Below are 224520 nucleotides of genomic sequence, written 5' to 3'. Positions count from 1 at the left end.
CGCTGCCATTTCGGGGAACGAGGAGCCATGCATGGCGGCGCTGGCGTTCGACAGCGAGTACCCCGCCAGTGATACGATGATCACCAGCCGCATCATCACGAGCAGCCTGCTCATTGCGATTCGGTACATCTTGCCCATGCTCCTCGAACTACATTCAAAGCAGCTCGATTTCAATTGCGACTCATCTGTCGTCGATGTTCGAGTCCTTTATGTGGCACGGAGCCGCTCATCCCGTTCACGATCCTGGTGTTCGTCGCCAAGACCGGCCGCTATGTCGTGCTGACGCTGGCAACTCTAGAAATTCTCGGCTGATCGTTTCCGGCGCGAGAACACCATCCGGTCGACCGTCTCGTCACGGGCGACCAGCGTGTTCCAGACTGCTGGCAATGCCGGCGGAACACGCGTTCCACCTCATGCTCCAGACCTGCACGACCTGCCACGCCAAGTTCTGGATGGAATAAGGGCGATCACGCGGGACCGGGAATTGCTCGCCTTGTTCAATCGTCCGACCTTTCAAGCACGGCCTCATTCGCTTCAAACAGCCATGTTCGACGCAGCCGACATCACTTCCCGAGGGGCGGGACCGCCGAACATATGGCGACCATCCTCCTCGACTTCCGTGAAACACCAGCGCACGACGCCATCCCGATCGAGCAGGAATTCGCCGACGAGTTGGCCGTGGCCGGTGGCGATCATCTGCTTGTCATCCTCGGTGATTTCATAGCCGTCCGCCTTGTCGAGGAATTCCGACGCCGCCATCGGGTCCATAGGCGCTGGAAGCTCGCCCGGCATGTCGATGCGCATCGACATCACCGTGTTCATGCTGACTTTGCGCGGCCACTCATTCTCATCTTCGGTGAATTGAAGATTCGGCAGGCCGAAGGCCCTGTGCGATACCCGTTCCGGGTCTGACGCCGCCAGCAGATTGGGAAGCGGATGGTAGCGGAAATAGAGGCGAGCGCGCTCGATCGGCGTGTTGACGATGGTCAGGCTATCGATGCCTTTCTCCTGCAATGCGTCGGTGAGTTCGGCCATGGCGGCGATCTGCCGGCGACAGAAGGGGCAATGCAATCCGCGGAACAACCCGACGAACACCGGCTTCTGGCCGCGAAAATCGTCGATGGCAACCTTGCCCTGGCGGGTGATCGCATCCAGCACCACGTTCGGCGCGCGATCTCCCGGCTGCAATGGTCTTGCGGCGTGGTTCTCCTGCATGTTTCGTTCCTCCCTTTATGCTTTTGAATCGATTTGCCTAATCGATCTCCTGCGGTTGTTGAACGGGGACAGTCAGTCGAGAAACGGCAGGACGACGAGCGTGCCTGGATCGAGGTTGTGGCGGATGCACACATCCTGTGCCAGCGTGAAATACCGTTCTGCCTCGTCCATGTCGTCATGCTCGAGGCTGAGTGTCGCCAAGCCATCATAGCACGGAAACAGCAGTTGCGGCTCGTCAATTTCCTTCGCAACCTCAAGGGCTTCCTCGTAATACTTACGGGCTAGCTTCGGCTGCCCGTGGCATTGATGAATTTGGCCCAGCACGATCAGCGGCACGGAGAGATGGTCGCGCTGATCGAGCGCCCGGTCGATTTCGACGGCTTTTTCCGCGGCCGGTACACCCTCGGCGGCGCAGCGATCGGTAAAGGTGCAGCAGGCAACGGCGAGGTTGGCGAGAAGCCGCGCCTGGAAGCCGAGATCGCCGATACGGGTCGCAAGCTCCAGCCCGCGCCGGCAGATCTTGATGGCGTTGGCCGGGTCGACAATCGTGTAGAGAACGCCGAGATTGGAATAGGCGCGACAGGCGGCACTTTGCAGATCGGCTTTTTCAGCGACCGAGAGGCTGCGCTCCACTTCCTGCACGGCCTCGCGGCGACGCCCGAGCCGCGCAAAGGCCGCCCCCTTGGTGTTCAGCGCCTCCGCCATCGCTCGCGCTGTCTCCCGTCCGGTCTCGGTCGTCCCGTCGATCGGCAGCGTTTGCAGGCATTGCAATGCCTGCGTCGCCCACTCGGCGGCAGCGGCCTGATCCCCCATGCGGAAGGCCAGATGGCCGCGCTCCTGCAGGACATGTGCACGTTCGACCGGCGCATCGATTGTTGCGATTATCGCTTCGGCTTCGGCCAAATGTGTCTCCGCTTGATCGCGGCGTCCTGCATCAAGATGCAAACGGCCGACCTTGCGCAATATCCGCGCTGCGGCAATAGGGTTGTCTTTGGTCCGGTGAATCGCAAGCGCTCGTTGATAATGGTTTACGGCGGCGTCGCGGAGGCCGGCAGGGCCACAGAGATCGGCAAGACGCTCGAGAAGCGCGAGTTGCTCTGGTGTAACCTCCGCCTCGTTTGCGAAGGCCGCAAGGGCCTGACGGTAGAGGCGCATCGCATCGTCATTGGCGTAGGTTTTGCGCGCCAGATCGCCCGCCGCCATCAGATAGCTGGCCCCCTTGGCCTTTTCAGTGGTCAGGCTGAAGTGATGGCCGAGCTGCGCCAGATGCTCGGGCCGGTCGGGCGCTACGCCATATTGACGTTCCAGAACCCGGCCGATCCGTTGATGAAGCTCCATGCGCCGTTGCAGCAGGAGATTGTGGTAGATGACGTCGTGCATCAGCGTTTGGCTGAAGCGATAGCCAGGCGAGCTGCCGGCATCGGGCCCGCGCAATTCCTCGATGATATTGGCATCGCAGAGATGATCCAATGCAGCATCGATGGCGGCCGGGTCGGTGGCGATAGTGCGGAGCAGGGCGGTATCGAACTTCGGGCCGACCACCGCCGCCTCTTGCGCCAGCCGTCTGATGTCCTGTGGTAGACGATCGACGCGGGCAAGCAACAGGGCTTGCAGGTTCACCGGGATATCGACATCCGTGTCTTCTGCTGCGACATGCCAGCGTTGGCCGTCATTGTGCAACGTGCCCATGTCGATCAGTGCCCGAAGGATTTCTTCGATGAAAAGCGGATTGCCGCCAGCGCGGTCGAGGATGCGCTTGCGCATCGTTACCGGCAACTTGCCATGATCCACACCAAAAAACGCAGCAAGCAGCTTCTGCCCGTCGGCGGCAAAGAGTGGGGCAAGACGCTGCACGGTGACACTGACACGATTGGAGTCCAGTGGGTCGGTCTGCGATGTCGGCCGGTAGATCGCCAGCAGCATCAACCGGCTGCGCTCCAGCCGGTCCATCATGAAGCGAAGCACTTCCAGCGAGGCGGCGTCGGCCCAGTGCAGATCCTCGATGACAAGCAGCAGGGGACCTTGCGCCAGCCGCCGCTCGAAGACGGTGCGGATGCCATAGAAGATCTGCCGCCGCAACTGCTCTGGCTCGATGTGCCGCAACGCGCCATCGGGATCGCCGAGGCCCAGGACATGCAGAAAGAGCGGCAGAAGCCCCTCGACCTCCTCCTGCGCCAGATCGAGCGCGCGGAACCCCGTTGCCAGCAATTGCCGCGCCCTGTCGAGATCGTCCCGCTCGCCGATGCCGTAGGCGATGCGTACGACCGCGCCGAGCGTACCATAGGATTGTTCGCCGAGCGGAGAGCAGGTCGCTTTGCGGATGGCGAGGCCCTGGAAACGGGCGGCATTGCCGGCGGTTGCGACGAATTCGTTGACCAGCCGCGACTTGCCGATACCGGCTTCGCCGATCAGCCGGACAAGCTGCGCTGCGCCGCCGCAGGCAAGGTCGAGGCATGTCAGCAACCCCGACAACTCCGTATCCCGTCCGATCATCGGCGCCCGAAGGCCGAAACTTTCAAGCCCGCGCGCCGTATGCGGCGCTTCCGACAGCCCTGTCAGCCGATGGACAAGGACGTTTCCGCTTTTGCCGCGCAACGTCTGCGCGCCGAGACTGTCGAAGGCAAAGGCATGGCGGGTGAGGCGATAGGTCAGCGGCCCGACAAGGATATCGTTTTCGCCGGCCATGGATTGCAGGCGTTGGGCGGTGTTTACCGTGTCGCCGGTCACGGAATAGGATTTTGTACTGACCGCACCAAAGCCGCCGGTAACGACAGGGCCGCTATTGATGCCGATATGCAGACGCAGCGGCACGCCGGCGCGGGCGTGCCAGCGCTCGCCGACCTGCGTCGCCCGACCGATCATATCGAGTGCAGCACCAAGCGCCCGGACCGGATCGTCCTCATGGGCGACCGGCGCGCCGAACAGCGCCAGCAGTGCATCGCCGACGAACTTGTCGACGAAGCCGCCATAGGCTTCGACCGCCTGGGTCATCTCTTCGAACAATTCGTTCTGCAGCACCCGCATGACTTCAGGATCGATCTGCTCGCTCAGGGTCGTGAAGCCGCAGAGATCGGCAAAGAGCACGGTCACCGGCCGCCGGTCGGCATCGCCCTCCGATTGAGGTAGCGCCTCAATCTTCGGCTTCGTTGCGGGTTGGACTTTACCGGATATCGGCGCGCCACATTGGGGGCAGAAGGCAAAATCGGGCTGACAAGGATAGCCGCAGGCGGCGCACGATATCGGTTGCCTTGCGCCGCATCGCGGACAGAAAGCAAAACCGCTCTGAACATCGAACCCGCAGCCGCTGCACTCCATCGGACGCATCTCACGAAACCCCGATGTACGGCTATTTCAGCCGCAACCAGCAGGCCTCAGACAGGGGACAAGCATGAACCTGCTGCCCCAGGCCCGCAAGCACTAAACACAAGCGGCGGAACGACTATGATGATCCTGGTCAGAAGATCTTAAGACAGCCAGGTCGCAGAGTGAGGTTCGAGAAACCATGTCACGATCAAATTCTTTGTGATGAATATTGACAATATATGCTACGCTGCCCCACGTTAGAGGAAGAACGAAAGGGTAGGCCGATGGCATCGGGCAGCATTCATGTGAAGGTCAGCGGCGTGCTGCAAGATCACATTCAGCAGCAGATCGGTGACGACGGCCTCTATGAGAATGCGAGCGAGTACATTCGCGCACTGATCCGACGCGACTTGCAAACGCGCGACGAGGCATGGGATGCCCTGCAAAAGGAACTTGCACCCGCGATGCGTGCCGACGACAGCGAGTTTGTCGTCGTTTCCGCTGAAGACGTTATCCGCCGCAACAAGCGCCGCTGAGCATGGTAGCCTATCGGTTTTATCCACGCGCTGACGCCGCGCAGGACAAGATTTGGCGTGACACTTTCGAGGCGTGGGGAGAAAAACAGGCAGATGCGTACATTCTCGGGCTGCACGTTTATTTGCAGCGTTTATTCGAGGATCGCCTGATCTGGCGACGGCTTCCGCAACGGTTGGCAGTTCCCGCTGACATCAGGCGTCGGGCCTATTTCAGCCGCTATGAGCATCACTACCTGTTCTTTCGTGAACTTGAGAACGGTGATCTTGGCGTCATGAGCATTCTTCACGAACGGATGGATTTACCGGTGCGGCTTAAAGAGGACCTGGCCGCTCTTTCAAACAAAGAGTCGTGACATACTATCTTTGGTCGGAACGGCGCGTACCTGGAATTCCTCGGACCGCATTCGGCTTCTCTGCGGCCTGAAGAAAATCGATCTCATAGAGCGGCATAAATACATGACCGAGACGCCAGCCTCGATCATGAGGTCCTGGGCAAGCATAGACGATGACTGCGGGCTGCAGGATCGCACGGCTTGCTTTTGGGGTGTTCGATCACCGGCCGTTACTGCCGAAGGGTGTCGGCGAGCCTTGCAACTCGGCAGTGAAGGAGCACCGGCCGGTCCACGTTGATCATCTCCTCGATCCTGGCATCGAGTTCGCTCGGGCTCTCGCAGCGAAGGCCGACGGCGCCATAGGCTTCCGCGAGCTTGGTGAAATCGGGCAGCGAGGCCGAATAAGCGCGCGATCGACCATTGTCATCCGGTACCTGACCCCATTCTCGCGCCATGCCCGGATGCTCATCGCTCAAGATGAAGATCTTGATCGGCGCTTGATGCTGTATCGCCGTCGACAGCTCTTTCATCGTCGTCTGCACCGACGCGTCGCCGGCAATGTCGATGACAAGGCGGCCGGGATTTGCGAGCTGCGCCCCCAGCGCGGCAGGAAGACCGAAGCCCATAGTTCCCAATCGCCCTGAGATAATCCAGCGATTTGGCCTGTCAAAACCGAAGAACTGCGCCACCCACGTCTGCTGACCGATCTCCGTGGCGATGATGGGGTCGTGCGACTTTGTCAGCGCATGCAGGCGCTCCAGGGCATGTTGCGGCATGATTGCATGGTCCAGCCGCTCGTAGGAAAACGAATGATGGGCTCGCCAAAGGTCGATCTGTGTCCACCACGCCCGCAACCGCTTCTGGTCGGGGGCGGTGGAAAGTGACCGCCAGGCATGGACCATATCCGCCAGCACATGCGCGGCGTCGCCTTGAATGCCGATATCGACGGGAACGCGTTTGTTGATCGACGAGGCATCGATATCGATATGGATTTTCTTCGATTGAGGCGAAAACTCATGGACGCGCGAGATTGGGAGATCGTCAAACCGCGCGCCGATGGCGATCATCAGGTCGCAATCGCCAATTGCCGTATTGGCTTCATGCGAGCCGTCCTGTCCGGCGACTCGCAGCCAACTCGGTCCGGTGGCCGGATAGGCTCCAAGACCCATGAGCGTGGAGGTGACCGGGAAGCCGGTGAGGTCGGCGAGTTCGCGCAACAATCGCGACGCCTCCGGTCCCGAATTGATGACGCCGCCGCCTGTATAGATGATGGGTCGTCGGGCTTCGGCCATCAATGCGACAGTCGCCCGGATCGCATTCTGATCGCCTTGCACCGCGGGCTGGTAGCTCGGCAGCGGAGATACCTGGTCGGGTGAGACATAGGCCCCACTGGCGAAGAGCACGTCCTTCGGCATGTCGACGAGAACAGGGCCGGGTCGACCCGCCGCCGCAATCCGGAAAGCCAGATGAATCGTTTTGGCCAGATCGTCGATGTGGTTGACCAGGAAATTGTGCTTTGTGCAGGGGCGGGTGATGCCGACCGTATCGCATTCCTGAAAAGCGTCCGTGCCGATCAGATTTGTCGGCACCTGACCGGAGAGGCAGACGATCGGAACGGAGTCCATAAGGGCATTCTGCAGCGCCGTGACCGCATTTGTAACGCCCGGTCCCGATGTCACCAGCATGACGCCAACTCGTCCCGTCGAACGGGCATAGCCTTCGGCTGCGTGTCCGGCGCCTTGCTCGTGGCGCACCAGGAAATGTTTAATGTCCTCTTGTTGGAAGATTTCATCATAAATCGGCAGCACCGCGGCGCCGGGGTAACCGAAAATGTGTTCGACACCGTTGTCGCGCAGCGCCTGCAGAACGATCTCGCCGCCGTTCATGCGACGATCAGTGGGGTTGTTGAGGGAAGAGTTGGCTGTCTCGCCGGTCATATCTGGGTTCCGTCGTGAGTGAGGTGATAGCTGCGACGGGGCATAAAAAAAGGCCCCGTCAGGGACCTGTTTTCGGCGCATGGGTGGCTATTGCCGGACGATCAGACCGTCCTGCCCATGCGCGATATCACCACTACGAGAACCATTGCGATTTTCATGGCCGATAGAGCTAGCTCCAAATCTACACGTCGTCAACGACGTCTCTGCGTAGATTGTATCTGTGGTTGAGAATATTTGAGATTGGTTGGTTGGTTGGTCAGTGACGAGGCAAGGGCAGGGGGAAACCCGTTCGCAACCCTGTCGACAAGGCAAACTCCGGCCGTTCTATCGCCCGCTAAGCGATTTCGACCGCTTCTTCCAGTGTGCGTCGGTCAGGGGTTCCGAGCCAGCCGCCGGCGTTCGGTCCCGGCGCGAACCCAAGTCCTATGGCGAGGTATATGCGCCATCGAGGATCTGCCGCGCCTCGGCCCGCGGCGCGGCGACGGAATGACGCTTGACGAGCGAGCATTCGAGCTTCGCAATGGGATAGCGCTTGCCGGGCACACCTTCCGGGTTGAGATGTTCGATCGCCCATTGCCCCATGGCAAGATGCGGAAGAACCGAAGTCGTCAGCGGAGGGACGAGATGTCGTGAAATTTCTTCGTCGTCATAACCCACCACCGACATGTCCTGGGGAATACGAAGCCCTGCATCCTTGAGCGCTTCGTAGCACCCGATGGCAGTCCGGTCGTTCTGGCAGAAGATCGCGGTGGGCGGCTCTTTCAGAGCAAGCAGTTTCATCGTGGAGGCATAGCCGGCACCGGCCGACCAGTCGCCCTCAATGACCAATTCCGGATCGAAGGGTATATCGGCGGTCGCCAGCGCGCGGCGATATCCCGTCAGCCGGTCCTGCGCAGCCTGCATCCAGATTTCGCCGGTGATCGTCGCGATACGATGGTGTCCGTGCATGATCAGATGCCGGGTGGAGCTCTGCCCTCCCGCGATTTCGCTCGGCACCACGGCGGGAAAGGCATGGTCCGCCGTATAACAGTTCAGCAGGACCGTCGGGATGTTGAGCTTGTTGACATAGGATGGAAGCTCCACCTGGCGGGTATAGATCGTCATATATATGAGCGCTGATATGCCTCCGTTCGTCAACGCCTCGATTGCCTTCGGCTCCATGACGGGGTCACTAAGCGTTTGGGTTACCAGAAGGACATTGCCGGCGTTCCACGAGGCTTGCCGCGCGCCTTCGATCGCAACGATCGCTTCCGGGCTGGTGGCGAGTTGATCCACGGCGAAACCGATGACGTTGTCCAGTCCCGAATAAGAGGCCTTCGTCGTATAGGTCTTCTCCATGTAACCGAGCGCACGCGCCGCCTCCCATACGCGATCGCGCGTCTGCTGGGAGATACGGGTGCCGGGCGTGTCGTTGAGGACGAAGGAGACGGCCGCCTGCGAGCAGCCAGCCGCCGCGGCGATGTCCATCATCGTCACACGCACAGGCTTATTCCTCTTTTGGGTCTTGGGTTTTCGCATTCGTGGAAACTGTCTCTGCTTCAGATAATGGAGGTAGGGTGATTGATTGTCGTTTTCTGATAATAATATTAGCATCTATCTGAAAGCGTTGGCAATTGCATGAATTGCTGTAACACTATCAGTTATTGGCACCTTTCAGTACAAAATTGCAGCCCTAGCCACTGTGCGACGAAATGTTTCGATATGCATTGATAATACTATTTACTAATTAAATTTCTTGTATACCGTCAGGGAGCGATCGGAACCTATGCCACTCGTCGCTTTGCGACGGCCCTAGGAGGGGGCGCGCATCCGGCCGGCCGTAAATCGGAAACGGGCCCGTGCAACTGCGGCCCCTCGGGAGGTGTATTATGAAACAGCTGAAACGCAATGCAGCCTTGTTCTTCGCCGGGTTGATGCTGAGCGCGGCGCCGATTGCCGTATCGCATGCTGCCGACAAGCCGACACTTGCATTTGTCGTCAATGGCGCATCCGACTTCTGGAAAGCCGCAGAGGCGGGCGTGAAGAAGGCGCAGGGCGAGATGCCAGACTACCAGATGGAGCTGAAGTACCCTGAGCAGGCATCTGTCGCCGTTCAGCAACGGCTTATGGAAGACTTGGTCAGTGCCGGCGTCAAGGGGGTCATGGTTTCCGCAGTCGATCCCAAGACCCAGACGGACGGCTTGAATAAGATCGGCTCGCAGACCGCTCTCTTCACGACCGATAGTGACGCGCCGCAGACCAACCGCGTCGCCTATATCGGTTCATCGAATATCGACGCCGGCCTGCAGGCCGCCGAAATCGCCAAGAAAGCGATGCCGGACGGTGGCAAATGCATCGGCTTCGTTGGCCTGCTCGGTGCCGACAATGCCAAGGAGCGCATCCAAGGCATGAAGGACGGCCTGAAGGGCACGAAGATCGAGCTGACAGATGTACGCGGCGACGATATCGACCAGACGCGCGCAAAGAAGAATGTCGAGGACGCGCTGGTGGCCAGCCCCGACGTCACCTGTATGGTCGGCTTCTACTCCTACAATACGCCGCGCATCTATGAGGCGCTGCGCGACGCCGGCAAACTCGGCCAGATCACCGTCGTCGGTTTTGATGACGATCCGATCACGCTCGGCGGCGTCAAGGAAGGGACGATCGCAGCGACCGTCGTGCAGCAGCCGTTTGAATGGGCCTATCAGGGCATGAAGCTGATGGCGGCCTACCTCAAGGGCGACAAATCAGGCGTTCCCAGCAACGGCTTGATCATCATCCCGACGGTGATCATCGGCAAGGATGACGTTGACAAATATGCCGCCAGCCTGAAGGCCATGTCTGGAAAATAACCTTCCTTCCCGGCGGCGGCACTTGCCGCCGCCGGGAAAGACGTCTCATGCCGACAGCATCAGCAGCCATGGACAGGCGATGAACCACAGCTCCGACATCCCGTCACCGGACGCGCTTGCAACGCCGTTCCTGTCGCTTTCCGGCGTTGGCAAGACCTATCCAGGCGTCGTTGCGCTTGAGGGCCTGTCGATCGACATCATACCAGGAGAGGTCATCGGCCTCGTCGGCGAGAACGGCGCCGGAAAATCGACGCTGATGAAGATTCTTGGCGGCGTGATCGCCCCCGACCGGGGCACGATCCTGCTCGACGGCGCAGAGCTTCGTTTCCTCACTGTTGAATCGAGCATCGCATCCGGCATCGCCTTCGTGCACCAAGAACTCAATCTCTTTGAGAATCTCGACGTTGCCGCCAATATCTTCCTGGGCCGCGAACCGCTGAAGGCTGGACCTTTCAAGCTCGTCGATCGCGATCGACTGCGAGACATGGTGAAGCCGCTCTTGAAGCGGGTAGGGGCTCATTTTTCCGCCGACACACCCGTGGCATCTCTTTCCCTTGCCGAGCAGCAGATGGTGGAAATCGCCAAGGCGCTGTCCATCAACGCCAGGCTCGTCATCTTCGACGAACCCACGTCCAGCCTACCGCTCGCCGAAACCGAGCGGCTCCTGAGCATTATCAAATCGCTGAAAGCGGATGGCATCAGTGTAATTTTCATCTCGCATCGCCTCCACGAGGTTGAGCGCGTCGCAGACCGGGTCGTAGTCCTGCGTGACGGCACGCTTGTGGGCACGCTTGCCAAGAAAGACATCGGCCACGACCAGATGGTCAAGCTGATGATCGGCCGGGTGCTTGCGGCCCGGACCGCAAAACCGCAGCGCTCGCCCGGCTCGGTTGCGCTGAAGGCAAGCGGCGTGCGCACCGAGGCCTATCCCGGCCGTCCCGTTGATCTGGAAATCCGGTATGGAGAAATCATGGGGCTTGCAGGGCTCGTTGGGTCGGGCCGCACCGAGCTTGCAAAAGTACTCTTCGGCATCGACCGGAGTTACGGCGGAGCCATCCTGCAGGACGGGCGGCAAATTGCGGTCAGTTCTGCCCGGGACGCCGTCGCTCGTGGCATTTTCCTGGTCCCGGAGGATCGCAAGCGCAACGGCATTCTTCTTGATTTCCCGATCGCCCAGAATATAACCCTTGCCGATCTCCCCAAGCTCTCCAGCCACTTCATGCTTTCTGCCGAGCGGGAGAGGGCGGCGGCCGAAAAGCAGCGCGTTCGCCTCGGTATCAAGGCGCCCTCCGTTTCGACGCGAACCGGCACTCTGTCCGGCGGCAACCAGCAGAAGGTGGTGCTTGCCAAGTGGTTGTCGATGAGCCCGAAGGTGATGATCTTCGACGAGCCGACACGCGGCATCGATATCGGCGCGAAGAACGAGATCTACGGTCTGATGCGAGCGCTTGCCGATGCCGGAGTGGCGATCCTGATGATCTCCAGCGATATGGAAGAGGTGATCGGCGTTTCTGACCGCATCGCCGTCATGCACGAGGGCCAGATCGCCGGCATATTGGAAGAGGACGAAATCAGCCAGGAAAGCGTCCTTTTGCTTGCTGTCGGCAAAAGGGTAAAATAGCGGCTGCGGCCAATACAAAATAAGGTATCGGGGATGGATCTCGAATGATCAAAAAAGATCTCGGACTGCTGCTTTTGATCGTCGTCGTCGGCATCGTCGTCGCCATCATCAATCCGCGCTTCCTGCTGCCGATCAACCTGGCCAACACTGCCAACCTGATCGGCCTGTTCGGCATTCTGTCGATCGGCCAGGCCTTTGTCATCATCACAGGCGGTATCGAGCTTTCTGTGGGCTCGCTCGTCGCGCTTCTCGGTGTGCTGTTTGTCGACTTCATCGCGGTCCAGGATATGTCCTGGATGCTGGCGCTGCCGCTCATTCTCGCGCTCGGCGCGGTCATAGGCGCCGTCCACGGCTGGCTGATCACCCGGCTCAACCTGCAGCCCTTCGTCGTCACCCTCTGCGGCCTCCTGATTTATCGTGGGGCAGCGCGCTTCTATACGGCCGACGGAACTGCGGGTTTTGCCTTCGGCCAAAATTTCCCCGACCTCGAATTCCTGACCGCTGGGCGGTTTTACGGTGTTCCCAACACCTTCATCGCACTCGTCATCATTGCCGTGGTCATGTGGATCATGCTGCATCGCTCTGTCTTCGGACGTTATCTTTACGCGATCGGGAAGAACGAGGAGGCGGCCCGTTATTCCGGTATCCGTACCGGCCGCATGATCATGTCGGCCTATGTCATTTGCGGGCTGCTGACGGCGCTTTCGGCGATTTATTTCGCCATGTACACGCGCTCGATCTCGCCGGCGAGCCATGGCCAGTTCTACGAACTCTACGCGATTGCCGCAGCCGTGCTTGGCGGCTTTTCGCTCCGCGGCGGCGAGGGGTCGATCGTCGGCGTCGTGCTGGGCACGGTCCTGCTCCAGGAGTTGCAGAATCTCGTGAATCTCCTTGGTATTCCCTCGTCGCTGAATTTCGCCGTCATGGGTGGGGTGATCCTCATCGGCGTCCTGATCGACCAACAATGGCACGCAATCCGCGCAAAGCGCCGTCTTGTCGCCGCCGCCCGGCAGACCGAAACCCGTCTTTCGAACGAAGGCAGTTTGCCAGTGGTGGCCAATCGGGACTAGGTCAGTGGATGGGGCCATGCGTGTCGTGACCTTGGCCCGTTGAGATAGTCCGTTTTGCAAGATCAGATCGGGGCGGGTGAGGGCGCCGCCCCATCGAACTGCACGAGTTCACCAAAACAGTCGCGCCGGCCGCGCGGTTGGAAAACCCGCTTCTTACGCTCGCGACGTGAGATCCAGATGCCGGCCTCGGTCATCCATTGCCGCAGCGTCTCTTTGGCCACCGAGATCCGGTGCAGCTCGATCAGCTTCTCGCGCGCCAATGTCGGCCCGAAATCCAGATAGCGCTCGCGGATTAGATCCAGCGCCGCGTTGCGGAAATCCTCGCTGTGGCGCCGATTGCTCGGCCGCGATCGCTTCTTCGAAACCAGCCCGGCTGCACCGGACTCATCATAGGCCTGCAGCAGCCTGTGGACCTGACTTCGGCTGAGCCCAAGCAGTTCGGCGGCCTGGACGACGCTCAGGCGCTGATCACGGATCTTCTGAATAACTTCGAGGCGATGCAATTCTTTCTGCGACATGGTGATCATAAAGGACATGACGACTCCGATCGCTCATGGTCTCGACCAGGCTGAAGGTCGTCATCCTTGCTCCCAACGTTGGCATTGACCAGCGCGTCGAGAGGCGAGATTGTCGCATCTCTAACTGGCCCAACTGTCGCATTACTAAATAGCCCCACATACATTAATCGCATAAGATAGATTATGGAACATAGTGATGCTGTTTGATTACAATGGCATACCTTCCTCCTCCATCTCAGAGGCCCACTCTTTTGAAATCGGCCTGCTCGAATTTGCATCTTGACGATCCAGCACATCGACGAGTTGACCTGCAGACGTGCCCTCATAGAACAGCTGATCCCAGCCAACAAACTCTTCCGAAACCCGTGTCTCGGACGACGCGTGCTTGGCGATAACGTCCGGGTCAGAGTGTTGAGCATTGACGGGATTCGACGGGAAGCTCGCCGTTGCTATTCCTCAAGTGTCGGGATGACTTTCGATGGTCTTTGCAGCTCCGAGGCGGCAGCGGTTGCCGCTGCATCGGCGGGACCGCCGGAAACATGAACGGTCGGCGTTGCAAACTGGATGCCTTTTTCCGCGAATGTCTTTTTGAGCATGGCGAGCGCCTTTCGGCGAACGCCGAACTGTTCGCCGGGTTTCGTCATGAACTTCAGCCGTATCTGCACACCATAATCCGCCATCTGCTCGATCCCTTGCATTTTCAAGGGCTCGATGATGTTAGGCCCGAGTTCGGCATCCTCCAGAAGCTCAACGCCGATGCGCTTGATGGTCTTGCGGACCTCCTCGAGGTCGTTGTCATAATTCAGGGTTAGCGTAATGATGTCGATGACCCAGTCACGGCTGAGGTTTTGCACCGCGCCGAGTTCGCCGAAGGGAACGATCGTGACCGGGCCGCGGTGATGGCGCAAGCGGATCGATCGCAGCGAGAAACCTTCGACCGTGCCTTTATATTTTGCCGCCTGGATGTATTCGCCGATGCGAAAGGCATCGTCGAACAGATAGAAGACGCCGGAGATGATGTCCTTGACGAGTGTTTGGGCACCGAAGCCGACGGCTATGCCGACGACCCCGGCGCCCGCCAGCAGCGGTCCGATCTGAATGCCAACGGCATCCAGAATCATCAGGAAGCCGACGGCTCCGATCGCCAGGAACAGCACATTGCGAAGAATGGGAAGAAGGGTATTCAACCGCTGACGCCGGCGCGCGTCGGGTCCGTCCTGATGCCCTGCCTGCACGCTTCGCGACGCCACCGCCATCTGGCTGTCGATCAGAGTGCTTGCGAGCTTCCAGATAACGTCGGTCACCAGCAGCACGATAACAATGCGGATTCCTGCGCGGATCAGACGCGTGGTCACCGTTTCGGCTGCGGCGAGGTCACTGAGATTGACATTCCAGGCGCGGGCAATGAGCAGCGCAGCGACCACAATGAGGCCGTTCCGCAGCGTTTGCATGATGACAACGGACCATCCGACGATGGCCGGATCTTCGACCGCCTGCCCCTCCCCGGATTGAATAATGCGACGAATGATATCACGAGCCACCGAAACGGTAAGAGGCAGAAGCGTAATGATGATCACCGTCCAGAATGCCCCGTGGAGACCGGACACCCATAACAGCCACGATAGCAGGATGCTCGCGCTGAAGCCGACACAGACCAGCCGGCCCACCAGCGGCCCGTCAGAACGAAAGTGCCGCAGCCAAATCATGACGATCAAAGCGATTGAAACGACACCGAGCCATGCTGCGGTAAAGAGATCGGCCAAGATCGGTGAAGCCCGGATCGTCCCTATCACTTCAATGGTGGCCCAGCCAGCCGCCAGCACCGCGACGATTCCGAGGAGCCAGTAGTACCAGAACCAGGCAAGCGAGGTGACAAGCGTCAGAAGCCGCATATGCGGCAGACGGGCGCCTGGCGCGATGACAATACGGCCCACAAGCACACCAAGGCGCACCATGAGCGCAGCCGATAGCAGGATGAGCGCGATATCGCGAAACACGGCAGGCCATGGAAAGAGGATAAACGCGCCGAGGCTTCCGATCAGGTAACCGACCAACGCGAGAAGACCCATGGAAAGCCGGGCGGCGTGGAGCCTGAGCCGCTGCCGGACGGTGTCGGCAGGCGCGTTCAGCACGAAATGGAGCAACCCTCGCCCTGACCACCAGGCAAGGCGCTGCGCAACGAACCCGCCTGCGACGAAGAGTATGACCGCTAAGATCAGGCCGACCGGTTCGATACGATCATCCGTTTGGAAGACCCGGATCGCCGACTGGATCTGCCCGGGAAGGGTCGGAACGGCATCGACGAGTGTCAGCAACCTCTGGCGCAAATCCTGTAGTGACGTGGCAATCGATGTCGGTGCCGCCTCTTGCGAGACTGCTACGGGCTGCGCCGGTTCCTGATTGCCCGGAACGATTCGATTAACCAGCGCTCGTCCGGAATCATCATTCGGCAATTCGATAATAACCCGGATCGGCGCCGAGGAATTGGTCGGCTCAGCCGCCGAGGCGGGGTTTGCGCTCACCAGCAGAAGCGTTGAAAGTACCAGCGTCAGGAATGCGCACACTCTGCGGAGGGGATGACGGTCGTAGATGATGCGCATGTGGCCGTGGTCCCCGCGATGGTGTCGTCGCTTTTGCTGGGTTGGTCGAAACTTCGGACTTTGTGAAGCGTTGCACGACCAACGTCAATCGACGAACCGGTCTGGCGGACGCAGACTGCGAACCAAAGGCCAGGCGGCTTTAGGACCGCAAGCTTCTGAAGGCCTCCCGGATCTCCTGACTGAAGAGTTCTGGCTCCTCCCAGGCAGCGAAGTGACCGCCCTGGGAGGCGCGGTTGTAGTAGATGAGCGTCGGATAGGCCTTCGACAGCCAGTGCTTTGGCGGCTTGTAGACCTCTCCGGGAAACACCGTGACGGCGACGGGTACTTTGACGGGCGTGAGTTTTGCGCCCGACATGGCGTTTTCCCAATAGATGCGACCGCTGGAGGGGCCGGTGTTCGTCAGCCAATACAGCGTGATGTTGTCGAGAATGGCATCCTTGCCAAGCGCCTGTTCGGGATCGCCGCGTGTATACACCCAGTCGGCTATCTTGTCGTAGAGCCAGGCGGCCAGGCCGACCGGAGAATCCGCAATGCCGTAACCGACCGTCTCCGGCCGCGTGCTCATGATCGCTGCGTAGCCGAAGCCGTTGTTGAGGAAGTTCCGGGCTTCGTCGAAGACGACTTTCTCATCCGCAGACAAGCTGTCGGGAGCCGGCCCTCCATCTTTGAGAGCCTGGGCTGCATCCGATGGAAACGTTGTGGCCCGCTCGATCCTGTTGACATGGATTGCGAGCAGCCCATCGGGCGCCTGGCGGCCCAGGGCGTCGCTGATGATCGCGCCCCAGTCGCCGCCTTGCGAGACATAGCGGTCATAGTTCAGACGCTTCATCAGCACGTCCCAGGCGGCCGCTATCCGCTGGGGGTTCCAACCCGTCGCTGGAGGTTTCCCGGAAAAGCCGAATCCTGGAATCGACGGGATCACCAGATGGAAGGCATCATCAGCCGTGCCGCCATGCGCCGTCGGATCGGTCAGCGGGCCGATGACATCAAGCAGCTCGAAGACCGAACCTGGCCAGCCGTGGGTCATGATCAGCGGCAGCGCATTTTCATGACGGGAACGAACATGGATGAAATGGATGTCCAGTCCATCGATGGTGGTGAGAAACTGCGGAAATGCATTCAGCCTGCTCTCCGCCTTCCGCCAGTCGTATGACGACTGCCAGTAGCGCACCAGTTCCTTCAGCCTGTCGGGCTGCACACCCTGCGAACGATCCACGACGGTTTCGCCGTCGGGCCACCGCGTCTCGGCAAGACGCCGCCTGAGATCTGCGAGCTCCGCCTCGGAGACCTCAACCTTGAAAGGTCGAACCTCCGCGGACGCGACGCCGACGACATCAGCGGCGTCGGAAGCGCGCGGAAGGAGAACGGCGATTATGCCGGCCGCGGCAAAGCCTGACAGCAGCGAGCGGCGCGATACGTCGCGGTGTTTCAAAACGTTCAGCATTGCCATGATGCCGTGTCCTTTCGTGATATCGAGGAGAGGAAAAGATGCCCTGCCCCGCTTCAATGCCGAAAACGTCAGGCCTCGTCCGCGCCGGAACGAAAGATCAGAAACTTGTTGCCTTCGGGATCGCGAAAATAGGCGCAGTAAGGACCCGTACCGTTCTCGCCACGCGGACCGGGAGCCCCTTCGTCCGAGCCACCCGCCGCCAATGCCGTTGCATGGGCTTCGTCGACCTTTGAACGGGACGAAGCTTCGAAAGCAATCATTCCACCGTTGCCGACGGTGGCAGGGCGGCCATCGAACGGCTTGATGATGCCGAATTCGAGCGTGCGATGACCGTAGTAGATGGCTCGGTTGGGCTGGACGAGGACTCGTCCGATCCCGAACACGGCCAGAAGCTTGTCGTAGAATACCGAGGCGACATCCAGATCGTTCGTGCCGACAGTGGCGTGGCCCGGGAGGCCGCGGACCTTGTCGGGGGCGGCCGCAACCTGTCTGCTTTGGGCAATGTCAGTCATATCAGTTCTTCCTTATATTGTCGCGGCCGACGCTCTGCCTTCCGCACGCAAACGCCAACGAGCTGTCGCAAATCGGCGGCTGGTGGATATTTGGGCGGGTCGACGGCCGGCCGGCACCTCGGGAAATTGAGAGGCACCCTCTCGTTCAGCTGTCAGCCTTGGGCAGCCGGGTTGCCGCGCTGCCGCCGTAGAGAGGGTTCCTCTCACTTTCTCCGGCTACCGCGAGCTGACGCCATGCTCAATTATTTGTGCAGACAGCCGGCTTTTGGGCTTTGGCTGACCGCCGTTCAGAAAGGACATCCTATGTCTAAGGACAAAACCGTAAATGCTGCATCAGTCGCGGCAACTCCCGCTTCCCACTCGTCTGAAGCCTTCGCTTGTACGCAAGCCGCGCACGACGCCGTCGGCTTCATCGAGATCGACGAAGTCCTGACGCTGAGGAGGATGGCAATCCGCGCCCCCGCGCCAAAAGGCACCGTGCTTTTCCTCCATGGGTTTCCGGAAACACTGACTGTGTGGAACGGCATCGCGACAACGCTTGCTCACGACTACGACGTCCATGCCTTCGATTGGCCGGGCTACGGGCAATCGTCGCGCCCGGCTTCGGAACGGTTTTCCTATGCGCCGAGGGCGTACGCCCAGGTGTTGAAGGCCTATATCGACCGGGCAGGCATCGACCGGTCGAAGCTCGTGATCTACGCGACTGACATCGGTGCCCTGCCCGTCCTGCTGCTTGCTCTCGACGAGCCGACGATCGCCAGGCAGATCATCGTCGGAGACTTCGCGCCGTTCGACCGGCCGCAATACATGTGGGAGAACCTGCAGAACCTCAAAGCCGAGCCGACCGCCTCGCCGACCCGTGCCTACATGAACAAGACAAGCGACGAGATCCTTCAGAACGTGCACAGGCGCGGCCTCTCGCCCGATGAGCAATTCGATCTGCCGGCTGACGTCCAGCAGGACATGACCCGTTCGTGGAGCCTTGACGGAATGACTTCAGCGGATGCCTTCGCCCACTACTACGCGAATTTCACCGGCGATCAGCATTATCTCGAGGCCAACCTCACCTGGCTGAAGACGCCCGTGAAGGTGATCTGGGGCGAGAAAGACATCTATATCACAAGCGAGATGGGCATCGAGTTCGCCGCCAAGATCGGTGCAAAAGTCGATATCCTCTCAGGTATCGGCCACTTCCCGCACCTTCAGAAACCGGAACAAACGATTGAAGAAATAGGCGCATCATTCAGATAACATTAGATTATCTTAGCGGATATTCCGCAGCTGCGGCAATGCCCAGTCGACGAAAGCGCGTACTTTCAACGCGAGAAGCCCCTGGCGCGAGTAGACGATATGAATGGGCTGTGGCGGCCCGTCGAAATCGCCAAGGATGGGGACGAGCGCGCCAGACGCCAGTTCGTCGGGAATCTGATAGTCGAACAGCCGCGCGATCCCCGCCCCGCCGACGGTCGCCGCAACGCAGTTTGCCGCGGTATTCACTTCCAGCCGGTTGCGGGGCACCGTCTCCATCGGTGTACCATCGACGTCGAATGTCCAGAAGAATGTTCGCTTGTTGAAGATGATCCCGTCGCGATCGATGAGATCGCCGGGACGCTCAGGTGTGCCATGGCGCTCGAGATAGACGGGGCTCGCGCAGGTCAGCAGGCGGAATTCGCCGATCTTCACGGCATGGAGGGCGCTGTCGGCGAGCTCGCCGAGACGGATCGCGATATCCACCTGCTCGGACACGAGATCGACCGTGCGGTCGAGCGACAGAAGGTTCAGCGACACCTCCCGGTATTTGTCCATGAAGCTCAGCGCAACGGGCAGCACGTAGCGGCTGCCGTATTCGATCGGCATCGTGATCGTCAGCACGCCTCTGGGCGTCTGGTATTCCCCGGACGCCCTTCGTTCGGCCTCCTCAAGATCCGCCATGATCTTTCGGGCGGCATCGACATAGTCGCGTCCGGCATCGGTGAGCTGCAGATTGCGGCTGGTGCGCACGATGAGGTTTGCCCCAAGATGTCGCTCAAGTTCGGCCACTTTTCGGCTAACGCTGGGCAATGGCGCGTTGAGCTTCCTGCTGCCGGCAGAGATGCTTCCGGCGTCGACCACGGCCAGTAACATACGCATCGCTTCGAGACGATCCATCGGACACCGCCAGTAAGATACCGCTTCTTGGCAAGCCAGCCTAAGGCTTGGCTTTAGAGCATGATGCCGAAAACTGTGATCGGTTTCGGACGACATCATGCTCTAACTCTTTAACTTAGAACAGGATTCACATTTTAGGCCTACCCGGCCTAAAATCATCCTGTTCTAGTCAAGCAGCTTCCGTATGGCCATGATCCCTTTTGCAGCATCCGACCAGGATTGACGCCAGATCAAAATGCCGACGCTGAGGATGGTGGCAACAGCGAAGGGGATCGGCCCGAGAAACCAGAAGGCGGCTGCAAAGGTGAAGTAGTAAGATCGGACACCGACGCTGAACGATCGAAGCGCAGGGTTCAAAACGAGAGTCAGGGCGTTTGTCCAACCGGCGATGTCCCTGTCTTCATCCCGGGATGGGCTGGCCCCGATCGCCGCCAGACAGTAGTTGATCTGCCGGACCGCCCAGATGAAATCGGATAGTCCCCGCAGCAGCGTCGCCATGATCAGGAGGACTTTGCACTGGAAAAACCACGCTGGGTCCTGAGCCGCAAACATTGCGATCAGCCCGCCACCCGACCCATAGTTCGGCTCCATGAACAGCGCGCCGCTCAGGCCAACGATGACGATGAGATTGGCGGAGCCGAAGAAGGATGCCGAATTGATCGTGTGCCCGAGGATCGCGGCGTCGCCGATGAAGTTGTTGTCACGCGTCAGAACCTCGCGCATCCAGGCTGTGCGAATGCGCACCATATCGACGGAAAGGCTATCGTTCCTTCTCGGCCATCCCGCTGCCATCAAAGGCTCGACCGCCACCCAGACGAGAAGGAAGAAAGCGATAGCCGCGACGTTCAGAAAATCCATGGTGCCCCCGAATTGAATCTGGATTTTCCTGAACACTACTTCGAGCTAACGGCAGCTCCAAGCGTATACGGTGGCGGTATCGCGGGCGTCGGCGGCGCTGACTACGCCCGCGACATTGGCCAAGGGAAAGAGTGCCCTTCTAATCGTGCCGCTTGGCTAGTAGAGCGCTGCCAAATCACGCCGGCCATCGACGACGTGAACGATCTCGACGATCTCGATGGGACCGTCATCCGTGTTGGGGTGAGTTTGATAGAGGATCACATAGGGCGCCTCGACCAGCATGCGGGCGGCCGGATGGATCTCCAGATGACGCTGGCCCAGGCGCGGCTGCTCGATCAGCGACGTGGCCTTGATACGGAACCGCTGGAAATACCGCTCGGCCGCCTGGGGCTGCTCGCGGGCGATGTCGACGTAAATTTTCTTCGCGCCGGCACGGGCGGCGGGTGTCCAGATCAGCTTAGCGGGCATGCGAGGCGGTAGACTTGGCTTCCTGGCGCGCCTCTTCAAGCGCATCATCAAAGTCGGCCGGGATGGCCGTGCCACTCGCCTTGCCTTCGGACCACAGGGTCCGCAGACGCTGGATGTCGCCCTTGCGGGTTTCCCATTTGGCTGACCAGTCACGCATGGCTTCGCGGATTACTTCGCTGCTGCTGGCATAGGCACCGCTCTTGACCGCGTCGCGAAGCAGGTCCGCCTGCTGCGGCGTCATTGAGACGCTGATCTTTTCAACATTGGCCATGTGGCACCTCCAGACTCTTGTGGTGGTAAAGATTACCACCAGCCTGACAGTCTTGCCAAGCTTTTCGCGCATGAAAAACCTGGCGAGGTCCTCTACAGCGCCGCGAGGTAACGGGACACCGTCGAAGCCCGAAGCCGAATGTGTTCGATCGCCTGCTGCGGTGTCACGGCCAGGAAACCGATATGGTCGCGTGGGCGTAGCTGGACGAAGGCGTCCAGATCCGAATCCACCACAGTGGCGATCTTGGGATATCCTCCGGTCGTCTGGTGGTCGGCCAGCAGAATGGTGGGAACACCGTCTCCGGCGACCTGCACCGAGCCCCGCACGATCGCTTCCGACGGCATGTCCAGCGCGACGCTTGGTGCAAGCGACGGACCTTGAAGACGTACACCCATGCGGTCATAGGCGTCGCTCAGGCGGAAGGGCGACGAAAGGAAATTCGACAAGGTTCCTTTCGAGAAGAACCGATCCTGTGGACCGACCACCACACGCAGCTCGGATCGCGGTCTTGCGATGACCGGACATGTAATCGGACCATGTCGATCGTCTCGCACTTCCGGGTCGGCGACGGTGATGGTCTGCCCGGCTGCAAGGCGCCCGCCGCCGAGGCCGGAGAGACTGTGCGTCGACATGCTGCCCAGCCAGGTCTTCGCCTCGATATGACCGGCGAAGGCCAGATACGTCCAGCTTCCCCAGTGTCCCGGACGAACTGCCAGCCGCTCGCCGGCCCTCAAGGTGGCGACCATCCATGCGCCGCGCTTGTCGCCGGCATGCTCTACGATGAATCCCCCTCCCGCGACGGCGAACGTAACCTCCCCCGACACGCAGTCGAGAACCAGGCCGCCCATGGAGACTTCGATTGCGGGCTGACAGGCAGGATTGCCGACGGCGACGTTGGCGGCGGCAAACGAGGTCCTGTCCATCGGACCGGAGGCCGGGACGCCGTAACGCATCAATCCGCGACGTCCTCCGTCCTGGACAGCGACGTGAGGGCCTGCGAAGTTGATTGCAAGGACCGCTTCGCTCATGCGAGGCACCTCGCGTCGAATTCGGCCCTCGATATGCGGCGGAAACGCACCGCGTCGCCGACGTCGAAGAGGAACGGACGGTCGTTGGACGCGGCGTCGAGGATCTTCGTCGGCGAGCGGCCGATGATCCACCAGCCGGTCGGCATGGTGAGCGTGCTCACCAGGCATTGCGGACCGGCAATCAGCACGCTTCCGGCGGCGATGCCGCGAATAGGCGCCGGCTTCCTCGGCTGCTGAATGGCTTTGGGCACGCCTGCGAGGTAAGCGTATCCTGGAGCGAAGCCGTACATGAAGACGCTGTAGTCGCCGGAGAGATGGGCGGATATAACGTCTTCCGGCGATAATCCGCTTGCCTCGGCGACGGCGGCAAGATCGGGCGCAAGATCAGGATCGTAGCAGACTTCGACTTCGCGCATCGCTCCGATCGTCTCTGGAACCTCAGCCCCCAGAAGCTCCTCAATGGCCGCCTCCGTTGTCCGGTGATCGGCCACGAGCGGATCGAAGCATACGAGAATGCTGGCATAGGCCGGAACGGCTTCGACGAATCCTTCAAAGGGTGCCGCCTTCAAGGCGGCATCCAGCTTGACGACCTGATCGTGGATCCATTTATCGATGGTCGCGCCGAATTCGACGAGCACCGCGTGCCCGCCCACCGGGCGGTAGGTCGGAACGCTGCCGGGCGATGCGGACGGGTCCTGTGGCACCTCAGTCGGCGCCTTCGATCAGAATGAAATCCGCATCCGCTGCCCGCGCGCAGGTCCCGTAGGCTTCCGGATCGGTGACGGTAACCTGGGCGATAAGATAGCCTTTGGCCATCACCTGTTTTCCTGTGTCGGCTGGAGGAATGGTGCCACCTCGATGCCTGCCTTTTGCAGTTCCTGGCGCACGTGGACGGCCATGGCGAGCGCTCCTGGGCTGTCCCCGTGAACGCAGATCGAATGCACATCGAGAGGGATCGGAACGCCGTCGACCGTCGGCATGAGGCCGCTGGACAGGTACCCGATCAATCTCGAAGCCGCCTCCGCGGGATCATCGATCATCGCTCCCGGCAAGTTGCGCGGAACGAGCCGACCCGTGGAGAGGTAGCCGCGGTCGGCAAAAATCTCGCTGAAGACGGTCATCCCGGCATCGCGGGCCGCATGCTCCAGCTCTGTCCCGGAGATCGCCAGTATGGCAAGTTCCGGCGAAACCGCTCGGGTTGCGCGTATGATGGCGTCGGCGACCGGCCGTTCGTCGGCCGCCCAATTGGCGAGTGCGCCGTGTGGTTTGACGTAGCGGACGCGGGCGCCCGCCAGAGCCGCAGCTCCCATCAGCGCGCCTGTCTGCGTCGCCACAAGCTGCTCCACTTCCCGGATGCTCAAGGGGATCAGACGTCGCCCGAAGCCCTCGCGATCTGCAAAGCCCGGATGGGCTCCGGCGACGACACCCCGTTCGCTTGCGAGCGCGAGCGTCTCCACCATGGTCGCGGGATCTCCGGCGTGCCCGCCGCATGCGATGTTCGCACTGGTAACGACGTCAAGGATCGCCTTGTCGTCGCCCATGCGCCAGGGTCCAAACGCCTCCCCCAGATCAGAATTGAGATCGATTTTCGTCATGATTTCCGTCAACCCTTCGCGCCGGTCTTGTCAGCTTCGTCGCATTCTGGAAAGTCGAAGCCGAGGTGGAGCACATCTTCGCCGTTCCCGTCAAGAAAACGACGCCGCTGGTTGCGCGCAACGAGCGTGTCTGGTGGTCGCAGGCCCGTGGATTGTCCTTGCAGTTGCGTCCGATGGAAACGTGGCTAAAATCGGGGGTGAAATGGTCGACCGCCCTGTCGCTGATCGAGCGCGTCGTATTCTTTCAAGAGCCAGGTGACCTAGCCACCCGGCAGCATTGGCGTGCAGACCGGGGATGCGGAATGAGTCTTGTCAACAGAGCTTTGGGAACGTCCGAATTTTCTTTTACCGAAGAGCCTGGCATTTTCACCTGGGACTTGGCGACCGACAAGGTTTATGCGGATTCGGCGCTGGCAAACCTCTTTGGGCTTGATCCCGAAGAGACTCTCACGGGGCTGCCGGTCATCAGATACCTCGACCGGATTCATCCGGACGACAAGCCATCCGTGGCCAAGGCAATTTCAGAATCGGTGATCACAGGAAATCCGTATCGCTGTGATTATCGGGTATTTGATCGAAGCGGGCAAATAGTCGGCGTCGCGGCCTTGGGCCGCTGCTTCAGGGATGAAGCCGGAAACCCGTCGCAATATGCGGGCATCGTCTTCCCGACGAATGATCACGGGGAGCAAGACGAATTGTCCGCTCATTGCAAAGCGGCACTGAAAATTGCGCGGTCATCCGGCCTGCGGACGACGGCCGATGCGCTTGAAGCGATCGTCAAGGAGCTTGCCAAGCCGATGCCTTCAGACGTCGCGCAGGTTCATTGATTCCTTCCAAAGCGTTGGTTGTGGCATCAGACTTTCGGTGATGGCGATATTGCTGCTATCGGCGACGCGCCGCGCGCACTCTGAATTAGTGACAAAGGAGAGTGGGCATTTCGAGGTGGGTCAACAGCGACCGTGTCACCCCTCCCAAGAGGAATTCGCGTAGTCTCGAATGACCGAATGCGCCGGCGACGAGCAAATCTGCCTTGTGTTCCAGGGCGGCAGCTTGAATGACGCTGGCTGGCGAATCTCCCTTCGCTTGCACGGCTGCGACATCGACGGCAAGACCAGCCTTCCGAAGCGCAGCCGCAAGGTGATCTCGGCTGCGCTCGTCAATCTGCTTATCATCGGTGACGGAAATCAGGACGACACGCGGTACCCGTTCCAGCAAGAACCTGGCACCCGCCAGTGCCCGCGCGACGGTGGCTCCTCCATCCCAGGCGACGGCGACAGCATCGATCCGGCCGCAGAAATTATCCGGGGGGAAAAGCAGGAGCGGTCTCCCGCTTTCAAACAGCACGCTCTCGATCAGCGGCCTCATCAGCACAGATGCTTCCAAAATGGAAAGATCGTATACGCGCGACAACTCGGCAAGAGTTTGTGCGACAAATGGCTCCCTCGCATCGAATGGCTGGATCTCGACCTCGACCTCGGCTTTTTTCGCATAATCATGGAGCGTCTGCCCGAGAACGGTTCCATTGTCTTTACTCAATCGCTCCGCCTCCGCACGCATTTTGTCTACGTCAAGGAGTGATGGAAATCGCGGCTGAAAGGGTTCGATCCTGACCAGCGGTATACTTGCCGTCAACCCGGCCTTCTGGTGAAGGGAAACAGCGACAGCGTTCTGAAGGAGCGAGAAGGAGCTTGCGTCTGGATAGGTGGCCAGCGGTAAATGGAATTGTGCTTTCACGGCTGATGTCCTCCCGATGATTGGAGGTATCATAGCGCAGAGGTGTCTCCCGCGCTTTGACGAAGATCAAGGTCGCTCCACCGCGAAAGCGCGAGCGTGATATTGACCGTCCTCATCAGGAAGCAAGCGGAATTCGTTGGGCGAAGCGGCAACGATCTATGTTAAGCGATGAAATGCGAAGCGCGATTGAATATCAGCACTTCGCGGCGCAAACCCGTCCGGACGCCGCCGAGCAGCAGCTTGCGGATGAACAGCAATGGCATATACGGCGCAACTGCCTTCGATGAATCAGCTGGCGCGCTTGGACCCATCGGATGATGACATCATTGGTAACGACGGAAGCATTCCAGCGCCTCAGCCTGGCGCTTGCAATCGGCATCCTTGTCGGCATTGAGCGCGGCTGGCGGGATCGTGAGGCTGCGCCAGGCAAAAGAGTAGCCGGTATCCGCACCTATGGCCTGTCAAGTTTCCTTGGCGGTTTCTGCGGTTTCCTGCAGCCTGTGACAGGGCCGATTCTGCCGACAGCTATCTTTATATTCTTTTGCATCACGGTTCTCCTCTTCAGCCGCATGCAGGCGGCACAAGAAGAGGATTACAGCGCCACCGGCACCATTGCGGCCCTGGCGGTCTTTGCGCTGGGCTTTGGTGCGGTTGTGGCGGATATGACGGTAACGGCCGCAAGCGCTGTGGCAATAACCGCCCTTCTTGCAGCGCGGGAACCGTTGCATGGATTTCTTCGCCGATTGACCTGGCTTGAGCTCAGGGCCGCCCTGATCCTCTTGACGATGACCATCGTCATCCTCCCGATCCTTCCCAACAGGCCGATTGATCCTTGGCAGGCAATCAATCCTTTCGAGCTTTGGATGATGACGATCCTCGTGGGAGCCGTTTCCTTTGCCGGTTATATCCTGATCAAGCTGAGCGGCGCCCGAGCCGGAATATTGCTGACCGGGACCAGCGGTGGCATCGTCTCCTCGACGGCCCTGACGCTTTCCTTTGCCCGTCAATCGAAGCAGATGCCGGCCCTCTCGCCACTCCTCTCGGCGGGCGCAATGCTTGCGGGAGCCGTTTCTCTCGCCCGCGTGCTTTTGATTTGCAGCGTCATTGCACCAGCCATTTTCAGGGATCTTGCTCTATCCCTCGCTCCGGCTGCCGCTATCCTCGCCATAGCTGGCGGCTTCGCCGCATTGCTGCAACGCCCGGATGATAGCACCGATTTTTCACCTCGAAACCCGCTCGAGGTGATGGTCGTGCTGCGCTTCGCACTCGTTCTCGCCGTCGTGACAGTCCTAACGCGAATGACCTTGACCGTCTTTGGAACTCAGTCGCTGATCGCGCTTGCGTTCATCACAGGACTGGGCGATCTCGATGCGATAACGCTTGCCGTGGCGAAATTGCCATCCATCCAGGTGCCCGCGGATGCGGCCGCTCGCGCCATAGCGGTCGCCGCTTTCGCCAACTTTCTTGCAAAAGCCGTTCTTGCTGCAAGTATGGGGAGCATCGCCTATGCGGTTCGTTTCGCGATCGCCGGCGGTGTCGCGACTTTGGCCGGAATTGCTGGCCTGCTGCTAGCATGAGCGCTTGTTCGCATATCGATCACCGGCTCCATTCTCAAGCAGAAGGCGACCTATCAAGCGATTTGCCTTCGGTTCGTGGAACGATATTCGTCCGCATAGGCAGCCCCATCAACGATCATCACTGCCGTCTCACCTCCGAGAGATGACCAGCAAATCCGGCAAGCATGAGCTGAAATGAATAAATACTCTATCGAACTGGCCTAGACACGGCGATAGCGGAGCGCGTCCACGACGAGCGCAAACGCGGGCGTTAGCTGTCGGCGGCTGGGATAGTAGAGATGGTAGCCTGCAAACGGGGGCGACCAGTCCTCCAGCACGCTCATCAATCGTCCGTCTTTGACTGGCTTGTCGGCGTAATCACTTGTCACGTAGCCTATGCCAAAGCCATCAAGGGCCGCGGCAATGATCAATCTACCACTATTAAATGCCAACGACCCTTCTACCCGGACACGCAGCTCATGCCCGTCCTTCTCGAATTCCCAGGCGTATAGCCCGCCAAGGGAAGGCAGGCGCAGGTTGATGCACTCATGTTTCGCGAGATCGTGTGGGGTCAGCGGTGTCGGATTGCGGGCGAAATATGCGGGTGAAGCGACAGCCACCATGCGCATTTCCGGTCCGATGCGCACGGCGATCATGTCCTTATCGACGAGTTCGCCCAGACGAACGCCTGCGTCGTAACGACCAGCCACGATATCGGTGAGCCCGGACTCGGCGGTCAGCTCGATCTGAATGTCGGGATAATCTGCCAGCAACCGCTTTAATACGGGCCAGAGAAGGGATTCGGCAACCTGGTCAGTGGCGTTGATCCGAACCGTTCCAGCGGGTTTCTCGCGGAACTCGGTCAGTGCCGCGAGCCTGTCGTCGATATCGTCGAAGGCGGGGCGCAACGTTTCGAGAAGACGCTCTCCCGCCTCGGTCGGCGCAACGCTTCGGGTCGAGCGAGTCAGCAATCTAAGGCCGAGGCGCGTCTCTAGGCGCCGTATCGTCTGGCTGAGCGTGGACTGGGACGTGCCCAGCTTCGCCGCCGCCCGTGTGAAACTGCGCTCTTCCGCAACCACCATGAAGGCATTCAGTTCTCCAAAATCCTGCCGCCGCATTTATCCACTCCTGACATAGGCCCATTCCGATTATAGCGACTAATCAACAATCAGCCATTGGCCTATCTTCATCTCAGCACAAAAGGTTCTGCTGCCAAAATGGCGGCAAGGATTTGCGGGCGGCTTAATCCGTCCGAAACGGCGATCGGAGAGTTCAATGGAAAAGCGCAACCTCGGGAAACTAAAGGTTTCCGCACTCGGTTTCGGCTGCATGGGGTTGAACACCACCTATGGTCAGCCGCTCAATCACGTCGATGGCGTTCGGATGATCCACGCAGCCGTCGAAAGTGGCATTACCTTTTTCGACACCGCCGAAGTCTACGGCCCCTACATCAACGAAAAATTGGTCGGCGACGCCCTTGCTCCCTTCCGGGACCAAGTGATCATCGCCACCAAGTTCGGTTTCGGCCTGAACCCTGACGGTGGACGCACAGGCCTGGACAGCCGCCCGAAGACAATTCGAAAGTCTGTCGACGGCTCGCTGTCCCGCCTGAAGGTGGACGCGATCGACCTTCTCTACCAGCACCGCGTCGATCCCACCGTGCCGATCGAAGATGTCGCCGGCGAGGTGGGACGGCTTATCGCAGAGGGCAAGGTCAAACATTGGGGTCTTTCGGAAGCCAATGCGTCGACAATCCGCCGTGCCCACACCGTACAGGCGCTCGCCGCCATACAGAGCGAGTACTCGCTTTGGACAAGGGATGTCGAGCAGAATGGCATTCTAACCGCCTGCGAGGAACTGGGCATCGGATTTGTGCCGTGGAGCCCTCTCGGTGCAGGTTTCCTCACCGGTGCGATCACCGCCGAGACCAAGATCGCCCCGACCGATTTCCGTGCCAACGGACCCCGCTTTTCGCCAGAGGCTCGTGCCGCCAACATGGCTTTGGTGGATGTCTTAAAGCGGATCGCCGATGGCAAGGGGGCGACGCCTGCCCAACTCGCCCTCGCATGGCTTCTCGTTCAGAAGCCCTGGATCGCGCCGATCCCCGGCACCACGAAACTACACCGTCTCAAAGAAAATCTCGGAGCCACTGAGGTCGTGCTGACCCCAATCGACCGGCAGGCCATCGAGGAAGCGTTGGCCCGGATTTCCATCCAAGGCCAGCGGCTCCACGAGGGTGCCCTCCGCATGATCGACGCCTGAACAGGACGACCATTTTAAACAAGGATGCCCCTTTTTCCGCATCGACCCTAGAGGATTACGAACATGCCGGACCGCTGTGTTGACTTGAACAGGAGACACCTGCTCGGGGTTTCGGCTCTGGCGTTAACTGGCGCGGCCGCTGTGGCGATGGAACGTAAGCTTGCGGCGATCATGGCCGGAGACATTGTTGGCTACAGTCGTCTCATGGCTGAAAACGAGGCGACAACTTACGCAGAGCTCCGCTCTGTATTCGACGACCTGATCGAACCGACTGTCAGCCAACATGGCGGACGAACGTTCAAAAGCACTGGCGACGGTTTTCTCGCAACCTTCCCCAGTGTCAACGACGCGCTGGATGCGGCAGTAGAGATCCAGAACGGCTTCGAGAACCAACGATTCGAGTTCCGGATCGGCGTCAATCTCGGCGATGTCATTGAGGACAATGGCGACATTTATGGCGACGGCGTCAACGTGGCTTCCCGGCTCGAAGCCATGGCCGACCCGGGTAGCATTTTTGTCAGTAACGCGGTGGTGTTGAGCGCCGACCGCAGCCGCGGCAAGAGCTTTTCCCATATTGGGCGCCGAACGGCGAAGAACATTCCCGAACGCCTCGACGTCTACGCCGTCAAACGACCGAGCCGGCGAAATCGACGTTGGAGCCGCGTGCGTTCCTTCGTGCCCCACGTGGGCGTTCGGCTCGCCTATGGGGTCGGGGCAATTTCGCTCGGGATCGGACTTTCGCTTCAGCCAATTCCACTGTCTGCGATGATCGCCGGGATACCGTCCGACTTTACCATGCTAGCGAACGCGGAAAGAATCGATCCGCGACCGTCCGTAGCGGTGATGCCTTTCGACAATATGAGTGGCGACCCCGCGCAGGCCTACTTTGCCGATGGCCTTACCGAGGACATTACGACCCAGCTTGCGCGCAATCCTGATCTCCAGGTGATCGACCCGGACTCTACATCTGCAGTGCGGGATGATGCGGGTAACATTCGAACGATTGGTGACCGCTTGAATGTTGCCTATGTAGTCGATGGAAGCGCGCGTCGTGTCGGTGATCAGCTTCGTATCGCCGCGCAGCTGATCGACGTGAAAAGCGGAGCGCATCTCTGGACACAAAGTTATGACCGGAATGTCGAGGATATTTTCTCCGTTGAAAGCGAACTGACATCCCAGATCGTCGCCAGTCTCGTGTCTTATGTCGGCAGAACGGAGCAAGAAGTGGCGATCCGGCGCCCGACGAAGAACCTGCAGGCCTACGATCTTGTCCTGCAGGCCCGAAATCGGTTCAAGCACGACGCGAAGGATATCGAGGGACTCCTGGCCGCACGCGGACTTTACCAGAAGGCGCTGGAACTGGACCCGTCCTATGCGGTCGCGCGCGCCAGCCTCGGTATGACGTACATCTTCGACATGACGCAACGGGTCACCGGTCGGGCGACGGAAAGAGACGTGGAAATCGGTTTGAGCGAGGCGCGCCAGTCTATCCGCCTCGACCCAAATCTGGCGATCGGTTACCAGGTGCTCAGCTTCGGCCTGTCCGCCGCCGGCGACTATCCCGGCGCGCTACAGGCCGCGAAACGATCCGTGGAGCTCAACCCGAACGCCCCAGATAGCCTAATGGCGCTAGCCAAGGCACAAGTTCGATTTGGAGACTATGCGGCTGCTGTTTCGAATGCCGAGCGCGCGCGCCGCCTTCATCCAATTGCCCCCGAATATTATGCTTACGTGCATGGGCAGGCTCTCTACGCGGCCGGTCGCCGCGACGAGGCAGCAAATGTCATCCGCGAATGCCTGATCCGGTCGCCGCAAGACGCAAATTGCTTGTTAATCCAAACCGCGCTGCAGGCTGCGAGGGACGATCTGGGCGATGCCCAAACGACGATGGCCGACCTTGTCAGGGAAAATCCCGAGTTTTCGCTAAAATCGGAACGCGACTATCGCCGGTTTGGAGATTCCCCCTTAATGCGGCAGTTTCTCGCGGACCTGGAGCGCGCTAAGGCCCCAGACACAGCCGTATAGGGTCATTCCAAAGATCGTCGCGCATGAAAACGTTGAAGGAGCGGAGCCGCCGGAGTGCCGTATCAATATCTGAGGTCCGGCTCAAGCAGCACATCATCTTTACTGTCGGGGGAATGCCCGTTCAGGGAGATCGCCTTCACAAGGCGGGACTGAACCTAATTCCCGCGGCTCATTCACCAAGGAGAGATCGACAAGTTGAGTTCGATTCTTGGCACCAAGAAGAACAAAGATCACCGCCAAATGAGCGCGTTGATCCTTCCAAATCAGATCGCTAGCAAGGGAGTTTTACAATGGACAATGAATTTATCGATGAGAAGCGGCGGCAGTTTCTCGGAACGTCTGCGCTTGTCTTGTCTGGCGCTGCCGTCGCCGGCTCAGTACTGGCTGGAAACGCCGCGGCGTCGGGTCAATCTGCTAAGGTCAAAGGACCCGCTGTTGTCAACTACCCGAACGACAAAGGCGTGACGATTGAACGTGTCACCTACCCTGCACGGAACATGGGCACGAACATTGTCGCTAACTTGTTTAAGCCCGCCAATTTCGACAGCAGCAGGAAGTATGCGGCAGTTGTGGTGACCCATCCGTTCGGCGCCGTAAAGGAACAGTCCTCCGGTCTCTATGCCCAGCGCCTTGCCGAAGCGGGATTTATCGGCCTGGCCTATGATGCATCCTATCAAGGCGAAAGTGGCGGCGAGCCGCGTCTTATGGAAGTGCCGGCACAGCGCGTGGATGATATCAGTTGCGCCATTGATTTCCTGGTTCAGCATCCGCAGGTCGATCCGGCGCGGATCGGCTCATTGGGAATTTGCATCGGCGGCAGCTACGCGTTGAACCACGCACAGCACGAGCACCGCGTAAGGGCCGTCGCAGCCGTGAGCACTTTCGATATTGGCCAGGGTCGTCGCGAGGGACTTTCGAACTCCATCTCCTATGAAGAGCGCGTCAAGCGGCTGAAGGATGCCGGCGAGCAGCGCAGCCGTGAAGCGCGTGGCGAACCAGTTCGCCTTGTGCCTGTTGTGGCCAATTCTCCCGACGACTTCACGCCAGCGACTCCCGTCATGTACAGGGAGGGTTATGAATACTACCGCACGGCTCGCGGTCAGCATCCGAATTCCGTTAATCGCTATATATTCTCGAGCTTGCCTCAGCAGATGGCATTCTACCCGTTCGAGATGATCGAGACAATTTCGCCTCGGCCTCTTCTGGTGATCGCGGGTTCCAAAGCCGAGACAAAATTCTGGAGCGACCAGGTCTATGAAAAGGCCAGGGAGCCTAAGGAACTCTTCGTTGTGGATGGTGCGACCCACGTCGACCTCTATGACAAGCCGCAATTCGTCGGGCCTGCAATCGCGAAGCTCAGCGACTTTTTCGGGCAGCATCTGACTTCGGCGTAAAACGGGGACGAGCTTGCTGCCTCTCTTATATCGAGGCGCCGAATGCGATCGTAGCGCTACGGAGTGCCTCCAAGGATCATGCGAGTGGCTAACAGCGGCGGTGCCAAATCACGCCGGCCGCCGACGTGCCGCAGCAGGCTAACCTGCGCGACAGGGTCAACGGCGCCTATGCCAGGAGCACGCTCAAACCGTCACTGCCGTCTCACTTCGTGGATATGGCCGGCAAATCCCGCAAGCAGCACACCGAGCGGAAGACGCCGAACCAGTCTGGCTGCAATGAAGGTTGCGCCGATTGCCGCGGCAAGTTTCAGCCAGGGGTAATCGCCGAGCTGCACATGGGCACTCGCATCGACCGATGTGGCCTTGGCTTTCAATGCCGCTTCGGCGTCCTCGCGCAGCACGCCTATGCGGGCATTCAGCAGCCTTACCTCGTGCTGCAGGGCGTTCAGGCTCTCGTCGGCCTTTTCACGCGCGGTCTGCTCAGCCGCATCGGCAAAAGGCGGATCACCTTCCGCGATCAGTTCGTCGGGGTCGGGCGGAAGACCGTGGCGGTTGATGGATGATTGCATCGACATGTCCTCGAATAGGTGAGCGAGAGGAAATGAGGCCCGGCATTGCGGCCGGGCCTCATAATATCAATGGTCGCGCCGGAAACCCTGGCTCTGGTGAGATCCGCCTTGCGATTGGGTTTGGGACTGGCCTTGGGATTGGCGATTGGTTTCGTCCGATGACGTGGTGCCAGGCTCGGGGAAGGTATAGGCACGCACCTTGGCGCTTCCATGCGCGGTGTCCCGCATTGCCACCGGGCGCGCATCGTCAAATGCACTCTCGGACACGGCGAGGTTTTCCGAGGCTTTGCCGCCCTGGGCCGATCCGGCAAAACCGGTATTGGACGCGCCTTGCTGTCTGTCTTCCAACGACCAGAGATCCGCCCGCTCATCCATGTCGATGCTGCCCTCGTCGTCCAGAATATCGTGGACGGTCTCGTAGAGCGGGTCATCGATATCATTGACCTGGACGAGGAATCCACCTCGCCGCAGCCCTTCTGCGTAGACCGCGCGATCCTCGTCTGGGAGGAAGAAGTCGGCCAGCGCGTCGAAGAAGCCGCTGCGGTCTTCGCTCATTGCGCCGGTATTTTTTGCGCCCGCCTCATATCCGGGCATCAGCCTTATTCTCGCAACCGGCACGCCTGCGTCCTCAAGACGGGAGACGGCGGATTCGGCGTCCGATCGGTTGTCAAAAAATGCGGCAAGGCTGCTGCCGCCTGTCGGGCCTGAAAAAGTCGGGTTGGTATCGTTGTAAATGCTGCCCATGGGACTCTCCTCTCGATGTGCAGATCCAGCCGCCAATGCGAAGTTTGGCCGATGATTGACCGGTGTCTGGTTTCCTGACTTGAAGAACCGTCGGCTGAGTTGAATGTTCCAGGGGAATGGCGATGCTCCACTGCATCGCTTGCTGTTTCATTGCCGCCTGCCATTTCGGCGCGCAGACTCGCAAATACGCCGCTTGCGAAATCTCTCAGCGGTTGACGTCAAACCTTCGAGACGCTAGCACGGCTTTGACGCATTGGGGATAATTCATATGGACATGTTTACGGCAGCCGGTATGACGGCTTTGCTGCAGGTCATTGCTATCGACCTCGTTCTCGCCGGCGACAACGCCGTGGTTATCGGTCTTGCTGCTGCCGGCCTCGAGGCGACGCAGCGCCGCAAGGCGATCATCGTCGGCATTGTGGCCGCGACCGTTCTGCGTATTCTCTTTGCCAGCGTCGCAGTCTATCTGCTGGCGATCGTCGGCCTGCTGCTGGCCGGCGGCCTGTTGCTGCTCTGGGTCTGCTGGAAGATGTGGCGCGAGCTTCGCGCCGGCCATGGCGAGAATCACGGAGCGGTGGGTGCCGAAGGCGCGCCGAGAAAGACCTTCTTCCAGGCGGCGACCCAAATCGTCATTGCTGACGTCTCGATGTCCCTCGACAACGTGCTGGCCGTTGCCGGTGCTGCGCGCGAACATCCGAGCGTGCTAGTCATCGGTCTTGCCCTGTCGATCGCGCTAATGGGTATTGCCGCAAACTTTATCGCCCGGTTGCTCACCAACCATCGCTGGATCGCCTATGTCGGCCTGCTGATCATCCTCTACGTCTCGCTCGACATGATCCACCGCGGTGGCGTCGAACTGTGGCCGTACGTGCAAGCGAGCGGGTTAAAGCTTTAGAGCCTGACCTCGGTCTCGAAGCTCATCTGGTCATACGCCGGCACCACATGGTCCGGCGTCTCAGCCATCACCACGTCGTAATCGAGCGGCGTGTGCATATGGGTGAGGATCGCCTGTTTCGGCTTCAGCCGGCCGATCCAGTCGAGCGACTGTTCCAGCGACAGGTGGCTCGGATGGTAGGTATATTGCAGCGCGTCGATAATCAGCATGTCGAGGTTCTGAAGCTTTTCGACGGTCTGCGGCGGGAAATCGCTAATATCGCTGCAATAAGCCACATCGCCGATGCGGAAGCCGAGCGAGTGGATATCCCCATGCTGCTGGATATGCGGATGGAAGGCGATCGTTCCGCCGGGACCATGGATTTCCACGGGCGCGTCGAGGTTTTCGATGACAACAGGCAGCACGATCGGCGGGTAGTTGCTGCCCGGCGGCGTTTCCAGGCAATAGCCGAAGGCTTCCCGCAACCTGTCCATCGTAAATTGGTCGGCAAAGATCGGCACCCGGCGGCGCGTATTGTGAAAATAGCCGCGCAGATCGTCGATGCCATGAATATGATCGGCATGCGGATGGCTGTAGAGCACGGCATCGACATGGTCGGCCCCTGCCCTGATCATCTGCTCGCGGAAGTCCGGCCCGGTATCGATGACGACGGTCGTGACACCGCCATCGGGTGCGAATTGCTGCACCATGAAGGCAGCGCGCGTGCGCCGGTTCTTCGGATTGTCGGGATTGCAGGCACCCCAGTCGCCGGTGATGCGCGGCACGCCCGGTGACGACGAACAGCCGAGAATGGTGAAACGCCGCCGGTAGAGCACGCCGCTAGATCCTCGGCATCTTCGAGAACAGCCGGAAAGCGTTCTCTGTCGTGATCCGTGCGACCTCTTCGGTAGCAAGGCCGATCGTCTCGGCGAGCACTTCGGCCGTGTTGACGACATAGGACGGCTCATTGCGCTTACCGCGCCAGCGCTTCGGCGCCAGATAGGGCGCGTCCGTTTCCACAAGCAGCCGATCCTGCGGGATCGTCTTGGCGATCTCCCGCAGCTCTTCCGACTTCGGGAAGGTCAGGATGCCCGAGAAGGAAATGTAGCCGCCAAGCGCGACGCCAGTCTTGGCAAGCTCCGGGCCTGCCGAGAAACAATGGAGAATGAAGGGGAAGGCCCCCTTCCCGGTTTCCTCGGTTAGTATGTCAGCCATGTCCTCGTCCGCGCTGCGGCTGTGGATGACGAGCGGCAGCCGGGTCTCGCGCGCCGCGGCGATATGGCGGCGGAAGCCGGTCTGCTGGTCCTCAGGCTTTTGCGTATCGTAGAAATAGTCGAGACCGGCCTCGCCGATCGCGACCACCTTCTCATGGGCATTGGCGAGACGCACCAGCTCTTCCGTCTGGATCTCCAGCTCTTCGTCGGCATTGTTCGGATGCGTGCCGACCGAGCAGAATACCGAGGGATACTTCTCTGTGATAGCAAGCAACGCGCCGAGCTTGCGCACCCGCGTCGAGATCGTCACCATCTGCGCGACGCCAGCTTGATGGGCGCGCGCGACGATCTCGTCCCGCTCCGCCTCGAAGTCGGCGAAATCAAGATGGCAATGCGTGTCGATCAGCACGGCCTCAAGCCTCCGGAGCCACGTAGCGCGGGAAGACCGGCGTCGGCGCTTCGAGCGTCGTTCCGGCAATGAGACGGCCGGCTTCGCCGAGGGCAGCAAAGTCGCGCTTGTCTTCGGGTGCTGCGACCAGATCGAGCAGCTTGGCCGATGAGTCCGGCATGAAGGGCTGCAGCAGGATGGCAATCTGGCGCACGACTTCGGCAGTCACGTAAAGCACGGTGCCCATCCGCTCCGGATCGGTCTTCTTCAGCGCCCACGGCGCCTGACCGGCGAAATAACGGTCAGTCTCGGAAACGACCGAAATGATCGAGGCGAGCGCCCGGTGGATCTGCTGCTTGCCCATATCCTCGCGGGTCGAGGCATGCAGCGCATCGACCTCAGCCAGCATCGCCTTGTCCTCGTCGCTGAGCGCGCCGCATTCCGGGATCTTGCCGTCGCAATTCTTGACGATCATCGATAGCGAGCGGCTGGCGAGATTGCCGATGCCGTTGGCGAGGTCGGAGTTGATGCGAGTGCCGATCGCCTCTTCGCTGTAGCTGCCGTCCTGGCCGAAGGACACTTCACGCAGAAAGAAGTAGCGCACCTGGTCGAGGCCGAAATGGTTCACCAGATTGACCGGATCGACGACATTGCCGAGCGACTTCGACATCTTCTCGCCCTTGTTGAGCAGGAAGCCGTGGGCAAAGACGCGCTTCGGCAGCGGCAGCTTCGCCGACATCAGGAAGGCCGGCCAGTAGACGGCGTGGAAGCGGATGATGTCCTTGCCGATGATGTGCACGTCAGCCGGCCAGTATTTCGCCCGCGGGCCGTTCCGGTCCTCGATATAGCCTGTCGCGGTGATGTAATTGGTCAGCGCGTCGACCCAGACATACATCACGTGGGCCGGATCGTCCGGCACCTTGATGCCCCAGTCGAAGGTCGTGCGCGAGACCGAGAGGTCCTTGAGTCCCGACTTGACGAAGGAGATCACCTCGTTGCGGCGCTCGGCCGGAGCGATGAAGTCGGGGTTCGCCTCATAATGCGCAAGCAGCTTCTCCTGGTATTCGGAGAGCTTGAAGAAATAGCTTGCCTCTTCCACCCACTCGACGGGTGTGCCCTGCGGCCCGTAGCGCACGCCGTCGGCGCGCAGCTCCGTCTCGTTTTCCTGGTAGTAGGCCTCGTCGCGCACCGAATACCAGCCGGCATAGCTGTCCCTGTAGATGTCGCCATTGTCGGCCATCAGCTTCCAGATGTTGCGCGACGTCTCGTGATGACGCTCCTGCGTGGTGCGGATGAAATCATCATTCGAGGCGTTGAGCAGCGTCGCCATCGCCTGGAATTCGCCGGAGTTTCGGTCGGCGAGCGCCTGCGCGGTGATGCCCTCGGCGCGGGCCGTCTGCTGCATCTTCTGGCCGTGTTCGTCGGTGCCGGTCAGGAAGAAGACATCCTTGCCATCCAGGCGCTGATAACGCGCCATCGCATCGGTCGCGATCAGCTCATAGGCATGGCCGATATGCGGCTTGCCGTTAGGGTAGGAAATCGCGGTGGTGATGTAGAAGGGTGTCTTGTCTGTCATGGCGGCCAATGTCCGGCTAACTCTATAAAAATGGTCAGCCGCTCTTAGCGCATGTCACCGTCAAGCGAAACCTCAACTTTCCAGTCGTCGATGATTTCCGGGACGATGGGGGCGTGAACTTGACTCAGCTTCTCGCCCAATCTACCCGTCTTGGGAAAGAGGGCGGGACAAGAACGAAGTGCGAGTTTTCATCTATCGGATTTGTCGTGGCCGCGCGCCGTCAGGGGCGCTTGTTTGACATTCGAACCGCTCTATTCGCTTTCCGGCCTGTTCGTCGGCGCGCTCGTCGGCATCACCGGCGTTGGCGGCGGTTCGCTGATGACGCCGCTGTTGGTGCTGCTCTTCGGCGTCCATCCCGCCACCGCCGTCGGCACCGATCTTCTCTACGCGGCGATCACCAAGACGGCCGGTACCGCCGTTCACGGCATGCATGGGCGGGTCAACTGGAAGATCGTCGGCAGCCTCGCGGCCGGCAGCCTGCCGGCCGCCCTGCTGATGCTCTGGCTGCTGGCCGGCGTCGATCGCAAAAGCATCGGCGTGACCAATACGATCACCACGGCACTCGGCTGGCTTCTGGTCATGACCGCGATCATGCTGGTCTTCCGTGGCCCGATCCTCGAGCTGGCGCGGCGCGCCATCGGCGATCGCACACCGCCGAAGCCGACGACCATCCTCGCCCTCACCGTCATTCTCGGATTCGTTCTCGGCGTCCTCGTCACCTTGACCTCGGTCGGTGCCGGCGCGCTGGGTGTGACGATCCTGCTGGTCCTTTATCCCAGGCTCGATGTACGCGAGATCGTCGGTTCCGATATCGTTCATGCAGTACCGCTCACGTTGATCGGCGGCACGGGCTATTGGCTGATCGGCGAGATCGACTGGCCGATGCTGTTTGCCCTGCTGATCGGCTCTATCCCCGGCATCATCATCGGCAGCCTTCTGGCGCCGAAGCTGCACGAACGCACCATCCGCATCGTCCTTGCCGCCACGCTTGCTGTTGTCGCAGTCAAGCTGCTGACCGGCTGATCAGAGCACGGTGCCGAAAGTGTCAGCGGTGACGCGCTTTAAAGGCCCGGCTGCTTGATATCGGCGAGAATGCTGATGATCGTCTGCTTGCGGTCGAGATTGTAGCCATCGGAAATGGTCAGCCGCTCGGTGATCTCGGAATAGAGCCGCGCCAGCCGCTCCGCCGCCGCGATCCGCCCCTCGCCGGCTGCCGCGCGCGCGCGGTTCATGATGTCGTCGCCGACATGGCTGACGAAGAAATCGAAGATCGTGTCGCTCTCCCGACCCGAAAGCGCGTCGGCCAGCCGATGCATCGCCTTGCGGGCTGTCGGCCCCTCGGCGGATAGCATCTCATCATAAGCGGCGATGATCTCGCCGCCGCCGTAGTTCAGGAGTTTCAGCGCCTCGCCGACGCTACCCTTGGCGGCCGAAAGCACCGCCCCGCCCTCGCCTGATATGCCGAGATTGGCAAGGGCCGCGACGAGTTCATCGTCGGAAAGCGGCGCGAGTTTCAGCGGCAGGCAGCGTGAGCGGATCGTCGGTAGCAATCGTCCCGGCGCATGCGACAGCACCAGGAACAGCGCCCGCTTCGGCGGTTCTTCCAGGATCTTCAGGATGGCGTTGGCCGCATTGCGGTTCATGTCGTCGGCCGGGTCGATGATGACGATCCGCCAGTTGCCGGTGCCAGATGTCTGCGAGAAGAACTTGCCGGCGCGGCGCACCTCGTCGACGGTGATTGCCGATTTCACCTTGCCGGTCTTTTCGTCCACCGGCCGGGCAAGATGCAGCAGATTATGCGAGGCGCCGGAGGCGATCTGCCGGCTGACGGAAGAGGCCGGATCCGGATCGCCGATTGTCTCCGGCGCTGTCTCGGGATCGGGATGCGAGAGCACGTGATTGGCAAAGCGGAAGGCGAGCGTCGCCTTGCCGATGCCTTCCGGCCCCTCGATCAGGACGGCGTGGTGGCCCTTGCCGGAGCGGTAGGACTGCGCAAGGAAGGCTTCCGCCTCCGCATGCCCGAACAGCCTGGTATTTTCCCCCGGCCAGATGGCGCCGTGGAGCAGTCCGGGCCTTTCCTCACTCATAATTGGCTTCACTCATGATGGGCGGCTTCCGGCATTCGCGCACGGCCTGCCGGCGACAGCAGTTGTTGGATGATCGCCAGGATCTCGGCGGCGATCGCCTCCTCTGTCTGCATGGCGTTGACGACGTGGCAGCGCTCCGGCTCGCGGGCAGCGATATCGAGAAAGGCCTCGCGCCGTTTCTCGTGCGTTTCCAGCCGCTCCTTCTCGAAGCGATCGGGAGCATCGGTCGCGGCGCGCTTCTGCGCCCGCTCCAGCCCGACCTTGGCGGGGATGTCGAGGATCACGGTGCAATCCGGCATCACGCCGTTGATGGCGATGCGCTGCAGCGTCTCGATGAAATCGGGCTCGAGATTACCGGTAATACCCTGGTAGACGCGGGAGGAATCCATGAAGCGGTCGCAGAGCACGACCTTGCCTGCGGCCAGGGCCGGCCGGATCACCTCTTCGACATGGTCGTTGCGGGCCGCGGCAAAGAGGATTGCCTCCATCCGCGTGCCGAAGGCTTCGGCAGCCCCCGACAGCAGCACGTGGCGCACGGCTTCGGCGCCCGGCGATCCGCCTGGTTCGCGCGTCATCAGCACGTCGTGACCTTCGCCCTTCAGCGCCTCGGCGAGGCGGCGGATCTGCGTGGATTTCCCAGCGCCTTCCCCGCCTTCAAACGTAACGAACAATCCCGTACCGGATGACAATGACAACTTCCCGCATTCCAGGCGCCGCACGCGCCCTGCTCCTTCTATCTATCCGAAGATATCAGGGAGGAAAACCTTTCGCCGCGGCGACATATTCACCTTTCCCGGCAAATTGCATTGGAAACAGCTCGTCAGACGGGCGCGGGCTTGTCCCAGAGCCAGGAGAAGAACAGCGATTCGCCGAGTTCCAGCATGGCGTCGATCGCCCGGCTGCTGAGTGAGCCTTCGCCGACCGCTTGCACGGTATAGAGCGGCACTTCCCTGAGCAGCCGGCTGCCGGCGAAAATCCTCAGCGTCCCTGCCTGGGTATCCGGCTTGACCGGCGCCGTCAGCGGCCAGCGATAGATGATGCGCGCCGACAGCCGGTCGGGATTGCTGATCGGGATATAGACGCTGACCGGCGCCTTGGCGACGAGATCGACCGTGCGCGACGTGCCGCCATAGACGCTGGCGGCGCCAATCACTTCCTTGTCGGCGAAGATCTGCCGGTTCTCGAAGGCCGTCAGCCCCCATTCGAGCACCCGCTTGGCCTCTTCCGTCCGCTCCTTGTCGGAAGCGATGCCGGCAAGCGCCAGAAACAGCCGCCTGCCGTCGCGCTGAACCGAAGCGACGATCGAATAGCCCTCGCCCTCGGTAAAGCCAGTCGCCAGCCCGTCGGCGCCGAGATCGAGCCCGAGCAGCGGGTTGCGGTTGCGCTGGAAGATCTTGTTCCACTCGAAATCCGGCTGCGCAAAATAGGGATAGAGATTGGGATAGGATTGCTGAAGGGCGGCGGCGAGCGTCACCATCTCGCGTGCCGTCACCTTGCTCTTGCCATCGGGAAGGCCGGTGGAATTGCCGAACTCCGCCTTCTCCATGCCGAGCTCGCGGGCACGACGCGTCATCGACACGGCAAATTGCTGCTCGCTTCCGGCCATGCCCTCGGCAAGGATGATGCAGCTGTCATTGGCGCCCTGGATGGCGATGCCCTTGATCAGGTCCTCGACGCGCACGCGTGATTTCAGGCTGGCAAACATTGTCGCCGTCCGCGACGGCGCGCCGCCCGTCCGCCAGGCATATTCGGAAACGGGATATTCGGTATCGAGCGTGATCTGGCCCCTGGTCAGCGCCTCGAAAACGAGATCCATCGTCATCAGCTTGGCGAGTGAGGCCGGCGAAAAGCTCTGATCCTCGTTCTTAGCGAGAAGCACGGTGCCGGTGGTGGCCTCGATCATATAGGCCTGCGCCGCCTTGGTGGCGAAGCCGGCGGCACCGCCATCGGCTGCAAAGGCTCCGGTGGCGAACGGCATCAGGCATGCAAGCAGGCGAAGCGCGGGCTTCAGCATCGCAATTTCCACTTATGGAGCGGCGTATGTCGGGAGGTTAGAGCGAGGGGGAATTCGATGCAATGCCATGCTCAGCGGGCGGCGAACTTTGCCTGCTGGCGCTTGGCGGAGGCAAGAATGGACTCTTGGGTCAGCCCGTCATTGCGCACCATCACCGCGTCGAAGGCGAGATCGACGGTCACCGTCTTCACCTCTTCGTTCTGGTAGCCGAGCGCCAGCGAATTCTGGGGCCGCTCATAGGGCATCGGACCGATCTCCGGCAGCACGACCATCTGGTCCATGGCCTGCGCACCATTGTTGAAGGACGGCGCTGATGGCGCCACCAGAACATGGGCAGCCGGCGCCAGAACGGGTGCGGCGGCGGCTGCCGCATTGTTGCGGGCGCTCGGCGTCGAGCCGGCATAGGAGGTGGCCGACCTCGGCACCGGCACGTTAGCCGGCGTCTCGTAGTTTTCCGAACTCTGCAGCTGGTCGCGGGTGATCTTTCGGCTGTTGGAGGCGACCATCACGCCGCTTGCGATCTGGCCTTCAGGATTGACGCCGGGAATGCGGCTGCCCTTCGGCGCGTAGGAGGCCATCAGATAGGGCATGTCGTGGCCGTCCATGCGGGCGCGGCCGACATATTGCACGCGCACCTTGCCGGTGCCGCTGTGCTGCAGGTCCAGCATGTCGGCCGTCTTGTTGGAAAGGTCGATGATGCGGCCTTCGTGATAGGGGCCGCGATCGTTGACGCGCACGATGACGGAAGAACCACTTTCGAGATTGGTGACGCGCGCATAGCTCGGCAGCGGGAAGGTCGGATGTGCAGCGGAAAGATGCATCTGGTCGTAGACTTCGCCGTTCGCCGTCAGGCGCCCGTGAAAGGCCGAGCCATACCAGGAGGCGACGCCGACCTTGTTATAGGCGAAATCTTCCTTCGGATAATACCACTTGCCCTTCACCTCGTAAGCGTTGCCGACGATGTAGCGGCCGCCGCCCTTCGGGATATTGTTGCCGGTGGCGACCCGCGGGCTCGCCTTCACCCCATATTCGGATTCGGAGAAATACTCTTTGCCGTGGGCTTTTTTCTTCGGCACCGCCTGCGTCGTGCCGCAAGCCGCAACCGTCGCACACATCGCCGAGATCGCCAGCCACCGTGCTGCCGTTGCGAAAGACGCCGCCCCGTAATCCAGTTTCATATGCCCCACGCCGCTCAAAGATCGTTATGGTTAAGGAACCCTGCCCCATCTTGGGGCAATAGCGCCTTATTCCCGCCCGCCTAACGAGGCTTTAATCTTGCTAAGTTCGTGGCAAATTTACGAACGATTTCGCAGCGATAGCGACAATTCTAATGATTATGGTTTATAAATCACTAACGAAAGCCCTTTCCGCCTGCCCTTTCGCCGCCGCAATGAGGCCCGAAATCATCGTGCCGATGCGGGGCATATGGTGAACATCCGGGCGCTTCCGAACGCCCCCAAAGCTCCATATTGAAACACGGCCTGCGCGTATTTGATGCGGGGCGGCGCTTCCTTCTGTATGGGAACGAATTGTCTGCCGCGGGCTTTGAAGGTTTAGACCTTTGGAGGATCACTATGAACGATGAAACCCTGAAGCAGCTCGACACGGTCAGCCAGCAGTTGCACGCTCGATCTCGCGCGCTTTCCCAGCCGGATGAAGATAACGACATCGCAATCCTGATGTCGGCCCTTGCGGTGACGATGGAGGCGGTTCGATCTCTCGGCGAGGATATGAACCAGCTCAACGGTCCGAAGGGCCTTGGATCTGACGGAAGCTAAGTCTGTCATGTCTCCGGCGCAATTCACAGAAAGTTTGCGCCGGAACGAGAAGCGCAAAGCGCTGATCTTCGACGTGGATGGGAAGCCGTGGGCCGCCGCCTATGCTGCCGGTGGACGATAGCGTACCGACTTCGCCTTTTCCAAGGCTGCGATCGTATCCTCGACGCTGAGGAGGACAGTGGTCTCCATGGAGCTGAGTGCACCTCCTGCACCGATCGCAAGTGCTACGGCCGCCATCGATACGTTATCGGGCGCCTCCCACAGATTCCAACCATCATGCTCGCCGAAGGCGTACCAGAAGCCATGCAGCTTTCCGCCCACGGATTCAATGTAACTGCGTGCCGCCTCTCGGCGATCCTCGGGATTTTCGATCATCCGCGCCCAGGTCTCGGGCGTGTAGCTGAAGCGCGTGAGATACATGGCCATGGTTTGTTTCCTCCGCCAGAACAACACAGTTAACGCTCAAGCCGGGGAGAACGCGAGTCATTTCCAATATATGGACGGGGTCCCAACGATCTCGGTCGCCAGTCTCCGGAAGAGCAGCGAGTTCCGCCGTCAGAAGGTCGCGCGGCGTTCATCGAAAAGTAGATTTTAGCCGTTATTCGGACCCCGCTTCTCTCACATCGGGTTCCGGCAATGGATCTTGCGACAGTCCTTCTTCTACACAAGTCTTCCTTCATCGTCGGAGCGATCTGCTTCTTCTATGTGAGATGGCGTTCTGGAGCGACGCCGGGGCTCGGCGTACTTGCAGTTGGTTTTACTTTGCTCGCGATCGCCTCAACGCTGGCTGGGTGGGACGAGAGCCTTCACATGTCCGATAATGCCAGGACGTTCTGGAGTTTTGCACTGGGCGCCAATGGTTACGGGCTGATGGCGGTTGGTCTTTTCGGCCTCAGCCGGCGTCAAAATTCTATACGAGATTGGTGGCCATTGCTCCTGCCCGTCGTCCTGATGCTGAGTGCGGCGATCACGCCATGGTATTTGAACAATGGATTGAGAGCATCGGTGTTCAATGGCAACGCCGCAATCCTGCTTGCCTTGTCAGGTTTCGTGATCGCCCGCGACTTCTTCCATGAGCGTCTTACCGCGCGGCTCGCCCTTTCCGCCTCAATATGGGTGGCAACGTCTCTCTCGGCTTTGGTCGTCATTGGTTTCATCCTTCCAAACGATGCGCCTCTTCCCCCGCGCTACGCTTTCTTTCTGCTGATCATCTGTCATTTCGCAGTGGCTTTGTTCGTGCTCGTCCTCGTGCAGGAAAGAGCCGAAGAAAAGCTTATCAGACTTGCAAATACCGATATGCTGACCGGCATTCCCAACCGGCAGCATTTCTTCAATTCCCTTCCGAAAGTCCTCGCCCCCGGGGACGCCTTCGTCCTCATCGATATCGACTTTTTCAAGCGTGTTAACGATATGTACGGACACGACAAAGGTGATGTCGTTCTCATAAATGTCGCTCGGACGATTGCTCGGAGTGCCCACTCTTCCTGCGTGTTAGGTCGGTTGGGCGGCGAGGAGTTCAGCCTCTTTTTTCGCGGCCAAACGGCAGCCTCTGCTTTTGCGCTCGCTGAGCAGGTACGCGAGGCTGTCAACGCCCTGAGCCTTGTCTTCGAAGGAAATCAGGTCACACCTTCCGTCAGTGCAGGTGTGGCACTTTGGGAAGCGGGTCTAACCGAACAAGACGTCCAGAAGCGTGCAGATCAGGCGCTCTACATTGCCAAAAACAAGGGTCGCAACAGGGTTGAGTTGTTCAGCAGCGTCGGGTTGACCTCCAGCGTCCTTGCGCCGGAACCTCTACCGGCTCGCGCAGGCTGAAGAACAGCTGAAGGTCGGCTCTCTCGAGCTAGTCGCACGTCATGGCGAAGATGCTGGCAAATGCTGCAGAGCACGTTGACGCTGCTACCAAAGCTGCTAAAAAGCCAGCCATCGAGTGATTGGGTCGCAAATCGGTAGCAATGACCGGTTCGTAGAAATCAACAGCATGTTGATGTCTCAACCTTTTCAATCAGATGGAAGAGTGTCCGAGTGGTTTAAGGAACCGGTCTTGAAAACCGGCGTGCGGGAAACCGTACCGTGGGTTCGAATCCCACCTCTTCCGCCATCTTATATTGATTTTATTGCACAATTTCCGCTTTCCGCGCGAGAATTGCACGCTTGTCATAAACCCGCTTCTGGTATGAAAACCGCCAGCTGGTGAGGCTGGCGGCGCATTTGTTGAGCACCAAGGTTGGTTTCAGTGGCGCTGCCGGCTAAAAATCGAAATACACGGTCACACCTGACCGACGACGATAGGGGTAACGGTCGCGATAGCCGTAATAGTCGCGACTGCCGTAATACCGCGGACGATAGCACGAGCCGTAATACCGACAGTCGCGGTAAGCGTACCGGTGTTTCTTCCGGTGGCCATACGCATGTCCATTACCGTGGCGACGGTGTTTGACCTGCTCGACGTCGGAGGTATGCATATGTACTGCGTTCGGCACGACGATCGGCGCGGCGTTCAGCGGCAGGGCGAAAGATGCAGACAAGATCATGGCTGCAAGTGAGGTAAAGAGCATCTTCATCGGCGCATCCTTTCAGGCTGCGATTCTGGGTTAATAAGCATTAACCTCCGATGAACGGTGCGAGCATCCCAGAAAACACCGGCCTGCGTGCCGCTGGTGTGGTCGCGGATGGTGATCGCGCCGGCCTATGGTGTTGGTCCCGCCGTCGATGCGGCTCGGCAGCTGGCTAGCGCAGGTCTACGACCCACGCCGATGCGCACAGGGCGGCGCGCATTCGATTAGTTCCCAGATCTCTCCGCGGCGGTAGCTCGTGTACAGGAGCCAGTCCATGCCGCGGCGCTCTTCGTTGCAACGCTTGCACGCCAAAGCGATGTTGTCTCGATTGTTGCGGCCGCGATCAGAGCGGCACCGCGGGTGCTCAAGGGTTTCGGCATTCCGCGGCTGCTTATGTGGCGGTTTGTCACTCAGAACCATAGGCTGGAGGCAGTAGCAGCGGCCGCCGCCCTGTTTCTCGCGTATCTTGATGCGGTTCTGAATGTGGCAGGTCATGATCAGCCGGTGATGGGTTCGATGGCCGGGTCAACGACTGTTCGCCGCTGCCTGCCGTGAGCTGAGCTAAGAATTTCGATCTCGTAGAGTTCGCGACCCTTCCGCCATCCGTCGTTTTCCGAAAATTGCGGTTTTGTACCTCAGGAAGGTTGGCCTTCCCTGAGGGCAACAGATGAGTTTCACCCTCCTCCTTTGCGTCGACGATGAGATGATGTACAGGCAGCAACAGGACGCGACCGCCATTAACTTAAGAATGGGGTCGGGCGGCAGATTGACGTCACGTCGCTGCCACGAGATCACGTGGCCGTCCTCTAGTCGGCGTCCGCACAGCTTGACCCTGCACGAGAGCAGCAGTCGCCTATCTCGACTGTTTTGATATTATTGGGGCTGTAACGGCAAGGGAAATGACTTTGTCAGCAGCGCCCCTAAGTCTTCAGGTTTCCAATTTGGTATACCCGGCGTCTTAAGCGGCCCAACAAGCGCGAGGCTCCTTTATGATCGTTCAAGCTTGCATCAACGGCGCGCGGCCGAGCGATTTCCATCCGCTCCTTCCGCTGACGATTGATGCCATGGTGCGTGATGCCACGGCTTCGGTCGCTGCCGGCGCTGCGGAGCTCCACGTTCATCCGCGCGGAGCCGATGGCAAGGAGAGCCTTGCCGCCGTCGACGACACTGTCGGCGCGATCCGCCGTGTCTGTCCGGGAACGCTGATCGGTGTGTCCACGGGCGCCTGGATCGAAGGCGATCGGGAGAAAACGCGGGAAGCCATCCGCCGTTGGTCCGTTCTGCCGGATTATGCCTCGGTGAACCTCTCGGAAGACGATGGCCCTGGTGTCATGCAGTTGCTGCAGCAGAAGGGTATCGGCATCGAAGTCGGGCTGGCATCGGTCGCCGATGCGGAGCGCTACATCGGCCTCGATGATCATGAGCGGGTCTTTCGCGTGCTCATCGAGCTCGATAACGAACAGGATTTGCAGCGCGCATGCGATATCGCGGACGGCATTATCAAGGCGCTCGGGGATGGCCGGGTCAAGCGGCCCATTCTTCTGCATGGTTTCGACGACACCGTCTGGCCCTTCGTCAGGTTGGCGCGCGAGCGGCGCTACTCCACCCGTATCGGCCTGGAAGATGGTAAGCACCTCCCGGATGGGACGATTGCCAACGACAATGCCGCGCTGGTCACTGCGGCCGTTGCGATCTTCCGTGGTCACTCGAACTGATCCCGATATGTCGGCGGCCGGGCGGTAGCCCGGTATCTCTTCGGCGCCATCGAGGCCGGTATCGTCAAGGCGCGGAAATGTTTCGAAAATACGGGCTCGGCGAAGTCGATGTTTCGCCGGACAGCCCTCACGAGAAGTACGAATATATCAGGACGCCGACAGAACCCCAGAAGATAAGAGGCGTCAGTATCATCCCCGCAACGAACATTTTAGTCACAGCAAAACTCCGAACACCTCCACGCATGTCGAAGCTACCTATTGCATCGACGGAAAGTTCCTATGGGCACGAAGTCCGGGATGGATCGGACCTTGGTCTGGGTTTCGCTCGCGCGGCCGATAAGTGCCGGGCTCAACTCTCCCCGAGCGCTCGGCGGCGGCGGTAAGTCCCGAGTGCAATAGCGAGCGCGACGATAATCAGTGCTGCTGCGACGGCAAAGGTGATCCGCATGCCTGAGGCGACGGCCTCGGGATGCGCCGCTGTGATATCGGGTGTTCCCGAAGAGAACGCGAAGACGGCGCCCATCACGGACGCGCCGGTAATCAGCCCGAGATTGCGCGACAGGTTGAGCATGCCCGAGATGACGCCCCGCTGGTCCGGGCGGACATCCGCCATGACGGCTGTGTTGTTGGCCGCCTGAAACAGCTGATAGCCGGGTGTCAGCATGGCAATGGCGGCGATGTAGCCTGATATCCCGGGAAGTACGGCCATGGCGAGGGAGCCTGCCGCCATGGCAACGAGCCCCGCGACAACCACGAATGCCGCGTCCATACGGTCCACCAGCCGACCGGCCGGGACCCCGCTCAAAATGGAGATGACCGGGCCGATCGACATGACGATGCCGACGAGCGCTTGATTGAGCCCGAGCGCATGGGAGAGGTAGAACGGCGCGACTACCAGCGTCGACATCATCACAGTCGAAACCAGCATGTTCATCGCCAGGCTGGCGGTGAGCACGCGATTGCGAAATACTGTCAACCGGATCAGCGGCGATGCCACTCTTGCCTCGGCGAAGACGAAGAAACCGGTGCCGAAGACGGCGGCTGAGAGCAGGACGATGTTCAGTACGCCAAAGCGGCCGTGCCCGATCGTCATCGCCAGCGCATAGGCCGAAAGCGTCAGCGCAAGCAGCAGTGTGCCCGCCAAGTCGAAGCCCTTCCGATCCGTCTTCCCCTCGCTGATATCGGCGGGCAGATGGCGATAGACGAGAACGAAGGTCAGAACGCCGAGCGGCACGTTGACGAGAAAGATTGCCGGCCAGCCGAGCCCGGCAATCAGCAGGCCGCCCAGCGAGGGCCCAAGAGCGGTACCGATCGCCGACATCGTTCCAAGCAGCCCCATGGCGCTCCCAGTTCTTTCCTTCGGCACCGTTTCGCCGACAAAGGCCATGGTGAGCGCCATCATGATGGCTGCACCCAGGCCCTGCACAGCGCGCGCGGCAATCATCAGCCATAACGTCGGCGCGACGCCGCAGAGGACCGAGGCCAGCGTGAAGAGCAGGATGCCGATGAGCAGCAGCCGGCGTCGGCCGGTGATGTCGCCGAGCCGTCCGACGCTGACGATCAGGGTGGTGATGGCAAGGAGATAGGCGAGAACGATCCACTGCACATCCTGGAAGGCGGCGTTGAATGCTTGCGCCAGGCTCGGCAGGCCTACATTGGCGATGCTGGTGCCGAGTGACGGCAACAACATGGAGAGGGAAAGACTGGCAAGCGCCCAGCGGACGGAAGGTGTCCGTTCGGCGATTGCCTCGCCTCGTTCTGCAATGATCGGCTTCACCCGTGAACTCCGTTTTCTCTTAGCTCCCCAGAATGGGACTGATGAAAACCTAGTCCTCGGCTTGATATGGCGGAAGGCGCATGATTTGCACGTCATCCATGCGTTTGACGCCACATCAGGATGAAACCATGTTATACCTGATACATGTCGACACCCGATCTCAACCTGCTAGTCACCCTTGATGTGCTGCTTGCCGAGGGCAGCGTTGCGCGTGCGGCGCAAAGGCTGCGGCTCAGCCCGTCGGCGATGAGCCGGGCCTTAGCACGATTGCGCGAAACGACGGGCGATCCGCTGTTGGTGCGGGCCGGCCGCGGCCTCGTCCCAACGCCGCGCGCGCTTGAACTGCGCGAGCGGGTCGCCCGGCTCGTCGAGGATGCGCAGGCAGTTCTGCGTCCTGCCGAGGCGCTCGATCTTCAACGCTTGGTCCGGCCGTTCACGTTGCGCACCAGCGAAGGCTTTGCCGAGAGCTTCGGACCTGATCTCATCGCCCGCCTCGGTCGGCAAGCGCCCGGCGTGCGGCTGCGCTTCGTGCAGAAGCCGGACAAGGACAGCGCCCCGCTTCGCGATGGGACCGTCGATCTGGAAACCGGCGTCGTCAGCGGGACGACGGGTCCGGAGGTGCGGGCGCAGGCCCTGTTTCGCGATCGTTTCATCGGCGTCGTGCGCTTGGGGCATCCGCTTTGCGAGCGCGAGATGACACCCTCCCTTTATGCCGGCGGCCAGCACATCTACGTCTCGCGGCGCGGCCTCGACAAGGGACCGATCGATGACGCCTTGAATGCGCTCGGGCTGGAACGGCAGATCGCCACCATCGTCAGCGGCTTTTCTACGGCACTGGCGCTCGCCCGGAACTCCGATCTGATCGCCAGCGTGCCCGAACGGCACACCGGAGCCTTGCGCGCGGGAATGCACAGTTTTCCCCTCCCCGTCCCGACGCCTGAGATCACGGTGTCATTGCTCTGGCACCCCAGGATGGATGCCGATCCCGCGCATCGCTGGCTGCGCGGCTGCGTTCGGGACGCCTGCGCGCGAGCTGATTGAAGGGCCGCGCAGGATCTGAGGTCGGGCCGATTGATCCGTTCGTGTGGTTGACTATCCCGCGGCGCCATGATTTCCCGTCCGGGATCACCAAACGGGGACGTTATGACCGACATCATTGTAAAGGACAGCAACGGAAGCCAGCTTCACGACGGCGATTCCGTGACGCTGATCAAGGACCTCAAGGTCAAGGGAACTTCCGAGACGCTGAAGCGTGGAACGCTGGTCAAGGGCATTCGTCTGACCGACAATCCGGGCGAGATCGAGTGCAGCACCAAGCAGGTCAAAGGCCTCGTGTTGAAAACCGAGTTTTTGAAGAAGGCATAAAGTCCCTCGCCCGCGACTCCGCGATCAATCGGCTTTCACCGCCTCCGGCGGCACTTCCTCGGTGATCACCTCGAAACGGGAAAGCGTTGCCGGGCCGAAGGCCGTCGACATGGCGACGTCAGTGGCGTCGCGGCCGGTTCCCATCAGGATCCGGCCGATGCGCGGCGTGTTGTGGCGGGCATCGACAGTATGCCAATGGCCGCCGAGAAAGACCTCGAACCAGGCGCTGAAATCCATCGGATTGGGATCGATCGGAACGCCGATATCGCCGAGATAACCAGTGCAATATCGTGCCGGGATATTCATGCATCGGCAAAGCGCGATGGCGAGATGGGCAAAGTCGCGGCAGACGCCTGCCTTGTCGACAAAGCCGCCATGCGCGGTCCTGAGCACGTCGGCCTTCAGGTAGTCGAAGGTGATGTGGTCATGGACGAAATCGCAGATCGCCTGCACGCGCGCCCAGCCGAGCGGTGTCGACGAGAACGTCGCCCAGGCGAAATCTGCAAGCCTGTCGGTGTCGCAATAGCGGCTGCCGAGCAGGAAGACCAGCACATCGTCGGGCAGGTCATTGATCGCGTGCTGGACGGCATCGTCGGGAACGATGTCGGGTTGGCCGCTGTCGTAGATCTCGAACTCCGTGGAGATCGTCGTCAGCCCCGGCGGAGCGACGATCCGGCTGCAGGCATTGCCGAACACATCGGTATAGCCCCAGGCCTCGATCGGCCGGTCGAATGTCAGGATCTGATCGCTGAGAAGATCGGCGCGACGGGAGGGATGGATGTTGAGGACGAGCAGCATCGGCGTCGGCTGCGTGCATTCATAGCCCAGATGAAACCCGGCGCGTATCTTCATTGTCGCTTCCTTGTCGCGTCTCCGCATCGATGGAGGTGAGTATGGAACGTTGATCGCGCTACCCGGTTCCGTGGCCGCGGAATTGTCGCCGCACAGCCGGCTCGGAGTCATCCAAGATGACTTCTGAGTCACCTCGTGGTGACGTTGACCTGCACCGTCATGCTGTCGAAATCCTTCCCGTCCCCGTCATAGCTGCCGCTCAACGGGACTGCCTGGCGCGGATCACGGGCAACCGCGACACGAATGAGATCGCGGTTGCCGACGATGCCGTTGGTCGGATCGAACTCCGTCCAACCGGCGCCTGGAAGATAGATCTGGCACCATGCATGCGTGGAACCGCCGCCGAGCACGGTGGAGCCGTCCCGGTCGGGAACATAGACATAGCCCGTGACGAACCGCGCCGCGAGGCCGAGGATGCGTGCCGCCTCCATCATCAGCAGCGCAAAATCCCGGCAGGTGCCGGAGCGAAGCTGCAGGGTCTGCACCGGTGTCTGCGTTCCATGTTCATGGCGCCGCGCATAGACGAAGCTCTCGCGGATGGCGTAGCAGAGCGTCATCAGCAGATGCCCGGTCTCAGTCGGACGCCCCTGGCGCACGAATTGGCGCGCCCAGCGTCCGACCTCGTCGTTCGGGTCGGGATAATGGCGCTGCATCGCCGGCGTGAGATCGGCGATCTCGTCCTTGTCGTAGGAGAATGGATAGGTCAGGGCTGCGTCGTCGACCTTGAGATCCAGGGCGACCTGAGGCGTATGATCGAGCGTGATCCAGGTTTCGAAACGAAGTTCGGATGCCGGCCTCGAAAAATCGACGAGCGCCACGCAATTGCCGAAAACATCGTGGATCCAGCGCACATGACTTTCCTCGGGATAGATCGTCAACGACGCTTCGATCAGCCGCTGGTCGAAACTGTCGCGCGGTCGGAACATCAAGCGATGCTCGCCGAAATCGACGTCCCTGACGTAACGATAGGACGTGATGTGGCGGACGGAGAAAATCGTCATAAGCCACCGTCGAATCTGTTCACTTTGCTGCTCCAAGGCGGAAACGCCGCCCCTCTTCTGCGGAAGCGCCCTGCCGGCTTTCCCGCTCATCCCGATTTCTTGTCATATAAGCACGTTCGAAAGATTGCTATTGTATCTTCACCGATCGACGGCAGGGCCGTCCAACCTAAGAGGATAACATGCATATCATCTGGGACGTTCTGACGCTTCTGCTGACAATCGGCTCGCTCTATGGCGGTCGCGAATACCGGATTATTCGCGCTCGTGCCCGCGCTCAGAACTGGGGCAACTTCTGATTCGATCAGGATATCTCCGATTCGACTCCGAATCATGGCCGCATCGGTCGTTGCCGGTCGCCGTTACGTCGAATGACGTAAAGTCATGCGCTTAAGAAAATGCTTTATTATTTGAGACGGAGTCTATCCGTCCATTCTCCCTGTTAATCCTAAGCCCGCCTCACCCCAGGCGGGCTTTTTTATTCCATCGTCTGCATCACTTCTTGGCGCCGGCCGAAAGCACCCGATGTGTCGCATTGTCCATGGCGTGGCTCGCTTCCTGTCCATCCTTCTTCAGCCCGTAGGCGGTATTGCCGCAGCCGGAAAGTGTCAGCAGGCAGATGCAGGCGATGGCGATTGCAGCTTTTGGCATCAAGTGGTCCCCTCGGTTGTATGGCAACTCAGAGCATGATCGCGAAAAGTGTGAGCGGATTTTGGCATCATGCTCTAACTCTTAATTTAGAACAGGATTCGGATTTTAGGTCGACTGGGCTTAAAATCATCCTGTTCCAGGGAAATGATACACTCCTCGGCAAAATCAATCCGCAGGCGATAAGCTCGACTGGCGGTAGGGAACTCCCTGACGCGGATCGGCGTTTAGGGGAGCCATCCAACCGGGTTAACGACATGGATTATGAGCTTGCCTTCGCCGCGACGGTCGCAACAGCGTCTTTCCTCGTCTTTATGCTGATCGTCCACCGGACCTGATCGCCCGCGACGGCGGATTGCCCGAAGGCGCGCGACAGCGCCGCCCGTTCTGCGGCCGCTTGTCTGCGAGAGAGAGAGAGAGAGAGAGAGAGAGAGAGACTGCATCTCTAGGTGCTGCTGCGTCTAAAGCATGTCGCGCAAAAGGCGACGAGCCGGCAGAGAGTGGAAGGTCTGGAACGAAAGTAGCACGATCCGTCAGCGGACACGGCAAGGCTGCAAAAATAAGCGTTTTGACATCCGAAAGTATTACGGCGTCCGCGAATGTATTAAATTTTAATTAATTGCCATAATTAACTATCCATTAACAATATTGTTGCGCTCCGCCCGCTTCCGCTTATGCTTTACACAAACGGGAGAGGAAAGATGTTTAGCAAAAGCTTGATTATGCCTTTTGGCTTCGCATTGCTTGCCATTGCCGGCCTCCTGTTCCAGATCGTCGCCTACGCGCTGCACTCCCCGGTCACCCTGCTGCAGCCGTGAGTTACATAAGTTGCTGAACCCGCAAAGCAATCTCAGTAACTAGCAGTGGAACTTCGTTTCGTTTCGTGCATTCTGTGACTCGTTTTGCCAGGAGGGAGATAACCATGGAAAGCGCAGGCGTGGGTTGGATTGCAGCCATCATTATCGGCGGTGTCGCCGGATGGCTGGCGGAAAAGGCCATGCGCAGCAGCATGAGCCTGCTCATGAACATATTGCTCGGCATCATCGGCGCTATTGTCGCCAACTGGATCCTGGGTCTGTTGCACATCCAGCCGCTCGCCGGTTGGCTGGGCTACCTGATCACCGGTTTCGTCGGTGCCTGCATCTTGATCGCGATCGGGCGCGTCATCCGCCGCTGACTTGGTCGCGCCAGCTGAGCCCGGTCGCGTCAACTGGCCCGGTTACTTTTGGACGGATGCAAACACTAAAAGCCGGGCGTTCATGACGCCCGGCTTTTCTTCACTCTGAATTACCGTTCAGCGGCGGCTGAGCAGGCCGAACACGTAGGCAATGCCTGCCGTCACGGCGAGTGCCACGAGCGGTTCTTCGCGCACCTTGTCGCGCAGTCTTTCCGTCATCACCGAAGCCTCGTCAGTCACCGCCGACTTCGCCCCCTGCCCCAGCGCGACCACGCTTTCCGTCAGCCGGGAGAGATCGTTGCGAAGGGCTGCGACCTGCGCCGACAGATCGTCTGCTGCTATATCAGCCTTGACGCGCGCAGCGGTGGATTCGGCGGAAGCGGTTTTCAATTCTGCCATGGTCTGCTCCTGTTTCATGGGATGCCGCTTCAACGAAATGGCGGCCCGAAAGGTTCCGCCGCAACCGATCTTTTGTTCGCCGCAAAGCCGCCGCGGCCGAGCGGCCGCCTTGTGCAGCTTTTCGCGCGACAAACCCTTCATTTCCTGTCGGGTTTGTTTTAAGGAACGTCGAATGTCCGCCGCGCGCGGGTCAATGATACTGCGAGGTTTGCGTTTCTATGTTCCATATCCTGAGAAGAGCTGCTCAGACCTGGGTTGCCAAGCTCCTCCTGCTTCTGCTCGTCGCGTCCTTCGGCGTCTGGGGCGTGTCGCATGAGCTGCTGTCAGGCGGCAACAGCACCACGGTCGTGACCGTCGGCGATCAGCATGTGGACGTCAACGAATTCCACCTCGCCTATCAACGCCAGGTGGCAAGCCTCAGCCAGCAGTTCGGCACGCGCCTCACCCCCGAGCAGGCCCGCGCCTTCGGCGTCGAGCAGCAGGTGCTCGCCCAACTCGTCGCCGGCGCCTCGCTCGACCAGCTCGCCGAAGACATGAACCTCGGCCTTTCCGAAGATCGCCTTGCCCAGCTTATCGCTGACGATCCGGCTTTCAAGGCCGTCAATGGCCGGTTCGACCGCGAGCTCTTCATCTCGCGCCTGCAAAATGCCGGTATCCGCCAGGACGATTACATCAAGGAGCGCAGCAAGGTTGCTGTCCGCAGCCAGGTGGTCGATGCCATCTCCAACGGCTTCACCGCACCGAAGACGCTGGTCGACGCCCTGAAGCTCTATGGTGACGAAAGCCGAAGCGTCGAATACCTGCTGCTCACCAATGCCAATATCGAGCCGATCAAGGCGCCTGCCGACGACGTGCTGGCGACGTGGTTCGAAGGTGTCAAGCAGCGCTACCGGGCACCCGAATACCGCAAGCTCGTCTATCTCAAGCTGCAGCCTGGCGATATTGCCGATGCCGCGACCGTCACCGACGACCAGATCCACGAAGCCTTCGACAAGAGCAAGGATACTTATCGCACGCCGGAAAGCCGCACCATCGAACAGCTGACCTTCGCCAGCAAGGATCTCGCCGCCGCCGCCGAAACGGCGTTGAAGAGCGGCACCAGCTTCGATCAGCTGGTCTCCGACCAGGGCAAGACGGCAAGCGATGTGCTTCTCGGTGAGTTCACCAAGGACAAGGTTCCCGACCAGGCCGTTGCCGATGCGGCCTTTACGGTTTCGCGCGATGGCGGCACGACGCCTGTCGTCGATGGCTCCTTCGGCCCCGTCATCCTGCGCGTCACCAACATCAAGCCGGAAACGACGAAGAATTTCGACGAGGTGAAGGAGGATATCCGCAAGCAGCTGGCGCTCTCCAACGCCTCTCAGGAAGTGATCAACGTTCACGATCGCATCGAGGATCTGCGCGCGGGCGGTTCGACGCTCGAGGATATTGCCGGCCAGCTGAAGCTCACCGCCGTGGCCGTCGATGCCGTCGATATGACCGGCGCCGAGAAGGATGGCAAAGAGGTCAAGGATATCCCAGCCAAGCAGCAGCTGCTCGGCGAAGCCTTCAAGACCGAGGTCGGCGTCGATGCGCCGCCGCTCCCGATCGGCAATGACGGCTATGTCTGGTTCAACGTCCGCGAAATCACGCCGGACCGCGACCGCCCGGTCGCCGAAGTGCGCGAAAAGGCCGTCGAGGACTGGACGGTGGAACAGCAGAAGGCCGAGCTCGCCAAGAAGGCCGGCGAATTGAAGGCCGAAGCGGCCAAGGGCACAGCACTTGCCGATATCGCGACGCCGCTCGGCATCGCCGTCGAGAGCAAGAGCGGCGTCACCCGCTCCACCGATGATGCGGTCCTCGGCCGGGCCGGCGTCACCGCTGCCTTCTCCGGCCCCATCGACACGGTCGCAAGTGCTGTCGGCGCCGATCCCTCGACGCAGATCCTGCTGAAGGTCACCGAAGTCAACACCCAGCCGACCGGCGATGTGCTGAACAACCGCGATGCCCAGATCACCGCCATGGCCAATGCCGCCGGCGATGATATTCTCGATCAGATGGTCAACCTGCTGCAGACGCAGTACGGCGCGCAGATCAACCAGACGCTCGCTGAAAAGGCGACGGTCCGCTAGGAGATTTTATGACCGATCTGAAGCCGTTCCTGGCCAAGGCCGCAAGCCGCGAGCCGCTGACGCGTGACGAGGCCCGCGCCGCCTTCGACATCCTGATGTCGGGCCAGGCGACGCCCTCGCAGATCGGCGGCTTCCTGATGGCGCTGCGCGTGCGCGGCGAAACCGTCGATGAGATCGTCGGCGCGGTCACCGCGATGCGCTCGAAAATGCTGACAGTCGAGGCGCCGGCCGATGCGATCGACATCGTCGGCACTGGCGGCGATGCCAGCGGCACCTACAATATCTCGACGCTGGCGGCGCTGATCGTCGCCGGCGCCGGTGTGCCCGTCGCCAAGCATGGCAACCGGGCGCTGAGTTCGAAATCGGGCGCAGCCGACAATCTGGCAGCACTCGGCGTCAAGCTCGACGTCGGTCCCGAGATCATCTCCCGCTGCATTGCCGAGGCCGGCGTCGGCTTCATGTTCGCGCAGCTGCATCATTCCGCCATGCGCCATGTCGGCCCCTCAAGGGTTGAGCTCGGCACGCGGACGATCTTCAACCTGCTCGGGCCGCTCTCCAGTCCGGCTGGCGTGCGCCGCCAGCTGCTCGGCGTCTTCTCGCCGCAATGGCTGGTACCGCTTGCCGAAGTCATGCGCGATCTCGGCTCCGAATGCGTCTGGGTGGTCCATGGCGACGGCCTCGACGAGATCACCACCACCGGCATCACAAAAGTTGCAGCACTCGAAGACGGCAAGATCCGTACCTTCGAGCTCTCGCCCGCCGATTTCGGCGTCAGCCCTTGCGTGCTCGCCGACATCAAGGGCGGTGATGGTGTCGCCAACGCCGCAGCGCTTCGCGAAGTGCTCGGCGGCGCCAAGAATGCCTATCGCGATGTCTCGCTCGCCAATGCCGCCGCCTCGCTCGTCATCGCCGGCAAGGTCGAGACGATCCGCGACGGCATGACGCTGGCCACGCAGTCGCTGGATAGCGGTGCGACCGCGCTCGCCCTCGACAAACTCATCGCCGTTTCCAACGATATCGACTAGGATTGTTCGATGACCGATATCCTGAAGAAGATCGAACTCTACAAGCGCGAGGAGATCGCCGCTGCCAAGGCGGCCGTGTCGCTTGCCGATCTGAAGGCGATGCAGGCCGGTCAGTCCGACCCGCGCGGCTTCCACAAGGCGCTCATTGCCAAGCGTGATGCCGGCCGCTTCGGCCTGATTGCCGAAATCAAGAAGGCAAGCCCCTCGAAGGGCCTCATTCGCCCGGATTTCGATCCGCCGTCGCTGGCGAGCGCCTATGAGGCCGGCGGTGCCGCCTGCCTTTCGGTGCTGACTGACAGACCGAGCTTCCAGGGGGCGCCGGAATTTCTGACCGCCGCCCGCGCTGCCTGCACGCTGCCGGCGCTGCGCAAGGATTTCATGTTCGAGACCTATCAGGTGCACGAGGCCCGCGCCTGGGGCGCCGACTGCATCCTGCTGATCATGGCCTCGCTGTCCGACGACGAGGCCGAACGCCTGCAGGACGAGGCCTTCGCCCTCGGCATGGACGTTCTGGTCGAAGTCCACGACGCCGAGGAGATGGAGCGGGCGCTAAAACTCTCCTCGCCGCTCATCGGCATCAACAACCGCAATCTGCGCACCTTCGAGGTCAGCCTCACCGTCAGTGAGGCGCTCGCCCCTATGGTGCCTGATGACCGGCTCCTGGTTGGCGAAAGCGGCATCTTCACCCATGCCGATTGCAAGCGCCTGCAGGCCGTCGACATCAATACCTTCCTTGTCGGCGAAAGCCTGATGCGCAAGGAGGACGTCGTCGCCGCCACCCGCGCGCTGCTCTTTGGCGAAGCCGCCATCGCGGCCGAATGATATGAGCGGCCAAAAGCCAGGCCTCACGCATATCGGTGCCTCCGGCGAGGCGCATATGGTCGATGTCTCCGACAAGGCCGAGACGGTGCGCATCGCCACTGCCGAGGGCCATGTGAAGATGGCGCCGGAAACGCTCGCTCTCATCCGCCAAGGCAATGCCAAGAAGGGCGATGTGATCGGCACGGCGCGCCTAGCCGGCATCATGGCGGCAAAACGCACCGCCGATCTCATTCCGCTCTGCCATCCTCTGATGCTGACGAAGGTCACGGTCGAGATTGAGGAAGATGCCGCCCTGCCCGGCCTGCGCGTTACGGCGACCGCCAAGCTGACCGGCAAGACCGGTGTGGAGATGGAGGCGCTGACTGCCGTCTCGGTCGCTTGTCTGACCATTTACGACATGGCCAAGGCGGCCGATAAGGCAATGGAGATCGGTGGCATCCGGCTCCTTGAAAAGTCCGGCGGAAAATCCGGCGATTTCCGTCATCCGGAGGCAAGATGAACCTTCTCCCGGTCGCCGAGGCCCTGAACCGCTTGCTCTCCCGCGCAAAGCCCATTGCTGCGTCCGAGACGCTGCCGCTTGCCGAGGCCGAGGGCCGCGTCCTGGCCGTCGATTTGACCGCCGGCCTGACCCAGCCGCCCTTCAATGCTTCCGCCATGGATGGCTATGCGTTACGCCGCGAAGACGCGCCGGAACCGGGCGCCGAGCTGAAGGTCATCGGCATGTCATCCGCCGGCCACGGCTTCGAGGGAAGCGTCGGCCAGGGTGAAGCCGTCCGTATTTTCACCGGCGCGCCGGTTCCGCCAGGCGCCGATAGCGTCCTGCTGCAGGAGGATGCCGAGAAGATCGAGGGCGGCATCAGAACCAATTTCCCTGTCCGGCATGGCCAGCATGTGCGTCCGCGCGGCCAGGATTTCGCGGAAGGCGAAGCCGTGCTGTCTGCTGGCACCGTGCTCGATTTCTCGCGGCTGACGGTTGCTGCCGGCATGAACCGGCCTGATGTCGAGGTGCTGCGTCGCCCGCTGATCGCCATCCTCGCGACAGGCGACGAACTGCTGCCGCCCGGAAGCACGCCCGGCCCTTCGCAGATCATCGCATCCAATACGTTCGGTATTGCAGCCCTTGCCCGCAAAGCCGGCGCCGATGTGCTCGATCTCGGCATCGTGCCTGACGATAAGGCCAAGATCAGCGCGGCGATCGACACAGCGCGGGACGCCAAGGTCGATGTGATCGTCACGCTCGGCGGCGCTTCGGTCGGCGACCATGATCTGGTGCAGGCCACGCTGATCGAGGCCGGCATGCAGCTCGATTTCTGGCGCATCGCCATGCGCCCTGGCAAACCGCTGATGGTCGGCAGCTTCGGCGAGACGCATGTACTCGGCCTGCCCGGCAATCCGGTCTCCAGCCTCGTCTGTTCGCTGCTCTTCCTGGAGCCGCTGATCCGCAAGCTTGCCTCCCTGCCGCCGGTGCAGCGCGAGGTAACGGTGGAGGCGGCCGTCACACTGCGCGCCAATGACCACCGGCAGGACTATATCCGGGCGAAACTTTCGAAATCCGCTGCCGGCCACTGGCTCGCCGAACCCTTCGGCAAGCAGGATTCCTCGATGATGAAGGTCTTCGCTGCAGCCGACTGCCTCGTCATCCGCCCGCCGCATGCGGGGGAATTGCCGGCCGGAGCGCCCTGCCCGGTCATGCTGTTGCGGCCGGATCTCTTGGCATAATCTCAGCCTTTCAGTCGTAGCCGAAGAGCGCAAAGACGCCCGCCGGCACCGCCCCGCCGCCGCTGCCTCCGCCGAAATCCGCAACCGCATGGGTGGCGATTCGGTTGAGTTCTCCCTCCGGCAGGTAGGCCCGCTCGGGATCGCCGATCAGCACCTCGATGCCGCACGCCTGGCAACGCCGGAGGAAGGCCATTACTCGCAGGGCAAGCGAGGGATCGTAGAACAGATCGCCGACCACGAGAAGGTCGGTCGCGGGTGGCGGCGCCTCGATGATATCGGCGACCCAGGCCACGATGTTCACACCGTTGATCGCTGCGTTGAGCCCGATCGCGGCAATTGCATTGGCATCGATGTCGACCGCCGTCACCTTGGCTGCTCCGGCCTTCGCCGCCGCGATGGCGACGAGCCCGGAGCCGGCGCCGAGATCGAGGACACGGCGGCCGGCGACCGTTTCCGGCTGGTCGAGCAGATGGCGGGCAAGCACCGCGCCGCCAGCCCAGGGATAGGCCCAGTAAGGCGGCGGATCGGCCTCTCCGCGGCCGGCAAGCCGCCAGAGCCCGCTCGCAGGTCCTGCCGTATGAAGCCGGATCTCGGGGATGGAGGGAACAGGTGATATCGGCAGGTTGGCCTTGATGAAGGCGGCCGGATCGGGTTGCGACATGCCGGGGCGTTTCATCGTCGTCTGCTCCTGCCGGCGCTGTAACGGCGTATCGTTTTTAATAGCAAGAGCAGGCCGCCGTTGTGGAATTCCCCGCCATTTATGCACGCCACGATTTAGGTGAAATAATGAAGACGAGCCAGGCTTTTCGCAAGGAACTGAGCCGCTATTCGTGATGAGGCGTGCCATATGCCATTCAAGAACGCAACACAGGCCGTTGAAGCGAGACCGTCTTGCGAGCCTCGGCTTCTGGGTGGAAGACTCCACTATGGGCAGTGAAGAGCGATAGCGGAGACCGAACGGCTCGATTAGCCGTCGTAGCTCGCATGAAGTTATGAATGCCGTTTCTAAATAGGCGAACTTCCGCGCTGCAACCGATGTCTGCAGAACCTCTCCGAGGGAAGCTTAAGCTTCACTGATTGCATGCTGCGGCAGACACCCTTCGTCGACGATCGTTGGCTCTCGGGCATTTATGAACCTCATTTCTAACATCATGCAGATAGTACCGCCTAATGCTCCATGCAGAGGCGAGGTAACGTCCCCAACCGACCGCCGTCTCCAGTGCGATGCCATGTCCGGCGAAGATGAGGCGTGTCTTGGGTCTAAGGTCTTTAGCGCGGCCTGCCAGCAACGGTGCTGGCGCGCGCTACTCAACCGTCCTTTCAGGGCTTCTACAGCCTGTATTCGGGAAGAACACGCATGACAAAAATTTTCACTTCTGTTGTGGTCTCCACCTTGATCCTTGTGTCGGCGACGGCTCCTGCGGCAGCGGAGGGAGATGTCGCCTTGGGGCAAAAAGCGTTTCAGCGCTGTTCCGCCTGTCATTCGACCACGGATCAGAAAAAGGCTGGGCCGGGGCTCGGTGGCGTTGTCGGGCGCGCGGCCGGCGCTGCGGAAGGCGTCCGCTATTCGGCGGCCATGAAGGCGTCGGGATTGGTATGGGACGAGGCGACGTTGGACCGATTTCTAGCAGCGCCTCGCGAAGTTGTACCGACCACCACGATGACCGTGGGCGTACCCAAGCCTGAGGATCGGCTAAACATCATCGCTTACTTGAAGTCCCTGTCGGAATAGCGGCGAACCTCTTGGCTGAGCAAGCCGGCGATTGATGGGGCACCCAACGCGGCTGATCATCGCTGACCGGTCTTAGGTTGACGGGTCTGCTCGTGCTTTTGCCTCGTATTCAGAAGCCGCCTTTCTAACGTCGTGCAGGTTTTGCCAACTAATTTGGCGCCGCCGGACGAGCTAACGTTGCCGCGGAGAGCAGGCTCTTGGTCGACGGCGTCTCATCATCCTGGAGGTTGCTGGCGGCACTCCCGTCGCCGTCGCTCTCCTTAGAGATCGGCAACGAGCACATCCATTATGAAACATCGGAGAACCGACCAGTCATGATCACACTGAATATCAACGGAACTCAGCACGAGGTCGATGCCGACCCGGAGACACCCATCCTTTGGGTCCTGCGCGACACGCTCGGCATGACCGGGACCAAGTTCGGCTGCGGCGCCGCGCTTTGCGGCGCGTGCACGATACATCTGGATGGTGAGGCCGTCCGTTCCTGCAGCACCCCTCTTTCCGCTGCCGAGGGCCTGAATATCACCACCATAGAAAAAGCGACCGACGGCAGCGACCGCGTCGGCGCCGCTGTAAGCGCAGCTTGGGTCAAGCACGATGTAGCGCAGTGCGGTTATTGTCAGAGCGGTCAGATCATGAGCGCCACGGCGTTCCTGGCATCCCTGCCCTCCGGCTCGCAGCCGACCGCCTCGGAGATAGATACGGCAATGGAAGGCAATATTTGTCGTTGCGGAACTTATACCCGTATCCGCGCCGCCATAGCCGATGCTGCCAGCAATCTTGTCTGAAGGAGACGCCATATGTTGCCGAACATGGATTATAGTGAATTACCGCGTGCGCTGCAGCACATGCTGGAACGAGGCCGTTCAACACCGGTCCAGGCGTTGCCACGCCGCAGCTTTCTAAAGCTGACGGGGACCCTCGGTTTGGCTGTCGGCATTTTCCCCCATCTGGCCGCCGCCCAGTCCACCGACGCGGGTGAGGCGCCCATCGCTCTGAAGCCGACCGAGCAGCCTTCCGCATTTGTTCAAATTGCGCCAAATGGCGAGGTTATGGTCACAATCAACCGCCTGGAGTTCGGTCAAGGCGTCCAAACGGCATTGCCGATGATCCTTGCCGAAGAACTCGACGCGGACTGGAATTTAGTACGCAGTCAGCTCGGCACCAATGACATGGCTTATGTTGATCCGCTCTTCGGCATGCACCTTACCGGCGGTTCGAACACCATCAAGAACAGCTTTACGCAGTATCGCGAGCTGGGTGCCCGCGTCCGCGCCATGCTACTTGCGGCCGCGGCGGACCGCTGGAACGTCGATTTTTCCGCGCTGAGAACCGAGGCCGGAGTGGTTCTGGCTCCCGATGGCCGCAAGCTCGGTTATGGAGAACTTTCCGAAGCGGCCATGGCCCTGCCCGTGCCTCTGAAAATAGCGTTGAAGGACCCGAAGGATTTCCGCATCATCGGCCAGCCCACCCAGCGTCTGGACGCACAAGCCAAGAGCAGCGGCCAACAGAGTTTTGGCATCGACTTCAAGCTGCCGGGACAATTGACAGCCGTGGTGGCTCGCCCTCCGGTCTTCGGAGCCAAGATAGCCTCCCTCGACGACAGCGCAGCACGTTCAGTAAAGGGCGTGAAAGCTGTTTTGCGTGTACCGCTGGATCGCGGTGCTGAGGGTGTGGCCGTGGTGGCCGACGGATATTGGCAGGCGTCTCAGGGTCGCAACGCCCTTAAGGTGGAGTGGGACACATCGGCTGTCGAAAAGGTCGATAGTGAAAAGCAACTTGCCCAGTTTCGCGAGATCGCCAATCGCCCCGGCCCGCGCCAGTTCGATGCCGACATGGCGCCATTGGAAGCCGCACCCTTGAGTCTGGAAGCCGAGTTTGTGTTCCCGTATCTCGCCCACGCGGCGATGGAACCGCTGAACTGTACGGTTCGGCTTTCCGACGATCGTGCCGAGATCTGGATGGGGAGCCAAAGTGCAGGGCTCGATGCCGGCGTTGCAGCAAACGTGCTCGGCCTCAAGCCGGAACAGGTCGTGGTGAACGTGCAAACATCGGGTGGTGGCTTCGGCCGGCGCTTTTCCAGCAGCAGCGACACGGCAATGGAGGCCTGCCAGATAGCCAAAGCCGCCAGGGCGGCGGGGCTGAACGCGCCAGTGCGAACGCTCTGGAGCCGCGAGGACGATATGAGGGGCGGCTACTACCGTCCAACGCATCTTCACCGCGCTCGCATCGGCTTCGACAAAGAGGGCAATGTGTTGGCCTGGGACCACACCATCGTCGGCCAGTCCATACTGACGGGAACCGTGTTCGAGAAGTTCCAGGTGAAGGACGGCATCGATGCCGCCACGACCGAGGGGATGCGGAGCCCCTATCCGCTTCCCATGCGCCTGACAGTGCATCATCCTGTTGCCAACGTGCCGGTTCTGTGGTGGCGCAGCGTTGGCTCCACCCATACGGCCTTCGTGATGGAGACCTTGCTTGACGATATAGCGCGAGCCACCGACCAAGACCCGGTCGCATATCGCATGAAGATGTTTGGCAACGAGCATCCTCGTCATCGCGATGCACTGCAGCTCGCCGTAGACAAGAGCGGTTACGGCAGTAGGACATTGGCAGAAGGCCGGGCCTGGGGTGTGGCCGTGCACGAATCCTTTTCATCCGTGGTGGCCTACGTGGTGGAAGCCTCCGTCGTCGACGGGCAGCCTAAGCTGCATCGGGTTACGGCGGGGGTGCACTGTAATCTGGCCGTCAACCCTCGGACTGTGGAGGCGCAGGTCCAGGGCGCGGCGATCATGGGCTTGTCGACATGCCTTGCCGGCGCAGAAATCACGCTCAAGGACGGTGTTGTGGAGCAAAGCAACTTCAGCGAATTCACCGTGGCAAGGATCACGGATGTGCCGGAGTTCGACGTCAACATCGTACCAAGCGCGGATGCGCCGACAGGCATGGGCGAACCCGGCCTGCCGCCTTTGGCGCCGGCATTTGCCAATGCCATCTCGCGTTTGACGGGCAAGCCAGTCCGACAGATGCCTTTCAACCTCGCTTAGAACCTGGCTCGGACGAGAGCCTGCCCCGGTCCTGTGTGCCGCTGAATGCAGCGGGCCGCACAGGGCCGCGATGTTCCTGTCGCGTGGCGTCTTGACAATAATGGCGCTAAGACTTCGCGGTCAGCGATGACCGCGCGGCTCACCAGCAATCAGGGCAGGCAGGACCTCACATCTATCGGCAATCGCGCAACTGAGATCAGTCCCCCAACCCATCGCGACCATCTTCCGGACCGCCTTGGCAGGAGCGTCAGCCTTTGAAACGAAGCGCCTCGACGAGGAGCGCAAACGCGGCCGTATGCTGACGTCGGCTTGGGTAATAAAGGTGATAGCCAGGGAACGGCTGACACCAATCGTCGAGGACTCGGATCAGTCGCCCGTCTGCAATGTATTGTGAAACTTGACTTTCGAAAGTGTAGGCAAGCCCGAGCCCATCCAAAGCAGCGGCTTCCAGCATCAAACTATCGTTGATGATGAGCGGCCCGTTCATTCTGACCACTAGCTCCTCGCCGTCGCGCTCGAACTCCCAGGCATACAATCCACCTCCCGTGGTTTGCCGGTAGCTAATACCCCGGTGGTCGCCGAGATCGCGGGGCGTCATCGGGATTGTGCGGTTCTGGAAGTAGGACGGCGATCCCACGACCGCCATGCGAAGGTCAGGGCCGATCCTGACGGCAACCATGTCTTTTTGAACCTGTTCTCCAATGCGAATACCGGCGTCGAACCGGCCGGCCACGATATCCGTCAGGCCCTCGTCAAGAGTGACCTCCATTTCAATATCCGGGTATTCCGCCAAGAATGTTGTCATGACAGGCCAAAGCACGCTCATGGCGGCATATCGAAACGTCGTGATGCGGATAGTGCCCGCCGGCTTGTCACGAAGTGCGCTGACGGCTGCGATCTCGCTTTCGATGTGTTCGAAGGCAGGGCGGAGGCTCCGAAGCATACGCTCTCCGGCATCGGTCAGCGACAAGCTTCGCGTGGTGCGTGAGATTAGCCGCACCCCCAGCCTCTGCTCCAGCATCCTGACTGAGTAACTGACGGCAGACTGGGAAAGTCCCAGCTTGGCGGAGGCTCGCGTGAAACTTCCGGCTTCGGCGACGGCGATGAAGGCTGCAAGCTCGCTGAAATCACCGTGCCTCATTTATCTCTCTCATTTCTAACTTCATGCAGATTATATCAACTAATCAAAGTTTGTCTTCATTGCTACCTGTCATTTCACAAACCGCTTGAACGGCATGCAAGAGAGACGAATGATGATGGAAGCCACCCCCGCACTATTTGAACCCTTCGTTTTCGCCAATGGGATCACGCTTCGAAACCGGGTCGTCATGGCTCCGATGACGACGTGGTCAGCCAATGACGACGGAACAGTCTCGGATGAGGAAGTGTCGTACTATCGACGCAGGGTGAACGGCGTTGGCCTCGTTCTAACGGGTTGCACGCATGTCTTGCCCAATGGCATCGGGTTCACGGGCGAATTCGCTTCTTATGATGACAGCTTCACACCAAGCCTCCGGCGTCTGGCCGAGGCGGCCAAAAGCGGCGGTGCGCCAGCGATTCTTCAAATTTTTCACGCCGGCAGCAAGGCCGTGCCGGCGCTTATCCCGGACGGAGACGTTGTCAGCGCCAGTTCGCTGCAAGTTTCAGCCGGTCCTTTCAATCCAGGCGGCGGCACGACGCGCGCACTGAGCCACGACGAAATCCTTGATGTGATTTCTGCTTTCGGCGAAGCAACCCGCCGCGCTATCGAAGCCGGCTTCGATGGGGTCGAACTGCATGCGGCCCACGGCTTCCTGATCCAGAACTTTTACTCGCCGCTCCACAATTATCGCGACGACGAATGGGGAGGCACGCCGGAAAACCGCATGCGGTTTCCGCTCGCCGTGATCCGCAACGTGAGGCGGGTGATAGGCACACACGCGACGCGTCCGTTTCTTCTGGGATACCGGGTCTCGCCCGAAGAACCTGAAGAAGGCGGCCTTCGTATTGAAGACACCTACGAACTCATCGAGCATCTGATCGACGGCGGCGTCGACTACATCCATGCTTCGCTGACGAACGTACTCGAGGCCCAACCACTCGAAGCCATCGCCGATCGTCCTATCGCTGAACTGATCGCCGCCAGGGTAGCAGGGCGCGTTCCGGTTATCGCCGCTGGCCAGATCAAGTCACCCCGACAGGCGGAAAGCGCCCTTCATCTGGGCCTTTCGCTTGTGGCTGTCGGCCAAGGGCTGGTGATAAACCCAGAGTGGGTCGAACTTTCACGCAGTGGCAATGAGAAGCTGATCGAGAACCAGATCAGGACCACGACAATCCCGGAAATTGCCCTTCCAGCCAAACTCTGGGGCGTCATCGAGGCGGCCACCGGCTGGTTCAACATCAACGATGATCACGAAGCGCAGCGGCAGAAGGCCACCGCATAGAGCATCGGCACACAATCTCGCATGAAGGAAAATTCGATGAGTAAGGTTTGGTTGATCACAGGAGCCGGGCGCGGCATGGGCCTGGATTTCGCAAAGGCGGTTCTGGCTGCTGACGACAAACTCGTTGCAACCGGCCGCAATCCGGAGCGCATTGCCAAGGCGATCGGCCAGTCGGAAAATCTGCTCGTCGTCACGTTGGATGTAACCAAGCCGACCGACGCCGACTCTGCCGTCAAGGCCGCACTCGAACGCTTTGGTCGCATCGACATATTGGTCAACAATGCCGCAAACTTCTACTCAGGCTATTTTGAGGAGCTGACGCCGCCTCAGATCAATCTGCAACTGGCCAGTAGTCTCCTCGGCCCCATGAGCGTCACCCGCGCCGTCCTGCCGGTGATGCGCCGGCAGGGGTCCGGCAAGATCATCTCGATCTCATCGACGGCCAGCCTGCTTGGCTTTGAGTTTTGCAGCGCTTACTCTGCCGCGAAGTTTGCCCTCGATGGTTGGATGGAATCGCTGCAACCCGAAGTGGCGCCGTTTGGGATCGAAACGATGATCGTCAATCCGGGCTTCTTCCGCACGGAATTGCTGACTGACGAATCAACCCAATATGCTCCGTCATCTGTCAGCGACTACGACGAAAGACGCTCCCAACGCCTGGCATTCTGGAAATCCGCCAGCGGCCAGCAGAGCGGCGATCCCGCAAAACTCGCCCAAGCGCTGATCACCCTGGTCAACCATCCGGAGCTACCTCGCCGGTTCATCGCCGGAGCTGATGCTGTTGGCATGGTGGAACAGAAAATCGCGCTGTTGCAGCAACAGATCGATGCCTACCGGGATCTTTCAAGTTCGCTTGCCTTTGACGTGAAATCCCAGGCCTGAAACGACGCTTTGCAGATGCTCAGTAATTCTTCATCGCAAGATGTGGTATCCCGCCGTCAAGAAATTCCGCGCCATAGGCGACGAAGCCGAAACGCTCGTAGAGCGGCAGCTTGTCCGCCTGTGCTGTGAGATAGAATCGTTTGTCGCGGGCAGCGCGATGCAGGTCTATCGCTGGCCCGATCATTGCGGCTGCAATGCCTTGGCCGCGCCATTGGCCGGCAACCGCAACCCGGCCGATCTTCACATCTTCCTCGGCATAAATCACCCGCAGGGTGCCGGAGACTTCGCCCGCCGTGACGGCGACAAGATGATGGGCGTTGAGATCGTCGGCATCGAATTCCTCGGCTTCGGGAACCTTCTGCTCATGGACGAAAATAGCGCGCCGCAGCCGGAAGGCCTCATTGCAGAGCGTACTGAAAACCGGGACGCTGAGGATCGCCGTTTCCATCACCATCCTTGCCTCCCTCAGGGATACGGCCCAAAGCCCTCCGCTGGACCAGCGAAGGGCTGCCGGTAAAATCAGCCGGGCTTCTTCTTTGAAAACTTATTCTTCGGTGCGGCGCCGCCCTTGCCCTCATATTTGGGGCCTTCGGACCTAGCACCTTCGAATTTCGGCTTGTCGAATTTCGGCTTGTCGGACTTCGGGCCATCGAAAGGGGGTTTGCCCGGCTTCTTGCTCCAGGGCTTGCTATCCCGTTTGTCCCCGCCGCTATTGTCGGCCGCGGCATATCCGCCGCCCGGACCCTTGCCGAACTTGTTCTTCGGCCGCTCGCTGCGGAACGAATCATCGGGCCGCTCGTCGCGAGATGGCTTGCCGGCATAAGGCTTCGGCGCAGGCGCCCGGCTGAAATCCGGCGTGCCGGAAAGCTTGGTCACACGGATGCCGCGTTCGAGCGCCTTGTTCGGTCCGATCGCCGCCAGGAAGCTTTCGGCACTCGCCGCGGCGATCTCCACGAAAGTTTCCTCGGGCTGCATCTTGATCGCGCCGATCTCGCGCTTCGTCACATTGCCGTTGCGGCAGAGCATCGGGATCAGCCAGCGCGGCTCGGCATTCTGCTTGCGCCCGACCGAGACGGAAAACCAGACGCTGGCGCCGAAATCTTCGCGCGGTCCCTTCTGCGCCGGCTCGTAGGGCTCGGCATTGTCGCGGCGCTTGCGGCTGCGGTCGTCCTGCACGGTGACCTCGATCAGATCCTCCGGCGCCGAATGATTGGTGCGGTAAAGACGTAAGAAAGCGGCGGCAAGCTTTTCGGCGCCGTGGCTGGCGAGAAGCTGCTGTACCAGCCCCTGCTCTTCCTCCTGCGGCGTTTCGTTGAAGATCGGATCGGCGAGCAGCCGCTCGTCGTCGCGCTCGCTTACTTCCTCGGCCGAAGGCGGTCGCGCCCAGGCAGCCGAAATTCCGGCATTCTCAAGCAGGCGCTCTGCCTTGCGCCGTGCATTCAGTGGCACGATCATGGCGCTGATGCCCTTGCGTCCGGCCCGGCCGGTTCGGCCGCTGCGGTGCAGCAGCGTGTCCGGATTGGTCGGCAGGTCGGCATGGATGACGAGATCGAGCCCCGGCAGGTCGATGCCGCGGGCGGCAACGTCGGTCGCGATGCAGACACGGGCGCGCCCGTCGCGCATCGCCTGCAGTGCGTGGGTGCGCTCGTTCTGCGTCAGCTCGCCGGAAAGCGCCACGACGGCGAAATTGCGGTTGTTGAAGCGTGCGGTCAGATGATTGACGGCCGCGCGCGTCGAGCAGAAGACGATGGCATTGGTCGCCTCGTAATAGCGCAGCACGTTGATGATCGCATTCTCGCGGTCGCTCGGGGCGACCATCAGTGCGCGATATTCGATGTCGATATGCTGCTTTTCCTCGGCCGCGGTGCTGATGCGCACGGCATCGCGCTGGTAGCTCTTGGCAAGCTTGGCAATCGCCGCCGGCACCGTTGCCGAGAACATAAGCGTCCGGCGTTCGTCCGGCGCCGCATCGAGGATGAATTCGAGGTCTTCGCGGAAGCCGAGATCGAGCATCTCGTCGGCCTCGTCGAGCACGGCAGCCTTCAGTTCCGACATGTCGAGCGCCCTGCGGCGGATATGGTCGCAAAGCCGGCCGGGGGTGCCGACGACGATATGGGCGCCGCGTTCGAGCGAGCGGCGCTCGCTGCGGATGTCCATGCCGCCGACGCAGCTGACGATCACCGCGCCGGTCATCTCGAAGAGCCAGTCGAGCTCGCGCTTCACCTGCAGGGCAAGCTCGCGCGTCGGGGCGATGACGAGTGCGAGCGGCGCGCCGGCATTGCCGAAGCGCTCCCTGCCCTCGAGCAGCGTCGGCGCCAGCGCCAGGCCGAAGGCGACAGTCTTGCCGGAACCGGTCTGGGCCGAGACCAGCGCGTCGGAAGCGGCAAGCGCCGGATCGAGCATCGCCTTCTGCACCGGGGTGAGTTCGGCGTAACCGCGCTTCTGCAACGCCTTGGCGATCGCCGGAACGACGCCGTTAAATTCTGTCATGAGTTCGATCTTTCGGAGCTGTCAGGCGCGTTGCTGCGCCATGGCCGGAGCCAGCCGGCGGGGTATTTGCGCCGTTCCTAGCCGCTCCCGCGGCGATTGTCAAAGCGTGCGGCTACGCCACAGCCAGGCGTCGATGCGGCTTGCCCGGCCGCGCAGCGCCGTTTCCAACGGTCCCTCCATCCGGCCGGACTGCGTGAGCACGCTATCGGGACCGGCGGCGCGGACGATTTCGGCGCTCAGCGCCAGCTCGACGCCGTGGCGGGCGGCCACCTCCATCAGCCGGCTGCCGACATTGATGGTATCGCCTGCCGCCGTGATCTGCTGCCGGTCGCCGGTGCCCAACCGCGAGGCGACGATCGGGCCACAATGGGCGCCGACCTTGAAGCCGATCTTCTTCTGGGCAAAGCCCGCATGCGCTTGAAGCCAGGCCCTTGTGCGCTCGCAGAGGCTGACCGCGCAGGCAGCGGCGCGGGCGGCGTCGTCATCGGCAGGCTCCGGCAGGCCAAACAGGATCATCGCCCCGTCTCCCATGAAGCTGGTGATGGCGCCACCATGGGCGCGCGCCTCCTCGTCGACCAGTTCGAAGAAGCCGCTCAGCATCTCGCTCACCGCCACCGGCCCGACATTTTCGCTGAGGCCCGTGAAGCCCGAGAGATCGATGAAGATGACGGCGGCGTTCTGGCGCACCGGCGCGGCAAGGAAATTCGGATCGCGCGCCAGCCACTCGCCGAGCCCGGGCGCCTCGATGCGCTGCAGGAGCGCGCTCTGCTCGGCGAAATGACGGGCGCGGCCGCGGTCAAACCAAAGTTCGGCCGCGCCATAAGCCAGCGCCGGCGGCAGCGCTGCGGCGATCGGCAGCGCCGCACTCAGCCAGTAGCCATGTGCGAAGGCCGACAGATTGAGCATCGCCCAGACGATCAGCGTCAGCACGATGATGACATAGCCTGCCGCACTCCGGCGCCAGGCGACCAGCGACACGAGCACGATCGGCAGTCCGATGGCGGTGGCGGCATCGATCAGCCGCATCCTTCGGTCGCGCACCATGCCGTCACCGGTAACAAGATGGGTGATCGCCGTCGACATCACCTCGACGCCGGGCATGACGGGATCGAACGGCGTCGGGAAGACGTCGCCGCCGCCGGTGACAGTCGAACCGATGACGACGATGCGGCCTGCGACCGCATCCGGCGAAAGCTTGCCATCCAGCGCATCGGCGGCGCTGAAGGTGGCTATGCTGCCGTGCCCGCCATAGAAGGTCACCGGCAGACGCTGGCCGATATCTGTGGGAATACGCAGCTTTCCGAGCATGATGGCGTCACGTTCGATGGTGGGATCGACGCCGAGCGCCACCGACGCGGCACGCAGCGGAAAAGCCGGATCCAGCCGGTCTGCGGCACGCGAGATCAGCGGGATGAAGCGCGGCGTGCCGGTCTGGTCGGTCGCGACGTTGACGATGCCGACCGCGGCGGCCTCGGCAAAGCGGGGAAGCGGCAACAGCAGCTGGTTTGCCTCCGGGATGGCAGCAAGCGGATCCCCGGCCGCATCGGTGACCCGCTGACTGCTTTGCGCAAAGGTGGCTGCGGCCGCAATCACGCTTGGCCCCTGGCGAAGGGCGGTAGTCAGCGCCGCATCACCCGCCTCCGGCCCCGGATCGACGAGCAGAATGTCGATCGCCAGGGCCTTCGGCTTCAACGCGGTGATCGCATTGGCGAGGCGCGCAAGTGTCGCCCGATCGAGCGGATAGCCGTGTGCCCTAGCGGTACGGTCGTCGATCGCGACGATCGAGACGACGGGAGGTGGTGTCTTCGCCCCGACGATGGCACTGCGGATATCGGCAAGCGAGGCCTCCATCCGGTCGAGAAGGCCACTTCCGGCATGGAGATTGACATAGCCGAGCGCAGCCCCCCAAAGACCGGCGAGCAGCAGCGCGATCACAGTCAGCAGGCGATGGTTCATCGGATTTATTGGCCGAGACGGGCAAGAAGGGCAGCGGCGCGCGGCGCCGGCCAGCGACGCACGACGAGGGGTTCGGTTCCGGCGGTAACGTCGACGCCCTCGCCCGGCGACAGCACCACCGGCTCGCCGGCCGGCCGGCGAACCGCGACGCTGCCTCTGACGACCAGCACCGAGGTCTGGCCGCCTGCGACATCGACAGCCCATTGGGTGCCGCGCACGGCCGCAATCGCCTGCGGCGTCACGACCTGGAAACCACCGGCGTGCTGGGTGTTATCGACATCGACGAGAATGGCCTTGCGGCGCAGCGATGCCGAATCGGGGCTGCCGTCACGGTTGCGGTCGACGAGGCTGTAGGCCGCGCCGGCCTCCGCCGTCACCGTGACGCCGCCGGGACAGCTGAGCACCTGGCGGGCGCCGGCATCACGCGATACCGTGCAGCCGGCAGACTGCGCAAAGGCCGCCCCATGCGGAATGAGGCCGGCAGCGAGTGCGGCGGCAAGCAGGCTGCGAAACGTCGTATTCATGGAAAGTCCCCTTGACCGTGCGGAACAGCTCTTTTCGAAAGCGCCCGCCAACCGTCTTCTTCCCAACCGTCTTCTAATATGAAGCATGATAGCCGAATTCAAATATTTCCCTAGACCAAAAAAGCAAATCGTCGCAATCGCCGGCGGAATTATTACGTTCTATTATCCGTTTCAGGCGCCGGTCCGGTATAACGCGCCCGCGGCCGGATCAATTCGCCGCTGTGGATCTGTTCCATTGCATGGGCAAGCCAACCGACTGAACGGGCAAGCGAGAAAATGATGATCGGCGCCTCCCTTGGGAGATCGAAGGCGGCGGCCATTGCGGCAAGCGCAAAATCGACGTTGACCTTCTCGCCGACCATCTCCTCGCCCACTTCCCGGACTTCGGCAAACTGCGGCGGCAGAGGGAAGTGCGACAGCAGCGCCAAGGCTCTGACATCGCCATCGGGATAGAGCGGATGGCCGAAGGCCGACAGGCGATTGCCCTGGGCAAGCGTACGGCGAATCGCCTGCTCCGCCCCGAGGGTGGAAGCGGTCTCGATCAAGGCGTCGACGCCTTGCCAGGCGGCACCATGCAGCGGCCCTGTCAGCGTCGCCAGCCCGGACAGCACGGTGGCCGAAAGAGCTGCACCCGCCGATGCGGTGACCCGCGCCGCAAAGGTTGAAGCGTTGAGTTCGTGATCGGCAAGCAGCACCAGCGCGCGGCGTAGACAATCGGCAGCATCCGGCCGCTGCCAGCTTGCCGCAAGCCGCAAATGCAGCGGCTGGTCGAAAGGCCCAGGCGCCAGCGCTTTGGCGACCGTGTAGAGAACCCCGCTTGCTTCACGCCGAAGTGCTGGCTGCGAGCGGCCGAGCGACGGTAGATCCGATGTCACCCGCCCTGCCAGCGCCAGGAATGCCGCCTGAAGCGACGGAGAGGCATGTCCGGTCCCGCTGCCGGAGGAGAGTAGCTCCGCGCCGTTCCAGAGCAGTGCCGCCGTCTGCTCAAGCGTCGCGACTTCAGCCAAACCGGCCGCATCCTTTCCGCGATAGAAAAGCCGTCCGCCGATGATGGTGGAGATTGCCGAGGACAGAACCGGATCGCCCCAGCGGATCGCCTCGGCGGCGACCGTTTCGGTCTTGCGGCGGCCGGCATGGCGTTCGGCAAGCCGCTGTACGTCGGCAGCCTGGTAGAGGCTGCGGCGCGAGTCGGCGGGATCGGGCCTGGCGCGGATGCGCCCGCGACTGACATTGGCATAAAGCGTCTGCGGCTTGGTCTTCAGCGCCTGCAGCGCCTCCTCGGCGGTCAGCCAAGACATGGGTAACCTCACATTGATCAATTGCATCAAGATTGACGTCAATGAGACTAGGTCGGATGATCATTGTCGTAAAGGAGAAAACAACATGAAAAACGGCTTGGAAGATGTCATTGCTGCCGAAACGCAGCTTTCGGATGTCGATGGCGAAGCGGGACGACTGATCATTCGCGGCGTATCGCTGGATCACCTGGTTGCAGACGGCACCTATGAAGGCGTCGCCGCCCTATTGCTTGATGGGCTGATGGAAAAAAGCTTCGACGAAGCAGAATTGCGCGACTGGTTGGCGCAGGAGCGAACGAGGATTTTCGGCCATATCAAGGCCGCCGATGCCGCCCTGCTCGCTTTGCCTCCTGTTGATGCGATGCGGGCGCTGATCGCCCGCCTGCCCGACGGCGAGGATTTCGATACCGCTCTCAGCCTTCTGGCTGCGCCCGCAGTTTTCCTGCCGGCGATCCTTCGCATGCAAAGCGGCAAAAGACCGATCGCGCCCGACGCCTCGCTACCGCAGGCGGCCGATATCCTGCGTATGCTGACCGGAAAATTGCCGACCAGGGAGCAGACAGCGGCACTCGACACCTATCTCGTGACGATTTCGGACCATGGCCTCAATGCCTCGACCTTCGCATCGCGCGTCATTGCCTCGACGCAGGCCGGCCTCACCTCTTCCGTGCTCGCGGCGGTGAGCGCGCTGAAAGGGCCGCTGCATGGCGGCGCACCCGGTCCTGTGCTCGACATGCTGGATGCGATCGGAACGGCGGAGAATGCTTACCCGTGGCTCGATGAAGCACTCGACCGCGGCGAAAGGCTGATGGGCTTCGGCCACCGTATCTATCGCGTCCGCGATCCGCGCGCCGATGCACTGAAGGGCGCGCTGAAGCCGCTGATATCAACCAGCCAGGTGAACGGCGCCCGCGGTGCGCTGGCGGAAGCCGTGGAGGTCGCTGCATTGGCGATCCTGAAGGCACGCAAGCCGAACCGGCCGCTCGACGTCAATGTCGAGTTTTATACCGCGCTGCTGCTCGAAGCGCTCGGCTTTCCCCGCGAGGCCTTCACCGGCGTCTTCGCGATCGGCCGCACCGTCGGATGGCTGGCCCATGCCCGCGAACAGGCGCTCGACGGCCGGCTGATCCGGCCGCGCTCGGTCTATATCGGGCCGCTACCGGCGGCTGCGTGAAGATTGAATTCGGCGGCAGCATGTCCTGCCGCCGATCCCTAACCGCCGACGAAAGCGGCCAGATTGCCGAGCGTCGAGCGGCACCCTTCCTCATTGTCTTCGAGGCGGATCCCGGACGGAATATTGTCGCAGACCATCGTCACATCGGTGCCTCCATCCGCAGGCGACAACATCGTGCTGACGGTCATCTCGCCGGAAAAGCCCTCGTCCTCGGAATCGAAGACCGTAGCCCAGACGATGTTTTCATCCGGCACGAGCTTGGCAAAGCGGCCTTCGAACCTGTCCGTCTTGTCGGAGGTCTTGCCCGATTGCGATGTCTCGTCGTCGGGATAGACGAGCGACATGCTGAAGGCGCCGCCTTCCCTGCCCTCGAAGGCATGGACGATGCCCTTCATTGTATCAGGGGGAAGCCAGGTGGCGACCGCATCTGCATCGAGGAAGGCGCGGTAGATGCGCTCGCGTGGTGCCGCGATGAAGCGTGAGACGGTCGTGCTGCGTGAAGGGGTCATGCCGACAAGTTAGCGCAGGCATGGATGTTATCCAGATCGCGCCTGAAACAACGCGATCTGGTTTGCATGGATCAGACGAGACGGCTCTGTTCCGTCGCTGCTTCTATGAAGCTGGCAAACAGCGGATGCGGATCGAGCGGCCGGCTCTTCAGTTCCGGGTGGTACTGCACGCCGATGAACCAGGGATGATCCGGATATTCGATCGTCTCCGGCAGAACGCCGTCCGGCGACATGCCGGAAAAGACCAGGCCGCAGTTTTCGAGCCGATCCTTGTAGTCGATATTGACCTCGTAGCGGTGGCGATGACGCTCGGAAATATCGGTGGAACCGTAGATATCCGAGATCTTCGTGCCCTTCTTCAACGCCGCCTTGTAGGCGCCGAGGCGCATCGTGCCGCCGAGATCCCCGGCTGCCGTGCGCTTCTGCAACTCGTTGCCCTTGACCCATTCGGTCATCAGACCGACCACCGGCTCTTTCGTCGGGCCAAATTCGGTCGAGGAGGCACCGGAGACGTCGGCGAGATTGCGCGCCGCCTCGATGACCGCCATCTGCATGCCGAAGCAGATGCCGAAATACGGAACCTTGCGCTCGCGGGCAAAGCGGGCAGCGTGGATCTTGCCTTCCGAACCGCGTTCACCGAAGCCGCCTGGCACGAGGATGCCATGCACTTTTTCGAGATAGGGCGCCGGATCTTCCTTTTCGAAGACCTCTGACTCGATCCATTCGAGATTGACCTTGACGCGATTGGCGATGCCACCGTGATGCAGCGCCTCGATCAGCGACTTATAGGCATCCTTGAGGCCGGTATATTTGCCGACGATCGCGATCGTCACCTCGCCCTCCGGCGTGCGGATGCGGTTGCAGACCTCTTCCCACGGGTCGAGCCGCGGCTTCGGCGCCGGCTCTATACCGAAGGCCGCGAGCACCTCGTCGTCGAGGCCTTCCTTGTGGTAGGCGATCGGTACATCGTAGATGTTGGCGACGTCTAGCGCCTGGATGACGGCAGACGGGCGAACGTTGCAGAACAACGAGAGCTTGCGGCGTTCGGCTTCGGGAATTTCGCGGTCGGCCCGCACCAGCAGGATATCGGGATGAATGCCGAGTGCCTGCAGTTCCTTCACCGAATGCTGCGTCGGCTTGGTCTTGAGCTCGCCGGCCGCCGGAATATAGGGCATCAGCGTCAGGTGAACGTAGACGGCGGTGCCGCGCGGCAGGTCGTTTCCGAGCTGGCGGATCGCCTCCATGAACGGCATGGCTTCGATGTCGCCGACCGTGCCGCCGATCTCGCAGATGACGAAGTCGTAATCGTCATTGCCCTCGATGACGAAATCCTTGATCTCGTTGGTGACGTGCGGGATCACCTGCACCGTCGCGCCGAGATAGTCGCCGCGCCGTTCCTTGTCGATGATGTTCTTGTAGATGCGGCCGGTGGTGATGTTGTCGGTCTTGGTCGCCGAACGCCCCGTGAAGCGTTCGTAGTGACCGAGATCGAGATCGGTTTCCGCGCCGTCGTCGGTGACGAAGACCTCGCCGTGCTGGGTCGGGCTCATCGTGCCCGGATCCACGTTCAGATAGGGGTCGAGCTTGCGAAGCCGAACCCGATATCCACGGGCCTGCAGCAACGCTCCGAGAGCCGCGGCCGCAATTCCTTTTCCGAGAGAAGAAACCACGCCGCCAGTGATGAATACGTATCGCGCCATGGGATTCACCGGATACCTTTTCAAAAACGATTCCACCAGCCCAAAAATTCTTTTCCAGAACTTTCGATGCGTGGCGCAGGAATCTGAACAAAAGAAAACCGGCAGACCCGAGGGCCTGCCGGCGTTTATGTCGAAGACCGGTTTACTGTCCCGTCGGGACGCCGGAGGGCTGAGCCGGTGCCGGCGCGGCCGGAGCTGCGGGCGTTGCCGGGGCAGTCGTTGCCGGAGCAGTCGTTGAAGGTGCGGTGGCTGCCGGGCCCCCAGTTGCCGGAGCTTGAGCGGCGGGAGCCTGTGGTGCAGGCGCTGCCGCCCCGCTGCTCGGAACGCCGTTGCCGGCCGGCGGGGTTGCCGGAGCCTGCGCGCCGCCGAGCGAATCGAGAATACCGTTGCCCTGGCCGCCTGTTGCCGGAATGCGGTCGAGAATGTCGCTCGGACGGCCCTCGTAACGCGTCAGGATGCCGAGGCCGAGCGAGGTCAGAAAAAACAGGGTCGCAAGGATCGCGGTCGTGCGCGTCAGCGCATTGGCCGTGCCGCGGGCCGACATGAAGCCGGAACCGCCGCCGATGCCGAGGCCGCCGCCTTCCGAGCGCTGGATGAGCACGACGCCGACAAGGGCGAGCACGATCATGAGATGGATGACAATCAATACGGTCTGCATGGGTCCAGTCCTGCCCGCCTGGAGACGGACATAAGTAAGAATTCTGGCGGCTCTTTACATGAGGCTTTCATCTATTCCAAGCCCTTCGGCCAGGAATAAACTCGGGAATAAACCCAGGAATAAAAAATGCCTCAGGCGAGCAGCGCTTCATAGGCCCGGTAGATGGCGAGGAAGTCGGCCGCTTTCAAGCTCGCTCCGCCGATCAGCGCGCCGTCGACATTGGCAATGCCCATCAGCTCATGGGCATTGGCCGGCTTGACCGAGCCGCCATAGAGAAGACGCATCTTGCGGCCTTCGTCGCCGAAACGGGCCACAAGCTCTGCCCGCATGAAGGCATGCGCCTTTTCGACATCACCTGATGTCGGCGTCACGCCGGTGCCGATCGCCCAGATCGGTTCGTAGGCGATGACTGTGCTCTCGGCGGTGGCGCCGTCCGGAACCGAGGCGGAAAGCTGGCGCTTGATGACGTCGAGCGCCTGGCCCGTCCGGCGTTCATCCGCTGTCTCGCCGATGCAGATGATCGCCGTCAGCCCTGCGGCGAAGGCGGCCTCCGCCTTGGCGCGCACCAGATGGTCGGTTTCGGCATGGTCGGTCCGCCGCTCGGAATGGCCGACGATGACATAGGTGCCGAAACAATCGGCAATCATCTCGGCCGAGATGTCGCCGGTATGCGCACCGGACGGGTTCTGATGGCAGTCCTGAGCGCCGATCGCCAGCGGGCTGTCGGTGCACAGTGCCGTCGCCACGTAGAGCAGCGTCGCCGGCGGGCAGATCAGCGCTTCGACCTTGTCGGCCAGCGGCGGGCGAACACCCTCGGCGATCGCCTTGATCTGATCCAGGGAGGCACGCATGCCATTCATTTTCCAGTTTCCCGCCACAAGCGGGCGCACATCAGGTGTCATGCTGGCCTTCCACAATCTGCTTATGCCTTGGGCAATATCAAAAGCTTGCGGCAAAGAAAAGCATCATGCCCTTGACGTAAGGGGAATCTCGTCGATCCCGCGCATATTTCTGCCGAAAACTGCCCTTTCGGTATTTTTTCGCATGGCGTTGTCGCAAAAACCGCTGCACACTTTTGCGCGACATGCTTTAGCCAGCCAGAATCCAGTTCAACACCCGACGCCAGTCGATCATCCGGATCGGCGTCCCGTGATTTCCTGTCTGAAACAGCGTGAAGCGCGCCGGATATTTTGCCTTGTGCAGACTTTCGAACAGCGCCTGCTGGTTAGCGGCAGCATAGACCGGGTCGCGACTGCCGTGGGCGAACCAGAGCGGCAGCTTCGTCTTGTAGAAGGCGCTTCTGGTGAAATCGGGATCGGTGACCCCGCTCATGATCAGCATGCCCTTCAGCCGCTTGACGCTGTCACTGTTCCGCGCAATGCCCCAGCAGACCTGGCTACCCATCGAGGCGCAGGAGAGGATGATCGGCCGGCCGGGCGATTGCGCGCTGGCATACCGGATGAGGCCGGCGATCGCCGCAACGCCGCTGCTGTCGAAGCTCCTGACCGTCGGCGAATAATAAACGGCGCCATTACCGGCGACGAGGTTCTTGAGACGGTTGAAATTGCCGCCGAAGCTGTAGTCGTTGGCCCCGAGCCGCCGGTCGCCATCGCGCCCATGGATGAAAATAACTGTGAAGGCGGCATTTCGGGCCGGTCCCACCCTGGTGACATCGAGCTTGATGCCGTCGAGAGACAGCGTGTCGTCCGCTTGCGCCTTGCGGATGCCGAGCGCCACGTATTTCTGCTGCACCCGCTTTTGCGGGATCTGGTCGCGGCCGTTAATATCGCGCATCTCGTCATAGTCGATGACCTCGAAGGCGCCACCATCGCCTGTCTGCAGCACGGTCTGCTTCGAAAACAGATCGTCCTTGAAAGGCGGCAAAGCGTCGGCCGCCTCTGCCGGACCAACAGCGGACAGGATGGCCGCGGACAAGAAAAACGCCGCAATTGCGGTGATAATGGCGCAATGACTTGTGGACATTCGCATTCGGATGGCTCCTGAAGCCTGCCGCCGCTTGCCATTCCGCGCCCGGCAACGCAAATCATTTGGGAAAATCCCGCCAAATCAGGCGGTGTCGCGTATAGAAGTGCTTTCTGGCAAAATCTGCCTGATTCGCAAACGTGGCATGAAATGCGGTGATTTTGGGTCGGCGGCGGATGCCCGCCCAAGCCAGACCTAAGACAGGATGAAGATCTGAACGGCTCCATGGACGATAGCAACGACCTTTTTTCCGGAATGCCCCTCTCTGAAAAACGCGAGGAGGCACAGAAGCCTGTGGCGCCCGCCGAACGGCCGCCGGTGACGGCTGCGCCCGCCGCAGCGGCAGCACCCCCGGCTGCCGGAGCCTCCGCACGCCCGGCGCCCGCTGCCTCGAACTCCGATGATTACGGCGCCTCGTCGATCCGCGTCCTCGAAGGCCTCGAGCCGGTGCGCATGCGCCCGGGCATGTATATCGGCGGCACCGATGAAAAGGCGCTGCACCACCTCTTTGCCGAAGTCATCGACAATGCGATGGACGAGGCGGTCGCCGGGCATGCCAATTTCATCGAGGTCTATCTCGACCTCGAGGGTTATCTCACCGTCTCCGACAACGGCCGCGGCATCCCGGTCGAGAACCATCCGCAGGTGCCGGGCAAGTCGACGCTCGAAGTCATCATGACCAAGCTGCATGCCGGCGGTAAATTCGACGGCAAGGCTTACGAAACTTCAGGCGGCCTGCACGGCGTCGGCGTCTCGGTCGTCAACGCGCTTTCCGACGACCTCGAGGTCGAGGTGGCGCGAAACCGCAAACTCTACCGCCAACGCTTCTCCCGCGGCCTGCCGCAGGGCGGTCTCGAAGAGTTGGGCGACGTTCACAACCGCCGCGGCACCCGCGTGCGCTTCCATCCCGACCCCCAGATCTTTGGGGATCACATGAAGTTCGATGCCGCCCGCGTCTTCCGCATGGCGCGCTCGAAAGCCTATCTGTTCGGCGGCGTCGAAATCCGCTGGAGCTGTGAGGCGGGCGTGCTGCCCGAAGGCTCCGAGGTCCCTGACAAGGCCGTCTTCCACTTCCCCGGCGGCCTGAAGGACTATCTCCAGGCGACGATGGGCAAGGAGTTCACCGTCACCCGCGAGATTTTCGCTGGCAAGACGGAGAAGGTGAGCGGCCACGGCTCGATGGAATGGGCGATCACCTGGTATGGCGGCGATCCTCAGGTGCATTCCTATTGCAACACCATCCCGACGACCGAAGGCGGCACGCATGAAGCGGGGCTGCGCATTGCGCTGACCAAGGGCCTGAAGGCCTATGCCGAGCTGACGCAGAACAAGCGCGCCGCGCAGATCACCACCGACGACGTGATGATTTCAGCCGTCGGCATGCTGTCGGTCTTCATCCGCGAGCCGGAATTCGTCGGCCAGACCAAGGACAGGCTTGCGACCGTCGAGGCGCAGCGCATCGTCGAGAACGCGCTCCGCGATCCCTTCGACCATTACCTTGCCGACAATCCGAATGAGTCGGCCAAGCTGCTTGACTGGGTGATCGAGCGCGCCGAGGAGCGCCTGCGCCGCCGGAAGGAAAAGGAAGTCAACCGCAAGAGTGCGGTGCGCAAATTGCGCCTGCCCGGCAAGCTCGCCGATTGCTCGCAGAACACCGCCGAAGGCGCCGAACTCTTCATCGTCGAGGGTGATTCGGCAGGCGGTTCGGCCAAGCAGGCGCGCAACCGCGCCAATCAGGCAATTCTGCCGCTGCGTGGCAAGATCCTCAACGTTGCCAGCGCCGGCCGCGAAAAACTTGGCGCCAACCAGCAGCTCGCCGATCTCGTCCAGGCTCTCGGCTGCGGCACGCGCTCGAAATATCGCGACGAAGACCTGCGCTACGAGCGCATCATCGTCATGACCGATGCCGACGTCGACGGCGCCCATATCGCATCGCTGCTCATCACCTTCTTCTATCAGGAGATGCCGGAGCTGGTGCGCGGCGGCCATCTCTTCCTTGCCGTGCCGCCGCTTTACAAAATCACCCAAGGGGCGAAATCCGCCTATGCCCGCGACGACAATCATCGCGCCGAGCTGATGCAGACGGAGTTTAAGGGCAAGGCCAAGGTCGAGATCAGCCGCTTCAAAGGTCTCGGCGAAATGATGCCCGCCCAACTCAAGGAAACCACCATGGATCCGTCCAAGCGCACTCTGCTCAAGGTGCTGATCGACGAGGTGGATTTCGAAGGCACGCGCGCCGCCGTCGACGATCTGATGGGCACCAAGCCGGAAGCCCGCTTCCGCTTCATCCAGGACCGTGCGGCTTTCGCTGAAAACCTCGATATCTAGGGTATTAGGTCGAGCGCGCCAAACGGTCGGATAGACACGGGTTCGTCGCCACGCATTTTAGCATTCACGATTTCACGGAACTGACGAAGAACCGTAACAACTCCGTCAAACAACCGGCGCATGAAGCAGTCGGCGCGTCTTCCCCTGAGAGCATTGCGCCGGTCGAACTGTTTTCAACTTTTGCCGGATTTTTGTCATGACCAAGCGTTTTCTCGCGGCTGCCGCTTTCGTTCTCCTGTCCAGCACCGTCACCGTCAGCGCCACCGATATCGGCGCCACCGTCGCGACTGCCTGCCCCTTCGGCGATTGCGCCGCCGGCATTTCGCTTTCCTATCTCGGTGAGTTCATTATCCCGACCGGCCACATGGAAAACGGCGTCGAATTCGGCGGCATTTCCGGCCTCGATTTCGATGCCGCCACCGGCCACTATCTCGCCATCAGCGACGACCGCTCGGAAAGAGGCCCGGCTCGCTTCTATGAACTCGACGTCGATCTCGACGCGTCAGGCCTCAAGGGCGTTTCGGTCGTCAAGCAGGTGACCCTGAAGGACAAGAATGGCGAGCCCTTCGCTGCCCGGACCGTCGATCCGGAATCGATCCGCCTCGGCAAGGACGGCATCTATTGGGGCAGCGAAGGCGACGGCAAGGCGCTGCTGACACCCTTCGTCCGCGTCGCGTCGCCGGACGGTTCCTTCGTCCGCGAATTCATGCTGCCGGAGGGCTTTGCGCCGACCGCGGACAAGTCGACCGGCATCCGGGACAATCTTGCCTTCGAGGATCTTGCCATCGCGCCCTCCGGCGACGTTTTCGTCGGTGTTGAAGCGGCCCTTTACCAGGATGGTCCGAACCCCTCGCTGACGTCGGGCAGCCTGTCGCGCATCGTCCGCTATGACGGCGCCACCGGCGAGCCGAAGGCTGAGTACGTCTACCCCGTCTCGCCGATCCCGCAGGCCGCCACCAAGGCCGACGGCGGCAATGACAACGGCATGTCCGAGATTCTTGCCCTCGACGATCACCGCCTGCTCGCCGTCGAACGCAGCTATGCCCAGGGCTTCGGCAACACCATCAAGATCATGATGATGGATCTGACTGATGCCACCGATGTATCCGCCATCGCGTCCCTCGCCAAAAACGACCAGCGCGTCGTCCCCGTCCGCAAAAGCCAGGTCCTCGATTTGAGGGCGATCGGCCTCGTTCCCGACAATATCGAGGCCATGTCGCTCGGCAAGGCCAAGGACGGCACCGATGTTCTCATTCTCGGCTCCGACAATAATTTCTCGGCCGGCCAGAAGACGCAATTCTATGCCTTCAAGGTTCTCAACCGCCCGCAGCAGTAAGACGTCCGGATATGAGGGTCGAATAGGCACGCTTTGTATACGCTTTCACGGTGCGGACCTTGAAACCACCGGGTTGATGGCCCATAACCAGAGTACAAGAAAAAGAAGAGGCGCGCGTGGGTGTGTTCGACCGTCAGAAAAGCAATCATGAACCGCGATGGCTCGGATCGTCGGCTCAGACGCGTACGCCGCTGATTCCCTCCATTTCGGCGGCGCGCTGGCTGCTGGTCCTAGTCGTCGCTGCCGGCGTCTATTTCTTCTACGGCTTCCTCGTGCCGGTGCTCGCAGCCCTCGTCATCGGCTTTGCCAGCTGGCCGCTCTACCGCAAGCTTCTTGCCCGCGTCGGCGGCAATACGACGATCGCCGCGACCATCGCCATCATCCTGATCATCACCTTCCTGGTCATCCCGATCGGGCTTGCAGTCACCTATACGACCGGCGAAGTGCGTACCTGGGTCGCCTGGGCCATCCATGCCAACCGCGCCGGTGCCCCGACGCCAAACTGGATCGTCGCGCTGCCTTGGGCCGGCGCCTATCTCGATGAAGTCTGGACAAAATATATCGGCAGTCCCGGCGCGCTCGGCGAGGTCATCCAGGCGGTCAGCGGCGCCAATATCGGCAACATATACCGTGCCGTGCTGGCGGCTGGCGGCGGCGCCTTCCATCTGCTGCTGACGCTGCTTTTCATGCTGATCGCGCTGTTCTTCGTTTATCGCGACGGCTTCTCCTTCTCCAAGCAGATCGACATGCTGGGTGAGCGCATCCTGCCCAACCGCTGGGAGCGAATTTCTCGCGTCGTGCCGGCGACGATCAGCTCCACCGTCATGGGCATGACGCTGATCGCGATCGGCGAAGGCATCGTGCTCGGCCTTGCCTACTGGATTGCCGGCGTGCCCTCGCCGGTGACGCTCGGCGTATTGACGGGCGTGATGGCGCTGATACCTGGCGGTGCGCCGCTCTCCTTCACGCTGGTCTCCATCTATCTGCTGGCGAGCGGCTCGCATGTCGCCGGCATCAGTCTCTTCGTCTGGGGGACGGTCGAGCTATTCATCGTCGACAAGACGCTGCGGCCGAAGCTCGTCGGCGGTCCGATCAAGCTGCCCTTCCTGCCGACCTTCTTCGGCCTCGTCGGCGGCGTCAAGACGATGGGTTTCCTCGGCCTCTTCATCGGCCCGGTGCTGATGGCGCTGATCGTCGCCATCTGGCGCGAATGGATCCACGAGGCCCGCAACGCCGACAAGAGCGAGACCGGACCGCAGATCATCATCGACGAACGGGCCCCGCCGCCGGTCCCCGGTTCGCCGAAAACCATGCCGCGCGTCGCCGAAGGCTGAACATGGCTTCGCAGACCGGCTACCCCAGCCGCTTTTCCATGAACAGGCTGAGCGGATCCGGCAGATAGCTGCCGAACGGCTCGATTTCCCGATATCCGTATTTGCGGTAGAGAGCGATCGCCTCGGGCTGGTAGATGCCGGTTTCAAGCCGGATCGCCGTTAGACCCTTTTCCCCGGCGATCGCTTCGAGCGCATTCATCAGGCCGCTGGCGATCCTCAGCCCCCTCGCCTCGGGGTCGACGAACATGCGCTTGATCTCCGCCGTGCCGTCGCCGGCCTCGACCAGCGCGCAGCAGCCGACGGTCGCATCGCCATTGCGCGCGACGAGGAAGCTCACCGAAGGCTTCTCCAGCACGGAAAGGTCGACCAGATGGTTGCTCTCCGCAGGATAGAGCGATTGCGCATAGGCATCAGAGAGATCGAGAAGCCGGATGACGCCCTCCTGGCGTGGCGGTTCAAGAGCGATGGTGACGGACATGTTGGCTCCCTCTGCCGGCGCGTGACAATATTTCCCCCGATATGACGAACAGTTAGCGTCCTTGCCTTCATTCGGTTGGAATTGCGCCCTCTAAGACGATGATGTGCTCAATAATCAAGGAAGCAGAATATGCAAGCGGTGCTGATCGCGATGACCATTCTCGGCTGCGACGATTCCATCAGCCAGTGCAATTATGTCGCGACGGTCGATAAACGCTGGGAAACCGTTGCCGCCTGCGATGCCGAAGCCGAACGACGGCTGAAGACCTATGTGAATGTCAACTATCCCTCGGTGATTGCGGTGTGCGAGGCGCCGAAAGCCATCGCCGCCGCCGAGCCGCCGAAATCGGCGCCCGTGCCTGCCGCCGCGCCCGAGGTCGCTGTCGCAGCGCCCCAACCCGCAGGAAGGATTGCCGGTTTTGCAGAAGGCATCGCCGGCCAGGTCCGCGCCCACCTGCCCTCGGGCAGAAGCGTCAAGGACACACTGACCAAACCCGTGCACTTCGTCTCCGCCAGCTATTCCTGGGTGGTGACGCGGCTGGCCGATTAAGCGGCCGCAAGCGCCGCGTAGACGCGCGCGGATTGTCGCTGCTCGTTAACGTGCAGCTTTTCCACCATGTCGAGCAACTCGCCGATTGCGCCATGCGCGTCGTGATGGCGGAATTTTTCGAGAAGACGGCCGCAGACATTGCCGAGCACGCTGGCCGGCGCTTTTCTGGCGGCGTCGCGCCACAGCATCGTCGCTTCGACGAAGATCACGCTGATGTCCCTCGGCAGGCCGGCGGATTCATAGAGCGCGCGCACCGCATGCATGCGCCCGGTTGCCAGGATCGAGCGCACGCGGCGCTCGCTGCACGCGGTCAGATCGACGATCGCGCCGGCGAAGAAATCTACCTTGCCGGCACAGAGCGCATGCATCAGGAAGGACGGCGTCAGCCGGCCGTTGAGGCGCAGATGCTGGACGAGATCGGGTATTTCGCGCGGCGCGATGTCGCCGGCGATCGAAACGATGGCGGCCTCGGTCGCCTCGCGGCTGATGCGCTGAAGCCGCTGCAGGCCGATCGCCGCCTGTGCCAGCGGCAGGCCGACCAGCGCATTGCTGACATGCTGGGTCAGCAATTGCCGGGCATCGGCGGGAAGATCGCTGCGGTCGAGAAGCAGGTTGCGAATATCGCAGCAGTCGCCGAGCCGTTCGGCGATGCGTTTCAACGATAGGCTGGAGATCACCGCGCCGTCGTTCTCCAGCAGGCAGAGCAGTTCTTCCTCGTCGCCGACCTCCGCAAGGGCGGCGGAGACCGGGCGTGTCAGATGCGCTCTGGCGGCGATCAGCATGCGGGTGGCGCCGTTGCCGCGCGCGGCAAGGTCGACGAGATCGGCGTCGCTCAAAAGTGGCGAGCAGGTCACCGCGTGGCAGGCGACCTCGGGCTGGTCTTCGGCAAGCGAAAGAATAAGGTTGCGCGGCGCATCGGGCGACCAGGCGATCGCCTCGGCAAGCGCAAGCCGCACGCGCGGCGACGGATCGTCGAGAAGAAAGGTCATCGCCATTTCGGCCGCCGCCCGCTCGTCCGCGGACATTTCGGACTGCAGATAGGCGCGCCCGAGGGCGTTTGCGGCCCGGGCCCGGTCACCGGTCTTGGCCGTTTCGATCCAGCGAAGGAAAGCTTCTACGATCACGCGACGCCCCAGCATTTGAACGCGATTCCCTCGCGCTCCATTCAATGCTGCGACCGTAGTGGCAAAAGGTTTAAGATTGGTTCACCATGTTTCTTAAGCCTTTGGACGCCTTGCCGGTTCGGCTCAGCCTTGCCGCGTCTGCGGCCGGATCATCTCGAAAACATCGCTGCCTTCGCTGTAATCCATGTAGCCCATGCGGGCCAACGGTCGGGCGATCGACATGTCGAGGCGGCCGTCCCTGACGATCGCTTCATCGATACGGATGCCGACCACTTCGCCGAAGACGAGGACGTTTTCGGATGGTTCGCCCGACAGCGTCTTCGGTTCGATGATCTCGGTCACCCTGCATTCGAGCACCGCGAAAGCCTCGCCGACATAGGGCGCGTCGATCAGTTCGGCCGGCTTCGCCGTCAGGCCGGCAAAATCGAATTCGCTGTCGCCGTAGGGCAGCGCCGCCGAGGAGAGGTTCATCTTTTCAGCGAGATCGCGGCTGACGAAATTGCAGGTGAAGACACCGGTCTCGGCCGCATTGCGCTGGCTGTGCTTGCGCCCGGCCGAAGAAAACATCACCAGCTTCGGCCGGTCGGCAACGGCATTGAAGAAGGAATAGGGCGCCAGATTGATCGATCCGTCCCTGCCCTTACTGCCGATCCAGCCGATCGGGCGCGGCGACACGATCGCCTTGAACGGATCATGCGCGAGCCCGTGCCGGTTGCTGTCGGTGGTGTAGAACATCAGTCTTCTCCGCCAACCCAGGTCACGGTGTCGGCAAGCTCCGGCCGCGGCCGCTCGATCGCCGGAAATGTCGTCGAGCCGATATGGATGAAGCCCGCCACCTTTTCATCAGGTCCGACGCCGAGCAGCGGATAGGCGCGCTCATCATAGGCGAACCACTCCGTCAGCCAGTTGGCGACATAACCATTGGCATTGGCGGCGAGGATGACGTTGAAGCAAAGCGCGCCTGCCGACATCATTTGCTCCCATTCCGGGATCTTGATATGCGGCCCCGCCTTGCTGACGATGGCGACCACCACCGGCGCACGGGTGAAACGGCTGCGCTCGACCTGGATCATCTCTTCGGAAAGGTCGGGCTTTGTCTGAAGCGCCAGCGTCAGAAGTTCCTCTCCGAGACGCACGCGCTGCTCTCCGCGATAGACGATGAAGCGCCAGGGCGCGATCTTGCCGTGATCGGGAACACGCGAGGCAAGACGCAGGATCTCCTCGATCTCAGCTTTCTCGGGGCCTGGTTCGCACATCTGGAAAGCGGGGATGGAGCGGCGCACGGCGAGGTAGTCGATCAGCTTGATATCGGATTTCATACGGGAGAAGCTCTCATTTTTATGCTGCTGCAAAGGGTGGGTCTTGAATTTGCCATCGCGTTGGTCTTGAAGTGACCTTTGCGATTTCAGAAGTCAATCGGTTCACGAAACAGATGTTTGGCATTTTGCCTTTTGCACGCATCGGCCTTGCCATTGCCCTGATGGTATTGATGCCCCTCGGCGCCGGCGCTCAGGATGCCTTCAAGGAATTCAAACAGCTTGAATCGACACCGAAGATGCCGAAGCTCGATGCCTTTATCGCGCCCGGCACGGTGCCCGAAGGGGTCAAGCTGCGCGACGTTCCGATGGAAGCCAAGCTGACGGCCGACGGCACGCCGGTTGAAGAGGGCCTTTCCTGGTACGTCTTCAGCCCGATCGCCGGAACCGATGGCAAGCTGCCGCTGATCGCCAGCGCCAAGGGCGGCCCCGCCGCCTTCCAGCTCGCCCCCGGCGATTATTTCGTCAACGTCTCCTTCGGCCGCGCCGGGGTCACCAAGAAACTGACCGTGCCCGCTGAAGGCGAGGTAGACAAGCAGGTGATGGTGCTCGATGCCGGCGGCCTGCTGCTCAATGCCGTCTCCGGCGCCGACGCCCGCATTCGCCCCGACCAGTTGAGCTTCTCGATCTATTCCTCGGAAGTGCGCGACGATGGCGAGCGCGGCCTCGTGGTGGCCGATGTCTCGCCGAATACCGTCGTCCGTCTCAATGCCGGCACCTATCACATCGTTTCCGAATATGGCAGCGTCAATGCCGTGATCCGCGCCGACATCCAGGTCGATGCCGGCAAACTGACCGAGGCGACGATCCAGCATCGTGCCGCGCAGATCACCTTCAAGCTGGTCTCCAATACCGGCGGCGAGGCGGTCGCCGATACGGCATGGTCGATCCTGACGGCAGCCGGCGACAGTGTCGGCGAAAGCGTCAGCGCCTTCCCGACTATGGTTCTCGCCGAAGGCGGATATTCCGCCGTCGCCCGCAACAAGGACAAGATCTACCAGCGCGATTTCACCGTCGTCGCCGGCAGGAACACCGATGTCGAGGTTCTGATGAAGGACCAGCAGCCGCAGCCGCCGGTGAGCGACGCGGCCCGCACGGTACAGCAGGTGCCTGTGGGCACACCGACACCGCCGGGTGTCCAGCCGGCCCCGGTTGCGCCGCTGCCGTCCTACGAACAGCTCGTGCCGCAGGGCGGCGACGACACCAGCCTCGATTGATTTTTCCGTGAGCGGTTTCGGCTCAGCCGAGATGTTTGGAGAAGACGCGCAGATCGAGAACGCTTCAGACGCGCGTTCCATCATTGGTATCGGGAATTTTCTGAAGCGTTGCAGCTCGGCGTGATCCGTTCTCTGATCATGGCGGCGGCAACATTGCGGGCTCTAGATCAGACTTCCGACAGCGCCAAAGCCTGGCGCTGTCGGATTCCGGCTATTTCACGCGGCCTTGGCTTTCTTTGCTTCGGCCTTGCGACGAATGTCGGGCGGTGTCGCTTCGAGGGCAAGGCTCTCGACGGCGGCGTCTAGCCCCATCGAAACCTGGTCCTGGCTGCCGAGGCGGCGGATGTTGACCGTGCGCTCCTCGGCCTCTTTCCTGCCGCAGACGATGATGACAGGAACCTTGGTGACCGAATGCTCGCGGATCTTGTAGTTGATCTTCTCGTTGCGGAAGTCGGTCTCGACGTTGAGGCCGGCCTCACGCAGCGCCTCGGCCACCTCAAGCCCGTAGGCATCGGCTTCCGAGGTGATCGTTGCGACCACCACCTGCAGCGGCGATACCCAGAGCGGCATATGGCCCGCGAAGTTCTCGATCAGGATGCCGAGGAAACGCTCCATCGAGCCGCAGATGGCGCGATGGATCATCACCGGCTGCGTCTTTTCCGAGTTGCTGTCGATGTAGAAGGCACCGAACCGTTCCGGCAGGTTGAAGTCGACCTGCGTCGTCCCGCACTGCCATTCGCGGCCGATCGCATCCTTGAGCGTATATTCGAACTTCGGACCGTAGAAGGCGCCCTCGCCCGGCAGGATGCCGGTCTTGATATTGTTGGACTGCTGCTGGATCGTCTCCAGCACGCCCATCATCACGCTTTCGGCGCGGTCCCAGAGCTCGTCCGAACCGACGCGCTTGTCCGGCCGGGTGGAGAGCTTGATCGTGACTTCATCGAAGCCGAAATCCTTATAGACCGAAAGGATCAGGTCGTTGATCTTCAGGCATTCGGCGGCCATCTGCTCGTCGGTGCAGAAGATATGGGCATCGTCCTGCGTGAAGCCGCGCACGCGCATCAGCCCGTGCAGCGCGCCCGACGGCTCGTAGCGGTGGACATTGCCGAATTCGGCAAGCCGGATCGGCAGCTCGCGGTAGGATTTCAGCCCGTGCTTGAAGATCTGGATATGGCCGGGGCAGTTCATCGGCTTCAGCGCGAAGACGCGGTCGTCATCGGTGTCGTCGCCGGCAACCGTTACCTTGAACATGTTGTCGCGATACCAGCCCCAGTGACCGGAGGTTTCCCAGAGCGACTTGTCGAGCACCTGCGGCGCGTTGACTTCCTGATAGTCGCCGGCAAGCCGACGGCGCATATAGGCAACCAGCGTCTGGAATACGCGCCAGCCCTTGCCGTGCCAGAAGACGACGCCCGGACCCTCTTCCTGGAAATGAAAGAGATCCATCTCGCGGCCGAGCCGGCGATGATCGCGCTTTTCGGCTTCGGCAAGCATATGCAGGTAGTTGTCGAGTTCCGACTGCTCGGCGAAGGCCGTGCCGTAGATGCGGCTCAGCATCGGATTGTTGCTGTCGCCGCGCCAATAGGCGCCGGCCACCTTCAAGAGCTTGAAGGCGCTGCCGATCTGGCCGGTCGAGGCCATGTGCGGACCGCGGCAGAGGTCGAACCAGTCGCCCTGATAATAGATCTTGAGATCCTGCCCTTCCGGGATCGCATCGACGAGTTCGACCTTGTACTGCTCGCCCTTGTCGGCGAAGACCTGTTTCGCCTTCTCGCGCGACCAGACCTGCTTGGTGAAGGCGGCGTTGCGGGCGATGATCTCCTTCATCTTCTTTTCGATCTTCGGCAGATCGTCGAGTGTGAAGGGCTCGTTCTTGGCGAAGTCGTAATAGAAGCCGTTTTCGATGACCGGGCCGATCGTCACCTGGGTGCCGGGCCAGATCTCCTGCACCGCTTCGGCCATGACATGCGCCGCGTCATGGCGGATGAGTTCCAGCGCGCGGTCGTCATTGCGGGTGATGATCTCGATCTTGCCTGTCGTCACGGCATCGGAAAGGTCGCGCACGGTGCCGTCGATCGCAACGGCGACCGCCTTCTTGGCGAGCGACTTGGAAATGGATTCGGCGACATCCCGGCCGGTTGCGCCGGCATCATAGCCGCGCACGGAACCATCGGGAAATGTCAGGGAAATAGCTTGGGACATCGAAATTCTCCTTGTCCAGTCCCGCCAACGAATGCGGGTGGTTGACATGAAAGCGCCTCCGCGGAGCTGAATGCGCAGCCGCCTGATAGCCAGATTTCCTGTCTGAGTAAAGAAAAAGCGGGGTTATATAATCATTTCAGTCAGCCCGCGCACGGTGTTCCAGTTGCGCATCGTACCGACGCCGAGTCGCTTGGTCGTCAGCGCCGAAAGCAGCTTGGATTGGCTCGGCTTGCCGGCGAAATCGATCCAGAGATCGCCGCCGACGACAGCGATGCGCTGTCCCTCCGTCATAAGCGGTTTCAGCGCCTCTACCTTCTTGGGATCGACCGGCAGACGCATCACCCGGACGATGACCTGGTCGCCATTGCCGTCCTTGAAGGGATTGGTGCTGCAAAGCGCCATCCAGGTGCAGTCGCTGCGCACGATGATATCGACATGTTTGCCGAACTTTTCTTCAAAGCCCTCTTCCAGATGGGTCTCGACTTCGTGCGGCCGCATCTCGTCCGCCTCGAAGACAAGATTGCCTGTAGAAACCAGCGTGCGCGGCTCGCGATAACCGAGCTCTTCGGCAAGTGCGCGCAAATCCTGCATGATGACGCGGCGGTCGGGCGTCAGGACAATGCTGTGCAGAAGGGCAATGAAGGTGCTCATGGCGCTCACCCTTTCTTCCGCCCGAGGGCGAGATAACGCCACGGCGTCCACCAGCGCAAGCTGTCGCCGAGCATCTCCGGCACCTGGTCGAGGCCGCTGGTGCCGCCCGGGCCGCAGCGGCCGACGCGAAACAGCGTCATCCAGCCGCCGGCCCAAAGACCGTGGCGGGCGATCGACTCGTAGCCATATTCGGAGCAGGTCGGGATATGGCGGCAGGAATTGCCGACAAAGCCGGAAAGCGTCAGCTGGTAGAGGCGGATAAGCCCCATGCCGAGCAGGCGGTCGGGCGTCTTGCGGAACGGACCGGTATAGTTGCGGGAAGTGCGTGCTGCCTTTGCGCGCGGCTTTGCTGATCCGGCGGCACCGCCGTCGTCCTCATCATCGGCCTGCCGAACGCAGAACTCGCACATGTCAGTTACGCCTCGACAACTTCCGCCCGTTTCGCCTCGATCTGCCCGATCGCATCGACGACGGCATCAAAGGTCAGCATCGTCGAGGCATGGCGGGCCTTGTAGTCCCGCACCGGCAGCAGATAGCGCATGTCTTCGAATCGTCCATGAGGCCCCGCCCCGTCCGCCTTCAACATCGCGAGCATGTCCTGGCGGGCCTGGCGCAATTCGTCCGATGTGGCGCCGACGACATGGCGGGCCATGATCGAGGACGAGGCCTGGCCGAGCGCGCAGGCCTTCACGTCATGAGCAAAACCGGTCACGGTGTCGCCATCCATCTTCAGCCAGATCCGCACCTTCGAGCCGCAGAGCTTGGAATGGGCCTGGGCGCTCGCATCGGCATCATCAAGCGTGCCGGTCAGCGGAATATTGCCGGCGAATTCGAGGATTTTGCTGTTGTAGATATCGTCCATGCTGGATTTCCGCTCCAAAATCGCTGCGGATCGGCCTCTGTGGGGGCGTTATTGTCGTCAAAACAAAAAACACACCGTGTCGTGTGAGGATACTTACATACGATGGCCGTCTTCCTATATGTATGTCGTTCGAAGGCCATGAAAATGCAATGGCCTGGTGTAAGTTTGATTGGGAAACCGTGCCGGACGGGCTAAACTTGCCCTGAAAGCCCCGGAGCCTGCCAAAGGTGCATGAATTCCCGCATGGGATTGACCAGTGGCGATTCCGATAGATGGGTCCGCGGTGCGGGCCAGGAGACCATTGTTCATGGACGCCATCGTAAAGAACTTTCCGCAGACGAACCGCGACTCGGATCGCCCCTCCCAGCAGGAGGCTGAGGAAGCCGTTCGCGTTCTGCTGCGCTGGGCCGGTGACGACCCGACGCGTGAAGGCCTGCTCGAAACGCCGGCCCGCGTCGTCAAATCGTACCGCGAGCTTTTTTCCGGTTACGACATGGCGGCGGAAGACGTGCTCGGTCGCACCTTCGAAGAAGTCGCCGGTTACGATGACATGGTTCTCGTCAAGGATATTCCGTTCTACTCGCATTGCGAACACCACATGGTTCCGATCATCGGCAAGGCCCACGTCGCCTACATGCCGGACGGGCGCGTGCTCGGCCTGTCGAAGATTGCCCGTGTCGTCGAGATCTATGGCCGCCGCCTGCAGACGCAGGAAACGATGACCGCGCAGATCGCCCGGGCCATCGACGATACGCTTAATCCGCGCGGTGTCGCGGTGTTGATCGAGGCCGAACATATGTGCATGGCGATGCGCGGCGTTCAGAAGCAGGGCTCGACCACGTTGACGACGACGTTTACGGGAACGTTCAAGACTGAGCCGGCCGATCAGGCCCGTTTCATGACCATGGTGCGGAGCCGCTGATACCGGCTCCCTCAGGAGGGCCGCGATGAGTCAACTGATCTTCAATCAACCATCCGAGGACAAGTCGGCGTTGGAAGACGCCGGCGATTTCACGCCGCGTTTCGACGACCGCGGCCTGATCACCGCGATCGTCACCGATGCCGGCGACGGTGAGCTGCTGATGGTGGCGCATATGAATGCCCAGGCGCTGGCGCTGACCATCCAGACCGGCACGGCGCACTATTTCAGCCGTTCGCGCGGCAAGCTCTGGAAGAAAGGCGAAACCTCGGGCAATCTCCAGACGGTGAAGGAAATCCGCACCGATTGCGATCAGGACGCCATCTGGCTGAAGGTCGAGGTCGCCGGCCACGACGCTACCTGTCACACCGGCCGCCGCTCCTGCTTCTACCGGACGATCACGCTTCGAGACGGAAAGCCGATGCTTGATATCGTTGACGACGAGCTTCATTTCGATCCGCAGGATGTCTACGGAAAATAGCCTGAAATTCCTGGCATTTGCTCCTTATTGCGCCAGAAACCGCATCTCTATACCATTTGGAAACTGATCGGGCACACTATCGAAAATCAAGTGTTCTGCTGGGAGGGGAGAGCGCCATGCTGAGCTGGAGTCTGCATCGTCAAAGCTCTGAAGGCGAGGGTTCCGATTCCGGCATGTCGACCACGCTCGATATGCTCCCGCCTCCTGCGCCTCAAAAGAAAATCAAGATCGCGCTGGCACTCGGCGGCGGCGCTGCCCGCGGCTGGGCCCATATCGGCGTGCTGCGCGCCCTCGACGAGGCAAAGGTCGAGATCGGCATGATTGCCGGCACCTCGATCGGCGCGCTGGTCGGCGGCTGCTATCTTGCCGGCAAGCTCGATGAACTCGAAAGCTTCGCGCGCTCGCTGACGATGCGCCGCATCGCAAGTCTCCTCGATCTCACCATCGGCGGCAGCGGCCTGTTCGGCGGCATGCGGCTGACCAAGCGTATGCAGGAACATCTCGAAGGCCTGAACGTCGAGGATCTCGACCGGCCGTTCGTCGCGGTCGCGGCCGAGGTCAATACCGGTCATGAGGTCTGGATCGCCAATGGTTCGCTGATCACGGCGCTGCGCGCCTCCTATGCCCTGCCCGGCATTTTCGAGCCGGTGCGCAGCAATCACCGCACGCTGGTCGACGGCGCACTGGTCAATCCCGTCCCCGTCTCCGTCTGCCGCGCCTACGAACAGCCGCTCGTCGTCGCCGTCAATCTCAATTACGATCTCTACGGCCGCTCGGCCGTCGTCCGGCACAATGCCAGCCTCTCGCCGCAGGAAGTGCAGAAACAGGAAGAGGCGCCCTATGCGCGCCTCGGCATGACCGGCGTCATGGTGCAGGCCTTCAACATCATCCAGGACAGGATCGCCCGGGCCCGCCTTGCCGGCGACCCGCCGGATATTTCGCTGCAGCCGCGTCTCAGCTATATCGGCCTTTCCGAATTCCACCGGGCCGGCGAGGCGATCGAACGCGGCTACGAGGAGGCCAGAGCCCGGCTCCCCGAGATCAAGCGCATGCAGGAAGTCTACGCAAGCAACCCCTGATGCACGTCGTCCAAAAGCGCGTGGCGGTTTGGGACGACGAGACTAGTCTAGCGAAGCACGCGAAAACCTCAGCCGGCGATATAGGCCTTGATTTCCTCGGCCTCACGCTCCACTTCGGCGATACGCGATTTCACCACGTCCCCGATCGAGATGATGCCGGCAAGCTTGCCGTTGCTTTCCACCGGCACGTGACGGAAACGTCGGCTGGTCATCAGTTCCATCAACTCGTTGACGGTCGTCTCCTCATGGCAGCGGTAGACCTTTGCGGTCATGACCTGAGCCAGCGGTTGGTCGAGGCCTTCCTTGCCGTGTTTGGCGATCGCATGCACGAGATCGCGCTCGGTGAACATGCCCGAAATCCGGTTCTCCATGCCGACGACGACGATGGCGCCGATCTTCTTTTTGCTGAGGATGGCGGCCGCCTCGGCGACGGTGGCGTTCGGCCCGGCGGTGACGACGTCCCTGCCCTTCAGGTCGAGGATTGCTTTGACTGAACTGGTCATTCGAACCTCCTATGTCCGTGAAACACTTGTCACAGGCATCCGCGGCGGTTTCTCCCCCCGGCACGGATATAGGTCGATGGTGCACTGCCCGGCTCAGGATTGCAACACATCCTTCTCGGTTCCGTCAGGTTCCATCACCGGCGGGCGCGGCGCCCGGTCGAACAGCGAAAACAGCAGGAAGCCGAAGACGAAGCCGCCGATATGCGCGTCCCAGGCAATCGCCTGGTCGCTGTCGCCGACGAGCGGGATGCCGACAGCGATTAACGCATTGCCGACCAGCCAGAGCAGCATGAAGATGATGACGGTGCGGCTCTTCAGCGCCTCGACGATGGAAAGCCGGGGATTGAGATGCGCTGGCAGCATCGGCCGCCGTTCGGCCGGAAAGGCGAATCGGCAGGCGGCCCCCATCAGCCCGGAGATGACGCCCGACGCACCGATCAGCAGCGACACGTCTCCCCAGTTCAGGGCCGCGTGCAGAATGGCGGATGCGACGGCGGAAAAAACCCAGAAGAGCACGAAACGCAGCGTCCCGATGCGGCGCACGACCGGCGCGCCGAAGGCCATCAGCCAGAAGGCGTTGAAGAGGATATGCTGGACGCTGCCGTGCAGCAGCGAATAGGTGACGGGCGTCCAGAACAGTTCCGGCCCCTGCTGCGACAGCGGAATTACATAGCGGGCGGGAACGAAGCCGAAGGTGAAGAACAGCCAGTTCATCGCATCGTCGGAGAGCAGGAGTTCCTGCACCGCATAGATGACACCAAGCAGGCAAAGGCTGAAGAACAGCGCCGGCGGAAGGTTGAAGACCGGTTCGCGCGGTGGCCGTGCCGGCGGCTGGACCTCGGGAGGTTCGGGCGCCTTATGCGGCTCGGCCGTCTGCTCATTCATCTGTGTTTTGCCTCGTTGAGGCCACAGCCATACAGGAGCGACTGTCAAAAAAAAAGCCGTCCGAAGGGCCGGACGGCGTACCGGGAGCTCCAGGAAAGACCTCGGCCCGGGCAGGTTGTGCTGAACTTCGAAAGTCGAAGCGATGGCAGGACAGTGTCACGACGGGCACTGCATCTCAACCGAAACCATCTCTTAACCTTAACCGCCGCGATCTGGCATGAAATCCGCAAGGTAGAGCCTGTAAGGGCAATGACTGCCCGAAAATGCTCCGGAATGGGACAGGTTGGTGTGAAATGCGTGTGCAAACGACCATCGAAATTTTTGACTACTGGAACCGTATCCGCGGCGCTGCCGATGCGCCGCTGAAATCACAGGTCGAACCCTCCGCCGTCCCCCACCTGCTCCAAAGTCTGTTCATTCTTGAGAAGCGCGAGGGCGGAGACATCGGTTTCCGGCTCGCCGGCACCCGCATCTGTGATCTCTTTGGGCGTGACCTGCGCGGCGAACGTTTTTCGTCTCTCTGGGCAAATGGTCAGCTCGCGGACATCGAACGCACGGCGATGGGCGTCATGGACCATGCCATGCCGGCCCTGTTCAACGCCACCGGCTACAGCACTGTCGGTCATCAGGCCTCCTTCGAGATTATCATGATGCCGCTGCGTTCGCCGGACGGCGCCTGCGACCGGCTGCTCGGCGCGATCGCGCCGGCAGCGGCCGCGAGCTGGCTGGAGATCGTGCCGCTCGAATTCCTGGCGCTCGACCGCAGCCGCCTGCTGCCCGAAAAATTCGACAAGGCAGCACCGACCGAACCGCGCCCCATCAACAGGATCGTCGCTGGCAAAAGCATCCATTTCGGCCAGGTCATGCGCCGCATGGTGTCGCAGCTGCTGAGCGCGGAGGCGCGCTGACAATCCCATTTCGGCACATCCGGCATACTCGTTTTCCGCTATATGGGGATCGGGCAAAACAACCTTCTGTTAATGGATTGTGGGTAAAGATCGGTCTCTGCGATTTTCATGAAGAAGCCCTTTGATGCACTCGTTCCAGCCAGCTCAGACGCAACGACCTGCGCCGCGCCCTGAACAGGGCGTTTTTCAGCGCGTGCCCATCAACATGCAGGGCCGGCTGATGCTTGCGAACTACGAGGAATTCGAATGCATGGTGATCGACATGTCGCCTGGCGATATGTACGTCACCTGCCTCGGCCGGCCGCGCGCCAACGAACGCGTTGTCGCCTATATTGACCATCTCGGCCGCGTCGAAGGCTATGTCCAGACGATCGATGGCCGCGGTTTCACCATGTCGATCAATGCCACCGACCGGAAGCGCGAGAAGCTCGCGGCCCAGCTCACCTGGCTTGCCAACAAGCACGAGCTCGGCCTGCCCGAGGATCGCCGCCACGACCGTCTGACGCCACGCGACACGAAGACCGAGCTGACGCTCGAGGACGGCACGCGTTATTCCTGCCGCATCATGGACCTTTCGCTGTCGGGCGCTGCCGTCGACGTCGAGATGCGCCCTTCGATCGGAACGGCCGTGCGCCTCGGCAATATGCGTGGTCGCGTCGTGCGCCACTTCGTCGAAGGCGTGGCGATCGAATTCCTGTCGATCCAGTCCCGCGAGACGCTGCGCGAATTCCTTTAACAGCTGCTGAAATGACGCTGCCCTCCGGTGCGGCCCCGGTCAGGTCGCGTTGAAAACGCCCGCCCTTCACGGCAGGAGATTTGCAAGCGGCAACGAATCTGGCTTTGGAAAGAAGCCGCGAAATCCTGTCGCAAGTCGTTCCACCCAGTCGTTAGACAACATTATGAGTGGAACAAGCTGCGACACCGATCGGCACGCAATAAGGTTGCGCAAAATTGTGCAGTGATTTTGCGTCCGGGAATGCCCTGCCCTCGCCCGTCGTCATCCATTCGTCACGGATATGACGGATAAGGCCCGCCTTAATTCGAGAGGCGCGTCCATGTCAGCTCTTTATCCCGAAATCGAACCCCATGATCATGGTCAGCTCGATACGGGCGACGGCAATCTGATCTATTGGGAGGTCTGCGGCAATCCGGCGGGCAGGCCGGCGCTGGTGCTGCATGGCGGGCCGGGCTCCGGCTGCTCGACCGCGGCGCGGAGCTATTTCGATCCCGACGCCTACCGAATCATTCTGTTCGATCAGCGCAATTGCGGCCGCAGCCTGCCGAGTGCTGCCGATCCTAAAACCGATCTCTCCGTCAATACCACCTGGCATCTCGTTGCGGACATCGAGCGGCTGCAGGCCCATCTCGGCATCGACAGCTGGCTCCTTTTCGGCAATTCCTGGGGTTCGACACTGGCGCTGGCCTATGCCGAAACCCATCCGGAGCGCGTCGCAGCGATCGTCCTGTCAGGCGTGACCACCACCCGGCGTTCGGAAATCGACTGGCTCTGTCGCGGCATGGCGCCACTCTTTCCGGAGGAATGGCACCGTTTCCGCCAGGTGATTCCCGCAGACAGCCAAGGACGAGACGAGGACATCGTCGCCGCCTATCATCGTCTTCTCAACGATCCGGATCCGGAAACGCGCTTCAAGGCGGCGCGTGACTGGCATGATTGGGAGGCGGCCTCGATTCTGCTTGCCGATCCCCAAGGCCTGCCACGCCGCTGGGCCGATCCGGCCTATATGCTCACGCGCGCCCGCATCATCACCCATTACTTCAGCAATGGCGCCTGGCTGGAGGACGGCCAGCTCTTGAAGAACGCCGCTCGGCTCATCGGCATTCCCGGTATCCTGCTGCAGGGAAGGCTCGACATCGAGGCGCCGCTCGTCACCGCCTGGGAACTGGCCCGCGCCTGGCCGCAAAGCGAGCTCACCATCCTTCCGCATGCTGCCCATTCCACCGCAAATCCCGATATGAGCGCGGCGATTGTGGCTGCCACCGATCGATTTCGCGACTTTCCTCAAAAATAATTTTCCCGCCCGGATCGGCGATCTAAGCGATATTCTGCTTTTGAACCAGCCGAATCGGCCCATTCCGGCGGCATCGCCGGTCGGCTACGCGCTGCCGCAGATCGCCAGCACACTGCTGAGATTTACCCGGCTCAACGAAAATCCTTAACATCAGGACGGCAACGCAGCGTTTTCGCGGGCGAAAGCCTTGTTGCGTCGATTACAATTTTAATCGATTTCAAGACAAATCCGCGTCAAATTTTATGCGCATTCGAATCTGTTTTTAGTCGAGTTTTCTCGGCATTTGAATCAACTAAGCCTTTAATTCTATTACGTAATTTTGCGTGAGATAAAAACGTCTGTGCCATTGTCACCTCAACTTACGGGGAGACGGCAATGACAACTGCGAACATCCTGAAAGGCGGCCTTCTGGCCGGTGCCATCATGATGGCAATGGCGGGTTCGGGACAGGCGATGCCCGCCAGCATGGCCCTGGCAGGCAATGCCAGCCCGCCGATCGGACACTACGAATTCTGCAAGGCGAATCCGACGGAATGTGTCGAAGTCGGCGGCGATGCCGGACCGGCCATTCTCACAGAGGATCGCTGGAAGGAAATTCTCAAGGTCAACTACACTGTCAATTCGACGATCCAGCCGATGACGGATGAGCAGATCTACGGGGTCGAGGAGCGCTGGGCCTATCCGCGCACCGTAGGCGACTGCGAGGATTACGCCCTGCTGAAGCGCAAGATGCTGATCGACGACGGTTTCTCGCCGTCCGACACGCTGATAACAGTCGTGCTGCAGCCGAATGGCGAAGGCCATGCCGTGCTGACTGTTCGTACCGATCATGGCGACTTCATTCTCGACAACATGCGCAACAAGGTTCTGCTGTGGTCGGACACCGAATACACCTATCTGAAGCGCCAGTCCGCCGACGATCCGGCCCGCTGGTCGAAGCTTCAGGACGGCCGCGCTGTCGCAGTCGGTAGCGTCAAGTAAGAACAGCCTGCCGGCCATTGCCGGTTGTTGCCTGCGGCCCGGTCAGTCCCCGCATCCCGTCCCCGACCGGTGCCCAAGAGCCGTTCCCGCTGTCCCGGGAACGGCTCGCCCCCTTTCGGGGCTTAGCCCACCAGCATCTTAGCGAATTATTAACCCTGCCGGTCAGATCATCGCGATGAGAATCATCATCGGCACCGGCGGCTCATGTTCTTCCTGCGGCGGACCGAAACGCGAAGAACCGCCATGAGCCATGCCGCGCACAGCGCACCCGACGAGCAGCCGCTTCTTTCCATGGGGTTTCTCCTCCGCACGATGGCGGTGATCTCAGTCATGGCGGTCCTGACTGTTGCCATCAGCATCGGCGGCCGTTGGTTCGGCCAGCATATCTCGCTTGCCGGCAACACCGACAGCACGGTGGAAATCCAGCTGGCCATCGGCCGCGACACCGTGAAATTCCCCGAGAATGTCATCCGTTTCCCGAGTCAAAGGCATGAAGGCGCCGCCGAGCGCGTCGATCTCTACCTCGCCTGGCCTGAAATGCAGGGTTACGGCAAGGAAAATCACCTACGATTCGACGATATCGCTCAATCCTCCGGACTGATCTTCCTGCAGATCACCCAGAGCACCATGTCGCGCGACATGTCCGGGCGGCTGGAGCCGATCTATTCGCATCTGCTCGAAGGACCTGCGGAGCCCTTCCGCGACGGGCTGACGCTGCACCGTCTTCGCGCCGATGCGGGTTACGGCGACGAGGTGCTGCTGACGGCGCCCGTCAAGGGCGGGCCGGATTACGTCGTGCGCTGCATATTGCCGTCAGCCCCGGATAAGGCAGCGGGCGGAGATTGTCAGCGCGATATCAAAGTCGGTCGAGATCTCAGCGTTCTCTACCGCTTCTCAAGCAGCCATCTCGACGACTGGGAACATATTGATGCCGCTATCCGCACCTTTGTAGACGCGCGTCTTGTGAACCGTTCTGCGACAAGTCCCTAAAATGCTCTCCGGACAGCGAAATAAAGGATTCATCATAAACGGATTGGTAACGCCCAACCGGTAATTTTAGAAGACGAGCTGTGCGGCGGGAGGTGTGCGGTTCCTGCCAAAAACTGAAGTGCCAAATATCTGAAATGCAAGCGAAGAGTGGAATAGTGTCAAGGTCAGTCTCCTCCGTATCATCGTCCCGATCCGGCAGTTTTTTCGCAAGGCTGCTGGCGGTCCTTTCGGTGGCCATCACGATCGTTGTGGTCGATTCGGTGAATGCCGACGCGGAAGCGGCAAATCCGAAATATGCAGGCATCGTCGTCGACGCCAAGACCGGCAACGTTCTCTACAGTGAGAACGCCGACCGGCTGCAATACCCCGCCTCCCTGACCAAGATGATGACCCTCTACATGACCTTCGAGGCATTGGAGCAGGGTCGCATCCGTCTCGATACGCCGGTTCCCTTCTCCGCCCATGCGTCAGCCCAGGCGCCGACCAAGCTCGGCGTCCGCGCCGGCGGTACGATCACCGTCGAGCAGGGCATTCTCGGTCTCGTCACCCTGTCGGCCAATGATGCGGCAACGGCGCTCGGCGAGATGCTGGGCGGCGGCAGCGAGGATCGCTTCGCCCAATTGATGACCGCCAAGGCGCATGCGCTCGGCATGACGCGCACCACCTATCGCAATGCCAACGGCCTGCCGAATACGGCGCAGATGACGACAGCGCGCGACCAGGCCCGCCTCGGCATCGCCCTTCGCCAGCATTTCCCGCAATATTACGGCTATTTCTCTACCCGTGCCTTCAAGTTCGGCAGCCGGACGATCCGCAGCCACAACCGCCTGGTCGGTTCAGTGCGCGGCGTCGACGGCATCAAGACCGGTTACACGCGGGCTGCCGGTTTCAATCTGGTCAGCTCGGTGCAGGTCGATGGCAAAACGATCGTCGGCGTCGTGATGGGTGGCGCCTCGACGCCTGCCCGCGATGCCCAGATGCGCAATCTGATCGCCACCTATCTGCCGAAGGCATCGAGCCGTGGCGGATCGTCGGCGCTGATCGCCCAGGCAGCCCCTGCCCCGGCGATGATCGTGACGCCGGCTCCGGTCCAGCCCAAGAAGGCTCAGCAAATGGCGAAGACCATCACCGCAGCCCAGCCGCCGGTTTCGGCAGCCGCTGCCGATCTCAGCCTGCCGCACAAAGGCCCGCTGCCGGATGCGCGCTATCAGGTCGCCGAGACCGAGGTCGCCTATGCCGAGACCGCTGCGCCGAATTCCGACAATCCGCTGGTAGCCCAGCCGATGCCGGCGCCGACCAAGGTCAAGACCATGACCTTCAAGCAGCAGGCAGCGGTCGCCGCACCAAAGCCGACGCCCGCATCTATGCCGACGGAACAGGGCGAGACGTCGGTCGATAACCTCACCACTGCGTCGACCACTCCCTCCCCGACTCGTGCTGCTTCAACCAGCAACGGTCCGACCGGCTGGGTGGTGCAAGTCGGCGTCTCGCCGAGCCGGCAGATGGCCATGGACCTCCTGGAGGGCGCCAAGAGCAAGGGCGGCAAGGCATTGGCCTCGGCAAAACCTTTCGCGGTCGCCTACGCCGCTGGTGGTGACCAGCTTTACCGCGCCCGCTTCGGCGGCTTCGATGATCAGCGCGATGCCGTCAACGCCTGCAAGGCCTTGAAGAAGGCCGGCATCAAGTGCTGGGCGGCTGCCCAATGAGCTATTCGATGCTGCCTGCAAGATGGCCGGCGGCATCGGTGACGGCCGGAATCGGTGTTTGCGTTTCCGGCCACCGTTCTTGAACTCGATCAGTATTGCGTACGGGGAAAACAATGGCGATCAATGAGAATGTTCCGGGAATGCCTTCAGACCGTCGCATGGCGGCCAAGGGGCGCTCATCTCTGCATCCGCTGCACGAGGCGGCTTTGCGCCTCGCCGAGATCGGCCTGCAACGGCCGAAGGCGAAGTCTCCGAAGACCCGGGATCTCATCAATCTGCTGCTGTGCCATGGTGCACGCGCCTGGCGCTATTCCCAGCCTGAAGCCCGCATCCATCTGCATGTGACCTCGCCGGACGGCAGCGCGCCGGTGCAGTTGCGCCTGCGCTGAACTACACAGGACCGCGCGCCCGAAAGGCCGCGCGGAGGACGTTCAATCCACACATGAACCTTTCCGGAAATCGGCTCCGATTTTCGGGGATTAGAGCAGACCAAGGTCCGTAAGCTCGCGGCGGAGATCCGCGGGCATTTCGGCAATGCCGGCGCCGAGGCTTGTCAGGTCGCGCGGCACGTCGTCCTCAGTGTAATAACGCCAGCCCTGGAAGGGACGTTTCGGCTGTACGGCCGTCTCTATGACCTCCGGGCCGAGCATCAGGCGGCAGCGCGAAATCCCCTCGCCGTCGGTGAAGGTCTCGATGTCGAGCAGCTTCTGCCGGGCCTGCACCTGCCCCTTGATCACCCAGTAGAGCGAGCCGCCGTCAAGCAGTTCCTCCATACGCTTCGGCGCCATGCGCGTCGTATGCACCGAATGCGGCTCGAGCCCGGCGGCGATGGCGCGCAGCGAGCGTTCCGCCACCCATTCGCGCAGGTCGTCTATCGAGTCGGCGCCGACACAGAGTTTGATGAGATGCAATGCCATGCTGCCGTTGAAATCTTTTTGGCAGCGAGCGTCAAGCACCAAGCATCCGGCATCCACAAACTCAGCATTCGACGACGTTGACGGCGAGTCCCCCGGTCGAGGTTTCCTTGTATTTCTCGCTCATATCATGCCCGGTCTGGCGCATGGTCTCGATACAGGCATCGAGCGGCACGAAATGCTGGCCGTCGCCCTTGATGGCGAGCGAGGCCGCCGTGACGGCCTTGACGGCGCCGAGCGCATTGCGCTCGATGCAGGGAACCTGCACGAGGCCCGCGATCGGATCGCAGGTCATGCCGAGATGATGTTCGAGTGCGATTTCGGCGGCGTTCTCGATCTGCTCCGGCGTCCCGCCCATGACCGCGGCAAGGCCCGCGGCAGCCATCGCCGCCGCCGACCCCACTTCGCCCTGACAGCCGACCTCGGCGCCCGAGATCGAGGCATTGTGCTTGATGATGCCGCCGATGGCGGCTGCCGTCAGCAGATAGTCGCGGATGCCGTTCTGGTCCCAGTCCTCGTGGAAATGCTCGTAATAGCGGATCGTCGCCGGAATGACGCCGGCCGCCCCGTTGGTCGGCGCCGTGACGACGCGCCCGCCGGCCGCATTCTCTTCGTTGACGGCCATCGCATAGACGCTCAGCCAGTCGTTGGCGAGCAGCGGGTTGATGCGGTTGCTGCGCCATTCCTCTTCCAGCTTGTCGTGAATCCTGCGCGCGCGCCGCTTGACGTTGAGGCCTCCCGGCATGATGCCCTCGACCTTGAGGCCGCGCTCGATGCAGGAGCGCATCGCCTCCCAGATGCGGTCAAGCCCCTGGTCGAGTGCCTCTTGGCTGCGCTGGCTCTCCTCGTTCGCCCGTTTCATCTGGGCGATCGACAACCCCGAGCGCTCCGCCATCTCGAGCATCTGCTTGGCGGTGGAGAAGGGATAGGGCACACGCGTGCCGCCGGGCGCGTTCTTCTTCGCCCGCATCTGCTCCAGCTCGGTGTCGGTGACGACGAAGCCGCCGCCGACCGAATAATAGATGCGCTTGACGAGCAGCCGGCCGTCCCTGTCATAGGCGGAAAAGACCATGCCGTTGGCATGGCCGGGCAGCGGCTGCTTCTTGTCGAAGATCAGGTCGATTTTCGGCTGGAATTGATAGGCGGGATGGCCCTCCGGCGTGATGCGGCCGGTGCGCTCCACCGTGTCGACGATGCCGTCCATCTTGTCGGGATCGACGCTGTCGGGCGCCTCGCCCATCAGCCCGAGAATGACAGCCCTGCCCGTGCCGTGGCCGATACCGGTATGGGCGAGTGAGCCGTGCAGGCTGACCTTGATGGCTGTGACCTGCGCGCCAGATGACGGCCGCGGCCATTCGTTCGAGAGGATCAGCTCGAGAAACCGGTTGGCCGCCGACATCGGACCCATCGTGTGTGAGCTCGACGGCCCGACACCAATCTTGAAGATATCGAATACCGAGAGAAACATGGGTGCGCCTTCTGAATACGAGGATGCAAGCTTAAGCGAGGTCGGTTTCGAATCCGTGCAGCACACCGACATCGCATGGAGCCGGTGCGACATTCCGGCTGCACACTGGAGCGCCGCGTGTCCAATAGGACGCGCAGGCACTTTGAGTGTGCGCATAATCCTTCCCGAAAATCGAATCCGATTTTCGGGGTCATGCCCTAAACCAAGTGGTCCGCCTTGCCACTCATTGCTGCATTCAATGAAACCTATGCGGCGGAAGAACTGGTAGCCTTATCTTGACAGTCTGCCCCGACTCCCAATGTCCTGCTGACGTCGATGCTAGACGACACCTTGCAGATTGGGAGATTGGACACATGGCGCTCAAACGGATGGACAACGTGGGAATCGTCGTCGATGACCTCGAAGAGACGATTGATTTCTTTCGCGACCTCGGCCTCGAGCTCGAAGGGCGGGCCATGATCGAAGGAGAATGGGCTGGACGTGTCACTGGACTGGGCGATCAGCACGTCGAGATTGCCATGATGCGCACGCCTGATGGCCACAGCCGGCTCGAGCTCTCCCGCTTCCTCAGGCCGCCTGCCGTTGCGGATCACCGTAATGCCCCGGTGAACGCTCTAGGCTACCTCCGCGTCATGTTCGCCCTTGATGACATCGACGAGACGCTTGAGAGGCTCAGCAAGCGCGGCGCGCAGCTCGTCGGCGAAGTCGTGGACTATCAAGACACCTATCGGCTCTGCTACATCCGCGGGCCTGGAGGGCTTCTCATCGGACTCGCCCAAGAGCTTAGCTGAGCTATGCGCGACGCTTCTCGTCGCGTTCATCTTGAATGACCGTGCCGTCGGCGCCATCCCGGGGTTCGGGCGTCGTCGAGATTTGTCGTTGATCGTCCATGGTTGACGTTGCCCCGCGCAGCAGGCGCTTTTCGATCTCCTGCAGGTCGAGAATTGCGCGGTCCATTTGGTCGGCCGGAGTTTCGCGCGAAACCAGACGCCAGCGATTATCCTGCCATATCAGGACCAGCAGCCGCCGGCCCGGAACCTCTATCGTCTCATGGATGAACCATGCCCCGACGACCGCAACGCAAAGCGTCACCACGATGAGCGCCGGTTCGGGCATCAAGGCATCAAAGGTCAAACGCGCCAGGAACATGGTGGGGACATGGAAAAGGTAAAGTGAAAAACTGATCTTTCCGAAAAACCGTACTGGTGCAGCTGCCAGGACACGGGTTGCGATGGGAGGCTGTCGAGCGACGAGCCCGACAATGACGGCTGCGGCCACGGCACTTTGCAGGCTCCAAAATTCCGGGGAAAAGCCGGGGAAGATATGCCGGTAAGTGAAAAACACCGCCAGAAGGAAAAGCGTTGAAATGCCTGTGAGGGCAGATGGAATCCAGCTGTTCCAGTAGGAATGCATGATCCCGGCAAGTGCGCCGAAAAGAAAGTAAGGAAGCTTGGAGACGAGCACTATTCCCGGGCCTGGCAATTCAACCAGGCCATCCACGACGACGGCCACCGTGAGGCCGACAATCATGCCGCTATAGCGGTGCGGCTGGGCCAAGCAGAGCCACAGGACGGGAAAGAGCAGATAGAATTGGATCTCGGGTGGTATCGACCAGAAAACACCACTCGAGCCGAGAAGAAAGACATGGCGCACAAAATCCGTGCCGCCAGCGATCGGCTGAACAAAATCCAGATTTTGCATGCTCGACAGCATCGCTACGAGAACGACGGCCACCAGGTAAACCGGATAGATGCGGGCAAAGCGGCTCACAAGAAAATCCAGCACATTTTCTCTCGTGACCGGCCGTGAGCCGTAGAGATGAGCCATCAGGAAGCCGCTGAGAGCAAAAAACAAACCGACAGCTTCGTCGCCCATCGTCACGAGATGCGGAGCTGTGATCGGAAAAACAAGGCCAACATGGGCTCCAACGACCAGAAGCGCAGCGACACCGCGCAGGCCATCAAGACTCGGGATGTAATCCGGCCGACTCATGGGTCACTTTTGAATTCGGAGTTCAGGTTCAGTCCTGAAGAATTGGCCATCACGACTTTAAAAGCGGTTAACGCGGCGCCCTGCTGGTGCGCCTCTAGACTGGCCTCGCGCCAGCGTGCATCGTCAGAACGAAAAATTGCTTTGGAAAACGGGACCACTTCTCCATGCCAGCCACCAACCGCATCGCCCTCTCCAGCGACCACGCCGCCATTCAGCTCCGGCAGGCCATTGCCGGTCATATCGCGGCGCAAGGCTGGATAGCGGTCGATATCGGACCGACAACGCCGGAGAGCACACACTATCCCAAGCACGGTGAAGCGGCGGCGCGGCTCGTCGCCTCCGGCGATTGTCGGTTTGGCATCATTCTATGCGGCACCGGCCAGGGCATCATGATGGCGGCGAACAAGGTAAAGGGCATCCGTTGCGGCGTGTGCGTCGACACTTTCTCGGCCCGCATGATCCGCCAGCACAACGATGCCAACATGCTTTCGATTGGCGTGCGCGTAGTCGGCGAAGGGCTGGCACTCGATATCGTGGATGCGTTCCTGACCGCTCGTTTCGAGGGCGGCCGGCATGCGACGCGGGTGGGGATGATTGAGGCGCTGGAGGGGTAGCGCCTTCCTTTCTTTGGGTCGCCGCCCCGAATCCGCAAGCTGACGGATGACCGCATTGCTGTCGGTCGTTCCAGAAGATGCCGGTCGGCTATCCACCAAGCCTTGTCGTTTCCCGACGGCTCGATTATGCCGAACTGCCGCATGGCCGAAAGCCCGCGTAAAGCCGCCGAACTCGGCCATGCGGCATAATCCGACTTGCGGCATAGTGGCCGCGTTCATGCGGAGACTGAATCACTGATGACGACGGCGGATTATATCGCTCTGGCTTTCTTTGCCTTTGTCTGGATGGGCTATTCCTGGCTGCTGCATGGCCGTACCTTCTTCGGGCGCACCAGCCTGACCCATGCGATGACCGAACGGCGCCGGGAATGGATCTACAATTCGCTGCGCCGCGACCTGAAGATGATCGACACGCAGATCATGGCCGGCCTGCAGAACGGCACCGCCTTCTTCGCTTCGACTTCGATCTTCGCGATCGGCAGCTGCTTTGCTTTGCTCGGCGCGACGGAGAAGGTCGACGCCGTCTTCGCCGACCTGCCCTTCGTCTTCCATGGCGGCCATGCCGTCTTCGAGATGAAGGTCGGCGGCCTGGCAGCACTTTTCGGCTATGCCTTCTTCAAATTCGGCTGGTCCTACCGGCTGTTCAACTACTGCACCATCCTCTTCGGCTCGATCCCGATGATGCGTGACACCGAGCGCGACATCATCGCCGCCGAGCGGGCCGCCGAACGCGTCATCCGCATGAACGTCATTGCCGGCAGCAATTTCAACGAGGGCCTCAGGGCGATCTTCCTGTCGATCGGCTATCTTGGCTGGTTCATCAACCCCTATGTCTTCATGCTGACGACGGCGACCGTCATCTTCGTACTGGCGCGGCGGCAGTTCTTCTCGGAGGCGCGGCTGGCGATCATGGATGCGGGCCCGCCATCAAATCTCCACCTTTCTGCTATTCGCCGCGATAGGCCGTCGAGCGACGGACGTGATTTGCCCGAGGGACTTTGATGACATTGCCGGCAAGGGAAGCCGATGCGGCGGCAAAACCGCCGCGCATCGGTCTATTGGATACGGCGCGCGGCGTCGCGCTGATCGCCATGGCGAGCTACCATTTCAGCTGGGACATGGAGTTCATGGGGTATCTCGCGCCAGGCACGGCCGAGACCGGTTGGCTGAAGATCTATGCCCGGGCGATCGCCACGACCTTCCTCTTCATCGTCGGCATCAGCCTGGTGCTGTCGAGCAGGCCTGAGATTCGCTGGCCCTCCTTCTGGAAGCGCTTCGGCATGATCGCCGCGGCAGCCGCGGTGATCTCGATCGCCACGCGCATCGCGATGCCGAACGAGTGGATCTATTTCGGCATCCTGCATTGTATCGCGGTGCTCACGCTCATCGGCGTCGTTTTCTTGAGACTGCCGCTCGCCTTCACGCTCATCGCCACGCTCGCGCTCCTTGCCGCCTGGATCACCGATAATTTCGGGCCACCCGGCCTGCTTCGCTCATCCTTCTTCGATCCGCGCTATCTCGCCTGGATCGGTCTTGCCGTTGCGCCGGAACGGTCCAACGACTATGTGCCGCTGTTTCCCTGGGCAACGCCCTTCTTCGCTGGATTGAGTATCGCCTCGATCTCCATCAGAACCAGGCTGCTGCACCGGCTTGCCGCCGTCGGCACCGGCTCCTGGTGGCCGGCAAGGCTCGGCCGCCACAGCCTTGCCTTCTATCTGATCCATCAGCCGGTATTGATCGCCATCGCCTATGGGATTTCCCTCGTCGTCCCGCCTCAGGCGCCGGATCCGGTCGCAACTTACCTAAGGCAATGCAACGCCTCTTGCGTCATGCAACAAGGCGAAGCGCTCTGCCACAGCTTCTGCCAGTGCACGCTGGGGAAATTGCAGGCGCAAGCCCTGTTCACGCCGCTGCAGGAGGGCGCGATCGATATACAGAACGACGAGCGGGTCCAGACGATCGCTGCCGAATGCAGCGCCGAGGCTGAATGAGTTCACCGACAATACGGCGCGTGATCAGGTGGTGACGCCGATTTCGGCGAGGCGGCCGAGGCAGGTCTCTTCGATAGCGTCGAGTTCCGCCAGCGTGTCGTCGATATCCTTGCGCTTCTGGCGCAGGTCGTCGCGCTTCTCGTCGACGCGCTTCATCAGGAGCTTCAACTGGCCGAGTTCGCCCGGCGGTTCTTTGTAGACCTGGATGATCTCGCGGATCTCCGCGATGGTGAAGCCGATGCGCCGGCCGCGCAGGATTTCGCCGATCAGCCGCCGGTCGGCTTGCCGGAACAGACGCGTGCGCCCGCGCCGCTCCGGATGGATCAGTCCCTCGTCCTCGTAGAAGCGGAGCGTGCGCGTCGAGACCCCGAATTCGCGCGTCAGTTCCGTTATGCTATAATATTTGTTCACCGGCATGTGTTCCCCGTCGTCGGACAGACGATAATATTGACTTTTACGTAATAGTCAATTTTTGGGCGGTTCAGATGCCGAACCACCATGTGGCGATACCAAGAAAGGCGAAGAAGCCGGTACAGTCCGTCACCGTCGTGACGAAGACGGAAGAGGCGATCGCCGGGTCGGCCCCCATCTTGTCGAGCAGCAGCGGCAGCAGGATGCCGGCAAGGGCCGCCGCTATCAGATTAATCATCATCGCCGCCGCAATCACCCCACCGAGCTGGTAGTCGTGGAACCAGGTCCCGGCGATCGCGCCCATGATCGTCGCGAAGACGACGCCGTTGAGGATGCCGACGCCCGCCTCCCTGCGGATGATGCGGCCGGCATTGTAGATGTCGAGGTCGCGGGTCGCGAGCGCGCGCACCGTCACCGTCATCGTCTGCGTGCCGGCATTGCCGCCCATCGAGGCGACGATCGGCATCAGGACGGCAAGCGCGATCATCTTCTCGATCGAGCCGTCGAACAGCCCGATGACGCTGGCCGACAGCATCGCCGTGCCGAGGTTGATCAAAAGCCACAGGAAGCGCGAACGCACCGTCGAGAGCACATTGTCCGACAGCTCTTCGTCGCCGACGCCGCCGAGGCGCTTGATGTCCTCGTCCGCCTCCTCGTGGATGACGTCGACGACGTCGTCGATGGTCAGCACGCCGACCAGCCGGCCGTTTTCGTCGACGACGGCGGCCGAGAGAAGGTCGTACTGCTCGAAGAGCTGGGCCGCCTCCTCCTGGTCCATCTCGGCCGGAACCGGATGGTTGGTCTCACGCATGATCTGCTCGATCTTCGTCTGCCGCTTGGTGCGCAGGATCTGGTCCAGATCGACGGCGCCGAGCAGCTTGAAGGTCGGATCGATGACGAAGATCTGCGAGAAGGAATAGGGCAGATCCTCCTCGTCGCGCATGTAGTCGATCGTCTGACCGACCGTCCAGAACGGCGGCACGGCGACGAATTCCGTCTGCATGCGGCGCCCGGCCGAGCTTTCGGGATAGTCGAGCGCCCGGCGCAGCCGCACCCGCTCGGTAAACGGCAGCTGGGCGAGGATCTCTTCCCGGTCTTCCTTGTCGAGGTCTTCGAGAATGTAGACGGCATCGTCCGAATCGAGCTCACCGATCGCGGCGGCGATCTGCGCGTTCGGCATCTGGTCGACGATTTCGCGGCGGATCGCCTCGTCGACCTCGGTCAGCGCCGTCATATCGAAATCGTCGCCGAGCAGGCGCACCAGCGCCAGGCGCTGATCCGGCTGGATCGATTCCAGCAGGTCGCCTATTTCCGATTCATGCAGGCGGGCAACGTTCTGGCGCAGGAACAGCGTGTCGCGGTCGGCGATCGCAGCACCCACGAGCGCCAGGAAATCGCCGCGGACATTGCCGTCCTCGTCGTAGATATCGGCTTCCTCGTCATCGGGACGCCTGCGAATGCGGTCTTCCCCATCGGTCGTCGTCATCTGCCGCCCTCGCATCTGGTTCGAATTTCAACGACTGCCGCGCCGCATTCGCAAATGTCGGCCGAAAACACATTGTCAACAAGCGGATAAGCGAATCCCGCGCGAGGCTCCCGCAGCCGGAATTCTTGGCCCCTGCTAGCCCAAAGCATCCGTGTCGTAAAGCGGCAAACCGTGCTTCGTGATGACAATGCACGCGGCCGGCGATAGTTTCCTCACCCGTCCAAGCAGAGGAAGCCTGCCCCATGCCCATCCGTCCGATTCTGCGTTATCCGCATCCGGGCCTCAAAACTGTCTGCGCGCCGGTGACGGTCTTCGATTCCTCGCTCACAGCGCTTGCTGAGGACCTGCTGGCGACGATGCGCGCAGCCCCCGGCGTCGGCATCACCGCCGCCCATATCGGCGTCTTCAGCCGTGTCACGGTGCTGGAGCTCGACAAGGCCGACGGCGTGCGCCTTTACGTCAATCCTCATATCACCTGGTTTTCGAAGGAGATGATGAACCATACCGAAGGTAGCGTCTCGATGCCCGGCGCGACAGACGAGATCACGCGCCCACGGGCGATCCGCTTCCGCTATCAGGATACCGAGGGCGCCGTGCACGAGGACGGTGCCGAAGATTTCCTCGCCATCTGCATCCAGCACGAAGTCGACCAGCTCGACGGCATTTTCTGGCTGCAGCGCCTCTCACGGCTGAAGCGCGACCGTCTGGTGAAGAAATGGGAGAAGGCACAGGGCTGACAATCACGGCTGACAAATCGCCGTCTGCACCGAACCATTCGCCGCTGCCGGCGTTTCCAGCAAAGAAACAAGGAGCGAGTGCAATGGCAAGGATCGGTGACAAGACCCAGTTTTCCCGGGAGAAGCCTGAGCTTTCCCGGGAGGAAGATTATCGCGACCTCGAAGAGCGCAATCTCGACGAAGGCTGGCCCTATGCCGATGGCAGCGGCGCAGACACCGGCGGTCCGGATAATCGTCCTTACGGCGAGACCACGGCCAATTTCGACAGCGATCCCAACAAGGGCTTCCGGATAGATGGCACGGATGAAGACGGCAACGAGAACCGCCTGAAAGATTCGCTGCGCGCAGATACAATCGACCGCGGTGAAAGCGACGACCTCGAAGCGCGGGTGAACGACAATCTCGAAAACATTCCCGAGGTTGATATCGACAGCATCGAGGTTCACGCAGACGGTCACGTCGTCACCCTGAAAGGATCGGTGGAAACGATCGGCATCGCCCGCAAGGTCGAACTCGGCGCGCTTTCGGTCGACGGCGTCCATCATGTCCGCAACAAGTTGCAGCTGACCGGTGTTGACGCGCATATCCCGAACGAGGACTAACGCATTAAGCACGGCGCAAATCATCAACGGGAGGGCTGCCGCCTTCCGTTGATGATCGTTCTCAACATTACCAAAAGTTAACAATTTACGATTGTAGCAACAACTGTCTTATTCACGAGACCAATTGCCAATTTCTGTTAGGCGGCTTCTGTCACGAGAACGTCAATTCCGTTGACAACACTGTGATTTCATTCGGACAAATGGTCGCGGCTGCGTCGCCATATTATCACAAAATTGCCTGAATTGGGGCGCGAACTCGTGTGTGCCGAGGGTGAGTTTATGTTGTCGAGTTCAACAGCAGATTGAGGAGATAGACCCATGCGCATCAAATTTGCCCTTGCCGCGTCCCTGTTCGCCGTCAGCCTTGCAGGCGCTGCCTTCGCACAGCCGACCTATTCCAGCGATTACACCAACGACAGCGACGGCTTCGCCCCGAGCCCGATGTCGAAGCCCGCTCCTGTCCACTACAGCAGCCGCAAGGCCCCGGCCTATTCCAGCGACTACACCAACGACAGCGACGGCTTCGCCCCGAGCGCCATGGCGTCTCCTGTCGTCGACAAGACCGCAACGGCCAGCATCAACTCCCTGCCCCCATGCCACAGCATGATTGGCCCCAAGGGCTCCCACACCAAGGGTGCAGACAGCGGCGCCTCCCGCACCGAAGCATGCCGCGCGACGCATTGATCCATAAAAGACCGGGATTCGATAAAAGAAAGGGCCGGAAATCGGCCCTTCTCTTTTCAATCCATCTCTACATGCCCGGCGAGCGGTTCCCTAAAGCGTCAGGTTTCGCCCGTCGTTTCGCCGAAAACCGCTTCGAAGGCGGCGCGCAGCCGGATATCGACATCAGCCATCATCACAGGCAGGCCCAGATCGACGAGGCTGGTCACGCCATAGGCTGATATCCCGCAGGGCACGATGCCGTCGAAATGATCGAGATCGGGGTCGACGTTGAGCGACAGTCCGTGGAAGGTCACCCATTTCCGCAGCCTTATGCCGAGGGCGGCGATCTTGTCCTCGGCCATCGTCCCATCGGCCAGCAACGGCTTTTCCAGCCGGCGCACCCAGACGCCGACGCGATCTTCACGTCGCTCCCCGCGCACATTCATCATGTCCAGCGTGCGGATGACGACATCTTCGAGAGCGGCGACGAAGGCGCGCACGTCCTGACGCCGCCTCTTCAGATCGAGCATGACATAAGCGACGCGCTGGCCGGGTCCATGATAGGTGTATTCACCGCCACGCCCGGTCGCAAAGACCGGAAACCGGTTCGGCTGGACGAGGTCCCTCGCATTGGCGCTGGTGCCGGCGGTATAGAGCGGCGGATGTTCGACGAGCCAGACGAGTTCATCACCGCCATCGGCGATTATCGCCACCTCGCGCTCCATCGTCTCCACCGCCTCCTCATAGGGAACGAGACCGTCGGCGATGCGCCAGCGTACCGGCCGGGTTCCGAGTTGGGGAAGCATGGAAAATTCGAGATCGGTTCGAAGCATGGCCATTCCTTGCCGCTCTCCCGAAATGCCAGAAAAAAGGGGCGGCAGCACAGCTATATGGACCCGTTTCGGGGCCAATTCAAATGCTGTGAGCGGTTTTCAAAAAAACTGTCATATCGCCCTTGTGCACCCCAGATGCTTTTGCTACATGCTGCCCCGCCGACGCAAATCGGCACCTACCACGATGCGGTCGTGGCGGAATTGGTAGACGCGCAGCGTTGAGGTCGCTGTGGGGCAACCCGTGGAAGTTCGAGTCTTCTCGACCGCACCATTTTCCCTTCAGGGAAACGCTCTCTAAGCGACGATTTCGTTTTCACCTCGAAGCCATTCGCGATTGCTCGGCTTGATTGCCCGGCCTTCCCGTGGTTGATGGCGTCATCCTCGCAAGAATCAGCAGCCATGTCAGAGCCCCATCAAAATTCCCTGCAGGGCATGGCCATCATGTCCGGCGCCATGCTCATCCTGCCGATCATGGATGCCATCGCCAAATACATGGCGACCTTCGAAGCGATGTCGCCGGGTCAGGTGACCTTCTATCGATTCTTCTTCCAGATCGCCTGCACCCTGCCGATTCTTTTCGCCCTTTTCGGCCCGAAGGCGCTTTCGGCGCAACGGCCGTGGATGAACCTGTTGCGCGGTGCGCTGCATGGTGGTGCGAGCCTGCTTTTCTTCGTCGCCGTCAAATACATGCCGCTTGCCGATGTCTTCGCCATCTATTTCGTCGAGCCCTTCATGCTGACCGCCCTGTCGGCGCTGTTTCTCGGAGAGAAGGTCGGCTGGCGGCGCTGGACGGCGATTGTCGTCGGTTTCGGCGGCGCGATGATCGTCATTCAGCCGAGCTACGAGATTTTCGGCCTGAAGGCGCTGCTACCGGTCGCCTGCGCCTTTCTGTTCTCGCTCTATCTCTTCCTCAACCGCGCCATCGGCGAGGCCGATTCGCCGCTGACCATGCAGACGATGGCCGGCATCGGCGGAACAGTGTTCATGGCGGCCGCCCTTTTCCTCGGCAACAGTTCCGGCAATGCCGATTTTGCCGTCTCTCTGCCCTCCTCCAGCCTCGGCCTTGTCCTGCTTCTCGCCCTTGGCTCGATCTCGGGATATGCGCATATGCTCGTCGTCCGGGCTTTTCGTCTCGCGCCCTTGTCGCTGCTTGCGCCATTCCAGTACTTCGAGATCATCTCGGCGACCGTTCTCGGCTATGCGCTATTCAACGATTTCCCGAGCTTTTCCAAATGGATCGGCATCTTCATCATCGTTGCGTCAGGCCTCTTCATCATCTGGCGCGAGCGGCTGCAGGCGCAATCGTTAAGATCTTCCTGACCTCGGGAATATCGGGTTAACTCCTCTTCTTGAGGGATCGTCAATTCGCAGACGGTAAAACTGTCTCCGGTTTCATGATGAAGCCTGGAGTTAAAACATGAGCGAATTTCGTCTCGCTTTTCCGGCCTGTGTCGTGGCCGGCAAGCTTCGGCTGACGGCCGAAGATATAGTACTGTTGCGCAAACATAGTTTTCCGGAGGGTATCCGGACATCCGACGATGTCGTGGCGATGTTGGCGCTCAATAATTCCTGCCCTGAAAAATGTGCCGACTGGAACGCTTTCTTCGTGGAGCAGCTCGCCGGTTTCATCGTCCATTACACCTATCCGCAGGGCTCGCTGGATGAAATCAACGTCGCCTGGATCATGCGCATGTTCACGACCGATGGTGTCGTCAACTCGGCGCTCGAACTCGAGCTCATTCTCCACGTCATGGAGATTTCGGCCGATGTCCCAGTCGAGTTGAGAGCGCTCGCCCTCGATCAGCTCCGCCTGGCGATCACCGACAATATCGGTGGCTACAAGCTGTCGCGCGCCATCGATCGCAGGGGCATCACCCGCCAGGACATCGACTATGCGATGCGCATCTTCAGAAGCGTCGCCGAAGGCGGCACCATCCCGGTCTCGTCGGTCGAATACGGCGTTCTCCAGCAGATCGAGCAGGCAACGCTGCGCGGCGCCAATCATCCGCACTGGGCGGGGATCATGGCTGCCGTCGAGCTGCGCGACTATGCCGAGCCGCGGCGCAGCCGCTGGCTGCGCATCGTCGACGAGGAACCCGTCGCAGAAGCTGCCGTGGCCTGACGCTCCGCAAGCCTGATTGTGCGTTCCGGTGTTTTGTGCGTAAAACTCCGGGATGCATTTCTGGGTGGAGTCTCGATGTTCAAGAAAATCCTGATCGCGAATCGCGGCGAAATCGCCTGCCGCGTGATCAAGACTGCGCGCCGCATGGGCATTTTGACCGTCGCGGTCTATTCGGATGCGGATCGGGACGCGCTGCATGTCGAGATGGCCGACGAGGCTGTGCATATCGGCCCGGCCGCGGCGTCGGAGAGTTATCTGGTTGCGGAAAAGATCATTGCCGCCTGCAAGGCAACCGGCGCCGAGGCAGTGCATCCCGGCTACGGCTTCCTGTCCGAACGCGCCTCCTTCTGCGCTGAACTGGAAAAACAGGGCATCATCTTCATCGGCCCGAAGCCGAAAGCCATCATGGCGATGGGCGACAAGATCGAATCGAAGAAATTCGCCAATGCAGCCGGTGTATCCACCGTGCCCGGCCACCTCGGCATCATCGAGGATGCCGCCCATGCGGAAGTGATATCGGGCGGGATCGGTTATCCCGTCATGATCAAGGCCTCGGCCGGCGGCGGCGGCAAGGGCATGCGCATTGCCTGGAACGAGGCGGAAGTGCGCGACGGCTTCGAGCGTGCCCGCTCGGAGGCGAAAAGCTCGTTCGGCGACGACCGCGTCTTCATCGAGAAGTTCGTGGTCGAGCCGCGCCATATCGAGATCCAGGTCCTGGCCGATGCGCATGGCAACATCGTCTATCTCGGCGAGCGAGAATGCTCGATTCAGCGGCGGAACCAGAAGGTGGCGGAAGAGGCGCCCTCGCCCTTCCTCGACGAAGCGACCCGCAAGGCGATGGGCGAACAATCGGTGGCGCTGGCGAGAGCCGTCGATTACCAGAGCGCCGGCACCGTCGAATTCATCGTCGACCGGGACCGCAATTTCTACTTCCTCGAAATGAACACCCGCCTGCAGGTCGAGCATCCCGTGACCGAACTCATCACCGGTATCGACCTCGTCGAGCAGATGATCCGTGTCGCAGCGGGAGAACCCCTTCCCTTTGCCCAGGAGGATATCAGGCTTGACGGCTGGGCGGTCGAGAGCCGGCTCTATGCCGAGGATCCCTATCGCAACTTCCTGCCCTCGATCGGCCGCCTGACGCGCTACCGGCCGCCAGCGGAAGGACGGACCGGCAATGTCGTCGTCCGCAACGATACCGGCGTCTTCGAAGGTGCGGAGATTTCGATGTATTACGACCCCATGATCGCCAAACTCTGCACCTGGGCGCCGACGCGGCTGGAAGCGATCGAGGCCATGGGTCAGGCGCTCGACGGCTTCGTCGTCGATGGCATCGAGCACAATGTTCCTTTCCTGTCGGCGCTGATGAAACATCCGCGCTGGCGCGAGGGCCGGCTTTCCACAGGCTTCATCGCCGAGGAATATCCCGATGGCTTTGCGCCGATGAAACCGGACCGGGCGGAAGAAGCCGTGCTTGCCGGCATCGCGCTTTCCGCCTCGCTGATCGAGACGAACCGCCGCGAACGTTTCGCCGATCGCCTGCGCGCCGCAGCGGGCGCGCTGCGCGAGGATTGGGTGGTCAAGATCGGCGACAACCACGTCACGGCAAGATTGCTCGACGGCCTCGTCACCATCCCCTTCGATATGGATATCGCGATCGATGGGGCGATCGAGGGCGGGAGCCAGAATGTTGTCACCGATTGGAGACCGGGCGACCCTGTCTGGAACGGCAAGGTCGGCGGTCGCGACATCACCGCGCAGATTCGCCCCGTTCTGAACGGCTTGCGTATCGACTGGCAGGGGCTTTCGGTGACGACCAAGGTCTTTTCGCCGCGTCATGCCGAACTCGACAGGCTGATGCCGGTGAAGCTGCCGCCCGATACTTCCAAGCTCCTGCTCTGCCCGATGCCCGGCCTCGTCGTCGCCATCGCGGTGGCCGAGGGCCAGGAGGTCAAGGCCGGAGAGACGCTTGCGATCGTCGAAGCGATGAAGATGGAAAACGTGCTGCGCGCCGACCGTGATCTCGTCGTCTCGAAGATCAATGCTGCGGCCGGCGAAAGCCTGGCCGTCGATGCCGTGATCATGGAATTCGCCTGAGGCAAAAGTGGCAGGCCAGACCTTCCGCGCTCGGCCTACCGCCTAGCGAAGATTGGCCGTGACACAGCAAATCGCGATCGACGCGATGACCACCCATCCCATACCGCTGGATGACATCAACAGGGGCTGTGAGCTGATGCAATCCGGATGTCTATTCGCAGCCTAAACCTTGTTTTGATCGTATATGGATTTGCTAAAGAACTGGAAATTGAAACTACGATACGGAAAGCTGAAAACTGCTTTCCGCCACTTTACCGTTATTGCAGAGGGAGAGATCATAAACTCCAATCCGGACTTCGGTACCACGGCGGGCTCGGCAGCCTTCTTTACCATACAAGCTTGGGCGACCGACAATGACCAAGCTGTTGATATGATCGTGACGATTGGTCGGGATTTGGGATTTAGCGCGTCCAGGCGAATCTATGTTTACTCGACCGAACCGCAGCAGCCTCCGACAGAGGCTCCTCATGCGTACGGCTTGAACTTTCATCAGTACCTTCGCGAAGATTAGCAAAACAGGAGCAAACATTTCCTCGCTTGAAGTCAGCGTTCCCGTCGTACATATACGGAAAACCTCGAGCTCATGCATTCCGGCGAGAGCATCCGCAGCGTGGTCAAATGATGGCTCCGACTACCTACACAACCGACCTCAAGGGTCTTGACGAGTTCTCCGCGCGCGAACTTTACGACCTCCTGCGGATGCGCGTTGACGTCTTCGTCGTCGAGCAGAACTGCCCCTATTCCGAACTCGACGGCAAGGATATCGATGCTCTGCATCTGCGGCTGCTGGACGGCGGCGAACTGCTCGCCTCTGCGCGGCTGCTAAAGCCCGACAATGCGCAGTATCCCTCAAAGATCGGCCGCGTGGCCGTCTCGCCCGCCCATCGCGGCAAGCGTCTGGGCGATGCATTGATGAGCGAGGCGATCGCTGAGTGCGAGCGGCTTTTTCCGGCAAACCCCATCGCCTTGTCGGCGCAGGCCCATCTGCGGCGTTTCTACGAATCCTTCGGTTTTATCGGGACATCGCAGGAATATCTGGAAGACGGCATTCCCCATATCGATATGGTCCGCCAGCAGGCCACGCAACCGGCATGAGGATATTGTCATGATCTATGTCGACGCCGATGCCTGCCCGGTGAAGCAGGAAGTCCTGAAGGTGGCCGAACGTCACGGCCTCGAGGTCACCTTCGTTGCCAATTCCGGCCTGCGTCCCTCGCGCGATCCGATGATCCGCAACGTCATCGTCTCCAACGCCTTCGACGCCGCCGACAACTGGATCGCCGAACGCGCCGGCGCGGGCGATGTCGTCGTCACCGCCGATGTGCCACTTGCCGTGCGCTGTGTCGCGACCGGCGCCTTCGTCAGCGGCCCCACGGGGCGCGTCTTCGACGAGACCAATATCGGCATGGCGAGCGCCATGCGCGATCTCGGCGCGCATTTGCGCGAAACCGGCGAGAGCAAGGGCTACAACGCCGCCTTCAGCCCGAAGGACCGCTCACGCTTCCTCGAAACCTTCGATCGCCTCTGCCGCCGCGCCAAAAGCCTTGCCGCGGAGGCTGGCGGGCAATCTTGATCTGGCTCGCACAGGCTCGCAAGAAACGGGTGGCATGGCAGCCATGCCGATTCCTACCTTGAAGTCGGCCGTTTCCTCACGCATATAGGCGCTATCGCAGACGACTGCGGCATCCTCCGGGATGCAACCGTCGCGGGGACGGCCTCGCTCTTGAACAAGGAGAGTCGCATGGCCTGGTTTCTGCTTTTTCTCGCCGGTCTTTTCGAATGTGGCTGGGCGATCGGCCTTAAGTATACCGAAGGCTTCACACGGCCGATGCCGACGGCGCTGACCGTCATATCGATGGTGATCAGCATCGTGCTGCTCGGCCTGGCGGTGAAGCATCTACCGATCGGCACCGCCTATGCGGTCTGGACCGGCATCGGCACGGTCGGCACCGTATTCCTCGGAATCTGGCTGCTTGGCGATGAGGCAAGTGTCTCCCGCCTTGCCTGCATTACGCTGATCGTCGCCGGCATCGCCGGCCTCAAGCTTACTGCCTGACATGAAGCTGAGGGGCGTCACACCGACGCCCCTCAGTGTATCGTTCAGGCTGTCTTGCGGTTATCGACGGCAAAAGCGCCGGGACCGGAGAAGACCAGGTAGAGGAAAACGAAGCAGAACAGGATCGCGGCGTCGCCCTGGTTGACGGCCGGGAAGAAGCTGCTCGGGGCATGCGCCATGAAATAGGCGACCGCCATTTCGCCGGCCAGCAGGAAGGCGACCGGACGCGTCAGTAGGCCGACGAGAATGAGGATGCCGCCGACAAGCTCGAGAAGGGCGGCGAACAGCATCAACGGCGGCAACGAGCCCGACATCTGCGAGGCCGGGAAGCCGAAAAGCTTCATCGTGCCGTGTTCGATGAACAGCAGCGCGGTGATGATTCTGAGCGCAGCCAGCCCATAGGGCTGATAGGCGGAAAGACGGTCGAAAGTTGACATTAAAACCCCTCTTTAAAAGACACAGCCGAGCGTTAACCTGTCCTCGCCAATGATTGAACACACGGATTGCTGACATCCGTTCACTTTTTCGACAGCAGCTAAACGCCTGAATGGACGGTCTTATTCGCCCGCGCCATGGTCAAAGCGGGATGTTGTCGTGTTTCTTCCACGGATTGGCGAGATCCTTGTTGCGCAGCATCTTCAAACCGCGCGCCAGCCGCCGCCGGGTTGAGTGCGGCATGATCACCTCGTCGACATAACCGCGCTCGGCGGCGACGAAGGGCGAGAGGAACCGGTCCTCGTACATTTTCGTGTGCGCGGCGATCTTCTCCGGATCGGCAATATCCTTGCGGAAGATGATCTCGACAGCGCCCTTGGCGCCCATCACGGCGATCTGCGCCGTTGGCCAGGCATAGTTGAGGTCGCCGCGCAGATGTTTCGACGCCATCACGTCATAGGCGCCGCCGAAGGCCTTGCGGGTGATGACGGTGAGCTTCGGCACCGTCGCCTCGGCATAGGCGAAGAGCAGCTTGGCGCCGTGCTTGATGAGGCCGCCATACTCCTGCGCCGTACCCGGCAGGAAGCCCGGCACGTCGACGAAGGTGACGATGGGAATATTGAAGCAGTCGCAGAAGCGCACGAAACGGGCCGCCTTGCGCGAGGCGTCGCTGTCGAGAACGCCGGCCAGCACCATCGGCTGGTTGGCGACAAAACCGACAGTGGAGCCTTCGACGCGGCCGAAGCCGCAGACGATGTTTTTGGCAAAGCTCGCCTGGATCTCGAAGAAATCCCCCTCGTCCGCCACCTTCCGGATCAGTTCCTTGATGTCGTAAGGTTTGTTGGAACTCGCCGGCACCAGCGTATCGAGCGAGGCATCGACATCTATCACCGACTGGTAACATTCGATCTCCGGCAGCGGCGCCGTGTTCGAAAGCGGCAGGAAATCGATCAGCCGGCGCACCTGCAGCAGCGTTTCGACATCATTCTCGTAGGCGCCGTCGGCAATCGACGAGCGCACCGTATGCACCACGGCGCCGCCGAGTTCTTCTGCCGTCACCGTCTCGTTGGTGACGGTTTTGACCACGTCCGGCCCGGTGACGAACATGTAGGAAGTATCCCGTACCATGAAGATGAAATCGGTCATTGCAGGCGAATAGACGTCGCCGCCGGCGCAGGGACCCATGATCACCGAGATCTGCGGAATGACGCCGGAGGCGAGCACATTGCGCTGGAATACCTCTGCATATCCGCCGAGAGCCGCCACGCCCTCCTGGATACGGGCGCCGCCCGCATCATAGATGCCGACGATCGGCGCGCGGTTCTTCAGCGCCATGTCCTGCACCTTCATGATCTTCTCGGCATGCGCTTCCGACAGCGAGCCGCCGAAGACGGTGAAGTCCTTGGCGAAGACGAACACGGTGCGGCCATTGACCGTGCCCCAGCCGGTGACGACGCCGTCGCCGGCAATGCGGCTCTTGTCCATGCCGAAATCGGTGGAGCGGTGTTCGACGAACATGTCGAATTCCTCGAAGGAGCCTTCGTCGAGGAAGAGATCGATGCGCTCGCGCGCCGTCAGCTTGCCGCGCTTGTGCTGGGCGGCGATGCGCGCCTCGCCGCCGCCAAGGCGGGCGACGTCGCGGCGCCGTTCCAGTTCTTCGAGAATTTCCTTCATGCGATCTCCCTCGCCGCTGCGGGCGGCAATCCGGCGGTTAGATTATGCGCTAGAGCATGATGCCGAAAAGTGTGAGCGGTTTTCGGACAACATCATGCTCCAATTATTTAGCGCCGCGCCCGCTGAGTGAGAAAACCGAGCGTATCCTTGCGGCGGCATCCTCGGCCAGGATCTCGTCGGCAAGCTTGGGATCGGCAGCGATGCTGGTGACGTCGAAGGCGCTGACGGCGATGACCGAGCCGTCCTCGACCGAGGCCGCGTCGATGCTGATCTTGGCGACGTTGCGGTCCTTCTGGAAGCCAAGGCCCTTCTGGATGGAAACCACACGGATCGTCAGCACCACCCGCGGCAGCACGGTGTCGCGCACAGTGGCGTTGATCGCCGCATTGACGCGGTCGTTGATGCCGGAAAGCAGCTCGGCCGGCATGTTCGGGCCGGAGAGAACGACGGCGCTGCGCACATCATAGACCGGCGCCGCCGGCTTGGTGGCCGAGAGGCTGCCGCAGGCCGTGAGCGCGACACAGACGAGTGTCGCCCGGCAAAAACACGACCTCAGCCAATTCATTGCAAAATCCCGCACCACCCCGTTGGAGTCGCAGACTTCGTCATAATGCATTGGAAGGCAATATGTTTCAGGCGCTTAGGGCGAAAAAAACATCGGCTGCGGCTTTGAACTCGGCAAAGCGCTTGGCCCGCCGCTCCTCGGCTTCCTCGTCGCTGCCCCAATGCTCGATCGTCCAGTCCTCGTCGAGATGGGCAAGCGACCAAGCCTCCTCCACCGTTACCCGGCTCTCGGCGAAGGCCAGCGCCAGGATCGCCGAGCCCGTCAGCGTGGTGACTGTGTGGAGGGCGGCCAGCGCCATCGGGCTATCATATCTCGCGAGCGTGACGGCGAAGGCGGCAATCGCCTCGCGCGGCTGCTCATGAGGCATCACCCCTTCGACGAGGATGAAGCGAGCGCCGAGATCGGTCGCCGCCCAGTCGATCACCGGATCCCAGTGCTCGGCCTGGCGCTCGACCAGCAGTTCCGGCTCCTCGGCGCGGTAGCAGATGAGGTCGCTGGATGAAAAACGCAATATATCCTCGAAGATCGCCTGCGCGTTGGCGGCAACGCCGTCGAGTGCGGTGTTGACGAGCCGGGTCACCGGCATGCTCACGGGATTGATCTCTTCGCCCTGGGCCTGCCATTCGGCGGCGACAAGCCGCGCCAGCGCTTCGGTCGGTACTGCGAGAACCTGGCGCGCCGGCGTACGCACCATCTTGCCGTCGAGCGTGATCGCAAAACCACCCTCGTGCTCGGCAACGGAGACATCGGTATAGAAACGCTTCGGCAGCGGCTTCTTCATCTGGATCTGCGCGCGGCGGATGGGATCGGGATGGCTCAGGCCTTCGGAAAGGTCGTTCAGCAGATCGCGCATGGGCTCACCTCAGGAAAAATGACGCAATATCTCGTTCGGATGGTAGGCGATCGCATCAGCGCCGTTGGCGATCAGCTCATCCACGCTGGCATAGCCCCAGGCAACGCCGATCGCCTTGGCCCCGGCAGCCTTGGCCATCTGCATATCGTAAACCGCATCGCCGATGACAATGGTGTCGGCAGCATTCATGCCGGTTTCATCGCAGCATTCCGTCACCATGGCCGGATGCGGTTTGGAGGGGCAATCGTCGGCGGTGCGTGCGACGATGAAATGCTTATCGAAGCCATGCGTCTCCATCACAAGCTTGAGCCCGCGCCTGGATTTGCCGGTCACCGCGCCGATCAGCAGGTCTTCTCGCCCAGCCAGTGCGTCGATCATCTCGCGAATGCCGGGAAACAGCGGCTCCTTATAGTCAAGATCCTGACGCACGATCGAAAACAGCGATTTGTAATGCGCCGTCATGTCGATGTCTTGCTGCTCCACATGCGGCCTGCCCTGCATGCGGGCGATCGCAATATCGAGGGACAAGCCGATAATAGCCTTGGTGTCTTCAAATCGCGGTTCCGGCTTGCCGAACTTGTCGAAGGTCCTGCGCATGGTTTCGTGGATCAGACTGGCGCTATCGACCAGCGTGCCGTCGCAATCGAAAAGGGCCAGCTTCATTCGGCGTCCCTTTCAGCGCCGGCAAGGTCGAGACCGAGAAGGTTCCAGGTCTGCACCATATGCGCTGGCAGCGGCGCGCTGACGCGCAGGCGGCCGCCGGAGGGATGCGGGATGTCGATATGACGCGCGTGCAGATGCAGCTTCTTCTGCACGCCGCCTGGAAAATCCCAATTCGGATCGTCGTCGAAATATTTCGGATCGCCGATGATCGGGTGGCCGATATGCAGGGCATGGACGCGCAGCTGATGGGTACGGCCGGTATAGGGCTCCATCTCCAGCCAAGCGAGGTTCTGTGCCGCCGTCTCCAGCACGCGGTAGAAGGAAATCGCATGGTCGGCGCCGTCCTCGCCATGCTTGGCGATGCGCATGCGGTCACCGTCGGCGGTCGGCTCCTTGACGAGCCAGGTCGAAATCTTGTCCTCGTGCTTGCGCGGCACGCCCTTGACCAGCGCCCAGTAGGTCTTTTTGGTGTCGCGCTCGCGGAACGCCGCCGTCAGCTTCTGCGCCGCGCCGCGGGTGCGGGCGATGACGAGAACACCTGAAGTGTCGCGATCGAGACGATGGACGAGCCGCGGCTTCTCACCCTTCGGGCTGGTCCAAGCGTCGAGCATCTGGTCGATATGCCTGGCCACACCGGAACCGCCCTGGACCGCAAGACCGGGGGGCTTGTTGAGTATGATCACCTTTTCGTCCTCGTGCAGCACCATGCGCGACAAGAGTTGGAAATCCGTCGAATGTTTGAGATCCTTGCCGGCGATCGGTCCGGATTTCAGCTTCGCATCGACATCCATCGGCGGCACGCGCACCGTCTGGCCGGGCTGCACGCGCGCATCCGATTTGACACGCCCACCGTCGACGCGCACCTGGCCGGAGCGCAAGAGCTTCTGCAGCGGACCGAAGCCGAGCCCCGGAAAGTGCACCTTGAACCAGCGATCGAGCCGCATGCCGGCTTCATCGGGTTCAACCTTGATATGTTCTATGCCAGCCATAAGAAATCTTTCGGAAATTGCAGCGCAGGCCGAGCCGGCGTTCTTGCCGCAGCCTTTAGAGCATTTTCGCGCAAAACGGAAACCGGAAAAGAAATCAGGCCAAAGCGCGCATGACGGCAAGGCCGGCGATGACGGCCGCCATCGAAAATCCGACGCTCGCAGCGATATAAATACCGCCGGCGACTGCCTCGCCGCGCTCGAATAGCGAGATCGCATCCAGTGAGAAAGCCGAGAAGGTTGTGAAGCCGCCGAGGAAGCCGGTGATCAGCAGCAGGCGCAGCTCCACCGAAGCGTTGAACTTCCGCGCGATCAGCTCGGCGAAGACGCCGATGACGAAACAGCCGACGACATTGACGACGAGCGTGCCCCAGGGAAATGCCGGACCCATGAGTCTCAGCGCCCATTGGCCGACATAATATCTGAGAAGGGAACCGATAGCGCCGCCGACGGCGACGAGAAGAGCCTGGATCATCAGCCGGATTTATCGCAACTCCGCAGCGATTCCAATCGGGAAGGAATGAATTCTTACCATCCGGTAAAATGCCGATGATTTTCTTATAATGGCGCCAAGGTCGTGCCGATACGGTAACGGCATGACCCAGCTTCTGTCCATATCGGCCACCACTGCCGCCATTGCCTTCGAATCGCTCCGAATCCCGCAGCGTGTCGCGACGAGCACCGCCGCACGCGATGCGCGCCGCATTGCCGACCGGCAGTTGAAGGCCGAAGGCACTGAGGAAATAGACGAGCCCTCCAGCATCATCCAGTCGACCGAAGTGGCCCTCGACCTGATGGCCAAGGGCAATCGCCAGCCGCAGGCCGGCCTGAAACAGGCGCTGCGATCCTACGAAGACTTCTGAGGCCATCGCCTTCCAAACGAAAGCCCGCGACTGCCGTTACAGTCGCGGGCTTTTTTGTTTTAACTACAGCGCCGCGCGTCTTTTCAGATGCGCAAAGGACGCTATAGCACTTTGAATCGCTGCTCTCATTTGCCCTGGGCGGAGAGCACCTGCAGGACCAGATCGACCTTGCCGGCCTTTTCGAAGGTCAGCGTCACCGGCACCGTATCGCCCTGCTTGAAAGGCGTCTTTACCTTCTGGAACATCAGGTGCAGGTTGCCGGGCTCGAGCTTGACCGTCTCGCCGGCGCCGATGGCGATACCATCCTTCAGCTGCCGCATCCGCATGACATTGTCCTTCGTCACCATCTCGTGGATCTGAACCTCACCAGCTGCAGGCGAGCTAACGGATACCAGGCGATCGTCCGTCTGGCCGTTGTTCTTCACCGTGAAGAAGCCGCCGCCGACCGGCTGGCCGGGCAGCATCGCCTTGGCGAAGCCGCCGGAGACTTCGAGATCGCCGGGCTTGACCGTTTCGCCGGCCGGCGCCGCAGCGCCCATGCCTGCCATACCGGACATATCCATGCCGGCCATGTCGTCATGGTCATGGCCACCTTCGCCGGCAACGACCTTCAACAGCGGCGCCGGGCTTTTCAGCCCATGCGCATCGCCGCCTTCCTTGGCCACCTGGTCCCAGGCCGCGACCGTATCGCCGCACATCTGCGTCACCGGAAAAGCGAGCGAGGTGCCGGCTTCAACGCCCGATACCCTACCCTGGATAACGAAGGTCTCGTAGAAATCGTCGGAGAGATTGCCGTTCTTCCAGCGCACTTCGATCGCGCCTGTCTTCACCTTGTCGCCGTGATTGTCGTAGGTCTTCTGGTAGTCACCCTTGATCACCTCAAGCTCCCAGCCTGCCTTCGGCTGCGGCTTGGCGAAGACGAAACCTTCCGGCAGCTTGACCCGCACTTCCGTGGTCGCCTTGCCGTCGCAGCCATGCGGCACCTGCAGCGTGGCGAGAATGGTGCTGTCCTGCGTCGCCTCTCTGTCGAGGAAGGTCACATGCGCCTCGGCGCCGGCAAAGGCGGCCGCGGAAAGAACGGCGGCAAGCCCGAATGTCTTGCCAAATGTCTTGATAGTTTTCATTGGATGTCTCCTCGCCGGCCGCTGACTTCTCTCGGGCGGACCGGCATGCTGCTCATGATTGCGAAGGCAGATCAGGCGAGGATGGGAGGCGCGCGGGAATTTGGCCGGCTGACAGCGCTGGCACCAGCAACGGCTGACATTTCGATCGGCGCGTTGATCAGCGAGGCGAGTTTGCGCTCGAGCCAGGAGCTCGCATCCGGCATCGGCAGGATGACGGAGGCCGACAGTCGGCAGGCTTCGCAATTCGGTTTGAAGGCGAAGGTCTTGCCGTCGGCGTCCTTCACGGTAATGCAGAGCGAGGCGAAAGTGCCGTCGGGCAGCACATAGGCCGCGCTATCGTAGGCTTCGGAGGCGACAGCCTGCGGCGCCTGATGGGCCAGGCCGAGCAAAAGCAGGCTCAATGCGCAAAGCATGCGCAGGAAGAGCGTCGCTTTCAGTCCGGTCTGCCGCATAATATCCCCTTCAACAGCATGTCGCGATAGCCGGTTTCCCCGCGAAATGCAAAAGCAGATTGCCGTAGATCAGGGCTCAGCCGGCATATGGCGACAAAAAATTGTCCGGTCACGACATTTGGCCTTGCCAAGCGCTGCACCCGCCGGATAATTGCGCCAACCTTGTTGGGAGAAGCCGGTGCTTTCGCCACCGGTGCCGAAGGAGCAACCGCCCCGGAAACTCTCAGGCAAAAGGACCAGCAAGGGGCAGACGGAACTCTGGAGAGAAGCGTTCTCGAAACGCTCGCCGAAGGGATAACAATCTCAGGCAAAGGGACAGAGGGGGCTCAGGAGAGAAGTGCGCAGCCGCGCCTTCAGATTTGAGCCCGCGCCTTCGCGAGAAGGCGCAAACCCCGGAGGCGTCTTTTGGACGATACTGCTGCCCTGAAGAAAACCCCGCTGCATGCCCTGCATCTTTCGCTCGGCGCCCGCATGGTGCCGTTCGCCGGTTACGACATGCCGGTGCAATATCCCGCAGGCGTGATGAAGGAGCATCTTCATACCCGCGCCGAAGCCGGCCTCTTCGATGTCTCCCACATGGGCCAGGTCATCGTAAAGGCGAAATCGGGCAGCTACGAGGATGCGGCGCTGGCGCTTGAAAGCCTCGTGCCCGTTGACATCCTAGGCCTTGCCGAAGGCCGCCAGCGCTACGGCTTTTTCACCGACGACACCGGCTGCATTCTCGACGACCTGATGATCGCCCATCTCGACGACCACCTCTTCGTCGTCGTCAACGCCGCCTGCAAGGAAGCCGATCTCGCCCATCTCAAGGCCCATATCGGCGACCAGTGCGACGTCACGCTTCTCGATCGCGCTTTGATCGCGCTGCAGGGGCCGCGTGCGGTTGCGGTTCTTGCCGAGCTCTGGGCCGACGTCGCGGCGATGAAATTCATGGACGTGCGCCACTGCCGCCTGCACGACGTTTCCTGTCTTGTTTCCCGCTCCGGCTATAGCGGCGAGGACGGCTTCGAGATCTCGATTCCATCAGACAAGGCCGTGGATGTCACCATGCGGTTGCTCGAACATCCCGATGTCCAGGCGATCGGCCTCGGCGCCCGCGATTCGCTGCGCCTGGAAGCCGGCCTCTGCCTCTACGGCAACGATATCGACACGACTACCTCGCCGGTCGAGGCGGCGCTGGAATGGGCCATGCAGAAGGCAAGGCGCGGCAACGGTGCGCGTGCCGGCGGCTTCCCGGGCTCCGGCCGCATCCTGTCCGAACTCGAGAACGGCGCTGCCCGCCGCCGCGTCGGCCTGAAGCCGGAAGGCAAGGCGCCGGTGCGCGGCCATGCCAAGCTCTATGCCGATGCCGAGGGCAAGGTCGAAATCGGCGAAGTCACCTCGGGCGGCTTTGGCCCCAGCGTCGAAGGCCCCGTCGCCATGGGCTACGTGCCGCTCTCCCATGCTGCGGCAGGCACGCTCGTCTATGCCGAGGTGCGCGGCAAATATCTGCCGACCACCGTCAGCGCCCTGCCCTTCGTCACACCGACCTACAAGCGCTAAACCTTTTCCAGAGAGGACGAACAATGCTGAAATTTACCGAAGAACACGAATGGCTGAAGATCGAAGGCGGCGTTGCGACGGTCGGCATCACCACCTATGCCGTCGAACAGCTCGGCGACCTGGTTTTCGTCGAATTGCCGGAAGTCGGCGCGACCTTCTCCAAGAACGGCAATGCCGCGACCGTTGAATCGGTCAAGGCTGCTTCCGATGTCTATTGTCCGCTTGATGGCGAGATCACTGAGGTCAATCCGGCCATCGTTGCAGATCCGTCGCTGGTCAATTCCGATCCTCAGGGCGCCGGCTGGTTCTTCAAGCTGAAGCTGGCAAATGCTGCGGACGCCGATGGCCTGCTCGACGAGGCGGCCTACAAGGAGCTCACTGCGTAATGACGACGCCGACAGAATTCCAGTTCACCGACTATCAGCCCTACGATTTCGCCAATCGCCGCCATATCGGACCCTCGCCGGCCGAGATGACCGATATGCTGAAGGTGATCGGCTACAACAGCCTCGATGGCCTGATCGACGCGACGCTGCCGCCCTCGATCCGCCAAAAGGCGCCGCTCGTCTGGGGCGCGCCGATGACCGAGCGCGAGGCGCTCGACAAGCTGCGCGAGACCGCCAACAAGAACAAGGTACTGGTCTCGCTGATCGGCCAGGGTTATTACGGCACGATTACGCCGCCGGTCATCCAGCGCAACATCCTGGAAAACCCGGCCTGGTACACCGCCTATACGCCCTACCAGCCGGAGATCAGCCAGGGCCGCCTGGAAGCGCTCCTGAACTACCAGACGATGATCTGTGATCTGACGGGTCTCGACGTTGCCAACGCCTCGCTCCTCGACGAGGCGACCGCCGCCGCCGAAGGCATGGCGATCGCCGAGCGCGTCGCCAAGTCGAAGGCGAAATCCTTCTTCGTCGATGCCGACTGCCATCCGCAGACTATTGCCCTGATCCGCACCCGCGCCGAGCCGCTCGGCTGGAGCGTCATCGTCGGCAACCCCTTCACCGATCTCGATCCTGTCGACGTCTTTGGCGCGATCTTCCAATATCCCGGCACGCACGGTCACGTGCATGATTTTACCGGCCTGATCTCGCGCCTGCACCAGACTGGCGCCATAGCAATCGTCGCCGCCGATATCCTGGCGTTGACGTTGTTGAAATCGCCCGGCGAAATGGGTGCCGATATCGCCGTCGGATCCTCGCAGCGCTTCGGCGTCCCGGTCGGCTATGGCGGCCCGCACGCAGCCTATATGTCGGTCAAAGATGCCATCAAGCGCTCCATGCCTGGCCGCCTCGTCGGCGTTTCCGTCGATGCCCGTGGCAACCGCGCCTATCGCCTGTCGCTGCAGACCCGCGAACAGCATATCCGCCGCGAAAAGGCGACGTCGAACATCTGCACCGCCCAGGTGTTGCTGGCCGTCATGGCCTCGATGTATGCCGTCTTCCACGGCCCGAAGGGCATCAAGGCGATCGCCCAGCAGGTGCACCAGAAGGCCGTGCTGATGGCCAAGGGCCTGGAAAAGCTCGGTTACAAGGTTGAGCCCGAGACCTTCTTCGACACTATCACCGTCGATGTCGGCCATATGCAGGGCCTCATCCTGCGCGCCGCCGTCGCCGAAGGCGTCAATCTGCGCAAGGTCGGTGAAACCAAAATCGGCATGAGTCTCGACGAACGCACCCGGCCGGCGACGCTCGAAGCCGTCTGGCGCGCTTTCGGCGGCAATTTCACCATTGCCGATTTCGAGCCTTCCTACCGCCTGCCGAAGGGCCTGCTCAGGACCAGCGAGTACCTCACCCATCCGATCTTCCACATGAACCGCGCCGAAAGCGAGATGACGCGTTACATCCGCCGGCTTTCCGACCGGGATCTGGCGCTTGACCGCTCGATGATCCCGCTCGGCTCCTGCACGATGAAGCTCAATGCGACGGCGGAAATGCTGCCGATCACCTGGCCGGAATTTTCCGACATCCATCCCTTCGTGCCGGCCGACCAGGCGCTCGGCTACCGCGAGATGATCGACGACCTGATCGAAAAGCTCTGCGCCGTCACCGGCTACGACGCCTTCTCCATGCAGCCGAATTCCGGTGCGCAGGGCGAATATGCCGGCCTGCTGACGATCCGCAACTATCATATCGCCAATGGCGACGGCCATCGCGACGTCTGCCTGATCCCGACCTCGGCGCACGGTACCAATCCGGCTTCGGCCCAGATGGTCGGCATGAAGGTGGTGGTCGTCAAGGTGCGTGAAAATGGCGATATCGATCTCGACGATTTCCGCGCCAAGGCGGAGCAGCATGCGGCAAACCTCTCCTGCTGCATGATCACCTACCCTTCGACGCACGGCGTCTTCGAGGAGACCGTCAAGGAAATCTGCGATTTGGTGCATGAGCATGGCGGCCAGGTCTATCTCGACGGCGCCAACATGAACGCCATGGTCGGCCTGTCCCGCCCCGGTGACATCGGCTCCGACGTCAGCCACCTGAACCTGCACAAGACCTTCTGCATCCCGCATGGCGGCGGCGGACCCGGCATGGGCCCGATCGGCGTCAAGGCGCATCTGGCCCCCTACCTGCCCGGCCATCCCGAAACCGACGGCCGTTCGGGTGCGGTCTCGGCCGCCGCCTTCGGCTCGGCCTCGATCCTGCCGATCTCCTGGAGCTATTGCCTGATGATGGGCGGCGAAGGCCTGACGCAGGCGACCAAGGTGGCTATCCTCAACGCCAACTATATCGCCACCCGGCTGAAGGGCGCCTATGACGTGCTCTACAAGTCGGCTGCCGGCCGCGTCGCGCATGAATGCATCATCGACACCCGTCCGCTGGTCGATAGCTGCGGCGTCACCGTCGACGACGTCGCCAAGCGCCTGATCGACTGCGGCTTCCATGCGCCCACCATGAGCTGGCCGGTTGCCGGCACGCTGATGATCGAGCCGACGGAAAGCGAGACCAAGGCCGAACTCGACCGCTTCTGCGAGGCGATGCTGGCGATCCGCGAGGAAGCCCGCGCCATCGAGGACGGCCGCATGGACAAGGCCAACAACCCGCTGAAGAACGCCCCGCATACGGTGGAAGACCTCGTCGGCGAATGGGATCGCCCCTACAGCCGAGAACAGGCCTGCTTCCCGCCCGGCGCTTTCCGCGTCGACAAATACTGGTCGCCTGTTAATCGCGTCGACAATGTCTATGGCGACCGCAACCTGATCTGCACCTGCCCGCCGGTGGAAAGCTACGCGGAGGCCGCGGAATAACAGCAATTCGGGCAGGCCCTCCCGTGCTTCGGAGGGGCTGCCCGCATTTGGCGCACTACAGCGCCGCGCGTCTTTTCAGCAAAGGACGCCTGTCGCAAGAGACTACTTCCGCGCGATGGTCAGCATTGCTCCCACATTCCCAACATTAGGGAACGAGTTCGATTTCGCTCAACCGCCACTCCTTCGTGAAGAACGTCTCAAGCGGGCTGTAGAGGCGAAGGAGCGTGAACCAGCCCTTGCCGGGCATGGTCTGGATCCAATTGCCCCGTTTCACGCCCTCGGGTTGGGTCGGGGCGAAATAGATTGTCGTCGCGCCATCCGCGTCCGCTTCGGCGGCGGGCGATGGATAGCTCTGGCTGCCGGCGCGCGGGTAGCCTTGCGGCGTCTGGAGCATCGAGCGCGACTGGTTGTCGTAGAGGGTAAAGGACCAGAACGCGGCCGCTGGAATGTCCTTCGGTAGCGTCACCTTGTAGGTTTTGCCGCCGTCGAGGTCGTTCTTGTTGGCGTCCAGGAAACCCATGAGATATTGCGACCCGACCTTGGGGAGCCGCATGATCATGCCGGGCGAGTCGAGCGTGTAGCCGAAGTAGAACGCGGTTTTCGAGTCGAGGGTTCGAGCACCGGTCGGCGGCAATGGTGCGAAAAGACCCTCTTTGGTAATCATCGGCGGCGGGGTTTCGAAATTTGCGCCACCCTCCCACAGCATGTTTCCCCACATTGAGTCTGGATAGTACGACCAATCAGGATGGGGGCCGCTGGAACGCCAGTTCAGCGCACGGCTGGCCGCGTTTCCCACCGCTGCTGCGTCGGTCAGAATCTTCTTCATCCGGTCGTCCGGTTTGAATTCCTTGCCCTTGACGATACCGATGGCTGCCAATTGGCCTGCAAGTTCCGGATTGTAGGAATCGGCCGGCTCTGCCTGAACATTGGCGTTGATCATCTCGAAGAACGAATAGTCGCTTGGGGGGATCGTATTGAACGCCTTGCCGCTCGCCTCGAGGAACCTGGTTTCAGGAACCGGCGGGTTCGATTCAAGCCTGACTTTGCCTTCGAGCGCCGTTGCGATGCTCGTGCCGACACCGCCCGGCGTGTAGGGATAGATCTTCATATTCTTCTTGATGTTCTCGACAGTCGGCTTCGGATCGTTGTCTACGAGGTAACCGCGAGATGCATAGATGACCCGGTTCGTCTTCGACCGCGCTACATAGAAACCGCCTTCGGGAACCGGACCGTCATAGCCGGGTGGCAGCAGCAGGTATCTTCCGCCTTCACCGCGGTCGGGGCCGGGGAACCCGACATCGATGATCCAGCCAAACCACATGTCGTTGATCGTACCTACCCCCATAGGAGGCTGCTCGACCACGATCGGCCCCTTAGTCAAATCCACGATGCTGAAATAGTAGACGGTATCGGCATTGGCCGTGAGGAACAGCGACTTCGAATCCATCAACTCGGGGTAAAGGGTGACCGTATTGTCCTCAGCGCCGATGCTGAGAAGCCCCTTTCGGATCGCATAGGCGGATGCGCCACCATAGCTGTTGAGGAACACGTCAAGGGCGCGGGTAAAATCAAGCGTGTCATAAACCTTTTTGACAGTTTCTGGGCTGGGAGCACCGTCCTTGAACTCGAGCGTACCAATGCGAGACTCGACTTTATCCGGGGTAACCAGGATCGGTGGGATTTCGCCCGCCGTCTGGCCGAAAGCTAGATTCCCGCCGTTGACCACGGTTGCGGTGATAAAAACTGCAACAAATGAAAGCTTTCTTCCGATATGTGTCATGCTGTCCTCCATTTCTTGAGTAAGACTTTGGATTGGCGCGGACAACACCACGTTACCGGGTGTCTATGGCGCGATGCACATGTCCCGTCACCCGAGCTTGCTCCGCGAATACTTTTGGACAAGATTGTCCTCATGAGATTTTTGAGCCAGTGGGCCTGCAAATCGGACGATGTGAAACCCTTTCACGATGCCGTGAAATAGCAAGTACGTTACAGTAACATACGCGGTAAATGCCCACACCTGTCAGTCGATTCCAGTTTGATCCTCGCGCAGAAAAGTCTTCTTGAAGAATCGATTTACCATTCAAAGCACGCCCGATCGACGCGCACTCCTGCGGATCTGCTAGGTCTAAGGAATGTTCAGATTGATACCTGTTGTCGCCGGAAAGCCGGACATTCACCCTTAAGAAGCTTCGGGAGGTCTCCGAGGACGACACCTTCAAGGCTTTCTGCCTGATCCGTTAGCCGGAGACGGGGGCCGCCCGGTTTGCATCAACTGCGGACACGAGCGCTGCTATCCGATCCGATGCCAGAAGTGCCGCCGAGAATTCTCGGTCACCTCGAAGTTTGCAACGCGAATTTCCTGGCACAGTCGAAAGTCGACACTGGAGTGTCTGCTTCCCTTAGGATGCGCAGGAGAGTTCCGCGTTTGTCGATGTCCTTGAATAGCGGCGTGACCGAACTTGCAGCGATCTTCGGAGGTTTTCTCGAACGAATTCGGACAGCGCCGTCAGGACGCTAATTCTCGTCGTAGACTTGCAGGACCGTGTCGAAAGCAGCTCGCTGCGGCTCAAAGGTCGCGATCTCGTCTGGGTGGCGGATCCTACATAATTGCGAAATTATGCAGTGGGATCAAATTTAACCTTTCTTAGCAAGTCTCTGTTAGCCTTTTAGAAAGGCGGCTTCCATCAATATGGATCACCGTCGATCCCTTGTTTTGCGTGCAGGTTCTTATGCGTCCATCGGCAGTGCCAGCAATCCTCCTCGCCGCCCTGATCCTCTCGGGATGCGCTGCCAGTTCTGGCGCCGAAGATGTGCTGGGCAACGTGCCGTCTCCGGAAACGACCAATGCCATCGCCCAGCCGAGCGGCCCGATTCCTGCCGCCGCGGTGGGCGTTTCAGCGCCGCAGGCAAGCCCGCCGCAGCAGGCGTTGAGCTGGGCTGGACAAGTTCCCGAGCCGCAGGCGCTCGTGCCCGCCGACAGGCCGGTCGGCATGCCGCTGCCGACAGATAAACCGGTCGCGCTGCTGATGCCGGCCAATCCCGCCGGCAATGCAATGCCCGATGTCGGCACGAGATCGCCGACACGCGGACAAATTTACGGCCACCGCTTCCGCGATGCCAAGCCTATCAACTTCGGCTCCACCTCGCCGAGAAAGCTTGCCGTGCACGGCGTCGACGTGTCGCGTTGGCAGGGCGAGATCGACTGGCAGACGTTGCGGCGGCAAGGCGCCAACTTCGTCTACATCAAGGCGACCGACGGCGGCGATCACCTTGATCCGATGTTCAAGAAGAACTGGCGCCGGGCCAAGGAAGCCGGCCTGAAACACGGCGCCTATCACTTCTTCTACTGGTGCCGGACAGCCGGTGAGCAGGCCGACTGGTTCATCCGCAACGTGCCAAGGGAAGCCAACGCTCTTCCGCCCGTCATCGACGTCGAATGGAACGGCGAATCGAGCTGCAAGAGGCGCATCTCCCCCACACGTGTTCGGGAAAAGATGCAGGTTTTCATGGATAAGCTGGAGCGCCATTACGGTCAGCGCCCGATCATCTATACCGCGCCGGATTTCTACCGCGACAATTTGAAGGGTCAACTGCTCGACTATCCCTTCTGGCTGCGCTCGGTGGCCGCTCATCCCTCCAAGGTCTATCCCGGCCGCAAGTGGGTCTTCTGGCAGTATTCCGGCTCTGGCCTTTCCGAAGGCGTCGACGGCAAGATCGACCTCAACGTCTTCAACGGCAACGAGAGCGATTGGCACGACTGGGTGGCGTCGCGTTAGCGAAGCTGGCCATGGCTCCGCGCCCCCGACCCCGTTCCGTGCCAATCCGGAACAGATGGATGCGAAGATGCGCGAACCTATAGGTCTTTGCTAACGCAACGCCTTCAACATTCCCTAAGCCCTTGCATGTACAAGAATTTCATCCAGTTCTGGGGAAACGGCTGATGAGCATGTCGGGCATTACGAGCACTGCTCTTTCGGGAATGCGGGCGCAGACGACGCGGGTCGGCGCAATTGCCAACAACATCGCAAACAGCAGCACGCCGGGCTATGCAAGGCTGAACACCAGCATCACCTCCGTTGCATCAGGCGGCGTCCAGGCCGTCGTCAGCCCGACCGCATCAGATGTCGATCCTGCCACCGAACTCACCGACCTGATCGAAGCCGAGCAGAGCTACAAGGCGAACGCCGTGGTCTTCGAGACCGGCGCCGACATGTGGGAAATGCTGATGAGCATCAAGCGCGACTGAACACGCCCGATTTCATCGGAGACTTGCTGGCGGAGAATTTTCCGCCGCTCTGAAGCTGTCAGGAATGCGCCGGCTCGCCCTGGCGCTGGGCGGCAAGGGCCGCGAGATCGGCAGGCTTCAGCTCGACGGATTCGCCGCAGCCGCAGGCCGATGTCTGGTTCGGATTGGTGAAGGTGAAGCCGGAGCGGAGCGTCGTCGTCTCGAATCCCATCTCGGTGCCGAGCAGGTAAAGAGCCGCGGATGGCTCGACCCAGACCTTTGCACCATCGCGCTCGATCAGGTCGTCCTTGGCATTGGGCTCGGTCACGAGGTCGATGGTATATTCCATCCCGGCGCAGCCGCCCTTCTTGATGCCGACGCGCACGCCCTTGGCATCCGGTCCCGAGTTCTCGACGATCGCCTTGACGCGAGCCGCAGCACCGTCCGTCATGCTCATGATTGCAAAGCCCATCGGCTCATTCTCCTTCCGCAACCGGGGTCAAGATCCGGCGCTTCGTGATTCAAATGTAGTCTTCCGAGGTAAACGGATCAATACCACGGTACTGTATCAGTACCAGCCGACGGCGACCTGCGCCTCTTCCGACATGCGGTCCGGCGTCCATGGCGGATCGAAGGTCATGGCAACCTCGACGCCCGACACGCCCTCGACGGCGCCGACGGCGTTTTCGACCCAGCCGGGCATCTCGCCGGCCACCGGGCAGCCGGGTGCAGTCAGCGTCATCATGATTTTCACCATCCGGTCGTCCTCGATGTCGATCTTGTAGATCAGACCGAGCTCGAAGATATCGGCGGGAATTTCCGGATCGTAGACCGTCTTCAGCGCGCTGATGACGTCGTCGCTCAGCCGTGCCAGCTCATCGGCCGGAATGCTGGAATGCACGATGCCTTCGCGCACGTCGATCTTCTGTTCGCTTTCGTCCAGGCTCATCACGGACACTCCTCAAGCAAAGAACTTGCGCGCATAATCAAGCGCATCGGCCAGGGCATCGACCTCGGCGCGGGTATTGTACATGCCGAAGGATGCACGGCATGTGGAGGTGACGCCGAAGCGTTTCAAGAGCGGCATGGCGCAATGCGTGCCGGCCCTGACCGCAACACCCTGCCGGTCGATCACCATCGAGACGTCATGGGCATGAATGCCGGCAAGCTCGAAGGAAAAGATGCTGCCCTTGTCGGGCGCCGTCCCGAAGACGCGCAGCGAGTTGACGGATTTCAGTCGCTCGACCGCATAGGCGGCAAGATCGGCCTCATGCCGGGCGATCGCCTCGCGGCCGATCTTCTCCATATAATCGAGCGCGTAACCCAGCCCGATCGCCTGCACGATCGGCGGCGTGCCGGCCTCGAAGCGATGGGGCGGATCATTATAGGTAACCACGTCCTCGGCGACTTCGAAGATCATCTCGCCGCCGCCCTGGAAGGGGCGCATCTCGAAAAGCCGCTCCTTCTTGCCGTAGAGCACGCCAATGCCGGACGGGCCATAGAGCTTATGGCCGGTCATGACGTACCAGTCGCAATCGATATCCTGCACGTCGACAGGCAGATGCACAGCGCCCTGGCTGCCGTCGATCAGCACTGGAATTCCGCGCTCATGCGCGATCCGGCAGACTTCCTTGACGGGAACGATCGTGCCGAGCGCATTCGACATATGGGTGATGGCGACGAGCTTGGTGCGCTCCGTCAGGCTCTTTTCGAAATCCTCGATATGGAAGGCGCCCTCGTCGTCGACCGGCACCCAGACGAGTTTGGCCCCTTGCCGATCGCGGATGAAGTGCCAGGGCACGATGTTGGAATGGTGCTCCATGATCGTCAGGACGATCTCGTCGCCTTCGCCAATCTTCGGCATGCCCCAGCCATAGGCGACGGTATTGATCGCTTCCGTCGAATTCTTGGTGAAGACGATGTCGTTCACCGAAGGCGCGTTGAGGAAGCGGCGGACCTTCTCGCGCGCTCCCTCATAGGCATCCGTCGCGGCGTTGGAAAGATAGTGCAGGCCACGATGCACATTGGCATATTCATGGGAATAGGCATGCGAGATGGCGTCGATCACCACCTGCGGCTTCTGCGCCGATGCGCCGTTGTCGAGATAGACCAGCGGCTTGCCATGCACCTTTTCCGCCAGGATCGGGAAATCCCGGCGGATGGCTTCGACGTCGTATTGCGTGGCCGGCACTATCTTGTCCATTGATATATCCGATCAGGCGTGCTTTTCGAGCCAGGCCGAAATCACGCCTTCCAGCGCCTCGACCAGGGCTTCATCATCAAGTTCCTCGACGATCTCGGCGACGAAGGCGTTGACGAGCATCGCCCGCGCCTTGTTCTCCGGAATGCCGCGCGCCATCATGTAATAGAGATGGTTGGCGTCGATATCGGTCACCGTGGCGCCGTGGCCGCACTGCACGTCGTCGGCGAAGATTTCGAGCTCGGGCTTGACCGAGAATTCGGCATCGTCGGACATCAACAGCGTGTTGCAGGCCATCTTGGCATCGGTTTTCTGCGCATCGGGCGCCACCCGGATCATGCCCTGGAAGACGCCCTTGGCGCGGTCGAAGACGACGTTGCGGATGACTTCGGTAGAGCCGGTATTCGGCACGTCGTGGCCGAGCACCATCGTCACGTCGGTATGGCTTTCTGCCCCGAGCAGGTTGATGCCGCGCAACGTCAGATCGGCGCCCTCGCCCGTCACCTTGATATGCAGCTCCTGGCGCACCAGCTTGCCGCCGGCATTGATGACGAAAAGCCGGAGCTTGGCGTCAGCGCCGAGATCGATGCGGATCTGCCCGAGATGCGTATCGTCGGCCCCCTGCTGCTGCAGGATGATCCAGGTCAGTTCGGCGCCTTCGCCAACCGTGATGTCACTGACATGGGACACCAGCGCTGCATCACCGGTCACCGTGCGGTGACGCTCGATGACGGTCGCCTTGACGCCGGCGCCGAAGGACACAGGCAGGCGCGTATGTGTCTGCCCGCCGGCATGGATGAACTGGATTTCAAGGGGGTTTTCAAGCTCGGTATCGGCAGGCACGTCGACGACATAGCCGTCGCGCACGAAGCTGCCATTGATGCGGCCGACCGCGTCGTCGCTGCCAAGCGCATCGAGTCCGCCTGCGGCAGAACCGTCAAGCAGACGTTCGGAATAGGCCGAAATGCCAAGACCGTCGGCAACGGCATTCCGGTTGGAATGGCCCTGGATCACCGCCAGCACCGTGGTATCAGCAACGAGCGGCTCCAAAGCCTCCGAGCCGGCATCGCCCGCCTGCTGCGGGACAGTGCGCAGAAGATTCTTGAGGTCGGTATAATGCCAGGCCTCGATGCGGCGCGTCGGCAGGCCGGCCTTCTTCAGGTCGTCGAGAAGCCGGTCGCGCAGTGCCGTCACCGCGCCATTGCCCGGCAGCTCGCCGATCTGCTGGTTGAAAGCCTCGATCAGCGCCGTCTCGGCCGCAGTCAGGCGGCTCGTCGTCTGCATGTTCATGGACGTCGTCCTTTCCACCCGAAACTCAGGCCGCCGTGCCGATGATGTCGGCATAGCCGTTGGCTTCCAGCTCATGCGCCAGCGTCTTGTCGCCCGACTTGATCACCTGGCCCTTGTAGAGCACATGGACGGTATCCGGCACGATATAGTCGAGCAGGCGCTGGTAGTGGGTGATAACCACGACCGCGCGGTCCGGCGAACGCAGCGCGTTGACGCCGTCGGCGACGATCTTCAGCGCATCGATGTCGAGGCCGGAATCGGTTTCGTCAAGCACGCACAGCTTCGGTTCGAGCAGCGCCATCTGCAGGATCTCGGCCCGCTTCTTTTCGCCGCCGGAGAAGCCGACGTTCAGCGGCCGCTTCAGCATCTCGGTATTGATCTGCAGCTTGCCGGCGGCATCCTTGACCCGGCGCATGAAATCCGGTGTCGTCAACTCGTCCTCGCCGCGCGCTTTACGCTGCTCGTTCATCGCCACCTTCAGGAACTGCATGGTGGCAACACCCGGAATTTCGACCGGATACTGGAAGGCGAGGAAGATGCCCTTGGCGGCGCGCTCGGCCGGATCGAGCTCGAGAATGCTCTCGCCATTATAGAGAATGTCGCCCTCGGTGACTTCGTAATCGCTGCGGCCGGACAGCACATAAGAGAGCGTCGACTTGCCGGAACCATTGGGCCCCATGATCGCGGCAACTTCGCCGGCCTTCACCGTAAGGTTCAGACCACGAATGATCTCGGTGCCGTCTTCGGCGATACGGGCATGAAGGTTTCTGATTTCAAGCATCTTTTGTTCCTGTTCATAAAGCGGGTTCAAGTGCCGCCCAATAGACCGTTCTCATCGGTCTCGATCGTCATCCTCGGGCTTGTCCCGAGGATCTAAGCCAAGCCCGAGGATGACGGAAATCGTGTTTAGCCGACCGAGCCTTCCAGCGAGATGCTGATCAGCTTCTGGGCCTCGACGGCGAATTCCATCGGCAGTTCCTGCAGGACTTCCTTGACGAAGCCGTTGACGATCAATGCGATCGCCGCTTCGGTCGGGATGCCGCGCTGCAGGCAATAAAACAGCTGGTCCTCGGAGATCTTCGAGGTCGTCGCTTCATGCTCGAACTGCGCCGTCGAATTCTTCGCCTCGATGTAAGGCACGGTATGGGCGCCGCACTTGTCGCCGATCAGCAGCGAATCGCACTGGGTGAAGTTGCGCGCGTTCGACGCTTTGCGGTGAGCCGAAACCTGGCCGCGATAGGTATTGTTGGAAACACCGGCGGCGATGCCCTTGGAAACGATGCGGCTCGACGTGTTCTTGCCGAGATGGATCATCTTGGTGCCGCTGTCGATCTGCTGATGGCCGTTGGACACGGCGATCGAATAGAACTCGCCGCGGCTGTCGTCGCCGCGCAGGATGCAGGACGGATATTTCCAGGTGATTGCCGAGCCGGTTTCGACCTGCGTCCAGGAAATCTTCGAACGGTCGCCGCGGCAATCGCCGCGCTTGGTGACGAAGTTGTAGATGCCGCCCTTGCCGTTCTTGTCGCCAGGATACCAGTTCTGGACGGTCGAATATTTGATCTCGGCATCATCGAGCGCAACGAGTTCGACGACAGCCGCATGCAGCTGGTTTTCGTCGCGCTGCGGCGCCGTGCAGCCTTCGAGATAGGAGACGTAAGCGCCCTCTTCCGCGATGATCAGCGTGCGCTCGAACTGGCCGGTGCCCTTCTCGTTGATGCGGAAATAGGTGGAAAGCTCCATCGGGCAGCGAACGCCCTTCGGCACGAAGACGAAGGAGCCGTCGGTAAAGACCGCCGAATTCAGCGTCGCGTAATAATTGTCCGTGGTCGGCACGACCGAGCCGAGGTACTTCTGCACCAGTTCCGGATACTCGCGGATGGCTTCCGAGATCGACATGAAGATCACGCCGGCCTTCTTCAGCTCTGCCTTGAAGGTGGTGACGACCGAGACGCTGTCGAAAACGGCGTCGACGGCGATCTTCGGCCTCTCGACACCGGCAAGGATCTCCTGCTCACGCAGCGGAATGCCGAGCTTCTCATAGACCTTCAACAGCTCCGGATCGACCTCGTCGAGCGATTTTGGACCCGGCGTGCTCTTCGGCGCGGCGTAATAATAGATGTCGTTGAAATCGATCTTCGGATAGTTGACGCGCGCCCAGGTCGGCTCTTCCAGCGTCAGCCAGCGACGATAGGCCTCGAGACGCCATTCCAGCATCCACTCCGGCTCCTGCTTCTTCGCCGAAATGAAGCGGATGATATCTTCGGACAGGCCTTTCGGCGCCTTGTCCATCTCGATGACGGTCTCGAAACCGTATTTATACTGGTCCACATCGATCAGGCGCACCTGGTCGATTGTTTCCTGCACCGCAGCCATCTCATTCTCCAATCTCGCCGGATACAAGGTCCGGCAGCTTGTAGCGTTTGGGCAATTACCTTGCCCCTCATGTAAGAGGCCAAAAGGGACTTTTCAGCCCGATTGGCAAGCAGAAATTTGCGTTTCCGCAAGTTTTGACAGCGCGCACGCCGCCTCCCCAGCCGACCTGCGCCGGTTGGCGATCTTTGCGAAAGCCGCAATCGCCCTGTCGATATCCTCTTCCGTCGTCGAAAAGCCGAGCGAGATGCGCAGCGCCCCGAGCTTGGCGTCACGGCCCATCGCCGTCAGCACATGGCTTTCGCCGAGCCGGCCGGACGAGCAGGCAGAGCCTGCGGATAGGGCAACGCCTTCGAGGTCGAAAGCAATCTGTCCAGTCTCGGCCTTCAGCCCCGGTAGGGTGAAGAAGATCGTATTGGCGACGCGCTCGCCGCCCTCGCCGTGGATCATCACATCGGCTGCTACCTCACGCATGCCGGCTTCCAGCCGCTCGCGCAACACGCCGATTGCCGCATTGCGCGCCTCGAGTTCGTCTGCCGCGGCTTCTGCCGCCGCGCCGAAGCCGATCAGCGCCAGCGAATTCTGTGTCCCTGAGCGGTGACCCCGCTCCTGCCCGCCGCCTTGGATCAGCGGCCTGGGCATCAGCGCCTCGCCCTGCGCAATGAGCGCGCCGGCACCCTTCGGCCCGCCGATCTTGTGCGAGGAAACGATCATGAAGTCGGCGCCGATCTTGCCGATATCGAGCGCGATCCGGCCGGCCGCCTGCACGGCGTCGACGACGAAGAGGCCGCCATGGGCGTGGACGATCTTTGCCGCCGCCTCGACCGGCTGGACAATGCCCGTCTCGTTATTGACGAGCATGATAGCGACCATCGGCAGGCCGGCGGCCTTGTCATGCGCTTCGAGCAGCAGGCCGAGCGCATCGAGATCGACGATGCCGGCTTCCGTCACCGGGATCTCCGTCATCTTCTCTTTGGCGAAGCGGCCGCCTTCGCGCACCGCCGGATGCTCGATCGCCGAGAAATAGAGATGGCCAAGGCGGAGCGGCGTGCGGCCCATGCGGAAATCCGACGTCAGCACCAGATTGGCGGCCTCGGTCGCGCCGCTGGTAAAGACCACATTGCCGGCATCGGTGCCGGCAAGTGCTGCCACCTTGCGCCGTGCGCCTTCGATGGCGGCGCGGGCGGCCCGGCCCTCGCCGTGAACGGAATTTGGATTGCCGAAAATGTCGATGGCGCGCATGATCGCCGCGCGTGCTGCGGGGTGCAGCGGCGCTGTGGCGTTCCAGTCGAGATAAAGGCGTGGCGGCGCCATGATCTTCAGTCCTGCGCTTGACGAGCTTGCTTCAGCATCCGCGGTTCATTTTTCTTGAAATTTCCGCCGGGCTTGCCTTATGACACATTCCACGATGCGTGGATCGCCATGCAAGTTTCGAATTGTTCTAAACTGCGTTTTAGAAAAGCTGACAACACTAGTCAAGTCATGTTGTCATCCAACGCAGCGCGAACGCGAAATAAAACCCGGAGTACCAATGCCCGAAGTTATTTTCAACGGCCCAGCCGGCCGTCTTGAAGGCCGCTACCAGCCCTCCAAGGAAAAAAGCGCGCCCATCGCCCTGATTCTGCATCCGCATCCGCAGTTCGGCGGCACGATGAACAATCAGATCGTCTACCAGCTCTTCTACATGTTCCAGAAGCGCGGGTTCACGACGCTGCGCTTCAATTTCCGGGGAATCGGCCGCAGCCAGGGCGAATTCGACCACGGCGCCGGCGAGCTCTCGGATGCCGCCTCGGCGCTCGACTGGGTGCAGAGCCTGCATCCTGATTCCAAGACCTGTTGGGTCGCCGGTTATTCCTTCGGCTCCTGGATCGGCATGCAGCTCCTGATGCGCCGGCCGGAAATCGAAGGCTTCATGTCGATCTCGCCCCAGCCGAACACCTACGACTTCTCCTTCCTGGCGCCCTGCCCCTCCTCCGGCCTGATCATCAACGGCGAGGCGGACAAGGTGGCGCCTGAGAAGGATGTCAACGGCCTTGTGGAGAAGCTAAAGACCCAGAAGGGCATCCTGATTACCCATCGCACCGTCGCCAACGCCAACCACTTCTTCAACGGTCAGGTGGAAACGCTTATGGGCGAATGCGAGGATTATCTCGACCGCCGCCTCAACGGCGAACTGGTGCCGGAACCGGCCGCCAAGCGGATTCGCTGACACCACAAATCTCAGCCTCATCAATGCCATGACGGTCCGGAACACAACCGGGCCGGCTGTGCCGGAACAGATCACCTATCGTGTTGCAATCCATGTTGCAGTGCGGTAGGGTCCTCGCGATCCTAACAAAAGCGAGGTCCGCAATGACCAAGTCGTTCGGGGAAGTCCTCGATAAGTATAGGGGAATTGGTCCGGGGTTCGATTTTCTTCGAATAGGGCTCGCCTTTTCCATCGTATTGACCCATTCCTTTTTGTTAACCGACAACAATGACTTCATCAGGGGGTCAGTATTCTGGTTCACGGAATACGCTCTTGTTCCGATGTTCTTCGCTTTGAGCGGATTTCTGATCGCTGGCAGTGCACAGCGCCTGAGCCTCCGGAATTTCCTGATCAACCGAGGCTTGCGCATCGTCCCAGCGCTTGCCGTCGATATCGTCGTTTGTTCGCTGATCATCGGACCGATCATCACGGTCGTCTATCATTCCGAATATTTTACCGATCAGCGGTTTTTCAAATACTTCCTGAATATCGTCGGCTGGATCCATTACGAGCTGCCGGGCGTTTTCCAGGATAATCCGAGCCAGCGCGTCAACGGCGCTCTGTGGACGGTTCCCTGGGAAATCTTCTGCTACATCATCATGTCGTTCCTGATGATCACCGCCATCGTGAAGACGCGCTACAAGCTGCTGGCGGTGGCGATCGCCTACATCGTCATCGGCCTTATCGTGCAGAAGATGCCCTATCTGTTGCCAGGCTCGATCAAGCCGATCGCGCGCTTCCTGTTCATGAGCCGAGGCTCCCAGCTGATAACGGCCTTCATGATGGGCATCGTCGCCTTTCAGTTCAGGGCAGTCATTCCGCATTCCCGCTGGATATTCGGCGCTGCCTGCCTGGTCTGCATCGTCGCCATCCTCACCCTGGACAGCCGCGCGACGGAGTCGGTGCTCAACCGGCCCTTGGTCATCACCTCTCTTGTCTACATCACCGTCTTCGTCGGCTTGTCCGAGGTGCCCATCCCGGCCTTTTTCAAGAAAGGCGACTATTCCTACGGCGTCTATCTCTATCACGACCCGTTTTTGCAGATCTGGATCAGCTCGTTCCCGTCGGTTTTCCTCTATCCAAAATATGGTGCGCTGGCGCTCTATCTCGTCGGCCTGCCATCGGCTCTCGCCGTTGCAGTGCTGTCCTGGCATTTCATCGAGAAGCCGATCCTCGGCCTTCGCAAGAAATTCTCGTTCATCGCCCAGGTCAGGGGCGTCGAGGATGGCAATCAGGCTGGGCGCGAATCTCATGTCCGGCCGGTCGCCGTAAAGAGTTAGGAGTCTTTCGTCAGCCGCATATCGGCGGTGAGTTCGAAAGCCGTGCCAAGCACTCCATCGATCAGGATCGGCGCGCGTTCGCGCATGCCGATCTTTCTGAGGACGCGTTGCGAGGCGATGTTTTCGGGATGCGTGAAGGCGATGAAGCCCGATGCAAACTTCCTTTCGAAGAACCAGTCGGCAAGCGCGCTCGCCGCTTCCGTTGCCAGGCCCTTGCCCCACGCCTCCTCGCGCAGGGAATAGCCGAGTTCGAATTGCTCGTTCCTGAACTTTGAAATCCCCGCACGGCCGAGAAATCGACCGTCCTCAGCGAGGAGCTTGTATTTGGTCGTGCCGTCGCGCGCCTGTTCCTCGAACCAGCCGCGCAGCCGTTCCTCAGCCTTTTGGAGGCTCCACGGCACGTTGCCGGACAAATATCGGGTCGTCGCCATCGTCGAATGCAGCTGTTGCACCAGGGTCCCATCGCCTTCGTCCCACATGACGAAGGTAAGCCGTGGCGTCTTCAGTATGACCTTTTGCTCTGTCATGGCGTTGCCAGCACCCCACCGCTGACAGGAGCCGCGACCCCTGTCGTGCCGGGGAATGTCAGCGGCAGCCCGTCCAGCGACCGGACGGCGAGATAGGCCCAGGCCTCGGCTTCCATCGCATCGCCGTCGAAGCCCGCCTCCTCGGCCGTCAACACCCTCGAGCCCAGCCTTTCGGCCATGACTGAGAACTCTGCCATGAGAGTGGCGTTCAGCCGCCCGCCGCCGCAGACGATATACAGCGCTGGGGTCTCCGCCAGGAAACCGGCGGATTTGATGATCGAGGCAGCGGCGACATGCGCGAGCGTCCGGGCGCCGTCTTCAAGACCCGCCTCCTCCGGCCGAAGCGGCGCGAAATCGCCGCGGTCCAGCGAGCGGCGAACATTGCCGCGGAAGAACGGGCTTTGCAGATAGCGTTCCGCCAAGCTGGCCACGACCTTGCCGCGCCCACCGATCTCGCCGCCGGGGTCATAGGTTTTGCCGGTCTGCATCTCCACCCACTGGTCGATCAGCGTATTGCCCGGACCGCTGTCGAACGCCGATATCCGGCCGTCGGTGCCGATAAAGGTGAGATTGGAGATGCCGCCGATATTGACGAAGCACACTGCCTGTCCCGCCTGCTGAAATTTTCCCGCAAGTGCCGCGTGATAGGCCGGCACCAGCGGCGCGCCCTGCCCGCCATGAACCATATCGTTGGCGCGCATGTCGTAGACCACCGATATGCCGGTTCTCTTCGCCAGTTCCCCGCCGTCCCCGATCTGAATCGTCAATCCCTCGTCAGGGCGATGAAGCACCGTCTGGCCATGGAAGCCGAGAATATCGACGGCATCGGCAGAAAGCCCAAAACGCTCCATGAATGCCGTAACGGCAATTGCATGCCGCAACGTCAGTTCAAGCTCGATATCGCGAAGCTCAGCGGGTCGTTCGCTCCTGTCGGTCAGTGGACGCGACAGTTTCAGCGCCCGTTTGAGCTGCCCGCGAAAATCCGCGTCATAGGGCACGCCCATGAACGGCCCGCGCTCGATGAAGCCGCGGCCGTCGGTCCTGATCAACGCGACGTCGATTCCGTCCATCGACGTGCCGCTCATCAGCCCGATCGCGGTCCTGATGACATCCATGAGGCTTGCCTCCCATGCGATTCCCGGATGCACTTTTATAAAAACAGTGCTAAACGCGCCGCGACAGATCAACAACAACGAACTTGCTTCAAGCCCCCATGGGGTGCGGAGCAGACACCAAGAGACGAAACCTATGTCCGAGTTCAAGTCCGATTTCCTCCGCACGCTGAAAGAGCGCGGCTTCATTCATCAGGTCTCCGATGAAAGCGGCCTCGACGACCTGTTCGCCAAGGAAACCGTGACGGCCTATATCGGCTTCGATCCGACGGCACCCAGCCTGCACGCCGGCTCGCTGATCCAGATCATGATGCTGCACTGGATGCAGAAGACCGGTCATCGCGCCATCTCGCTGATGGGCGGCGGCACCGGCATGGTCGGCGATCCCTCCTTCAAGGAAGAAGCGCGCCAACTCATGACCGTGGATACGATCGAAGGCAACATCGCCTCGATCAAGCGCGTCTTTTCCAATTACCTGAACTACGGCGACGGCCCCAAGGACGCGCTGATGATCAACAATGCCGAATGGCTGCGCTCGCTGAACTACCTCGAATTCCTGCGCGATGTCGGCAAGCACTTCTCGGTCAACCGCATGCTGTCCTTCGACAGTGTTAAGACGCGTCTCGACCGCGAACAGTCCCTGTCTTTCCTGGAATTCAACTACATGATCCTCCAGGCCTATGACTTCGTCGAGCTTGCCAAGCGCTACGATTGCCGACTGCAGATGGGTGGTTCGGACCAGTGGGGCAATATCGTCAACGGTATCGATCTCGGTCACCGCATGGGGACACCGCAGCTCTATGCGCTGACGTCACCGCTGCTGACGACGTCGTCGGGTGCCAAGATGGGCAAGTCGGCGACGGGCGCTGTCTGGCTGAACGCCGACATGCTCTCGGCCTATGATTTCTGGCAGTATTGGCGCAACACCGAGGATGCCGACGTCTCGCGTTTCCTGAAGCTCTACACAACGCTAGCGATGGATGAAATCGCCCGTCTCGCCGCACTCGGCGGCTCGGAGATCAACGAGGTCAAGAAGATCTTGGCAACTGAGGTTACCGCGATCCTGCACGGCCGCCCGGCCGCCGAGCAGGCCGCTGAAACCGCGCGCAAGACCTTCGAGGAAGGCAGCCTCTCGGAGAACCTGCCCTCGGTCGATATCCCCGCCACCGAACTCGACGGCGGCATCGGCCTGCTGTCGCTGATCGTTCGTGCCGGCCTTGCCTCGTCGAACGGCGAAGCTCGTCGTCACGTCCAAGGCGGCGCGGTCCGCATCAACGACGAGGCGATCAGCGACGAACGCAAGATGATCGGCAGCGGCGAAATCACCGCCGACGGCGTCATCAAGCTCTCGCTCGGCAAGAAGAAACACATCCTGATCCGCCGCGCGGCGTAAGCGGTGTCAGTTCCGAACAGATACCAAAGCCGGCGCCCGTGCCGGCTTTTTCTTTGCCTCACTATTCGGACCGGCGAGCAAGATCATTCAGCTCCCCGCCGGTATTCCGCGTCATCTCATTTGGTCTCTTAAGAAGATAGCCCGGCGGATCGATGCTTGAAGCGGGCTTTACCCGCGACCACCAGCTGATCGAGAAGATCGGCGGCGTCATCATCGCGTCGAGGGGAACGATAAGGACGTGGTCGGAACGGATGACCGCTTCTTGCGGTTTCAACCGCACGACCTTTTCCGCGGCAAGCGAAGCGTCGGCAAATGTGACAGCCACCATGGCGGCCGATGCGAAAGAAACTGTCCGGGCGCACTGCATCGCATCCTCCGACATTGCACCAGCCGTTGCTTGCTGGCCGGGACAATATAGTACATCAGATTTACCTAAAATAGGCAAAGCATCAATGTCGGACTGGTCAGGATAGGTCGGAATTGGCCTTGCCGAGGACAAACCTGCGCTTTTCTCTGCTGCGATCCGGCAACAAGTCACACACCGGACGATTTGTCGGAACCTTTTGCACCTGCCGGGATTTGCGACCTCCCGGCTTCCCCCGCCTCACTGGAATTCGAAGATCTGCCGGAAAACACCAGGCGCGATGATTGACAGCGGATTGATCTGCAGGTTCGGCTGGTCGAACTTGCCTGTCAGCTTGAAGGTAATGCCGATCAGGCCGCGGTCGCTGCCATTGCCGAGGATGACGCCGATCAGTGGCAGTTCGGCGAAGAGGCGGTTGAGGCCGTAGGCGGGCATGAAAGTGCCGGTCATGTCCATGTTGCCCTTGCGGTCGCGCACGATGCCCTGGAAGGTTGCGCCGATCTGGTCGCCGCGCAGCACGCCGTTCTCGATGCCGACCATGCCGTTGCGCGAGACGACACGGGCAAAGCCGCGCTGGAAGCGCTGCGACGAGGTATCGATGTCGCGCTTGACCGCTTCGTTGAGGCTGCGCTGCTCACTTCCGACCGGCGTCGAAACGATCGACCGCAGGCGTTGTTCGTTGACGATCGCGAAGCGGCGCACGTCGAGCGAGCCGTCCCAGCCGCCCTCCGCCCCCAGCCGGATCGCCAGATTGAGCAGGCCGCCCTGCATGTGCTGGTAGAGATCGGCGAAACGCGAAACCGCGCCGGCATCGCCGCTGGTGATGTTGATGACGCCGCCGTCCTTCATCTGGCTGACCACGGCCTCGCCGCTGTCAGTAACGGCGGAAAAATTGAGCGCCTGCAGCTTGTCGCCGCGCAGTGATATTTGCGCCTGAAAATTGCCGACCTTCTCGTCGTTGAAGCCGATGACGTTTTTCAGCCTGGCGCGCACCGATACGCCGGTGTCGCCGGCATCCCCATCACCATCACCGTCCGAGCCTGATTTCAACCGCTGGATGACCGGCCGCGCATCGGCGCTGTCGCCGGAGACCGAGACGTCGAAATTGCCTTTGCTGCGTTTCACCGACAGGGCGAAATCGTCGAGCGAGGAGAGCTTGACGCTGTCGAAATCGGCCGAGATCAGCCCGCCTTTGCCAATGTTCAGCGATCCGTTGGCGCCGAAACCGTCGCCCTTCAATCGAAAGTTCTTGATCTGGGTATTGTCGGCCGGGCCTGATGTTTCGAATTCGGCAGTGGCGGCAATGCCGCTGCCCTTCGCCCAGCCGATCCACGGCAGTTCGAGCAGCGACCTGGTGAGGTCGAGCTGGACGTCCTGCCGGTCGTCGTCGATCCGCGTCAGCACCATCTTCACGCTGCCGCCGACGATGCCGGAAAGGCCGGGTATCAGCTTGTTGCGCTGGTCCTCGGAAAGGGTCGCGGTGATCACCCGTTGTTTGGCCGCTGTGTCGGATGCCTCGACCGGTTCGGTAAGATCGATATCGGCCGGGACACCGTCGATCTGGGCTTTGGCATCGAGCGTGATCCGCTTCGGATTGCCGTTCAGCGTGCCGTCGAGATTGCTGATCATCCTGCCGGAAAACGGCTTGGCAAGATCGATATCGGTGAGCTTCATTGCCGCCGTCCATTCGGCAGGCGGCGGGTTTTGCGAGGAGAGCAGGCCGAAATGAGCCTTCACATGCGCCTCGATCCGGCCCTTGAGGTCATCGGGCGTAAAGCCGGCGCGCTGCAGCACCCGGATCGGCCGGTAGGTCAGAAGCTCGCCGACAGCGTCCGCCGCCCCTGAGACCGCGAGATCGATATCGGCCATCAGCGGTTTATCGTAGGTGGCGGGCAGAATGAACGTCCCCTGCCCGAGACCGACGGACCGGCCGGAGGGGAAATAGGAGGTGCCGCTCTTGATCGCGATCGTCGCAACCGGACCGGTCAGGTCGAAATGTGCTGACGTGTCGCGGATCGGCGGAATGTCGCCGGCGACGTTCATCCGCGCCTCTGCAATGTCGAAGCCGATGCGGATCTGGTTGGCGTCGAGCTTCAGGCCCTTGCCGCCGGCTGCCTCGTCCAGCCTGCCGAAAGGAATGAAGACGGATATGGTAGCGTTGGTGACGGTGCCGCCAAAGAGATTGCCGTGCACCCAGGTGCGCACCTTGGGCGCCATCCAGAACGGCCAGAGCTGCTTGATCGCTGTCGTCTGCAGCTGCGCCGACTGGCCGGCGAAGCTGATTTCCGGGGACTTGTCGCCGAGCTTGACGTGCAGCGATCCGTAGAGCGCGCCGAGCGAGCTGGAGACGGTCATGTTGGGAAACTGGAATTCGCGGCCGGCGACCATGTAGCGCCCTGTCGCCTGGATGTCGAAGGAAAGCGGCGGCTCGCCGGAGCCGCCGGGGGCTGCCGTGCCGCCGCTGACGAGCAGGTCGATACCGAAGCCTTTGCCTGCCTGCGGGTCGAGTTTGTCGAGATCGATCAGCGCGCCGTTGATGGGAAGCGTGGTCGCGCCGAACCGGGCGTTCGATCGGGCGATCTCGAGCGTCTGCTTGGTGAAATCATAGACGAGATTGATTTGCCCGCCCGACAACTCCTGCGGATCGCCATCCGCATAGATCTGGCCAGGATTGATGTCGATCGTCGCCGCCAGCGCCGGCTGCACGCCATCGCGCGCCCGGGTGGCCGACACTGTCAGATCGGCAAAGGCACTCAGTCCTTGCCGGATCATGCCCTGATCGTTGCGTTTCAGCGCGAAAGGCGTGAGGTCGGCATGCTTGAGCGTCGCCACGACCTTGGACACGTGGCCGTCTTCCTTGTCGGCCAGCACGTCGAGCTCCGCCACTTCGCCGTTGAGCGCGACTTCGCCGGTCAATTGCAGCGAGGACGGGCCGGCATGGGCAAAGACGAGATTGTCGATGACGAGCGACAGCGGACCGTTGGCGGTATCGGCAAGCTTGATGTCGATGCCGGAGATGCGCACCGAATTGGTCGAGCCGCGCGTCACGATGCTGTCGAACATGTCGAACTGCGAGAAGATCTTCTCCATCGCCGCCGGCATGGCGTCGATGCGCAGATCGTCGAGCTTGACGGCATTGCCGGAGGGCAAAAGCGCGGTATCGAGCGCGATATCCTCCGCTTCGATATCCGCGACGGCGATGCGGCCGCGGAAAAGCTGCAGCGGATCGAGCCCCAGGCGCACCGAACCCGTCGTCGACAGGTGCTGGCCGCTCTCCTGGTCGATCATGTTGACGTTGCGCGCTTCCAGCGCCAGCCGAAAATCCGAGGTGAAGCGGATGACGGTGGAGCCGACCTCGGCACGGTAGCGCGGTCCGGCCACGCCATTCAGCGCCGCCTGAGCCTGCTGCGACAGCGGCTTGTCGAACATGCCGCTCTCGACGGTGAAAACGATGCCAGCGAGAATAACGAGGATCAGCCCCAGAAATCCGCAGGTCAGCTTCGCCGTGCGGCGCATCGGCGAACGCGGCGGCGGGCAATGAACGATGATCGGATCCTCGGCCTGGGCGGACGGCAAGCGGTCCAGCGCAACGATATCCTTCTTGCGAAACGTGACCTTTTCGCCGCGGATGGCTGACATGCGCCCTCGGGCTCTCCCTTTAAGTGAAGAATTGAACCCGGCCATGCTGGACGGGTATCCGTCCACTATATAATTCGGGGAGAGAAAGTGTCATCCACAAACCCGGCAAAAGAAAGGTTTTCCCAATGGCGGTTCCCGGCATCGGCGTCTCGGCCCCTGATTTCAACCTTCCCCGCGACGGCGGCGGCCGCGTTTCGCTGGCCGAATTCCACGGCAAGCCGCTCGTGTTGTTCTTCTATCCCAAGGATGACACGACGGGCTGCACCGCCGAATCACTGGCTTTCACCGCGTTAGCAGCCGAGTTCGAAGCGGCCGGTGCTGCCGTCATCGGCATGTCGCCCGATTCGGCCGCCTGCCATGACAAATTCATCAAGAAGCACCGTCTTTCGGTGGCGCTCGCCTCGGACGAGGAAAAGACGACGCTGCAGGCCTATGGCGTCTGGAAGGAAAAGAGCATGTACGGCCGCAACTTCATGGGTGTCGAGCGCACCACCTTCCTGATTCGCCAGGACGGGACGATCGCCACCATCTGGCAGAAGGTGAAGGTGCAGGGCCATGCCGAAACCGTGCTCGAGGCCGTGAGGAACCTGGCGGCGTGACCGGGGATCTCACGATAACGTCGCTGCGCGGCGGCGCCATCGATGCGATCTCTTCCGCCGATCTCGACCGCAAGACGGCGCTTGCCCAGGAAAGCGCCACCCGCTGGTTCGCCCGCCGGGTGTCGCTGCGCTCGCCGCTCGATGCCGCCCTGCCCGACAGGCCCGGCCGTCCTGAGAAACCGGTGCTGACGCCGCCGACCCAGGTGGAGAAGCGCTCGCTGCATACGCTCAAAGGGCGGATCGCCCTGCTGCACGCCATCGCCCATATCGAACTCAACGCCGTCGATCTGGCGCTCGATATCGTCGCGCGATTCGCGACCGAGCAGGTGCCCAATTCCTTTTTCGACGGCTGGATGCTGGTCGCCTTCGAGGAGGCGAAACATTTCCGTATGGTGCGCGCCAGGCTCAACGATCTCGGCGCCGATTACGGCGATCTGCCCGCCCATGACGGGCTCTGGCAGGCCGCCCATTCGACGCGCAACGACCTGACGGCAAGGCTCGCCGTCGTACCGCTGATTCTGGAAGCCCGCGGCCTCGACGTCACGCCATCGCTGCAGGCGAAGATGCGCCAGACAGGCGATCTCGAAAGTGCAGCGGTGCTCGACGTCATCTACAATGACGAGAAAGGCCATGTCGCCGTCGGCGCCAAATGGTTCCGCTTCCTCTGCGCCCGCGAGAAGCGCGATCCGGCAAAGGCCTTCCAGGAGCTGGTGCGCGCCAATTTCCGCGGACCGCTGAAGCCGCCCTTCAACGACCTTGCCCGCGCCGAGGCCGGGCTGACGCCGTCCTTCTACCGATCGCTCGCATCGATCAGCCACGCTTGAAGTCACTGAAATTTATGACGCGACGGCGACAATGAAAGCATTCATTAACCATAACGGTGTCTAATTTCCGAAAGAGGCGTAGAGCATCAATCGGGAGAGCCTGCGTGAACAGCGGACATCAGCACCGGGTATTCGGCAGGCGGGCGCAGGAACATATCCTCATCCTCGCAAGCGGCGACAAGGTCCGCCATATGACGGTCCGGCCATGGATGGCAGCACTTGCCTTCTGCTTCATCGGGGTTTTCTCTATCGGCTACCTGCTGGCCACGTCCTATCTCGTGCTGCGCGACGATCTGATCGGCGCCACCATGGCCCGCCAGGCCCGCATGCAGCACGACTATGAAGACCGCATCGCCGCCCTCCGCGCGCAGGTCGACCGCATCACCTCCCGCCAGCTTCTCGACCAGCAGGTGGTCGAAGACAAGGTCGACAAGCTGATGGAGCAGCAGATGGCGCTGACCTCGCGCCATGGCAAACTCGACAATCTGCTCGACCGGGCCGAAAGCTCCGGCCTGACGGAAAAGGACGGCGCCCCGCCTGCGCCGTCTTCGCCCGTTCAGTCCTATGCACCCGATGTCAAGGACAAGCGCGCTTCGCTCTCCGGTAGCGGCATCGAGGCAATCGAGAAACAGCTGGCGAGCGGCGCGCCCGCCGATGCGACGCCCGACAATTCAACGCTTGCCTATGTGCCGGCCACCGACACGGTCGGCGACCGTGCCGACCGCATCTTCTCCAAGGTGACGCTGTCGCTCAAAGATGTCGAACAGGATCAACGCAGCCGTGTCGAACAGCTGACGAGCGATGCCGGCAATGCCGCCAACGCCATCGAGACTGTGCTGACCCGCTTCAAGATTCCGATGCCCGAGACCGCTGCCAGGAAAGACGACGACGATGCCGTCGGCGGCCCCTATGTCGAGCCTGAAAGCAACGACGGCTTCAACAATTCGCTGGCAGCGCTCGACGGCGCGCTGACCCGGCTCGAAGCCGTGCGCAGCACTGCCGAATCCCTGCCCTTCCGCAATCCCGCTATCGGCAAGGATGTGACCAGCCCCTTCGGCAATCGCCGTGATCCCTTCCTCGGCCGCCTCGCGCTCCATTCCGGCATCGACTTCCGCTTTTCGCCGGGCGAAAGGATCCGCCCGACGGCGCCCGGCAAGGTGATTTCGGCCGGCTGGACCGGCGGCTACGGCAACATGGTCGAGGTCGATCACGGCAACGGCATCTCGACGCGTTACGGGCATATGTCGGAGGTTCTGGTCAAGGTCGGCGACACGGTCGACCGCAACGACGTCATCGGCCTTGCCGGCAGCACCGGCCGCTCGACCGGCACGCACCTGCATTATGAAGTGCGCCAGGACGGTCATGCCGTCGATCCAGTATATTTCATGAATGCCGGCCTTAAACTCGCCACCTATATCAAGTAACTCCTGCCGGGTAACCAACGCTTCACTCTGCAATGGGTGCCGCGTCTCTATTTCTTGACTTGCCGGCCATTCGGGGCTATGTCGCGCTGCATTGCGGCATGCAATCCCGCCGACTCGTTCAGAGCTCGGCCGAACGGAATGGAAACAGTTTTCCCTTTGACGACATTTGCTGACCTTGGCCTAAGCCAAAAAGTGCTATCCGCTGTTACGGACGCGGGCTACACGATCCCAACGCCTATTCAGGCGGGCGCCATCCCGTTTGCGCTCGAGCGCCGCGATATTTGCGGCATCGCGCAGACCGGCACTGGCAAGACGGCATCCTTCGTTCTGCCGATGCTGTCGCTTCTGGAGAAGGGCCGTGCGCGCGCGCGCATGCCCCGCACGCTGATTCTCGAGCCGACGCGCGAACTCGCCGCCCAGGTCGCCGAGAACTTCGAGAAATACGGCAAGAACCACCGCCTCAACGTTGCCCTTCTCATCGGCGGCGTTTCCTTCGAGGACCAGGACCGCAAGCTCGAACGCGGCGCCGATGTGCTGATCTGCACCCCCGGCCGCCTGCTCGACCATTTCGAGCGCGGCAAGCTCCTGATGAGCGGCGTCGAGATCCTCGTCATCGACGAGGCCGACCGAATGCTCGACATGGGTTTCATCCCCGATATCGAACGCATCGCCAAGATGATCCCGTTCACCCGCCAGACGTTGTTCTTCTCGGCAACCATGCCGTCGGAGATTCAGAAGCTCGCGGACCGCTTCCTGCAGAATCCAGAGCGCATCGAGGTCGCAAAGCCGGCTTCCGCTGCCGAGACCGTGACGCAGCGCTTCGTCGCTTCGCACGGCAAGGATTACGAGAAGCGAGCGGTTCTGCGCGAACTCGTCCGCGCCCAGACCGAGCTCAAGAACGCTATCGTCTTCTGCAACCGCAAGAAGGATGTCGCCGATCTCTTCCGGTCGCTCGAGCGTCACGGCTTCTCGGTCGGCGCCCTGCATGGCGATATGGACCAGCGTTCCCGCACGATGACGCTGCAGAGCTTCCGCGATGGCAACCTCCAGCTTCTGGTCGCTTCCGACGTCGCCGCCCGCGGCCTCGATATCCCTGATGTCAGCCACGTCTTCAATTTCGACGTGCCGATCCATTCCGAGGATTACGTCCACCGCATCGGCCGCACCGGCCGTGCCGGCCGCTCGGGTGCCGCCTTCACGCTCGTTACCAAGCGCGACACCAAATTCGTCGATGCCATCGAGAAGCTGATCGGCCAGAAGGTCGAATGGCTGAGCGGCGACCTGACGTCGCTGCCGCCGCCGGCAGAAGACAGCAGGGACAGCGAACGCCCGCGCCGCAACAGCCGCGAACGTGGCGCCAGAGATGGTGCAGGCCGAGATCGTGCGCCGAGAGAGAATGGCGACAAAGATCGTGGACGCGGACGCGGCAATCGCGCCGCTGCGAGTCATAAATCTGATAACGACATACAGGATAATGGCGTAGACGTGATCGAAGCAGCACCAGTAAAGGCCGACATCGTGAAGAACGAGCGCAAAGCAGAGCAGAAGCCGCAGAACAACGCGCGCAATAGTCGGCCTTACCCGGCAAACGATGACAGCCGCGACCGCCGCCGCCATCGCGACCACGACGACGGCCCGACCCCGGTCGGCTTCGGCGACGATATCCCCGCCTTCATGCTGATCGCCGGCAGCGCCAAGGTCTAAGCATTACTATGGGCAGGCCCGGCATTGATTTTCCGGGTCTCGGCGTCGGTCTGGTGATTCTGCGCGACGCCAGGATCCTTCTTTACAAACGCATGCGACCACCTGAAGCCGGCTATTGGAATATCGTCGGCGGCAAGGTCGATCATATGGAGCCGGCAGAGACTGCCGCGCGCCGTGAGGCCGAGGAGGAAACCGGCCTGACGATCGGCCGCATCGAACGAATCAGCGTGACCGAACAGATCATCGATGCCGACCGCCAACACTGGATCTCGATCCTCTATCTCGCCCGCGACGTCGAGGGCGAGCCGCAACTGACCGAACCGGACAAGCTTTCGGATTTCGGCTGGTTTCCGCTGACGGATCTACCCGAGCCACTGTCGGCCTTCACCAAGGCTGCGATAGCAGCCTTGCCGACCGCTGAACGCTAGAGCATTTCCGTTTTTCTCCGAATCACCGAAATGCTCTATCTCTTTGTTTTCACGCAATTCCGGACGCAAAACCGCTACGCACTTTTGCTGGAATTGCTCTAGCTATTCGGCGCGAAGCGACGCCTCATAGGCAAGCCTTACCCATTTCGCCATTAGATCGGGATCGTCGTAGGCCTCGTCGGGGATCGACCAGTAGGGCATTTTTACCGGCTTGCCCTTCTTGCCCTCATAGGTCCATTGCGTGGCGCCGGCAGCGGCAAATTCCGGAGCGCTCGTCTCGTCGGCTTTCAGCAGCATCTCGTCGCGCACTTCGAGCGCAATGATGCGCCCGAGATGATAGATGCCTTTGCCGCCGAACATGCGCTTGACCGTGACGGGGCCAAGCCCCTGAAACATTTCCTCGATCCCGGCATTGTCCATTCTTTATTCCCTCGAAATGCAATGACGCACGGCGCTCCAATTACAGCGCGTGATAATCCCGGTTCATATAGATGAGCGCCGGGTGTTTTTCGCTGAAGCGGACAGCCGCGACCTCGCCGAAGATGACATTGTGCGTCGGCATTTCCTTGATATCGATCACCCGGCAATCGAAGGCGGCAAGTGCGTCGGCCAGCACGGGCGCACCGGTGGCAAGCATATCGAAACGGGCGCTGGCGAAACGGTCGTCATTGGCAAGCGACGTGCGCCCGGAAAAGGCGTCGGCCACGCCCTGGTGGTGGGCGCCGAGCGTGTTAAGCGCGAAGATGCCGCTGCGAAAGAAGATCTCGTTCTTCGGATTGGTGTTGTTGAGGCAGATCAGCACCGAGGCCGGATTGTCCGAGACCGAGCAGGCGGCGGTGATGGTGACGCCGCGGCGCAGCTCGCCCATTGCCGTCGTCACGAGCTGCACATGGCCGGCATAACGGCTCATGGCATCGCGATAAAGGCCGGGGTCGATATGCTGCCTGTTCAACACCTGCTTCTCCCGTACGCGCTTACTCTGTCTGGATCGACTTGCTATCGCGCCAATATGGCGAGCATCGGTTACCTTTTCTACAATAGGACCGGTGAAAAGCGCTGCGTTGCGCTTGTTTTTCTTTGACGATCGCGGCCTTGCGGATAAAAGGGCATGGACGATGGCTAGGGATCTCCGCCTTTCATGATCAACCTGCGTGGCATAGCAGCTTTTCTGGCGCTGCTGGGAGCGGCGGCTGAAAGCCATGCGGCCGGCGTGACGATCGGCGTCGTCGCCCCTCAGAACGGCCCGCTCGCCCTCCTCGGCGCCCAGATTGCCGCCGGCGCCGGTTTCGAGATCCAGCAGTCCGGAAATACCCTCGTCGCCATCAACGAGACCTGCGAGGAGAATAGTGGTGCCGCGGTCGCCGATGCGCTTGTCAATGCCAAGGTACAGGTCGCGGTCGGCTTTCTCTGCAGCGAGACGCTGGAAGACGCGCTGCCGAAGCTGAAGGATGCCAATATCCCCGCGATCACCGTCTCCGTGCGCTCCCGCATCCTGATGGAGGATGCGTTGAAGAACGGCTGGCCGCTTTTCCGCGCGGCGCCCGCCGACGGTGCCGAGGCGGCAAAGGTCATCGAGGTGATCCTGAAGGACTGGGCCGCCGATCCGATCGCCCTGATCGAGGACGGCACCATTCATGGCCGCGAACTGACGGAAGCGGTGCGCAATGCGCTGGAGCAGAACGGCCTGAAGCCAGTCTTTACCGATACCTACCGGCCGGGACAGGAACAGCAGATTGCCCTCGTCCGCCGCCTGAAACGGGCCGGCGCCACCAGGGTCTTCATCGGCGGCGACCGCAACGACGTCGCCGTCATCGCCCGCGACGCCAAGGCCGAGAACATCCAGCTTTCCATCCTCGGCGGCGATGCCATGCGCGCTGCCGACCAGCCGCTGCCGCTTGATGCCGGCGTGCGCGCCGTCGCCCTGCCCGAATATGCCATCCTGCAGGAAGGCACGGCCGCGGCAGACGCGCTGCGCGCCAAAGGCATCGAGCCGGAAGGTTATGTCCTGCCGTCGCTGGCCGCCGCCCTCATTGCCGGCCAGGCGGGACAAGCCGCAACTGCGGTGGGCAAGCCCCTTCAGGAGATGCTTCTCGGCACGACATTCCAGACGCCGGTCGGCGCTATCGCCTTCACCGGCGCGCATGAACTTTCGCAAAATCCCTACCGCCTGCTCGAATGGCGGGGCAACGGCTTTTTTCCACCTGCCGCGCCGACGCAATGAGCGGCGCGCCAGCCTTGAATTCGGGCCCCGCGCTCAAATGGCGGCCCATACGGAGTAAGATTTGATGACGCTGCCCATTCGCATTGCCCCCTCGATCCTCGCAGCGGATTTCGCCAGGCTCGGCGAGGAGGTCCGCGACGTGACGGCCGCCGGCGCCGACTGGATCCATCTCGACGTGATGGACGGCCATTTCGTGCCGAACATCTCCTTCGGCCCCGATGTCATCAAGTCGCTGCGCTCCTATACGTCAGCCACCTTCGACTGCCACCTGATGATCTCCCCGGTCGACGACTATCTCGAAGCCTTCGCCAAGGCCGGCTGTGACCGTATCACCGTCCATGCCGAAGCCGGACCGCATCTGCACCGCTCGCTGCAGACTATCCGCAATCTCGGCAAGAAGGTCGGGGTGACGATCAATCCGGCGACACCGCTCAGCGCCATCGAGAACGTGCTCGACGATGTCGATCTCATCCTGATCATGTCGGTCAATCCCGGCTTCGGTGGGCAGAAGTTCATTCCGGCGATGGCGAAGAAGATCGCGGCGGCGAAGTCACTGATCGGTGATCGGCCGATTGAGCTCGAGGTCGACGGCGGCGTCACGGTGGAAACGGCGCCTGATATCGCGCGGGCGGGCGGCAACGTTCTCGTCGCCGGCTCGGCAATTTTCAAGGGCGATACGGTCGAGGATTATCGCCGGACTGTCGCCGATCTGCGTCAGGCAGCCGAAGGGGCACGAGCATGAAGAAACGTCTGATTATCGGTGGCATGCTTGCCGTCACATTTGCCGGCCTGCCCGGCCTGTCGCTTGCCGGCGACATCGCCAATATCCAGCCGATCGGCTTTTCCGCCGACGGCAAGGTCTTCGGATTTCAGGAGTTCGGCATCCAGGAGAGCGGCAACCTTCCCTACTCCAACACCTATTTCATCGATACTGAAGACGGCCACTATCTCGAGGGCACGCCCTTCCACACGGAGCTGACCGACAAGGATGCCAATCTTTCCAAGGCGCGGCGGCAGAACCTGACGGCGGCGCGCAGCCAGATGGACAAATACGATCTTCTGACCAATCCCGGCCTGATCGCCGCCTTCAATCCGCCGACCGAACTCGGCTCCCCTTCGAAGACGATCCGCTACACGACACTTGCGACCGACGGCCCGCCGAAATCGCCCTATACGCTCTCGCTCGGCGAGATGCCGGTACCAACGCCGAAGGATTGCGCTGCAGTCGACAAGCGGGTCATCGGCTTCAGCCTGCAGATGATCGAGAAGGAAGGCGCTCCGAACCGGCAGGCGGCGCGCCAGGCCACCGCAGTTCCGGCCGAGCGCGTATGTTCCGTCGAATACCGGATCGGCGGCGCCGTGGTCTATCAGCCGGAAGGCGGAAACCAGGTTCACATCGCCCTCGTCCTGGCTTTCGATGCCGACAGGAACGGACGCTGGATCGCCGTTCCGGTTCATCCCTGAACATGGATCGCCCGAGGACGGATCGCCCCCGGATGGATCGTCTAAGAGCTGCACGGCCGCCCTACCCCGATCTGATCGCCGGCGCGTTGCTTTGGGGCATGCAGATGCTTGCCGCCGCCATGCTCGGCCTTTACCTGCGCAACGGCCTGCAGACGAGCCGCCTTGCCGAGATCGCCGCACTCTATTTCGCCGGCGGCCTGTTTGCCTGGCCGTTCGCCCTGCCGGTCGCCCGCTTCCTCGCCTTTGACAGGCCACTGGAAACGCGTTTTGCCGCTTTTTTCGTGACGCTGACAGCGGCCACGATCCTGATGACCGCTTTCCTCTTCGCCATGGAATACCGGATGTTCTATTCGCGCTGGCACGCCCCCTTCGGCAGTATCGTCTGGGCTTTCCAGTTCGTCTTCACCAGTATCAGCGCCGTCTACCAGTTCCTGGTGATCGGCCTGCGCCTCTTCCTGCCGCTCGGCCTCGTCTGTCTTGTCGCAAGCAGCTATCATCTTGCCAAACGCATGCGTTGAGATTGCCGCCCGTCTTTGCTACAGGGGCGCTAACAAACCTCTTGAAAGGCAGCCGCCCATGATCCCGCGTTATTCCCGGCCCGAAATGGTCGACATCTGGTCTCCCGAAACCAAGTTCCGCATCTGGTTCGAGATCGAGGCGCATGCCTGCGACGCGCTGGCCGAACTCGGCGTCATCCCGAAATCGGCGGCAAAGACGATCTGGGAGAAAGGCGGCGCCGCCACCTTTGACGTCGACCGCATCGATGAGATCGAGGCCGTCACCAAACATGACGTCATCGCCTTCCTCACCCACCTCGCCGAGATCGTCGGCCCGGATGCGCGCTTCGTCCACCAGGGCATGACCTCGTCCGACGTGCTCGACACTTGCTTCAACGTCCAGCTGGTCCGCGCCACCGACATCCTGCTTGCCGATATCGATCGCCTGCTCGAGGCGCTGAAAACCCGCGCCTTCGAACACAAGGACACCGTCACCATCGGCCGTTCGCACGGCATCCATGCCGAGCCCACCACCTTCGGCGTCAAGCTGGCGCTCGCCTATGCCGAATTCGAGCGCTGCCGCCAGCGCCTCGTCGCCGCCCGCGAGGAAGTCGCGACCTGCGCCATCTCGGGCGCCGTCGGCACCTTCGCCAATATCGATCCGCGCGTCGAGGAACATGTCGCCGAGGCCCTTGGCCTAAAGGCCGAGCCGGTTTCGACGCAGGTCATCCCGCGTGACCGCCACGCCATGTATTTCGCCACCCTCGGCGTCGTCGCCTCGTCGATCGAGCGGCTGGCAACCGAGATCCGCCACCTGCAGCGCACCGAGGTGCTCGAAGCCGAGGAATATTTCTCGCCCGGCCAGAAAGGCTCCTCGGCCATGCCGCACAAGCGCAACCCGGTTCTGACCGAAAACCTGACCGGTCTTGCCCGCATGGTCCGCTCCTATGCCATGCCGGCCATGGAAAACGTCGCCCTCTGGCACGAGCGCGATATCTCCCACTCCTCGGTCGAGCGCATGATCGGCCCCGATGCCACCGTGACGCTCGATTTCGCCCTGTCGCGGCTTGCCGGCGTCATCGAGAAGCTGCTGGTTTATCCCGAGAACATGGAAAAGAACCTCAACAAATTCCGCGGCCTCGTCCATTCGCAGCGTGTCCTGCTGGCACTGACCCAGGCCGGCACCTCCCGCGAGGACGCCTACCGCCTCGTCCAGCGCAACGCTATGAAGGTCTGGGAACAGGGCAAGGATTTCCTGGAGGAGTTGCTTGCTGATGCGGAAGTCCGCGCCGCACTGTCGGAAGAGGACATCCGCGAAAAATTCGACCTCGGCTACCACACCAAACACGTCGACACGATCTTCCGCCGCGTCTTCGGCAACGCCTGAGCGATCTGCAATCAACGATATAGCGGCCAACGATATAGCGGCGCCCTTGCAGGCGCCGTTTTTCTGCCGGCATACCTCTCCATCGAGAATCTATCGGACGGCTTTTCCCCTCAGTCGCAGCCTGATCATAACTGTAAAGTACATGCAGGCGACGAAGACAGAAGGCAGGGAAATGACTAAGAAAAAAGCTAATAAGGTCAGCCTTTGAATGCTGCCACCTGACAACAGCAAGAAAGCCGCCGTGATCAGCAATAAAATTGCTATAAAAATGATAAATGACCAAAGAACTGGCCGTGAATTTATTTCACTGTATTTAACGCGATAAAAAATAAATAATATAAAAACGATTGGCAGCGAAACAATAAACTTTGGAATAAACGCGATAAAGCCGATATCGTCGAAGAAAAATGGCAAATGACCTAACGCCATTCCTATGAAATAAGCCTGAAAGAACAGCTCGACCTGCGGCTCTCTAAGAAGGGAGTCGTTCATTTTCCCCTACGGAGTTGGATTTAATGAACTCAATATAATTGCCGATTGTATTTCATAGTCTAGCTTTTCTCAAGCGGCCGTTGTTTTTGCTTCGGCGCTTTGGCAGCCACAGGACGCTTGCGTGCCTCCGCCTTTTTCGACGGTTCCGCATTCGCTGCCTCCGCTCCCCGCCTTTGGCGGCCTTGGCGACCAACTCGTCGAGTCGTTTCAGCTCTTCCTCGTCGAGATTTTCGATGCGATGAAACGTTCTCGGCATGGATGCTCAGGCTCTTTTGGCTGAAGCCCACCGGGAGATCAGAAAAGCGTGGTTCTGGCCGACCGCTTGGAAAGAAGTAAGTCAGCACGTCCCATAGCATCGTCACTATTTTTGGCGGGAGTGGCGCAAAGCAAAAGACTTTAGCCCTGCAAAGGACGCTGCGATCAATCTGAAAAGCATTCCTTCTTCGATCGACGTCGCTTATCCTTCCTCGGGGACGCTGCTGCCGACTTCATTGGTCCTGCCTATGCTCGAGAAGAATACCGAGATCGCCGTTCCACTTTTTGTTCCTGCTTCTTTGCGTGGTTGCGCAACCTTTCAATGTCCCGCCTGATTTGCATAATGAAATGGTTGTACTCGCGGCTGACACATTTCTTTTTGTCCGATGTTCCGAATCCTTCGTTCGCTTCGGCAACGGATTACTCAAACCACTGTCGAATAGCGTATCTATTGCGGGGAAATAAGCGTGAATAAAATTCACATAGCAAGAAGATCAATGGTAATATTGTCTTTCGCTTATTTTATTGTTTTTTACTGCCTTTTCAGGCAGTCAGCATATTACGATAGCACATACGAAGAACTTTCCGATATTGTTCGGTTTAATGGCCATTTAGTAGAAATGATATTGATATCTCCACAGGTTTATCCGCTGATGATACTTTCCGGATTCTTGATTTATTTGAGGAATAGGGATGGTGTAATAAAGCAGCTAATGTGTATCTGGTCTGTAGTATTTGTACTTGGCTCAGCTTGGACCGCTCTGGTCATCTATTTAATTGAAAACGGCTAAATTTCAAAGGAGATATACCATGGCAGACCCGACATCGCTGTTCACACGGGAAACGACAGACTTTATCGTACGGAATGCATCTGAAGCCAATACCGTAGCTTTGTCCGTCAGCGTCAAGGTCAAGACCGGCAGCCGGCGTATCCTTGATTAACTCTATTCGCCGTTGGCCGAGATCGTATCGGAAGCGATGCGGGAGCGATGAGGCCTTGTCCGACGAGTTCACGATTCGCTATGACCAGATTCAGCCGCTGACGCAGTGACGCCTGCGCCCAAAATACGAGATCAACAATGACAACAGAGGTTCTAGTGAAGAAAGCATTTATTCTGTCGGTTGCCACGATGTGCGTCAGTGCAGCGTTGACGAGTTGCACGACGACCGGTCCGGATGGATTGTCGCGTCATCAAAAAAATGTCACCGCGGCAAGCGGTGAGCGCACCAAGCTTGGTGTCGCCTTCAGCCTCAATCCTGACTGCAGCGCGAAAGTAGTACCAGAGGTCCGCATCCGCGAGGCCCCGAAGCATGGCAAGGTGGAGAGCCTGCGCGAACTCGCATTCCCCAATGGCAAGGGCGATTATAAGAAGTGCAATGGTACAAAGGTGCTTGCCACGGTAGGGTACTACACGTCTGACAAGGGCTTTGTCGGCAAGGACAGAATTGTTGTTCGCACGTCCGATAAAAACGGCCATGTCGATGAAGGTGTGCTGAATATCACCGTTGTCGAATAGTCCAGCTGCGATGGTAGCCGGCATCGTGATCTCATGACGCCGCCTGCCCAAGAACCAAACTTCGATACTGTGAGGACTCCCGTGACCCGGCGACACGGGATTTCCTTTGTTCGGCCCCCCTTCTCCTTGCCGGGGACATGCCCAAGCTCAGGAGAGCAAGAAGGAGAATATGTCCGCACTGTGATCTCAGGCAGTCGGTAAGCCCAATAAAAATAGTCGACCGATCTCTACCTCTGCTTCACCGGCTTGGCTGAAACCCGTCGGTTGCGCGCCTCCGCCTTTTTCGACGGTGTCGCATTTGCTGCTTCGGTTGGTTCCGATGTCCTGCAAGCCTCCGTCTCGCCCCTGCCCTTTGCCGCCTTGGCGACCAGCTCGTCGAGACGTTTCAGCTCCTCCTCGTCGAGATTCTCGATGCCGATGAAACGGTTTTCGGCATGGCTGGTCAGGATGATTTCGTTGAGCTTGGCCTGTATCGCCCGCGTGTCGCGTGTCTGGGCGTTCTGCAGCACGAAGACCATCAGGAAAGTGACGATCGTCGTGCCGGTATTGATGACCAGCTGCCAGGTTTCCGAATAATCGAACAGGGGGCCGAGTGCCGCCCAGATGACGACGGCGATCAGTGCCAGGATGAAGATGACGGGTTTTCCCGCCCATTCTGATACCTTTGTTGCGAAGCGGGCGAACAGATGCTTCATCGTCACCTCTGGAATCCTCCCTCGACGTCTCCGGAGCATGATGTCGACGAGACATCATGCTCTCGGCAAAACAAACTCCGAGGCAGGATCGAGGTTCCCCCAGGGATCCGAGATTTCCTGAGGGATCTCCGGGATTCCCCGCAGGCAGGGCCGTGGTTATGCTGTGACTTCCCGCGCAATCAGCTTGCGATAGAGATGCCAGGTCGCATGGCCGAGGATCGGGATAACCAGCGCAAGCCCGGCAAAGACCGGGATCGTGCCGATGACGAGCAACGCGGCGACGATCAGGCCCCAGAGCAGCACCGGCACCGGATTGAGAACCAGCGCGCGGATCGACGCCGTGACGGCAGCGACTGCCCCGACATCGCGGTCGAGCAGCAGCGGAAAGGTGATGACCGTCATCGCCAGCACGACGAGCGCAAAGACGAAGCCGATCAGATTGCCCCAGATGATCAGCTGCATGCCCTCTGACGTGCCGAAGACCTGGCGGAAGAAATCCGCCATGCTGCGCGGAAAGACCTCGCCGAGCAAATTGCTGTAGAGCGTCTGTGCCGTCACCAGCCAGACGACGAAGAGGCCGCAGAGCATGAGCCCGACCACCACGATCGCTGGCAGCGCCGGCGAATGTCGCACCTCGAGTGCATGCTTCCATGAGGTGTCGAGGCCGGCCTCGCGCCGGCGGCTGATCTCGTAGAGGCCAATCGCTGCGATCGGGCCGATCAGCACGAAACCCGCCATCAGCGGAAAGACCATCGGCAAAAGGTTGGCGCCCGAGGTCCACAGCGTCAGGAAAACGCCGGCGATCGGGTACATCAGGCACAGGAACACATAGTGGGACGGTTTCTCCATGAAATCGTCGTATCCGCGCTTCAGCGCGTCGAAGACGTCGGCGATACCGATGCGATTGACGACGGGCCGCGCTAAGCTTTCGCTTGCACCCGTCATGACGTGAAATGCCGCCATGGCTTTCTCCTCCTCAGCCGAGACCTGATCGGCGGCGGACAGCACCGGCGGGCAAGCCGATACGAATTCCGCAACCGGCACTGGAGGAATATAGCAACTTTCAGGGCCCGTGTCGCTCCCTCCCTTGACATCCCCCTCTTGACATCTTGGACCAGCTTTCTCACATCGGCGGCATCATGAAAGCCTCAGACGCAGATATCCTCATCATCCCCGGTTACACCAATTCCGGCCCGAGCCACTGGCAGAGCCGCTGGGAGGCAAAGCTCAGCACGGCGCGGCGTGTCGAACAGGCCGAATGGACGAAGCCGGTCCGCGAGGACTGGATCGCCCGCATCGCCGAGGAAGTGAACGCCTCGACCCGTCCGGTCGTCCTCGTCGCCCATTCGCTGGGCGTGCCCTCCGTGATCCATGCCATCCCGCATTTCCGCAACCGAGTGGCGGGCGCTTTCCTCGTCGCCCCGCCCGATGTCGCCAATCCCGACATCCGCCCGAAGCACCTGATGACCTTCGGCCCCTATCCGCGCGATCCGCTGCCCTTCCCGTCGATCACGGTGGCCAGCCGCAACGATCCGTTCGGCACCTACGAGCATGCCGACGATGTCGCCAGCAGCTGGGGCTCCTTCCTCGTCGATGCCGGCGAGGCCGGCCACATCAACGCCGATTCCGGTCACGGCCCCTGGCCCGAAGGCACCATGGTCTTTGCCCAGTTCCTCGGCCGGCTCTCCGCCTGATTGCGGAAAAGACGCCGCCTCGCTTGTTGAGCAGGTGCTTTCTAAGTCTTTCTTAATGGAATGACAGCAGACTGCGCCGAGGTGACATAAGCGAGAATGCCCGTGAAGAAAGCCCATACAGAGGCCGGTGATCCGCATGGCGATGCCGCAGCGGTTGAGGCAGGCATTGGCAATGGGACAACCGACGATTCCGACCTCACCGAGCGGGAGAGCCGCTGGAATTATGCGCTCGTCGGCTCTGGCCTCGGCGTATGGGATCACAACTACCGTCTCGACCGGAAATATTACTCGCCGACGTGGAAAACCATCCGCGGCATGGCCCCCGACGAGGAAGCCGACGGCGATTACGAGGCCTGGCTGCAGCTCGTTCATCCCGACGATCGCGATTTCGTCGTCCATGCAATCGACCGGCAGAACGCCGGCGATCCAAATTACCAGGTCTTCGAATATCGCGAGCGCCACAAGGACGGCCACTGGGTGTGGATCGAGTGTCGCGGCGCCTGCGTCGAATGGGACGAAGACGGCGTGCCGACGCGCATCATCGGCACGGATACGGATATCACCGCCCGCAAGGAAGCCGAGGAGACGCTGTCGCGTTTGTCGCGCCGGCTCGATCTGGCGCTGGAGGTTTCCCGCATCGGCGTCTTCGAAGCCGATATCGAGCATGATACCGTCGAATGGGACGACCGCCTCATCGCCATTTACGGGCTGCAGGGCGCCTCGCGTCAGATCGGCGGCGACGTCTGGGCGAAAAGCCTGCATCCCGACGACCGCGAGCGCGTGCTTGGCTTGTCCGACCGCAGCGTCGAAAGCGGCAGTGATTTCCAGCAGGAATACCGCATCATCCGCGGCGACGGCGCCGAACGCGTCATCCGCGCCCGCTCGGCCTTCTTCATCGACGGCAACGGCCACCGCAAGCTGATCGGCGCCAACTGGGACGTCACCGAAGAAGTCGCGCTGCGCAACGAGCTGCGCCGCGCCAAGGATCTGGCCGAGGCGCGCAACCGGGAGCTCGAAGCCGCCAAGGAGAGCATCGAGCACCTGGCGCTGCACGATTACCTCACCGGCCTGCCGAACCGCCGCTATCTCGACAAGATGCTGGACGAGCGTGCGGCCGAATGCCGGGCCAAGGGCCTGGCGCTGGCGATCCTGCATATCGATCTCGACCGCTTCAAGCAGATCAACGACACGCTCGGCCACCGGGCCGGCGACGCCATGCTGCAGCATGCCGCAAGCGTGCTGAGAACGTCCGTCCGCGCCGTCGATTTCGTGGCCCGCATCGGCGGCGACGAATTCGTCATCCTTTGCATTATCGATCCCGCATCGAAGAAGATCGCCAGCCTTGCCGAACGTGTCATCCGCGAATTGCGCAAACCCGTCAGATATGAGGGGCACGATTGCCGTTTCGGCGCCAGCATCGGCATCGCCATCGACAGCGGACCGAAGCTCGACGCCAAGCAGATGCTCCTCGACGCCGATATCGCCCTTTATCGTGCCAAGGGCCTGGGCCGCAACCGCTTCGAGTTCTTCTCAGCCGCTGCCCGCCGCGACATCATCTCCGCCAAGCACCTTGCCGACGAGATCCTGATCGGCCTCGAACGCAATGAATTCGTGCCCTTCTATCAGTTGCAGTTCGATGCCCGCACGCTCGATGTCGCAGGCGTCGAAACACTTGCCCGCTGGCAGCACCCGGTGCACGGGCTGCTGACGCCCGACCGCTTCCTCGACATCGCAGAGGATCTCGACGTCGTATCGACCATCGACGCGCTGATCCTGGAGCGCGCCATTGCCGACCGGAAGGTGTGGCTGAAGGACGGGCTGCCGATCCCGAAGATATCGGTCAACGTCTCCGCCAGGCGGCTCGCCGATCCCGATCTGGGCAAGAAGCTGCGCGCCTTGAAGATCGAGCCCGGCACCTTCTCCTTCGAGCTGCTGGAATCGATCTCGCTCGACGATTGCGACGAGGCGGTGGCCGCCAACCTGAAAAAGCTGCGCAAGCTCGGCATCGACATCCAGATCGACGATTTCGGCACCGGCCATGCCTCGATCGTCAGCCTGCTGCGCCTGAGCCCGAAGACGCTGAAGATCGACCGCGAGCTGATCCGCATGCTGCCGCAATCGGCCGAGCAGCGCAAACTGGTCGGCTCGATCATCGATATCGGCCGCTCGCTGAACATTCTCGTCATCGCCGAAGGCGTCGAGACGGCGGAGCATATCCGCATTCTCGAAGAACTCGACTGTGACACGCTGCAGGGCTTCGCGCTCGCCCGGCCGATGCCGGCCATGCAGATCCCCTCCTTCATCCGCTCCGGAAGCTGGCGCCACGGGCAAATCGCCGCTCGCGCCTTGCAGGCGCAGCTTCGCCGCGCGCTGCGAAGCAGAGCCGCCAAATAAAAACCTGCATAAGCGGCTCGCCATTTCGCCTTCATTCCACCGTAGAGGAAAAAGCGCTAAACTCGTCTTGCGAATTCATTCGATTCTCTTGGCGGTATTCCGTAAAATCGGAAACCGGGCCGCGAAATCCGGAAACCAGGGAAGGAGCGACAGGCGGATTGTGAAACCCTCTCTTTTCCTTTAAGGGGACGCCACGAGATCGATCCACTCGCGCTATCCCAAGAGCGCCAACAATAGAGAATGACCACGATGAACCGTCGCCGCCGTATCTACGAGGGCAAGGCAAAGATTCTGTATGAGGGCCCGGAACCGGGCACTTTGATCCAGTTCTTCAAGGACGATGCCACTGCCTTCAACAAGAAGAAACACGAAGTCATCGATGGCAAGGGCGTCCTCAACAACCGCATCTCCGAATATATCTTCAGCCATCTGAACAAGATCGGCATCCCCACTCATTTCATCCGCCGGCTCAACATGCGCGAGCAGTTGATCAAGGAAGTAGAGATGATCCCGCTGGAGATCGTCGTGCGCAATGTCGCGGCCGGTTCTCTCGCCAAGCGCCTCGGCATCGACGAAGGCGTCGTGCTGCCGCGCTCGATCATCGAATTCTACTACAAGTCCGACGCGCTCGACGATCCGATGGTCTCCGAAGAGCACATCACCGCCTTCGGCTGGGCAAACCCCGCCGAACTCGATGACATCATGGCGCTTGCCATTCGCGTCAACGACTTCATGACCGGCCTCTTCCTCGGCGTCGGCATCCAGCTCGTCGATTTCAAGATCGAATGCGGCCGCCTCTTCGAAGGCGATATGATGCGCATCATCCTCGCCGACGAAATCTCGCCGGACAGCTGCCGGCTCTGGGATATCGAAACTCACGAGAAAATGGACAAGGACCGCTTCCGCCGTGACCTCGGCGGATTGCTCGAAGCCTATTCCGAAGTTGCGCGCCGTCTCGGCATCATCAATGAAAACGAGCCCGTGCGCGGCACCGGCCCGGTTCTCGTCAAGTAAGGCAGGAAAGACAAAGTGATCAAGGCTCGTGTCACCGTCACGCTGAAAAACGGCGTTCTCGATCCGCAGGGCAAGGCTATCGAGGGTGCGCTTGGCGCCCTCGGCTTCTCGGGCGTCGGCCATATAAGACAGGGCAAGGTCTTCGACCTGGAGCTGGAAGGCGCCGACAAGGGCAAGGCCGAGGCCGATCTCAAGGCCATGTGCGAAAAACTGCTCGCCAACACGGTGATCGAGAACTACGCAATCGCGATCGACTGATGATCACAGACCCGTCGTCTGGCGGACTTTGAGGATTTGGCGTCATGATGAAAGCAAAGCTGGAGACGGAAGTCTCGAAATATATGAGCTATGTTTTGCGTCATGCGCCTGATGCGGCCCGCATGTTTTCCGAGGGTCATTCTTTCTTTGTCTCCGACAATGGAGTATGGCTCGCCGAAAGCGTTCCAGTTCAATATCTTTCGCGAAACGCAGGGACCCCATGAAATCAGCCGTCGTTCAACTTCCGGGCCTCAACCGCGACCGCGACATGATCGCCGCCTTGACCAAGATCTCCGGCCAGCCACCGGTGACGATCTGGCAGACGGAAACCGAGATCCCCGATGTCGACCTGATCGTCATCCCCGGTGGCTTTTCTTATGGCGATTACCTGCGTTGCGGCGCGATCGCCGCCCGCATGCCGGTCATGCAGGCGATCATCGACAAGGCTGCAAAGGGCGTGAAGGTGCTCGGCGTCTGCAACGGCTTCCAGATCCTCGTCGAGGCCGGCCTGCTGCCCGGCGCGCTGATGCGCAATTCCTCGCTGAAATTCGTCTGCCGCGAGATCAAGCTCGAAGTCGTCAATGCCGAGACGGATTTCACCCGCGCCTATGCGCAGGGCCAGGTCATTCGCTGCCCGGTTGCCCATCATGACGGCAATTATTTCGCCGACGATGCAACGCTGGCTGCGATTGAAGGCAATGGCCAGGTGGTGTTCCGTTATGCCGAGGGCACCAATCCGAACGGCTCGATCAATGATATCGCCGCCGTCATCAACGAAAACGGCAACGTGCTTGGCATGATGCCGCATCCCGAGAACTTGATCGAAGCCGCTCATGGCGGTTCGGACGGCCGCGGCCTCTTCGCCTCGGCGCTCGACGTCATCGCCGCCTGAGCCCTGCACGTCGTCCAAAACCGCGCGGCGGTCTTGGGCAACGGCATGCACCCGAAAATCCTTCCGTCCGGATCTGGAGCAAGATTGATGCGCCTTCGCCTCGCAAACGCCGCCCTGTTGACCGCTCTCGCAGCCATGCTCGCAGCCTGCCAGACGCCGGCGCCGACGGCAGGCCCGAACCGTGGCGCACTGCCGACGATGGAACGCGTGGCGCTCGGCGCCAATGCCTGCTGGTTCAAATCGGGTGATCCGGCCTTTGCTGCTTACAAGCTCGCGCCGGAGCTCAATTCCTTCTCCGGCCGGCCGCGGATCCTGGTGGTCCACAAGGGCAGCCCGGAAAGCCGGCCGCTGCTCGTCGTTCAGGCCGAGGGAAGCCCGTCGCGCCTGCAGGCCTTCGGGCCGATGATGCAGGAGCCCGTCGCCGGCCGTATCACCACCGACGTCAATCGCTGGTCGGCAGGCAACAAGGCCTGCAGCTGATCGACCCGGTCAGTTCCGAAGGCACGTTTCAGTCCCAAAAGAACGACTTGCTGACTTCGCGGGCCGCGTCGGACTGTGACACTCCGATATCCTTGAGCTCGGTCGCCGTCAGGCCCCTCAGCGCGCGCCGGCCTTCCCGCTTCTGATGCCAGAGGAGAATGGAGGCCCAGATCCGGCCCAGGCGCGTCGTCACCCCAGCGGGAGCGGCGGGGAGGATGATCTGCCTCCTGTCCTCGTAAGAGACAATCGGTACAATCGGCATTTTGATCTCAGGCAACGCAGACATTCCAGGAATCCTCTCGGTTTGCCGTTGGAATTGACTCATACGCTTGACGGGTACAATGTGCCAATATATACAATTGTCACCATGACAAATTGGCTTCCCGATATTTCCCGCGGTTCCGGGCCGGTCTATCTCCGGCTCGCCGACAGCATCGAATCCGCCATATCTAGCGGAGCCCTGCCCGCCGGCAGCAAGCTGCCGCCGCAGCGCAACCTTGCCTACGATATCGGCGTGACGATCGGCACGATCGGCCGCGCCTATGCGCTGGTGCATGAGCGCGGCCTGGTCGCGGGCGAAGTGGGGCGCGGCACCTATGTGCTAAACCGCTCCGAGACGCCGCCCGGGGAACAGATCGATCCGCTGACCGTCTCGCTCGGCGGCACCCGCATCCAGGATGCGCCGGCGAACAAGATCCGTTTTGACACGACAGCCGCGCCCGATCTCGGCCAGGGTAAGGTCATAGCGGGTATCCTCGCGGAGATCGGCGAGCAGCATCTTTCCGAAATCTCCTCCTATTCACGGAGTTTCCCGCAGAACTGGTTCGAGGCCGGCCGCCTGTGGCTTGCCCGCAGCGGCTGGACGCCGGAGGTTGAAAACATCGTGCCGACGCTCGGCGCCCATGCGGCGGCGATCGCCGTTATCGCCGCCGTCTCGGCGCCGGGTGACAAGATCGTCTTCGAGGATCTCACCTACACCCAGGTCAGCCGCAGCGCCCGCCTTCTCGGCCGCCGCACACTGACGGTCGATTCCGACAAGCTTGGCATGATCCCCGAGGATTTCGAGCGGCTCTGCCAGCAGCAGCATCCGAAGATCGCCTTCCTGATGCCGACCGTCCACAATCCGACGTTGGCGATCATGCCCTATGAACGGCGCGCTGATATCGCCGCAATCGCCAGGAAGCACAGTGTCTGGCTGATCGAGGACGACCTCTACGGCGGCATGGCCGACGACGATACGCCGCTGCTCGCCTCGATCGCACCCGATCGCACCTTCCTCGTCAACGGCCTGTCGAAATCGGTTGCCGCCGGCGTGCGCGGCGGCTGGGTCGCCTGCCCTCCGCATTTTGCCCAGCGCATCAGGGTGACGCACAAGATGATCACCGGCGGCCTGCCCTTCATCCTGGCGGAGACCTGTGCGCGCCTCGTCGAAAGCGGCACAGCGCACGAGATCCGCAAGGCAAGTGTCGAGGAACTCTCCAGGCGCGTCCAGCTCGCCCGCGAGCAGTTGCAGGGTTTCGATTTCGAATCGCACCTCCACGCGCCCTTCCTCTGGCTGAAACTGCCGGAGCCCTGGATGTCAGGCACCTTCAAGAACGCCGCCTACCGCGACGGTGTGCTCGTCGACGATGAGGACGAGTTCAAGGCGGCCCGCGGCGAGAAAGCCTATCACCGCGTTCGCATCGGTTTGTCTTCGCCGAAGACGGGGCAGGAACTGACCTCGGGGCTGATGATCCTGCGCCGGCTGTTGGAAAATGGCGGCTCCGCCTATGACGGCGAAATATGAGATATTGCAAATACACGTCATAAATCGGAAAAAACGCCGGAGCCTATTCGGAGCGCTTCAGCGACTCAACCTCCGTGTTACCTCATTGTTGTTCCCACCTGATGTGAATCAAAGGACAGCAAATGAGGGTCGACTTCGGAAGGATCGCGTTGCGTTTTTTAAGTATGGCATCAGTGGCAGCAGTAGCCGGTATCTCGGCGGGAGACCCGGCAAATGCCGGCGACCAGATATTCGATGAATTGCGCTTCGGCGTCTCGACCTCTGTGCAGTCGGGCCACTCCAGGGAAGACGGCGTCTTTCCGGAGATTACCGCTCTCTTCGATCCTTTCGGCTACAAGACGGCGGTCGGCTGGCAGCAACAATTGTTGCATCCCCGCGTCCATCTCGGCACTTCGATCGGCACGTCGGGCGAAGCCACCCAGTTCTTCACCGGTTTCACCTGGACGGTCGATTTCAACGAGAAGCTCTTTGCTGAAGCCGGCTTCGGCGGCGTCATCCATACCGGCGATCTCGACGGCGATGATGACGGTCCGGAACTCGGCTGTCGCGTCCTCTTCCACGAATATCTGGGCGCCGGCTACCGTTTCAACGCCCACTGGATGTCATGGCCCAGATCGCCCATTCCTCGCATGCCAATCTCTGCGATGGGCCGAACGACGGCATGACACGCGCCGGCTTGCAGGTCGGCTACAAGTTCTGAGAATCCGTTCGACAATTTCAGCGGGTTGGCCGACGGATGATTGAACTGCTCCGTCTGATCGACCATCGGCAGGCGGAAACCGTTCAGTCCCATTTGGGACGAACAGGCTTTAACTCGCCCTGACAAGCCGCCGCGACGCAGTCCGCCAGGCTGCCAAACCGAAGCGCCTTACCCGTCAATCCAGGACCGTAGTGAGCGAACTTCGCGGAATTGGTGATAATTGTATCGACCGATTTTGGGATGACAGGCTCCGCAAGTGTGCACCAGCACGCATCGGTTACGAATTCTACGCCGAAGTCCGACAGTTTGCCGACGAGATTCGCAGCGGAAGCCCTTTCGAACGTCGCACGGTTGCAGGTAACCAGAACCTTGACGTCAGGATGTTTCGCCAGGCCGTCGCAGAGCGCGGCCAGCCGCTCGCATTCGTCGAAAGAGAAATGGGGATTGCCCAGCGCGACGAACTCGATGGCATCCACAGACCCGCCGTTGAGTTTCCTCCAGTCCGCAACGACGTCCTTGGGACAGATTTCATAGCTCGCCTTGATCTTGCTTCCGACAATGCTCTCAAGGCTGTCGGCCTCCGGCGTGACACCGACGATATGGAACATGGGAGAGCCTGATGTCGTCGCAAAACCCGCCCCGAACGCCTTTAGGTCGTCCAGATTCGGCTTCCACGTATCGAGGCCGATCACGACCGGAATTTCATCTCCGACAAGCTTGCCGATGTGGTAGCCGAGAATGGGGTAGACCATGTCATCCCGCGACACGAAACCCGACACATTGACTACGAGGCTGGCGCGCCTGTTGTCGGCGATATGCGGCCCGGTCAGCGGCGCGCGCCCGGTGAGAGCGATGCACAGATCCAGGTAGTCAGGATACTTGGCAGTGCGAGCACCCAAAACGCTGTTCGCGAATACGACGGCGTTCGACTCCGCCCAGGCCACCTGCTCACCCTGCCTGGGTGCGGACGACAGCTGATAGGGCGCGCAGGTGAACGTCTTTCGTGCTCCCATGGAGGCGTAGGCCTCACCCAATTCGGATGCGGGTCCGGCGACGCCGGGAGACACGCCCTGCTCCCGCCAACGCATCTGGTCCACCGATATCGAGTTCAGGGTCGTTGGAACGGCAACCCTACCCTCCCAGTCCCGCATGCGTTTCGCGAATTCCAGGCTGGTCGGCCCGGTGTAGATGCAGCCGTCGATGTGGACCTGGGAGATATCGATGAGTTCCGTCGCTCCCTGAATTTCAGCCATGCGCGTCGTGGCCCTCATTGCCACCTGCACGGCCTTGCCCATTTCCCCGTTCAAAGCGGACCGATCCCTCGATGTCAGCGCTATCGAATTTCCATAGGTGCGATCGGCGGCATCGAAACCTGGGGCGGTTTCGATCCGGCTCGCAATGACCTTATCGCCGATGAGGGTGACTTCAGGGATGGAGTGCAGCTCGGCGAAGTCGTCTTCGGAGAGCTGGACAACGGGGATCGATCGGCCGAACACTTCGTCAGCGACGATGACTCCAAGCGATAGTATTTCCTCCTGGCGCGAGACCACGATACCGGCGGGAGCGTGCCCGTTCATGATCAGCTCCATGAGCACACTGCTGCCCGTACACGAGCCGCGTCCGCCGGGGATGGCGAGAATCTTTCCTGTCAGGACCTGTGTCGACAGGGGATGGTGGCGGTCGATGACTTCTCCGGTCCGGGAGTCGACGCCGCCCCAGAAGCTGAGCGCCGTGTCGCTGAATACGATCGACCCCGTAGCGACGCCAGCCACAAGCGCGCGCCCGGCAAACACCTTTTCATCTGCCTGTTGTTGTATGTCCGGCATTGTATCTCGATACCATCAACCAAGAAGAAAAGCTTCCTATAGTAAACATCAGCGACACACAAAAGCTGAGGCCGGAGCCTTGCCTCATTGCTATCGATCGAGAATCAAAAGCAAGTTGTCAAACAGACTCTGAGAAGCGGCCGCCCGTACCGGGCCGAAGAAGTCGCCCGCCCGCTGTTGACGGCGGGCATTTTCCTGTCGCGCGCCGTCCCTACATAGGCTAAAGAGCGGAAAACGCGCAACGGCAGGGACTTTCGAGAGCTCATGACCATTCCAAACACCATCCCGATCACGCCGGAACTCATCGCGGGCCATGGCCTGAAGCCCGACGAGTACCAGCGTATTCTGGATCTGATCGGCCGCGAACCGACGTTTACCGAGCTCGGCATCTTCTCTGCCATGTGGAACGAGCACTGCTCCTACAAATCCTCGAAGAAGTGGCTGCGCACGCTGCCGACCAAGGGGCCGCGCGTCATCCAGGGCCCGGGCGAAAATGCCGGCGTGGTCGATATCGATGACGGCGATTGCGTCGTCTTCAAGATGGAGAGCCACAACCACCCCTCCTATATCGAGCCTTATCAAGGTGCTGCGACCGGCGTCGGCGGCATCCTGCGCGACGTCTTCACCATGGGCGCGCGCCCGATCGCCGCGATGAACGCGCTGCGCTTCGGCGAGCCGGATCATCCGAAGACCCGCCATCTCGTCTCCGGCGTCGTTTCCGGCGTCGGCGGCTATGGCAATTCCTTCGGCGTGCCGACGGTCGGCGGTGAGGTTGAGTTCGACGCTCGCTACAACGGCAACATCCTGGTCAACGCCTTTGCCGCCGGTATTGCGAAGTCCAACGCCATCTTCCTGTCCGAAGCCAAGGGCGTCGGCCTTCCGGTCGTCTATCTCGGCGCCAAGACCGGCCGCGACGGCGTCGGCGGCGCGACGATGGCATCGGCAGAATTCGACGAGTCGATCGAGGAGAAGCGCCCGACCGTTCAGGTCGGCGACCCCTTCACTGAAAAATGCCTGCTGGAAGCCTGCCTCGAGCTGATGAAGACCGGCGCCGTCATCGCCATCCAGGATATGGGTGCGGCCGGCCTCACCTGCTCAGCCGTCGAAATGGGCGCCAAGGGCGATCTCGGCATCCTGCTTGAGCTCGACAAGGTGCCGGTCCGCGAAGAGAGAATGACGGCCTATGAGATGATGCTGTCGGAAAGCCAGGAGCGCATGCTCATGGTGCTGCAGCCGGAGAAGGAAGAGGAAGCCAAGGCGATCTTCGTCAAGTGGGGCCTCGACTTTGCCATCGTCGGCTGGACGACCGACGATCTGCGCTTCCGCGTCATGCACCAAGGTGAGGAAGTCGCCAACCTGCCGATCAAGGATCTCGGCGACCAGGCGCCGGAATATGATCGCCCCTGGCGCGAATCCGGCAAACACGCTCCCCTGCCCGCCAATCTCGTTGCCGCTCCTCAGGATTACGGCCAGGCGCTGTTGCAACTCGTCGGCTCCGCCAACCAATCGAGCCGCCGTTGGGTCTATGAGCAATACGACACGCTGATCCAGGGCAATTCGCTGCAGCTTCCGGGCGGCGATGCCGGCGTCGTGCGTGTCGACGGCCATGCCTCCAAGGCGCTCGCCTTCTCCTCCGACGTCACTCCGCGTTATGTCGAGGCAGACCCCTTCGAAGGCGGCAAGCAGGCGGTCGCCGAATGCTGGCGCAACATCACCGCGACAGGCGCCGAACCGCTCGCCGCCACCGACAATCTGAACTTCGGCAATCCCGAAAAGCCCGAGATCATGGGCCAGTTCGTTCAGGCGGTGAAGGGCATCGGCGAAGCCTGCCGCGCGCTGGATTTCCCGATCGTCTCCGGCAACGTCTCGCTCTACAACGAGACCAACGGCGTCGCCATCCTGCCGACCCCGACGATCGCAGGCGTCGGCCTGCTGCCGGATTGGCGCAAGATGGCCCGCATTGGCAGCGCCAACGACGGCGATAAGGTGATCATGATCGGCGTCGACGGCAACCATCTCGGCCAGTCCGTCTATCTCCGCGATGTGCTTTCCAGCCGCGAAGGTCCGGCGCCGGAGGTGGATCTGTTCGCCGAAAGACGCAATGGCGATTTCGTTCGCTCCGTGATCCGCAACGGCCAGGCGACCGCCTGCCACGACATTTCCTCGGGTGGTCTAGCGGTGGCGCTCGCCGAAATGGCGATGGCCTCGGGCAAAGGCCTGACGATCGATCTGAGCGAAGGCAAGGGTGAACCGCATGCGCTGCTCTTCGGCGAGGATCAGGCGCGCTACGTGTTGACGTTGCCTGCCGATGTCGCCGATTTCGTCTGCGTCAATGCAGAAGGTGGCGGCGTTCCCTTCCGCCGTCTCGGCACGGTCGAAGGAACGGCTCTCGTCGTCGGCGATCTCATCTCGCTGCCGATTCAGCAATTGCGCGATGCCCATGAATCATGGTTCCCTGATTTCATGGAAGGCCGCGGCGAACTTGCTGCGGAATGATGCGCAAGGAGTAACGATCATGGCCATGAAACCCGGCGATATCGAAGACATGATCAAGGCTGGGATTCCCGGTGCCAAGGTGACGATCCGCGATCTGGCAGGCGACGGCGATCACTACGCCGCCGAAGTCGTCGCAGAAGTCTTCCGCGGCAAGAGCCGTGTGCAGCAGCACCAGATGGTCTACGAGGCGCTGAAGGGCAATATGGGCGGCGTGCTGCACGCTTTGGCCCTGCAGACCTCCGCGCCGGAATAGAGCCCGACGCAATCCGGATGACGATGCCCGGCCCTCAGCCGGGCATTCTCTTTTCGTCGGGATCGGCAAAGACCGAGGCCGGCATCGGCCCGGATGTCAGCAGCGTGAAATCGAAGGGCGCCTGCAGATCAGGCCCAAGCACATATTGCCGGTGAACGCGCAACTGGTCCTTACGGATCTTGCGATAGTGCTCGCGCGTCAGCATCTGCTTGACGCGGATCAGGATCATCTTTGCCTGAGGCGCATCCGCATGGCCGGATACGTCAACGACCGGCACCTTGTAGAAATTGATCGAATCCGTCAGGCACTGTACGTCGAGCCAGGAAATCTCGGGACAGCGGGCGATCAGCCCGACGCGGGCGCGAAGCAGCGTTGCCGATGACATGAGCGCGCATTGCAGGATGGCGCTGCCGAGTGTGGCAAACACCACGCGCTTTCCTCTGAATATCTGCGGCTCCCTTTCCAGCAATATGCCGATGACATGGGCGGCGACGCTCGATCCCATGCTGTGCGAGGAGATCACATATTCGTCCGCCTCTTCCTCAAGCGCCTTGCGCACGGCAATGGCTTGGGCTTCCAGCCAGTCGTTGAAATATGTCCGGTCCATGCGGCCGAGGGCGACGGCCATTTCCCAATCGGCAAAGAGATGCAGCGTATGGAAGCGTTCGGAAAACGGCAGGAAGGCGAAGATGAAGAAACAGAGCGCCAGCGGTCCGCTCCAGAGCATGTGCCACGGCGAAAAGCTAAGAGCATAGGGCAGAATGGCGATCTGCACCGTCAGCGCGATCGCCAGTGCCGTCAGCAGGAACGGGAAGAGGAAGAACAGGCCGAAGCGCCAGGCATGGCGGAAATATCCCCGCATCCCGCCTTCCAGCATGATCTCGGCGCAGCTTCGGAAGCCTGCAATGATCTGGCTCAGCGTGTTGCCACTGCGCAGCCGGCGCACCAGCCTATCGTGATCGACCATATGGATCCGGCTCTTCGTCTGCCAGCCGGGGGAACCGGTCCCTGCCTCGGGCGCCGCTACCCTCTCAGCCGTCCTGACCTCGAAACTGACCGGATTGCTCCCCTCGTCCACTGGCCCCGTCTCGACCGCATAGCCCCAGACGGCGGCACTCTGCCTGGCCGAACGCTCGTAGCGTGCCCTGTGGGCAACGCCGTCAAGCGGCTCGAAGCCCGGGAAATGCAGGACGACCCGCTTCTCGATCAATTCCATTCCACTCTTCCGGCCGGGCGAATGGCCGGCATGTTGCTGCGATCCGGCTGCTGCGCCACTGATATGGGTAAAAAGCAGCTATGGTCTCGAAGCCGTCTTGCTAACCGAACTCTTCCGGAATTCAATAGCAGCCATGTCGTTTCCATCACGAACGGAGGGGTTTTGTGGTCGACCTAGTCAAAGAATTGATATCAGGCGTCGTCGACACCGTGCTGAAGGAGATCCTGAAGAAAACCACCGGCCGCGCCACGACGAAGCGCAAAAGGCGTAAGACACGCCCCGCCGCGCCGACGACGGCTGCCCGCAAGGCGACCGCGGCCAAGCCCAAGCCCGCCCGCAAACAGGTGAGCAAGCGCCGCACCGCCGCGGGCCGCAGCCGTCAGCGTCGCAGCTAAGGCACGATGAAAATGCGAGCGGTTTTCGGACGAATTCTGCGGCGCTCTTGAGGGCATAACGGATGATACGCATTGTGAAAATCATTCTCGCGGCGGTCGTCGCGATCTGTCTCATCGCCGTCGCCGGCGTCTACGCCCTGTCGGAGATACGCCTTTCCAGGACGTACGACGTTGCGGCCGCCGATTTCTCCGTCAAAACGACGCTGCCTGCCGAGGAAGCCGAACGCCGCGCCCGCACGCTGATGTGCGGCGGCTGTCATCACGATGCCGGCAACGTGCTCATCGACGAGCCGGGCGTCGGCCGGATCGTCGCGCCGAACATGACCCGCTTCGTGCCGATGTACAGCGACGCGGAACTCGTTCGCCTCATCCGCCATGGCGTCAAGAAGGACGGTACCGGCGCCTTCATCATGCCGGCTAGCAACTTCGCCAATATCACCGATGATGATATAGCAGCGATCATTGCCTGGATGCGCAGTTTGAAGCAGCTTCCCGATGCGGTGGCCGGAACGACGCAATGGGGGCCGCTCGGACGCATCGGCCTGGCGCTCGACAAGATCCCTTTCGAAGCTGATCTGGTGCCGGCTGTCATCACCCCTGCCGCCACTCGCCCGGCCGATATCGGCGAATATGCCTTCAAGACGGGTTGCGGCCATTGCCACAATCTCGATACGGCAAAACAGTCGGAAGCCTTCCTGGCGCCGGCGCTTAAGCCACTGGCACAATCCTATTCGGCTGCCGATTTTAAGACGCTGCTGCGCACCGGCAAGGGTGTCGGCGGCCGCGATCTCGGCGTGATGACAGAGGTTTCCCAATGGGACTTCAGCCATTTCACCGATGTCGAAATCGAACAGATTCAGACCTATCTCGCCCGTCGACCGTAACGCGACGGCAACAACCCGGCAGCGGCCTGCCCGAACTGGTCTTTTTTTGGTTCGGGCGGCTGGAATTCCTGCTGTCGCATGCTATCTAAAGGCAACGATTGAAACGGTGGGCCTTTAACCCGCCTGTTGAAAGGATTAGGTCCCCATGAGCGGCATTCACGAATTCATCGACAACGAAATCAAGACTAACGACGTCGTCCTCTTCATGAAGGGCACGCCGCAGTTTCCGCAGTGCGGTTTCTCCGGCCAGGTCGTGCAAATTCTTGATTACATTGGTGTCGACTACAAGAGCGTCAACGTGCTCGCCGATTCGGAAATCCGCCAGGGCATCAAGGAATATTCCAACTGGCCGACAATCCCGCAGCTCTACGTAAAGGGCGAGTTCGTCGGCGGCTGTGACATCGTCCGGGAAATGTTCCAGGCTGGTGAACTGCAGCAGCATCTCCAGGAAAATGGCATCGCGGTGCGCGCCGCCTCCTGACCGGTCACCGGACGTCCGCCCGGTTTCCAAATCTGTTTCTTGAGTTCGAGGCGCTGCGGCCAGCAGCGCCTTGACCTGTTTATGGGAATTTCATTGTGACAGATTCTTCACAAGCCGTGTCCGCGGGCCGCCTGCCCATGGGCAAGCGAGAATTCATCGCGCTCGCAGCCTTCCTGATGGCCATCAACTCGCTGGCGATCGATATCATGCTCCCGGCCTTGCAGCAGATCGGCGCGAGCCTCGGCGTCGAAAGCGAGAACCACCGCCAGTTCGTCGTCTCCTCCTATCTGCTCGGCTTCGGCTGCGCCCAGCTTTTCTACGGACCGCTTTCCGATCGCTTCGGCCGCCGCACGCCGCTGTTGTTCGGCCTCGTCGTTTATATCGTTTCGGCCATCGGCATCGTCTTCGTTCCCTCCTTCGCCGGCCTGCTGGTGCTGCGCTTCGTCCAGGGCATCGGCTCGGCGGCCACCCGCGTCATCACCATCTCCATCGTCCGCGATATCTATGGCGGACGGCAGATGGCCGAAGTCATGTCGTTGATCATGATGGTATTCATGATCGTGCCGGTGATTGCGCCCGGCACCGGCCAGATCGTCATGTTCTTCGGTAACTGGCACCTGATCTTCCTCTTCATCGCCACCATGGCGACGGCGATTGCCGTCTGGGCCTATCTACGCCTGCCGGAAACCCTGCATCCCGCCAATGTCAGGCCCTTCACCGCCCGCTCGATCTTCGGCGCCTTCAAGCTGGTGCTGACCAATCGCGTCGCGCTCTGCTACACCATTGCCAGCACCTTCATCTTCGGCGCGCTGTTCGGCTTCATCAATTCGGCCCAGCAGGTCTATGTCGGCATTTACGACCTCGGCGTCTATTTCCCCTTCGCCTTTGCCGGCGTGGCGATCTTCATGTCGCTGTCGTCCTTCTTCAATTCGCGCTTCGTCGGCAAGCTCGGTATGCGCCGCCTGTCGCATGGCTCGCTCATCGGCTTCATCGCCATCAACACCATCTGGCTGATCGTCCAGATGGCCAGCACCGAGCCGATGCCCTTCGCTCTGTTCATCTCCTTCTTCGGCCTTTCCATGTTCCAATTCGGCTGGATCGGCTCGAACTTCAATTCACTCGCGATGGAGCCGCTCGGCCACGTCGCCGGCACCGCCTCCTCCGTCCTCGGATTCATGAGCACGGTCGGCGGCGCCATTATCGGCGCCGGCATCGGCCAGGCCTTCGACGGCACCGCGCTGCCGATGGTCGCCGGTTACTTCGTCGTGTCGATCATCGGGCTCGTCTTCGTGCTGATCGCCGAGAAGGGCCGCCTCTTCCAATCGCAGAACCCAGCCGTCTGAACGGCTGGCCTCATTCGCATCCGGGATTTCACCACATGACGCCGCCGCATAAACCGCACCAGGAAAACCAGGGCTCCCGCCGCATCGGCATGGGCTTTGGCGAATTCGTCGTTACCATCGCCATCATGACCGCCAGCGTCGCCATGGCGATCGACAGCATGCTGCCGGCATTGCCCAATATCGGCCATTCCCTCGGCGTCACCAATACCAACGACGCGCAGCTGATCATCGGCGTGTTCTTCTTAGGCTTCGGCGTCTCGCAGATCTTCTTCGGCAGCCTTTCGGATACGTTCGGCCGCCGCAACATCCTGCTCGGCGGCCTGGCCTGCTATATTGTCGGAATGTTTGCCGCCGCAGCGACCGGCAGCTTCGAAATGCTGCTCGTCATGCGTTTCGTTCAGGGTGTGGGCGGTGCTGCGGTGCGCATCACCACCATGGCCATGGTACGCGACTGCTTCGGTGGCCGCGAAATGGCCCGTGTGATGTCCTATGTGATGATCGTCTTCATGATCGTGCCGATCGTTGCCCCCTCCGTCGGCCAGCTCATCATCCTCTATGCCAACTGGCACTGGATCTTCATCCTGCTGGGCATCATCGCTACCGTCCTGTTCGGCTGGGCTTTCCTCCGATTGAAGGAATCGCTGCCGCCGGAAGAACGGCTGCCGCTGTCGGTCGGCTCTGTCGTGGATGGTTTCAAGACCGTGCTCACCAACCGCATCACCTGCGGCTACATGATCGGCCTCACCATGTTCACCGGCGTCATCAGTGCCTATGTGATCTCGGTGCAGCAGGTCTTCGGCGAGGTCTATGGCCTTGGCGACTGGCTGCCGATCGCCTTTGCGGCCACCGCTGGCGGCATCGCGGTCGCCAATTTCGCCAACGGCTTCTTCGTCCGCAAATTCGGCATGCGCCGCATCTCGCACGCTGCTCTGCTGATCTTCACGGCCCTCTCGGCTGTCGGCTTTTTCTATTCGCTGGCCGGCAAGCCGGATTTCGCCATCGCCTACGGCATCTTCACCATCGTGCTGATGATGTTTGCCCTGATCGCCACCAATTTCACCGCCATCAGCCTCGAGCCGATGGGCAATCTCGCCGGCACGGCGACCGCCATCACCGGCTTCGTCTCGACGACGGCCGGCGCTATACTTGGCGGCCTGGTCGGCCAGATGTTCAACGGCACGGTGCAGCCGCTCTTCGGCGGATTCGCGCTTTTCGGCGCGGTGACGATCGCAGCCACCCTCTGGGCGGAAAACGGCAAGCTGTTCACCCATCCCGGCGACAGCCCGCAACTCGATCCGGGTGCTGCTCATTTCTGAAATGGGAACAGTGCTGGACACCCGGCGGGTTTAGTTTATTGAGCCCTCGCTCCCCATTCGGCGTCATCCTCGGCTTTGTGCCGAGGATCTGCTGCATATCAACGAATTGCAGATGCTCGGGACAAGCCCGAGCATGACGATAGAGGAGTTAGACAACTGTCTCAGCAGTCTGGTGCTCACCGGAACGGCGGGTTCAGACCGTGAAAACCTCGCGCCGCAGCACTTCCCACGAAGCCTTGTCGGGCGTGATCAGCAGCCCGCCGTCGAGATGATGCGGCAGGTAGGGCGAGCCGTCGAAGCGCGCTGCATAGGCGCCCGCCTCCTGCGAGATCAGCGTGCCGGTAAGGTGATCCCAGGGCATCAGCTTGTTGTACATGAGGTAATGCACATGGCCGCCCGCAAAGGTGCGGTATTCGTGGGCAGCGCAGCGGTAGTTGGTGAGGAAGCGCACCTTGGCGAGATTGGCGAGCACTTCGGCGCGCTTTTCCTTCGGCAGGTAGCCGGTCGAGGCCATGCCGACCATATGCTCCAGGCCCACGGGCGCTGCGACCGAGAGCCGCTCGGCGCCGCCATCCGGCCGCCGCAGCCAGGCGCCACCGCCCTTTTCGGCCATCACCCAATCGTCGCCCATCGGATCGTAGATGATGCCGGCAACCGTCTCGCCGCCGGAGATAACGGACGCCATGACGCCGAAGGCCGGGATGCCGGCGGCAAAATTGAACGTGCCGTCGACCGGATCGACGACAATCGCGAGATCGGCATGTTCGAGGCTGCCGAGCAAATCAGGATCGGCCGCGACCGATTCTTCGCCAAGGAACAGTGCGCTCGGCCAGAGTTGCGCAGCTTCCGCCTTGATCATGCGTTCCGCCTGCTCATCGGCCTCGGTGACGAGATCGGTCGCCTCGCTCTTGGCGCGGACGTCGGCCTGACCGAGCCGGCGAAAGCGCGGCAGGATCTCCGCCTTTGCTGCACGGCGCAGCAGATCGGCAAGAACGGTCACGTCAACAGTCGAAGTCATGTCAAATCCTCACGCTTAGGTCTCCCAGGAGAACCTTAAATCAGATGCCGACGATCTCGCGCCGGACAAGCTGCCAGCTCTCCTTGTCGGGTGCGGAGATGATGCCGCCCGTCGTCTCGCCGGGGCGATAGGGCGTGCCGTCGAATTTCGCCGTATGGCCGCCGGCCTCCTGATGCGCGAGCACGCCAGCTAGATGATCCCAGGGCATCAGTTTCGTATGGCCGATGAAATGCAGCTTGCCGGAGGCAACCATCCAATATTCGTAGGCCGAGCAGTTGAAGGCGAAGGTCATCCGGATCTTTGCCATGTTGGCGCAGATACGCGAGCGATCCGGTTCATCCATATGCCCCCACGACATGCCGCCGACCATCTGGCTCAGGCTAGCGGGCTCCGCTACCTGTAGCTTTGTCGATTGCCCGTCCTGGCGCGTCAGGAAGGTGCCCGCCCCTTTGATCGCGGTCACCGTGTCGCCGAGAACGGGATCATGAATGATGCCGGCGACCGTTTCGCCCCTGACGGTCACCGCCAACATGGTCCCGAAGACAGGAAGCCCGGCGGCAAAATTGAACGTCCCGTCGACAGGGTCGATGACGAAGGCGAGCTCGGCATCGGCAAGGGCCGGTACGACAGACCGGTCGGCGTCATAGGCCTCCTCGCCGACGACGAGTGCTGCGGGAAAGCGCTCTCTCAGCGCCGCGGTGATCCGCTGTTCGGCAAGTACGTCCGCCTGCGTCACCAGATCGATTGCCGAAGTCTTTTCCGAAACATCGGCAGCGCCGAGATTGCGGAAACGCGGCATGATCTCGGCGCGCGCCGCCTCTCGGACGCAATCGCCGAGAAAGAGAATATCCTGGTCTGAAATAGTCATACGAAATCCTGCCTTGATGCAATAGCCAGCCTGCCCACAGCGCCGCGCGTCTTTTAGACGCGCAAAGGACGCTGGAACACCTTAAATTGCTGCATAATTCCTTAAATCGATTCCGATTTAAGGAATTATGCAGTAGCCGGCTTTTCATGAAGGATCGGTGACACCAAGAGTGGAAAAGTCGAAGAGTTTAGGATCGAGCAGATGCGACGGGTTCACATGCGAAAGCGCCCGCAGCATCGTATCCTTGCGTCCCGGCATCCGCCGCTCGATATCGGCGAGCATGTCCTTCATCGCATTGCGCTGCAGCCCATCCTGCGAGCCGCAGAGATCGCAGGGGATGATCGGAAACTGCATGGCGGCGGCGAATTTCGCGAGGTCGTCCTCAGCGGCATAGGCAAGCGGCCGGAGCACCATCAGGTCGCCCTCGTCGTTCAGAAGCTTCGCCGGCATCGAGGCGAGCCGGCCGCCATGAAAGAAATTCATGAAAAAGGTTTCGAGAATGTCCTCGCGGTGGTGGCCGAGCACCAGCGCATCGCAACCCTCTTCCCGCGCGACGCGGTAGAGATTGCCGCGGCGCAGCCGCGAACAGAGCGAACAATAGGTAGCGCCTTCAGGCACCTTCTCCTTCACGATCGAATAGGTATCGCGATACTCGATCCGGTGGCGGACGCCGATCTTGGTGAGATAGTCCGGCAGCACGTGCTTCGGAAAATTCGGCTGTCCCTGGTCGAGATTGCAGGCGATGAGTTCGACCGGCAGCAGGCCGCGCCATTTGAGATCCAGCAGCAGCGCCAACAGCCCATAAGAGTCCTTGCCGCCGGAAAGGCCGACCAGCCAGCGCTTCTGGCCCTTCAGCATGTCGAAATCGTCGAAGGCCTGCCGCACCTGCCGCAGCAGCCGCTTGCGCAGCTTGTTGAAGGAGACGGAACGCGGTGCATCGGCAAACAGCGCATGGCCGCCGGTGTCGGCCTCGCTACTCTCCAACTCGTCGGCGATACTGGCTGCGATATTCATTGCTTCGTCCTACAGAAATTCCAAACTTGCTCTAGCAGAAACCCGCCTGGCAACACAGCGTCAATCGCCGAAAACCGACCAGCCGGTGCGCGCTGCGAGCATTTCCAGCGCCGCGGCGCCGAGCTGCGAATTGCCGACCTTGTTCAGCCCCGGCGACCACACCGCGATCGAGGCGATGCCCGGCGCCACCGCGAAGATGCCGCCGCCGACGCCGCTCTTGCCGGGCAGGCCGACATGATAGGCGAAGTCACCCGAACCGTCATAGTGGCCGCAGGTCAGCATCAGCGCATTGATGCGACGCGCCCGCTTCGGCGAGACCACCGAATGGCCGGTCGTCGGATTGCTGCCGCGCGCCGCCAGGAACAGCCCGGCGCGGGCGAGCTGCTCGCAACTCATCGACAGCGCGCATTGATGGAAATAGACGCCGAGAACATGGTCGACCGGATGGTCGAGATTGCGGTAGGCGCGCATGAAGTTGGCAAGCGCGAAATTGCGGTATCCCGTCTGCGTTTCCGAGCGCGCCACCTTGTCGTCGATGGTGATCGACTCGTCATCGGCGAGATAACGCACGAAACGCAGCAGCTCGCCGATTGCCTCGCGCGGCGCATGGCCGGCCATGACGACGTCGCTGACGGCGATCGCGCCGGCATTGATGAAGGGATTGCGGGGAATGCCGCTCTCGTGCTCTAGCTGGACGATCGAATTGAAAGCCGATCCGGAGGGTTCGCGCCCGACCCGCTTCCACAGCCCCTCGCCGACCTTGCCGAGCGCCAGCGTCAGCATGAAGACCTTCGAAATGCTCTGGATCGAAAAAGCGGTGTCGGCATCGCCGACGCGATAGACTTTGCCGTCGACGGTGACGATCGCCATGCCGAACTGCTTCGGGTCGACCTTGGCGAGCTCCGGAATATAGTCCGCGACCTTGCCCTCGCCGATCCGCGGCTGGATATCGGCGTAGATGCTATCGAGGGTCGCCTGCAAATCTGCCATCGCTTCTCTCCAGATCGCAAAAAAGCCGCTCGAAAGAGCGGCTTTCCGTATACCGGCGCATGCTGTTGTCTCGCAATCGGTTTCGACTGCGAGACGAATGCATTAACGCGAGTAGAATTCGACGACCAGGTGCGGTTCCATGACGACCGGGAACGGAACGTCGCTGAGTGTCGGAACGCGGCCGAAGGTTGCGACCATCTTGTTGTGATCGACTTCGATGTAATCGGGAACGTCGCGCTCGGCGAGGCTGACGGCTTCCAGAACGATCACCAGCTGCTTGGACTTTTCGCGAACTTCGATGACGTCGCCGGCCTTGCAGCGGTAGGAACCGATGTTGACGCGCACACCGTTGACCGAGACGTGGCCATGGTTGACGAACTGGCGGGCAGCAAAGACCGTCGGAACGAACTTGGCGCGATAGACGATCGCGTCGAGGCGCGATTCCAAGAGGCCGATCAGGTTTTCAGACGTGTCGCCCTTGCGGCGATCGGCTTCGGCGAAGATCGCGCGGAACTGCTTTTCGCGCAGGTCACCGTAGTAGCCCTTGAGCTTCTGCTTGGCGCGCAGCTGCACACCGAAGTCCGAAAGCTTGCCCTTGCGGCGCTGGCCGTGCTGGCCCGGGCCGTATTCGCGGCGGTTCACCGGGGACTTCGGACGGCCCCAGATGTTTTCGCCCATGCGGCGGTCAATTTTGTACTTGGACGATTCGCGCTTGCTCATCGTATTTCCTTTCAAAGGTTTATGGCGGTTTGTTGCCAAACCGCGCGAAGGAAACACGCCCTCCTCTGGTCTTTTCCAAGACCTGACAGGATGTTCCGGTTAGCGAACAGGAACGATCCACGGGACATGTCAAATGAAACACCGGGCATTGCTGCCCGGTGCTTGCGGCGGTCTTTAGAGGCCCGTCATGAAAATGTCAACAGCGGCAAACCCCGAAAGCGCCACTATTCCGCCGCCAGCGGTTGGTCGCCCGTGTCGGGTGCGTTGGCGTCGCCCGGCGCCGTCTGGCAGTCCATATCAGGGAAAGCGACGATACGCTTGCCGGAAAAATCGGCGTGCACGACGATGATGCTCTGCTCCTCGAAATAGCCGAGCAGGCGCCGCGCGCGGCGGGCGGAATGAGTGCCGTAGGCGCGGGCGATGCGGGCGTCCGACGGACACGGCTCGCCGCAGACGGCGGCCTTGGCGAGCATCAGGAAGACGCCCTGCAGGTCGTCGGTGACACCTGATGACAACGACAGCGCCGTTGCCCAGGCATCGGTTGCAGCTGTCGTCGCATCGACGCCGGAACGCGAGATCGCCACGCGCCGACGGAAATCCGGCAGCGCGATCGGCGGTCCCGGCACCCGGCGCATGCGCAGCCGTACCAGAAAGTCCTGGTAAAGCACCGAATCGGTGCGGAAGGCGGATGCCGGATCGTCCAGTATCTCGGCCAGCACGCCCGCAAGGCGCTCTTCCCGCTCCTCGGCGGAGACTTCCACCTGGTTCGCCCTCGCCTCGACCGGTGCTGCTGACGCTGCCGGCGTCGAGCGCGAGAGTTCTGCCAGGATATCGGTCGTCGGCCGCGGCGGCGGCGCGGCGCGGCGCACGAGCGGACGCTGGAATTCCTCCGGATCGGGCGTGAAAATCAGGTCTTCGACATCTTGAGGCGCATCCGGCAACGGCATCAGCTTCGGGCTGGAAGAGCGCGCCGAGGTCTCCACCGCGCCGATCTGGATCGGCAGCGGCCGGCGCGACAGCGCCGGTCCGAGAGCGACGAAATTGCCGCGCTTCAGATCGCGGAACATCTCGGCCTGCCGCCGGTCCATGCCGAGCAGGTCGGCGGCGCGCGCCATGTCGATATCGAGAAAGGTGCGGCCCATCAGGAAGTTCGAGGCCTCGGCCGCCACGTTCTTGGCGAGTTTGGCAAGCCGCTGCGTCGCGATCACGCCGGCAAGACCGCGCTTGCGGCCGCGGCACATCAGGTTGGTCATCGCGCCGAGCGACATCTTGCGCGCATCTTCCGAGACATCGCCACCAACCGACGGCGCAAACATCTGCGCCTCGTCGACCACGACGAGAACCGGATACCAGTATTCGCGATCGGCATCGAACATGCCGTTGAGAAAGGCGGCGGCGGCGCGCATCTGGTCTTCGAGATCGAGGCCTTCGAGCGTCAGCACGCAGGAAACGCGATGCTGGCGGATGCGGTTGGCAATGCCCGCCAACTCCGCCTCTGTGCGTTCACCGTCGACGACGACGTGGCCGAACCTGTCGCTGAGGGTGACGAAATCACCCTCGGGATCGATGATGACCTGCTGCACCCATTGCGCCGATTGCTCGAGCAGACGGCGGAGAAGATGCGATTTGCCGGAGCCGGAATTGCCCTGAACGAGCAGACGTGTCGCCAGCAGCTCCTCGATATCGAGCGTCGCCGGAGCGCCGGACGCCAGTCCCATATCGATGCCAACCTGCACGTCCAATTCCCCTTACAAATTCCCGGCCCGTCTCTAGATCAGGATGATTTTAGGCCCGGTCGGCCTAAAATCTGTTTCCTGATCTACATCAAAGAAATAGAGCATGATGTCGTCCGAAAACCACGCACACTTTTCGGCATCATGCTCTAGCAGATTCGCAGGCACCGTTGTCGTCAAACCTTTAAGAACCCACAGGAAAGCCAGCCCTGGGCAATAAGGCTTCACACCGCCTCGCGCTCGACGAGGTCCCCCGCCATGTCCTTCTGCGTCGGAATTAGCAAACGTGTGCAGAGCAGGCTGACGAAAAGCGGTACCAGCAAGACCGCAAGCCCCGTGCGCAAGCCCAGGAGTTCGCCCAGAAAGCCGATGATCGGCGGCCCGATGAGAAAACCGGTCAGGGCTGCGAAGGAGAGCGTCGCAACGCTTGAAGCAGGCGGGCGGTCAGTCAGCGAAGCGACTGCCGTCACCGCAAGCGGAAACCCGACCGAGACGCCGACACCGACTGCGGCAAAGCCGAGTAGCGCAAGCGGCGTCGCCGGTGCAAGGAGAACGACGAGCATGCCGGCAAGCGAGGCGATGCCGCAGCCACGGGCAATGGCAACCGCGCCGAAACGGCTTTTCATGTAATCACCGCTGAAGCGCCCCGCCGCAACCATGAAAGCGAAAACCGAATAACCGAGGCCGGTTTGCGCGCCTTCTGCATTCATGACATCGCGGAGGTAGACCGCCGACCAATCGGCGATCGCACCTTCAGTCATCGTCACGCCGAAGACGAAGGCGCAGATCCCGAGCAGAGCAAGACTGGGCAGCTTGAAGCCGGTCATTGCCTGCGAATTCTCCGCATGGTGACTTTCCGGCAATTTCGGCAGGCGCAGGCTGACAATCAGCGCAGCCGGCAGGATGACGATCGCCGTGATCAGGATCGACCAGTGCGGCGAAAGCCCGAGGGCTATGGCACCAACGCCGATCAGGCTGCCGGCCATGATGCCGAAGCTCCAGAAGCCGTGGCAGCGGCTCATGATGATCAGCCCCGTCGCCTTCTCGGTCACATCGGCCTCGACATTCATGCCGAGTTCCACCGTCGAAAGCGCGACCCCAACGACAATCAAGGCGAAGAATAGAAGCATGGCGCTGGGCGCGAAGGCTGGAAGCGAAACCACGGCAAGAAAGAAGATGAAACCATAGATGATCGCCATGCGCCCGCCGATGCGCGAGACGAGGCGGCCGGCAAACGGCAGGGTGATCAGCGTGCCGATCGGCAATCCCAGAAGTGCGACGGCGAGATCGGCGGTGCCGAGTTCAAGCTTCGCCTGGATATCAGGAATGCGCGGTAACCAGGCGCCAAAGGCTATCGGCTGCAGAAAGAAGATCAGCATGACAAGTCTTTGCAGCGGCACGACGCATCCCTTTATGTCTTGGACGGCAAACACCCGCCCGCGATTCCCCGCGGAGATCTTGCGCGATGACATCAGTGAAATAAAGCGCGCAGTGCCTTATCGCGTGCTGAGACCGAAACCCTGCATCAGTCGACGCGTCGCAAAGTCGGGATTGCCGGATGTAAAGACGGCAAAGTCGAAATGATCGGGGTGAACGGCATCGGCGATCTGCGGAACGAGTGTGCGCGCCCGCCGGGCAATGGCTTCTGCCGGATCCAGCCAGTCCACCGGCCAAGGCGCCAGTCTGCGGAATAAATTGGCCATGAAGGGATAGTGCGTGCAGGCAAGCACGACGATATCGGTCCTCTGACTGTCCTTCTCGACGAAGCATTGGTCGATTTCGGCAAGCACGGCGTCATCGGAGACGGCATCACCGCGAATATAGGCCTCCGCCATGCGCGCCAGGTTCTCCGAGCCGACGAGGCGGACATGGCATTGCTGGGCGAAGGACTGGATGAGATCGCGCGTATAGGCGCGCTTGACCGTGCCCGGCGTCGCGAGCACCGAGACCAGGCCGGACCGCGTACGCTCCGCCGCCGGCTTGATCGCCGGCACGGTGCCAACGAAGGTCATCTGAGGAAAGGCGGCGCGCAGATCGGCACCAACAAGCGTGAAGGCGGTGTTGCAGGCGATGATGCAGACCTCAGGATCGTGCTCCTCGAGCAGCCGGCCGAAAAGCCCGATCACCCGCTCCTTCAGCGACTGTTCCTCCCAGCCGCCATAAGGAAAGCCGGCATCGTCGGCAACATAGATGAAGCCGCGTTCCGGCATCAGCACGCGCGCCTCGCGCAAAACGGTCAGCCCGCCGATGCCGGAATCGAAGACGAGGACGGGTTTCAGCTCATGCGTCAGCGCTGTCATCGGGCGGTGTTTCCTTGGCCGCTGTCGGGAACCGGCCGCCGCGCGGGCTCTTGCGCGAGAAGCGGTCGAGGGAAGAGATAACGCCGCGCAACACGCTGATTTCCTGCTCCGTGAAGGCCCGGCGGGATAAGACAGCGCGCAGATTGTCGACCATTTTCGGCTTTTTCCCGGCAGGATGGAAATAACCGCGCGCATCGAGCGCCTCTTCCAGCTGGTCGAACAGGCCGAACAGCTGATCCTTGGTCGAAGGTGTTTGCCCCATCGCCTGAAAAGGCACGGCGCCGAGATCTTCCATGCCTGACTTCATCCATTCATAGGACATCAGCAGCACGGCCTGGGCGATGTTCAACGACGCAAAGGCCGGATTGACGGGAAAGGTGACGATCTCGTCGGCAAGCGCCACTTCCTCGTTGGTCAACCCCCAGCGCTCGCGCCCGAAGAGGATGCCAGTGCCCTCGCCGGCGCGGAACCTCGCCCGAAGCGTCTCGGCGGCGATGACGGGCGAACGCACCGGCTTATAACCGTCGCGCTCGCGTGCCGTCGTCGCATAGACGAAATTGAGATCGGCGACCGCCTGTTCCAGCGTGTCGTAGACCTTGGTCGCCTCGATCACGTGATCGGCCTTGGATGCGGTCGCCAGGGCTTTCTCGTTCGGCCAGCCGTCGCGCGGATTGACCAGGCGGAGTTCAGCAAGGCCGAAATTCGCCATGGCGCGCGCCACCATGCCGATATTCTCGCCCATCTGCGGCTCGACCAGAATAATGGCCGGGCCTTCGGCCAGAAGTTGACGCTCGCTATTCGTGCCTGCCATGGTTCTATCCCTGTTTCGAGCGCGCAATAACCTCGCCCGGTGCAAACGGCAAGACATCAGCCTGCGGATAGAGCCTTTCCAGCGCCGAACCGATCATTTCGAGCCCGAGTCTTGCGCCTTCGCGCGACAGCGGCAGGTGCCGCCCTGTCGTCCCGGACGCCTTGCGCTCGATGAAGAAACAGGTCGAGCCGCGCGGGGCCGCATCCTTCATCAGCGCCAGATCCGAAGCGATCAGCCTCTTCAGCTCGTCGGCCTCGGCCGATGCTGCGTAGCTCTTCGCCAGGATGCGTGCCCAATAGGTGCAGGAGAGGAAGATCGCCAGCGTCTGGCGGATCTGGCCCGGCCGCGTCACCACCGACCAGGACGAGCCGAGCGGCCGCGCCGCCACCGTTACGTCGCGGTAGCAGGCATCGATCTTCTGCGACAGCGCAATCAGCGCAAAACCGCTCTTGCCTTCGCCGATCGCGCTCAACAACTCATCCAGCGCCTGAAACCAGCGGGCGAGTGCGGCATCCAGCGCGCCGCGCGTGCGTGCGGGAAAGACCAGGAAGGCGACCGCCGTTCCGGCCACCGCGCCGATCACGGTCTCCCCGATGCGCAGTTGCAGGAGATCAAGCGTCAGCACCCCAGTCATGCCGTAGACCAGGCAGAGCACGATCGAGATGAAGAAGGTCATCGTCGCATAGGAAACCTGCAGGAAATAGAAGGCGAGGAAGATGCAGACGGCGGCGACCGGAATGGCGATATCAGGCTCACCCGAAATCAGCGTCGCCAGCAGGAGGCCGATGGCGATCCCGAACACCGTGCCGAGCGAGCGCGACAGCGCTTTCATTGCCGTGTCGCCGCGCGAATTGGTGTTGGTGAAGACCAGGAAAGCGGCAAGCACCGCCCAGAACCAGCGGTCGCGCGACAGAAGCAGGCCGAAGCCCATGGCAAGCGCCGAGGCGAGCGTGATCTGCAGTGCCGAGCGCAGCAGCGGATTGGCAAAGGAAAAGTCGATCCTTTCAGGCTGCGCAGTGTCCTTGACGGCATCGATGCCGGCAAAGCCGGAGGCCTGCCCCTCGCCGATCGCCTGCGTCAGCTGCTGCCGCGCCTCGCCGAGCCAGAGAAGCGCCCGCACGGTTTCGCCCTGAGGCTCGTCCTTGATGGCTTCCGCCGTGACACCATAGGGTGCAAGTTCGGCTGCATCCGCCTCGATCACCGCATGGACGAGCGCAAAGGGCGGCGGGCTCTGGAAGCTCAGCACGATCGCGCTCTCGGCGGCAAGATGCGCATCGAAGAGCCGGATCGCCAGCTCTGCGGCAGGATCGGCGGCGGCATCGAAAACCCCGCCGGCCGGGCGTGGAATGAAGGTTTCGGCCATCAGCACCACTTCCTTAAGCCGGTCTTCCAGCTGGCGCAGCTCCTGCCGGTCGGCTTCGCCGATCTCGGCGCCACCGGCAAGGGTGGCGAGCTTGAAGAGGATCTGGTTGATCCGGCCGCGCACGCTTTCGAGCGAGCGCAGCAGGTCGCGCCGCCAGTCGTCCGGCAGGAGCACGGCTCTCACCAGGTGGCCAACGAGCACCGAGACGACGGGGCCGATCGCCACCGCTGGCAGCTCGGCAAGAGAAGGCCGGAAATAGGACCCCATGAAATAGGAGGTAAAGGCGAACATGCCGATTGCAAAACCGCGCGGCCCGAACACGCGGCCCGCCGATGCGAGCGCGATCACCACCAGGAAGACGAGATCGGAGAGAAAACGGCGATCCTCGAGGCCCGCCGCTATGGCGACGACGCCAAGGCTTGCGACGCAACCGAAGAGCCGCGTCACCAGTTGTCGCGCATTGCCCTTGTCGCGAACAGCCACCCCGCCCTCGATCGACAGCACGATGCCAAGACCGAAAGCCGCCGTCGGCAACGGCACGATCAACATCTGGATGGCGAGGAGGACCAAGAAGGAGAAGACGATCGTCAGCGTCACCCGCGAGGCCATCCGCAGGCGCGAGAGCGCCGGATCGTTGGCAAGCAGCCAGTCGCGGAACTGAAAACCGGAAAACAAGTGCAAAAGCCCCTCATGCTGCCCAGGGATCGACAGATACCGCCGTAAGAGCGGAAATCAAACCACCCGAGATCGAATCCCGATGCTCTCGAACGTCGCGCGCCTATTGCCCCTTGGCAATCAGCGCCATCGTCGCCTTCAGGGAATCGCGCGCCGCCGTTTCGATATTTTCGGTGACGATATCGTCGATGACGGTTTTGCCGCCCTCTTCGACCACTTGGAAATGAACAGTCGTATAATCCTTGGCGTCAGGCGCGTCCGAGCAGGCGGATTTCTTGAAGCGCACGGTCACCTCGGCCACGCCATCGACCACAGGCGCTGCCGCCATCGTCAGATCCTCCAGCGGGCAGGCATCCTGGCCATTGACGATGACGTCGTAGTCGAAGGGCGATATGCCGTCGTCGTCGATGGCGGGAAACTGCGCCGCCGCCCGGTATTTCGCGACGAAATCGTGGCTGTAGAGACGGTCGAGACGGCTCGCATCGAAAATGTCGGTCCAGTCGCTGTTATTGTCGGCCCAGTTGCTCTTGGTCGCCTCCATGATCTCCTTCACGGGAGCGGTGATATCGGCGGCATGGCCGACGCCGGAAAAGGCGATAAGGCTTGCGATAACAATGGCGATTGTCTTCATGGTCGAATGTCCGGGGGCGGCAGTTGAGGCGGACACTAGCTAAATTCCGGCGCTTGGCAATGGCGGCAAAAACGCATTCTGAAACCCGTTGCAGCTTTGCGTTCCCGGTTCACAATGCTATAGCGCTCCTCATCACATCACCCACCCGGGACCCCGTCCCCATTCAAGCTCGAACGAGGCAGATACATGAACAAGATCAAGGTCGCAAATCCCGTCGCCGATCTCGACGGCGATGAAATGACGCGCATCATCTGGCAGCTCATCAAGGATAAGCTGATCCATCCGTATCTTGACCTCGACATCGACTATTTCGACCTATCGGTCGAAAACCGCGACGCCACCAACGACCAGGTCACCGTCGACGCCGCCAACGCCATCAAGAAGTACGGCGTCGGCATCAAGTGCGCGACGATCACGCCGGACGAAGATCGCGTCAAGGAATTCAATCTCAAGCAGATGTGGAAGAGCCCGAACGGCACGATCCGCAACATTCTCGGCGGTGTCATCTTCCGCGAGCCGATCATTTGCCAGAACGTGCCGCGCCTCGTTCCCGGCTGGACCAAGCCGATCGTTGTCGGCCGTCATGCCTTCGGCGACCAGTACCGTGCTACCGACTTCCGCTTCCCCGGCAAGGGCAAGCTGACGATCAAGTTCGTCGGCGAAGACGGCACGGTTATCGAGAAGGACGTCTTCGATGCCCCCGGCTCGGGCGTTGCCATGGCCATGTACAATCTCGACGAGTCGATCCGCGAATTCGCCCGCGCATCGATGATGTACGGCCTGATGCGTAAGTGGCCGGTTTACCTATCGACCAAGAACACCATCCTCAAGGCCTATGACGGTCGCTTCAAGGACATCTTCGAAGAGGTGTACCAGACCGAATTCAAGGATCAGTTCAAGGAAGTCGGCATCACCTACGAACACCGCCTGATTGACGACATGGTCGCCTCGGCGCTGAAGTGGTCGGGCGGCTATGTCTGGGCCTGCAAGAACTATGACGGCGACGTCCAGTCCGATACCGTTGCCCAGGGCTTCGGCTCTCTCGGCCTGATGACCTCGGTTCTGCTCACGCCCGACGGCAAGACAGTCGAAGCCGAAGCCGCCCACGGCACGGTCACCCGCCACTACCGCCAACATCAGAAGGGTCAGGAAACCTCGACGAACTCGATCGCCTCGATCTTCGCCTGGACGCGCGGCCTGGCGCATCGCGCCAAGCTCGACGACAATGCCGAGCTTGCCCGCTTCGCCGCAACGCTCGAAAAGGTCTGCGTCGACACCGTCGAATCCGGTTTCATGACCAAGGACCTGGCGCTGTTGATCGGACCCGATCAGCCGTGGCTCTCCACCACAGCTTTCCTCGACAAGATCGACGAGAACCTGCAGAAGGCCATGGCGTAAGCCGGCCTTTCCAAGATAACATCGAAACGGCGGGGATTTCCCCGCCGTTTTCATTTTGGGAGAATGAACCGATGACGGCCATCCTGCGACCGCTTGAACCCTCGGACCGCGCCGTTTGGGAACGCCTATGGGAGGCCTATCAGCGCTTCTACGAAGTGGTCATCCCGCCCGAAACCACGGCTCTCACCTGGGCTCGCTTCCATGATCCTGACGAACCGATGCACGCGCTCGGCGCCTTTGACGAAGATGGCCGTCTCGTCGGCATCGTCCATGCCGTCTTTCACCGCTCCTGCTGGCTGCCGCAATGGACCTGCTATCTGCAGGATCTCTATGTCGAAAACAGCCAGCGCGGGCTGGGTACCGGTGCCGCTTTGATCGAGGCAGTCGCCGACCTCGCCCGCGCCAACGGCGCAGGCAGGCTCTATTGGATGACGCACGAAACGAATGCAACGGCGCGGCGGCTCTACGACAGGATCGCCGAGCGCTCCGGCTTCATCCAATATCGCAAGGCGCTCTAACGGTCGGGACTTGCAGGCGGCCATCGCTGCGCTATTGATTCCGTGGGACCAAATAACGGCAACACGAGGAGGATTTCATGACCGAGGAACTGGTATTCTATACGAACCCGATGTCGCGCGGCCGCATCGCGCGCTGGATGCTGGAGGAGATCGGCCAGCCCTACCGCACCGAATACCTGACCTTCGGCGAGACGATGAAGGCGCCCGAATATCTCTCGGTCAACCCGATGGGCAAGGTGCCGGCGATCCGCCACGGCGACACCGTCGTCACCGAATGCGCGGCGATCTGCGCCTATCTCGCCGAGACCTTTCCTGACAAGGCGCTGGCGCCGAGACCGGAAGAGCGCGCCCGCTATTATCGCTGGATGTTTTTTGCCGCCGGTCCTCTCGAGTCGGCGGTGACGATGAAGACCCTCGGCTTCGAAATTCCGAAGGAGCGCCTGCGCATGGCCGGTTGCGGCGGTTTCGGCGACGTCATGAACACACTCGAGAAAGCCGTCTCCGCTTCGACCTACATCGCCGGCGAGCGCTTCACCGCCGCCGACGTCTATGTCGGCTCCCATGTCGGCTGGGGCCTCGGATTTGGCGGCATCGAAAGACGCCAGGCCTTCGTCGATTATGTCGGCCGCATCAGCGAGCGTGAGGCCTACAAACGGGCCAACGCCCTTGATGACGAAGCCGTCAAGACCATGCAGGCCGCCTAAGTCTCGAAGGCGCGGCGGATCCGACGCGCCCCCCGATCGACGGCGTCAGACGAGCGGCATGTGAATATCCGTCAGAAGCTCGGTCGGCGGCACCTCGCGTGGATTGTTGAGATATTCCTCGAACATAACCCTGTCCTTCAACTGCCGGCCGGATTTCGGCAGCCATTCGGCAAAGAGCCATTGATAGGACTTCGGCATATTGGCATAGGGACCCTTGTGGCGCAGCACGGCATAATCGCCGCCGTCGATCGTGCGCCGCTCGAACGGCGCATTGGCCGGCACGTCGGAAGCGCCGGTGACGCAGGCGATCGAGCGCAGCTTTTCCTCCAGCACAATGTCGGGATCGTCGAGATAGACGCCAATCATCCGCATGTCGGGCTTGGCGAGGCCGCGGGCGTAAAGCGTGCCGAACAGCGTCTCGAAGGCCTTGTCGATCTGCATGTAGGAACCGGTATGGGCAACACCGATCAGCTCGATCGGCGCGATCTCACGTATGGTAACGTCTAACATGACTTTGGTCTTTCCGTTAGGTGAGGGCTCATAGGCTGTGTGGCTTCCCTCTTTCCGGTAGCGGGCCGGCGGCATGCCGTAGACCGACTTGAAAATACGATTGAAGGATTGGAGATTGGGATAGCCTGATCGCTTCGCAATTTCACTGACGGCAAGTTCCGTGCGGACGATCTCGCCCGCCGCGTGATGCAGCCTGAGCCGCTTGACGGTGGCCGCCAGCGTCTCGCCGTAAATCGCCCGGTAGATCCTGTGCCAGTGATAGCTCGACATGCAGGCGATCTCGGCAAGGCGCTCCATATCCAGGTCCTCGTCGAGGTGGTCGTGAATATAGGCCGAAACCCGTCTCAGACGGTTTTCATAAAGTGCCCATGCCGTGTCGCCATTCATGTCGGAACCTCGTGCAAATCGATCGGCTTGAGAGAACCATAGTCCGATTTGACAAATCCTGCTGACTTGAACCTTCGGCGAATCCTGCGTAGACCGGAATTCCGGCTCGAACCCAAAAGGAATGATAGATGCCGGATTTTTCAACATTAATGCTCTTTGCCGCCGCAGCGCTGGTGCTGACCGCCACGCCCGGTCCCGACATGCTGCTGATCGCCTCCCGCAGCATCAGCCAGGGACGCGCTGCCGGCTTCCTGACCTATGCCGGCATCGCGCTCGGCACTTATTGCCACGCCCTTGCCGCAGCCTTTGGGCTGTCGCAGCTCTTCATGACCGTGCCGGCCGCCTATGAAACTGTGCGCTGGGCCGGCTGTTGCTATCTTCTCTATCTCGCCTACAAGACGGTCCGCTCGGAAGGCGCCGCCTTTCAGCCGGCATCGACGCTGAAGCGGCTGTCGGGCCGGCGTATCTTCTTTGCGGGCCTTGCCACCAATCTGCTCAATCCGAAGATGGCGCTCTTCGTCATGGCGCTCTTTCCACAATTCGTGAATGCGTCAGCCGGGTCGCTGACGATGCAGATGCTGATACTTGCAAGCATCCTGAACGGCATTGGACTTGTCGTGAATGGCGCCGTGATTTTCCTCGGAAGCACGATCCGTTCGAGACTCCAGTCGGCGAGCCATTTCCCGAAGTTACCGCAATACATTCTGGCAACGGTCTTCACCGGGCTCGCCTGCCGCCTGGCGTTGCAGCCGCGAAACTGAACATCGAGGGACCACGGCCGCTGAAAACAAAACCGGCTGCGAAATCCATGATCTCGCAGCCGGTTTGAATTTCAAACTGTTGTCAGGCGGCAGTTCAGCCGGCAAGTGCTACGGCAACCGCCTCGATCGCTTCATCGGCCTTCGATCCGTCGGGGCCGCCAGCCTGCGCCATATCGGGGCGGCCGCCGCCGCCCTTGCCGCCAAGGGCGGCAGATGCGATGCGGACGAGATCGACGGCGCTATAGCGCTGCACGAGATCCGGTGTCACCGCCACCACAGCACTTGCCTTGCCGTCGTCGGACACGCCGACGAGGGCAACGACGCCCGACCCGATGCTGGTCTTACCGTCATCGGCAAGCCCCTTCAAATCCTTGGGATCGACGCCCGAAATCGCCTTGCCGAGGAACTTGACGCCGGCGACTTCGCGCACGGCATCGACCGAGCTGCCCTGCCCGCCACCCATGGCGAGTTTGCGCTTGGCGTCAGCCAGTTCCTTTTCGAGCTTGCGGCGCTCGTCCATCAGCGCTTCGACACGCGACAGCACTTCGGCCGGCTGCACCTTCAGCGAGGCGGCAAGCGTCTTTACGCGTTCGTCCTGTTCGGCGAGATATTCGCGCGCCGATTCGCCGGTGACGGCCTCGATGCGGCGAACGCCGGCTCCGACGGCGCTTTCGCCGAGAACGCGGATCAGGCCGATCTGGCCGGTGGCCACGACATGCGTGCCGCCGCAGAGTTCGATCGAATAAGGCTTGCCGGCCTTGGCGCCGCGCATGCCCTCGCCCATCGCCACGACTCGGACTTCATCGCCGTATTTTTCACCGAACAGCGCCATCGCGCCTTCGGCGATCGCATCGTCGACGCTCATCAGCCGCGTTGTAACCGGCGAATTCTGCAGCACGATCTCGTTTGCCATATCCTCGACGATCTTCAGTTCCTCGGCCAACATCGGCTTCGGATGCGAAACGTCGAAACGCAAGCGCTCGGGCGCGACCAGCGAACCTTTCTGGGCGACATGGGTGCCTAGCACCTCGCGCAGCGCCTCGTGCAGCAGGTGCGTCGCCGAATGGTTGGCGCGCAGCCGCGACCGGCGGGCATGATCGACGGTCAGCACGACCGCATCGCCATCCTTGAACACGCCGTCGACGACGGTACCCTGATGCACGAACAGACCTTCGCCCCTCTTCTGCGTATCTGAAATCTCGATCTTGCCGTGGTCGGACGAGATCACGCCGGTATCGCCCATCTGGCCGCCGGATTCGCCGTAGAACGGCGTCTGGCTGACGACGATCTGCACCTTGTCGCCGGCCGACGCCTCGGCAGCGACAGCGCCGTCCTTGACGATTGCCTGCACGACACCCTCGGCCGTCTCGGTATCGTATCCGAGGAATTCGGTGGCGCCGTGTTTTTCCCGAAGCTCGAACCAGACGGTTTCCGTTGCCTTCTCGCCGGAACCCGCCCAGTGCGAGCGGGCTTCGGCCTTCTGGCGCTGCATCGCATCGGTGAAGCCGGAGATGTCGACACCGATCTCACGGGCACGCAGTGCATCCTGCGTCAGATCGAGCGGGAAGCCGTAGGTGTCGTAGAGCTTGAAGGCGGTCTCACCATCCAGCATATCGCCCTTGGAAAGATCCGTCGTCGCGTCCGACAGAAGCGACAGGCCTCGTTCCAACGTCTTGCGGAAGCGGTTTTCCTCCAGCTTCAGCGTTTCCGAGATCAGCGCCTCGGCGCGCACCAGTTCCGGATAGGCGCGGCCCATCTGCTGCACCAGCGTCGGCAGCAACTTGTAGACCAGCGGTTCCTTGGCGCCGAGCAGCTGTGCATGGCGCATGGCGCGGCGCATGATGCGGCGCAGCACATAACCGCGGCCCTCATTCGACGGAAGCACGCCGTCAGCGATCAGGAAGGCCGAGGAGCGCAGATGGTCGGCGATGACGCGGTGGCTGGCGCTGCCTTCCGCCTTGACGCCCATCGTGTCCTCGATGGTGCCGATCAGCGTGCGGAAGAGATCGGTGTCGAATACGCTCTGAACGCCCTGCAGAACGGCGGCCATGCGCTCCAGCCCCATGCCGGTATCGATCGACGGACGCGGCAGCGGCGAGCGCTCGCCGGGTGCAGTCTGCTCGAACTGCATGAAGACGAGGTTCCAGAATTCCAGGAACCGGTCGCCATCTTCCTCCGGCGAGCCCGGAGGGCCGCCCCAGACATTCTCACCCTGGTCGATGAAGATTTCCGAGCACGGGCCGCAGGGGCCGGTATCGCCCATCTGCCAGAAATTGTCTGAGGTCGGGATGCGGATGATCTTGTCGTCGGAAAAGCCGGCGATCTTCTTCCACAGCGTCGCAGCTTCTTCGTCCTCGGAATAGACGGTCACCAGCAGGCGGTTCTTCGGAAGGTCGAAGCCTTCGGTGACGAGCTTCCAGGCAAGCTCGATCGCATTCTCCTTGAAATAGTCGCCGAAGGAGAAGTTGCCGAGCATCTCGAAAAAGGTCAGGTGGCGTGCAGTATAACCGACATTGTCGAGGTCGTTGTGCTTGCCGCCGGCTCGCACGCATTTCTGCGAAGACGTCGCCGTCGAATAGGGACGCTTTTCGAGGCCGGTGAAGACGTTCTTGAACTGCACCATGCCGGCATTGGTGAACATCAGCGTCGGGTCGTTGCGCGGCACGAGCGGGCTCGACGGAACGATCTCATGGCCGTTCTTCTTGAAATAGTCGAGGAAGGTCGACCGGATATCGTTCACACCGCTCATGCTATGCCCTTCAATGCTGCCGGAGGCAGGTAATTTAAATTCATCGGCTTTTAACGTTCACCCCCGCCGCTGTCCAGCAGACAAACAAAACCGGCCGCATTCTCATCAGGAATGCGGCCGGTTGGAACTGTCCGATGAGTTTAGGCGCGAAAATTACATTTCCGCAGTGGCATCGCCATCGCCGTCATCGGGGTCCGGTCCGCCGTTCTGCAGGAAGCGGTCGGCGATCAGGCCGGCATTCTGGCGCAGCGACAGTTCGATCTCGCGGGCGAGATCCGGATTGTCGCGCAGGAAGGTCTTGGCGTTTTCACGGCCCTGGCCGAGGCGCTGGCTGTTATAGGAGAACCAGGCGCCCGACTTCTCGACGATGCCGGCCTTGACGCCGAGATCGACCAGTTCGCCGGTCTTGGAAACACCCTCGCCATACATGATGTCGAACTCGACCTGCTTGAAGGGCGGCGCCATCTTGTTCTTGACGACCTTGACGCGGGTCTGGTTGCCGATCACCTCTTCGCGCTCCTTGACCGCGCCGATGCGGCGGATGTCTAGGCGCACGGAAGCATAGAACTTCAGCGCATTGCCGCCCGTCGTCGTTTCCGGCGAACCGAACATAACGCCGATCTTCATGCGGATCTGGTTGATGAAGATAACCATGGTGTTCGACTTCGAGATCGAAGCGGTGAGCTTGCGCAGCGCCTGGCTCATCAGGCGCGCCTGAAGACCGGGAAGGCTATCGCCCATCTCGCCTTCGATTTCGGCACGCGGCGTCAGGGCAGCGACCGAGTCGACGACGAGAACGTCGACGGCGCCGGAGCGCACCAGCGTATCGGTGATTTCAAGCGCCTGCTCGCCGGTATCGGGTTGCGAGATCAGAAGGTTCTGCAGGTCGACGCCAAGCTTGCGGGCATAGACGGGATCGAGCGCATGTTCGGCATCGACGAAGGCGCAGATGCCGCCCTTCTTCTGCGCTTCGGCAATCGTCTGCAATGCAAGCGTGGTCTTACCGGAGCTTTCCGGCCCGTAGATCTCGATGATGCGGCCCCTCGGCAGGCCACCAACGCCGAGTGCAATATCGAGACCAAGCGAGCCGGTCGAGATCGTCTCGATCTCGACAACATTCTCGTTGGAGCCGAGTTTCATGATCGAGCCCTTGCCGAACGACCGCTCTATCTGTGAGAGTGCCGCTTCAAGCGCCTTGCTTTTGTCCACCGATTTGTCCTCTACCAGCCGCAATGAATTCTGAGACATCCGATCCACCTTTAGGTTATTGAAGCCGCTCAAGCAATGTCGAGTTTGTACCCTATTTGTTCCATTCTCGCAATAGGCGATCAAACAGTTGAAAGAAAAAGGTAAAACGACACGTGTTCTGCATTTGTTTTATCAATAAAAAGCAACGGCTTAGGCCAAAAGTGCCGACTCCGCCGCGTCAGGGCGCACCGTATCGATTCGTCCTTCGGGCATCGGGAGAGCGGATCGGATGAAGAAAAAGATTCTTGTTCTCGGCGGCGCCCATATCGACCGGCGCGGCCGCATCTCCGGCGAGACGGCGCCTGGCGCCAGCAATCCCGGCACATGGTTCGAGGAGCCGGGCGGCGGTGGCTTCAATGCGGCGCGCAACCTGGCAAGGCTCGGTTTTCAGGTGACGATGATCTCGCCGCGCGGCGGCGATCCGATGGGCGAGACGGTCGGAGAAGCTGCCGATTTCGCCGGCATCGACGACCGGCCCTTCGTCTTCCTCGACCGCAAGACGCCGAGCTACACGGCGATCATCGAGAAGGACGGCAATCTGGTGATCGCCCTTGCCGACATGGATCTCTACCGCTTCTTCGTGCCGCGGCGTCTGTCCATCCGCTGGGTGCGGGAGGCCTTCGCCGCCCACGATTTCATCCTCTTCGATGCCAACCTGCCGGAAGAGACGATCGCGGCGATCGTCGCAAAGGCGCATTCCCTCGCCAAGCCTGTTGCGGCAATCGCCATCTCGCCGGCCAAGGTCGTCAGGCTGAAACCCTGCATCGGGGATATCGACTACCTGTTCCTGAATGAGGCTGAAGCTGCCGCCCTTACCGGCGAGCGGCCGGAAGAGGCTGCGGGCTGGCGGCCGTTGCTGAATGAAATTGGCATCAGGAATGCCGTCGTCACCCGCGGCCGGCGCGAGCTCGTCGCGCTTTGCGAGGGCCGCGCCATGACGCTGCAGCCACCGATCGCCGACACCGTCGCCGATGTTACGGGTGCCGGCGATTCTCTTGCGGCCGGCACACTCGCCGCATTGATATCAGGCCTTTCGCTCGAAGAGGCCGTCCGCCACGGCACTGCGGCCGCCATACTGACCGTGCAGTCGCGGCACGCCGTCAACGAAAATCTGACGCCCGATCTGCTGAATGAGGCGCTTGCCCTTGTTCCCCAGATCAGAATTCTGCATTGAAGCGGCTGATTAAATAGTTGAGCATGATGTCGTCACTTCGGCATCATGCTCTGTCGATCACAGGACAAGACCATGACCAAGCCCATCTCCCCTCTTCTGCCGATCGCCTATTCGAAGGAAGTCGCCAGCGCCAAGCAGCGCGGCGCACCGCTGGTGGCGCTGGAATCGACCATTATCACCCACGGCATGCCCTATCCCGGCAATATCGAGATGGCCCGCAGCGTCGAGGCGATCATCCGCGAACAGGGTGCAGTGCCGGCAACGATCGCCGTCATTCACGGCACGCTGCATATTGGTCTTGAAGCCGCGGAACTGGAGCAACTCGCCAAGGCGACCGAAGTGATGAAGGTGTCGCGCGCCGATCTCGCCTTCGCCATCGCCGAGCGCCGCACCGGCGCCACCACGGTCGCGGCCACGATGATCGCGGCGGCGCGCGCCGGCATCCGTGTCTTTGCCACAGGCGGCATCGGCGGCGTGCATCGCGGTGCCGAAGAAAGCTTCGATATATCAGCCGATCTCGAGGAACTCGCTCGCACCGGCGTCATCGTCGTCTGCGCCGGCGCCAAGGCGATCCTCGACATTCCGAAGACGCTGGAAGTGCTGGAAACTCGCGGCGTGCCTGTCGTCACCTATGAGAGCGAGGATTTCCCCGCCTTCTGGTCGCGCTCCTCGGGCATCCACAGCCCGCTGTCGCTGAACAGCCCGGCCGCCATCGCCAACTTCCAGACGGTGCGCGAACAACTCGGCATCGACGGCGGCATGCTCGTCGCCAACCCCGTGCCCGAGGCCGACGAGATCGCGCGCGAAGAGATGGAAATCTATATCGAGCGGGCGCTCGACAGCGCCGAACGCGACGAAGTCACCGGCAAGGCGGTAACACCCTATCTTCTGTCGACCATCTTCGACCTGACGGACGGCCAGAGCCTGAAGACCAACATCGCGCTCGTCGAAAACAACGCGCGGCTTGCTGCTGAGATTGCGGTGGCGCTGGGTGAATGAGAGCTACGGGCTGCCGGTTATGCCGAGCAAGCCCCCTCTGGCCTGCCGGCCATCTCCCCCACAGGTGGGGAGATTGGCTGGAGCCACCGGCTTTCTGAACAAATGTCCCTTTCAACTCGGTGAAGCGTTGATGTGATGGGAAGCGTTCGCCCCTTGTGATCTCCCCACCTGTGGGGAGATGCCCGGCAGGGCAGAGAGGGGCCAACACGGCACGACCTCTCCGTCAAACCTCCTCACCCGTCCAACGTCTCCTTCACCACAACAGCAAGCTGCTTCAGCGAGAAAGGCTTCGGCAGGAAGCCGAACTTCGCCTCCGGCGGCAGGTTGCGGGCAAAGGCATCTTCGGCATAACCCGAGACGAAGATGAACTTCATGTCGGGATAGGTCTTGCGCAGCTCGCGCAACAGCGTCGGCCCGTCCATTTCGGGCATCACGACGTCGGAAACGACGATATCGACCTTGCCGTCGAGTTCTTCCAAGATGGCCAGCGCCTCGACGCCCGAGCCCGCCTCGTGCACGGTGTAGCCGCGCGTTTCCAGCATGCGCTTGCCGCCGCGGCGCACCGCCTCCTCGTCCTCGACGAGAAGGATGACGGCCGATCCCGTCAGGTCCTCCGGCTGCTGCGGCGATACCGGCAGCGGCACCACTTCGGCCCCGGCGATGGCGCCGTCGATCGAACCTGCTTCGGCGGCCACCGCCGGCTCCGGAATGTGGCGCGGCAGGAAGACGCGGAAGGTCGTGCCCTTGCCGACTTCGGATTCCGGCTGGATGTAGCCGCCCGACTGTTTGACGATGCCGTAGACCATGGCGAGGCCAAGACCGGTGCCCTTGCCGACATCCTTGGTAGTGAAGAACGGCTCGAAGATCTTGTCCATGATCTCCGGTGCGATACCGGTGCCGTTATCGGCGACTTCGACCAGCACCATGTCCTCGGCCGGCATGTAGGAGTAATTGAAGGCAGAGACCTCGGCAGCGGTCAGATTGCGGGTGCGCAATGTCAGCGTGCCACCCTCGGGCATCGCGTCGCGCGCATTGACGCAGAGATTGATCAGCACCTGCTCGAACTGCGAAAGGTCTGTTTTCACAGGCCAGAGGTCGCGGCCATATTGCACGTCGAGCTTGACATTGGTGCCGGAAAGCAGCCGATCGACCAGCATGCGCAGGTCGCCGACGACATCGGTGAGGTTCAGCACCGAGGGCCGCATCGTCTGCTTGCGCGAGAAGGCGAGCAGCTGGCGCACCAGCACGGCGGCGCGGTTGGCGTTGCGCTTGATCTCTATCAGGTCGGCGAAGCTGGCATCGGCCGGCCGCGCCTGCAGCAGCAGATGGTCGGAGGAAAGCAGGATCGCCGTCAGCACGTTGTTGAAATCATGCGCGATGCCGCCGGCGAGCGTTCCCACGGCATTCATCTTCTGCGTCTGCGCCATCTGCGCTTCCAGCGCCTTCTGCTCTGTCACCTCGACGGCATAGACGATCGCCGCCTCCTCTGGCGCCTCGTCGCTCTGGTCGATGACGGCATTGACATAGAAGCGGAAATAGCGCGCCTCGTCGGTCGGTGTGCGGGTGTCGAGGGGCGCGATGTCGCCCTGGCGGTCTTTGGCCGCCGCCAGCGCCGCGGCCAGCTGTGGCCGGTCGCTCTCCTGCACGATGGTTTCAAGATGCGGCGCCTTTTCGAGGTCGTCGCGCGAGACGACGCCGGAGAACATCTTCAGGAACGGCGCGTTGGTCCGCAGGATGCGCCCGTTGCCGTCGACCGAGGCGATCGCCATCGGCGTATTGTTGAAGAAGCGGGTGAAGCGCATGGCGGCGGCCGAAGCGGACTGGCCGCCGGCATCGCTCTTTTCACGCGCCAGCACGATCGTCCGGCTTTCGCCGGGTGCGCCGTCGCGCATCGACGTAACGCTGTGGATGATCTGCACCGGCAGGCTCTGGCCGTTGCTCTTGCGCAGGTCGAGATCGAGCGTCACGGTCTTCTTCAGGCCCGGTTCGGCCTGCACCGACTGGATCAGCGCCAGTCCCTCGCCCGCCACGACGTCGCCGATCGTCATCGAGCCCGGCACAAACTTGGTGAGGTCGAGGCCCAGCCATTCGGCAAGCGTCGCATTCAGGTAGAAGATCTCGCCCTTCCTGCCGGCGGAAAAGAAGCCGGCCGGCGCATGGTCGAGATAGTCGATCGCGTTCTGCAATTCCTTGAAGAAGCGCTCCTGGTCGTCGCGCTCCGTGGTGATGTCGGTGATCTGCCAGATCTGCAGCGGCTTGCCGCCGTTTTCCTCCGGCTGCAGCAGCCGCGCCTTCAGCCGGTACCAATGCGCGCCGGAGCTGTTGCTGCCAGGCCCGACGGCGCGCAGCAGGCGAAATTCCTCCCGGCCTTCCTTGCCTTCGCGCAGGCCGTTAACCAGCCTGTAGAGCGCCTCGTTGGATTCGCGATGGCGCGACAGCAGCGTTTCCAGCGTCTGCACCTCGGTCGCTTTGCGCGCGCCGGTCAGCGCGCCATAAGCGGCATTGGCATAGATGATTCGGCCTTTTTCGTCGGTGATCAGCGTACCGTCGGGATGACTGTTGAGGAAGGCGCGTGCCAGGCTGTCGGACTGGTGCTGCGGCATCACCTCGATGAAGCCGATGACCGAAGACACCAGGAAGAAGATGCCGACCATGGCGAGCACGCCGAGACCGCCAAGCACCACCTCATTGTCGAGCGACTTTTTGAAGAAGACGAAGGCGCCGGCCGCCGCGATCAGCACGAGCGCCAGCAGAAGAATGCGCAAGACCGTGCCAGAACGCCCCCCACGATCCACAAGCGGTGCGTTATAGTCGTCGGCCTGACGCGATTTCGTCATGTATTCCTCACATAAGCCCTCCCGCTTCGTAGCACGAACACGAAGCAGGAATCAGGCACTCTTTCCTTCTTAGCAATTTGCCGCGTCGGCAAAAACACCGCTAGCCGGCAAGACTGCTTGAATTCACAGGCAACAGCGCCATCTGCCCCAGAAGCCAACGCTGCCACCCGTGCGCAAGGTCGCCGGCTGCCAAGCAGCGGAACACGAAATCGCGTTCTCCCGTGACTGGACAGCACCGGCGGCCCTTGCCTAAGGAACGGAAAAGTCGTCAATATGTGCCGAATGCGAAATGGAGTGAGTGACTATGTTGGATGATGTTGTCGGAGCTTATGGCAGCCATTTCCTGCTTGCGGCCGGTGGCGTCGGCCTGGCGCTTCTCCTGCTCATCCTCGTGCTCTGGGTGATCCGCAGCCGGGCGCCCTCGCCCTTCGTGCGCGGCGGCCGCAACCGCCAGCCTCGCCTGCAAGTGCTGGATGCCGCAGCCGTCGATGCCCGTCGCCGGCTGGTGCTGGTGCGCCGCGACGATGTCGAGCACTTGATCATGATCGGCGGCCCGAGCGATATCATCATCGAAAGCCGCATCCTGCCCGCGGCGGCCGAGCAGCCGGACAGCGCCAACCGCCCGCAGCCTGTCGAGCAGCGTCCGATATCCGTCGCGCGGCCGGAAACACCGCCGGTCTCGCCACCGCGCCCGCCGGTCGCAGCCCGTGTCGAGCCGGTCGCCGAGCCCACTTTCTCTGCGCCGGTTTCGCCAGAGCCGCGCCCGCGCCCAGAACCGTCGGCCCAACCGCCGGCCCCGCCGGCCGTGGCACCGCCAGTGGTCACGAGCCCTCTTCCAGCAGAGCCGGTGACAGCTCCGCTGTCGGCCGAACGCGACAATCCTCTGCGTGCCGTCCCGCCCCAGCCGCGTCCGCTGGAGCGTCCCGCCGCTCCCCCGGCCGCGCAGTCCGCACTGTTCCACGATGCCTCAAGTGCCGCCGAGATCCTCGATGCCGCCCGCCAGCGCGTGCTGCCGCAACAGCGAATCGAACCCGAGGTCTCCGCCCCGCCTGTCAAGGATATGTCGGCGGCCGCACGCGCCGCACCAGCTAGCGCTGAAGACGATTCGGCTGCGCAGTCGGCAGCAGCGAGCCGCCTTGATTTCCAGCGGGTGCTGGAACAGGAAATGTCGAACAATCTGACTGCCGAACGCATCGTGCCGGTGCCGGCGAACCAGGCGCCCCGGCCCGGAGCGCCGCAACCCGGAAACCTGCCGCGCCGCGATCCGGAAATGGCCCCGATCACCGGCGCCGATACCGATCTGCAAAAGGAAGTCGCCCGCATCTTCGGCGAGATGAGCGTCAACCGCGACAAGTGACCGGGCGCGACAAGTGAGCGAAACGCACGTCCGGCCTTCCTTCATCACCAAGTTGCATAAAAGCCGCAATGCGGCGACTTTCAGTTCCCGATGCGTCAGGGGACTCCATCTTATGCCGATAATTTGTTATCGCTCCGGTTGAAGAGCGTTGGCGCATCGAGGTCATACTTTGCCTAAGTAAATACCGGTCTCACTCCAGTTTCACCCGTACTGCCGGACAGCGACACGCTGACGGCTTATGAACATGTTCATCGGGTGGTGGCGAGAGACCGGTTTGGCATTGTTGACATGTGCCATGTGCAGCTCCGCTGTCTCAGCTCTTCCGCCGCCAGAACATCGCCACACCGCGCCCGCAAGGGCTTTCTCACGCACCATCCTGGTGGACTTCCGAACGGAAGACCAACACGATATGTGCAATACCCTTCGGGTCCGATGGACCATTCTGCCGAAAACAGCGCCCCAGCCCTGGATTGTATGCAGCGGCTGCGGGGGCCTCAGAGCTTTCCGATGCAGCGACAAGATCCGGCTCAACGCCAATGGCCGCAAGCTCGATGCCTGGCTTATCTACAAATGCTCGACCTGCGAAAAGACGTGGAACCGTCCGATCTTCGAGCGTCGGAATGTTCGCGACGTCGATCCGGCAGTCCTCGAGGAGTTGCAGTCCAACGATCCGGATTGGATCCGGGCAGAAGCGTTCAACCTCGAGGCTCTCAGGCGCAAGTCGCAGCGTGTCGACGAGTTTGCCGAATTTGAAATCGCAAAAGAGATGCAGCAGGACATTGCCAATTGGACGAGACTGGAAATCGAACTGATGGTCCCCTTTCCATCAAGCACGCGCCTCGACCGCCTGCTGGCGTCCGAGTTGCAAGTTTCACGCACTCGGCTACAGGCTCTTCACGATGGTGGCATGCTGCGGACGGATTCGAATCGAGCCGACATTTTGCGGCGGCGGATCAAGAACGGCACCAGGGTTGCAGTCGACCTCGCCGCCGAGACCGGCCGGGAGCAATGGTGGAGGTCTGTGGCGACCGGAAGCTCACCGTAGTTGTAAAAGGCGCCGCGATCGGATCGCGGCGCCTGTTCTGCTCTCATGCCTGCATGAAAACTCTCATTCGTCGCGATAGACCTTTTCGCGGCGTTCGTGACGCTCCTGCGCTTCGATCGACAATGTCGCGATCGGGCGGGCGTCGAGACGCTTGAGGCCGATCGGTTCGCCGGTTTCCTCGCAATAGCCGTAGGTGCCGTCGTCGATGCGCTGCATTGCCGCGTCGATCTTCGAAATCAGCTTTCTCTGCCGATCACGGGCGCGAAGTTCGATCGCCCGATCTGTTTCCGACGACGCCCGGTCGGCGAGGTCGGGATGGTTTGCGCTTTCCTCGGCCAGATGGTCGAGTGTCTCACGCGCTTCTCTAAGGATATCATTTCTCCATGCAACCAGCTTGGCCCTGAAATAGGCGCGCTGGTTTACGTTCATGAACTCTTCCTCTTCCGAGGGAACGTAATTGCTAAGATCGATCTTCTCACTCAACGCGATTCTCCTGAAGAACATCTCATCTGGCCGGGTGTATATCCCAAGCGCTAGTCGCGATTCAAGCCAAATACGACAGGTAAACAGATTTTTAAATCTGTTACAATTTTCGGCTAACGATCTATTTTGTCATGGTTATTCCGGCCGCCGTTTTTTGCATCGCCTTCAAAACGCCGTGTTGTCAGCCACGTTTTAGGCAGTTGCGGCCTGGCTGGCGATTGACGGCGACCAATCGCAACCGCTACTGAAAAGACCCGCCCGATCCTGGATTTGCCCATGACCGTACCGCTGCCTCCGCCCAACCGCATCTATCTCCTGCGCCACGCCGAGGCCGCCTGGGCCGAACCCGGACAGCGCGATTTCGACCGGCCGCTCAACGAAAAGGGCTTTGGCGATGCCGAAATCATTGCCGACAAGGCCGCCGACAAGGGCTACCGTCCCGATCTTCTGATCAGTTCAACTGCACTGCGCTGCCGCGATACCGCCGATGCGATCTACCGGGCGATAGGCCTCACGCTCGAGGTTCGTTATGTCGACGCACTCTACAACGCCACGGTCGATACCTATCTTGAGATCATCGATGCGCAGGATGAGGCGGCCGTCATGCTGGTCGGCCACAATCCGACCATGGAGCAGGCGCTGGAGGCGCTGATCGGTCATGAGGCGATGGTAAGCGCCCTTCCCGGCGGCTTCCCGACGGCAGGCCTTGCCGTTGTCGATTACGACGCTTCCGCCGCCGTCTGGCGCCTCACCGATTTCGTGGTCGTCTGAAGACTAAAGCAATTCCAGCAAAAGTGTGCCGCGGTTTTGCCAGGCAAAGCGCGAAGCGCTTTTGCCGGGAATTGCGAAAAAACAAGGAAGTAGAGCATTTCCGTGATTCGAAGAAAAACGGAAATGCTCTAACGCCGCTTCTTTTGCGGGCGGCGCGCCCTTCCTATATTGCCGTCAGTCACCAACCGGAATTGCGCCTTGTCGCCACGACTGACATCCTTTGCCGATGACGCCCGCATCGCCTTCGACAATCTCGCCGACCGGGCGAGCGGCCTCGTCAATCCGACCGTGCGGCTCGGCGTTACCGGCCTCTCCCGCTCCGGCAAGACGGTCTTCATCTCCTCGCTGGTTCACAATCTGCTGCATGGCGGCCGACTGCCGCTGTTCGAGCCGGTGCAATCCGGCCGCGTCTCGGCGGTGCGGCTGGAGCCGCAGCCGGATGATGCCGTGCCGCGCTTCCAGTACGAGGACCATATCCGCGCGCTGGTGAAAGACCGTATCTGGCCGGATTCGACCCGCGCCATATCCGAACTGCGCATCACGCTGGATTATCAGAGCGCCAGCGGCTGGAACCGGCTGTTTTCCCCCGGCCGCCTGTCGATCGATATCGTCGATTATCCCGGCGAATGGCTGCTCGACCTGCCGCTGCTCGGCAAGGATTATCGCACGTTCAGCGAGGAGACGATCGCGCTTGCCGAAACCGGCGTCCGCTCCGAGCTGTCGCGCCAATGGCTGGCGCTGACGCGCGCCGCCGATATCCATGCCGGCGCCGACGAGATGGTCGCCCGCGACCTCGCCACCGCTTTTGCCGATTATCTCAAAGCCTGCAAAGCCGACGAACGCTCGCTTTCCACCCTGCCGCCCGGCCGTCTGCTCCTGCCCGGCGATCTCGACGGCTCGCCGGCGTTGACCTTCGCGCCGCTGGCTCTGCCGCCGGACGGGCGTCCCGGCCGCGGCTCGCTCTGGACGATGATGGAGCGGCGCTACGAGGCCTACAAATCGGTCGTCGTCAAACCTTTCTTCCGCGAGCATTTCGCCCGGCTCGACCGCCAGATCGTCCTGGTCGATGCGCTGCAGGCGATGAACCGCGGCCCTGAAGCCGTGCAGGATCTGGAACGCGCGCTGACCGATGTGCTCGCCTGTTTCCGCCCCGGCACCAATTCGCTGCTCTCCTCCCTGCTCGGGCGCCGCATCGACCGCGTGCTGGTCGCCGCCACCAAGGCCGATCATCTCCATCATGAAAGCCACGACCGGCTCGATGCGCTGACCCGGCGCCTGGTGGATCGCGCCATCGACCGCATCGGCATGGCCGGCGCCGGCATCGACGTCATGGCGCTTGCATCCGTGCGCGCCACCCGCGAGGCGACCGTCAAGCGCGACGGCCATGAACTGCCGGTCATCGTCGGCACGCCGATGCAGGGTGAAACCATCGCCGGCGAGCGTTTCGACGGGGAGAGAAAGACCGCGATCTTCCCCGGTGACCTGCCGGAGGATCCGGAAAGCCTGTTCGACCGCATCGCCTCGGGCGAGACCGGCCTGCAACTGCCCGATGTCAACGTCGTCAGGTTCCGGCCGCCGCATCTCGAGGAAACCGGCGGCGGCATCAAGCTGTCGGTGCCGCATATCCGCCTCGACCGCGCCATGCAGTTTCTGTTCGGAGACCGTCTCGCATGAGCAAGCCCCCGTCCGATCCGCCGCGCCGCGCACCCGCCGCCTTCAGCTACGAGGACGACGCTGCCGATCCGCGCGATAACGGCCGGCAAGGAGGTGAGCGGCGCAAGCCGGAAAGCTTCTCCGAGAATATCGTCGTGACGCCGGATGAGGACGACCCCTTCCTCAATCCCGACAAGGATCTGAGCGCGGTCCCCGTTGCAGCGCCGCGCAGGCGGCGGACCTCCTTCGGCAAGATCGCCGCCGGCGCCTTCGGCATCCTGCTGTCGCTCGCCATCGGCCTCTGGACCGATAGCCTGATCCGCGATCTTTTCACCCGCGCCGACTGGCTGGGTTATGCGGCCCTTGCCGTGCTGGCGGTCGGCATTCTCGCCGTGCTCGCCCTCGTCATCCGCGAAACCATCGGCATGATGCGCCTTGCCGCCGTCCAGAAGATCAAGGCCGAAGCCGAGGCGGCGATACTCGAGACTCGGCCGGGCAAGGCGCGCGCCGTCGTCGCCCAACTGACCACGCTGCTGTCGGCGAATCCTGAGACATCGAAGGGCCGCGCGACGCTGAAGGCGACCGAAGGCGAGGTCATCGATCCCCCGCATCTGATTGCGCTCGCCGAACGCGAACTGCTCGCTCCCCTCGATCGCAAGGCCCGCGCCCTGATCGTCAACGCCTCGAAGCGCGTCTCGATCGTTACGGCCGTCAGCCCGCGCGCCGTGGTCGACCTGCTCTATGTGCTCTACGAGGCAGTGCGCCTCATCCGTGCCATGGCCGAGCTTTACGGCGGCCGTCCCGGCACGCTCGGCATGTTCCGTCTGTTGCGGGACGTGCTGGCGCATCTGGCCGTCACCGGCTCGATCGCTGTTGGCGACAGCTTGGTCCAGCAGGTGCTCGGCCATGGGCTGGCCTCGAAGCTCTCGGCCCGTCTGGGCGAAGGTGTCATCAACGGCCTGATGACCGCCCGCATTGGAATCGCGGCGATGGATCTCTGCCGCCCGCTTGCCTTCCACGCCCTGAAGCGGCCGGGAATCGGTGATTTCATCGGCGATCTCACCCCCTCCATGTCGCCGCGCGGCAACAATCCTTGAACGAAGCAGCGAATCCGCAGTTTTCGCCTCCCCTTGCGTAATGCCGAATGAATTACAGCAGATTCAATGCTTTAGTGACGATTTTCTAAAATCGACGCCGCGCGAAAACTCTGCGTTGCCTTGCATTTCGGCACGATCGAAAGGAAGGATTAACCATTCTTCGGCAAAACTTGCAGCCAGTTCGTGAGTGGTGTTTGCCAAGGAAAATCCATGTATTCGCGCAAGTTTCTCATCGTATGCGGCTTGGCCGCCGCGGCATTGTCTCCCGTCGCAGATGTCGCACCGGCAGCCACCGCTGCAACCCGTGACAAGGCCTTCTTCGATTCCGTCGCCGGCTCCTGGAAGGGCCCCGGCGAAATCGTCGCCGGCAAATACAAGGGCACGAAATTCACCTGCAACCTGATCGGTGAGCCCACCGGCGACAGCAGCGCCGGCATCAAGCTCGACGGCACCTGCCGCGTCGGCGTCTTCAAACAGCCGATGACCGCCGTCATCTCGCAGTCGGGTTCGAGCTACAAGGGCAAATTCCTCGACGGCGCCGCCGGCAAGGGCCTTGACGTCGTCTCCGGCGCCGTCAGCGAGGATACCGTCGTCGTCGGCATCAACCGCGCCAAGCTGAACGGCGCGATGATCGCCCGCGTGCGCGACGACAAGACAATGAACGTCACCGTTTCGGTCAAGGTCGAAAGCCAGATGATCCCGGTGATCGGCCTGACACTGACCCGCCAGGTCGACGAGATGGCCGTCGGTTCTATCCAATAGACAAACCGCACAGCGGATTTTCCTGAAGCGGCGGGTTTCCCGCCGTTTTCCGTTTTAGGTTCCGTGCTTCAGGCGCTCCGCCACCAGTCGTGGCTGTCGTCGGCAATCTCGATGCCGGTCACCTCGGCATCATCAAGCCAGTCACTGACCGCCCTGCCCCTGACCAGAAGACCCGGCGCAATATCGGCAAGCGGCATCAGCACGAAACCGCGATCGGTCATCCGCGGGTGCGGCAGTTCCAGCCGCGGCGCGTCCTGGATCACGTCGCCATAAGTCAGCACGTCGATATCGAGCGTGCGCGGCCCCCAGCGCTCGATGCGCTCGCGTTTCATCTCCCGTTCGATCGACAGGCAGACATCGAGCAAAGCCTCAGGCTCCAGCCTGGTCTCGACGGCAGCGCAGGCATTGAAGAAGAACGATTGGTCGGTCTTGCCCCAGGGCGGCGTGCGATAGAGCCGCGAGACCGCCGTAACCCGGCAGTCGTCCCGTCCGTCCAGCTTCTGCAGTGCCGCAGCCATCGCCTTCACAGGGTCGCCGATATTGCCGCCGAGACCGAGTGTAGCGGATTGCAGTGCGGCCTCAGGCAAAGTGTTCAACGCTCACCTGCACGAAATCGAGAACGCCAGGCACCGGCGCATTCGGCTTGCGCACCGTGATCTTCGCCCGCCGGATCTGCGGGAATGTCTCGCAGAGCCCCTTGGCGATATCGAGCGCCAGGGACTCGATCAAGTAGCGCCGCTTGCCGGTGACGATCTGCTCGATCACGGTGAAGGCGATGCCGTAATTGACGGTGTCGTTGATCGAATCGCTTTCCAGCGCCTCGCCGGCGACGACATCGAGCTCGGCATCGACGAAGAAGCGCTGGCCGAGGAATTCCTCCTCGTCATGCACGCCGTGGCGCGCGAAGAAGGCGCAGTTTTGCAGCGTGATCGTGTAGGTGGTCATGTCGGCCGCTTCCTCTCGAATTCCTGGCGTGCATTGAGCATAGCATCGGCGATATCGAGCGCATCCCTGTTGATTGCGACATTGTGCACGCGGAAAACCGCAGCCCCTTGAAGTCTGAGCAGCGCGCTGGTCGCAGCCGTCGCTGCATCCCTGTCTTGCGCCTCACGCCCCGTCACCGTGCCGAGGAAGCGTTTGCGCGACGTGCCGGCAAGCAACGGCAGGCCGAAGCGGGAAAGTTCGGAAAACCGCGCCATCAGTTCCAGGTTCTCCTCCGTCGTCTCCTTGGCAAAGCCGAAGCCTGGATCGAGCACGATACGGTCGCTGTTGACGCCTGATGCCGCAGCGATCGCCAGCGACCGTTTGAGAAAATGCACCTGGTCGGCAATGACGTCGGGAAGCTTCGCCCTGTCGCGGCCGGTATGCATGATGCAGAGCCCGGCTCCGGTCGCCGCGGCGATATCGGCGATATCAGGCTCCTTCTGCAGCCCGAAGACGTCGTTGACGATATGGGCGCCGGCACTGATGGCAAGCCGCGCCGTCTCGGCGCGATAGGTGTCGATCGAAATCAGCGCCTGGGTGCGGCCGCGCAGTGCCTGGATAACGGGCAGCGCGCGCGCCTGCTCCTCGGAAGGGCTGACGGCTGCAGCGTTCGGCCGGGTCGATTCGCCGCCGATATCGATAATGCCGGCACCCTCGCTGACGGCCCGCAGCGCCTGTTCAACCGCCGCATCGACGGTCTCAAAACGTCCGCCGTCGGAAAAGGAGTCCGGCGTCACGTTGATGATCGCCATGATCACCGAACGACGGCCGAGTTCGATCTCCCGGCCATGGCCGACACGCCATATACTGCCTTCGAGCCCTGTCACCAGACTTATCCCATTGATGACGAAAAAAGCGCCATCCGATATTGCGCTTGCGGTGGCTATGCCCCAAGCTCCTGTCGATTTCAACACGGGTTGCGTTCAGAATGCCGCTTGCAGTGCGTTATATGGTCGTTCCTATTGCCTTTTCCATTGCTCTTTCCGTCTGCAGCCCGGTGGCAGCAGAAGTGATCGCATCGAAAAGCTATTCCTATTTCAGCATCAGCGGCA

At 61.3% G+C, this 224520-nt stretch carries 221 protein-coding genes, 2 tRNA genes, 3 pseudogenes and 2 riboswitches (2 of these 228 running past the window's edge); of the genes and pseudogenes, 114 read left to right on the top strand and 112 right to left on the bottom strand.

The features are described from left to right. Positions 1-138 carry the beginning of a hypothetical protein gene (locus tag HX898_RS05485; RefSeq protein ID WP_180194173.1) on the bottom strand. It extends 276 nt beyond the left edge of the window, so the window shows 138 of its 414 coding nt (coding positions 1-138); the start codon lies at positions 136-138; its stop codon lies beyond the left edge, outside the window. Between the two features lie 239 nt (positions 139-377). On the opposite strand from HX898_RS05485, the pseudogene HX898_RS33120 reads away from it, so the two are divergent. After that, positions 378-461 (top strand): annotated as a pseudogene (locus tag HX898_RS33120) (cytochrome C); the annotation flags it as partial. Positions 462-534: 73 nt separating this feature from the next. Here HX898_RS33120 and HX898_RS05480 read toward each other — a convergent pair. Then, on the bottom strand, positions 535-1215 hold the full coding sequence (locus tag HX898_RS05480; protein ID WP_138329450.1) for a peroxiredoxin-like family protein: 681 nt from the start codon (positions 1213-1215) through the stop codon (positions 535-537). 72 nt (positions 1216-1287) lie between these two features. After that, on the bottom strand, positions 1288-4530 hold the full coding sequence (locus HX898_RS05475) for an adenylate/guanylate cyclase domain-containing protein (protein ID WP_171599044.1): 3243 nt from the start codon (positions 4528-4530) through the stop codon (positions 1288-1290). Between the two features lie 272 nt (positions 4531-4802). Here HX898_RS05475 and HX898_RS05470 point away from each other — a divergent pair, with 272 nt between their 5' ends. Both HX898_RS05470 and HX898_RS05465 read left to right on the top strand, forming a co-directional pair. Further along, complete coding sequence (locus HX898_RS05470; protein ID WP_129420972.1) at positions 4803-5054, top strand: transcriptional regulator; 252 nt, start codon at positions 4803-4805, stop codon at positions 5052-5054. 2 nt (positions 5055-5056) lie between these two features. After that, positions 5057-5407, top strand: coding sequence for a type II toxin-antitoxin system RelE/ParE family toxin (locus HX898_RS05465; RefSeq protein WP_180194172.1), 351 nt, complete (start codon positions 5057-5059; stop codon positions 5405-5407). Positions 5408-5616: 209 nt separating this feature from the next. Here the strand turns inward: HX898_RS05465 and ilvB are convergent, their stop codons facing one another. After that, complete coding sequence (ilvB, locus tag HX898_RS05460; RefSeq protein WP_180194171.1) at positions 5617-7323, bottom strand: biosynthetic-type acetolactate synthase large subunit; 1707 nt, start codon at positions 7321-7323, stop codon at positions 5617-5619. Positions 7324-7746: 423 nt separating this feature from the next. Then, a complete protein-coding gene (locus HX898_RS05455; protein ID WP_180194170.1) occupies positions 7747-8841 on the bottom strand; it encodes a LacI family DNA-binding transcriptional regulator in 1095 nt (364 codons plus the stop codon). Positions 8842-9191: 350 nt separating this feature from the next. Here HX898_RS05455 and HX898_RS05450 point away from each other — a divergent pair, with 350 nt between their 5' ends. From HX898_RS05450 to HX898_RS05440, 3 genes are all read left to right on the top strand, one after another. Further along, positions 9192-10154, top strand: coding sequence for a sugar-binding protein (locus tag HX898_RS05450; protein WP_018242042.1), 963 nt, complete (start codon positions 9192-9194; stop codon positions 10152-10154). A 79-nt stretch (positions 10155-10233) separates the two neighbouring features. Then, on the top strand, positions 10234-11775 hold the full coding sequence (locus tag HX898_RS05445; protein WP_171598769.1) for a sugar ABC transporter ATP-binding protein: 1542 nt from the start codon (positions 10234-10236) through the stop codon (positions 11773-11775). A gap of 44 nt (positions 11776-11819) precedes the next feature. Next, complete coding sequence (locus HX898_RS05440) at positions 11820-12845, top strand: ABC transporter permease (protein WP_138329444.1); 1026 nt, start codon at positions 11820-11822, stop codon at positions 12843-12845. A gap of 89 nt (positions 12846-12934) precedes the next feature. On the opposite strand, the pseudogene HX898_RS05435 reads toward HX898_RS05440, so the two are convergent. The 4 genes and pseudogenes from HX898_RS05435 to HX898_RS05420 form a co-directional block, all read right to left on the bottom strand. Continuing rightward, positions 12935-13381 (bottom strand): annotated as a pseudogene (locus HX898_RS05435) (helix-turn-helix domain-containing protein); the annotation flags it as partial. Positions 13382-13812: 431 nt separating this feature from the next. Continuing rightward, positions 13813-15963: a mechanosensitive ion channel domain-containing protein gene (locus HX898_RS05430; protein WP_180194169.1), complete on the bottom strand. Its 2151-nt coding sequence runs from the start codon at positions 15961-15963 to the stop codon at positions 13813-13815. 139 nt (positions 15964-16102) lie between these two features. Beyond that, entirely contained in the window at positions 16103-17413 is a 1311-nt protein-coding gene (locus tag HX898_RS05425) for an epoxide hydrolase family protein (protein WP_180194168.1), read from the bottom strand. Positions 17414-17481: 68 nt separating this feature from the next. Next, entirely contained in the window at positions 17482-17925 is a 444-nt protein-coding gene (locus tag HX898_RS05420) for a VOC family protein (RefSeq protein ID WP_180194167.1), read from the bottom strand. A gap of 303 nt (positions 17926-18228) precedes the next feature. Between HX898_RS05420 and HX898_RS05415 the strand changes: the two genes are divergently transcribed. Next, entirely contained in the window at positions 18229-19176 is a 948-nt protein-coding gene (locus HX898_RS05415; RefSeq protein WP_180194166.1) for an alpha/beta hydrolase, read from the top strand. A gap of 12 nt (positions 19177-19188) precedes the next feature. Here the strand turns inward: HX898_RS05415 and HX898_RS05410 are convergent, their stop codons facing one another. The 7 genes from HX898_RS05410 to HX898_RS05380 form a co-directional block, all read right to left on the bottom strand. Beyond that, a complete protein-coding gene (locus HX898_RS05410; protein WP_138329438.1) occupies positions 19189-20073 on the bottom strand; it encodes a LysR family transcriptional regulator in 885 nt (294 codons plus the stop codon). 165 nt (positions 20074-20238) lie between these two features. Continuing rightward, the gene (locus HX898_RS05405) at positions 20239-20931 is read right to left on the bottom strand and encodes a DUF599 family protein (protein WP_180194165.1); all 693 of its coding nucleotides are present in this window, start codon (positions 20929-20931) and stop codon (positions 20239-20241) included. Positions 20932-21087: 156 nt separating this feature from the next. Next, the gene (locus HX898_RS05400; protein ID WP_138329436.1) at positions 21088-21399 is read right to left on the bottom strand and encodes a type II toxin-antitoxin system RelE/ParE family toxin; all 312 of its coding nucleotides are present in this window, start codon (positions 21397-21399) and stop codon (positions 21088-21090) included. After that, positions 21389-21670 (bottom strand): type II toxin-antitoxin system ParD family antitoxin, encoded by a 282-nt coding sequence (locus HX898_RS05395; RefSeq protein ID WP_138329435.1) that lies wholly within the window; start codon positions 21668-21670, stop codon positions 21389-21391. The genes HX898_RS05400 and HX898_RS05395 overlap by 11 nt, the downstream gene beginning before the upstream one ends. Before the next feature lie 92 nt (positions 21671-21762). Beyond that, positions 21763-22707, bottom strand: coding sequence for a biotin-dependent carboxyltransferase family protein (locus HX898_RS05390; RefSeq protein WP_138389160.1), 945 nt, complete (start codon positions 22705-22707; stop codon positions 21763-21765). After that, entirely contained in the window at positions 22695-23402 is a 708-nt protein-coding gene (locus tag HX898_RS05385; RefSeq protein ID WP_173883524.1) for an allophanate hydrolase subunit 1, read from the bottom strand. The genes HX898_RS05390 and HX898_RS05385 overlap by 13 nt, the downstream gene beginning before the upstream one ends. A 111-nt stretch (positions 23403-23513) precedes the next feature. Continuing rightward, positions 23514-24293, bottom strand: coding sequence for a 5-oxoprolinase subunit PxpA (locus HX898_RS05380; protein ID WP_138389159.1), 780 nt, complete (start codon positions 24291-24293; stop codon positions 23514-23516). Positions 24294-24595: 302 nt separating this feature from the next. Between HX898_RS05380 and HX898_RS05375 the strand changes: the two genes are divergently transcribed. Then, on the top strand, positions 24596-25120 hold the full coding sequence (locus tag HX898_RS05375) for a PAS domain-containing protein (protein WP_138330047.1): 525 nt from the start codon (positions 24596-24598) through the stop codon (positions 25118-25120). A gap of 85 nt (positions 25121-25205) precedes the next feature. Here the strand turns inward: HX898_RS05375 and HX898_RS05370 are convergent, their stop codons facing one another. Then, positions 25206-26027, bottom strand: a complete 822-nt coding sequence (locus HX898_RS05370; protein ID WP_180194164.1) for a universal stress protein — start codon at positions 26025-26027, stop codon at positions 25206-25208. Positions 26028-26083: 56 nt separating this feature from the next. Between HX898_RS05370 and HX898_RS05365 the strand changes: the two genes are divergently transcribed. Together HX898_RS05365 and HX898_RS05360 are read left to right on the top strand one after the other, a co-directional pair. Beyond that, positions 26084-26314 carry a hypothetical protein gene (locus HX898_RS05365; RefSeq protein WP_173883523.1) on the top strand — a complete coding sequence of 77 codons (231 nt, stop codon included), beginning with the start codon at positions 26084-26086 and terminating at the stop codon, positions 26312-26314. A 27-nt stretch (positions 26315-26341) separates the two neighbouring features. Continuing rightward, positions 26342-27604 carry a DUF4010 domain-containing protein gene (locus HX898_RS05360; protein WP_138329431.1) on the top strand — a complete coding sequence of 421 codons (1263 nt, stop codon included), beginning with the start codon at positions 26342-26344 and terminating at the stop codon, positions 27602-27604. Positions 27605-27804: 200 nt separating this feature from the next. Here HX898_RS05360 and HX898_RS05355 read toward each other — a convergent pair whose 3' ends face one another. Beyond that, positions 27805-28701 (bottom strand): LysR family transcriptional regulator, encoded by an 897-nt coding sequence (locus tag HX898_RS05355; RefSeq protein ID WP_180194163.1) that lies wholly within the window; start codon positions 28699-28701, stop codon positions 27805-27807. A gap of 157 nt (positions 28702-28858) precedes the next feature. Here HX898_RS05355 and HX898_RS05350 point away from each other — a divergent pair, with 157 nt between their 5' ends. The 3 genes from HX898_RS05350 to HX898_RS05340 all read left to right on the top strand — a co-directional run bounded on the left by HX898_RS05350 (position 28859) and on the right by HX898_RS05340 (position 33264). Then, positions 28859-29845: an aldo/keto reductase gene (locus HX898_RS05350; RefSeq protein WP_180194162.1), complete on the top strand. Its 987-nt coding sequence runs from the start codon at positions 28859-28861 to the stop codon at positions 29843-29845. 147 nt (positions 29846-29992) lie between these two features. After that, on the top strand, positions 29993-31870 hold the full coding sequence (locus HX898_RS05345) for an adenylate/guanylate cyclase domain-containing protein (protein WP_180194356.1): 1878 nt from the start codon (positions 29993-29995) through the stop codon (positions 31868-31870). Between the two features lie 290 nt (positions 31871-32160). Further along, a complete protein-coding gene (locus tag HX898_RS05340; RefSeq protein WP_171598760.1) occupies positions 32161-33264 on the top strand; it encodes an alpha/beta hydrolase in 1104 nt (367 codons plus the stop codon). 191 nt (positions 33265-33455) lie between these two features. Here the strand turns inward: HX898_RS05340 and HX898_RS05335 are convergent, their stop codons facing one another. Further along, positions 33456-33833, bottom strand: a complete 378-nt coding sequence (locus HX898_RS05335; protein ID WP_131709116.1) for a hypothetical protein — start codon at positions 33831-33833, stop codon at positions 33456-33458. 66 nt (positions 33834-33899) lie between these two features. Beyond that, complete coding sequence (locus HX898_RS05330; RefSeq protein ID WP_171598759.1) at positions 33900-34577, bottom strand: hypothetical protein; 678 nt, start codon at positions 34575-34577, stop codon at positions 33900-33902. A gap of 268 nt (positions 34578-34845) precedes the next feature. On the opposite strand from HX898_RS05330, the gene HX898_RS05325 reads away from it, so the two are divergent. Beyond that, positions 34846-35472, top strand: coding sequence for a TerC family protein (locus tag HX898_RS05325; protein ID WP_138329425.1), 627 nt, complete (start codon positions 34846-34848; stop codon positions 35470-35472). Here HX898_RS05325 and HX898_RS05320 read toward each other — a convergent pair. From HX898_RS05320 to metG, 3 genes are read right to left on the bottom strand one after another with little or no spacing between them, the layout of a single operon-like run. Then, positions 35469-36287, bottom strand: a complete 819-nt coding sequence (locus HX898_RS05320) for an MBL fold metallo-hydrolase (RefSeq protein ID WP_138329424.1) — start codon at positions 36285-36287, stop codon at positions 35469-35471. The two genes, HX898_RS05325 and HX898_RS05320, sit on opposite strands and share 4 nt — an antisense overlap. 4 nt (positions 36288-36291) lie before the next feature. Beyond that, positions 36292-37074: a TatD family hydrolase gene (locus HX898_RS05315; RefSeq protein WP_138329423.1), complete on the bottom strand. Its 783-nt coding sequence runs from the start codon at positions 37072-37074 to the stop codon at positions 36292-36294. Between the two features lie 4 nt (positions 37075-37078). Continuing rightward, positions 37079-38629: a methionine--tRNA ligase gene (metG, locus tag HX898_RS05310; protein ID WP_180194161.1), complete on the bottom strand. Its 1551-nt coding sequence runs from the start codon at positions 38627-38629 to the stop codon at positions 37079-37081. A gap of 234 nt (positions 38630-38863) precedes the next feature. Here metG and HX898_RS05305 point away from each other — a divergent pair, with 234 nt between their 5' ends. Further along, entirely contained in the window at positions 38864-39652 is a 789-nt protein-coding gene (locus tag HX898_RS05305) for a sulfite exporter TauE/SafE family protein (protein ID WP_138329421.1), read from the top strand. Positions 39653-39690: 38 nt separating this feature from the next. On the opposite strand, the gene HX898_RS05300 is transcribed toward HX898_RS05305, so the two are convergent. The 4 genes from HX898_RS05300 to HX898_RS05285 all read right to left on the bottom strand — a co-directional run bounded on the left by HX898_RS05300 (position 39691) and on the right by HX898_RS05285 (position 43908). After that, a complete protein-coding gene (locus HX898_RS05300) occupies positions 39691-40716 on the bottom strand; it encodes a DNA polymerase III subunit delta' (RefSeq protein ID WP_180194160.1) in 1026 nt (341 codons plus the stop codon). An 8-nt stretch (positions 40717-40724) separates the two neighbouring features. After that, positions 40725-41405: a dTMP kinase gene (tmk, locus tag HX898_RS05295; protein ID WP_138389155.1), complete on the bottom strand. Its 681-nt coding sequence runs from the start codon at positions 41403-41405 to the stop codon at positions 40725-40727. A gap of 131 nt (positions 41406-41536) precedes the next feature. Further along, the gene (locus tag HX898_RS05290; protein WP_180194159.1) at positions 41537-42730 is read right to left on the bottom strand and encodes a D-alanyl-D-alanine carboxypeptidase family protein; all 1194 of its coding nucleotides are present in this window, start codon (positions 42728-42730) and stop codon (positions 41537-41539) included. 71 nt (positions 42731-42801) lie between these two features. After that, entirely contained in the window at positions 42802-43908 is a 1107-nt protein-coding gene (locus tag HX898_RS05285) for a septal ring lytic transglycosylase RlpA family protein (protein ID WP_180194158.1), read from the bottom strand. 396 nt (positions 43909-44304) lie between these two features. On the opposite strand from HX898_RS05285, the gene HX898_RS05280 reads away from it, so the two are divergent. Next, the gene (locus HX898_RS05280; RefSeq protein ID WP_180194157.1) at positions 44305-44508 is read left to right on the top strand and encodes a hypothetical protein; all 204 of its coding nucleotides are present in this window, start codon (positions 44305-44307) and stop codon (positions 44506-44508) included. Positions 44509-44607: 99 nt separating this feature from the next. Here HX898_RS05280 and HX898_RS05275 read toward each other — a convergent pair whose 3' ends face one another. Next, on the bottom strand, positions 44608-44934 hold the full coding sequence (locus tag HX898_RS05275; protein ID WP_029874139.1) for a GYD domain-containing protein: 327 nt from the start codon (positions 44932-44934) through the stop codon (positions 44608-44610). A gap of 210 nt (positions 44935-45144) precedes the next feature. On the opposite strand from HX898_RS05275, the gene HX898_RS05270 reads away from it, so the two are divergent. Further along, positions 45145-46320 (top strand): GGDEF domain-containing protein, encoded by a 1176-nt coding sequence (locus HX898_RS05270; protein WP_180194156.1) that lies wholly within the window; start codon positions 45145-45147, stop codon positions 46318-46320. 196 nt (positions 46321-46516) lie between these two features. Further along, positions 46517-46606 (top strand) — tRNA-Ser (locus tag HX898_RS05265). 148 nt (positions 46607-46754) lie between these two features. Here the strand turns inward: HX898_RS05265 and HX898_RS05260 are convergent. After that, positions 46755-47069, bottom strand: coding sequence for a hypothetical protein (locus HX898_RS05260; protein ID WP_138329414.1), 315 nt, complete (start codon positions 47067-47069; stop codon positions 46755-46757). A gap of 983 nt (positions 47070-48052) precedes the next feature. On the opposite strand from HX898_RS05260, the gene HX898_RS05250 reads away from it, so the two are divergent. Further along, on the top strand, positions 48053-48778 hold the full coding sequence (locus tag HX898_RS05250) for a 3-keto-5-aminohexanoate cleavage protein (protein WP_138329411.1): 726 nt from the start codon (positions 48053-48055) through the stop codon (positions 48776-48778). A gap of 349 nt (positions 48779-49127) precedes the next feature. Here the strand turns inward: HX898_RS05250 and HX898_RS05245 are convergent, their stop codons facing one another. After that, on the bottom strand, positions 49128-50555 hold the full coding sequence (locus HX898_RS05245; RefSeq protein WP_180194154.1) for an MFS transporter: 1428 nt from the start codon (positions 50553-50555) through the stop codon (positions 49128-49130). 144 nt (positions 50556-50699) lie between these two features. Here HX898_RS05245 and HX898_RS05240 point away from each other — a divergent pair, with 144 nt between their 5' ends. Both HX898_RS05240 and HX898_RS05235 read left to right on the top strand, forming a co-directional pair. Then, positions 50700-51596 carry a LysR family transcriptional regulator gene (locus tag HX898_RS05240; protein WP_180194153.1) on the top strand — a complete coding sequence of 299 codons (897 nt, stop codon included), beginning with the start codon at positions 50700-50702 and terminating at the stop codon, positions 51594-51596. A 102-nt stretch (positions 51597-51698) separates the two neighbouring features. Next, entirely contained in the window at positions 51699-51920 is a 222-nt protein-coding gene (locus HX898_RS05235) for an alkylphosphonate utilization protein (protein WP_020050017.1), read from the top strand. Positions 51921-51944: 24 nt separating this feature from the next. Here the strand turns inward: HX898_RS05235 and HX898_RS05230 are convergent, their stop codons facing one another. The 3 genes from HX898_RS05230 to HX898_RS05220 form a co-directional block, all read right to left on the bottom strand. Beyond that, the gene (locus tag HX898_RS05230) at positions 51945-52772 is read right to left on the bottom strand and encodes a transglutaminase family protein (RefSeq protein ID WP_180194152.1); all 828 of its coding nucleotides are present in this window, start codon (positions 52770-52772) and stop codon (positions 51945-51947) included. A 128-nt stretch (positions 52773-52900) separates the two neighbouring features. After that, positions 52901-53773: a transglutaminase family protein gene (locus tag HX898_RS05225; protein ID WP_138329408.1), complete on the bottom strand. Its 873-nt coding sequence runs from the start codon at positions 53771-53773 to the stop codon at positions 52901-52903. 492 nt (positions 53774-54265) lie between these two features. After that, complete coding sequence (locus HX898_RS05220; RefSeq protein WP_018445292.1) at positions 54266-54421, bottom strand: hypothetical protein; 156 nt, start codon at positions 54419-54421, stop codon at positions 54266-54268. A gap of 35 nt (positions 54422-54456) precedes the next feature. Here HX898_RS05220 and HX898_RS05215 point away from each other — a divergent pair, with 35 nt between their 5' ends. Both HX898_RS05215 and HX898_RS05210 read left to right on the top strand, forming a co-directional pair. Beyond that, entirely contained in the window at positions 54457-54756 is a 300-nt protein-coding gene (locus HX898_RS05215) for a hypothetical protein (protein ID WP_180193655.1), read from the top strand. Positions 54757-55340: 584 nt separating this feature from the next. Beyond that, complete coding sequence (locus HX898_RS05210) at positions 55341-55595, top strand: GlsB/YeaQ/YmgE family stress response membrane protein (RefSeq protein ID WP_003539804.1); 255 nt, start codon at positions 55341-55343, stop codon at positions 55593-55595. Positions 55596-55712: 117 nt separating this feature from the next. Here HX898_RS05210 and HX898_RS05205 read toward each other — a convergent pair whose 3' ends face one another. After that, a complete protein-coding gene (locus HX898_RS05205; protein WP_003539806.1) occupies positions 55713-55994 on the bottom strand; it encodes a hypothetical protein in 282 nt (93 codons plus the stop codon). Between the two features lie 218 nt (positions 55995-56212). Between HX898_RS05205 and HX898_RS05200 the strand changes: the two genes are divergently transcribed. Genes HX898_RS05200 through glp form a run of 5 tightly spaced genes read left to right on the top strand, consistent with a single transcriptional unit; the run spans position 56213 to position 61671 of the window. After that, entirely contained in the window at positions 56213-58105 is a 1893-nt protein-coding gene (locus HX898_RS05200) for a peptidylprolyl isomerase (RefSeq protein WP_180194151.1), read from the top strand. Positions 58106-58113: 8 nt separating this feature from the next. Beyond that, the gene (gene trpD / locus HX898_RS05195) at positions 58114-59130 is read left to right on the top strand and encodes an anthranilate phosphoribosyltransferase (protein ID WP_180194150.1); all 1017 of its coding nucleotides are present in this window, start codon (positions 58114-58116) and stop codon (positions 59128-59130) included. Positions 59131-59139: 9 nt separating this feature from the next. After that, positions 59140-59952, top strand: coding sequence for an indole-3-glycerol phosphate synthase TrpC (trpC, locus tag HX898_RS05190; protein ID WP_138389144.1), 813 nt, complete (start codon positions 59140-59142; stop codon positions 59950-59952). A gap of 1 nt (position 59953) precedes the next feature. Then, a complete protein-coding gene (moaC, locus tag HX898_RS05185; RefSeq protein WP_168269697.1) occupies positions 59954-60451 on the top strand; it encodes a cyclic pyranopterin monophosphate synthase MoaC in 498 nt (165 codons plus the stop codon). Beyond that, positions 60448-61671, top strand: coding sequence for a gephyrin-like molybdotransferase Glp (glp, locus tag HX898_RS05180; protein ID WP_180194149.1), 1224 nt, complete (start codon positions 60448-60450; stop codon positions 61669-61671). The genes moaC and glp overlap by 4 nt, the downstream gene beginning before the upstream one ends. 10 nt (positions 61672-61681) lie before the next feature. On the opposite strand, the gene HX898_RS05175 is transcribed toward glp, so the two are convergent. After that, complete coding sequence (locus HX898_RS05175) at positions 61682-62347, bottom strand: 50S ribosomal protein L11 methyltransferase (RefSeq protein WP_180194148.1); 666 nt, start codon at positions 62345-62347, stop codon at positions 61682-61684. Between the two features lie 681 nt (positions 62348-63028). Between HX898_RS05175 and HX898_RS05170 the strand changes: the two genes are divergently transcribed. From HX898_RS05170 to HX898_RS05160, 3 genes are all read left to right on the top strand, one after another. Beyond that, positions 63029-63403 (top strand): cytochrome c family protein, encoded by a 375-nt coding sequence (locus HX898_RS05170; RefSeq protein WP_180194147.1) that lies wholly within the window; start codon positions 63029-63031, stop codon positions 63401-63403. A gap of 314 nt (positions 63404-63717) precedes the next feature. After that, a complete protein-coding gene (locus tag HX898_RS05165; RefSeq protein ID WP_180194355.1) occupies positions 63718-64191 on the top strand; it encodes a (2Fe-2S)-binding protein in 474 nt (157 codons plus the stop codon). A gap of 12 nt (positions 64192-64203) precedes the next feature. After that, on the top strand, positions 64204-66450 hold the full coding sequence (locus HX898_RS05160; protein ID WP_180194146.1) for a xanthine dehydrogenase family protein molybdopterin-binding subunit: 2247 nt from the start codon (positions 64204-64206) through the stop codon (positions 66448-66450). A 247-nt stretch (positions 66451-66697) separates the two neighbouring features. Here the strand turns inward: HX898_RS05160 and HX898_RS05155 are convergent, their stop codons facing one another. Continuing rightward, positions 66698-67591: a LysR family transcriptional regulator gene (locus tag HX898_RS05155; RefSeq protein WP_138329398.1), complete on the bottom strand. Its 894-nt coding sequence runs from the start codon at positions 67589-67591 to the stop codon at positions 66698-66700. 109 nt (positions 67592-67700) lie between these two features. On the opposite strand from HX898_RS05155, the gene HX898_RS05150 reads away from it, so the two are divergent. Together HX898_RS05150 and HX898_RS05145 are read left to right on the top strand one after the other, a co-directional pair. Beyond that, a complete protein-coding gene (locus tag HX898_RS05150; protein WP_138329397.1) occupies positions 67701-68873 on the top strand; it encodes an NADH-dependent flavin oxidoreductase in 1173 nt (390 codons plus the stop codon). 36 nt (positions 68874-68909) lie between these two features. After that, on the top strand, positions 68910-69755 hold the full coding sequence (locus tag HX898_RS05145) for an SDR family oxidoreductase (protein ID WP_180194145.1): 846 nt from the start codon (positions 68910-68912) through the stop codon (positions 69753-69755). Between the two features lie 19 nt (positions 69756-69774). Here the strand turns inward: HX898_RS05145 and HX898_RS05140 are convergent, their stop codons facing one another. From HX898_RS05140 to HX898_RS05120, 5 genes are all read right to left on the bottom strand, one after another. Continuing rightward, complete coding sequence (locus HX898_RS05140; protein WP_180194144.1) at positions 69775-70209, bottom strand: GNAT family N-acetyltransferase; 435 nt, start codon at positions 70207-70209, stop codon at positions 69775-69777. 65 nt (positions 70210-70274) lie between these two features. Continuing rightward, entirely contained in the window at positions 70275-72245 is a 1971-nt protein-coding gene (locus HX898_RS05135; protein ID WP_138329394.1) for a DEAD/DEAH box helicase, read from the bottom strand. A gap of 99 nt (positions 72246-72344) precedes the next feature. Further along, a complete protein-coding gene (locus tag HX898_RS05130; RefSeq protein WP_180194143.1) occupies positions 72345-74201 on the bottom strand; it encodes an adenylate/guanylate cyclase domain-containing protein in 1857 nt (618 codons plus the stop codon). A gap of 5 nt (positions 74202-74206) precedes the next feature. Next, entirely contained in the window at positions 74207-74725 is a 519-nt protein-coding gene (locus tag HX898_RS05125; protein WP_180194142.1) for a FecR domain-containing protein, read from the bottom strand. A 152-nt stretch (positions 74726-74877) separates the two neighbouring features. Then, positions 74878-76023: a citrate synthase gene (locus tag HX898_RS05120; RefSeq protein ID WP_180194141.1), complete on the bottom strand. Its 1146-nt coding sequence runs from the start codon at positions 76021-76023 to the stop codon at positions 74878-74880. A gap of 85 nt (positions 76024-76108) precedes the next feature. Here HX898_RS05120 and HX898_RS05115 point away from each other — a divergent pair, with 85 nt between their 5' ends. Then, a complete protein-coding gene (locus HX898_RS05115) occupies positions 76109-77197 on the top strand; it encodes a citrate synthase/methylcitrate synthase (RefSeq protein ID WP_180194140.1) in 1089 nt (362 codons plus the stop codon). 38 nt (positions 77198-77235) lie between these two features. Here the strand turns inward: HX898_RS05115 and HX898_RS05110 are convergent, their stop codons facing one another. From HX898_RS05110 to HX898_RS05090, 5 genes are all read right to left on the bottom strand, one after another. Further along, positions 77236-77706: an SRPBCC family protein gene (locus HX898_RS05110; protein WP_180194139.1), complete on the bottom strand. Its 471-nt coding sequence runs from the start codon at positions 77704-77706 to the stop codon at positions 77236-77238. A gap of 71 nt (positions 77707-77777) precedes the next feature. Then, complete coding sequence (locus tag HX898_RS05105) at positions 77778-79406, bottom strand: CTP synthase (protein ID WP_012757532.1); 1629 nt, start codon at positions 79404-79406, stop codon at positions 77778-77780. 142 nt (positions 79407-79548) lie between these two features. Continuing rightward, positions 79549-80064 carry a preprotein translocase subunit SecG gene (gene secG / locus HX898_RS05100; RefSeq protein ID WP_180194138.1) on the bottom strand — a complete coding sequence of 172 codons (516 nt, stop codon included), beginning with the start codon at positions 80062-80064 and terminating at the stop codon, positions 79549-79551. 131 nt (positions 80065-80195) lie between these two features. Further along, entirely contained in the window at positions 80196-80966 is a 771-nt protein-coding gene (gene tpiA, locus HX898_RS05095) for a triose-phosphate isomerase (RefSeq protein ID WP_168287301.1), read from the bottom strand. A 187-nt stretch (positions 80967-81153) separates the two neighbouring features. After that, entirely contained in the window at positions 81154-82053 is a 900-nt protein-coding gene (locus HX898_RS05090; protein ID WP_180194137.1) for an alpha/beta hydrolase, read from the bottom strand. A 219-nt stretch (positions 82054-82272) separates the two neighbouring features. Between HX898_RS05090 and parE the strand changes: the two genes are divergently transcribed. The 3 genes from parE to HX898_RS05075 all read left to right on the top strand — a co-directional run bounded on the left by parE (position 82273) and on the right by HX898_RS05075 (position 87045). Further along, positions 82273-84375, top strand: a complete 2103-nt coding sequence (parE, locus tag HX898_RS05085) for a DNA topoisomerase IV subunit B (protein WP_180194136.1) — start codon at positions 82273-82275, stop codon at positions 84373-84375. Between the two features lie 196 nt (positions 84376-84571). Then, a complete protein-coding gene (locus HX898_RS05080; RefSeq protein ID WP_180194135.1) occupies positions 84572-85711 on the top strand; it encodes an esterase-like activity of phytase family protein in 1140 nt (379 codons plus the stop codon). A gap of 116 nt (positions 85712-85827) precedes the next feature. Then, on the top strand, positions 85828-87045 hold the full coding sequence (locus HX898_RS05075) for an AI-2E family transporter (RefSeq protein ID WP_180194134.1): 1218 nt from the start codon (positions 85828-85830) through the stop codon (positions 87043-87045). A 19-nt stretch (positions 87046-87064) separates the two neighbouring features. Here the strand turns inward: HX898_RS05075 and HX898_RS05070 are convergent, their stop codons facing one another. Further along, complete coding sequence (locus HX898_RS05070) at positions 87065-87523, bottom strand: GNAT family N-acetyltransferase (RefSeq protein ID WP_171598755.1); 459 nt, start codon at positions 87521-87523, stop codon at positions 87065-87067. Between the two features lie 129 nt (positions 87524-87652). Between HX898_RS05070 and HX898_RS05065 the strand changes: the two genes are divergently transcribed. Further along, the gene (locus HX898_RS05065) at positions 87653-88072 is read left to right on the top strand and encodes a hypothetical protein (RefSeq protein ID WP_171598754.1); all 420 of its coding nucleotides are present in this window, start codon (positions 87653-87655) and stop codon (positions 88070-88072) included. On the opposite strand, the gene HX898_RS05060 is transcribed toward HX898_RS05065, so the two are convergent. From HX898_RS05060 to HX898_RS05050, 3 genes are all read right to left on the bottom strand, one after another. Then, positions 88069-89211 (bottom strand): DUF2336 domain-containing protein, encoded by a 1143-nt coding sequence (locus HX898_RS05060; protein WP_171598753.1) that lies wholly within the window; start codon positions 89209-89211, stop codon positions 88069-88071. The two genes, HX898_RS05065 and HX898_RS05060, sit on opposite strands and share 4 nt — an antisense overlap. Positions 89212-89319: 108 nt before the next feature. Then, positions 89320-89931 (bottom strand): flavin reductase family protein, encoded by a 612-nt coding sequence (locus HX898_RS05055; RefSeq protein ID WP_171598752.1) that lies wholly within the window; start codon positions 89929-89931, stop codon positions 89320-89322. Then, positions 89931-90515 (bottom strand): nitroreductase, encoded by a 585-nt coding sequence (locus HX898_RS05050; protein ID WP_029874172.1) that lies wholly within the window; start codon positions 90513-90515, stop codon positions 89931-89933. The genes HX898_RS05055 and HX898_RS05050 overlap by 1 nt, the downstream gene beginning before the upstream one ends. A gap of 113 nt (positions 90516-90628) precedes the next feature. Here HX898_RS05050 and HX898_RS05045 point away from each other — a divergent pair, with 113 nt between their 5' ends. Beyond that, positions 90629-91729: a hypothetical protein gene (locus HX898_RS05045; protein ID WP_180194133.1), complete on the top strand. Its 1101-nt coding sequence runs from the start codon at positions 90629-90631 to the stop codon at positions 91727-91729. A 216-nt stretch (positions 91730-91945) separates the two neighbouring features. Here HX898_RS05045 and thrS read toward each other — a convergent pair whose 3' ends face one another. From thrS to HX898_RS05025, 4 genes are all read right to left on the bottom strand, one after another. Beyond that, a complete protein-coding gene (gene thrS, locus HX898_RS05040) occupies positions 91946-93931 on the bottom strand; it encodes a threonine--tRNA ligase (protein ID WP_138329375.1) in 1986 nt (661 codons plus the stop codon). 123 nt (positions 93932-94054) lie between these two features. Beyond that, positions 94055-94582 carry a DUF1697 domain-containing protein gene (locus HX898_RS05035; protein ID WP_062944392.1) on the bottom strand — a complete coding sequence of 176 codons (528 nt, stop codon included), beginning with the start codon at positions 94580-94582 and terminating at the stop codon, positions 94055-94057. A gap of 5 nt (positions 94583-94587) precedes the next feature. Next, positions 94588-94992, bottom strand: a complete 405-nt coding sequence (gene yidD, locus HX898_RS05030; protein ID WP_138329374.1) for a membrane protein insertion efficiency factor YidD — start codon at positions 94990-94992, stop codon at positions 94588-94590. 5 nt (positions 94993-94997) lie between these two features. Next, a complete protein-coding gene (locus HX898_RS05025; RefSeq protein WP_017960560.1) occupies positions 94998-95444 on the bottom strand; it encodes an iron-sulfur cluster assembly scaffold protein in 447 nt (148 codons plus the stop codon). Positions 95445-95751: 307 nt separating this feature from the next. Between HX898_RS05025 and folE the strand changes: the two genes are divergently transcribed. The 3 genes from folE (at position 95752) to HX898_RS05010 (ending at position 97923) form a co-directional block, all read left to right on the top strand. Next, positions 95752-96366 carry a GTP cyclohydrolase I FolE gene (gene folE, locus HX898_RS05020; protein WP_017960561.1) on the top strand — a complete coding sequence of 205 codons (615 nt, stop codon included), beginning with the start codon at positions 95752-95754 and terminating at the stop codon, positions 96364-96366. 25 nt (positions 96367-96391) lie between these two features. After that, positions 96392-96844 carry a phosphoribosyl-AMP cyclohydrolase gene (hisI, locus tag HX898_RS05015; RefSeq protein ID WP_017964406.1) on the top strand — a complete coding sequence of 151 codons (453 nt, stop codon included), beginning with the start codon at positions 96392-96394 and terminating at the stop codon, positions 96842-96844. 116 nt (positions 96845-96960) lie between these two features. Next, complete coding sequence (locus HX898_RS05010) at positions 96961-97923, top strand: patatin-like phospholipase family protein (RefSeq protein WP_062944308.1); 963 nt, start codon at positions 96961-96963, stop codon at positions 97921-97923. 68 nt (positions 97924-97991) lie between these two features. Here the strand turns inward: HX898_RS05010 and HX898_RS05005 are convergent, their stop codons facing one another. Both HX898_RS05005 and HX898_RS05000 read right to left on the bottom strand, forming a co-directional pair. After that, positions 97992-98426: a CBS domain-containing protein gene (locus HX898_RS05005; protein WP_025394659.1), complete on the bottom strand. Its 435-nt coding sequence runs from the start codon at positions 98424-98426 to the stop codon at positions 97992-97994. Between the two features lie 93 nt (positions 98427-98519). After that, a complete protein-coding gene (locus tag HX898_RS05000) occupies positions 98520-99311 on the bottom strand; it encodes a rhomboid family intramembrane serine protease (protein ID WP_138329373.1) in 792 nt (263 codons plus the stop codon). Between the two features lie 263 nt (positions 99312-99574). On the opposite strand from HX898_RS05000, the gene HX898_RS04995 reads away from it, so the two are divergent. The 7 genes from HX898_RS04995 to HX898_RS04965 all read left to right on the top strand — a co-directional run bounded on the left by HX898_RS04995 (position 99575) and on the right by HX898_RS04965 (position 106315). Next, positions 99575-100219 (top strand): PAS domain-containing protein, encoded by a 645-nt coding sequence (locus HX898_RS04995; RefSeq protein WP_138329372.1) that lies wholly within the window; start codon positions 99575-99577, stop codon positions 100217-100219. 124 nt (positions 100220-100343) lie between these two features. Beyond that, positions 100344-100955, top strand: coding sequence for a PilZ domain-containing protein (locus tag HX898_RS04990; RefSeq protein ID WP_003539887.1), 612 nt, complete (start codon positions 100344-100346; stop codon positions 100953-100955). A gap of 319 nt (positions 100956-101274) precedes the next feature. After that, positions 101275-102249: a prolyl aminopeptidase gene (pip, locus tag HX898_RS04985; RefSeq protein WP_180194132.1), complete on the top strand. Its 975-nt coding sequence runs from the start codon at positions 101275-101277 to the stop codon at positions 102247-102249. Positions 102250-102624: 375 nt separating this feature from the next. Further along, complete coding sequence (locus tag HX898_RS04980; RefSeq protein WP_011652094.1) at positions 102625-103230, top strand: transglutaminase-like cysteine peptidase; 606 nt, start codon at positions 102625-102627, stop codon at positions 103228-103230. Positions 103231-103434: 204 nt separating this feature from the next. Continuing rightward, positions 103435-104220: a hypothetical protein gene (locus HX898_RS04975; RefSeq protein WP_171598748.1), complete on the top strand. Its 786-nt coding sequence runs from the start codon at positions 103435-103437 to the stop codon at positions 104218-104220. A gap of 134 nt (positions 104221-104354) precedes the next feature. Beyond that, on the top strand, positions 104355-105926 hold the full coding sequence (locus HX898_RS04970) for a serine hydrolase (RefSeq protein ID WP_138389129.1): 1572 nt from the start codon (positions 104355-104357) through the stop codon (positions 105924-105926). A gap of 113 nt (positions 105927-106039) precedes the next feature. Further along, positions 106040-106315, top strand: a complete 276-nt coding sequence (locus HX898_RS04965; RefSeq protein ID WP_003539905.1) for a hypothetical protein — start codon at positions 106040-106042, stop codon at positions 106313-106315. Positions 106316-106405: 90 nt separating this feature from the next. On the opposite strand, the gene HX898_RS04960 is transcribed toward HX898_RS04965, so the two are convergent. Together HX898_RS04960 and HX898_RS04955 are read right to left on the bottom strand one after the other, a co-directional pair. Beyond that, positions 106406-106843: a DUF1489 family protein gene (locus tag HX898_RS04960; RefSeq protein ID WP_003559632.1), complete on the bottom strand. Its 438-nt coding sequence runs from the start codon at positions 106841-106843 to the stop codon at positions 106406-106408. 61 nt (positions 106844-106904) lie between these two features. After that, positions 106905-108308: an L-serine ammonia-lyase gene (locus HX898_RS04955; protein WP_180194131.1), complete on the bottom strand. Its 1404-nt coding sequence runs from the start codon at positions 108306-108308 to the stop codon at positions 106905-106907. Between the two features lie 353 nt (positions 108309-108661). On the opposite strand from HX898_RS04955, the gene HX898_RS04950 reads away from it, so the two are divergent. After that, entirely contained in the window at positions 108662-109099 is a 438-nt protein-coding gene (locus HX898_RS04950; protein ID WP_105006097.1) for a VOC family protein, read from the top strand. Position 109100: 1 nt separating this feature from the next. Here HX898_RS04950 and HX898_RS04945 read toward each other — a convergent pair whose 3' ends face one another. Further along, positions 109101-110300, bottom strand: a complete 1200-nt coding sequence (locus HX898_RS04945; RefSeq protein WP_138329368.1) for an acyltransferase — start codon at positions 110298-110300, stop codon at positions 109101-109103. Between the two features lie 164 nt (positions 110301-110464). On the opposite strand from HX898_RS04945, the gene rpiB reads away from it, so the two are divergent. From rpiB to HX898_RS04930, 3 genes are all read left to right on the top strand, one after another. Beyond that, a complete protein-coding gene (gene rpiB / locus HX898_RS04940; RefSeq protein ID WP_138329367.1) occupies positions 110465-110914 on the top strand; it encodes a ribose 5-phosphate isomerase B in 450 nt (149 codons plus the stop codon). A gap of 237 nt (positions 110915-111151) precedes the next feature. Then, a complete protein-coding gene (locus tag HX898_RS04935; protein ID WP_180194130.1) occupies positions 111152-111916 on the top strand; it encodes a DUF599 domain-containing protein in 765 nt (254 codons plus the stop codon). Next, complete coding sequence (locus HX898_RS04930) at positions 111916-112905, top strand: DUF1624 domain-containing protein (protein ID WP_180194129.1); 990 nt, start codon at positions 111916-111918, stop codon at positions 112903-112905. The genes HX898_RS04935 and HX898_RS04930 overlap by 1 nt, the downstream gene beginning before the upstream one ends. Positions 112906-112929: 24 nt before the next feature. Here the strand turns inward: HX898_RS04930 and HX898_RS04925 are convergent, their stop codons facing one another. Together HX898_RS04925 and mgtE are read right to left on the bottom strand one after the other, a co-directional pair. Continuing rightward, complete coding sequence (locus HX898_RS04925; RefSeq protein ID WP_011652104.1) at positions 112930-113322, bottom strand: MerR family DNA-binding transcriptional regulator; 393 nt, start codon at positions 113320-113322, stop codon at positions 112930-112932. Positions 113323-113386: 64 nt separating this feature from the next. Beyond that, complete coding sequence (mgtE, locus tag HX898_RS04920; protein WP_138329365.1) at positions 113387-114802, bottom strand: magnesium transporter; 1416 nt, start codon at positions 114800-114802, stop codon at positions 113387-113389. A 242-nt stretch (positions 114803-115044) separates the two neighbouring features. On the opposite strand from mgtE, the gene HX898_RS04915 reads away from it, so the two are divergent. From HX898_RS04915 to HX898_RS04905, 3 genes are all read left to right on the top strand, one after another. After that, positions 115045-115539, top strand: a complete 495-nt coding sequence (locus tag HX898_RS04915) for a peptide deformylase (protein ID WP_138329364.1) — start codon at positions 115045-115047, stop codon at positions 115537-115539. An 83-nt stretch (positions 115540-115622) separates the two neighbouring features. Beyond that, complete coding sequence (locus tag HX898_RS04910) at positions 115623-116141, top strand: BON domain-containing protein (RefSeq protein ID WP_138329363.1); 519 nt, start codon at positions 115623-115625, stop codon at positions 116139-116141. Positions 116142-116459: 318 nt separating this feature from the next. Further along, a complete protein-coding gene (locus HX898_RS04905; protein ID WP_138329362.1) occupies positions 116460-116825 on the top strand; it encodes a hypothetical protein in 366 nt (121 codons plus the stop codon). A 98-nt stretch (positions 116826-116923) separates the two neighbouring features. Here the strand turns inward: HX898_RS04905 and lipB are convergent, their stop codons facing one another. After that, complete coding sequence (gene lipB, locus HX898_RS04900) at positions 116924-117643, bottom strand: lipoyl(octanoyl) transferase LipB (protein WP_062944327.1); 720 nt, start codon at positions 117641-117643, stop codon at positions 116924-116926. Positions 117644-117823: 180 nt separating this feature from the next. On the opposite strand from lipB, the gene HX898_RS04895 reads away from it, so the two are divergent. The 8 genes from HX898_RS04895 (at position 117824) to sugE (ending at position 123912) form a co-directional block, all read left to right on the top strand. Next, positions 117824-117908, top strand: a tRNA-Leu gene (locus tag HX898_RS04895). A 98-nt stretch (positions 117909-118006) separates the two neighbouring features. After that, positions 118007-118957 (top strand): DMT family transporter, encoded by a 951-nt coding sequence (locus HX898_RS04890; RefSeq protein ID WP_180194128.1) that lies wholly within the window; start codon positions 118007-118009, stop codon positions 118955-118957. A 97-nt stretch (positions 118958-119054) separates the two neighbouring features. Continuing rightward, on the top strand, positions 119055-119759 hold the full coding sequence (locus tag HX898_RS04885) for a hypothetical protein (protein WP_180194127.1): 705 nt from the start codon (positions 119055-119057) through the stop codon (positions 119757-119759). Positions 119760-119834: 75 nt separating this feature from the next. Beyond that, complete coding sequence (locus tag HX898_RS04880) at positions 119835-121856, top strand: acetyl/propionyl/methylcrotonyl-CoA carboxylase subunit alpha (RefSeq protein WP_180194126.1); 2022 nt, start codon at positions 119835-119837, stop codon at positions 121854-121856. Between the two features lie 208 nt (positions 121857-122064). After that, positions 122065-122367 (top strand): hypothetical protein, encoded by a 303-nt coding sequence (locus tag HX898_RS04875; protein WP_210273047.1) that lies wholly within the window; start codon positions 122065-122067, stop codon positions 122365-122367. Positions 122368-122477: 110 nt separating this feature from the next. Then, complete coding sequence (locus HX898_RS04870) at positions 122478-122951, top strand: GNAT family N-acetyltransferase (RefSeq protein WP_180194354.1); 474 nt, start codon at positions 122478-122480, stop codon at positions 122949-122951. A gap of 10 nt (positions 122952-122961) precedes the next feature. Further along, positions 122962-123429: a YaiI/YqxD family protein gene (locus tag HX898_RS04865; RefSeq protein WP_180194125.1), complete on the top strand. Its 468-nt coding sequence runs from the start codon at positions 122962-122964 to the stop codon at positions 123427-123429. Between the two features lie 168 nt (positions 123430-123597). Then, the gene (gene sugE, locus HX898_RS04860; protein WP_027667501.1) at positions 123598-123912 is read left to right on the top strand and encodes a quaternary ammonium compound efflux SMR transporter SugE; all 315 of its coding nucleotides are present in this window, start codon (positions 123598-123600) and stop codon (positions 123910-123912) included. 44 nt (positions 123913-123956) lie between these two features. Here sugE and HX898_RS04855 read toward each other — a convergent pair whose 3' ends face one another. From HX898_RS04855 to crcB, 7 genes are all read right to left on the bottom strand, one after another. Beyond that, positions 123957-124349: a DoxX family protein gene (locus tag HX898_RS04855; RefSeq protein ID WP_003539944.1), complete on the bottom strand. Its 393-nt coding sequence runs from the start codon at positions 124347-124349 to the stop codon at positions 123957-123959. 139 nt (positions 124350-124488) lie between these two features. Next, on the bottom strand, positions 124489-126021 hold the full coding sequence (locus tag HX898_RS04850; protein WP_180194124.1) for an acyl-CoA carboxylase subunit beta: 1533 nt from the start codon (positions 126019-126021) through the stop codon (positions 124489-124491). Between the two features lie 103 nt (positions 126022-126124). After that, complete coding sequence (locus HX898_RS04845; protein ID WP_180194123.1) at positions 126125-126586, bottom strand: hypothetical protein; 462 nt, start codon at positions 126584-126586, stop codon at positions 126125-126127. A gap of 67 nt (positions 126587-126653) precedes the next feature. After that, positions 126654-127439 carry an ATP12 family chaperone protein gene (locus tag HX898_RS04840; RefSeq protein ID WP_138329357.1) on the bottom strand — a complete coding sequence of 262 codons (786 nt, stop codon included), beginning with the start codon at positions 127437-127439 and terminating at the stop codon, positions 126654-126656. Between the two features lie 9 nt (positions 127440-127448). Next, complete coding sequence (locus HX898_RS04835) at positions 127449-128102, bottom strand: HAD-IA family hydrolase (RefSeq protein ID WP_180194122.1); 654 nt, start codon at positions 128100-128102, stop codon at positions 127449-127451. Further along, positions 128099-129091, bottom strand: a complete 993-nt coding sequence (locus HX898_RS04830) for an RluA family pseudouridine synthase (protein ID WP_180194121.1) — start codon at positions 129089-129091, stop codon at positions 128099-128101. Before HX898_RS04830 ends, HX898_RS04835 begins: the two co-directional genes overlap by 4 nt. 94 nt (positions 129092-129185) lie before the next feature. Further along, the gene (gene crcB, locus HX898_RS04825; protein ID WP_138389111.1) at positions 129186-129563 is read right to left on the bottom strand and encodes a fluoride efflux transporter CrcB; all 378 of its coding nucleotides are present in this window, start codon (positions 129561-129563) and stop codon (positions 129186-129188) included. A gap of 121 nt (positions 129564-129684) precedes the next feature. Here crcB and HX898_RS04820 point away from each other — a divergent pair, with 121 nt between their 5' ends. Then, on the top strand, positions 129685-129951 hold the full coding sequence (locus HX898_RS04820) for a hypothetical protein (protein ID WP_138389110.1): 267 nt from the start codon (positions 129685-129687) through the stop codon (positions 129949-129951). 125 nt (positions 129952-130076) lie between these two features. Here the strand turns inward: HX898_RS04820 and HX898_RS04815 are convergent, their stop codons facing one another. Next, the gene (locus tag HX898_RS04815) at positions 130077-131075 is read right to left on the bottom strand and encodes a copper chaperone PCu(A)C (protein WP_180194120.1); all 999 of its coding nucleotides are present in this window, start codon (positions 131073-131075) and stop codon (positions 130077-130079) included. Between the two features lie 71 nt (positions 131076-131146). Beyond that, complete coding sequence (locus tag HX898_RS04810) at positions 131147-131527, bottom strand: hypothetical protein (RefSeq protein ID WP_138329351.1); 381 nt, start codon at positions 131525-131527, stop codon at positions 131147-131149. A 156-nt stretch (positions 131528-131683) separates the two neighbouring features. Then, a riboswitch (glycine riboswitch) is annotated at positions 131684-131772 on the top strand. 3 nt (positions 131773-131775) lie between these two features. Continuing rightward, positions 131776-131856, top strand: a riboswitch (glycine riboswitch). Positions 131857-131932: 76 nt separating this feature from the next. On the opposite strand from HX898_RS04810, the gene gcvT reads away from it, so the two are divergent. The 3 genes from gcvT to gcvP are packed head-to-tail and all read left to right on the top strand — an operon-like array spanning position 131933 to position 136319. Then, entirely contained in the window at positions 131933-133069 is a 1137-nt protein-coding gene (gene gcvT, locus HX898_RS04805; RefSeq protein WP_138389107.1) for a glycine cleavage system aminomethyltransferase GcvT, read from the top strand. 23 nt (positions 133070-133092) lie between these two features. Continuing rightward, a complete protein-coding gene (gene gcvH / locus HX898_RS04800) occupies positions 133093-133455 on the top strand; it encodes a glycine cleavage system protein GcvH (protein WP_003539971.1) in 363 nt (120 codons plus the stop codon). Continuing rightward, on the top strand, positions 133455-136319 hold the full coding sequence (gene gcvP, locus HX898_RS04795) for an aminomethyl-transferring glycine dehydrogenase (protein WP_180194119.1): 2865 nt from the start codon (positions 133455-133457) through the stop codon (positions 136317-136319). Before gcvH ends, gcvP begins: the two co-directional genes overlap by 1 nt. Positions 136320-136464: 145 nt before the next feature. Here the strand turns inward: gcvP and HX898_RS04790 are convergent, their stop codons facing one another. Continuing rightward, the gene (locus HX898_RS04790; protein ID WP_180194118.1) at positions 136465-138099 is read right to left on the bottom strand and encodes a DUF1254 domain-containing protein; all 1635 of its coding nucleotides are present in this window, start codon (positions 138097-138099) and stop codon (positions 136465-136467) included. A gap of 952 nt (positions 138100-139051) precedes the next feature. Between HX898_RS04790 and HX898_RS04785 the strand changes: the two genes are divergently transcribed. Both HX898_RS04785 and HX898_RS04780 read left to right on the top strand, forming a co-directional pair. Further along, positions 139052-140098 carry a GH25 family lysozyme gene (locus HX898_RS04785; RefSeq protein ID WP_180194117.1) on the top strand — a complete coding sequence of 349 codons (1047 nt, stop codon included), beginning with the start codon at positions 139052-139054 and terminating at the stop codon, positions 140096-140098. Positions 140099-140262: 164 nt separating this feature from the next. Next, the gene (locus tag HX898_RS04780) at positions 140263-140568 is read left to right on the top strand and encodes a flagellar basal body protein (RefSeq protein ID WP_180194116.1); all 306 of its coding nucleotides are present in this window, start codon (positions 140263-140265) and stop codon (positions 140566-140568) included. 58 nt (positions 140569-140626) lie between these two features. On the opposite strand, the gene sufA is transcribed toward HX898_RS04780, so the two are convergent. The 7 genes from sufA to HX898_RS04745 form a co-directional block, all read right to left on the bottom strand. Further along, positions 140627-141019 (bottom strand): Fe-S cluster assembly scaffold SufA, encoded by a 393-nt coding sequence (gene sufA / locus HX898_RS04775; protein WP_018072227.1) that lies wholly within the window; start codon positions 141017-141019, stop codon positions 140627-140629. 96 nt (positions 141020-141115) lie between these two features. Further along, entirely contained in the window at positions 141116-141496 is a 381-nt protein-coding gene (locus tag HX898_RS04770) for an SUF system Fe-S cluster assembly protein (RefSeq protein WP_003559708.1), read from the bottom strand. 12 nt (positions 141497-141508) lie between these two features. Beyond that, positions 141509-142750 carry a cysteine desulfurase gene (locus HX898_RS04765; protein ID WP_180194115.1) on the bottom strand — a complete coding sequence of 414 codons (1242 nt, stop codon included), beginning with the start codon at positions 142748-142750 and terminating at the stop codon, positions 141509-141511. A 12-nt stretch (positions 142751-142762) separates the two neighbouring features. Continuing rightward, positions 142763-144037: a Fe-S cluster assembly protein SufD gene (gene sufD, locus HX898_RS04760; RefSeq protein ID WP_180194114.1), complete on the bottom strand. Its 1275-nt coding sequence runs from the start codon at positions 144035-144037 to the stop codon at positions 142763-142765. A gap of 25 nt (positions 144038-144062) precedes the next feature. Next, a complete protein-coding gene (sufC, locus tag HX898_RS04755) occupies positions 144063-144818 on the bottom strand; it encodes a Fe-S cluster assembly ATPase SufC (protein WP_018445225.1) in 756 nt (251 codons plus the stop codon). 125 nt (positions 144819-144943) lie between these two features. Then, a complete protein-coding gene (sufB, locus tag HX898_RS04750; RefSeq protein ID WP_180194113.1) occupies positions 144944-146413 on the bottom strand; it encodes a Fe-S cluster assembly protein SufB in 1470 nt (489 codons plus the stop codon). Between the two features lie 93 nt (positions 146414-146506). After that, complete coding sequence (locus tag HX898_RS04745) at positions 146507-147724, bottom strand: cysteine desulfurase family protein (protein WP_180194112.1); 1218 nt, start codon at positions 147722-147724, stop codon at positions 146507-146509. Positions 147725-147941: 217 nt separating this feature from the next. Between HX898_RS04745 and HX898_RS04740 the strand changes: the two genes are divergently transcribed. Further along, on the top strand, positions 147942-148619 hold the full coding sequence (locus HX898_RS04740) for an alpha/beta hydrolase (RefSeq protein ID WP_003540001.1): 678 nt from the start codon (positions 147942-147944) through the stop codon (positions 148617-148619). Between the two features lie 143 nt (positions 148620-148762). Further along, positions 148763-149938: an acyltransferase gene (locus tag HX898_RS04735; protein WP_180194111.1), complete on the top strand. Its 1176-nt coding sequence runs from the start codon at positions 148763-148765 to the stop codon at positions 149936-149938. On the opposite strand, the gene HX898_RS04730 is transcribed toward HX898_RS04735, so the two are convergent. Both HX898_RS04730 and HX898_RS04725 read right to left on the bottom strand, forming a co-directional pair. Beyond that, positions 149935-150465, bottom strand: coding sequence for a GNAT family N-acetyltransferase (locus tag HX898_RS04730; protein WP_180194110.1), 531 nt, complete (start codon positions 150463-150465; stop codon positions 149935-149937). The two genes, HX898_RS04735 and HX898_RS04730, sit on opposite strands and share 4 nt — an antisense overlap. Further along, positions 150462-151580, bottom strand: coding sequence for an anhydro-N-acetylmuramic acid kinase (locus HX898_RS04725; RefSeq protein WP_180194109.1), 1119 nt, complete (start codon positions 151578-151580; stop codon positions 150462-150464). The genes HX898_RS04730 and HX898_RS04725 overlap by 4 nt, the downstream gene beginning before the upstream one ends. Before the next feature lie 133 nt (positions 151581-151713). Here HX898_RS04725 and tyrS point away from each other — a divergent pair, with 133 nt between their 5' ends. Then, positions 151714-152970 (top strand): tyrosine--tRNA ligase, encoded by a 1257-nt coding sequence (gene tyrS / locus HX898_RS04720; protein WP_180194108.1) that lies wholly within the window; start codon positions 151714-151716, stop codon positions 152968-152970. A 61-nt stretch (positions 152971-153031) separates the two neighbouring features. Here tyrS and HX898_RS04715 read toward each other — a convergent pair whose 3' ends face one another. After that, the gene (locus tag HX898_RS04715) at positions 153032-153352 is read right to left on the bottom strand and encodes a hypothetical protein (protein WP_180194353.1); all 321 of its coding nucleotides are present in this window, start codon (positions 153350-153352) and stop codon (positions 153032-153034) included. A 222-nt stretch (positions 153353-153574) separates the two neighbouring features. Next, a complete protein-coding gene (locus tag HX898_RS04710; RefSeq protein ID WP_138389094.1) occupies positions 153575-156973 on the bottom strand; it encodes an AsmA-like C-terminal domain-containing protein in 3399 nt (1132 codons plus the stop codon). 125 nt (positions 156974-157098) lie between these two features. On the opposite strand from HX898_RS04710, the gene HX898_RS04705 reads away from it, so the two are divergent. From HX898_RS04705 to HX898_RS04685, 5 genes are all read left to right on the top strand, one after another. Continuing rightward, positions 157099-157572: a peroxiredoxin gene (locus HX898_RS04705; RefSeq protein ID WP_012757610.1), complete on the top strand. Its 474-nt coding sequence runs from the start codon at positions 157099-157101 to the stop codon at positions 157570-157572. Then, positions 157569-158396, top strand: coding sequence for a ferritin-like domain-containing protein (locus HX898_RS04700; RefSeq protein ID WP_003540025.1), 828 nt, complete (start codon positions 157569-157571; stop codon positions 158394-158396). The genes HX898_RS04705 and HX898_RS04700 overlap by 4 nt, the downstream gene beginning before the upstream one ends. A 104-nt stretch (positions 158397-158500) precedes the next feature. Then, on the top strand, positions 158501-159820 hold the full coding sequence (locus HX898_RS04695) for a peptidoglycan DD-metalloendopeptidase family protein (RefSeq protein WP_171598741.1): 1320 nt from the start codon (positions 158501-158503) through the stop codon (positions 159818-159820). 138 nt (positions 159821-159958) lie between these two features. Beyond that, positions 159959-161524 carry a DEAD/DEAH box helicase gene (locus tag HX898_RS04690; RefSeq protein ID WP_171598740.1) on the top strand — a complete coding sequence of 522 codons (1566 nt, stop codon included), beginning with the start codon at positions 159959-159961 and terminating at the stop codon, positions 161522-161524. Between the two features lie 8 nt (positions 161525-161532). After that, positions 161533-161952, top strand: a complete 420-nt coding sequence (locus HX898_RS04685) for an NUDIX domain-containing protein (protein ID WP_180194107.1) — start codon at positions 161533-161535, stop codon at positions 161950-161952. A 102-nt stretch (positions 161953-162054) separates the two neighbouring features. On the opposite strand, the gene HX898_RS04680 is transcribed toward HX898_RS04685, so the two are convergent. Together HX898_RS04680 and HX898_RS04675 are read right to left on the bottom strand one after the other, a co-directional pair. Further along, the gene (locus HX898_RS04680) at positions 162055-162372 is read right to left on the bottom strand and encodes a TfoX/Sxy family protein (protein WP_003540033.1); all 318 of its coding nucleotides are present in this window, start codon (positions 162370-162372) and stop codon (positions 162055-162057) included. Between the two features lie 40 nt (positions 162373-162412). Continuing rightward, the gene (locus tag HX898_RS04675; RefSeq protein WP_029874227.1) at positions 162413-162907 is read right to left on the bottom strand and encodes a flavin reductase; all 495 of its coding nucleotides are present in this window, start codon (positions 162905-162907) and stop codon (positions 162413-162415) included. A 183-nt stretch (positions 162908-163090) separates the two neighbouring features. Here HX898_RS04675 and HX898_RS04670 point away from each other — a divergent pair, with 183 nt between their 5' ends. From HX898_RS04670 to purB, 5 genes are all read left to right on the top strand, one after another. Further along, complete coding sequence (locus HX898_RS04670; protein WP_180194106.1) at positions 163091-164173, top strand: ABC transporter substrate-binding protein; 1083 nt, start codon at positions 163091-163093, stop codon at positions 164171-164173. A 64-nt stretch (positions 164174-164237) separates the two neighbouring features. Next, positions 164238-164915 carry a ribulose-phosphate 3-epimerase gene (gene rpe / locus HX898_RS04665; protein ID WP_003559730.1) on the top strand — a complete coding sequence of 226 codons (678 nt, stop codon included), beginning with the start codon at positions 164238-164240 and terminating at the stop codon, positions 164913-164915. Beyond that, positions 164912-165637, top strand: coding sequence for a DUF2259 domain-containing protein (locus tag HX898_RS04660; RefSeq protein ID WP_180194105.1), 726 nt, complete (start codon positions 164912-164914; stop codon positions 165635-165637). The genes rpe and HX898_RS04660 overlap by 4 nt, the downstream gene beginning before the upstream one ends. Positions 165638-165669: 32 nt before the next feature. Next, positions 165670-166155 carry a hypothetical protein gene (locus HX898_RS04655; RefSeq protein WP_027667533.1) on the top strand — a complete coding sequence of 162 codons (486 nt, stop codon included), beginning with the start codon at positions 165670-165672 and terminating at the stop codon, positions 166153-166155. A gap of 58 nt (positions 166156-166213) precedes the next feature. Then, the gene (purB, locus tag HX898_RS04650; RefSeq protein ID WP_138389088.1) at positions 166214-167521 is read left to right on the top strand and encodes an adenylosuccinate lyase; all 1308 of its coding nucleotides are present in this window, start codon (positions 166214-166216) and stop codon (positions 167519-167521) included. A 90-nt stretch (positions 167522-167611) separates the two neighbouring features. Here the strand turns inward: purB and HX898_RS04645 are convergent, their stop codons facing one another. Continuing rightward, positions 167612-168013 (bottom strand): hypothetical protein, encoded by a 402-nt coding sequence (locus HX898_RS04645; RefSeq protein ID WP_138389087.1) that lies wholly within the window; start codon positions 168011-168013, stop codon positions 167612-167614. 59 nt (positions 168014-168072) lie between these two features. Next, positions 168073-168291, bottom strand: a pseudogene (locus HX898_RS33115) (low affinity iron permease family protein); the annotation flags it as partial. A gap of 787 nt (positions 168292-169078) precedes the next feature. Between HX898_RS33115 and HX898_RS33405 the strand changes: the two are divergent. Both HX898_RS33405 and HX898_RS04640 read left to right on the top strand, forming a co-directional pair. Beyond that, positions 169079-169210, top strand: a complete 132-nt coding sequence (locus tag HX898_RS33405; RefSeq protein ID WP_281385515.1) for a hypothetical protein — start codon at positions 169079-169081, stop codon at positions 169208-169210. A gap of 137 nt (positions 169211-169347) precedes the next feature. Beyond that, positions 169348-169785, top strand: coding sequence for a hypothetical protein (locus HX898_RS04640; RefSeq protein ID WP_210258849.1), 438 nt, complete (start codon positions 169348-169350; stop codon positions 169783-169785). 227 nt (positions 169786-170012) lie between these two features. Here the strand turns inward: HX898_RS04640 and HX898_RS04635 are convergent, their stop codons facing one another. Both HX898_RS04635 and HX898_RS04630 read right to left on the bottom strand, forming a co-directional pair. After that, positions 170013-170480: a low affinity iron permease family protein gene (locus tag HX898_RS04635; RefSeq protein ID WP_138389086.1), complete on the bottom strand. Its 468-nt coding sequence runs from the start codon at positions 170478-170480 to the stop codon at positions 170013-170015. Positions 170481-170636: 156 nt separating this feature from the next. Continuing rightward, positions 170637-171443: a DUF2189 domain-containing protein gene (locus HX898_RS04630; protein WP_138389085.1), complete on the bottom strand. Its 807-nt coding sequence runs from the start codon at positions 171441-171443 to the stop codon at positions 170637-170639. Positions 171444-171619: 176 nt separating this feature from the next. Between HX898_RS04630 and HX898_RS04625 the strand changes: the two genes are divergently transcribed. The 7 genes from HX898_RS04625 to HX898_RS04595 all read left to right on the top strand — a co-directional run bounded on the left by HX898_RS04625 (position 171620) and on the right by HX898_RS04595 (position 177212). After that, entirely contained in the window at positions 171620-172174 is a 555-nt protein-coding gene (locus HX898_RS04625; RefSeq protein ID WP_130825528.1) for an alpha/beta hydrolase, read from the top strand. Positions 172175-172270: 96 nt separating this feature from the next. Continuing rightward, the gene (locus HX898_RS04620; protein ID WP_138389084.1) at positions 172271-174568 is read left to right on the top strand and encodes an EAL domain-containing protein; all 2298 of its coding nucleotides are present in this window, start codon (positions 172271-172273) and stop codon (positions 174566-174568) included. Between the two features lie 249 nt (positions 174569-174817). Continuing rightward, complete coding sequence (gene purC / locus HX898_RS04615; protein ID WP_018242191.1) at positions 174818-175582, top strand: phosphoribosylaminoimidazolesuccinocarboxamide synthase; 765 nt, start codon at positions 174818-174820, stop codon at positions 175580-175582. Between the two features lie 15 nt (positions 175583-175597). Then, positions 175598-175840 carry a phosphoribosylformylglycinamidine synthase subunit PurS gene (gene purS, locus HX898_RS04610; protein WP_018072257.1) on the top strand — a complete coding sequence of 81 codons (243 nt, stop codon included), beginning with the start codon at positions 175598-175600 and terminating at the stop codon, positions 175838-175840. A gap of 44 nt (positions 175841-175884) precedes the next feature. Further along, on the top strand, positions 175885-176064 hold the full coding sequence (locus HX898_RS04605) for a hypothetical protein (RefSeq protein ID WP_180193654.1): 180 nt from the start codon (positions 175885-175887) through the stop codon (positions 176062-176064). Further along, on the top strand, positions 176061-176732 hold the full coding sequence (purQ, locus tag HX898_RS04600; protein WP_180194104.1) for a phosphoribosylformylglycinamidine synthase subunit PurQ: 672 nt from the start codon (positions 176061-176063) through the stop codon (positions 176730-176732). Before HX898_RS04605 ends, purQ begins: the two co-directional genes overlap by 4 nt. 87 nt (positions 176733-176819) lie before the next feature. Next, positions 176820-177212, top strand: a complete 393-nt coding sequence (locus tag HX898_RS04595; RefSeq protein ID WP_180194103.1) for a hypothetical protein — start codon at positions 176820-176822, stop codon at positions 177210-177212. Positions 177213-177240: 28 nt separating this feature from the next. Here the strand turns inward: HX898_RS04595 and HX898_RS04590 are convergent, their stop codons facing one another. Further along, positions 177241-177498: a DUF1127 domain-containing protein gene (locus HX898_RS04590; protein ID WP_138389081.1), complete on the bottom strand. Its 258-nt coding sequence runs from the start codon at positions 177496-177498 to the stop codon at positions 177241-177243. Positions 177499-177579: 81 nt separating this feature from the next. On the opposite strand from HX898_RS04590, the gene HX898_RS04585 reads away from it, so the two are divergent. Next, positions 177580-178998, top strand: a complete 1419-nt coding sequence (locus tag HX898_RS04585) for a PLP-dependent aminotransferase family protein (RefSeq protein ID WP_180194102.1) — start codon at positions 177580-177582, stop codon at positions 178996-178998. Positions 178999-179171: 173 nt separating this feature from the next. Continuing rightward, the gene (locus HX898_RS04580) at positions 179172-179663 is read left to right on the top strand and encodes an acyloxyacyl hydrolase (RefSeq protein WP_348649438.1); all 492 of its coding nucleotides are present in this window, start codon (positions 179172-179174) and stop codon (positions 179661-179663) included. 118 nt (positions 179664-179781) lie between these two features. Here HX898_RS04580 and HX898_RS04575 read toward each other — a convergent pair whose 3' ends face one another. After that, a complete protein-coding gene (locus tag HX898_RS04575) occupies positions 179782-181524 on the bottom strand; it encodes an aconitase family protein (RefSeq protein ID WP_180194101.1) in 1743 nt (580 codons plus the stop codon). 264 nt (positions 181525-181788) lie between these two features. On the opposite strand from HX898_RS04575, the gene purL reads away from it, so the two are divergent. Continuing rightward, positions 181789-184020: a phosphoribosylformylglycinamidine synthase subunit PurL gene (gene purL / locus HX898_RS04570; protein WP_180194100.1), complete on the top strand. Its 2232-nt coding sequence runs from the start codon at positions 181789-181791 to the stop codon at positions 184018-184020. 19 nt (positions 184021-184039) lie between these two features. After that, complete coding sequence (locus HX898_RS04565) at positions 184040-184273, top strand: BolA family transcriptional regulator (RefSeq protein ID WP_003586236.1); 234 nt, start codon at positions 184040-184042, stop codon at positions 184271-184273. A 34-nt stretch (positions 184274-184307) separates the two neighbouring features. Here the strand turns inward: HX898_RS04565 and HX898_RS04560 are convergent, their stop codons facing one another. Next, positions 184308-185489: a hypothetical protein gene (locus tag HX898_RS04560; RefSeq protein WP_180194099.1), complete on the bottom strand. Its 1182-nt coding sequence runs from the start codon at positions 185487-185489 to the stop codon at positions 184308-184310. Positions 185490-185653: 164 nt separating this feature from the next. Between HX898_RS04560 and HX898_RS04555 the strand changes: the two genes are divergently transcribed. The 5 genes from HX898_RS04555 to HX898_RS04535 all read left to right on the top strand — a co-directional run bounded on the left by HX898_RS04555 (position 185654) and on the right by HX898_RS04535 (position 189908). Then, positions 185654-185884, top strand: a complete 231-nt coding sequence (locus tag HX898_RS04555) for a hypothetical protein (RefSeq protein ID WP_138389075.1) — start codon at positions 185654-185656, stop codon at positions 185882-185884. 62 nt (positions 185885-185946) lie between these two features. Next, entirely contained in the window at positions 185947-186768 is an 822-nt protein-coding gene (locus HX898_RS04550; protein ID WP_171598726.1) for a c-type cytochrome, read from the top strand. 145 nt (positions 186769-186913) lie between these two features. Continuing rightward, a complete protein-coding gene (grxD, locus tag HX898_RS04545; RefSeq protein ID WP_138329317.1) occupies positions 186914-187249 on the top strand; it encodes a Grx4 family monothiol glutaredoxin in 336 nt (111 codons plus the stop codon). Positions 187250-187386: 137 nt separating this feature from the next. Beyond that, positions 187387-188592, top strand: a complete 1206-nt coding sequence (locus HX898_RS04540; RefSeq protein ID WP_003540085.1) for a multidrug effflux MFS transporter — start codon at positions 187387-187389, stop codon at positions 188590-188592. 35 nt (positions 188593-188627) lie between these two features. After that, positions 188628-189908, top strand: coding sequence for a multidrug effflux MFS transporter (locus tag HX898_RS04535; RefSeq protein WP_138329315.1), 1281 nt, complete (start codon positions 188628-188630; stop codon positions 189906-189908). A 193-nt stretch (positions 189909-190101) separates the two neighbouring features. Here HX898_RS04535 and HX898_RS04530 read toward each other — a convergent pair whose 3' ends face one another. The 11 genes from HX898_RS04530 to HX898_RS04480 form a co-directional block, all read right to left on the bottom strand. Continuing rightward, positions 190102-190926 carry an inositol monophosphatase family protein gene (locus HX898_RS04530; protein WP_180194098.1) on the bottom strand — a complete coding sequence of 275 codons (825 nt, stop codon included), beginning with the start codon at positions 190924-190926 and terminating at the stop codon, positions 190102-190104. Between the two features lie 40 nt (positions 190927-190966). Beyond that, positions 190967-191794 carry an inositol monophosphatase gene (locus HX898_RS04525; RefSeq protein WP_180194097.1) on the bottom strand — a complete coding sequence of 276 codons (828 nt, stop codon included), beginning with the start codon at positions 191792-191794 and terminating at the stop codon, positions 190967-190969. Positions 191795-191938: 144 nt separating this feature from the next. Then, on the bottom strand, positions 191939-192808 hold the full coding sequence (gene ttcA / locus HX898_RS04520; RefSeq protein WP_138329311.1) for a tRNA 2-thiocytidine(32) synthetase TtcA: 870 nt from the start codon (positions 192806-192808) through the stop codon (positions 191939-191941). Positions 192809-192868: 60 nt separating this feature from the next. Further along, the gene (locus HX898_RS04515) at positions 192869-193798 is read right to left on the bottom strand and encodes a glutaminase (RefSeq protein ID WP_018072276.1); all 930 of its coding nucleotides are present in this window, start codon (positions 193796-193798) and stop codon (positions 192869-192871) included. Between the two features lie 102 nt (positions 193799-193900). Then, entirely contained in the window at positions 193901-194518 is a 618-nt protein-coding gene (gene rpsD, locus HX898_RS04510; protein ID WP_003540107.1) for a 30S ribosomal protein S4, read from the bottom strand. 224 nt (positions 194519-194742) lie between these two features. Beyond that, on the bottom strand, positions 194743-196254 hold the full coding sequence (locus tag HX898_RS04505; RefSeq protein WP_180194096.1) for an ATP-binding protein: 1512 nt from the start codon (positions 196252-196254) through the stop codon (positions 194743-194745). A gap of 221 nt (positions 196255-196475) precedes the next feature. Then, positions 196476-197723, bottom strand: coding sequence for an MFS transporter (locus HX898_RS04500; protein ID WP_180194095.1), 1248 nt, complete (start codon positions 197721-197723; stop codon positions 196476-196478). Positions 197724-197747: 24 nt separating this feature from the next. Continuing rightward, complete coding sequence (gene murI / locus HX898_RS04495; RefSeq protein WP_138329306.1) at positions 197748-198551, bottom strand: glutamate racemase; 804 nt, start codon at positions 198549-198551, stop codon at positions 197748-197750. Continuing rightward, positions 198532-199362: an RNA methyltransferase gene (locus HX898_RS04490; protein ID WP_012757650.1), complete on the bottom strand. Its 831-nt coding sequence runs from the start codon at positions 199360-199362 to the stop codon at positions 198532-198534. The genes murI and HX898_RS04490 overlap by 20 nt, the downstream gene beginning before the upstream one ends. A gap of 4 nt (positions 199363-199366) precedes the next feature. Then, complete coding sequence (locus HX898_RS04485; RefSeq protein ID WP_180194094.1) at positions 199367-201406, bottom strand: FUSC family protein; 2040 nt, start codon at positions 201404-201406, stop codon at positions 199367-199369. 97 nt (positions 201407-201503) lie between these two features. Continuing rightward, complete coding sequence (locus HX898_RS04480) at positions 201504-202031, bottom strand: hypothetical protein (protein ID WP_138329304.1); 528 nt, start codon at positions 202029-202031, stop codon at positions 201504-201506. Between the two features lie 186 nt (positions 202032-202217). Here HX898_RS04480 and HX898_RS04475 point away from each other — a divergent pair, with 186 nt between their 5' ends. The 3 genes from HX898_RS04475 to HX898_RS04465 all read left to right on the top strand — a co-directional run bounded on the left by HX898_RS04475 (position 202218) and on the right by HX898_RS04465 (position 204651). Then, complete coding sequence (locus tag HX898_RS04475) at positions 202218-203429, top strand: NADP-dependent isocitrate dehydrogenase (RefSeq protein WP_138329303.1); 1212 nt, start codon at positions 202218-202220, stop codon at positions 203427-203429. A 71-nt stretch (positions 203430-203500) separates the two neighbouring features. Further along, complete coding sequence (locus tag HX898_RS04470; protein ID WP_138389063.1) at positions 203501-203947, top strand: GNAT family N-acetyltransferase; 447 nt, start codon at positions 203501-203503, stop codon at positions 203945-203947. 77 nt (positions 203948-204024) lie between these two features. Then, on the top strand, positions 204025-204651 hold the full coding sequence (locus HX898_RS04465; RefSeq protein ID WP_138329301.1) for a glutathione S-transferase family protein: 627 nt from the start codon (positions 204025-204027) through the stop codon (positions 204649-204651). A 45-nt stretch (positions 204652-204696) separates the two neighbouring features. Here HX898_RS04465 and HX898_RS04460 read toward each other — a convergent pair whose 3' ends face one another. Next, complete coding sequence (locus tag HX898_RS04460; RefSeq protein WP_180194093.1) at positions 204697-205548, bottom strand: AraC family transcriptional regulator; 852 nt, start codon at positions 205546-205548, stop codon at positions 204697-204699. Positions 205549-205676: 128 nt separating this feature from the next. On the opposite strand from HX898_RS04460, the gene HX898_RS04455 reads away from it, so the two are divergent. Further along, positions 205677-206309 carry a LysE family translocator gene (locus HX898_RS04455; protein WP_246697883.1) on the top strand — a complete coding sequence of 211 codons (633 nt, stop codon included), beginning with the start codon at positions 205677-205679 and terminating at the stop codon, positions 206307-206309. Positions 206310-206403: 94 nt separating this feature from the next. On the opposite strand, the gene alaS is transcribed toward HX898_RS04455, so the two are convergent. Together alaS and recA are read right to left on the bottom strand one after the other, a co-directional pair. Next, positions 206404-209058 (bottom strand): alanine--tRNA ligase, encoded by a 2655-nt coding sequence (alaS, locus tag HX898_RS04450; protein ID WP_180194092.1) that lies wholly within the window; start codon positions 209056-209058, stop codon positions 206404-206406. Positions 209059-209211: 153 nt separating this feature from the next. Beyond that, on the bottom strand, positions 209212-210306 hold the full coding sequence (recA, locus tag HX898_RS04445; RefSeq protein ID WP_003540131.1) for a recombinase RecA: 1095 nt from the start codon (positions 210304-210306) through the stop codon (positions 209212-209214). Between the two features lie 229 nt (positions 210307-210535). Here recA and HX898_RS04440 point away from each other — a divergent pair, with 229 nt between their 5' ends. Together HX898_RS04440 and HX898_RS04435 are read left to right on the top strand one after the other, a co-directional pair. Next, positions 210536-211480, top strand: a complete 945-nt coding sequence (locus HX898_RS04440) for a carbohydrate kinase family protein (protein WP_180194091.1) — start codon at positions 210536-210538, stop codon at positions 211478-211480. Between the two features lie 72 nt (positions 211481-211552). Further along, a complete protein-coding gene (locus HX898_RS04435) occupies positions 211553-212479 on the top strand; it encodes a pseudouridine-5'-phosphate glycosidase (RefSeq protein ID WP_138329296.1) in 927 nt (308 codons plus the stop codon). A gap of 233 nt (positions 212480-212712) precedes the next feature. Here the strand turns inward: HX898_RS04435 and HX898_RS04430 are convergent, their stop codons facing one another. Continuing rightward, entirely contained in the window at positions 212713-215316 is a 2604-nt protein-coding gene (locus tag HX898_RS04430; RefSeq protein ID WP_138329294.1) for a PAS domain-containing sensor histidine kinase, read from the bottom strand. Between the two features lie 298 nt (positions 215317-215614). Between HX898_RS04430 and HX898_RS04425 the strand changes: the two genes are divergently transcribed. Then, the gene (locus HX898_RS04425; protein ID WP_180194090.1) at positions 215615-216673 is read left to right on the top strand and encodes a flagellar biosynthetic protein FliO; all 1059 of its coding nucleotides are present in this window, start codon (positions 215615-215617) and stop codon (positions 216671-216673) included. Between the two features lie 409 nt (positions 216674-217082). Continuing rightward, complete coding sequence (locus tag HX898_RS04420; protein WP_180194352.1) at positions 217083-217718, top strand: DUF1062 domain-containing protein; 636 nt, start codon at positions 217083-217085, stop codon at positions 217716-217718. 63 nt (positions 217719-217781) lie between these two features. Here the strand turns inward: HX898_RS04420 and dksA are convergent, their stop codons facing one another. Then, entirely contained in the window at positions 217782-218201 is a 420-nt protein-coding gene (gene dksA, locus HX898_RS04415; RefSeq protein WP_003559816.1) for an RNA polymerase-binding protein DksA, read from the bottom strand. A 276-nt stretch (positions 218202-218477) separates the two neighbouring features. Between dksA and HX898_RS04410 the strand changes: the two genes are divergently transcribed. The 3 genes from HX898_RS04410 to HX898_RS04400 all read left to right on the top strand — a co-directional run bounded on the left by HX898_RS04410 (position 218478) and on the right by HX898_RS04400 (position 221722). Then, entirely contained in the window at positions 218478-218972 is a 495-nt protein-coding gene (locus tag HX898_RS04410) for a histidine phosphatase family protein (RefSeq protein WP_138389056.1), read from the top strand. A 198-nt stretch (positions 218973-219170) separates the two neighbouring features. After that, positions 219171-220646, top strand: a complete 1476-nt coding sequence (locus HX898_RS04405; RefSeq protein WP_180194089.1) for a YcjX family protein — start codon at positions 219171-219173, stop codon at positions 220644-220646. Beyond that, a complete protein-coding gene (locus HX898_RS04400) occupies positions 220643-221722 on the top strand; it encodes a TIGR01620 family protein (protein ID WP_180194088.1) in 1080 nt (359 codons plus the stop codon). The genes HX898_RS04405 and HX898_RS04400 overlap by 4 nt, the downstream gene beginning before the upstream one ends. Positions 221723-221785: 63 nt before the next feature. Here the strand turns inward: HX898_RS04400 and HX898_RS04395 are convergent, their stop codons facing one another. Then, entirely contained in the window at positions 221786-221923 is a 138-nt protein-coding gene (locus HX898_RS04395) for a hypothetical protein (protein ID WP_180194087.1), read from the bottom strand. A gap of 9 nt (positions 221924-221932) precedes the next feature. Here HX898_RS04395 and HX898_RS04390 point away from each other — a divergent pair, with 9 nt between their 5' ends. Next, a complete protein-coding gene (locus tag HX898_RS04390) occupies positions 221933-222484 on the top strand; it encodes a hypothetical protein (RefSeq protein WP_003540146.1) in 552 nt (183 codons plus the stop codon). A gap of 68 nt (positions 222485-222552) precedes the next feature. Here HX898_RS04390 and folK read toward each other — a convergent pair whose 3' ends face one another. From folK to folP, 3 genes are read right to left on the bottom strand one after another with little or no spacing between them, the layout of a single operon-like run. Continuing rightward, a complete protein-coding gene (folK, locus tag HX898_RS04385; RefSeq protein ID WP_138330035.1) occupies positions 222553-223071 on the bottom strand; it encodes a 2-amino-4-hydroxy-6-hydroxymethyldihydropteridine diphosphokinase in 519 nt (172 codons plus the stop codon). Then, positions 223064-223429, bottom strand: coding sequence for a dihydroneopterin aldolase (folB, locus tag HX898_RS04380; protein WP_003540148.1), 366 nt, complete (start codon positions 223427-223429; stop codon positions 223064-223066). Before folB ends, folK begins: the two co-directional genes overlap by 8 nt. Next, positions 223426-224295 (bottom strand): dihydropteroate synthase, encoded by an 870-nt coding sequence (gene folP, locus HX898_RS04375; RefSeq protein WP_180194086.1) that lies wholly within the window; start codon positions 224293-224295, stop codon positions 223426-223428. Before folP ends, folB begins: the two co-directional genes overlap by 4 nt. 101 nt (positions 224296-224396) lie before the next feature. Between folP and HX898_RS04370 the strand changes: the two genes are divergently transcribed. Further along, positions 224397-224520 carry the 5' end (the start) of a DUF922 domain-containing protein gene (locus tag HX898_RS04370; RefSeq protein ID WP_138329287.1) on the top strand. It continues 503 nt past the right edge of the window, so 124 of the gene's 627 nt are visible here — the first part of the coding sequence; it begins with the start codon at positions 224397-224399; its stop codon lies beyond the right edge, outside the window.

It is taken from the genome of Rhizobium sp. WYCCWR 11128, from assembly GCF_013416305.1.
GTDB classification, from domain to species: domain Bacteria; phylum Pseudomonadota; class Alphaproteobacteria; order Rhizobiales; family Rhizobiaceae; genus Rhizobium; species Rhizobium indicum.
Note: the sequence above shows the minus strand (reverse complement) of the source record. Positions and strands in the feature narration are given on the sequence as shown.

Bases quoted from the DNA above. Each gene is read 5' to 3' on its own strand.
- HX898_RS04435 (WP_138329296.1), top strand. From the start codon at position 211,553: ATGACCAAGCCCATCTCCCCTCTTCTGCCGATCGCCTATTCGAAGGAA.
- HX898_RS04925 (WP_011652104.1), bottom strand. From the start codon at position 113,322: ATGCCGGTGAACAAATATTATAGCATAACGGAACTGACGCGCGAATTC.
- HX898_RS04945 (WP_138329368.1), bottom strand. From the start codon at position 110,300: ATGAGTCGGCCGGATTACATCCCGAGTCTTGATGGCCTGCGCGGTGTC.
- HX898_RS04960 (WP_003559632.1), bottom strand. From the start codon at position 106,843: ATGGCATTGCATCTCATCAAACTCTGTGTCGGCGCCGACTCGATAGAC.
- HX898_RS04915 (WP_138329364.1), top strand. From the start codon at position 115,045: ATGCCCATCCGTCCGATTCTGCGTTATCCGCATCCGGGCCTCAAAACT.
- purC (WP_018242191.1), top strand. From the start codon at position 174,818: ATGAACCGTCGCCGCCGTATCTACGAGGGCAAGGCAAAGATTCTGTAT.
- HX898_RS04455 (WP_246697883.1), top strand. From the start codon at position 205,677: ATGCCGGATTTTTCAACATTAATGCTCTTTGCCGCCGCAGCGCTGGTG.
- HX898_RS05115 (WP_180194140.1), top strand. From the start codon at position 76,109: ATGAAAAACGGCTTGGAAGATGTCATTGCTGCCGAAACGCAGCTTTCG.
- HX898_RS05120 (WP_180194141.1), bottom strand. From the start codon at position 76,023: ATGTCTTGGCTGACCGCCGAGGAGGCGCTGCAGGCGCTGAAGACCAAG.
- HX898_RS04625 (WP_130825528.1), top strand. From the start codon at position 171,620: ATGAAAGCCTCAGACGCAGATATCCTCATCATCCCCGGTTACACCAAT.
- HX898_RS04655 (WP_027667533.1), top strand. From the start codon at position 165,670: ATGGATCGTCTAAGAGCTGCACGGCCGCCCTACCCCGATCTGATCGCC.
- gcvH (WP_003539971.1), top strand. From the start codon at position 133,093: ATGCTGAAATTTACCGAAGAACACGAATGGCTGAAGATCGAAGGCGGC.
- HX898_RS04715 (WP_180194353.1), bottom strand. From the start codon at position 153,352: ATGTCGGAGGATGCGATGCAGTGCGCCCGGACAGTTTCTTTCGCATCG.
- HX898_RS05210 (WP_003539804.1), top strand. From the start codon at position 55,341: ATGGAAAGCGCAGGCGTGGGTTGGATTGCAGCCATCATTATCGGCGGT.
- HX898_RS05270 (WP_180194156.1), top strand. From the start codon at position 45,145: ATGGATCTTGCGACAGTCCTTCTTCTACACAAGTCTTCCTTCATCGTC.
- hisI (WP_017964406.1), top strand. From the start codon at position 96,392: ATGAGTCAACTGATCTTCAATCAACCATCCGAGGACAAGTCGGCGTTG.
- HX898_RS05300 (WP_180194160.1), bottom strand. From the start codon at position 40,716: ATGAGTGAGGAAAGGCCCGGACTGCTCCACGGCGCCATCTGGCCGGGG.
- crcB (WP_138389111.1), bottom strand. From the start codon at position 129,563: ATGATCCAGGCTCTTCTCGTCGCCGTCGGCGGCGCTATCGGTTCCCTT.
- HX898_RS05070 (WP_171598755.1), bottom strand. From the start codon at position 87,523: ATGTCCGTCACCATCGCTCTTGAACCGCCACGCCAGGAGGGCGTCATC.
- HX898_RS04880 (WP_180194126.1), top strand. From the start codon at position 119,835: ATGTTCAAGAAAATCCTGATCGCGAATCGCGGCGAAATCGCCTGCCGC.
- HX898_RS04400 (WP_180194088.1), top strand. From the start codon at position 220,643: ATGAGCAAGCCCCCGTCCGATCCGCCGCGCCGCGCACCCGCCGCCTTC.
- HX898_RS05440 (WP_138329444.1), top strand. From the start codon at position 11,820: ATGATCAAAAAAGATCTCGGACTGCTGCTTTTGATCGTCGTCGTCGGC.
- HX898_RS05325 (WP_138329425.1), top strand. From the start codon at position 34,846: ATGGACATGTTTACGGCAGCCGGTATGACGGCTTTGCTGCAGGTCATT.
- HX898_RS05470 (WP_129420972.1), top strand. From the start codon at position 4,803: ATGGCATCGGGCAGCATTCATGTGAAGGTCAGCGGCGTGCTGCAAGAT.
- HX898_RS04500 (WP_180194095.1), bottom strand. From the start codon at position 197,723: ATGTCATCGCGCAAGATCTCCGCGGGGAATCGCGGGCGGGTGTTTGCC.
- HX898_RS04645 (WP_138389087.1), bottom strand. From the start codon at position 168,013: ATGAACGACTCCCTTCTTAGAGAGCCGCAGGTCGAGCTGTTCTTTCAG.
- HX898_RS04965 (WP_003539905.1), top strand. From the start codon at position 106,040: ATGGCGATCAATGAGAATGTTCCGGGAATGCCTTCAGACCGTCGCATG.
- HX898_RS04790 (WP_180194118.1), bottom strand. From the start codon at position 138,099: ATGACACATATCGGAAGAAAGCTTTCATTTGTTGCAGTTTTTATCACC.
- purB (WP_138389088.1), top strand. From the start codon at position 166,214: ATGATCCCGCGTTATTCCCGGCCCGAAATGGTCGACATCTGGTCTCCC.
- trpC (WP_138389144.1), top strand. From the start codon at position 59,140: ATGACCGATATCCTGAAGAAGATCGAACTCTACAAGCGCGAGGAGATC.
- HX898_RS05335 (WP_131709116.1), bottom strand. From the start codon at position 33,833: ATGCAATCATCCATCAACCGCCACGGTCTTCCGCCCGACCCCGACGAA.
- HX898_RS05410 (WP_138329438.1), bottom strand. From the start codon at position 20,073: ATGGATCGTCTCGAAGCGATGCGTATGTTACTGGCCGTGGTCGACGCC.
- HX898_RS05290 (WP_180194159.1), bottom strand. From the start codon at position 42,730: ATGCTGAAGCCCGCGCTTCGCCTGCTTGCATGCCTGATGCCGTTCGCC.
- HX898_RS04605 (WP_180193654.1), top strand. From the start codon at position 175,885: ATGATGAAAGCAAAGCTGGAGACGGAAGTCTCGAAATATATGAGCTAT.
- HX898_RS05425 (WP_180194168.1), bottom strand. From the start codon at position 17,413: ATGGCAATGCTGAACGTTTTGAAACACCGCGACGTATCGCGCCGCTCG.
- HX898_RS04465 (WP_138329301.1), top strand. From the start codon at position 204,025: ATGACCGAGGAACTGGTATTCTATACGAACCCGATGTCGCGCGGCCGC.
- HX898_RS04685 (WP_180194107.1), top strand. From the start codon at position 161,533: ATGGGCAGGCCCGGCATTGATTTTCCGGGTCTCGGCGTCGGTCTGGTG.
- HX898_RS05135 (WP_138329394.1), bottom strand. From the start codon at position 72,245: ATGACAGAATTTAACGGCGTCGTTCCGGCGATCGCCAAGGCGTTGCAG.
- HX898_RS04855 (WP_003539944.1), bottom strand. From the start codon at position 124,349: ATGTCAACTTTCGACCGTCTTTCCGCCTATCAGCCCTATGGGCTGGCT.
- HX898_RS05225 (WP_138329408.1), bottom strand. From the start codon at position 53,773: ATGACGATTTTCTCCGTCCGCCACATCACGTCCTATCGTTACGTCAGG.
- HX898_RS05400 (WP_138329436.1), bottom strand. From the start codon at position 21,399: ATGCCCGCTAAGCTGATCTGGACACCCGCCGCCCGTGCCGGCGCGAAG.
- HX898_RS05375 (WP_138330047.1), top strand. From the start codon at position 24,596: ATGAGTCTTGTCAACAGAGCTTTGGGAACGTCCGAATTTTCTTTTACC.
- tyrS (WP_180194108.1), top strand. From the start codon at position 151,714: ATGTCCGAGTTCAAGTCCGATTTCCTCCGCACGCTGAAAGAGCGCGGC.
- tpiA (WP_168287301.1), bottom strand. From the start codon at position 80,966: ATGACACCTGATGTGCGCCCGCTTGTGGCGGGAAACTGGAAAATGAAT.
- HX898_RS04975 (WP_171598748.1), top strand. From the start codon at position 103,435: ATGTTCTTCCTGCGGCGGACCGAAACGCGAAGAACCGCCATGAGCCAT.
- HX898_RS04535 (WP_138329315.1), top strand. From the start codon at position 188,628: ATGACGCCGCCGCATAAACCGCACCAGGAAAACCAGGGCTCCCGCCGC.
- HX898_RS04390 (WP_003540146.1), top strand. From the start codon at position 221,933: ATGTATTCGCGCAAGTTTCTCATCGTATGCGGCTTGGCCGCCGCGGCA.
- HX898_RS04710 (WP_138389094.1), bottom strand. From the start codon at position 156,973: ATGTCAGCCATCCGCGGCGAAAAGGTCACGTTTCGCAAGAAGGATATC.
- HX898_RS04810 (WP_138329351.1), bottom strand. From the start codon at position 131,527: ATGCGGCAGACCGGACTGAAAGCGACGCTCTTCCTGCGCATGCTTTGC.
- HX898_RS04490 (WP_012757650.1), bottom strand. From the start codon at position 199,362: ATGGCAGGCACGAATAGCGAGCGTCAACTTCTGGCCGAAGGCCCGGCC.
- HX898_RS04845 (WP_180194123.1), bottom strand. From the start codon at position 126,586: ATGAATTGGCTGAGGTCGTGTTTTTGCCGGGCGACACTCGTCTGTGTC.
- HX898_RS05360 (WP_138329431.1), top strand. From the start codon at position 26,342: ATGATGACATCATTGGTAACGACGGAAGCATTCCAGCGCCTCAGCCTG.
- HX898_RS04785 (WP_180194117.1), top strand. From the start codon at position 139,052: ATGCGTCCATCGGCAGTGCCAGCAATCCTCCTCGCCGCCCTGATCCTC.
- HX898_RS05275 (WP_029874139.1), bottom strand. From the start codon at position 44,934: ATGGCCATGTATCTCACGCGCTTCAGCTACACGCCCGAGACCTGGGCG.
- rpsD (WP_003540107.1), bottom strand. From the start codon at position 194,518: ATGAGCAAGCGCGAATCGTCCAAGTACAAAATTGACCGCCGCATGGGC.
- sugE (WP_027667501.1), top strand. From the start codon at position 123,598: ATGGCCTGGTTTCTGCTTTTTCTCGCCGGTCTTTTCGAATGTGGCTGG.
- HX898_RS04680 (WP_003540033.1), bottom strand. From the start codon at position 162,372: ATGGACAATGCCGGGATCGAGGAAATGTTTCAGGGGCTTGGCCCCGTC.
- HX898_RS05125 (WP_180194142.1), bottom strand. From the start codon at position 74,725: ATGAATACGACGTTTCGCAGCCTGCTTGCCGCCGCACTCGCTGCCGGC.
- HX898_RS04865 (WP_180194125.1), top strand. From the start codon at position 122,962: ATGATCTATGTCGACGCCGATGCCTGCCCGGTGAAGCAGGAAGTCCTG.
- HX898_RS04595 (WP_180194103.1), top strand. From the start codon at position 176,820: ATGCGCCTTCGCCTCGCAAACGCCGCCCTGTTGACCGCTCTCGCAGCC.
- HX898_RS05455 (WP_180194170.1), bottom strand. From the start codon at position 8,841: ATGCGAAAACCCAAGACCCAAAAGAGGAATAAGCCTGTGCGTGTGACG.
- rpiB (WP_138329367.1), top strand. From the start codon at position 110,465: ATGCCAGCCACCAACCGCATCGCCCTCTCCAGCGACCACGCCGCCATT.
- HX898_RS05280 (WP_180194157.1), top strand. From the start codon at position 44,305: ATGAACGATGAAACCCTGAAGCAGCTCGACACGGTCAGCCAGCAGTTG.
- HX898_RS04740 (WP_003540001.1), top strand. From the start codon at position 147,942: ATGCCCGAAGTTATTTTCAACGGCCCAGCCGGCCGTCTTGAAGGCCGC.
- HX898_RS04830 (WP_180194121.1), bottom strand. From the start codon at position 129,091: ATGGCTGGCATAGAACATATCAAGGTTGAACCCGATGAAGCCGGCATG.
- HX898_RS05420 (WP_180194167.1), bottom strand. From the start codon at position 17,925: ATGACTGACATTGCCCAAAGCAGACAGGTTGCGGCCGCCCCCGACAAG.
- ilvB (WP_180194171.1), bottom strand. From the start codon at position 7,323: ATGACCGGCGAGACAGCCAACTCTTCCCTCAACAACCCCACTGATCGT.
- HX898_RS04640 (WP_210258849.1), top strand. From the start codon at position 169,348: ATGACAACAGAGGTTCTAGTGAAGAAAGCATTTATTCTGTCGGTTGCC.
- yidD (WP_138329374.1), bottom strand. From the start codon at position 94,992: ATGTGCGAGTTCTGCGTTCGGCAGGCCGATGATGAGGACGACGGCGGT.
- HX898_RS05285 (WP_180194158.1), bottom strand. From the start codon at position 43,908: ATGAAACTGGATTACGGGGCGGCGTCTTTCGCAACGGCAGCACGGTGG.
- HX898_RS04730 (WP_180194110.1), bottom strand. From the start codon at position 150,465: ATGACAGAGCAAAAGGTCATACTGAAGACGCCACGGCTTACCTTCGTC.
- trpD (WP_180194150.1), top strand. From the start codon at position 58,114: ATGACCGATCTGAAGCCGTTCCTGGCCAAGGCCGCAAGCCGCGAGCCG.
- HX898_RS05205 (WP_003539806.1), bottom strand. From the start codon at position 55,994: ATGGCAGAATTGAAAACCGCTTCCGCCGAATCCACCGCTGCGCGCGTC.
- folE (WP_017960561.1), top strand. From the start codon at position 95,752: ATGGACGCCATCGTAAAGAACTTTCCGCAGACGAACCGCGACTCGGAT.
- HX898_RS33405 (WP_281385515.1), top strand. From the start codon at position 169,079: ATGGCAGACCCGACATCGCTGTTCACACGGGAAACGACAGACTTTATC.
- HX898_RS05355 (WP_180194163.1), bottom strand. From the start codon at position 28,701: ATGCGGCGGCAGGATTTTGGAGAACTGAATGCCTTCATGGTGGTTGCG.
- HX898_RS05240 (WP_180194153.1), top strand. From the start codon at position 50,700: ATGTCGACACCCGATCTCAACCTGCTAGTCACCCTTGATGTGCTGCTT.
- HX898_RS05010 (WP_062944308.1), top strand. From the start codon at position 96,961: ATGCTGAGCTGGAGTCTGCATCGTCAAAGCTCTGAAGGCGAGGGTTCC.
- HX898_RS04980 (WP_011652094.1), top strand. From the start codon at position 102,625: ATGACAACTGCGAACATCCTGAAAGGCGGCCTTCTGGCCGGTGCCATC.
- HX898_RS04460 (WP_180194093.1), bottom strand. From the start codon at position 205,548: ATGAATGGCGACACGGCATGGGCACTTTATGAAAACCGTCTGAGACGG.
- recA (WP_003540131.1), bottom strand. From the start codon at position 210,306: ATGTCTCAGAATTCATTGCGGCTGGTAGAGGACAAATCGGTGGACAAA.
- HX898_RS05145 (WP_180194145.1), top strand. From the start codon at position 68,910: ATGAGTAAGGTTTGGTTGATCACAGGAGCCGGGCGCGGCATGGGCCTG.
- HX898_RS04635 (WP_138389086.1), bottom strand. From the start codon at position 170,480: ATGAAGCATCTGTTCGCCCGCTTCGCAACAAAGGTATCAGAATGGGCG.
- purQ (WP_180194104.1), top strand. From the start codon at position 176,061: ATGAAATCAGCCGTCGTTCAACTTCCGGGCCTCAACCGCGACCGCGAC.
- HX898_RS05050 (WP_029874172.1), bottom strand. From the start codon at position 90,515: ATGAAATCCGATATCAAGCTGATCGACTACCTCGCCGTGCGCCGCTCC.
- grxD (WP_138329317.1), top strand. From the start codon at position 186,914: ATGAGCGGCATTCACGAATTCATCGACAACGAAATCAAGACTAACGAC.
- HX898_RS05110 (WP_180194139.1), bottom strand. From the start codon at position 77,706: ATGACCCCTTCACGCAGCACGACCGTCTCACGCTTCATCGCGGCACCA.
- HX898_RS04725 (WP_180194109.1), bottom strand. From the start codon at position 151,580: ATGGATGTCATCAGGACCGCGATCGGGCTGATGAGCGGCACGTCGATG.
- HX898_RS05155 (WP_138329398.1), bottom strand. From the start codon at position 67,591: ATGAGGCACGGTGATTTCAGCGAGCTTGCAGCCTTCATCGCCGTCGCC.
- HX898_RS05200 (WP_180194151.1), top strand. From the start codon at position 56,213: ATGTTCCATATCCTGAGAAGAGCTGCTCAGACCTGGGTTGCCAAGCTC.
- HX898_RS04815 (WP_180194120.1), bottom strand. From the start codon at position 131,075: ATGAAAACTATCAAGACATTTGGCAAGACATTCGGGCTTGCCGCCGTT.
- HX898_RS04935 (WP_180194130.1), top strand. From the start codon at position 111,152: ATGACGACGGCGGATTATATCGCTCTGGCTTTCTTTGCCTTTGTCTGG.
- HX898_RS05450 (WP_018242042.1), top strand. From the start codon at position 9,192: ATGAAACAGCTGAAACGCAATGCAGCCTTGTTCTTCGCCGGGTTGATG.
- HX898_RS05045 (WP_180194133.1), top strand. From the start codon at position 90,629: ATGTTTGGCATTTTGCCTTTTGCACGCATCGGCCTTGCCATTGCCCTG.
- HX898_RS04850 (WP_180194124.1), bottom strand. From the start codon at position 126,021: ATGAAGGAAATTCTCGAAGAACTGGAACGGCGCCGCGACGTCGCCCGC.
- HX898_RS05175 (WP_180194148.1), bottom strand. From the start codon at position 62,347: ATGAAACGCCCCGGCATGTCGCAACCCGATCCGGCCGCCTTCATCAAG.
- HX898_RS04630 (WP_138389085.1), bottom strand. From the start codon at position 171,443: ATGGCGGCATTTCACGTCATGACGGGTGCAAGCGAAAGCTTAGCGCGG.
- HX898_RS04835 (WP_180194122.1), bottom strand. From the start codon at position 128,102: ATGAAGCTGGCCCTTTTCGATTGCGACGGCACGCTGGTCGATAGCGCC.
- gcvP (WP_180194119.1), top strand. From the start codon at position 133,455: ATGACGACGCCGACAGAATTCCAGTTCACCGACTATCAGCCCTACGAT.
- HX898_RS04515 (WP_018072276.1), bottom strand. From the start codon at position 193,798: ATGGCAGATTTGCAGGCGACCCTCGATAGCATCTACGCCGATATCCAG.
- HX898_RS04840 (WP_138329357.1), bottom strand. From the start codon at position 127,439: ATGCGCGATCTGCTGAACGACCTTTCCGAAGGCCTGAGCCATCCCGAT.
- HX898_RS05165 (WP_180194355.1), top strand. From the start codon at position 63,718: ATGATCACACTGAATATCAACGGAACTCAGCACGAGGTCGATGCCGAC.
- HX898_RS05105 (WP_012757532.1), bottom strand. From the start codon at position 79,406: ATGGCGCGATACGTATTCATCACTGGCGGCGTGGTTTCTTCTCTCGGA.
- HX898_RS04530 (WP_180194098.1), bottom strand. From the start codon at position 190,926: ATGACTTCGACTGTTGACGTGACCGTTCTTGCCGATCTGCTGCGCCGT.
- HX898_RS05215 (WP_180193655.1), top strand. From the start codon at position 54,457: ATGATCGCGAAAAGTGTGAGCGGATTTTGGCATCATGCTCTAACTCTT.
- HX898_RS04870 (WP_180194354.1), top strand. From the start codon at position 122,478: ATGGCTCCGACTACCTACACAACCGACCTCAAGGGTCTTGACGAGTTC.
- HX898_RS05445 (WP_171598769.1), top strand. From the start codon at position 10,234: ATGAACCACAGCTCCGACATCCCGTCACCGGACGCGCTTGCAACGCCG.
- rpe (WP_003559730.1), top strand. From the start codon at position 164,238: ATGACGCTGCCCATTCGCATTGCCCCCTCGATCCTCGCAGCGGATTTC.
- HX898_RS05035 (WP_062944392.1), bottom strand. From the start codon at position 94,582: ATGAGCACCTTCATTGCCCTTCTGCACAGCATTGTCCTGACGCCCGAC.
- HX898_RS04430 (WP_138329294.1), bottom strand. From the start codon at position 215,316: ATGACGAAATCGCGTCAGGCCGACGACTATAACGCACCGCTTGTGGAT.
- HX898_RS04885 (WP_180194127.1), top strand. From the start codon at position 119,055: ATGAGCGAATTTCGTCTCGCTTTTCCGGCCTGTGTCGTGGCCGGCAAG.
- HX898_RS04540 (WP_003540085.1), top strand. From the start codon at position 187,387: ATGGGCAAGCGAGAATTCATCGCGCTCGCAGCCTTCCTGATGGCCATC.
- mgtE (WP_138329365.1), bottom strand. From the start codon at position 114,802: ATGACGACGACCGATGGGGAAGACCGCATTCGCAGGCGTCCCGATGAC.
- HX898_RS04995 (WP_138329372.1), top strand. From the start codon at position 99,575: ATGCTCCGGAATGGGACAGGTTGGTGTGAAATGCGTGTGCAAACGACC.
- HX898_RS04765 (WP_180194115.1), bottom strand. From the start codon at position 142,750: ATGGACAAGATAGTGCCGGCCACGCAATACGACGTCGAAGCCATCCGC.
- HX898_RS04890 (WP_180194128.1), top strand. From the start codon at position 118,007: ATGGCGTCATCCTCGCAAGAATCAGCAGCCATGTCAGAGCCCCATCAA.
- HX898_RS04905 (WP_138329362.1), top strand. From the start codon at position 116,460: ATGCGCATCAAATTTGCCCTTGCCGCGTCCCTGTTCGCCGTCAGCCTT.
- HX898_RS04950 (WP_105006097.1), top strand. From the start codon at position 108,662: ATGGCGCTCAAACGGATGGACAACGTGGGAATCGTCGTCGATGACCTC.
- HX898_RS05340 (WP_171598760.1), top strand. From the start codon at position 32,161: ATGGACAATGAATTTATCGATGAGAAGCGGCGGCAGTTTCTCGGAACG.
- HX898_RS05405 (WP_180194165.1), bottom strand. From the start codon at position 20,931: ATGGATTTTCTGAACGTCGCGGCTATCGCTTTCTTCCTTCTCGTCTGG.
- HX898_RS05260 (WP_138329414.1), bottom strand. From the start codon at position 47,069: ATGAAGATGCTCTTTACCTCACTTGCAGCCATGATCTTGTCTGCATCT.
- HX898_RS05395 (WP_138329435.1), bottom strand. From the start codon at position 21,670: ATGGCCAATGTTGAAAAGATCAGCGTCTCAATGACGCCGCAGCAGGCG.
- HX898_RS05150 (WP_138329397.1), top strand. From the start codon at position 67,701: ATGATGATGGAAGCCACCCCCGCACTATTTGAACCCTTCGTTTTCGCC.
- sufA (WP_018072227.1), bottom strand. From the start codon at position 141,019: ATGGGCTTTGCAATCATGAGCATGACGGACGGTGCTGCGGCTCGCGTC.
- HX898_RS04410 (WP_138389056.1), top strand. From the start codon at position 218,478: ATGACCGTACCGCTGCCTCCGCCCAACCGCATCTATCTCCTGCGCCAC.
- sufB (WP_180194113.1), bottom strand. From the start codon at position 146,413: ATGGCTGCGGTGCAGGAAACAATCGACCAGGTGCGCCTGATCGATGTG.
- HX898_RS04770 (WP_003559708.1), bottom strand. From the start codon at position 141,496: ATGAGCCTGGACGAAAGCGAACAGAAGATCGACGTGCGCGAAGGCATC.
- HX898_RS05230 (WP_180194152.1), bottom strand. From the start codon at position 52,772: ATGAAGATACGCGCCGGGTTTCATCTGGGCTATGAATGCACGCAGCCG.
- HX898_RS05055 (WP_171598752.1), bottom strand. From the start codon at position 89,931: ATGTTCTACACCACCGACAGCAACCGGCACGGGCTCGCGCATGATCCG.
- HX898_RS05090 (WP_180194137.1), bottom strand. From the start codon at position 82,053: ATGCGAATGTCCACAAGTCATTGCGCCATTATCACCGCAATTGCGGCG.
- HX898_RS04470 (WP_138389063.1), top strand. From the start codon at position 203,501: ATGACGGCCATCCTGCGACCGCTTGAACCCTCGGACCGCGCCGTTTGG.
- HX898_RS04735 (WP_180194111.1), top strand. From the start codon at position 148,763: ATGACCAAGTCGTTCGGGGAAGTCCTCGATAAGTATAGGGGAATTGGT.
- HX898_RS04820 (WP_138389110.1), top strand. From the start codon at position 129,685: ATGACCCAGCTTCTGTCCATATCGGCCACCACTGCCGCCATTGCCTTC.
- HX898_RS05345 (WP_180194356.1), top strand. From the start codon at position 29,993: ATGGAACGTAAGCTTGCGGCGATCATGGCCGGAGACATTGTTGGCTAC.
- HX898_RS05250 (WP_138329411.1), top strand. From the start codon at position 48,053: ATGATCGTTCAAGCTTGCATCAACGGCGCGCGGCCGAGCGATTTCCAT.
- HX898_RS04780 (WP_180194116.1), top strand. From the start codon at position 140,263: ATGAGCATGTCGGGCATTACGAGCACTGCTCTTTCGGGAATGCGGGCG.
- purL (WP_180194100.1), top strand. From the start codon at position 181,789: ATGACCATTCCAAACACCATCCCGATCACGCCGGAACTCATCGCGGGC.
- secG (WP_180194138.1), bottom strand. From the start codon at position 80,064: ATGCAGACCGTATTGATTGTCATCCATCTCATGATCGTGCTCGCCCTT.
- HX898_RS04560 (WP_180194099.1), bottom strand. From the start codon at position 185,489: ATGGAATTGATCGAGAAGCGGGTCGTCCTGCATTTCCCGGGCTTCGAG.
- HX898_RS04565 (WP_003586236.1), top strand. From the start codon at position 184,040: ATGGCCATGAAACCCGGCGATATCGAAGACATGATCAAGGCTGGGATT.
- HX898_RS04670 (WP_180194106.1), top strand. From the start codon at position 163,091: ATGATCAACCTGCGTGGCATAGCAGCTTTTCTGGCGCTGCTGGGAGCG.
- HX898_RS04705 (WP_012757610.1), top strand. From the start codon at position 157,099: ATGGCGGTTCCCGGCATCGGCGTCTCGGCCCCTGATTTCAACCTTCCC.
- HX898_RS05160 (WP_180194146.1), top strand. From the start codon at position 64,204: ATGTTGCCGAACATGGATTATAGTGAATTACCGCGTGCGCTGCAGCAC.
- HX898_RS04620 (WP_138389084.1), top strand. From the start codon at position 172,271: ATGCCCGTGAAGAAAGCCCATACAGAGGCCGGTGATCCGCATGGCGAT.
- HX898_RS04690 (WP_171598740.1), top strand. From the start codon at position 159,959: ATGGAAACAGTTTTCCCTTTGACGACATTTGCTGACCTTGGCCTAAGC.
- lipB (WP_062944327.1), bottom strand. From the start codon at position 117,643: ATGGCCATGCTTCGAACCGATCTCGAATTTTCCATGCTTCCCCAACTC.
- HX898_RS04910 (WP_138329363.1), top strand. From the start codon at position 115,623: ATGGCAAGGATCGGTGACAAGACCCAGTTTTCCCGGGAGAAGCCTGAG.
- HX898_RS05060 (WP_171598753.1), bottom strand. From the start codon at position 89,211: ATGCTGGGGCGTCGCGTGATCGTAGAAGCTTTCCTTCGCTGGATCGAA.
- pip (WP_180194132.1), top strand. From the start codon at position 101,275: ATGTCAGCTCTTTATCCCGAAATCGAACCCCATGATCATGGTCAGCTC.
- HX898_RS04420 (WP_180194352.1), top strand. From the start codon at position 217,083: ATGTGCAATACCCTTCGGGTCCGATGGACCATTCTGCCGAAAACAGCG.
- HX898_RS05170 (WP_180194147.1), top strand. From the start codon at position 63,029: ATGACAAAAATTTTCACTTCTGTTGTGGTCTCCACCTTGATCCTTGTG.
- murI (WP_138329306.1), bottom strand. From the start codon at position 198,551: ATGACAGCGCTGACGCATGAGCTGAAACCCGTCCTCGTCTTCGATTCC.
- sufD (WP_180194114.1), bottom strand. From the start codon at position 144,037: ATGAACATGCAGACGACGAGCCGCCTGACTGCGGCCGAGACGGCGCTG.
- HX898_RS04970 (WP_138389129.1), top strand. From the start codon at position 104,355: ATGCAAGCGAAGAGTGGAATAGTGTCAAGGTCAGTCTCCTCCGTATCA.
- parE (WP_180194136.1), top strand. From the start codon at position 82,273: ATGGACGATAGCAACGACCTTTTTTCCGGAATGCCCCTCTCTGAAAAA.
- HX898_RS05220 (WP_018445292.1), bottom strand. From the start codon at position 54,421: ATGCCAAAAGCTGCAATCGCCATCGCCTGCATCTGCCTGCTGACACTT.
- HX898_RS04475 (WP_138329303.1), top strand. From the start codon at position 202,218: ATGAACAAGATCAAGGTCGCAAATCCCGTCGCCGATCTCGACGGCGAT.
- ttcA (WP_138329311.1), bottom strand. From the start codon at position 192,808: ATGAATATCGCAGCCAGTATCGCCGACGAGTTGGAGAGTAGCGAGGCC.
- HX898_RS04990 (WP_003539887.1), top strand. From the start codon at position 100,344: ATGCACTCGTTCCAGCCAGCTCAGACGCAACGACCTGCGCCGCGCCCT.
- HX898_RS05080 (WP_180194135.1), top strand. From the start codon at position 84,572: ATGACCAAGCGTTTTCTCGCGGCTGCCGCTTTCGTTCTCCTGTCCAGC.
- HX898_RS05000 (WP_138329373.1), bottom strand. From the start codon at position 99,311: ATGAATGAGCAGACGGCCGAGCCGCATAAGGCGCCCGAACCTCCCGAG.
- HX898_RS05025 (WP_017960560.1), bottom strand. From the start codon at position 95,444: ATGGACGATATCTACAACAGCAAAATCCTCGAATTCGCCGGCAATATT.
- alaS (WP_180194092.1), bottom strand. From the start codon at position 209,058: ATGAGCGGTGTGAACGATATCCGGTCGACCTTCCTCGACTATTTCAAG.
- HX898_RS04930 (WP_180194129.1), top strand. From the start codon at position 111,916: ATGACATTGCCGGCAAGGGAAGCCGATGCGGCGGCAAAACCGCCGCGC.
- HX898_RS04955 (WP_180194131.1), bottom strand. From the start codon at position 108,308: ATGTTTCTCTCGGTATTCGATATCTTCAAGATTGGTGTCGGGCCGTCG.
- HX898_RS04585 (WP_180194102.1), top strand. From the start codon at position 177,580: ATGACAAATTGGCTTCCCGATATTTCCCGCGGTTCCGGGCCGGTCTAT.
- HX898_RS04745 (WP_180194112.1), bottom strand. From the start codon at position 147,724: ATGGCGCCGCCACGCCTTTATCTCGACTGGAACGCCACAGCGCCGCTG.
- HX898_RS05005 (WP_025394659.1), bottom strand. From the start codon at position 98,426: ATGACCAGTTCAGTCAAAGCAATCCTCGACCTGAAGGGCAGGGACGTC.
- HX898_RS04660 (WP_180194105.1), top strand. From the start codon at position 164,912: ATGAAGAAACGTCTGATTATCGGTGGCATGCTTGCCGTCACATTTGCC.
- HX898_RS05130 (WP_180194143.1), bottom strand. From the start codon at position 74,201: ATGAACCATCGCCTGCTGACTGTGATCGCGCTGCTGCTCGCCGGTCTT.
- HX898_RS04550 (WP_171598726.1), top strand. From the start codon at position 185,947: ATGATACGCATTGTGAAAATCATTCTCGCGGCGGTCGTCGCGATCTGT.
- metG (WP_180194161.1), bottom strand. From the start codon at position 38,629: ATGACAGACAAGACACCCTTCTACATCACCACCGCGATTTCCTACCCT.
- HX898_RS05465 (WP_180194172.1), top strand. From the start codon at position 5,057: ATGGTAGCCTATCGGTTTTATCCACGCGCTGACGCCGCGCAGGACAAG.
- HX898_RS04440 (WP_180194091.1), top strand. From the start codon at position 210,536: ATGAAGAAAAAGATTCTTGTTCTCGGCGGCGCCCATATCGACCGGCGC.
- glp (WP_180194149.1), top strand. From the start codon at position 60,448: ATGAACCTTCTCCCGGTCGCCGAGGCCCTGAACCGCTTGCTCTCCCGC.
- HX898_RS05140 (WP_180194144.1), bottom strand. From the start codon at position 70,209: ATGGTGATGGAAACGGCGATCCTCAGCGTCCCGGTTTTCAGTACGCTC.
- HX898_RS05415 (WP_180194166.1), top strand. From the start codon at position 18,229: ATGTCTAAGGACAAAACCGTAAATGCTGCATCAGTCGCGGCAACTCCC.
- moaC (WP_168269697.1), top strand. From the start codon at position 59,954: ATGAGCGGCCAAAAGCCAGGCCTCACGCATATCGGTGCCTCCGGCGAG.
- HX898_RS05380 (WP_138389159.1), bottom strand. From the start codon at position 24,293: ATGACGAAAATCGATCTCAATTCTGATCTGGGGGAGGCGTTTGGACCC.
- HX898_RS04480 (WP_138329304.1), bottom strand. From the start codon at position 202,031: ATGAAGACAATCGCCATTGTTATCGCAAGCCTTATCGCCTTTTCCGGC.
- HX898_RS05430 (WP_180194169.1), bottom strand. From the start codon at position 15,963: ATGCGCATCATCTACGACCGTCATCCCCTCCGCAGAGTGTGCGCATTC.
- HX898_RS05065 (WP_171598754.1), top strand. From the start codon at position 87,653: ATGCAAGCGGTGCTGATCGCGATGACCATTCTCGGCTGCGACGATTCC.
- folB (WP_003540148.1), bottom strand. From the start codon at position 223,429: ATGACCACCTACACGATCACGCTGCAAAACTGCGCCTTCTTCGCGCGC.
- HX898_RS05330 (WP_171598759.1), bottom strand. From the start codon at position 34,577: ATGGGCAGCATTTACAACGATACCAACCCGACTTTTTCAGGCCCGACA.
- HX898_RS05480 (WP_138329450.1), bottom strand. From the start codon at position 1,215: ATGCAGGAGAACCACGCCGCAAGACCATTGCAGCCGGGAGATCGCGCG.
- HX898_RS04575 (WP_180194101.1), bottom strand. From the start codon at position 181,524: ATGCCGGACATACAACAACAGGCAGATGAAAAGGTGTTTGCCGGGCGC.
- HX898_RS05350 (WP_180194162.1), top strand. From the start codon at position 28,859: ATGGAAAAGCGCAACCTCGGGAAACTAAAGGTTTCCGCACTCGGTTTC.
- HX898_RS05235 (WP_020050017.1), top strand. From the start codon at position 51,699: ATGACCGACATCATTGTAAAGGACAGCAACGGAAGCCAGCTTCACGAC.
- sufC (WP_018445225.1), bottom strand. From the start codon at position 144,818: ATGCTTGAAATCAGAAACCTTCATGCCCGTATCGCCGAAGACGGCACC.
- HX898_RS04525 (WP_180194097.1), bottom strand. From the start codon at position 191,794: ATGACTATTTCAGACCAGGATATTCTCTTTCTCGGCGATTGCGTCCGA.
- thrS (WP_138329375.1), bottom strand. From the start codon at position 93,931: ATGTCCCAAGCTATTTCCCTGACATTTCCCGATGGTTCCGTGCGCGGC.
- HX898_RS05475 (WP_171599044.1), bottom strand. From the start codon at position 4,530: ATGGAGTGCAGCGGCTGCGGGTTCGATGTTCAGAGCGGTTTTGCTTTC.
- HX898_RS04590 (WP_138389081.1), bottom strand. From the start codon at position 177,498: ATGTCTGCGTTGCCTGAGATCAAAATGCCGATTGTACCGATTGTCTCT.